The organism is Paenibacillus pini JCM 16418 (assembly GCF_000576305.1).
Classification (GTDB): Bacteria; Bacillota; Bacilli; order Paenibacillales; family Paenibacillaceae; genus Paenibacillus_AQ; species Paenibacillus_AQ pini.
Map to the genome: position 1 here is coordinate 1 of NZ_BAVZ01000003.1, position 230,686 is coordinate 230,686.

The 230,686-nt window shown below is 44.9% G+C and carries 132 protein-coding genes and 19 pseudogenes (1 of these 151 cut by a window edge); 112 read left to right on the forward strand and 39 right to left on the reverse strand.

Annotated features, from left to right (window positions below):
• The 17 genes and pseudogenes from JCM16418_RS05750 to JCM16418_RS05825 all read left to right on the forward strand — a co-directional run.
• A partial coding sequence (locus JCM16418_RS05750) for a fibronectin type III domain-containing protein (RefSeq protein ID WP_052020072.1) occupies window positions 1-3,438 on the forward strand: 3,438 nt, incomplete at its 5' end.
• A gap of 420 nt (window positions 3,439-3,858) precedes the next feature.
• Complete coding sequence (locus tag JCM16418_RS05755; RefSeq protein ID WP_036646944.1) at window positions 3,859-4,920, forward strand: glycosyltransferase family 2 protein; 1,062 nt, start codon at window positions 3,859-3,861, stop codon at window positions 4,918-4,920.
• A gap of 682 nt (window positions 4,921-5,602) precedes the next feature.
• Window positions 5,603-5,986: an aspartate 1-decarboxylase gene (panD, locus tag JCM16418_RS05760; RefSeq protein WP_036646945.1), complete on the forward strand. Its 384-nt coding sequence runs from the start codon at window positions 5,603-5,605 to the stop codon at window positions 5,984-5,986.
• Between the two features lie 28 nt (window positions 5,987-6,014).
• On the forward strand, window positions 6,015-14,264 hold the full coding sequence (locus JCM16418_RS05765; RefSeq protein WP_242403724.1) for a non-ribosomal peptide synthetase: 8,250 nt from the start codon (window positions 6,015-6,017) through the stop codon (window positions 14,262-14,264).
• 29 nt (window positions 14,265-14,293) lie between these two features.
• On the forward strand, window positions 14,294-18,169 hold the full coding sequence (locus JCM16418_RS25630) for a non-ribosomal peptide synthetase (RefSeq protein WP_242403725.1): 3,876 nt from the start codon (window positions 14,294-14,296) through the stop codon (window positions 18,167-18,169).
• Between the two features lie 66 nt (window positions 18,170-18,235).
• Window positions 18,236-19,111 carry a CPBP family intramembrane glutamic endopeptidase gene (locus JCM16418_RS05770; protein ID WP_036646946.1) on the forward strand — a complete coding sequence of 292 codons (876 nt, stop codon included), beginning with the start codon at window positions 18,236-18,238 and terminating at the stop codon, window positions 19,109-19,111.
• Window positions 19,108-19,833, forward strand: a complete 726-nt coding sequence (locus tag JCM16418_RS05775) for a CPBP family intramembrane glutamic endopeptidase (RefSeq protein ID WP_242403726.1) — start codon at window positions 19,108-19,110, stop codon at window positions 19,831-19,833. The genes JCM16418_RS05770 and JCM16418_RS05775 overlap by 4 nt, the downstream gene beginning before the upstream one ends.
• 79 nt (window positions 19,834-19,912) lie before the next feature.
• A complete protein-coding gene (locus tag JCM16418_RS05780) occupies window positions 19,913-20,713 on the forward strand; it encodes a CPBP family intramembrane glutamic endopeptidase (RefSeq protein ID WP_036646947.1) in 801 nt (266 codons plus the stop codon).
• A 13-nt stretch (window positions 20,714-20,726) separates the two neighbouring features.
• Window positions 20,727-30,976: pseudogene (locus JCM16418_RS05785) on the forward strand (amino acid adenylation domain-containing protein).
• A 33-nt stretch (window positions 30,977-31,009) separates the two neighbouring features.
• Window positions 31,010-31,981 carry a cysteine peptidase family C39 domain-containing protein gene (locus tag JCM16418_RS05790; protein WP_036646948.1) on the forward strand — a complete coding sequence of 324 codons (972 nt, stop codon included), beginning with the start codon at window positions 31,010-31,012 and terminating at the stop codon, window positions 31,979-31,981.
• An 87-nt stretch (window positions 31,982-32,068) separates the two neighbouring features.
• Window positions 32,069-32,737 (forward strand): thioesterase II family protein, encoded by a 669-nt coding sequence (locus JCM16418_RS05795; RefSeq protein WP_036646949.1) that lies wholly within the window; start codon window positions 32,069-32,071, stop codon window positions 32,735-32,737.
• Window positions 32,738-32,758: 21 nt separating this feature from the next.
• A complete protein-coding gene (fabD, locus tag JCM16418_RS05800; RefSeq protein ID WP_036646950.1) occupies window positions 32,759-34,039 on the forward strand; it encodes an ACP S-malonyltransferase in 1,281 nt (426 codons plus the stop codon).
• Between the two features lie 14 nt (window positions 34,040-34,053).
• Window positions 34,054-35,442, forward strand: coding sequence for a M20/M25/M40 family metallo-hydrolase (locus JCM16418_RS05805; protein WP_036646951.1), 1,389 nt, complete (start codon window positions 34,054-34,056; stop codon window positions 35,440-35,442).
• Between the two features lie 431 nt (window positions 35,443-35,873).
• Entirely contained in the window at window positions 35,874-36,221 is a 348-nt protein-coding gene (locus JCM16418_RS05810) for a PadR family transcriptional regulator (RefSeq protein WP_036646952.1), read from the forward strand.
• Entirely contained in the window at window positions 36,218-36,556 is a 339-nt protein-coding gene (locus JCM16418_RS05815) for a DUF1048 domain-containing protein (protein ID WP_036646953.1), read from the forward strand. The genes JCM16418_RS05810 and JCM16418_RS05815 overlap by 4 nt, the downstream gene beginning before the upstream one ends.
• A gap of 213 nt (window positions 36,557-36,769) precedes the next feature.
• Window positions 36,770-37,531 carry an ABC transporter ATP-binding protein gene (locus JCM16418_RS05820; RefSeq protein ID WP_036646954.1) on the forward strand — a complete coding sequence of 254 codons (762 nt, stop codon included), beginning with the start codon at window positions 36,770-36,772 and terminating at the stop codon, window positions 37,529-37,531.
• A pseudogene (locus tag JCM16418_RS05825) lies at window positions 37,532-38,280 on the forward strand (ABC transporter permease).
• Window positions 38,281-38,370: 90 nt separating this feature from the next.
• Here JCM16418_RS05825 and JCM16418_RS05830 read toward each other — a convergent pair.
• Window positions 38,371-39,126, reverse strand: a complete 756-nt coding sequence (locus JCM16418_RS05830; protein ID WP_036646955.1) for a YheC/YheD family protein — start codon at window positions 39,124-39,126, stop codon at window positions 38,371-38,373.
• Between the two features lie 762 nt (window positions 39,127-39,888).
• Between JCM16418_RS05830 and JCM16418_RS05835 the strand changes: the two genes are divergently transcribed.
• From JCM16418_RS05835 to JCM16418_RS05865, 9 genes and pseudogenes are all read left to right on the forward strand, one after another.
• The gene (locus JCM16418_RS05835) at window positions 39,889-40,971 is read left to right on the forward strand and encodes a GNAT family N-acetyltransferase (RefSeq protein ID WP_306304756.1); all 1,083 of its coding nucleotides are present in this window, start codon (window positions 39,889-39,891) and stop codon (window positions 40,969-40,971) included.
• 109 nt (window positions 40,972-41,080) lie between these two features.
• Window positions 41,081-41,827: a type I methionyl aminopeptidase gene (gene map / locus JCM16418_RS05840; RefSeq protein ID WP_036646956.1), complete on the forward strand. Its 747-nt coding sequence runs from the start codon at window positions 41,081-41,083 to the stop codon at window positions 41,825-41,827.
• A gap of 249 nt (window positions 41,828-42,076) precedes the next feature.
• Window positions 42,077-42,499, forward strand: coding sequence for an aminoglycoside phosphotransferase/kinase family protein (locus JCM16418_RS25635; RefSeq protein ID WP_242403727.1), 423 nt, complete (start codon window positions 42,077-42,079; stop codon window positions 42,497-42,499).
• A 20-nt stretch (window positions 42,500-42,519) separates the two neighbouring features.
• Window positions 42,520-42,930, forward strand: a complete 411-nt coding sequence (locus JCM16418_RS25640) for a hypothetical protein (protein WP_242403728.1) — start codon at window positions 42,520-42,522, stop codon at window positions 42,928-42,930.
• 394 nt (window positions 42,931-43,324) lie between these two features.
• Window positions 43,325-45,616 (forward strand): annotated as a pseudogene (locus tag JCM16418_RS05850) (preprotein translocase subunit SecA).
• A 183-nt stretch (window positions 45,617-45,799) separates the two neighbouring features.
• The gene (locus JCM16418_RS05855) at window positions 45,800-46,009 is read left to right on the forward strand and encodes a hypothetical protein (RefSeq protein ID WP_036646957.1); all 210 of its coding nucleotides are present in this window, start codon (window positions 45,800-45,802) and stop codon (window positions 46,007-46,009) included.
• A gap of 453 nt (window positions 46,010-46,462) precedes the next feature.
• Window positions 46,463-46,627, forward strand: coding sequence for a hypothetical protein (locus tag JCM16418_RS24880; protein WP_156327209.1), 165 nt, complete (start codon window positions 46,463-46,465; stop codon window positions 46,625-46,627).
• A 176-nt stretch (window positions 46,628-46,803) separates the two neighbouring features.
• Window positions 46,804-47,181 carry an ArsR/SmtB family transcription factor gene (locus JCM16418_RS05860; protein ID WP_036646958.1) on the forward strand — a complete coding sequence of 126 codons (378 nt, stop codon included), beginning with the start codon at window positions 46,804-46,806 and terminating at the stop codon, window positions 47,179-47,181.
• A 59-nt stretch (window positions 47,182-47,240) separates the two neighbouring features.
• The gene (locus tag JCM16418_RS05865) at window positions 47,241-48,239 is read left to right on the forward strand and encodes an NADP-dependent oxidoreductase (RefSeq protein WP_036646959.1); all 999 of its coding nucleotides are present in this window, start codon (window positions 47,241-47,243) and stop codon (window positions 48,237-48,239) included.
• A 227-nt stretch (window positions 48,240-48,466) separates the two neighbouring features.
• Here the strand turns inward: JCM16418_RS05865 and JCM16418_RS05870 are convergent, their stop codons facing one another.
• Window positions 48,467-49,141: an MBL fold metallo-hydrolase gene (locus JCM16418_RS05870; protein WP_036646960.1), complete on the reverse strand. Its 675-nt coding sequence runs from the start codon at window positions 49,139-49,141 to the stop codon at window positions 48,467-48,469.
• 16 nt (window positions 49,142-49,157) lie between these two features.
• Entirely contained in the window at window positions 49,158-49,919 is a 762-nt protein-coding gene (locus JCM16418_RS05875; RefSeq protein WP_052020073.1) for a 4'-phosphopantetheinyl transferase family protein, read from the reverse strand.
• Between the two features lie 292 nt (window positions 49,920-50,211).
• Here JCM16418_RS05875 and fabD (JCM16418_RS05880) point away from each other — a divergent pair, with 292 nt between their 5' ends.
• The 28 genes and pseudogenes from fabD (JCM16418_RS05880) to JCM16418_RS24885 all read left to right on the forward strand — a co-directional run bounded on the left by fabD (JCM16418_RS05880) (window position 50,212) and on the right by JCM16418_RS24885 (window position 133,911).
• On the forward strand, window positions 50,212-51,078 hold the full coding sequence (gene fabD / locus JCM16418_RS05880) for an ACP S-malonyltransferase (RefSeq protein ID WP_036646961.1): 867 nt from the start codon (window positions 50,212-50,214) through the stop codon (window positions 51,076-51,078).
• A gap of 320 nt (window positions 51,079-51,398) precedes the next feature.
• Window positions 51,399-52,300, forward strand: a pseudogene (locus tag JCM16418_RS26800) (acyltransferase domain-containing protein).
• Between the two features lie 28 nt (window positions 52,301-52,328).
• Complete coding sequence (gene fabD, locus JCM16418_RS05890) at window positions 52,329-54,635, forward strand: ACP S-malonyltransferase (protein ID WP_036646962.1); 2,307 nt, start codon at window positions 52,329-52,331, stop codon at window positions 54,633-54,635.
• A gap of 91 nt (window positions 54,636-54,726) precedes the next feature.
• Window positions 54,727-54,975 carry an acyl carrier protein gene (locus JCM16418_RS05895; protein WP_036646963.1) on the forward strand — a complete coding sequence of 83 codons (249 nt, stop codon included), beginning with the start codon at window positions 54,727-54,729 and terminating at the stop codon, window positions 54,973-54,975.
• Entirely contained in the window at window positions 54,953-56,179 is a 1,227-nt protein-coding gene (locus JCM16418_RS05900; RefSeq protein ID WP_036646964.1) for a beta-ketoacyl synthase N-terminal-like domain-containing protein, read from the forward strand. Before JCM16418_RS05895 ends, JCM16418_RS05900 begins: the two co-directional genes overlap by 23 nt.
• A gap of 25 nt (window positions 56,180-56,204) precedes the next feature.
• Window positions 56,205-57,458, forward strand: coding sequence for a hydroxymethylglutaryl-CoA synthase family protein (locus tag JCM16418_RS05905; RefSeq protein ID WP_036646965.1), 1,254 nt, complete (start codon window positions 56,205-56,207; stop codon window positions 57,456-57,458).
• Window positions 57,458-58,225, forward strand: a complete 768-nt coding sequence (locus JCM16418_RS05910) for an enoyl-CoA hydratase/isomerase (protein WP_036647161.1) — start codon at window positions 57,458-57,460, stop codon at window positions 58,223-58,225. The genes JCM16418_RS05905 and JCM16418_RS05910 overlap by 1 nt, the downstream gene beginning before the upstream one ends.
• 39 nt (window positions 58,226-58,264) lie before the next feature.
• Complete coding sequence (locus tag JCM16418_RS05915) at window positions 58,265-59,014, forward strand: polyketide synthase (RefSeq protein ID WP_036646966.1); 750 nt, start codon at window positions 58,265-58,267, stop codon at window positions 59,012-59,014.
• 34 nt (window positions 59,015-59,048) lie between these two features.
• Window positions 59,049-74,056: pseudogene (locus JCM16418_RS05920) on the forward strand (amino acid adenylation domain-containing protein).
• 1 nt (window position 74,057) lies between these two features.
• Window positions 74,058-74,309: pseudogene (locus JCM16418_RS27015) on the forward strand (hypothetical protein); the annotation flags it as partial.
• Window positions 74,310-74,384: 75 nt separating this feature from the next.
• Window positions 74,385-82,663, forward strand: a pseudogene (locus tag JCM16418_RS26810) (SDR family NAD(P)-dependent oxidoreductase); the annotation flags it as partial.
• A 62-nt stretch (window positions 82,664-82,725) separates the two neighbouring features.
• A pseudogene (locus JCM16418_RS26815) lies at window positions 82,726-84,369 on the forward strand (type I polyketide synthase); the annotation flags it as partial.
• 1,071 nt (window positions 84,370-85,440) lie between these two features.
• Window positions 85,441-87,995: pseudogene (locus JCM16418_RS27020) on the forward strand (beta-ketoacyl synthase N-terminal-like domain-containing protein); the annotation flags it as partial.
• A 19-nt stretch (window positions 87,996-88,014) separates the two neighbouring features.
• Window positions 88,015-88,260: pseudogene (locus JCM16418_RS27025) on the forward strand (hypothetical protein); the annotation flags it as partial.
• 75 nt (window positions 88,261-88,335) lie between these two features.
• Window positions 88,336-93,318 (forward strand): annotated as a pseudogene (locus JCM16418_RS27030) (beta-ketoacyl synthase N-terminal-like domain-containing protein); the annotation flags it as partial.
• 834 nt (window positions 93,319-94,152) lie between these two features.
• Window positions 94,153-94,956, forward strand: a pseudogene (locus JCM16418_RS27035) (methyltransferase); the annotation flags it as partial.
• 114 nt (window positions 94,957-95,070) lie between these two features.
• A complete protein-coding gene (locus tag JCM16418_RS27040) occupies window positions 95,071-95,403 on the forward strand; it encodes a beta-ketoacyl synthase N-terminal-like domain-containing protein (protein ID WP_444543852.1) in 333 nt (110 codons plus the stop codon).
• Window positions 95,388-96,668, forward strand: a complete 1,281-nt coding sequence (locus JCM16418_RS27045; protein ID WP_306304752.1) for a beta-ketoacyl synthase N-terminal-like domain-containing protein — start codon at window positions 95,388-95,390, stop codon at window positions 96,666-96,668. Before JCM16418_RS27040 ends, JCM16418_RS27045 begins: the two co-directional genes overlap by 16 nt.
• 8 nt (window positions 96,669-96,676) lie before the next feature.
• Window positions 96,677-101,215: an SDR family NAD(P)-dependent oxidoreductase gene (locus JCM16418_RS27050; protein WP_242403731.1), complete on the forward strand. Its 4,539-nt coding sequence runs from the start codon at window positions 96,677-96,679 to the stop codon at window positions 101,213-101,215.
• A pseudogene (locus JCM16418_RS05945) lies at window positions 101,212-117,882 on the forward strand (non-ribosomal peptide synthetase). The gene JCM16418_RS27050 and the pseudogene JCM16418_RS05945 overlap by 4 nt, the downstream one beginning before the upstream one ends.
• Before the next feature lie 14 nt (window positions 117,883-117,896).
• A pseudogene (locus JCM16418_RS27055) lies at window positions 117,897-119,327 on the forward strand (methyltransferase); the annotation flags it as partial.
• Between the two features lie 351 nt (window positions 119,328-119,678).
• Window positions 119,679-121,049, forward strand: a pseudogene (locus JCM16418_RS27060) (beta-ketoacyl [acyl carrier protein] synthase domain-containing protein); the annotation flags it as partial.
• On the forward strand, window positions 121,034-125,320 hold the full coding sequence (locus tag JCM16418_RS23585; RefSeq protein ID WP_052020075.1) for a beta-ketoacyl synthase N-terminal-like domain-containing protein: 4,287 nt from the start codon (window positions 121,034-121,036) through the stop codon (window positions 125,318-125,320). The pseudogene JCM16418_RS27060 and the gene JCM16418_RS23585, both read left to right, overlap by 16 nt.
• Before the next feature lie 54 nt (window positions 125,321-125,374).
• On the forward strand, window positions 125,375-126,589 hold the full coding sequence (locus JCM16418_RS05955) for a cytochrome P450 family protein (RefSeq protein ID WP_036646969.1): 1,215 nt from the start codon (window positions 125,375-125,377) through the stop codon (window positions 126,587-126,589).
• A 419-nt stretch (window positions 126,590-127,008) separates the two neighbouring features.
• Window positions 127,009-130,578, forward strand: a complete 3,570-nt coding sequence (locus JCM16418_RS05960; protein WP_036646970.1) for an Ig-like domain-containing protein — start codon at window positions 127,009-127,011, stop codon at window positions 130,576-130,578.
• A gap of 44 nt (window positions 130,579-130,622) precedes the next feature.
• On the forward strand, window positions 130,623-132,515 hold the full coding sequence (locus tag JCM16418_RS05965) for an S-layer homology domain-containing protein (RefSeq protein ID WP_052020076.1): 1,893 nt from the start codon (window positions 130,623-130,625) through the stop codon (window positions 132,513-132,515).
• A 297-nt stretch (window positions 132,516-132,812) separates the two neighbouring features.
• A complete protein-coding gene (locus tag JCM16418_RS05970; protein ID WP_036646971.1) occupies window positions 132,813-133,388 on the forward strand; it encodes a dihydrofolate reductase family protein in 576 nt (191 codons plus the stop codon).
• A gap of 382 nt (window positions 133,389-133,770) precedes the next feature.
• On the forward strand, window positions 133,771-133,911 hold the full coding sequence (locus JCM16418_RS24885) for a hypothetical protein (protein ID WP_156327210.1): 141 nt from the start codon (window positions 133,771-133,773) through the stop codon (window positions 133,909-133,911).
• 660 nt (window positions 133,912-134,571) lie between these two features.
• Here the strand turns inward: JCM16418_RS24885 and JCM16418_RS05980 are convergent.
• Window positions 134,572-135,915: an FAD-binding oxidoreductase gene (locus JCM16418_RS05980; protein ID WP_036646973.1), complete on the reverse strand. Its 1,344-nt coding sequence runs from the start codon at window positions 135,913-135,915 to the stop codon at window positions 134,572-134,574.
• A 441-nt stretch (window positions 135,916-136,356) separates the two neighbouring features.
• Here JCM16418_RS05980 and JCM16418_RS05985 point away from each other — a divergent pair, with 441 nt between their 5' ends.
• Window positions 136,357-136,953, forward strand: coding sequence for an ankyrin repeat domain-containing protein (locus JCM16418_RS05985; protein ID WP_036647163.1), 597 nt, complete (start codon window positions 136,357-136,359; stop codon window positions 136,951-136,953).
• Between the two features lie 571 nt (window positions 136,954-137,524).
• Here the strand turns inward: JCM16418_RS05985 and JCM16418_RS05990 are convergent.
• The gene (locus JCM16418_RS05990; RefSeq protein WP_036646974.1) at window positions 137,525-138,151 is read right to left on the reverse strand and encodes a nitroreductase family protein; all 627 of its coding nucleotides are present in this window, start codon (window positions 138,149-138,151) and stop codon (window positions 137,525-137,527) included.
• A gap of 123 nt (window positions 138,152-138,274) precedes the next feature.
• Here JCM16418_RS05990 and JCM16418_RS05995 point away from each other — a divergent pair, with 123 nt between their 5' ends.
• The 11 genes and pseudogenes from JCM16418_RS05995 (at window position 138,275) to JCM16418_RS06045 (ending at window position 149,575) form a co-directional block, all read left to right on the forward strand.
• A complete protein-coding gene (locus JCM16418_RS05995; RefSeq protein WP_036646975.1) occupies window positions 138,275-138,625 on the forward strand; it encodes a winged helix-turn-helix transcriptional regulator in 351 nt (116 codons plus the stop codon).
• Between the two features lie 390 nt (window positions 138,626-139,015).
• A complete protein-coding gene (locus JCM16418_RS06000) occupies window positions 139,016-140,314 on the forward strand; it encodes a polysaccharide deacetylase family protein (RefSeq protein WP_052020077.1) in 1,299 nt (432 codons plus the stop codon).
• Window positions 140,307-140,450 carry a hypothetical protein gene (locus tag JCM16418_RS24890; protein WP_156327211.1) on the forward strand — a complete coding sequence of 48 codons (144 nt, stop codon included), beginning with the start codon at window positions 140,307-140,309 and terminating at the stop codon, window positions 140,448-140,450. Before JCM16418_RS06000 ends, JCM16418_RS24890 begins: the two co-directional genes overlap by 8 nt.
• A gap of 282 nt (window positions 140,451-140,732) precedes the next feature.
• Window positions 140,733-141,606 (forward strand): annotated as a pseudogene (locus JCM16418_RS26830) (LCP family protein).
• A gap of 614 nt (window positions 141,607-142,220) precedes the next feature.
• Window positions 142,221-142,634, forward strand: coding sequence for a carbohydrate-binding protein (locus tag JCM16418_RS06015; protein ID WP_036646976.1), 414 nt, complete (start codon window positions 142,221-142,223; stop codon window positions 142,632-142,634).
• A gap of 420 nt (window positions 142,635-143,054) precedes the next feature.
• Complete coding sequence (locus JCM16418_RS06020; protein WP_036646977.1) at window positions 143,055-143,555, forward strand: hypothetical protein; 501 nt, start codon at window positions 143,055-143,057, stop codon at window positions 143,553-143,555.
• Between the two features lie 510 nt (window positions 143,556-144,065).
• On the forward strand, window positions 144,066-144,311 hold the full coding sequence (locus JCM16418_RS06025) for a hypothetical protein (protein ID WP_036646978.1): 246 nt from the start codon (window positions 144,066-144,068) through the stop codon (window positions 144,309-144,311).
• 188 nt (window positions 144,312-144,499) lie between these two features.
• Entirely contained in the window at window positions 144,500-145,366 is an 867-nt protein-coding gene (locus tag JCM16418_RS06030; protein WP_036646979.1) for a hypothetical protein, read from the forward strand.
• 56 nt (window positions 145,367-145,422) lie between these two features.
• Window positions 145,423-145,884: a GNAT family N-acetyltransferase gene (locus JCM16418_RS06035; protein ID WP_036646980.1), complete on the forward strand. Its 462-nt coding sequence runs from the start codon at window positions 145,423-145,425 to the stop codon at window positions 145,882-145,884.
• 875 nt (window positions 145,885-146,759) lie between these two features.
• A complete protein-coding gene (locus JCM16418_RS06040) occupies window positions 146,760-147,272 on the forward strand; it encodes a hypothetical protein (RefSeq protein ID WP_036646981.1) in 513 nt (170 codons plus the stop codon).
• Window positions 147,273-147,334: 62 nt separating this feature from the next.
• Entirely contained in the window at window positions 147,335-149,575 is a 2,241-nt protein-coding gene (locus JCM16418_RS06045) for a DUF7402 domain-containing protein (RefSeq protein WP_158442409.1), read from the forward strand.
• Between the two features lie 611 nt (window positions 149,576-150,186).
• On the opposite strand, the gene JCM16418_RS06050 is transcribed toward JCM16418_RS06045, so the two are convergent.
• Window positions 150,187-151,392, reverse strand: a complete 1,206-nt coding sequence (locus tag JCM16418_RS06050) for an IS110 family RNA-guided transposase (protein WP_036647165.1) — start codon at window positions 151,390-151,392, stop codon at window positions 150,187-150,189.
• A gap of 323 nt (window positions 151,393-151,715) precedes the next feature.
• On the opposite strand from JCM16418_RS06050, the gene fabZ reads away from it, so the two are divergent.
• The 3 genes from fabZ to JCM16418_RS06065 all read left to right on the forward strand — a co-directional run bounded on the left by fabZ (window position 151,716) and on the right by JCM16418_RS06065 (window position 153,396).
• Window positions 151,716-152,144: a 3-hydroxyacyl-ACP dehydratase FabZ gene (gene fabZ, locus JCM16418_RS06055; RefSeq protein ID WP_036646983.1), complete on the forward strand. Its 429-nt coding sequence runs from the start codon at window positions 151,716-151,718 to the stop codon at window positions 152,142-152,144.
• A 139-nt stretch (window positions 152,145-152,283) separates the two neighbouring features.
• Window positions 152,284-152,760 (forward strand): hypothetical protein, encoded by a 477-nt coding sequence (locus JCM16418_RS06060; RefSeq protein WP_242403732.1) that lies wholly within the window; start codon window positions 152,284-152,286, stop codon window positions 152,758-152,760.
• A gap of 210 nt (window positions 152,761-152,970) precedes the next feature.
• On the forward strand, window positions 152,971-153,396 hold the full coding sequence (locus tag JCM16418_RS06065; protein WP_036646984.1) for an NUDIX hydrolase: 426 nt from the start codon (window positions 152,971-152,973) through the stop codon (window positions 153,394-153,396).
• A gap of 157 nt (window positions 153,397-153,553) precedes the next feature.
• Here the strand turns inward: JCM16418_RS06065 and JCM16418_RS06070 are convergent, their stop codons facing one another.
• On the reverse strand, window positions 153,554-154,465 hold the full coding sequence (locus JCM16418_RS06070; protein ID WP_036646985.1) for a helix-turn-helix transcriptional regulator: 912 nt from the start codon (window positions 154,463-154,465) through the stop codon (window positions 153,554-153,556).
• A gap of 99 nt (window positions 154,466-154,564) precedes the next feature.
• Here JCM16418_RS06070 and JCM16418_RS06075 point away from each other — a divergent pair, with 99 nt between their 5' ends.
• The 3 genes from JCM16418_RS06075 to JCM16418_RS24185 all read left to right on the forward strand — a co-directional run bounded on the left by JCM16418_RS06075 (window position 154,565) and on the right by JCM16418_RS24185 (window position 156,487).
• Window positions 154,565-155,506 carry an alpha/beta fold hydrolase gene (locus JCM16418_RS06075; RefSeq protein WP_036646986.1) on the forward strand — a complete coding sequence of 314 codons (942 nt, stop codon included), beginning with the start codon at window positions 154,565-154,567 and terminating at the stop codon, window positions 155,504-155,506.
• On the forward strand, window positions 155,482-156,072 hold the full coding sequence (locus tag JCM16418_RS06080) for a YdeI/OmpD-associated family protein (protein WP_242403733.1): 591 nt from the start codon (window positions 155,482-155,484) through the stop codon (window positions 156,070-156,072). The genes JCM16418_RS06075 and JCM16418_RS06080 overlap by 25 nt, the downstream gene beginning before the upstream one ends.
• A 226-nt stretch (window positions 156,073-156,298) precedes the next feature.
• Window positions 156,299-156,487, forward strand: coding sequence for an alpha/beta fold hydrolase (locus JCM16418_RS24185; protein ID WP_053781983.1), 189 nt, complete (start codon window positions 156,299-156,301; stop codon window positions 156,485-156,487).
• Between the two features lie 142 nt (window positions 156,488-156,629).
• Here JCM16418_RS24185 and JCM16418_RS06085 read toward each other — a convergent pair whose 3' ends face one another.
• Window positions 156,630-157,493 carry an IS110 family transposase gene (locus JCM16418_RS06085; protein WP_242403734.1) on the reverse strand — a complete coding sequence of 288 codons (864 nt, stop codon included), beginning with the start codon at window positions 157,491-157,493 and terminating at the stop codon, window positions 156,630-156,632.
• Window positions 157,494-158,194: 701 nt separating this feature from the next.
• On the opposite strand from JCM16418_RS06085, the gene JCM16418_RS24545 reads away from it, so the two are divergent.
• From JCM16418_RS24545 to JCM16418_RS06160, 16 genes are all read left to right on the forward strand, one after another.
• Window positions 158,195-158,377: a hypothetical protein gene (locus tag JCM16418_RS24545; protein ID WP_148298750.1), complete on the forward strand. Its 183-nt coding sequence runs from the start codon at window positions 158,195-158,197 to the stop codon at window positions 158,375-158,377.
• A 62-nt stretch (window positions 158,378-158,439) separates the two neighbouring features.
• Window positions 158,440-158,691 carry a hypothetical protein gene (locus JCM16418_RS06090; RefSeq protein WP_036646987.1) on the forward strand — a complete coding sequence of 84 codons (252 nt, stop codon included), beginning with the start codon at window positions 158,440-158,442 and terminating at the stop codon, window positions 158,689-158,691.
• Window positions 158,692-158,937: 246 nt separating this feature from the next.
• The gene (locus JCM16418_RS06095; RefSeq protein ID WP_036646988.1) at window positions 158,938-159,993 is read left to right on the forward strand and encodes a Wadjet anti-phage system protein JetD domain-containing protein; all 1,056 of its coding nucleotides are present in this window, start codon (window positions 158,938-158,940) and stop codon (window positions 159,991-159,993) included.
• Window positions 159,980-161,491, forward strand: a complete 1,512-nt coding sequence (locus JCM16418_RS06100; protein WP_036646989.1) for a hypothetical protein — start codon at window positions 159,980-159,982, stop codon at window positions 161,489-161,491. The genes JCM16418_RS06095 and JCM16418_RS06100 overlap by 14 nt, the downstream gene beginning before the upstream one ends.
• A 2-nt stretch (window positions 161,492-161,493) precedes the next feature.
• On the forward strand, window positions 161,494-162,246 hold the full coding sequence (locus JCM16418_RS06105; RefSeq protein WP_036646990.1) for a DUF6063 family protein: 753 nt from the start codon (window positions 161,494-161,496) through the stop codon (window positions 162,244-162,246).
• Window positions 162,243-166,145, forward strand: coding sequence for a coiled-coil domain-containing protein (locus JCM16418_RS06110; protein ID WP_036646991.1), 3,903 nt, complete (start codon window positions 162,243-162,245; stop codon window positions 166,143-166,145). Before JCM16418_RS06105 ends, JCM16418_RS06110 begins: the two co-directional genes overlap by 4 nt.
• Before the next feature lie 53 nt (window positions 166,146-166,198).
• Window positions 166,199-166,708 (forward strand): hypothetical protein, encoded by a 510-nt coding sequence (locus JCM16418_RS06115; RefSeq protein ID WP_036646992.1) that lies wholly within the window; start codon window positions 166,199-166,201, stop codon window positions 166,706-166,708.
• Between the two features lie 317 nt (window positions 166,709-167,025).
• Window positions 167,026-168,222, forward strand: coding sequence for a hypothetical protein (locus tag JCM16418_RS06120; RefSeq protein WP_036646993.1), 1,197 nt, complete (start codon window positions 167,026-167,028; stop codon window positions 168,220-168,222).
• An 80-nt stretch (window positions 168,223-168,302) separates the two neighbouring features.
• Window positions 168,303-168,500 (forward strand): hypothetical protein, encoded by a 198-nt coding sequence (locus JCM16418_RS06125; RefSeq protein WP_036646994.1) that lies wholly within the window; start codon window positions 168,303-168,305, stop codon window positions 168,498-168,500.
• 156 nt (window positions 168,501-168,656) lie between these two features.
• Window positions 168,657-168,893, forward strand: coding sequence for a transposase (locus JCM16418_RS24895; protein WP_036647169.1), 237 nt, complete (start codon window positions 168,657-168,659; stop codon window positions 168,891-168,893).
• Window positions 168,894-168,904: 11 nt separating this feature from the next.
• Window positions 168,905-169,450, forward strand: coding sequence for a hypothetical protein (locus JCM16418_RS06135; protein WP_158442410.1), 546 nt, complete (start codon window positions 168,905-168,907; stop codon window positions 169,448-169,450).
• Between the two features lie 8 nt (window positions 169,451-169,458).
• Window positions 169,459-169,893, forward strand: coding sequence for a hypothetical protein (locus JCM16418_RS06140; RefSeq protein WP_036646996.1), 435 nt, complete (start codon window positions 169,459-169,461; stop codon window positions 169,891-169,893).
• A 482-nt stretch (window positions 169,894-170,375) separates the two neighbouring features.
• Window positions 170,376-171,968, forward strand: coding sequence for an ATP-dependent nuclease (locus JCM16418_RS06145; protein WP_036646997.1), 1,593 nt, complete (start codon window positions 170,376-170,378; stop codon window positions 171,966-171,968).
• Window positions 171,952-173,025, forward strand: coding sequence for a DEAD/DEAH box helicase (locus JCM16418_RS06150; protein ID WP_052020078.1), 1,074 nt, complete (start codon window positions 171,952-171,954; stop codon window positions 173,023-173,025). The genes JCM16418_RS06145 and JCM16418_RS06150 overlap by 17 nt, the downstream gene beginning before the upstream one ends.
• 64 nt (window positions 173,026-173,089) lie before the next feature.
• Window positions 173,090-174,490 carry a HEPN domain-containing protein gene (locus JCM16418_RS06155; RefSeq protein ID WP_148298752.1) on the forward strand — a complete coding sequence of 467 codons (1,401 nt, stop codon included), beginning with the start codon at window positions 173,090-173,092 and terminating at the stop codon, window positions 174,488-174,490.
• Window positions 174,491-175,010: 520 nt separating this feature from the next.
• On the forward strand, window positions 175,011-175,736 hold the full coding sequence (locus JCM16418_RS06160) for a helix-turn-helix domain-containing protein (protein WP_036646999.1): 726 nt from the start codon (window positions 175,011-175,013) through the stop codon (window positions 175,734-175,736).
• 547 nt (window positions 175,737-176,283) lie between these two features.
• Here the strand turns inward: JCM16418_RS06160 and JCM16418_RS06165 are convergent.
• Together JCM16418_RS06165 and JCM16418_RS24195 are read right to left on the reverse strand one after the other, a co-directional pair.
• Window positions 176,284-176,795 (reverse strand): annotated as a pseudogene (locus JCM16418_RS06165) (arsinothricin resistance N-acetyltransferase ArsN1 family A).
• Window positions 176,796-176,823: 28 nt separating this feature from the next.
• A pseudogene (locus JCM16418_RS24195) lies at window positions 176,824-177,204 on the reverse strand (methyltransferase domain-containing protein); the annotation flags it as partial.
• A 43-nt stretch (window positions 177,205-177,247) separates the two neighbouring features.
• Between JCM16418_RS24195 and JCM16418_RS26835 the strand changes: the two are divergent.
• The 6 genes and pseudogenes from JCM16418_RS26835 to JCM16418_RS06195 all read left to right on the forward strand — a co-directional run bounded on the left by JCM16418_RS26835 (window position 177,248) and on the right by JCM16418_RS06195 (window position 182,686).
• Window positions 177,248-177,445, forward strand: a complete 198-nt coding sequence (locus tag JCM16418_RS26835) for a Ku protein (RefSeq protein ID WP_373280690.1) — start codon at window positions 177,248-177,250, stop codon at window positions 177,443-177,445.
• A gap of 195 nt (window positions 177,446-177,640) precedes the next feature.
• Window positions 177,641-178,421, forward strand: a pseudogene (locus tag JCM16418_RS06175) (MBL fold metallo-hydrolase).
• 255 nt (window positions 178,422-178,676) lie between these two features.
• Window positions 178,677-179,228: a glutathione peroxidase gene (locus JCM16418_RS06180; RefSeq protein ID WP_036647000.1), complete on the forward strand. Its 552-nt coding sequence runs from the start codon at window positions 178,677-178,679 to the stop codon at window positions 179,226-179,228.
• Between the two features lie 172 nt (window positions 179,229-179,400).
• Window positions 179,401-180,315: a bacteriophage abortive infection AbiH family protein gene (locus tag JCM16418_RS06185; RefSeq protein WP_036647001.1), complete on the forward strand. Its 915-nt coding sequence runs from the start codon at window positions 179,401-179,403 to the stop codon at window positions 180,313-180,315.
• 391 nt (window positions 180,316-180,706) lie between these two features.
• Complete coding sequence (locus JCM16418_RS06190) at window positions 180,707-180,940, forward strand: hypothetical protein (RefSeq protein ID WP_036647002.1); 234 nt, start codon at window positions 180,707-180,709, stop codon at window positions 180,938-180,940.
• A gap of 348 nt (window positions 180,941-181,288) precedes the next feature.
• Window positions 181,289-182,686, forward strand: a complete 1,398-nt coding sequence (locus tag JCM16418_RS06195; RefSeq protein ID WP_036647003.1) for a hypothetical protein — start codon at window positions 181,289-181,291, stop codon at window positions 182,684-182,686.
• Between the two features lie 359 nt (window positions 182,687-183,045).
• Here the strand turns inward: JCM16418_RS06195 and JCM16418_RS06200 are convergent, their stop codons facing one another.
• Window positions 183,046-184,089 carry a toll/interleukin-1 receptor domain-containing protein gene (locus JCM16418_RS06200; protein WP_036647004.1) on the reverse strand — a complete coding sequence of 348 codons (1,044 nt, stop codon included), beginning with the start codon at window positions 184,087-184,089 and terminating at the stop codon, window positions 183,046-183,048.
• 138 nt (window positions 184,090-184,227) lie between these two features.
• Here JCM16418_RS06200 and JCM16418_RS06205 point away from each other — a divergent pair, with 138 nt between their 5' ends.
• The 6 genes from JCM16418_RS06205 (at window position 184,228) to JCM16418_RS06230 (ending at window position 189,408) form a co-directional block, all read left to right on the forward strand.
• The gene (locus JCM16418_RS06205; RefSeq protein ID WP_081765333.1) at window positions 184,228-184,677 is read left to right on the forward strand and encodes an ATP-dependent DNA ligase; all 450 of its coding nucleotides are present in this window, start codon (window positions 184,228-184,230) and stop codon (window positions 184,675-184,677) included.
• 359 nt (window positions 184,678-185,036) lie between these two features.
• Entirely contained in the window at window positions 185,037-185,243 is a 207-nt protein-coding gene (locus JCM16418_RS24555) for a hypothetical protein (RefSeq protein ID WP_148298754.1), read from the forward strand.
• A 498-nt stretch (window positions 185,244-185,741) separates the two neighbouring features.
• Window positions 185,742-185,948 (forward strand): hypothetical protein, encoded by a 207-nt coding sequence (locus JCM16418_RS06215; protein ID WP_036647006.1) that lies wholly within the window; start codon window positions 185,742-185,744, stop codon window positions 185,946-185,948.
• Window positions 185,945-186,901, forward strand: a complete 957-nt coding sequence (locus JCM16418_RS06220) for a hypothetical protein (protein WP_036647007.1) — start codon at window positions 185,945-185,947, stop codon at window positions 186,899-186,901. The genes JCM16418_RS06215 and JCM16418_RS06220 overlap by 4 nt, the downstream gene beginning before the upstream one ends.
• A gap of 4 nt (window positions 186,902-186,905) precedes the next feature.
• Window positions 186,906-187,394 carry a hypothetical protein gene (locus JCM16418_RS06225; protein ID WP_052020081.1) on the forward strand — a complete coding sequence of 163 codons (489 nt, stop codon included), beginning with the start codon at window positions 186,906-186,908 and terminating at the stop codon, window positions 187,392-187,394.
• Entirely contained in the window at window positions 187,381-189,408 is a 2,028-nt protein-coding gene (locus tag JCM16418_RS06230; RefSeq protein ID WP_036647008.1) for a DEAD/DEAH box helicase, read from the forward strand. Before JCM16418_RS06225 ends, JCM16418_RS06230 begins: the two co-directional genes overlap by 14 nt.
• 574 nt (window positions 189,409-189,982) lie before the next feature.
• On the opposite strand, the gene JCM16418_RS06235 is transcribed toward JCM16418_RS06230, so the two are convergent.
• Window positions 189,983-190,324, reverse strand: coding sequence for a helix-turn-helix domain-containing protein (locus JCM16418_RS06235; protein ID WP_036647009.1), 342 nt, complete (start codon window positions 190,322-190,324; stop codon window positions 189,983-189,985).
• Window positions 190,325-190,458: 134 nt separating this feature from the next.
• On the opposite strand from JCM16418_RS06235, the gene JCM16418_RS06240 reads away from it, so the two are divergent.
• Together JCM16418_RS06240 and JCM16418_RS06245 are read left to right on the forward strand one after the other, a co-directional pair.
• The gene (locus JCM16418_RS06240; protein WP_036647010.1) at window positions 190,459-190,779 is read left to right on the forward strand and encodes a Mu transposase C-terminal domain-containing protein; all 321 of its coding nucleotides are present in this window, start codon (window positions 190,459-190,461) and stop codon (window positions 190,777-190,779) included.
• Between the two features lie 69 nt (window positions 190,780-190,848).
• Window positions 190,849-191,082, forward strand: a complete 234-nt coding sequence (locus JCM16418_RS06245) for a hypothetical protein (RefSeq protein ID WP_036647011.1) — start codon at window positions 190,849-190,851, stop codon at window positions 191,080-191,082.
• A gap of 4 nt (window positions 191,083-191,086) precedes the next feature.
• Here JCM16418_RS06245 and JCM16418_RS06250 read toward each other — a convergent pair whose 3' ends face one another.
• Window positions 191,087-191,314, reverse strand: a complete 228-nt coding sequence (locus JCM16418_RS06250) for a helix-turn-helix domain-containing protein (RefSeq protein WP_052020082.1) — start codon at window positions 191,312-191,314, stop codon at window positions 191,087-191,089.
• Window positions 191,315-191,466: 152 nt separating this feature from the next.
• Between JCM16418_RS06250 and JCM16418_RS06255 the strand changes: the two genes are divergently transcribed.
• From JCM16418_RS06255 to JCM16418_RS06275, 5 genes are read left to right on the forward strand one after another with little or no spacing between them, the layout of a single operon-like run.
• Entirely contained in the window at window positions 191,467-192,132 is a 666-nt protein-coding gene (locus JCM16418_RS06255; RefSeq protein WP_036647012.1) for a TnsA endonuclease N-terminal domain-containing protein, read from the forward strand.
• Window positions 192,129-194,072, forward strand: a complete 1,944-nt coding sequence (locus tag JCM16418_RS06260; RefSeq protein WP_052020083.1) for a TnsB C-terminal domain-containing protein — start codon at window positions 192,129-192,131, stop codon at window positions 194,070-194,072. The genes JCM16418_RS06255 and JCM16418_RS06260 overlap by 4 nt, the downstream gene beginning before the upstream one ends.
• 14 nt (window positions 194,073-194,086) lie before the next feature.
• Window positions 194,087-195,127: an ATP-binding protein gene (locus JCM16418_RS06265; RefSeq protein WP_052020084.1), complete on the forward strand. Its 1,041-nt coding sequence runs from the start codon at window positions 194,087-194,089 to the stop codon at window positions 195,125-195,127.
• Window positions 195,128-196,669, forward strand: coding sequence for a tyrosine-type recombinase/integrase (locus JCM16418_RS06270; protein WP_036647013.1), 1,542 nt, complete (start codon window positions 195,128-195,130; stop codon window positions 196,667-196,669). It begins immediately after the preceding gene.
• Entirely contained in the window at window positions 196,666-198,105 is a 1,440-nt protein-coding gene (locus JCM16418_RS06275; RefSeq protein ID WP_036647014.1) for a TniQ family protein, read from the forward strand. The genes JCM16418_RS06270 and JCM16418_RS06275 overlap by 4 nt, the downstream gene beginning before the upstream one ends.
• 688 nt (window positions 198,106-198,793) lie before the next feature.
• On the opposite strand, the gene JCM16418_RS06280 is transcribed toward JCM16418_RS06275, so the two are convergent.
• The 5 genes from JCM16418_RS06280 to JCM16418_RS06300 all read right to left on the reverse strand — a co-directional run bounded on the left by JCM16418_RS06280 (window position 198,794) and on the right by JCM16418_RS06300 (window position 205,204).
• Complete coding sequence (locus JCM16418_RS06280; RefSeq protein ID WP_036647015.1) at window positions 198,794-200,509, reverse strand: GMC family oxidoreductase; 1,716 nt, start codon at window positions 200,507-200,509, stop codon at window positions 198,794-198,796.
• A gap of 256 nt (window positions 200,510-200,765) precedes the next feature.
• Window positions 200,766-201,911: a DHHW family protein gene (locus JCM16418_RS06285; RefSeq protein WP_036647016.1), complete on the reverse strand. Its 1,146-nt coding sequence runs from the start codon at window positions 201,909-201,911 to the stop codon at window positions 200,766-200,768.
• Between the two features lie 20 nt (window positions 201,912-201,931).
• Window positions 201,932-203,320 (reverse strand): MBOAT family O-acyltransferase, encoded by a 1,389-nt coding sequence (locus tag JCM16418_RS06290; protein ID WP_036647017.1) that lies wholly within the window; start codon window positions 203,318-203,320, stop codon window positions 201,932-201,934.
• A 6-nt stretch (window positions 203,321-203,326) separates the two neighbouring features.
• Window positions 203,327-203,812 carry a DUF4358 domain-containing protein gene (locus tag JCM16418_RS06295; protein WP_036647018.1) on the reverse strand — a complete coding sequence of 162 codons (486 nt, stop codon included), beginning with the start codon at window positions 203,810-203,812 and terminating at the stop codon, window positions 203,327-203,329.
• A gap of 201 nt (window positions 203,813-204,013) precedes the next feature.
• Complete coding sequence (locus tag JCM16418_RS06300) at window positions 204,014-205,204, reverse strand: benzoate/H(+) symporter BenE family transporter (RefSeq protein WP_081765335.1); 1,191 nt, start codon at window positions 205,202-205,204, stop codon at window positions 204,014-204,016.
• Window positions 205,205-205,387: 183 nt separating this feature from the next.
• Here JCM16418_RS06300 and pdxR point away from each other — a divergent pair, with 183 nt between their 5' ends.
• On the forward strand, window positions 205,388-206,833 hold the full coding sequence (gene pdxR / locus JCM16418_RS06305; protein ID WP_036647019.1) for a MocR-like pyridoxine biosynthesis transcription factor PdxR: 1,446 nt from the start codon (window positions 205,388-205,390) through the stop codon (window positions 206,831-206,833).
• 71 nt (window positions 206,834-206,904) lie between these two features.
• Here pdxR and JCM16418_RS06310 read toward each other — a convergent pair whose 3' ends face one another.
• From JCM16418_RS06310 to JCM16418_RS06405, 20 genes are all read right to left on the reverse strand, one after another.
• Window positions 206,905-207,105, reverse strand: a complete 201-nt coding sequence (locus tag JCM16418_RS06310) for a hypothetical protein (protein ID WP_036647020.1) — start codon at window positions 207,103-207,105, stop codon at window positions 206,905-206,907.
• 200 nt (window positions 207,106-207,305) lie between these two features.
• Entirely contained in the window at window positions 207,306-208,274 is a 969-nt protein-coding gene (locus JCM16418_RS06315) for a siderophore ABC transporter substrate-binding protein (protein ID WP_036647176.1), read from the reverse strand.
• 153 nt (window positions 208,275-208,427) lie between these two features.
• Entirely contained in the window at window positions 208,428-209,186 is a 759-nt protein-coding gene (locus JCM16418_RS06320; protein ID WP_036647021.1) for an iron ABC transporter ATP-binding protein, read from the reverse strand.
• On the reverse strand, window positions 209,183-210,124 hold the full coding sequence (locus JCM16418_RS06325; protein ID WP_036647022.1) for an iron chelate uptake ABC transporter family permease subunit: 942 nt from the start codon (window positions 210,122-210,124) through the stop codon (window positions 209,183-209,185). Before JCM16418_RS06325 ends, JCM16418_RS06320 begins: the two co-directional genes overlap by 4 nt.
• Complete coding sequence (locus JCM16418_RS06330) at window positions 210,121-211,074, reverse strand: ABC transporter permease (RefSeq protein WP_036647023.1); 954 nt, start codon at window positions 211,072-211,074, stop codon at window positions 210,121-210,123. The genes JCM16418_RS06325 and JCM16418_RS06330 overlap by 4 nt, the downstream gene beginning before the upstream one ends.
• Window positions 211,075-211,361: 287 nt before the next feature.
• Window positions 211,362-212,897: a DHA2 family efflux MFS transporter permease subunit gene (locus JCM16418_RS06335; RefSeq protein WP_036647024.1), complete on the reverse strand. Its 1,536-nt coding sequence runs from the start codon at window positions 212,895-212,897 to the stop codon at window positions 211,362-211,364.
• A gap of 1 nt (window position 212,898) precedes the next feature.
• Complete coding sequence (locus tag JCM16418_RS06340) at window positions 212,899-213,435, reverse strand: PadR family transcriptional regulator (protein ID WP_052020085.1); 537 nt, start codon at window positions 213,433-213,435, stop codon at window positions 212,899-212,901.
• A 210-nt stretch (window positions 213,436-213,645) separates the two neighbouring features.
• A complete protein-coding gene (locus JCM16418_RS06345; protein WP_036647025.1) occupies window positions 213,646-213,987 on the reverse strand; it encodes a DUF1801 domain-containing protein in 342 nt (113 codons plus the stop codon).
• A 366-nt stretch (window positions 213,988-214,353) separates the two neighbouring features.
• Window positions 214,354-214,878: a cysteine hydrolase family protein gene (locus JCM16418_RS06350; RefSeq protein ID WP_036647026.1), complete on the reverse strand. Its 525-nt coding sequence runs from the start codon at window positions 214,876-214,878 to the stop codon at window positions 214,354-214,356.
• Between the two features lie 156 nt (window positions 214,879-215,034).
• On the reverse strand, window positions 215,035-215,712 hold the full coding sequence (locus JCM16418_RS06355) for a hypothetical protein (RefSeq protein ID WP_036647027.1): 678 nt from the start codon (window positions 215,710-215,712) through the stop codon (window positions 215,035-215,037).
• A gap of 141 nt (window positions 215,713-215,853) precedes the next feature.
• Window positions 215,854-216,654 (reverse strand): SDR family NAD(P)-dependent oxidoreductase, encoded by an 801-nt coding sequence (locus JCM16418_RS06360; RefSeq protein ID WP_036647028.1) that lies wholly within the window; start codon window positions 216,652-216,654, stop codon window positions 215,854-215,856.
• A 147-nt stretch (window positions 216,655-216,801) separates the two neighbouring features.
• The gene (locus JCM16418_RS06365; RefSeq protein ID WP_036647029.1) at window positions 216,802-217,380 is read right to left on the reverse strand and encodes a pyridoxamine 5'-phosphate oxidase family protein; all 579 of its coding nucleotides are present in this window, start codon (window positions 217,378-217,380) and stop codon (window positions 216,802-216,804) included.
• 149 nt (window positions 217,381-217,529) lie between these two features.
• Entirely contained in the window at window positions 217,530-218,396 is an 867-nt protein-coding gene (gene budA, locus JCM16418_RS06370; RefSeq protein WP_052020086.1) for an acetolactate decarboxylase, read from the reverse strand.
• Between the two features lie 54 nt (window positions 218,397-218,450).
• Window positions 218,451-220,466 carry a methyl-accepting chemotaxis protein gene (locus JCM16418_RS06375; protein WP_036647030.1) on the reverse strand — a complete coding sequence of 672 codons (2,016 nt, stop codon included), beginning with the start codon at window positions 220,464-220,466 and terminating at the stop codon, window positions 218,451-218,453.
• A 418-nt stretch (window positions 220,467-220,884) separates the two neighbouring features.
• The gene (rbsB, locus tag JCM16418_RS06380) at window positions 220,885-221,802 is read right to left on the reverse strand and encodes a ribose ABC transporter substrate-binding protein RbsB (RefSeq protein ID WP_036647031.1); all 918 of its coding nucleotides are present in this window, start codon (window positions 221,800-221,802) and stop codon (window positions 220,885-220,887) included.
• Window positions 221,803-221,818: 16 nt separating this feature from the next.
• Complete coding sequence (gene rbsC / locus JCM16418_RS06385) at window positions 221,819-222,787, reverse strand: ribose ABC transporter permease RbsC (protein ID WP_036647032.1); 969 nt, start codon at window positions 222,785-222,787, stop codon at window positions 221,819-221,821.
• 1 nt (window position 222,788) lies between these two features.
• A complete protein-coding gene (locus JCM16418_RS06390) occupies window positions 222,789-224,270 on the reverse strand; it encodes a sugar ABC transporter ATP-binding protein (RefSeq protein ID WP_036647033.1) in 1,482 nt (493 codons plus the stop codon).
• Window positions 224,271-224,285: 15 nt separating this feature from the next.
• Window positions 224,286-224,684: a D-ribose pyranase gene (gene rbsD / locus JCM16418_RS06395; protein ID WP_036647034.1), complete on the reverse strand. Its 399-nt coding sequence runs from the start codon at window positions 224,682-224,684 to the stop codon at window positions 224,286-224,288.
• Between the two features lies 1 nt (window position 224,685).
• The gene (gene rbsK / locus JCM16418_RS06400; protein WP_036647035.1) at window positions 224,686-225,564 is read right to left on the reverse strand and encodes a ribokinase; all 879 of its coding nucleotides are present in this window, start codon (window positions 225,562-225,564) and stop codon (window positions 224,686-224,688) included.
• Window positions 225,557-226,546: a LacI family DNA-binding transcriptional regulator gene (locus tag JCM16418_RS06405; protein WP_036647036.1), complete on the reverse strand. Its 990-nt coding sequence runs from the start codon at window positions 226,544-226,546 to the stop codon at window positions 225,557-225,559. The genes rbsK and JCM16418_RS06405 overlap by 8 nt, the downstream gene beginning before the upstream one ends.
• A gap of 175 nt (window positions 226,547-226,721) precedes the next feature.
• Between JCM16418_RS06405 and JCM16418_RS06410 the strand changes: the two genes are divergently transcribed.
• Together JCM16418_RS06410 and JCM16418_RS06415 are read left to right on the forward strand one after the other, a co-directional pair.
• The gene (locus JCM16418_RS06410) at window positions 226,722-227,129 is read left to right on the forward strand and encodes a MerR family transcriptional regulator (protein ID WP_036647037.1); all 408 of its coding nucleotides are present in this window, start codon (window positions 226,722-226,724) and stop codon (window positions 227,127-227,129) included.
• 7 nt (window positions 227,130-227,136) lie between these two features.
• A complete protein-coding gene (locus JCM16418_RS06415) occupies window positions 227,137-228,138 on the forward strand; it encodes an alpha/beta hydrolase (protein WP_256203043.1) in 1,002 nt (333 codons plus the stop codon).
• Here JCM16418_RS06415 and JCM16418_RS06420 read toward each other — a convergent pair.
• Window positions 228,135-228,386 (reverse strand): YolD-like family protein, encoded by a 252-nt coding sequence (locus JCM16418_RS06420; RefSeq protein WP_036647039.1) that lies wholly within the window; start codon window positions 228,384-228,386, stop codon window positions 228,135-228,137. The two genes, JCM16418_RS06415 and JCM16418_RS06420, sit on opposite strands and share 4 nt — an antisense overlap.
• 112 nt (window positions 228,387-228,498) lie before the next feature.
• On the opposite strand from JCM16418_RS06420, the gene JCM16418_RS06425 reads away from it, so the two are divergent.
• The gene (locus tag JCM16418_RS06425; RefSeq protein ID WP_036647040.1) at window positions 228,499-229,470 is read left to right on the forward strand and encodes an aldo/keto reductase; all 972 of its coding nucleotides are present in this window, start codon (window positions 228,499-228,501) and stop codon (window positions 229,468-229,470) included.
• Between the two features lie 219 nt (window positions 229,471-229,689).
• Window positions 229,690-230,686 carry the 5' portion of an esterase-like activity of phytase family protein gene (locus JCM16418_RS06430; protein ID WP_036647041.1) on the forward strand. It continues 344 nt past the right edge of the window, so only the first 997 of its 1,341 coding nucleotides appear in the window; it begins with the start codon at window positions 229,690-229,692; its stop codon lies off the right edge, out of view.

Sequence of the window (230,686 nt, forward strand, 5' to 3'; positions counted from 1 at the left end):
ACAGGACTAAGCCCAGCAACGGAGTATGATTTCCGACTTAGCGTCACAGGCGGTAGCCATGCAGGAACATCCAATGTGGTAAGCGTGAAGACAACTACAGTTCCGGTTACGGACTTTGCGAACACAGGAAAAACGAGCGATACCGCGAGTTTTAGTTGGAGTTTGGTAAATGGCGCTACTGGAATAATTATTCAACAGTCTCCAAAAGGAACTGACACTTGGGTAACATCAACAACAGCTCCGATTGCTACCAACGCGACCAGCGCAATCGTCACAGGACTAAGTCCAGCAACGGAATATGACTTCCGTCTTGTGGTCACAGGCGGTAGTAATGCAGGAACGTCTAATGTGGTAAGTGTTGAGACAAACTCAGTTCCGGTTACGGACTTTGCGAGCACAGGTAAAACGAGCGATACCGCGAGTTTTAGCTGGAGTTTAGTGAATGGTGCTACTGGAATGACTATCCAACAGTCTCCAAAAGGAGCAGACACTTGGGTAACATCAACAACAGCTCCGATTGCTACCAACGCGACCAGCGCGATCGTCACAGGAATAAGTCCAGCAACAGAGTATGACTTCCGTCTTGTGGTCACAGGCGGTAGCCATGCAGGAACGTCCAATGTTGAAAGTGTGACAACTAATACACTTCCCGTTGCTGACTTTGCGAGCACAGGAAAAACAAGCGATACCGCGAGCTTTAGTTGGAGTTCAGTGAATGGGGCTACTGAAATGAGTATCCAACAGTCTCCAAAAGGAGCAGACACTTGGGTAACGTCAACAACAGCTCCGATTGCTACCAACGCAACCAGCGCGATCGTCACAGGACTAAGTCCAGCAACGGAGTATGACTTCCGTCTTGTGGTCACAGGCGGTAGCCATGCAGGAACGTCCAATGTTGAAAGTGTAACAACTAGTGCAGCTCCGCCAATAATTATTCCGATCGGTGACTTTAACAGCACTGGAAAGACGAGCACGACTGCAAATTTCAGTTGGAGCCCAGCCATAAGTGCTACTACAATTAGAATCGAACAATCACCTAAAGGAATAAACAACTGGACGCTAGCATCCACTGGAACGATTCTACCTACAGCAGATAACACGACCGTAATCGGACTAAGACCAGATACTGAATATGATTTCCGTCTTGTTGTGTTAGGTGGAATGAATGAAGGTACCTCAAATATCATTTCATTAATGACGGATACAGAGCCTTCATCTGATCTAACTTATACAATTGCTCCAATAGAGAATCAGACACTGAACCCTTTACAAGAGGGTTATACATCGCCAGAAGTGAAAAGTATTACAGTTATACGAACCGGTTCAGGCGTACTTAATCAATTATCAGTCGAGCTCATTGGTGCGAATGCGAAAAACTTCGTTATCACGCAGTCAGCAAACAATACTTTGGATGAACATAATCCAATGACTGACTTTACGATTAAAGCAAACGACGGGCTGCAACCAGGAACCTACGTAGTGACGGTAAAAGTGACAGCGGCAAATATGACAGATGTAACGTTTACGACAACACAAATCATAAATCCAATTGAGACACCCGTTATCCCGAGTGCACCTGAGAATCTTACCGCATTCGGAGGTAATCACTTTGTCGAGTTATTTTGGAATGCTGTTACTGGAGCCGATTTTTACAAAATTTACATGAAGGATGCTTCAGGCTCGTATAATAACGAACCGATTGCTACAGTAAACTCAGCGGTATATCGCGTACAGGAGCTTATAAACGGCACGGAATATTTCTTTAAAGTAATAGCCGGGAATTCCTACGGCGAAAGTATATTTTCTAGTGAAGCAAGTGCTACGCCAAAAGCAGTGCCAAGCGCTCCAACCCGTGTTTCGGCTCAAGCAGGAGATGGTTCAGCTACCGTTGTTTTTGACGCTTCCCAAGATGATGGAGGAAGCCCGATAACCGGATATATAGTGATGGATTCTACGGGTTCAATCCACGTGACTGGAAAAGAAAGCCCAATTATCATAACAGGTCTGACCAATGGAACAAGCTACACGTTTACGGTCAGCGCTATCAATGAAGCAGGAAATAGTTTACCATCAGAGGTATCGAATGCAGTAGTGCCTAACACACCGACATCAACACCGTCACCATTACCTATACCTACCCCAGCGCCTACCCCAGTAGCGCCTATTCCACAACAACCGGTAGTGAATACAGGAGTAGACGTTCTCGTGAATGGCAAGGTAGAAAAAGCTGGAACAGCATCGTCTGAAATAGTTAATAACCAAAAAGTTTGGACAATTAAAGTAAATCAGAAGAAAATTGAAGAGAAGCTGCAATCGGAAGGACTAGGATCCATAGTAACCATTCCGTTTCAATTAGAGACGGATGTATTGGTTGCCGAGCTAAATGGTGAAATGGTCAAGAATATGGAGAGCAATCAAGCTGTTCTAGAGATTAAGACAGCATGGGCAACCTATACTATTCCAGCGAAGCAAATTAATATTGACTCTGTATCTGAAAAAGTCGGCCAAACTATCGCTCTTCGAGATATTAAAGTGAAGGTTGAAATAGCTAAGCCGCTGCCGGAAATGTTAAAAATCATTAACAATGCAACAATTAAAGGAAATTTCACCATTGTTGCTCCTCCAGTTAACTTCATAGTAACAGGAACGTATGGAGGAACAAATATTCAGGTCGATAAGTTTAATGCCTATGTCAAACGTACGATTTCAATTCCTGACAACATAGATCCCCATAAAATTACAACCGGAATTGTTGTCGAATCAGATGGTAGGATACGACATGTGCCTACGAAAGTTACAAACATCGAAGGCAAATACTATGCGGTGATCAACAGCTTAACAAACAGCACGTACACGGTTGTTTGGCATCCATTAGAGTTTACTGATGTGGCAAACCACTGGTCCAAGGATGCTGTAAATGACATGGGATCACGTATGGTTATTGAAGGTACTGGTGAAGGTCAATTTAGTCCAAACCGTAACATCACACGAGCAGAATTCGCAACAATTATTGTGCGCGGCTTAGGCTTGAAACTGGAGAGCGGATCAGTTCCATTCTCCGATGTGAAGGAGTACGATTGGTTTAGTAATGCAATTAAAACGGCCTATTCCTATAATCTTATCAAGGGATATGCCGATGGCACTTTTGGTCCTCATGACCAAATTACGCGTGAGGAAGCTATGGTAATAATCGCAAAAGCGATGAAAATCACGAACCTAAAAGCTATGCTTCCAAACCAGTATACGGATACCAACTTGCATCCTTACTCAGATATATCTACTGGATCAGAATGGGCTAGGGACAGTATAGCTGAAAGTGTTTTATCCGGTATTTTCACTGGACGAAGCAATACAGAGCTTGCACCGAAAGCATATATTACTAGAGCTGAAGTGGCAATGATCATACAGCGATTGCTTAAAAAGTCTGACCTCATTTAATGTCATAGCATAGACAGACGCTTCCCAGATCATTTAACAATGGAGTGGGAAGCGTCTTTATGTCGTTCTATTTTCAATAGAAACTGACAAATAAGTATTCCAACATTATGAATGTTCTATATCTTTTGAAAGAAACAACTAGGAGCACGGAATGCAATTTCAATCTATATAGACTGTAGGGAATTATTTCTACCGAGAATGGAATTCATGTGAACTGTTGTGCTCGCCGTAAAGCGGAGGGTTTTTCTTATACGGAAGGTTGCGAGCAAGCTGGCAAACCTATATTGGTATCAGGTTTTTTAGTCGTAAGCAGGACTTGCCTAAAACGCGTACACTTTTTAAGCTTGACGGCTAGCCGCTTTCACATTTACACTGACGATGATTTGAAGCATAAATTTTATAATGATTGGAGTGATGCGTATGGAGCAATTGATAAGTATTGTAATGCCAACGTATAATCGGGCGCAGATCATTTCCGGCGCGATCGAATCCATCTTGCACCAGTCTTACGTGAACTGGGAACTAATCGTCGTTGATGACCGAAGTACGGATCATACGGAAAACGTGATTCGCGAGTGGACGCGCACAGATGCGCGAATCCGATATGTTTACAATGATCGGGAAAAAGGACCGGGTGGCGCGAGAAACACAGGGATGCTAGCAGCAAAAGGTGAATATTTGGCGTTTCTAGATTCCGATGACGAATGGTATCCTTGCCATTTAGCTGACAGCATGAAGACGCTCATGCAAACAAAATCGGATATCAGCTTTGCGCTATGGGCGGAAAGGCACGGGGATATTACTTCCTACAACTTTGATAATAAGGTTGAGCAGAATTTGTTACAATCGATGCGAACAACATTTGAAACATGGAATAACGGAAAAACAATTATATTTGAAAAAGGATTGCTCGAAACATTTTTGTCGCATACACGCAATTTTTTTCAACTGAATACGATGGTATTCCGCCGGAAGCTACTGGATGAAGTAGGCTTAATCAATGAGCATTTTTATCTGGGGGAAGATACGACCTATTTGCTCCGCTTTTTTGACAAATACAGAATTGCGCTACAGACGAAACCCCATTCCGTCTACAAGGAGTCTCCCGATAGTCTCTACTTCTTCTGCGACCGCTGGCAGCTTGATCCCGATACGATTCATCTCAACGAGGAAATATATACAAAAATCGAGGGACTTAGCTTCAAATCTATCAAAGTACGAGAGCACATCCGGGATTTAGTCGCACAGTCCGATTCTATTAGAAAAAAAGCGAAACAGCTATATTACATCGACATCGGTATCGCAAGCAAATATTATACGCTCAGCTATTTGAACCGTTACGATCGCAAAAAAGCGCTCCACTATTGTCGCAAATCCCTTCGTCACAAAGCAACAATCTTTAATTTATTTCTGTTTGTCAAGCTGTTGTTTTCAAGCAAGAGTGGGAATATTTTTTTGCGTAAGGCGCTTAATTTATGGTGAGACTGCTTAAAAAAGTGTAAGAATTTATCCCTATAGTGTAAGATTGTCTCCCTATCGCAAGTACAGGTTTAGCACTACTATAAGGGTAGGTTATACGAAAAGCACTTTATTTTGCTGTATTACTTTAATTCATTAACGCTACACCTGATTACACTATTTTGTTTTATCCCTTCGTAGCACTGAACTGTCTCTATGATGAGCCGCTGTGATGTACAAGCCACGTATTATTTTCATTTTACTGTCCAATTTTTTTAACAACTGGAGCCCGCACATTAGCATAAACCAGCCTAACTGCATGACCTTTTCAATATCATGAGCTTGTCCATTCAACAAAATTCAACACAAAAATCATGATTTTGCCCATCAACCTGCCCCCTCATAATCGCAAGAATTTACCTTTACCCATTCAGCTTGTTTTCTACACACGAACATTGATTACCACACCGAAGCATGAACTTACTTCCAAACGCACAGCCAGATTGATCCGTTTTTACGCATAATTTGTTATTTTAAAAGGATTATTGCTACATTTTGTTATTTTATCGTTAAGACAGAGAAACATTGTAGGTTTGTCGACACTCTGAATGTTCCTTAAAATAGGATATTTGGAAAATAAGTTAGGTAGTACATGTTAGCTGAGTTTTTGTTTTTCCAAAAACTACTCCACAAGGAGAGTGTATTCATGTTTAGAGAGATGCATAAGTCGAAAATTCACCGGGCTGTCGTAACAGAGGCTAATTTGAATTACGTAGGAAGCATAACCATTGATCAGGATATTTTGGATGCATCGAACATCCTAGAGAATGAAAAAGTACAAGTTGTCAATATCAATAACGGAGCTAGACTGGAGACCTATGTCATAAGTGGTCCCAGAGCCTCTGGTATGGTTTGCTTGAACGGCGCCGCTGCCAGACTGGTGCAGCCAGGTGACCGCGTCATTATTATTTCTTACGCGATGATGGAGGACTCGGTAGCCCGAACGTATCGTCCGCATGTCGTTATTATGGACGAGCATAATCGCATCGTAACTGAGGATTATCAAGAACTACATTCCACAACGGTGTGATAAAAGACAGAGCGGAGGGCTGCCGATTATGAGAACCATCCGTAATTTGGCCGGCGTATTGCTGGCACGCAAGGAAAAAGATGCGGGAATTTTATTTTGTGAAAGCGCGCAGGAGCGCTACTTATCATACGGCCAATTATTTACATTGGCCGGAAAGACTCTCCATTTATTGCGTGAACAGGGGCTTGGTCCTGGCGACTTTGCCGTCATGCAGACGGAAAATAACGAACGGTTTATCCTTCTGTTCTGGGCTTGCGTTCTCGGTGGCATTATCCCCGTACCTGTGACGGCGGCGCGCACGGACGAAGGACGAAAAAAGCTGATCCAGGTATGCAAGCAGTTGACAGCGCCAAGATTGCTCTGCGATGAAGAGCTTTGGCCTGGAATTCAAGACTACGCTTTGAAGCACGGAGAGGCGGAGGCGCTGGCCCATCTCGAGTCCGGCAGTGTGCCGATTGCGAAGATGCTTTCGGCGGCAGAGGATGCTGGATGTCTCGAGGTTCAGCCGTATGACGCAGCCGAGACGGACACCGCATTCATCCAGTTTACATCGGGTTCAACAGGAGACCCGAAGGGTGTCGTTTTGACGCATGGCAATCTGCTGTCGAACATGCGCGCCATTATTCATGGGGCGCAGTCGACGGAGCAGGATTCTTCACTAAGTTGGCTGCCGCTGACGCATGATATGGGACTCATCGGCTTTCATCTTTCGCCGCTACTTTGCGGCATGAATCAGTTACACTTGCCCACCTCGACGTTTGTGCTTCATCCGATGAAATGGCTGGAACTTACACATAAGCACCGGGTGACATGTCTCTCTTCGCCGAATTTCGGTTATGTGCATTTTCTGCAGCACTGGAAGCCGGAAGGAGCGATGGCATGGGATTTGTCTTGCGTCAGGCTGATTTTTAACGGGGCCGAACCAATATCGGCCGCCCATTGCCGCCATTTTCTGGAGGCGATGAAACCTTACGGGTTGAAAGGGAACTGCATTTTTCCGGTATATGGCCTTGCGGAAGCGAGTCTGGCAGTAACGTTTCCAGGAACAGAAGATCATTTGAATACCGTTAAGCTTGAGCGCCAATCGCTCGCTATCGGACAGCCTGTCCAAATAGCCGCGCACGGGGATCATACCGCAATCGAGATTGTCGAGCTGGGCTTACCTGTACAAGATTGCGAAGTGCGCATTTGCGACGAAGCAGAAAACCCTTCGGCAGCAGGTAGCGTAGGCTTGATTCATATTAGAGGCCGCAACGTTACAAGCGGATACTATAAGCGGCCAGATGTAAACAAGGAGATAATTTCCTCGGACGGTTGGCTGAATACGGGAGATTTGGGTTTCTTGCTGGAAGGGCGTTTATATGTGACGGGCCGCATGAAGGACGTCATTTTCGTCAACGGCCAAAATGTGTATCCGCATGACCTAGAGGCGTTGATCAGCGGCCTAAAAGGGGCCGAGATCGGGAAAACGGCGATTGCCGCCGTTCAGGATGCGACGACCAAACGGGATGCGATCGCTGTTTTTATTCAGTATCGCGGCAAGACTAGCGGATTTATACCGCTGATGAGCGAGGTAAAAAAGCTGCTGAACGGATCGGCCGGTCTGGACGTTGCTTTTGTAGTCCCCTTACGGCGAATTCCGAAAACGACTTCCGGCAAAATTCAACGCTATATATTGGCGGAAGCGCTGCGCGAAGGCGAGTTTGTCGAAACGCTTGCCGAGCTGTCGGAACTAGAAACGGCCGCCACGCTTAAGCGTTGTAATGCGGAAGGTAACAATGCCTTGAGCGGTGATATCGACTTGGAGCCGGCAACAGAGACGGAGCAACGGATTATTTCTATTTGGCGCGAGGTGTTGAAAAAGGATTATATAGGCCGCAAGGAAGGATTTCTTGAGCAAGGAGGCAATTCGCTCAAGGCTGCTTATGCTGCTGCAAGGCTGCAAGAGACGTTTGGCGTCGAGCTTACGCTTACCGAGTTATTTTTGCACGATACGGTCAGTTCGCTGACCGCTTTACTGGAGCAAAAGGCGCAGGAGGGAGAGGGAGCTGCCGCCGCTCCTCCGCGGGTGACCAAAGCAGAGGAGCAAACGGTTTATCCGGCTACCTCGGCGCAAAAGCGGCTGTTCTTTTTGGAAGAGCTGAATCCAGGGCTGCTCAATTACCATCTTCCGTTTGCGGTTCAGGTGAATGGCCCGATTGATATCGAACGATTCCGCGCGGCGTGGCAGGCGCTGATAGAGCGGCATCCGGCGCTGCGGACGTCCTTTTTTATGGAAGAAAACAATGTGATGCAGCGCATCGAAAAGGGGATCGAGCCGCCGCTGGTCGTCGTTGACGGAAGCGGCTGGTCGATGACTACATTGGCGCTTCGGCAACGTAGCTTTCTCCAGCCGTTTCGTCTGGGGCAAGCGCCATTGCTACGCATGGAACTTGTGCGCATGAACGAGTCAAGCATGCTACTGCTGGATATGCATCATATCATTACGGACGGAACGTCGATGGGTATTTTGATGTCCGATCTTACGAGTTTTTACGAGGGGAACGCTCCCGAGCCGTTGTCCATTCATGGCGGGGATGTGGCTATTTGGGAGAAAGCTGACCGAAATAGCGGCTGGCTGGAGCGTCAGAAGCTTTATTGGCGGGAAATCTTTCGGGATGGCGTGCCGTCTACGGCGCTTCCGTCACCCCGTCCAAGACCGCAGACGCCAAGCTATCGCGGGGCAATTGAACGCTTCGAGCTAGATCAAGAGCTTGCCGAATCGTTGCGAGCGCTGGCTAGACGCGAGGGCGTAACGTTATACACCGTTCTGCTTTCGATTTATTATGTGCTGATTGCGAAATATACGGGCGAATCCGAAATCATTGTTGGCACGGCAACCGCGAGACGTGTGCGGCCGGAGCTGCAAAACCTAGTCGGGATGTTCGTCAACATGGTTCCGATACGTCTGCACGGGCAAAACAGTCTGAGCTTCGATCAATGGGTGAAGCAGGTCAATGGGGAGACGCTGGCGGCTATTGGTAACGGAGATGTGCCTTATGAAGAAATAGCAGAACTTGCGAATGTGAAACTGGAATACGGACGTAATCCACTGTTCGATACAGTGTTTACGCTTCAAAATATGGAACTGCCCGAATGGCAGAGCAAGGATATAGTTTATACGCCCCAAGCGATGGACAGCGGCTCAGCCAAGTTCGACCTGACTTGGGAGTGCGCAGATAACGGTGTTAGTATCGCATTTACGCTGGAGTATGCGCTGGATTTGTACGATGAGCGGGCCGCCGCGCAATTGACCAGGCATTATCTAGCGCTGGCCAGAGCAGTCGCGGCAAAGCCACATGTCATTCTTGGCGAGCTTGATCCCGTCGATGCAGAAGAACGGGAACGGTTGCTTCAGTTTGGCCGTTCATTCGCTACGCCGACACAGGAACTGTCGCTGCACAGGTTGTTTGAACGGCAAGCGGTAGAGACACCGCAGCAGATTGCCGTAGAAATGGGCGAGTTGGCTTATACCTATAGCGACCTGAACGAACGTGCTAACCGGTTCGCGCGCGTGCTTGCGCGTCGCGGCGTCGGGCCCGGGGCGAAGGTGGCGCTTCTGTTGCGACGCTCGCTCGATATGATAACGGCGATATTGGCTGTGCTGAAAACGGGAGCCGTCTATGTGACAATCGACCCGCAATATCCCGAAGAGCGGATTTTGTTTATGCTGCAGGATACGGAAGCTCGGACGATCGTGGCTGCGGAAGCTACGATGGAGATGGGCGCCCGGATTGCCCTAGACAGCATAGATGTCGTCGACATTGATGGTCTCGATACGAGATGGGATGACGAGTCTGGCCATGATTTGGACATTGACGGCTCAGCGAACGATCTCGCTTATATCATGTATACATCTGGCTCAACGGGCAAGCCGAAAGGAATTATGACCTCGCATCGCAATGTGTCCCGGATTGCCGTTGATACCGATTATGTAAGCATTTCTAAAAACGATGCGCTGTTGCAACTTTCCAACTACGCCTTTGACGGTTCAACGTTCGATTTGTACGGAGCGCTTTTGAACGGCGCGAGGCTGACGCTGGTCGGCGAGGAAGAGGTTGCGGACGTTATGCGCCTGACCGAGCTGATTGAGGAGAGAGGCATTACCCTATTCTTTGTGACGACGGCACTGTTTAATACGCTGGTCGATCATGGGATGGAGTCGCTGCGATGCCTGCGCCATATTTTATTTGGCGGAGAGCGCGCTTCCGTTCCGCATATCCGCAAAGCGCTCCGCGCGCTTGGACCTGGCGTACTAATGCATGTATACGGTCCTACAGAAACGACGGTGTTCGCTACCTGCTATAGGGTCACGGATACATGGGATGAACAAGGAACGACCACGGTGCCGATCGGAGTACCGATCGCGGGCTCGGAAGCGCTGGTGCTGAATGAGCAGAGCCAATTACAGCCGGACTGGGTGCCGGGAGAGCTGTGGATTGCAGGCGATGGTGTTGCATCCGGCTATGTGAATTTGCCAGAGCAGACCCATTCGAAGTTCCGGCAGCATCCGTTCCGGGAAGGCGAAACCGTGTACCGAACCGGCGACCTAGTGCGCCGTTTGCCTGACGGAAATTTGGAGTTTTTAGACCGAATCGACAGCCAAGTCAAGCTGCGAGGTTACCGGATAGAATTGGGTGAAATCGAAAGCAGGCTGCTGGATTGCGCGGGCGTCAAGGAAGCGTTTGTGGCGCTCATTGAGAATGACGGCGCGCCCTATTTATGCGCTTATATCGTTATTGAGCAAACCGACGGGCAGGCAAACGTTCGGAGTCAACTGACAGGCAAGCTGCCGGCCTTTATGATTCCCTCCGCGTTTGTACATTTGGAGAAGCTGCCGCTGAACGGGAGTGGCAAGGTGGACAAAAAACGTCTGCCTGCCCCGGAGCGCACGGTCTCATATGAAGTGCCTGTCACAGATACAGAGATTATTGTTGCAGGTTTGTGGCAAGAAGTGCTTCATGTAGGGCAGGTTGGTGCGCTTGACCACTTCTTTGAGCATGGCGGCCATTCCCTGAAGGCGGCCGCATTGACCTCGGCAATCTACAAGCATTGCCGGGTGCGCATGCCGCTTCAGGAGATTTTTAAGCTGCCGACGGTCAGAGAGCAGGCGGCCTGGATCGACATGGCTACCAAGGAAGCGTACGAACCTGTTGTGGAAGCGCAAAAAGCTGCATCCTATCCGCTCAGCCCGCCGCAGCGGCGCATGTTTTTAGCGGAAAGCATGGCTGATATCGGACTAACCTACCATATTCCCCTTGCGCTTAAATTGTCAGGTGCTGTCAATGAGACAAGAATCGGGCCAGCGCTTCGGAAATTAATTGAACGACATGAGCCGCTGCGAACCTCATATCATTGGTCCGAGGGCATTCCGACCCAGATTGTGCATGAATCGGCCGCCTTTGTTCTGCAAACGGCGGATCTCGCGGAGACGACGCTTTCGGAATGCTTGAGCGCGTTTTTCAAGCCGCTCAAGCTTGCCGCAGCGCCACTGCTCGCCGCATGTTATTGCCGGCCCATATCGGAAGGAGCGGATGCCTATCTGCTGCTCAACATCCACCACATCGCGGCGGACGGCATATCCGTCAGGCTGCTCTTGGAGGAGTTGACCGCTTTAATCGACGGCGTGGAACTTGCGCCTCTGGCTCTACATTACAAGGATTATGCAGTTTGGCAGGAGCGACAGTCCGGCTCGGATCGGGCTAGAGCAAGCCGGACGTATTGGACAGAGCAGCTTGCAAAACCATTTGCGCCGCTTGATATGCCACTTGATCGGCCGCGCGGCGACCATCAGACATTTGTGGGCGATACGTATACCTTCTACGTTCCGGCTTCGCTCGCCACAGGGCTGAAAAAGACCGCTGCAAGCGCCGGAGCGAGCATGAATAGCTTGCTTTTTGCGGCTTATGCGCTGTTGCTCAAGGGATCGACTCATCAGTCAGAATTTACAATTGGTTCTTTGGCGGCAGGCCGGACGCATCCAGACACGGCCCGGATGATCGGCATGTTCAACCAGTTTCTGCCGATTCGGATGCAGGTGGCGGATGAGCTACCGATCTTAACCTTTATCGGTGAGACCCACATGCATTTGCTTGGCGCATATGAGCATGGTGATGTCAGCTTCGAGCACATGATGGAAGCGACCCGGAGTCCGCAAGACCCGTCCCGCAACCCGCTGTTCGATACGATGTTGATCGTTCACAACCAGTTTGAAGACGAGAAGCTGGCGGCTCACGGGGACGGCTGGAGCATCGAGCCTTTGCATGTCAGTAACGGAACATCCAAACTGGACTTCAAACTCGATCTGTACAGCGATGGAGAAGGCGGTTTAAGGGCGGAGCTGGAGTATAATACAGGATTGTTCTACAAAGCCACGATGGAGCGGATGGCGAATCGTTTGCTTTACATTTTGGAGCAAACGGCCGCTAGCCAAGATCTGATCTGTGGCGATGTCATCATGATAACTCCTGCTGAAGATGCCGCCGTTACGGCCTGGAATGATACGGGACATTCGTACCCTGCGGAAAAGACGATTCATGGATGGTTCACCGAGTCCGCTCAGCGATGGCCGGAAAGGACGGCGGTGCGGTCGGCCGAAGGCACACTAACATACGGGGAGCTGAATGACCGCGCCGAACGCATGGCTGCTGTGTTAAGAGACAAGGGAGTTGCTGTCGAAACGATTGTTCCGATTGCCGCACAGCGCTCGTTGTCCATGATGATTGCGATCATGGCGGTGCTCAAGGCGGGAGGGGCTTATTTACCAATCGATCCAGAGCATCCACCCGAGCGGATCCGCGGCATTTTGGAGGATAGTGAGGCCAAACTGCTACTCGCGGGGGCAAAGTGGATTCATACGCTCCCGGCCTTCCAGGGAGAAACGCTTGATTTGGATGCGCTTGCGGCGACCGCATCGGAGCTGACGAAAGGCGAAGAAGTAAAGGAACTATTGTCTCAAGCGGGCCCCGAGCATTTGGCATATGTCATTTATACGTCAGGATCCACCGGGAAACCCAAGGGCGTTATGGTGGAGCACCGCGCGGCGATCAACCGACTTAACTGGATGCAGACGGCTTATCCGCTGAATGAGCGAGACGTTATTTTGCAAAAAACACCGATTACGTTTGACGTTTCCGTATGGGAGCTGTTCTGGTGGGGCTTTGCGGGCGCTTCGCTTTATTTGCTGGAGCCCGGCGGGGAGAAAGAGCCATCGGTCATGTTGCGCGCGATTGAGGAGCAATCGATTACGGTTATGCATTTTGTGCCGTCCATGCTTGGTGTCTTTTTGCCATATGTGGCGGAAAGCGGCAGAGGCGGCGAGCTTTGTTCGCTGCGATACTTATTTGCTAGCGGCGAAGCGCTCAAGCCCACACATGTCGCAGGTTTTTACAACCTGATTGAGCGCGCCGGCAGCCACTGCCGGATCATTAATCTGTATGGTCCGACAGAAGCGACGGTCGATGTCAGCTATTACGATTGCCCGAAAATTAATGCAGGTACGATTCCGATCGGAAAGCCAATCCATAACATCCGGCTCTACATTGTAGACGAGCGGATGAGACCGCAGCCGATTGGCGTCTCCGGAGAGCTGTGCATCGCGGGTACTGGTCTTGCTCGTGGATATCACAACAGGCCGGATTTGACGGAGCAAAGCTTTGTCCCGAATCCATTTGCCGCAGGAGAGAGGATGTACCGTACCGGCGATCGCGCACGCTGGCTACCGGACGGCAATATTGAATATTTGGGACGCTTTGACCATCAGGTCAAGCTGCGCGGTCTTCGCATTGAATGCGGTGAGATCGAGCACGCGCTGCTCTTGCAACCAAAGGTTCGCGATGCTGTGGTGACGGTTGTGACGGACCATGCGGGAGAGATGGCGCTTTGTACACATCTTGTGACAGATGATGGAGAGGTGCCGGAGGAAGTGAGCCTTCGGGTCGCACTTAAGGAACTGCTACCTGAGTACATGATTCCTTCGTATTTTGTTGCTATGCAAGCGTTTCCTCTAAGTTCAAGTGGCAAAGTCGACCGTAACAACCTGCCGCAGCCCCATTTAGCTGAAACGGCAACTTTCGGCGAGGCGTTGGTTACGTCGACGGAGCACCGGCTGGCCGAGCTTTGGATGGAGGTGCTCGGTCTGTCTGCAAGCGGGTCAGACGACCCAGGGGCGATCGGGAGAGAAGCCCATTTCTTTCAATTGGGTGGCCATTCCTTACGCGCCGCGCATCTTGCAGGTTGATCGAGCATCGTTATGGAGCGGCGTTTACGATGAAGGATGTGTTCGAAGCTCCCCTTCTATGGGAAATGGCGGGTCGCATCGACAACGCGGCCCCCAAGGGGGCCGTGGTTATTACCCGGGCGGAAACCCGGCCGTTCTACCCATTGTCGCTCGCGCAGAACAGAATCTTTGTGCTGCAGCAGCTTTATCAGGATAGCACGGCCTATAATCTTCCACTCGCTCTGAAATTAACGGGCAAGCTTGATCAGGACAGGCTTCTCGAAGCGATTCAAGGATTGATTGACCGTCATGAACCGCTGCGTACCAGCTTTGACTGGGCAGAGGGCAAGCCTGTACAACATGTCCATGAGATGGTTTCGTTTAAACTCGCCGTGCATGCCTGGAACGATGCGGCGGATTTGAATACATTTGCTCGCACGGTTGTCCGCCCTTTCGATTTGAGAAAGGCTCCATTAATTCGGGCATTTCTCGCGACAGACGGCGAAAATCAGCATACGCTGCTGCTTGACATTCACCATATCGTCGCTGATGGCGTGTCCATGAATGTGCTGGCGGGCGATTTCGAACAATTGTATCGTGGCAGCTCTCTGCAGCCGTTGCCGATTCACTATAAGGATGCCGCCGTTTGGCAGCAGGAGTGGCTGGCATCTGAGGCGAGAGAGCAGCAAGAACAATATTGGGCGTTACGGCTAGCGGATACGCTTCCTGTACTGCAACTGCCGACCGATTATCAGCGTCCGCCTGAACAAAGCTTCGAAGGCGCCAAGCTTGCAATGCCGATTCCGGCGGAGCTTGCCGAGGGAATCTCGGCGGCAGCGGAGCAATGGGGCGTTACGCCATTTCATATCTGGCTTGCCGCCTACCATACGTTACTGCATCTAATGACGGGGCAAAACGATCTCATTGTCGGCACGCCGGTTGCCGGCCGCTTCCATCCCGCAACCGAGTCTCTGGTCGGCATGTTTGTCAATACGCTGCCGATCCGCAGCAGGCCATTCGGCGAACTGCCGTTCAGAGCGTTCGTTGAGCAGATCAAAGAAACTGTGCTTACGGCGCTAAACAACGGGTTGCTCCCGTTTGAGCATATGGTGACGATGCTGGATGTGCCGCGCGATCTTAGCCGCAATCCACTGTTTGACACGATGTTTGTCATGCAGCATATGAAAGCCGTACAAGCAATGGACGACTTACAATTCGAGGCGCAAGTGCCGGACAATCGCGTATCAAAGCTAGACTTAACGTTTGAGATTGCAGATCAGGGCATAAAAGGCGCTGCCTTGACGATCGAATATGCGACAGCGCTGTTTAAAGAAGACAGTATACGCAGAATGGCGGAATGGTATTTCCGTATTGTCTGCATTGTACTGGACGAACCTGAGCGGGCGCTTGGAGAAATTGGGCTACTCGATGCCTTGGCAACGGTGAAGCAGTGCGAAGCGTTTAATCGCACGGCCGCACCATATGCAAGCGGGGATACGGTAGAGATTTACCTCGAAAGACGAGCGGAGGAAACGCCGCAGGCTGTTGCGGTTGTGGCTGAGGACGGAGAATTGACGTATGCGGAATTGAACCGAAGGTCGAACCGACTGGCGCAGGCGCTCAGAAAGCAAGGAGTCAATCTCGAGGAATGCGTGGCTGTCGTGATGAATCGCAGCCTGGAGATGATCATTGCAATCTTTGGTGTGCTGAAGGCGGGCGGAGCTTACGTGCCTGTTGCACCGGACTTACCGCTGGAGAGAATCCGCTACATGTTGGACAATGCCGAAGCTAAGCTTGTCTTGACGAAAGGCAAACCCCCGGAAGGACTGGAAACGTTTCTACAATTTATGGACGTTGATGAGGCGCTGAAGCAGGAGTGGGACGACTTCCCTATAGAGAAGCTGCATAACTCACGTTCGCTTGCTTATGTGCTGTATACTTCTGGATCAACAGGACAGCCGAAAGGGGTCATGATCGAGCATCATTCCGTCGTCAACCGAATCGGCTGGATGCAGAAACAGTACGGACTGGACGCAAACGGAGTCATTATGCAGAAAACGCCGATTACCTTCGACGTATCGGTCTGGGAACTCTTCTGGTCGAGCTTTGCTGGAGCCAAACTGGTCCTGCTGCCTCCAGGCGGCGAAAAGGATCCAGCACTTATGATGGACACGATAGCGCGGCATAGCGTAACAACAATGCATTTTGTGCCGTCCATGTTACACCTGTTCTTAGAGCATCCGGGCTTGCTACGCGGTGAGGCTAGGCTGGAGAGCCTAAAATATGTGTTCGCCAGCGGTGAAGCGCTGACTGCGGATCAGGTTAGGCGGTTCCGCGAGCGGATTGGAGTTCCATTTGATGTCAAGCTTGTGAACTTATACGGCCCGACCGAAGCGACGGTTGACGTTTCCTATTACAACTGCTCTGACGGCGATTTTTCGATCAACAATATTTCGAATCATGTTCCAATTGGTCAGCCGATCGATAACATCTCGCTTTATATCGTGAGCGAAGCGAAACAGCTCCAACCTATCGGCATTGCCGGGGAACTATGCATATCCGGTGCGGGCCTAGCCCGGGGGTATATAAGTCGGCCCGATTTGACGGAAGAAAAGTTCGTTGATAATCCATTTGCGGCGGGCAGTTTGATGTATCGGACAGGAGACCTTGCCAGATGGCTAGCTGACGGAACAATTGAATATTTGGGTCGCATCGACCATCAAGTAAAAATAAGGGGCCAGCGCATCGAATGCGGGGAAATCGAGCATGTGCTGCTCGGTCACCCAGCGGTTTCGGAAGCAGTGGTCATGAAACGGGACGCCGCAAGTGGAAGCGAATATTTATGCGCGTACATCGTTTGCTCCGAACCTGCGGACCATCAGGAACTGCAGGATTTTGCAGCGCTGTGCCTGCCGGATTATATGGTTCCGCAGGTCGTGGTGGAACTGCCAGCCATGCCCCTGTCTCCAAATGGTAAAATCGACCGAAAGGCACTACCGGAGCCGGAGTTTGCGTTGGATAGAGACACTCCGTTTATCGAAGCAGCAAGTGATATTGAACTGGCAATTACCGCCGTATGGCGCGAAATCCTGCAAAGGGATGACTTCGGCATCCATCATCGTTTCTTCGATGTTGGGGGAGAATCGCTACTGCTGGTGCGGGCGCATCAACAGTTGGAAGAGTTGTATCCCGGTGCTCTCGGCGTAACGGATTTGTTCACTTATCCGACGATCGCATCGCTTGCGGCTTATCTAGAGTCGCGAAATCGCGAGCTCGCGAGCTGGAGCTGGAGCGGTCTACCTCTGGCAGACGACTGCGTCAGTAACGGCTATGCCGCGGAGCGTTTCGGCAGCGTTCAGTTCCAGCTGGACAGGGTGGTTGCGGAAGGGCTTGTGGAACTTGCGTCATCCTACTCGGTGACCGTTGAGGCCGCGGCTTATGCTGTATATTTTTACTTCTGGCACGGCGAGTCCAGCATCAACCGGCTTACGCTTCCGGCAATTACAGACAATGGACTAATTGCCCCTAAGGAAATCGACTTTGCGGAGGTGCGCGATTTCGATACACTGCTGATGCATGCTACCAAGCGAACGAGCGCGGGAGAATGTTATTCCGCGCGGCAAATCAGAAAGCAGCCGCAAGGCGAACGCGGATTTGCCTTGTTCCCGTTGTTTGCAGGGGCAGCACAGCACGGGTTCAAAGAGCGGGAAGAGCTATTAGAACGATTCGATATATTGCTGTATCTGAATGGCTCTGCCGTACCAAGCGGGGCGGAAGCGCCAGAGCTTGGCGGGGTATGGATTTACGACGCCCGGCACCTCGGCAAGGAATCGATTTTGAATTGGGCATCTGCTTATCTGGAGTTGCTGTCGAGCGTGGTCGAGCAATATCGCGCCGCAGCCGATAGCGCCATCTCGGGTGCATAACATGTCCAAGCTGGGGTGCCCTGACCCTGAGAATACATCTGACAGAAGGAAGAAAGGGGCTTTTCTGTGAAAAAAGTGTTTTCCGTGATAGGGAATATCGCGCTTTATCTCGGGGTCTTTTATGCGCTGCTCTATCTGCTTCGCTCTACTTACAATTATGAAGTGACGCTGTCCTTCGCCAAGTTTCTGGATCGCAATCCTGCCATGTTTATGGCCGTTCTATTTACGCTGATTACACTTGTATACATGCTCATCTTTCTTATCAAAGGGCGGATATGGCCTCAAGAGGACAAAAATCTGTTCCGCGCGTCAGGCTTCAAACGGCTAAGCGTCTCGCGCGCCTTCTTGATGATTGGCCTAGGTCTTGCCGGAAGCTTGTTCAGTATTGGCCTTATCGTCATTGACCACATTGCGCGGCAATTTCCGTCCATTCCCGCGCTTGTCGACGATACGATTAGGGGGGATTCGATAGGGTACGTCATTTTGGGCGCCGGTCTGATCGGCCCGGCATTTGAAGAAATATTGTTCAGAGGCCTTATTTTCAGAGAGCTTCGCAGGGTTATGCCAGTATATATTGCCTTATTGCTGCAAGCTGCAGCTTACGCCTACTTCCAGCCGAGCGCGGCGCTTTCGGTCATCAGCATTGGTTCGGGTATGATTTACGGATCGCTGTATTTACGCACCGGGTCGCTGTGGGCGCCTATTCTGGTACAGAACACGGCCATGGGCACCATCTTTCTATTTAAATACATCGGGTTCTACGAATGGTTTAACAAGTTCGGCGATGTTTCACTTTATATCATTACATCGCTCTGTCTGGTTGCGTTGATTGGGGGTTCCGTCTATGTCTGGCGGACTTCCAGCGGCATCGCCGCACGCGAAGGTCAAGCGCTGACAGCTGACGCGCCGCTTGATACAACAAAAGGGGGGCTGAACGTATGAAGGTGTGGGGAATGATGCTGGCACGCGTGGCTGTTGTTATAGTACTGTATTTTGCATGGTTTCTTACTGCGCAGAAGTTATTTTTCAATTATGTATATCCGAGAAGCACATGGTTTGAACAGAACACGGTAACCGTCATTATTTTGAACGATATGGTGGGTTTGCCGCTCATGCTGCTGGCCTGGAGGTTATTATTCAAAGAAAATCTGTTTAAGGCTGCTAAGTTCCGCGTGATGGGCGGCAAATCGGTGGCGATTACTTTATGGATCGGGCTTGGAGCCGGCCTGTTTACGGTCGCTTTCTCCCGGCTTCCAGCCATTGCATCGGACAAGTACAAATTCCGTGAATTGTTTGATTACCTGAACCGCGCGGAATGGTATGTATTTCTAGTTTTCTTAATACTTGGAAATATTTACAAGGAAACGTTGTTCAGAGGCATTTTGATGAATGAATTTAGACGCGTCTTCCCAGTTTGGATCGCAATTGTGATTCAGGGCGTATTGTACGGGGCTTTGTTCTTCCTCGGAGATATTCCGCTGTCTTTGTACGGTTTTCTCGGCGCTGTTATTTTTGCACTCTTGTATGTCTGGTTTAAATCCATCTGGCGCCGATTGCCGCCCAAGTCGCCTGTCAGGGCAGCCAGTACCTGCTATGGCATTACGGGCCGGGGACGACGGACATTACCGTTATGTCTGCATGGATGGCTGTGGCTGCCGTCATGATTGCAGTTGGTATATTCCTTGCGGTCAAGCATCGTTCTTCGATTTCCGCGCCGCTGTCTTCTGAGGCGGTGACGTCTGCGTGAAGGGATTGCGAGTAGCGGGAAATGCCGTCTTATATTTGGTCATTTATGCGGCGATCGTGATGCTTGTCAATCAAGCACTCTACAACTGGGTCGGTAATCCCGGGCTAAAAAACTGGATCGAGGGCAATTCCGGCATTGTGCTGATTGTATCCAATATCATCGTACTTGCCGTCTATATTCCGCTGATGCGCTGGCAAAAAATTACGCTGAAAGATTTGGGATTTGTTTATACTCGCCGTAGATCGTTGCTGCTGTCCGCAGGGACAGGCGTCTGGCTCGGCTTGTTTATCGCCACGTTTACTCGTCTTCCGTGGATAAAAGCAACCTTTCCGGCCATTTCGGATCTGGTCGCTTTTGTCGCCGGCGGCAGCCTAATCATTTTTGTACTCGGCAACTTGCTACTAGGGTCTTTGCTGGAGGAATGGCTGTTTAGAGGAATGCTGTTTCATACGCTAAGTCTACGTCTTTCAGTTTTGTGGACGGTTCTGATTCAGGCCGTATTGTTCGGCATGGTATTTATGAATGTGACGGTTGGCACATTTGCGGCGATGGGCGCGATCGTATACGGCGCAGTTCGCGCCGGCTCCCGTTCGCTTTGGGGATCGCTTGCGGCCCATGTGTGCAGCACAGGCACCTTGTATGTCGTTCTGCAATGGACGGGCGATTGGCATTCCGGCATGCTTGGATTATTAGCTCTGATCAGCGGACTCGGCATCGCGGTGCATGTATTGCTGCTGCGCGGGAGCGGCGGAAGGGTGGAAAAAGAACAAACCGTCAGCTATTCCATTACTAGCTAGGAGGGAAGGCACAATGTTTCAACTAAATTTGTTGGATACCAAAAAAGATACATCCGGACGGAAGGGACGAAGCGGGGGCTCCGTCTCCAATGTTTCCCTCAAGGATATTGCGATTGTCGGGATATCCGCCAAGCTGCCGCGCGCGGAATCGCACGAAGCCTTCTGGGAGCTTCTGCGGAGTGGCAATGACCTAGTAGGTGGGTTTCCGGATTCCCGTAAGGAGGAATTGAAGCCGTATTTGCGCCGCATGGAGGCGCAATACGGCTCCGTTTCCTTTTTTGATGGGGCGTATATTGAAGATATTTCAGGTTTTGACTATTCTTTTTTCCGGTTTTCTCCAAAAGAAGCTTCGCTGATGAGTCCTGCGCAGCGACTATTCCTGCAGACGGCCTGGGGCGCACTTGAAAATGGGGGATACGGTGGAGATGCGTTGCATGGTTCGCGGACCGGCGTTTTTATCGGCTATAACGGGGACGCTCTGCATGATTATAAGCGTGTCATCGAAGCGCTGGATCCAGACGCCTTGTCCATGGCTGCACCCGGCAATCTGAGCTCTATGATACCGAGCCGGATTTCGTATTTGCTTAATTTACGCGGACCAGCGATCAGCGTAGATACCGCTTGCTCCTCCTCTCTGGTAGCGGTCCATCTGGCATGCCAATCGATTCGCAGCGGCGAATGCGAAGCGGCGATTGCCGGTAGCGTCAAAATTAACGTGCTGCCGCTGGATACTGGCATACGCCTTGGCATCGAGTCAAGCGACAATCGCGCGAGAACATTCGATGATTCGGCGGACGGAACGGGCATCGGCGATGGCGTGATTGCGCTGCTGCTGAAGCCGCTGTCTCGCGCACAAGAGGACGGCGACCATATTTATGCCGTCATCAAAGGTAGCGCAATGAATCAGGACGGCAGCTCAGTCGGCATTACCGCCCCGAACGCCCTCGCGCAGGAGGACGTCATTGCACGCGCTTGGCAGGATGCGGACATTGATCCTGAGACGGTCACTTATATGGAGGCGCACGGTACGGGAACCTCACTGGGTGACCCGATCGAAATCGACGGGCTGACTCGCGCCTTCCGGAGATATACCGATAAACGGCAATTTTGCGCCATCGGCTCGCTAAAAACAAATATCGGCCATCTCGATCATGCCGCCGGCATTGCAGGGCTGCTCAAGTCGATCCTGTCGCTTGTTCACAAGCAGCTTCCGCCAACGCTCCATTACCGCTCGCCAAACCGCAACATTTCGTTTGTGGATTCACCCGTTTATGTTAATGACGAATTGACGCCATGGGAGACGGACGGCGAAGTAAGAAGATGCGGAGTAAGCGCATTCGGCATGAGTGGCACCAATTGCCATGTTGTGCTGGAGGAGGCTCCTAACGGTACAACATCGGGTCATTCGGATAAAACAGAGCTATTCTGCTTGTCTGCACACAGCATGACTGCGCTGGAACGGCTCGTGCTGCTGACACGGGACTGGGTTCTGCAGCATCGCGACGATGAGAGGCCTAGCCTTGCCGACCTTTGCTACACATTGGCCATCGGCCGGGGAGCCCATCGGTATCGCCTGGCGATTGCTGTAAGTAGCTGGGAAGAGCTTGACCAGACCCTGCATGTAGTAGCCGAAAGCGGCCTTACCGGACTTGCTCTGCCGAATGTCCGCTTCGGGACGAGCGATTCGGCTTCGCACGGGAGTATGCGGCCGCAAGATGTTCCCAATGAACGGGAAATGGAAGCGCTGGAGCTGGGCCAACGTTACGTAGACGGATACGAGATCGATTGGAAGGCGATCTACCTAGGACAACGCCGCCTTCGGCTGCCGCTTCCTACGTATCCGTTCGATTCTCATCATTGTTGGGTGGAGGAGGCGCACTCCGGAGCGGCGCTTCATACGCCATTTACGACCTGGACTGGTTATTCGTTCGGCGGAGATATTCCCGAAGAGCTTGAGCAAGAAATGAATGAAACTTTTTCCAGATGGCAAGCCGTGCTGGATCGGAGCGGCCCGATGAAGAGTCAGCGCCGCGGCGTTGTGTTAACCGGGGAGCGCTCCGGACTGGAATGGGAGCAGCATGTCGCAGATGTCTGGGGAGAGCTACTCGGTTATGACGAACTGCCTGCGGTTGCAGGGTTTTATGAGCTGGGCGGAGATTCCATTATTGCGCTCAAAATTGTAAACCGTCTCAGCGAGCTTGCAGGAGTCCGCATTCAGGCAACAGATTTGCTGGGGAATGCGGATCTGCCTTCGTTCACAGCGCTGATCGAGCGGCGACTCAGGGAGAGTGGCGTAGCGACAGCACAAAGAACGAAAGATGAGAACGAAGGGCAAGGGGCGGACGTTGGGAACGATGTACACAAGGTGAACGGTAGTCATGAAGTGCAAGTAGTGGCCGCAAGTAGTAATGGAACTGAAGAGTCTTGCGTGCATATTGGGCAGTCGACCAGTCAGGAAGCATCTGACTCTTTGTACAGCTATACGCTGGAACCGATTCCACAGGCGCCCCCGCAAGAGCATTATCCGATTTCATCGCCGCAGAAACGTATGTATTTGCAACAGCAGGCGACGCCGGATGATCGCAGTTACAATTTACCCGAATTGTTGCATTTAGACGGCGCTATTGATGCAGACCGGCTGGAGGCCGTCCTTCAAGACATCGTTGAGCGTCACGAGACGCTTCGCACCACCTTCCATGTCATTGATGGAGAGATCAGGCAGCGTATTCATGATGCCATTCCTTTCCGCCTGATACGCATAAAGGTCGATGAAACGGAAGCTGATGGCGTGCTGCAAAGTTTGTTCCAGCCGTTCAAGCTCGATTCAGCTCCCCTGCTACGCGCAGCCTTGCTGACGCTGGAGCCGGAGCGCCATGTGCTTTTTCTTGATATGCATCATATTGCATCCGACGGCATGTCCGCGGGCATTCTTTTGACCGACCTAATGACTTTATATCAGGGAGGTTCGTTGCCTCCGCTACCACTGCAATACAAGGATTATGCGGTTTGGCAAGAGAGCAGGCCGCTCTCCGCAAACGCTGAACAGTATTGGCGCGAGCAATGCCAGAGAGACTGGCCGACGCTTTCGCTTCCGACCGATGCCCCGCGTCCGCCCGTCAAAGGAGGTCGCGGCGAAACGTTCGACGTGTACGTCGAGGCAGGTTTGACGGCGGCTGTGCGCAGCCTCGCTGCCGAATCTGGCGCGACTCCTTTTATGGTGCTGCTATCGGCGTATTACACTTTTCTCGCCCATTATACGGGGGCAGAGGACATTGTCGTCGGAACGCCAATAGCGGGACGGAACAGACGCGAGCTGGAAGCAATCGCGGGCATGTTCACCGGCACGCTGGCGCTGCGTGCTTTTCCGAGCGCGGATAAGCCGTTCAGAGTCTTTTTGACCGAAGTGAAGGAGATGGCGACGGGAGCTTATGCTCACGCCGATTATCCATTCGAGGAAATTGCGCAATGGATGGACAGAAGGGACGCCAGCCGGAGCCCGCTGTTTGACACGATGTTCATTATGCAAAACCTAGGTATTCCAAACGCTTCGGCTGCGGGATTATCGTATCGTCACAAGCGCTTTGAGCATGGTACGGCCAAATACGATTTGATGATTCAGGCTGTGGAGAATGATGCGGAATTACGGCTTGTCGTGGAATATAATGCCGATTTATTCCGCCGCTCGACAGCCGAGCAGTTCATGCGGCATTATGTTCAGCTGCTTCGCAGCGTGACGCTCCGTCCGGGAGCCACGCTTGGCGAAGCGGAGATGCTGACGGAGGAGGAACGCCTGCACATGCTGGCGCTGGGGAGACGCGAAGCGGACTTTGCGCTGCCGCGCTGTCTGCATGAATGCTTCAAGGAACAGGCGGCGGCCGTACCGGGCCTCCCGGCGGTATCTTGTGACGGTAATTTCTTGACCTATGGGGAGCTGGATAGACGCACCGATGCGCTGGCGCGAACCTTGCGCGCCAAAGGTGCGGGACGCGGCAGCGTAGTGGGCATCATGGCGGAGCGCTCTATCCCCATGCTGACCGCAATGCTCGCCGTTATGAAAGCCGGAGGCGCTTATATGCCTGTAGATCCGCATTATCCCGATGAGCGTATCCTCTATATGCTGGAGGATAGCGGTGCGGAGCTGGTATTTGTGGACGGGGCGCATACTGAAGCTACGGCCGTCTTGTCGGGCTCCTTGCAAGTGTTAGACATAGCTGATGAAACGCTGTTCTCCGGCGGAGAAGATGCAACCATCGCATGGCCGCAGGACGCTGCCGATCCCATGTATGTCATCTATACCTCCGGTTCTACGGGTCAGCCGAAGGGCGTCATTGTGCCGCACCGCAGCTTTTACAATTTCGGGCATTCGCTTAGGGCGTTTTTCGAAGGGCAATACGGGGAGGGAGACAGATGCCTCAGCCTGACTAATATTTCGTTTGACGTTAGCGTAGCAGAGCTGTTTATGCCGCTTATGTTCGGGGCCTGCACAGTGCTTTACCCGGAGCCGAAATTGCTTGATCCGCGCCGAATTGCGGAAGTGATTATGGAAGAGCAAATTACATTCGCTTATTTGCCACCGTCTCTGCTGAATGAGGTTGCGCGGCTGTTGGAACAATCGGATTCCGTAATTCCGCTGGACAAAATGCTCGTAGGGGTAGAGCCGATTAATGACGAAACGCTGGAGCTGTATACGAAGCTTAATCCCGAGATTCGGATTATTAACGGCTACGGTCCGACGGAGGCGACGGTTTGCTCCAATATGTACGAATACAAGCCCGGCGCTTATCGCGGCGGCTATGTGCCGATTGGGGGGCCAATGCACAATGTAGAAATTTATATATTCGGCTATGGCGGCCAGCTTGCCCCTATTGGTGCCTCCGGGGAGCTGTATATTGCTGGCAGCGGTCTTGCAAATGGTTATGTGAACAAGCCGGATATGACAGCTGAGCGCTTTTTACCACATCCGTACCGTGAGGGCCGCTTCATGTATCGCACCGGCGATATCGCAAAGTGGCTGCCGGATGGCAACGCGATGTATGTGGAACGGGCTGACCAACAGGTGAAAATCAGAGGCGTTCGGATTGAAATGAATGAGGTTCGCTCGCAATTGATCTCCCTTACCGAAGTGGAGGATGCGATTGTGGTCGTTCGCGAGCAGGCAAACGGCGACAAGGAGTTGTGTGCATATGTGGTCGCTTCGGACAAGCTATCTTCCCGGGAATGGCGAAGAAAGCTGAAAGACAAGCTGCCAGAAGCGATGATTCCCGCCTATATCGCGGCGATTGACGCGATACCGCTGACGCCGAACGGAAAAGTGGACCGGCGATCATTGCCGGAGCCGGAGTTCGGGCTTCGGGAACGGGGAGAGCTGGAGTTACCTCGAGATGGGATGGAAGAGCGTGTCGCCGCTATTTGGAAGGAAGTGCTGGGTGATACGACTGGGCCATTCGGCATTCACGACGACTTTTTTGAGCTTGGCGGCCACTCATTGAAGGCTGCCGTGCTGGCGGGCAAGCTGCAGCAGGAGACGGGTGCTTTGGTTCCGCTCAGCCTGATATTTGAGCTTACCTCCATTGCGGAAATGTCCGCCTGGCTGAAGGAGCAGGACGGAACCACTGCTGCGTCCGTGCCCATCCCGAAGGCGGAGCACCGCGAGTGGTATCCGATGTCGCGTGCCCAGCGCCGCCAATATATGATGCAGATGCTGGCCGAAGACGCCACCATGTATCATGTGCCGTTCGCGCTCCGCTTACAGGGTAGACTGGATGCTGCGCGGCTGGAAGATTCGTTTACTGCACTAATCGACCGCCACGAAAGCTTGCGGACGACATTCCATATGACAAATGACGATTTCAGGCAAATAGTTCATCCGCCATATGCGTTCAAGTTAGAAGAGCTGGACCCTGCAGTATGGAGCAGAGACGCAGCGCTGCGGGGAACGAAGCCGAACAGCGCCGAGATTACGAGGCTGATGGAATTATTCCAGCGCCCGTTCCATCTGGACAAGCTACCTCTTCTGCGGGCGGGGCTGCTGCGGCTGAATGAGGAAGATCATATACTGCTGCTGGATGTTCATCATATTATTACGGACGGGGTATCCTCCAGCTTGCTGGTGAATGAACTATCACAGCTGTATGGAGGACAAGCACTGCCGAATTTGCGTGTGCAATACAGTGATTATGCGGTGTGGCAGGAAGCCGGATTTGCAAATGCCGCTTATGCGGGGCATGAGCGATACTGGAAGGAAATCTTCGAGGGCAAGCTTGCTGTGCTGGAGCTGCCGACGGATTGTCCGCGGCCTTCTCTGCCGAGCTATAAAGGCCGCCGTCATTTGTTCCGTTTAGACGCGCGAACAACGGCGGAGGCACGAAAGCTGGCGCGGGAAGCGAAGACGACGCTGTATACGGTGCTGCTTGGCGCTTTTGCCGCGATGCTGGCCAAATACAGCGGGCAGGCCGAAGTGATTGTGGGCACTCCCGCCGCCGGCAGGGAACATGCCGATACACATAGTATGATCGGCATGTTCGTCAACACACTAGCGCTGCGGACAAAGCCGGAAAGAGACAAGACGGTACGTGTCTATATGGCGGAGCTGCATAACCATGTCGTAGAGGCGCTTTCGCGCCAGACGTACCCTTTCGAGGAGCTGGTTGAAGGGCTGAAGGCAGATAGCGACAGAAGCCGCAATCCTTTGTTTGACGCAATGTTTGTCTTACAAAATATGGACCGGGCGGTAATGGAAGCTGGCGGCATTGTCTTTCAGGAAATGCCGTTCGAGGCGGGAACAAGTAAGTTCGACCTGACTCTGGAAGCAGTGGAGCGGGAAGAGGAAATCGAGCTTCAGCTCGAATACGCAACAGATTTGTTTCATGAGGAAACCGCGTGCCGCATGGCGGAAAGCTATACCGTACTTGTGCGGGAAATGTGCAGATCGCAGGATCGCACGGTTGGCGAGCTTGAGCTGATGAGTGAAAGCGAGCGGGGGGAATTGCTGGCTCGATTGACCGGAAGAGGAATGCCGGTACAGGCCGCGAGTAGAGAGGGGAGTAAGGGTAGGATGGATATTCGAGCTGAGAAAGGCATGACGAACCAGCAAGGAGACCTGGCGGTGACTTACGCGCAAGCAACGGTGGAATGGACGGGGTTTGTGCAGGAAGTGGAGCGTCAGGCGGCGCGCACGCCGGATGCGGCGGCGATTCAATTCGGCGCGGAGACGGTGACTTACGCCGAGCTGAACGAACGCGCGAATCGGCTTGCTCATTCCTTGCGTGCGAAAGGCGTTGGGCCCGAGCGCATAGTCGCGCTGATGGCCTCCCGTAACCCGCTACTGCTTGTCGCCATTTTGGGAGTTCTGAAAGCCGGAGGCGCCTATGTCGCTATCGATCCCGCTTATCCGAAAGAGAGAATCAACTGGATGCTTGAAGATTGCGGCGACGCATTTTTGCTGACGGAAAAAGCATATGCAGGAGTCGTAAAGAGAGCCGTTGCCGAGTGGTATCTAGACGATCCGGAGCTGTATGCGGCAGACAGAGGCAATCCAGAGTGTGTCCATAAGCCGGACCATTTGGCGTATGTACTGTATACGTCGGGCTCGACCGGTCGTCCCAAAGGCGTGATGATCGAGCACAGGGGGCTGGCGCATTTCGTCACCGGCTTCCGAGATCGGATTCCGTTTGAAAAGGGCCAGAGCATCCTGGCGATGGCATCGGTCTCCTTTGATATTTTTGTCGTTGAAAATCTGCTTCCGCTCACGCTGGGTATGCGGATTGTACTCGCGAGCGAAGAAGAACGGGGCGATGCAGCCTTGCTGCAAGGCCTGATCGATGCGCACAGCGTCGATGTGTTGCAGATTACACCGTCGAGGTTCAAATGGTGGATGAATCAGCGCGGGGAAACAGATGGCTTGCAAAAACTGCGCATATTGATGATCGGGGCGGAGCCGCTGACGGTCGATGTGCTACACAGGCTGCGCGCCTCTACCGGAGCCAGATTATTTAATTTGTACGGTCCGACGGAGACGACGGTATGGACCTCAACCCGAGAAGTAACCGAAGGAGAGGACATTTCGATCGGCACGCCAATTGAAGGTTCCATCATGATGGTGCTTGATGAAGGACTGAAGCTGCAACCGACAGGCGTGACAGGCGAAATTTGCATCGGCGGGCCTGGCGTCGGGCGTGGGTATCTCAGTCATCCCGAATGGGATGTCGCTTTTGTGCCGAATCCTTATGCGCCGGGCGAACGCATGTATCGCACGGGCGACCTTGGACGCAGGCTTGAAAATGGGGAGTTTGTCTATGCGGGACGCCGCGATTTCCAGGTGAAAATCAGGGGGCATCGGATTGAAATCGGTGAAATTGAACAGTTACTACTTCGCCATGAACAGGTGAAGGAAACGGTCGTCACCGCGTTTCAGGAAGAGGACGAGGAATATGCGCTTTGTGCATATGTCGTCATGCAGAACGCCGCGTCCGCGGATGACGATTCGGAAGGTCGCTCGATCACGCAGTTGCGAGGATATCTCGGGGACAAGCTGCCATCTTATATGGTTCCTGCCTTCATGGTCGTTCTGAATGAGGTTCCACTTACGCCAACGGGCAAAATCGACAGAAGGGCGTTGCCGAAGCCGGGACCTTCCGAGGCAGGCAAACGAGAGCTTGTAGCACTGTCGACGGATACCGAGCGCAAACTGGCGGAGATTTGGAAGGAACTGCTCGGTACAGATGCGATCAGCGCCAAGGACAGCTTTTTCGAGCTGGGCGGACATTCCCTAAAGGCCGCGGGCATGGTCAGCCGCATTGCAGAACGTTTTGGCATCCAAATGCCGCTGCGCGATATTTTTATGAATCCTACACTTGAAGGTTTAGCGGCTCATCTTGACACTAGCGGAACCGTGGCAGCCGCGCGCATTCCAAAGCAGCCGGAGCGTGAGCATTACCCGATGTCGAGGGCGCAGCGACGCCAATTTATGATGGGGCTGATCTCGGACGAAGCAACGATGTACCATGTACCGTTCGCCGTTCATATGCTTGGCAAGCTCGATGTGGAACGGCTGGAGGAAGCATTCCTTGTAATGATACGCCGCCATGAATCGCTCAGAACAACATTCCATCACGAGGAAGACGAGTTCCGCCAGCGTGTACATGCTGAGCCGGTATTTACGTTGGAGCGAAACGCTAGACTTAGAATGGCGGCAAGCAAGCTGCTCGCGGAAGGCGGAGACGAAGGATTATTCGGCGGCATCAGCGCGCTGATGGAGCGCTTTATCCGTCCGTTTGATCTCGGCAATCTCCCGCTGTTCCGGGCCGGATTGATTTCGCTTGGCGAAGAGCGCAACCTGCTGTTGCTGGACTTTCATCATATTATTACCGACGGCGTCTCTGTCAGCGTCCTGCTGCAGGAACTGACCACTCTGTACGGAGGAGGAGAGCTACCGGAGCTGGATATACAGTACCGGGATTACACGGTATGGCAAGAAGAACGAATCGGGAGCGAGGCCTATATGGGGCATGAGCGCTACTGGCTGGAGGCGTTCGAAGGGGAGCTGCCGAAGCTTGAACTCAAGACGGCCATGCCTAGGCAGGAACTTCAAAACTTCGAGGGCGGTCTGATCAACTTCAGACTGGATGAGGAGCTGACGCTCAAGATCAAGGCGTTTGCGCGAGAACGCGGCACGACGTTGTATACGGTTCTGCTCGGGGCTTATTCAATGCTGCTGAGCAAATGGAGCGGAAATGAGGATATCATTATCGGTACGCCTGTAGCTGGCCGCAATCATGCAGAGCTGGAAGGCTGATCGGGATGTTCGTCAATACGGTCGTCATTCGCAGCTTCCCAGAATCGTACCGCACCGTTGGCGATTATTTGTCCGAGCTGCATGAGGATGTATTACGGGCACTGGAGCATCAGGATTATCCGTTCGAGGATTTGGTGCAAAAACTCGGGATCGAACAGGATCGCAGCCGTAATCCGCTGTTCGATACGATGTTTATTTTGCAAAATATCGATCGCGTCGCTTACCGTTCGGGTGGCACTGAATTTGACCCCAAAGAGTTCGATCCAGGCGTCAGCAAATTCGATTTGACGCTAGAAGCGGCGGAGCGGGACGGCAGAATCGGCTTTTCACTGGAATATGCGACAAGTCTTTTCCGTGAAGAAACGGCTCGGGAACTGGCTGATGATTATACGGCGATCATGTGCGCGTTAGTCGAAGACGGAGCAAGCAAAAAAATCAGTGCTGTACTTGCGGGAACCAAGCTTACTTGAACCGACATTCTAAACCTAAGGAGGCGGCGAACAATGAAGCTGTCAATTGAAAGGAAACCTTTTAACGAGTTTTGGATGAACTGTATGCTGAATCAGGCGTTTTCCATTGCGGTGTCGGAGGAGCCCAGCTATAAGGATGCGGCGTATTTGAACATTTACCGTTACTACCCTTGGGAGGCCGCAACGGACAAGGACTTCCGCTATCCGACAATAGACACACTGTATTATATGGACGATCCGGCCAGATTCCCACTGTCGCAGGTGATCCGCTATATCGAGCCTGGTCATTTCCGCAGTAGGGAGACGATGCTGGAGGAAATCAGAGCGATGCTTAAGGGTGGACGCAACTTGAGCGTAAACGTCGATTTGTATGACTGGCTACCGGGCAGCATGGCCTGGAAAAAGTTCCACTGGTATCATTATTCGCTGTTAAACGGATACGACAAGGAACGGGGCGTCTTCTACGTTATTGACGATACGCTTGCGGGTTACGAGGAGCATGAGGTTTCAGAGGAAAGGCTGCTCAAGGCTTACAGTAACTCGGAATACAATGTGAATCCGGACTATTTGGGCCCAGCCTTCTACGTATACAATCTGCACGAAAAGGTTCAACCTTATGAGTTGAAGCTTGCTGAAGTGGTGGAAAATGCTGAGCGGCTGGCAAGGGAGCTTGGTGAGTTCTCAATAGAGGGCATGTGGAATGTAGATTCCGACCCTGAGAGAAGGCAAGCTCACTTAACCTATGGCCTTGTCGGCGTCAACATCATTTGCAACCGGCATATCGCCAACATGTCGCTGCTCCGCTCCATGCGGGAGAAGAAGTTAATCGGAGAAGCGCTGCATGAGACGTTGTCCGCTCAGCTTGGCGCAGTGAAGGACGGTTGGGATCTGATAAAGGATCGCTTTGTGACGGGAGACTTCGAACGCGGCAGAGAACTGGCGCTCGCAGAGGGTTTGTTTGCGAAGGAAAAAGCGTTTTGGACCACGCTTGTCGCTGGCGCGTAGAAGCCACATCCGTCAACATGTTACCCGGGAGGCGGGCGTTATGACGATATCTTTAATTTGTTTGCCATATGCAGGAGCTCCGCACAAGTGTACAAGCGCTGGACGAACCGGCTGCATCCTAGCGTACGTCTGGTGCCGGCCGAATTGGCTGGCAGAGGAAGCCGTATGGGCGAGCCGTTTTATGAGGACGTGGCGGACGCCGTAAGGGATTTGCTGCCACTGGTGCTGGAGACGGCGCTTGTCTCCGATTCATATGCTTTATTCGGCCACAGCATGGGTAGCTTACTTGGGTATGAGTTGCTGCATGCGCTGCGGGAAGAAGGATGCCCACTGCCTACGGCAGTCTTCCTCTCGGGCAGGGGGGCGCCACATTGCGAGCTGAAGGAGGCTCTCCGGACTCATATGCTTCCGGATCACGAGTTTCTAGAGGAGATTAAACGGTTCGGTGGCATGCCGGACGAGCTGTTTCAGCATCGGGAGCTGCTGAATATGTTTATGCCGATCCTAAGAGCCGACTTCAAGCTTGTCGGCGAATACGAGCATCGGATGCGGACACCTCTGCCGCTCCGGCTCTTCATCATGAGCGGCAAGGATGACGTCTGCGTCAAAGGTCCTCTCAGTGAATGGGAGCGTTATGCGACAGAAGGCAGTGAGCTGATGCTGTTTGAAGGAGGACATTTTTTCCTTCATGAGCAGGAACGCGATGTTGTAGCGGTGATAAACAAAATGCTGACCGAGGCACCTGCCCCGATCTAACCCTGAGGAGCGTGATGAAAGATGCTGAACAAACATGCGATATGGTTGCCCGGTCAGGGCTCTCAGCGCGTCGGAATGGGAAAAGCACTAAGTGTGCGGCATGCTGTTGTCAAAAGGACAGTGGAGGAAGCGAACGACGTACTTGGCATGCGCCTTGACAGCCTGATGTTTGAGGGACCAATGACGGAGCTGACGCGGACGGACAATGCCCAACCCGCCATTCTTACGCTTGGCGTGGCAATGTACCGCGTCTATAGCCAGGAATGGGGATACCTACCTGCTATGGCTGCTGGCCACAGCCTAGGCGAGATTACCGCTTTAACCTGCGCGGGGGCCTTAACGTTCACGGATGCACTCAAGCTAGTACGACGCCGCGGTGAATTGATGCAAGCTGCCGCCGCTACGGGTATTGGCGCAATGACCGCCGTGAACGGGCCGAGTTATGATGTTGTCGCCAAAGTATGCTTGGAAACCAGCGCAGGCTGCGCGGACGGAAGCCGTATGGTTGTAGTATCAAATATCAATTCTGAGCGACAAACGGTGATTTCGGGCCACAAAGAGGCTGTCGATGAAGCGTCGGAAAAACTGTCCGCACATGGTGCAGAGGTCATTTCGCTGCAGGTAAGCGCGCCGTTCCACAGCCCGTTGATGGCGCCAGCGGCGGCGCAATTTTCTGAAGTGCTGAGCCGCGTCTCGTTTGGAGAAATGGAATTTCCCGTAGTTTCCTCCTTGACGGGTCTGCCTTACGGAAATACGTCTGAGATCATGGGTATGCTGGCAAGGGGATTGACGGACCCCGTCAATTGGCAGGCTGTTCTTGCATTTCAGAAGAGCATGGGAGTTGCCTCTGCCGTGGAACTGGGTCCGGGCAATGTATTGAAGAGGCTAGGTCAACCCTACGGAATACGCGTATTCGCTTTTGACGACAAAGAGGATGAGGCGTATCTGGGTGCAGCAAGCCGACAAACGGACGCTTATTCGATTGAACTGCTTAATCGTTGTCTGGCTATCGCCACTTGCGTCCGCAACCGTAACTGGAACGCGGCCGAATATGAACAAGGCGTCGTTTCGCCTTATCGCAGCGTGCAGCAGCTAGTCGACCGACTGCGGGAGACGGAAGAGGAAGTGGCGGAGGTGCATGTTCGGCAAGCGCTGGCGATGCTGGAATCAGTGTTTCTTACCAAAGGCACGTCCCCCGAAGAGCAGGAGCGGCGGCTTACAAGACTGCAAGATGAGTTCGGCATGCGCAGCTTGCCAGGTGTTTCTCACGCCGACCGACCATACGCGGGCAGTCTATTATAGGAAGGAGTGGGCTCATGGGTATCCAGCTTGCCAATGACGAGTTGGAACAGGAAAGAGTGAAGCGTTATGCTGAGCTACCATCTCCCGTGGAGATTTTGCAGGCATTGATCCGGTTTGATACAACAAATCCACCGGGAGAGGAAGCCGCATGCATCATGTATATTCGACAACTGCTTGAGGATGCGGGCATTGAAACGCGGATCTGTGCGCTTGACCCGGCCCGGCCTAATCTGCTGGCCCGAATAAAGGGCAGCGGGGAGGTACCACCGCTACTGCTATATGGGCATGTCGACGTCGTTGGCGTCGACATGCAGGACTGGAGCCGCGACCCATTTGGAGGCGACATTGAGGAAGGATTCGTCTGGGGGCGGGGAGCGCTTGATATGAAAGGCGGCGTGGCGATGCTCGTATCGGCTTTCATCCGCGCGCATGTCAGCAAGCTACCGCTGCACGGCGATCTCATTCTGGCGATTGTCAGCGACGAGGAAGCAGGGGGCGAGTACGGGGCTTCCTTCCTGGTAGAGCGGCATGCCGATTATTTTGCGGGCGTAAAGTATGCGCTCGGCGAATTCGGCGGCTTCACGTTTCATGCGCTAGGGAAAACCTTTTATCCAATTATGGTGGCGGAAAAGCAGCTATGTTGGCTCAAAGCGACGATTCGAGGAGACGGAGGCCACGGTTCCATGGACAAGCCGGGAGCCGACTGTATGGCGCAATTGGGTAACATACTTCAATCGCTTAGCAGGAATAAGCTGCCGTTACGTTCAACACCTGCGGCCCGGTTGATGATTGAAGGCATGTCCGCTGCGCTGCCGCTGCTGCCTGCACTGCTGCTGAGGGGGCTCTTGCATCCACGTCTGGGCGGCCTCATTCTGAAGCTGTTGGGAAATAAGGGCGGGATGTTCGCCCCGCTTCTGCGTAATACGGTCAGCGCGACCGTCGTTCGCGGCGGAGAGAAAATCAACGTTCATCCAAGCGAAATTACGGTCGAGCTGGACGGGCGCACACTGCCGGGTGTCACTCCGAAGGAATTTATGGACGAGCTGCGCCGATTCGCAATTAATGATTCGATCAGGTTGGAAGTGCTGCGCCATGACCCATGCACCGCATCTCCCGACATGGGGCTATTCGGGTTACTGTCCGATGTACTGAAAGAAGCGGATAGGGAGGCCGTTCCGGTGCCGATGCTGCTGCCCGGAGGAACAGACGGAAGATTGTTTGCAAGACTCGGCATCCAAACCTACGGCTTCCTGCCAATGCCGCTTCCCAAGGACATGCAGTTTACAAAACTGATTCATGCGGCAGATGAACGCATTCCTGTAGAAGCGATCGGGTTCGGTACGGATGCGATTTACCGGGTGCTGGAGCGATACGGAGCGCAGCCGCTGTCATCGAATGGTTAGAGTTTGCCGTACAACCGTAATGGATACAATACATTAAATTAAATCAGATCGCCCGACATTGGTTCCAGAAGGCATTATAATTATTTTAAAAAGAAAAGCTTGATATATCAGGCTTTTCTTTTTTTATGTAAGAACATCTATCTCATACAACATGCAAATTTAAGTCGGTGTAAAACTTTTGAGGAATAAGGATGAAGAGGATCGGTAATTGATTAACTTGGCCGATTAGAGAAGTTTAGTGAGGTTGAAATAAATTTTTAGAAATAGTTGACACCCACCACTACTCAGTGTTACGATGTACCTGTAATAAGTATTACTTAATAGAGCTTGATATCCCAAAGCGATTGAGTAAAAATTCCCCTTGGTATTATGTTGTACTGAATATAAGTCAGACTAATTAGAGGAGGGACGAAATAAAGGAGGCGCTAAACATGGAAAATTTAACTGAAATGCTGAAGGGATCGCTGGAAGGCTGTGTACTGGAAATCATCAGCCGTCATGAAACCTATGGATACGAGATTACCCGACGATTGAACGATCTAGGCTTTACCGAAGTCGTGGAAGGGACTGTCTACACTATTCTCGTGCGATTAGAAAAGAAAAAACTGGTGAACATCGAAAAGAAACCGTCAGATATGGGGCCGCCCCGCAAATTTTACTCACTAAATGAGGATGGTCGTCAGGAACTTAAATGCTTTTGGGAAAAATGGGATTTTGTATCATCGAAAATCAACGTCTTGAAATCAAGCTTTATAAAAGAAGGAGGAACAATAACATGATGGAAATGTTCAAAAAAATGATTGGTGATAAAAAAGAGTACAAAATGATGATGGCACGGGTTGAAGCCCTGCCAGAGGACTACGAGTTCGTATTTAAAAAAATTCAAAACTACATGTGGAATTTTGCGAGCGGCAATGGGATGGATATGCTGCACCTTCAATATGAATTAATAGAATTGTTCGAAGCCGGTGCGGCGGAAGGCAGACAAGTGCTGGAAATCACCGGGGACGACGTGGCGTACTTCGCCGACGAATTAGTCGCAAACGCAAAAACCTATGTCGTCAAGTATCGTGAAGATTTGAATCAGAGTATTTTGAACCGATTTAAAAAATAAATTCAATAGATCATATCGACTGATTAGCTGGTTACTAGTGTGAATTGCCGCGTTCGCTATTCAGTTTTATTTTTAATCCAGTACTAAGTAATACTTAATATCAGTAAGACTTAGTACAGGATTAATATGTAATCTAGCTCCGCAAGGTAATCGACCGTAATTAATTTCTGGAGCTTTTGGCCATACTTCCCATTTTATAAGGAGGAAAAAAGGATGAGAAATGCAGCGATTTCTGTAAAAGGATTAAAAAAATCCTTTAAGGACAAGGGGGTATTAAAGGGAGTGGATTTTGAGGTGCGTCGTGGCGAAATATTCGCCCTGCTCGGCTCAAATGGTGCGGGTAAGACGACGACGGTCAACATTCTATCGACGCTGATGAAGCCCGATGGCGGCGAAGTTAGTATTTGCGGCTTTGACGTGAAGCGTCAACCGGATCATGTTCGCCAGAGCATCAGCCTGACAGGTCAATTCGCTGCTTTAGATGGTATGCTCACCGGGCGGGAAAATCTGATAATGATCGCTAAGCTACGGGGAGTTTCCAATCCCTCTCAAGTCGCCGACAATCTGCTTGCAAAATTTAGTCTGACAGATGCGGCCAACCGCCGAGCAGACAAATATTCCGGTGGTATGAAGCGTCGGATTGACATCGCCATGAGCCTGATCGGGACGCCAGCAGTTATTTTTCTCGACGAACCGACGACAGGGCTTGACCCCGAAGCCCGGATTGAAGTCTGGGATACCGTCAAGGAGCTTGCCGGCAGCGGAACGACCATTTTTCTGACAACCCAGTATCTGGAGGAAGCCGAACAACTGGCGGACCGTATCGCCATCCTGCATGGCGGAAAAATCATCACGACCGGTACCCTCACCGAACTCAAAGAAATGTTCCCGCCAGCGAAAGTGGAATACATTGAGAAGCAGCCCACTTTAGAGGAAATTTTCCTCGCGATCATCGGCAAAAAGGAGGCGATGTAAATGAAAAGCAAAACAGGGATATTACTAGGGCGTTTAATGCGCAACATCATGCGCAGCCAGATACGATTATTACGGTGGCGATTACGCCGATTATGATGTTGCTGCTGTTTGTCTACGTATTTGGCGGTGCCATAGAGACAGGAACGGACAGCTATGTCAATTATTTATTGCCGGGAATCTTGCTGATGGCTATCGCATCCGGCGTCGCTTACACTTCCGTGCGGCTGTTTACAGATGTAAAGAGCGGTCTGATGTCGCGTTTCATTACCATGCCCATCAAGCGCTCGTCGATATTGTGGGCTCACGTGTTGACCTCCCTTGTTTCCAATGCGCTTACTCTCTTGGTGGTTATTCTCGTTGCTCTCTTGATGGGCTTCCGTTCCAGCGCAGACATCCTAGATTGGCTCGCGGTAGCGGGGATACTTGGGCTGTTTACGCTGGCGCTGACATGGCTGGCTGTCATTCCCGGATTAACAGCTAGCTCGATGGAAGGGGCGACAGCGTACTCTTACCCACTGATTTTCCTGCCGTTTATTAGTTCGGCCTTTGTCCCCACTGAAACTATGCCTAAAATTGTCCGTGCTTTCGCTGAGAACCAGCCCGTAACGTCAATCGTGAATGCGATTCGTGCCCTCTTGTATGAAGGATCTGTTGGCAACGATATCTGGATCGCGCTTGCCTGGTGTGTCGGCATCATGGTCCTCGCTTACTTCTTCGCCAGTAAAGCTTTTAAACGTCAGTTAGGGTAAATAAACCATCACAGGAGCATTAGATAGAATACCTGAATAAAAGAAGAGCGCCCGCAGGCGTTGTGGGAGTTCTTTTTCTTAGATTTTTGGTTATTTAAATCGTCCATAATGCTTCCCATAAGACAGAATTTTATTATATAAGCTCTTATCTATGGATGCTTTGAGGGGGTATATTTGCGGACGCGTGTTCACTTCAAGAATCCAAGGTTTACCCTTTGAATCGACAGCCACATCCAAGCCGAGTTCATGAAATCCTTTGTAATGACGGTCAAAGTTTTTACCAACGGCAACGCCAAGTCTTTTGAGTTCCAGTTCCAGCTGTGAGGTGAAGGTAGAACTAAAATTGGCACCGTGCATCGTCTTGCTGAATGTTCCTATGGTGCCGCCTTGATTATAATTGGTAGCTACTTTGTTAGGGTTGCCGACTTTGGTGAACAGGGCTGTGCTGACCCAATCTCCCTGTCTGGTTTTCTGGACCATAACCCGGATATCGAATGGCTTAGCATTGCTTTTGGCTAATTGAATTCCTTTTTGCAACAGATAAGATCTGCTCCCAGCAAAGCGATTCAGATCACGGTACAATTGAGCAGTGGTAGAGTATGACGTTTTAGTTGTATTCAGCTGGCTTTGATAGCCGCTGTCTATTTTGCGTATACGGATAATGTTTTTTCCGCCTGATCCATCGGTTGGCTTAAAGAAGACACTGGTATAGTCATTCAGCATAGCGGACAGATTTTTTTGATTAAACGGTAATGTGTGCGGTACGTATTTTTGAAAATAGGTATCTTTAAGCAACCATTGGGTTTTCTTCCATTTATTCTTGATGGTGCTACTTTTATATTTCATTCTTCAGTGAACCCCCTCTTTTTTTGTTTAGCATATGCCGAAAAGTAGAACGAGTCTCCATGATGGCCTTGAACCAAGATACGAGCCTGTGACCATTTTTTGCCAAAAAAAATAAGAAGATAAGGTATGCTGCCGTGAATACCTATATAAGAGAAGTGATAGATGTCTAATGACACAAAATAAAACTAAACCTAAACGAACCGTTAATTTTCGAGAACGGAACCACTGTCAAGCTAACGGGCAGGAAAGTGCGGTAACTGTCTTGTATAATTGGAGTGAGAAATTTAATAGAAGGGAACACGATATGGAGATAAACAATAAGGTAGAAAGTAAGACTAGGCACATTAAGAGTTAAATTACCATTAAGCTAAAGCGACACGATAGTCGAATAATACATATTGTTGAGCAGGCTATCGCAGCCTGCTTATTTTATTAAGGTGACGTCAAAAAAGTTTATTCTCTTTCTGAACCCTTTTCCCCGCGAGAGCGAATTAAGGATTGTAACATATTAGGGTGGGGCCCCATGAATAATAAAGAGTTACATCATGGCTACCTCGTTATTTTCACTGCTAGAATTATTCTCAATCTGTTCGCAAATAATATTATTTAAAAATAAGGGAGCATAATCACATGCATCGTAAGAAAAATTTAAAAATGCAGAAAGTAGATTTATCACATTTAGAACAATATAGTCAGCTTTTACGTTATGTATTTCAAGTCACTAATAATGATCTTCACAAATATGGTTAGAAAGAAAACGAAATTCTTAATGAAAAGTCACCTGTCTTACAACAAGCAGATGTAATTGGATGGTTCGATGGAGAAAAACTGATTTCTCAAGTATCAACATATCCATTTGAGGTACGGATATTTAACCAAACGTATGCTATGGGCGGGGTTACAGGTGTGGGTACTTTCCCTGAATATTCTGGTCAAGGCTTAATGAATAAACTGCTGCTGCAAGCACTCACCAATATGCGTGAAAAAAAACAATCCATTTCTTACTTGTATCCATATTCCATACCGTATTATCGCCGTAAAGGGTGGGAGATTATTTCGGATAAAATCGTGTTCGAAGTTCAAGATTATCAATTACCCAAAAGCAAACCCGTTCCTGGTGATGTGGCACGTGTAGATCCTGAAAGCAATGATGTGAAGATGGCTTATGAACGCTTCTCCATGCAAACACATGGAGCCATGTTACGGAAAGAACTCGCATGGAGCGAGTATTGGCGGTGGGATTCAGATGATTTAACGGCAGCCGTTTATTATGGTGAAGATGGTCAGCCCGATGGTTACATTTTATATTGGATCGAAGAAGAAGTATTTCACGTCAAAGACATGATCTTTGTTCATGAAGAGGCAAGAAGTGGACTTTGGAATTTTATTAGTGCGCATTTTTCAATGATATCCAAAGTGGTTGGCAATATTCATACAGATGAACAGCTTGCATTTTTGCTGGAAGATGCTGATATTAAGGAAACCATTTCCCCTTACTTTATGGCACGGATCGTGGACATTGAGCAATTTATTTCAAAATATCCGTTTAAACCTTCAACCATACAAAGAGAATGGACATTTACCTTGCAAGACCCACTGCTGTCTTGGAATCAAGGAATATTCACATTACAAATTGAACCGAACGGATGCGGTAGAGTGATTCGAAGTGATCATCATCGTTGTGAAGATAGCATAAGTATTCAGACCATGACGACAATGTTGCTAGGCTATAAGCGTCCTGATTATTTGCACAAGATTGGTCGCATCAAGTGTAACCCAGAAACACTAGATTTATTAGAAGATGCTATTGAACAGCAGGCCCCTTATTTTTCTGATTATTTTTAATTTTAAATCGTGAAAACCAGATGAAGAGACTGCACAGCAATTGAATATTCTATTTGTGTTAAACTAAATTTAAATTTGTGTGTTACATATAGAAAATGGAGGGGTTATCATGACAACCGGATCACAAAACGATATTGATGGTCTGAAGGAAATTGGAAGAATTGTTGCATTGACGATTAGTGAAATGAAACGTCACACACGTGTAGGAATTACGACAAAGGAACTGGATGATATTGGTGGGCAGTTGTTAAAAAGCCATGGGGCTGTGCCGGCACCTAAGAAAGTTTACAATTTCCCTGGCAACACATGTATTAGTGTTAACCACGAAGTTGCTCACGGAATACCGGGAAATCGAGTCATTCAACCGGGCGATTTAATAAACATCGATGTATCTGCAGAACTAGGGGGCTATTATGCGGATGCGGGACATTCTTTTCCGATACCTCCATACGAGTCATCAATAATGCATCTGTGTCAATACACACATAATACAATGATGAAAGTAATCTCTTCACTTAAGCATGGAGTAAAATTGAACGAAATCGGAAGGATTATTGAAATAGAGGCTAAAAAAGGCGGCTATAATATAATAAAGAATCTGTGTAGCCACGGTATTGGAAAATCTCTACACGAGGCTCCAACTGAGATTCTACCTGTATATAACAAGCACGATAAACGAGTATTGAAAGAGGGCATGGTAATTACAATCGAGCCCTTTTTATCTACAGGTGCAGGTTATGCCGTTGAACAAAGGGATGGATGGACTTTATGTGTACCCGACAATAGCTTTGTGGCACAACATGAACATACTATAATTATTACAAAGAATGAGCCCATCATCACCACGGTAGCATAAAACCATTTGAACAAAAAGAAAGAATGTGCGTCATTATTACACTAACTATGAACGATAATTCAATAATGATATTTGAAGGTAGCCGACTTGTCATCGGTTACCTTTTTTCAATTTATCACCTCTTTCGGGGGGTAGACCAACCTTGAATGTTATTATATTAAAAGTTTCCCTAGAATCGAATGGCATTTTTAGGTAAAATTTGCTTACAGCAGTGAGATATCAATGTTAAACAAGGTGGTTATCAATTAAGTGCAAGATGATTTTTCATTTTTCGGTTTCTTCTATAGTAATTTCAGTATGAAAGTCGTTTCAAAAATTTTGACTGGAGGAGATATTATAAATCATAACGAGGTTGTTCAAATCAGTAATGCATATTTACTTCCATTAGTATCCGAATTGTATGGATTAGAAGGCTATAAAATTAAGCAGATTCCGGCACATGACGGAGGGCGTAATGTCGTTTACAGCTGTGAGAAAGAGGGTGCCGATGCAAAAATACTCAGAATCGCCTTCTTAAATGACAGAAGCCGGGAAGATTTTCTAGGTGAGCTTGAGTATGTCAGGTATTTATTCGAGCATGGCGGTAGTGTCTCGAATGTAGTCAGTTCCCAAAAGGGGAATCTGCTCGAAGAGATAAATCACAATAATTTACTTTTTTGTCTGCCTGTTTGATAAGGCTAGAGGAAAACTGCTTGTGGAAAATCATTATCGGTATCGGGCTGGAGTTCCTATTTCTGAATACTATTATAATTGCGGGAAAGTTCTGGGGAAACGGAATGGACTGGATACAGTCTGAACCAGACGTCGGTAAACGCAAACAGTTTATGGAGGATTATTTTGAAACAGTCCTCGCGGGATACAGATCTGAAACCAGGCTCGATCATACGATGTTGAACACATTGCCCTTGTTTATTCAAGCAAACTTATTGGAGAATATTATAGATGCGTTTGAGGTAATGCGAAACAACGGCGAAGAGCCGGAGTGTGATGAGGAGCTGTCGTATCGTATAAAATGCATCGAAGAAGATATCCTCTATTTTGGATTTTTCCATGAAATATATTCGTGTGAAGAACCTTTTGAGTATGAGAAACGAAATCTTTAATTTTTTCGTAGCATCCTTTGACTAAACTAACGGCGAACGATAGTTAAACTAAGCGAGATCAAACAAAAGGGCCATCTTTTCGGGATGGCCCTAAACTTGTTATTATTTAATAGAAACTGACAAAAAAGTATCCTTATATTATAATTGTTATAAATATCCTTATAGAGGAAAATTATTATACCGTTAATTTAAACATAGTAAGAGAGATTATTACATGGACGAAAAAAGCTATAGATTGTAATTACATACAGGAAAAGATGCCGTGGTTCTGTTATTCCGTATTATTTTGTTATGACGGGTGTATTAACGATTGTGTCTGTTATTTTGCATCAACGGCGTTAAAAGGACGAGTAAGATAGTACAGCTTATTTATACCGAGGAGGGATTAGATCCAATGAATATAGCCGTCAAGTTGATGCAAAAATTAAAAGACCGCGATACTCAGAATAAGCTGAAAGTCTATCAGGAAAAAGCGGAACTTATCAGGAAACGGAATTTGGAAGCATGGGACGATGGGCAGCTTCAAGCGGAATCCCTCCGGTTGCAAAAAGAAGCAAAATCGGGCACGCCTTTGGATGAGTTGCTTGTCGATGCTTATGCGTTAGTCTGTGAGGCAGCGAAGAGAAAGCTCGGATTACAGCCTTACGATGTCCAGATCATGGCTGCCATCGCTCTGCATGAGAGATTTTTGATCGAGCAGCATACTGGTGAAGGAAAAACGCTCTCTGCTGTTATGCCTGCTTATCTAAATGCGCTGACCGGCAAAGGCGTTCATGTGTTGACTTTTAACGATTATTTGGCAAATCGAGATGCGGAGTGGATGGGCCCAATCTATCGTTTCCTCGGGTTAACGGTAAACTCGGTTCAAACGGGCATGAGCCTGTTCGAGAAACAGGAAGCGTACGCCAAGGATATAACCTATGTTACGGTTAAAGAAGCGGGATTCGATTATTTGCGCGACACGATCGCTCTAGATGAAGCCGATACTGTACATCGTCCTTTCCACTTCGTCATCGTTGACGAAGCGGATTCACTTCTTCTCGACGAAGCGCGGGTGCCGCTAGTCATCGCTAGTGAATCAGCCTCTTTCGGCAACGACGGCAATAACGGAAATGACGGCATTTGTTTCGCAGACGTAGCTCGGCAGCTACAGCAAGTAGAGCATTACGACTTCGACGAGTTCCAGCGGAACGTTTACTTGAATGAAGCGGGCTCTGCTAAAGCCGAATCGCTGCTGGGATGCGGCAATTTGTACGAAAACCATAATAGTCATTTACTCATGTCGTTAAATTGCGCGCTGCATGCTGAATTGTTATTGAAAAAAGACGTCGATTATATCGTTCGGGACGGTAATATCGAGCTGATCGATGAATATACAGGCCGTGTAGCGGAGAACAGGAATTTGCCGGACGGGCTGCAAGCTGCGCTTGCAGCCAAAGAAGGGCTTCAGCTCTTAGCTGGCGGGAGAATTCTTGGTACGATCACCCTTCAACATTTCATTAGCCTATATCCAAAGATTTGCGGAATGACGGCTACCGCTCAAACTTCTGCAATGGATTTCGAAGAAATTTATGTGCTGCAGGTCGTGCAAATTCCACCGCACCGCCCAAACATACGGATTGACCATCCGCACAGGATTTATACCCATAAAGAAGCCAAGCTCAAGGCACTTGTAGAAGAAATCTCATCCGTCCATACGAGCGGACGTCCGATTCTCATTGGTACGTCAAGCGTCAAAGAGTCTAACATGCTGGCGGAGGCGCTAGCGGTTGTCAATGTACCTTGCCATGTTCTAAATGCGAAAAACGACGCAAAAGAAGCCGAGATCATCGCGAAAGCGGGAGAAATCAGCGCCGTGACAGTGTCTACGAATATGGCGGGACGAGGCGTCGACATTCGGCTCGGTGGCGGCAATCCTAAGCAAGCAGAAGTCGTCGCCAAGCTGGGCGGTTTATACGTAATTGGTACGCATGTGAATGAAAGCATGCGGATCGACGACCAGCTGCGCGGGCGTTCTGGTCGCCAAGGCGACCCGGGATCTTCTGTATTTTTCGTAAGCTTGGAGGACGAGTTGATGCTTCGGTTCGGCATCAATAAAGCGATCCACAATCTTAGACAGGATGAGGCTCTCGAAGATTCAGTACTCCGCAGCAAAATCGCGCAAATTCAGCGAGTTATTATGGGCCAAAACTTCGATATCCGCCAGGAATTGAACTGTTATTCGGATATGGTGGAGGATCAAAGGCGAATTCTATATGAGGAGCGGCTCAGAATTTTGAAAGGCGAGAAGCCGATGAGCTTCGGAGCAGCGGGTGCGGCTTTTTTATATCGACGAGTTCTGGGCTGACCATCTTGCATATGTTTCTTATCTTCGTGAAGGCATTCATTTGGAGAGTCTTGCTAGTCGCAATCCGATCGACGAATTTCATACGCAAATTACTCATGCATACGAGCAAATATCGGCAAAAATAAATCGTGAGTCGGCAAATATGCTTGTAAGGCTTGAAGGTTCAAATGATCCGGCAATGTGGGAAAAGTTTGGTTTAAAGAGCCCTACTTCGACTCGAACCTATATTATCAATGATCAATACATTCAGAATAAGCGCAACTCATGGACACTACGACTGTATTGGCATATTACCTTCGCAAGTCTTTGAAGCCAATATTCGGGTGGGGAAAATTTTGATAGAGACAAATACGAGCGAACGCTCAATTTTCATACTGCCCTCACAATTTTGAAGCGAAGCATTAACTCCCTGTTGAGTTCGGACAATTAAGAATACATCACAAGGGAGTACAGGCCCGATGGCGATGTATTCTCGGCATAAACATAGCGATAGAAGCCATAATTCTTTGTTTGAGGCTATGTTTGTCTTGCAAAATATGGACAGAGCGGATGGAAGCAGATCAACTCGCATTTGGCGAAATCCAGTTTGAGACTTGGACAAGCAAGTTCGATCTGACTTTGGAAGCAGTGGAGCTGGAAGCTGAAATCGAGAGCTTCAATTGGAATATGCAACGGATGTGTTTCAAGGGGAAACCGTGCAACGCATGGCGGAAAGCTATACCGTACTTGTGAGGGAAATTAAAGGCATGATTGAGAAAGTAAACAAAGAACGGGCCGATTTCAAGCAGCAGAAATGCTGCTTTTTATATTATTGTTTATATAGGGTACGGGGGTAATGTAAAATTAACTTAATATGCAGTAGGGGATATTCGAATTGGAGAATTGAAGATCAGGTCCGGGAATACAGCGAAAGACTCTGCTGAACGAAGCAGCTGTCGAGGACGGAATGTAAGAAACTATCACCAAATTAAATCCATTAAGAAGCGAATGACCATAACTTAACAAAACCATTACAAATTGAAGGTATGAGCTGTCCGCAGTCGGTAAAGTGAATCTTTCAGTCTACACGGTGGATATATCGTACGAGGAGAATGTTGTCACCATCAAGACTATTAAAGAGGCGATTGAAAACCCATGGATACGACGTCGTTTAATCCTCTTATGATGAGATAAGGTGGGTACACAATGTCGACAGTAATGACAACAAAACAGAAGAACAAACATAAGATCTTGCAGCAAAGAGATTTAATGCTGAGTAGTTTAGTTATTTTTGCGCTGAGATTCGGTAATGCTTTCTATATCCATTATGAAACCATGCTACACAAGCCACAATTCCTTTTTCGCTCGTAAAACAACAAAATATAGTACTGCAAAAGTGTCTTGGGAACGGGATTGTATATTCATAACAGAGCTGAACCCTCTTTTATTCGTCTCGATTTACTTTCTCAATGCACTTTTGAAAAATATAAATGTGTTATGATTTGTCCACTTAAAGGATTAAACGTTTAAACCAAGGAGATAAGTCTATGCAAACCACTGTAAATCTTGAACGATTAGCCGAGCAATTCGAAGAATGTCAAGAAGTATTAATGGCCATTGGAGATACTACACGACAATCCATCATTATTACGTTAATCAGCGCTGGTTGTCGAGGAATGCGTGTCGGAGAAATTACGGAGAAAACACATCTTTCCCGACCCGCGGTGTCTCATCATATTAAGATCCTCAAAAATGCGAAAGTCGTAAATGTTAATCGTCAAGGGACAATGAATTATTACTTTTTAGATCCAACAAAAAGCACAATTCGGTTGTTGAAAAGTTTGACTGAACATATTGAAGAATATATGACAGAAGCTTGGGAAGAAGGAAAGGTGAGGAAACAAGAGACTAACGCCTTACAATGACAATAAGATGAATGTGGTTCGGGGCATTTTGAAATAAATTAACGATGAGGAGTATGTACATGAAAGCTATGATCATTCGAAAATATGGACGTGGTCCACTTGAACTGGCGGAGATGCCAATGCCTTCGGTTTTAGAGAAGGATATTTTAGTCGAAATTGTGGCTGCAAGCATTAATCCTGTTGATTTTAAAATTAGAGATGGCAAATTGCGTATGCTCCTTAAATACGATATGCCACTCATCATGGGCAATGATTTCTCTGGGATCGTGACACAAGTCGGCAAAGGGGTCAAGAAATTTAAGGTCGGGGATGAAGTATATGGTCGGGCGAGTAAGCACAGGATTGGCACGTTTGCGGAATATTTGGCTATCGATGAAGATGACGTCGCATTTAAACCAACTAATATATCCTTCGAGGAAGCTGCCTCGATTCCTTTAGTAGGATTGACCTCCTACCAAGCTTTACATGATATTTTACAATTAACTCGCGGTCAGAAAGTGTTAATTCAGGCGGGGGCCGGTGGCATAGGAACGTTTGCAATACAACTGGCCAAAGCTATGGGAGTATACGTTGCCACGACAACAAGCCAAGCGGGGAATGACCTTGTCAAATCACTTGGAGCTGATCAGATCATTGATTATAAGCACGAACAGTTTGATGAGATACTGCAGGGCTATGATGGGGTATACGATACAATTGGAGGGAAGACGCTTGAAAAAGCATTTAAAATCGTTAAACCTGGGGGACAAGTGGTTACGATCTCAGGTTTGCCAAACGCTCGATTTGGACAAGCCTATGGATCTGGATTTATTAAAACCAATTTATTTCGATTGGCAACGCGTAACATAACGAAATTAGAGAAACAATACCATGCGAAGTACCATTTTCTGTTTATGAAAGCCAGCGGTGAACAGCTAGCAATCATCACGGAACTCATTGAATCAGGAAAAATTAAGCCAATTATTGATCGAATCTATTCTTTTGAGGAGGCTCAAGAGGCCTTGAATTATTCAGAGACAGGTAGGGCCAAGGGAAAAGTTATATTGAAAGTTAAATAAGTACGCTAGTTCTACAATTATTGAAGCTGAATGAAGTTCAGGAGCACCAACCTAAGCTTCTCGAGGGATGGGGAGAAGACTTGGAATGGCAGCGGCACTACTTGGTGATCCAAAAATATAGATTTAGATGAACCCGTAACTGACTTGATCCAGTAGGAATTTGCTTTATTCGAACATTTTTACGTGAACGAGCTGAGTCTGGAAACACCGTGTTGCTAATTAGAATTTTAAAAAATTGTAGGGCTGAAGGCTTGGTTTTTTCTCATTCTGAAATTGACAAAATGGTCTCTACTATCGATCAAAAAATAGATATTTGTGTTTAAGAGGTACTCCATGGTTTGGCCGGGGGCTTTCCCAAAGGAATGACCTGGGTAAACTCGTACATGAGGCGGTATCACAGATTTCATTCTCTGGAAGCTGATGAACATGTCGTCAGCTGAGCCGCCTTCCTGATTGCATATTCCGCAGCCTTCCATAAAAACGGTATCTCCGCTAAACAGGCTCTCTTCCAACAGATAACACATTCCTCCTGCCGTATGTCCGGGGGTTAGCAGGCAGGTTATTTTCGTGTTACCAATCTGAATCGTATCATTATCGTTTAATCCAATGAGACGAGGGCAGCTAAAGTGATAATAATCCCGCTCTTTAGCAGCCATGTACACCGTGGCGTTAAATCTTTCGACTAATGGATAAACGAGATTAACATGATCGTAGTGAGAATGCGTTAACAAAATAGCTGTCAAAGTTACCTGCAATTCCGCGAGTTTATTGCAAATTTGATCCAGCTCCCAAGCAGGATCAACTATAAAAGCGCTTTTGCTGAATAGATCCTCAACAATATAGCAATAGTTGCCCCACTGAGATATGGTTCTAACGACGTGCACCTTATAACCACTAGTCATGAAACCCCATCCAATCCTATATAATAAGCATGATCTTGCCAATCCCTTGTTTGATTAGGTTGATGTTCATTTCAATCTCCACATATTTCGGGTATGTTAGGGAATATGCGTAACCCTCCACTACAAACGAAATGGCGGAATATTGGGAGAAATTCGTAAACGAGCTGACCCAACACCCGTCCTTATCCTCTATATCTTTAACCTCCAAAAGTTGTAAAGGAACTGCTAAACCCGTTTTGATTGCTTTAGAAAGGGATTCTTTTAAAGTCCAAATGATGGTGCTGAAGCTTTCGTAGGAACAAGAGAGACGAGTGGCGATTATCTTTTCGGAAGATGTTAACTCGGCTTCAACCGTTCTGGTCAAACTGCTATTGATTTTCTCAATATCGATGCCCAAGATCATTATTTCAGGAAAAGCGATGGCGGCGGCTATATCATTGCAGTGCGTTAGGCTGACCTGAATGCGTTTCGGTGAATCGTGAAGAATTACCGGTTGGTTGAACACTCCATTTTTTACATGAATTTTGGTTAAATCGTTATCGTCCAATAGGGAAGCGATAGCTTTTTTGGCGGCATATCTCCCCAGAAGATAGCTTTTTATCCTTGGCTCGTATTTCAAAGTTTTCAAATAATCGATTTCATCCAGGTGCAGATAAGCATCCAATTTGTCGGCTAGTTCGCTATAAGCAATCTTACAAACATGCATTGAGATGGGATGGAATTCCTTGTGATACTTTATTGTTAAATTAGTGGAAAAATGGTTAGTGCTCTCAAGCATGGCGGTGTTCTCCGAATTTTTAAAGAAGTGTTATTAACTAATACTTCGCCCATTTTACCATAAATGGAACTATAAGGGAACCGATCTTCACTACTAAACTGAGTGCCGCTTTTACAAAATGCTAGGCATGGAGTGTCCTGATTCTCTTTAATTGAATCTCTGATATGTAAAAAAGGGTAATATTGACAGTCATTAGAGCACTAAGCTATGATTGTCATATAGTGGTTAAAAATGTAAATAATCTCTCAATAAACCATATTAGTAAATAATATAGGTGGTGATTTGATAACAGATGAGCACTTATTTATTTCCAGGACAAGGTTCTCAGCTCAAAGGTATGGGACGTTCTCTTTTCGATGAATTTCCGGATCTGACTGATCAAGCGGATGATGTACTGGGATACTCGATTAAGAGGCTATGTCTGGATGATCCTTATGCCTATTTAAGCAAGACACAGTATACTCAGCCAGCCTTGTATGTTGTGAATGCTTTATCCTATTTGAGTAAAATAACAGAAACGGGAAGGAAGCCGGATTTTGTTGCAGGGCATAGTCTAGGTGAATATAACGCTCTTTTTGCCGCCGGAGCCTTCGATTTCAAGATGGGGCTAGAGCTGGTGCAAAAAAGAGGGGAACTCATGAGTGCTGTAAGCGGGGGGGCAATGGCAGCCGTTATCGGATTAAAAGCAGAGCAAGTGGAGGAGGTATTGGAGAGAAACCAACTGTCCTCCGTAGATGTTGCCAATTATAACACGGACACTCAGATCGTGATCACCGGCCGTAAAGAAGATATCGAGAAGGCCCAGCCGATATTCGAAACCAACGACTCGGTTCAAAAATTCGTCCTCCTAAATGTTAGCGGAGCTTTTCATTCCCGCTATATGCGGGAAGTCGGGGAAGCATTTAAATTGTTCCTCCAGTCGTATACATTTCAGCCATTATCCATTCCAGTAATCTCAAACGTCAATGCCAAACCATACCAACATGAACGGATCGCTCAGAGTTTATCTGATCAAATCAGCTTAGCCGTCAAATGGTCGGATAGTATTAACTATTTATTTGAACAAGGGGAAACGGTTTTTGAGGAAATCGGACCAGGGCGCGTCTTGACTGGCATGTTTGTAAAAATAAGAATAGATCGGGAAATGGCAGGCTTATAGTGGTTTTTCAAAAAGCCCGCTTGTGATCATGTTGTGAATCAGGAGGCCGTTTCGTCATCGAATCTTGAATTCAGCCGGGCCCAAGCGATGCTTACGAAGTATGTTTTATACGGAACCATTTCAGGTGCTCACGTAACCAACTAGAAGCTTTCGAAGCCGTTTTCTACGAAACGTGTATCTCCGCTTCTCTGTCCCTAGCTTCATCCAAGCTTCTCGCTGCAGAAAAACGATCATTTTGAACATGCACTTATAGAATGAGGTGAAGTATGGGCAAACCGATTGTTTTCCTGTTTTCTGGACAAGGTTCTCAATACTACCACATGGGGAAGGAGCTTTGGAAGCATCATCCCACATTCCACAAATGGATGCTGAGGTTGGATGCTTTAATGGCTCCCTACACGGGGATATCCGTCGCGAACGAAATCTATCATCCGCAGAAGGGGGTACAAGATCCATTCGATCGATTGTTATACACCCACTCCGCAATTTTTATGGTTGAATATGCGCTGTATCAGGTTTTGCTGGAACAAGGGATCAAACCAGATTACGTTCTCGGGACGAGTTTGGGTGAGTTCTCTAGTGCGGCGGCAGCGGCGTTCTATCCGTGGAAGATATAGCCGAGTGTGTCGCCAGTCAAGCCTTGGTGATAGAACAACGATGTGCCAAAGGCGGTATGATCGCTATCTTGAACCGTCCCGATTTCTATTACGAAACTCCTCAGTTATATGAAAATTGTGAGTTGGCTTCCATAAATTACAGTTCGCATTTTGTAATTTCAGGCGGAGACGAGCAGTTGGACCGGATTATCCATTTTCTTAAAGAAAAGCAGATCCTTCATCAACGGCTGGCGGTTTCTTACGCTTTTCACTCTTCACAAATCGAAGCTGCGAAAGAGGATTTTCTCAGCTTCGCGCAAGATAAGTCATACCGTAAACCTGTAATCCCAATTATCTCCAGTCTGCAGGGAGGCTTGGCACAGGAAGTCAATGATCGGTTTTTCTGGGAAGTTGTCAGCAGACCCATTCGCTTTCAAGAGGCTATTCGCTATTTGGAGAATCTGTACGAATGCAATTATATAGATGTGGGACCCTCAGGGACGCTCGCTAATTTTATCAAGCAACAGGATAAGGAGAAGTTCGGACAGCGCTGTTTTTCAATCTGCACCCCGTTTAATCAGGAACTTAAAAACTTACATACAATTCAAAACTTATTCCATACATAAAACATAAGAGTCGGAGGTGATCCGCTTTATGCTAACGTATATATTTCCTGGTCAAGGTTCTCAGTTTAAAGGAATGGGAAGTAATCTCTTTGATACCTTTAGGGATTTCACCGCAATGGCAGACGATGTGCTGGGCTATTCGATCAAACAGTTATGTACCGAAGATCCCCATTCCCAATTAAACCAAACGCAATTTACACAACCTGCCTTATTTGTTGTAAATGCTTTTACCTATTTGAATCAAATTCGGGAAACCGGCAAAAAGCCAGACTTCGTTGCCGGACACAGCCTTGGTGAATACAATGCACTGTTTGCCGCTGGAGTTTTTGATTTTGAGACAGGGTTGCGCTTGGTGAAAAAGAGAGGCGAGCTGATGGCGCTTGTGACAGGAGGAGGTATGGCTGCTGTCGTAGGTCTTCGGAAAGAGCAGGTGGCAAAGATGTTGGAGGCAAACGGACTTGACGGCATCGACGTTGCCAATCACAACACCCCATCCCAAATTGTCATCTCTGGCAGAAGCGCAGAAATCGAAAAAGCCATATCTATCTTCGAAGCCGCTGCTGGCGTTAAGATGGCCGCTCTCCTTAAGGTCAGCGGCGCTTTTCATTCGCGTTATATGAGCGAAGTCCAAAAGGAATTTGAGCGGTATTTGGCATCTTTTCATTTCCATCCTTTATCTATTCCAGTCATTTCTAACGTTGAGGCAAGACCCTATGAAAACGAAAAGCTGAGGGCAACTTTGGCAAAACAGATCAGCAGCCCCGTACGATGGATGGATAGTGTACGGTATCTCTTCAAGCAAGGCGAAATGCAGTTTGAAGAGATAGGACCGGGCCGAGTACTAACCGGAATGGTTCATAAGATTATGCAAGAGGCCGACTCTCATGAGGAAGTGGAGACTACTCTTGAATCAGTATCCACTGCATCTTCTCAGACGGCCGGGGACGCAAAGTTCGTATACCCGACGGTAACCGCCCCATCTTTAGGGAGTTCCGAATTTAAGAAAGATTATAACCTGAAGTATGCATATCTGGCGGGGGGCATGTACCGAGGAATCGCCTCACAAGAAATGGTCGTGAAACTGGCGAAGTCTGGCTTGATGGGCTTCCTGGGAACTGGCGGGATGAGTATGCAGCAGGTGGAAGAGAACATCTTGTACATTCAAAGCCAAGTTTCCCCTGGACAGGCTTACGGGGTTAATCTGGTACATAACTGGAAAAATCCAGAACGTGATAATAGTCTGATCGAGCTTTTACTCCAAATGAATGTTCAGCATTTGGAGGCTGCAGCGTTTTTGAATGTGCCCTCTTCATTGGTGCGTTTTCGTGCAAAAAGCTTGTTTCGGGATGCAAGTGGAGAAGTGATAGCCAGGAACAAAATCATTGCCAAAGTTTCACGACCGGAGGTGGCGGAAGCTTTCTTAAGCCCTGCCCCGGATCTTATTCTCCAAGCACTTGTTGAGGAACATTTGATCACTCGGCAAGAAGCCGAGTTGGCCAGGGAGCTGCCGATGGCAGATGACATCTGCGTAGAGGCAGATTCGGCTGGCCACACGGACAGCGGTGTTGCTTATACGTTGATGCCGGCCATGCTACGGCTGCGTGACGATATGATGGCGAAGTACCGCTATGAGAAAAAAGTGCGGATCGGGGCGGCCGGCGGAATCGGAACACCAGAGGCGGCATTGGCTGCGTTTATGCTGGGGGCCGACTTTATTCTCACAGGTTCTATCAATCAATGCACAGTAGAGGCGGGAACCAGCGATAAGGTGAAAGATTTGCTGCAACAGATGAATGTACAGGATACAGATTACGCACCTGCCGGAGACATGTTTGAGATGGGCAGCAAAGTGCAGGTGTTGAGAAAAGGAGTATTTTTCCCAGCCCGTGCCAATAAACTGTACGAAATTTATCGGCGGTATAATTCGCTGGGTGATATCGATTCGTCTACTTCAGAGCAGATTCAGAGTAAATATTTTAAACGCAGCTTTGAACAGATCTATGACGAATTGAAAGTTCATTATCCGAATGAGATCGATAAGGCCGAGCAAAATCCCAAACACAAAATGGCTATGATCTTTAAGTGGTATTTTGGATATAGTTCGCGTCTGGCCTTAAGCGGCAGTGCAGAATCTACGGTAGATTATCAGATCCATTGCGGCCCGGCTTTGGGCGCTTTCAACCAATGGGTGAAAGGAACCGAGTTGGAGAACTGGAGAAACCGGCATGTGGACGAGATTGGAGAGAGGCTGATGACCTCTACGGCAGAGCTCATCAATCGTAAATTCGCCTCGCTACTTCTCCCTGCTGAAGGTAAAATCCTTACTCCTGTTTAAAAAACTTAAGCATAAGCTTCGGTGCTGAAACCGGCCTTTTTGAATACGCACTCTAAGGAAAAAAACAATGTAATTAAAGGAGGAAGCATGTATGAACAAGGAAAAAATTGTTGAAGTGCTGATCCATAATATCCGTGAAGTTCTTCCTGAAATGGATGAGTATTCTTTTCAATCTGAGGACACACTCTCGGACTTGGGGGCGGATTCGGTAGATCGTGCTGAAATCATAAACTTGATGCTCGAAGAACTGTCACTTCGTATTCCTCGCGTGGAATTGGCCGGGGTCAGCAATTTGGGCGAACTTGTCGAGGTGCTGCATGGGAAACTTCAATCGGCCTGATATCCTGGTGTCAGGAGTAGGCGTGACAGCGTCCATCGGCCAAGGAAAAAACGCGTATTGGTCGGCGCTGATGTCGGGCCACTCGGCCTTTCATTTCTTGCAGCGTCCAGGAAGGCAAAAGGAAAGCCGGTTTATTGGCTCTGAAATTTCTGCGATATCGGCATCTGATGCGATTTCAAGCAAGCTATTCCGTAAGGCATCTTTATCTGGTCAGGTATCTCTGGTTACTTTGCACGAGGCTTGGGTGGACGCCAAATTGGATTTAGCCGATCCTAGCCGCATTGGACTCATTATTGGAGGGTCCAATGTTCAGCAGAGGGAGATGGCGCAAATCTTCGAAACGTACCACGAACGTGCTGAATTTGTTCCCCCTTCTTATGGCTTGTCATTTATGGACAGCGATCTTTGCGGGCTGTGTACGGAGCAATTCGGAATTCAAGGTTTGGCTTACACGGTGGGGGGAGCTTCGGCAAGTGGTCAGTTAGCCGTCATTCAAGCGACACAAGCGGTGCTGTCTGGTCAGGTGGATATTTGTATTGCTTTGGGGGCTATGATGGATCTTTCTTACCTTGAGTTACAGGCGTTAAGAGCGCTCGGGGCAATGGGAACCGATCGTTATGCAGATCATCCCGAGCTTGCCTGCCGGCCGTTTGACCAAAATCGAGACGGTTTCATCTATGGTGAATCGTGCGCAGCTTTGGTCATTGAGCGAGCAGCGACGGTTAAATGCCGCCAAGTCAAGCCCTATGCTGCCGTTACGGGTTGTGCTCTGAAGATGGATGCCAATAGAAATCCAAATCCTTCTCTGGCTGGAGAAGTTCATATCATTCAGAACGTACTCCAGCAAGCCGGACTTTCAGCAACAGAGGTTGATTATCTGAATCCCCATGGTTCGGGTTCCCCGATTGGAGATGAGACGGAACTCAGGGCGATTCGCGATTGCGGGCTTTCACATGTCAAGTTGAATACGACTAAATCCATTACTGGCCACGGCCTCACTGCGGCAGGTGCGGTTGAGATCGTCACAACCTTGTTGCAAATGCGGGAGTCCCGCCTGCATCCTTCTAAAAATTTGGAGAATCCCTTGGATCCTGGTCTGAACTGGGTTGGGGATCAATCCATCCCTTTCGGAATAACCAATGCTTTAAGTTTGAGTTTTGGTTTTGGCGGCATGAATACAGCCATTTGTTTGCAAAACATTTGAATGTGTATAGGAAGGAAGGTTCGAGATGGTTTCTGCCGGAATAGAAGCGATTAATATTTTTGGCGGTACGGCTTACTTGGATGTCATGCAATTGGTGAAACACCGCAGTCTGGATACGACCCGATTCGAGAATTTGTTGATGAAGGAGAAGGCCGTGGCGTTGCCATATGAAGATCCGGTTACATTCGGCGTTAATGCGGCAAAACCAATTGTCGATTCCTTAACCGAAGTAGAAAAGAACCGGATCGAGCTGCTAATCACCTGCACCGAATCGGGCATCGACTTCGGAAAATCTCTAAGTACCTATATTCATCATTATCTGGGTCTTTCTCGGAACTGTCGTTTGTTTGAGATCAAACAAGCCTGCTATTCGGGAACAGCTGGGTATCAGATGGCCCTTAATTTTATTCTGTCACAAGCCTCCCCTGGTGCGAAGGCGCTGGTTATTGCCAGCGATATCTCGCGGTTCTTGGCAGCAGAAGGGGGTGACGCTCTAAGCGAGGATTGGTCCTATTCCGAACCTAGCGCCGGGGCTGGCGCTGTAGCCGTATTGGTTGGCGAGAATCCGCTTGTACTTCAAGCGGACGTAGGGGCTAACGGCTATTACGGCTATGAAGTTATGGATACCTGCCGGCCGGTTCCGGACAGTGAAGCTGGGGATGCGGATCTGAGCTTGATGTCCTATCTGGACTGCTGTGAGCAAACTTATCTGGAATACAAACGTCGGGTTCCCGAAGCTGATTATAGAAGCACGTTCCACTATCTAGCCTTTCATACTCCTTTTGGGGGAATGGTAAAGGGAGCTCATCGCACAATGATGCGCAAGATAGCAAAAGCTAAGAACGATGACATTGAAGCCGATTTTAACGAGCGCGTAAAGCCAGGCATGATCTACTGTCAACGAGTAGGAAATATCATGGGGGCGACGTTACTGCTGTCACTGGCTAGTACGATCGATAACGTTCGGGTTGATTCTCCGAAGCGCATTGGGTGTTTCTCTTACGGATCAGGCTGTTGCTCCGAGTTTTTCAGCGGCGTGGTTATGCCACAAGGTTTGGAACATCAGAGGAGGTTTGGGCTGCAGCGAGGATTGGACGAACGCTATCGCTTGTCCCTGGACGAGTACGAAGCTATATTCAAGGGAAACCGGACAGTTCGGTTTGGGACCCGCAACTTGAAGCTGGATCATGAGTGGATTCCGGGGATCACAAATGCTTTCGGCGGGAGATTGTATCTGAACGAAATTTCTGAGTTTCATCGTAAATACGTATGGATTTGATGGATTATCAAACTCTGCAAGTTCGTTATCAGGGGCCGATTTGTTTCATTAGGTTTCATCGACCTGAGGCCAATAATACGATTAATGACCGGTTCGTTCAAGAATGTTTGCATATTTTGACGATCTGTGAAGAAACGGCTAACGTCGTCGTATTAGAGGGGTTGCCTGAAGTGTTCTGTTTCGGAGCAGATTTTCAAGAGTTGCAAGAGAAATGGAGCAGTCATCCGAACGATGTTCACGACCCGGAACCGCTATATACAATTTGGCTGAAGCTGGCATTGGGGCCTTATGTGTCTGTCGCTCATGTTCGTGGGAAAGTGAATGCCGGAGGGGTTGGATTTGTCGCAGCCAGCGATATCGTTATTGCGGATGAAACGGCGCAGTTCAGCTTGTCTGAGATGCTGTTCGGGCTTTATCCGGCTTGTGTGCTCCCTTTTCTCATACGCCGAGTCGGATTCCAGAGAGCCCATTATTTGACGTTAACCACTCAGCAGATAACTGCCTCGCAGGCCGCAGCATGGGGGCTGGTGGATGCATACGAAGCACAGAGCGATGGGTTGCTGCGTAAACATCTACTGCGTCTTAGGCGGTTATCCAAGGCGGGAATTACCTCGTATAAAAGTTATGTCGCAAGTCTGGACGATGGCCTGCAAACTGCAAAGGTACAGGCCCTGAATGCGAACAAGATGATGTTCTCATTATCCCGCAATCAAGAGGGAATTATTCGTTACGTCAACACGGGAAAATTTCCGTGGGAGGATGATTAGGCAGTAGACGATGAAAGAAAGACGTCTAGAGGAGGCCCGATGATGGTTTCTGTAGTTGAGATGCTTGAAATAGAGCCTGATATCGTTCAAGTGAAGATGCAGGATAGAACGCATAGAAATGCATTTTCCAAGGAGTTGATTCATGGGTTAAATCAATCTTTTGAGTTGATTCGCGCCCATCCCCGTTACAAAACTGTGATTCTAACTGGGTATGACAGTTATTTTTCAACCGGTGGAACGCAGGAAGGGCTGCTCGGAATTCAACAAGGTTCGATAAAATTCACGGACGATAATTTGTACTCTCTGGCTTTGGACTGTCCCATTCCCGTGATCGCCGCTATGCAGGGGCACGGAATTGGAGGAGGCTTCGTGATGGGACTATTTGCGGATTTTGTTATATTAAGCCGGGAGAGCCTCTACACCACGAACTTCATGAAATATGGATTTACACCCGGCATGGGAGCGACTTATATTGTTCCGCAGAAATTAGGCTTTGCACTCGCTCAGGAATTACTTATGAATGCGGGGAATTACCGCGGGGCCGAACTAGAAAAACGTGGAATACCCTATCCGGTTGTTCCTCGTAATCAGGTTTTGCCGCATGCTTTGGAATTAGCCCGGCAGCTAACCGAGAAGCCAAGACACTCATTAATGACGTTAAAGGAACATCTTGTCGCCCCGCTTCGCGAGCAGCTTTCCAAGACCATACAACAAGAGTTAGAGATGCACGAAAAGACATTCCATCACGAAGATGTCAAAAAAAGAATATCTGAATTATACGGTTCCTAACCCGATTACATAGCGGAGTAAATGGAGGTAGCTTATGAGAAATGATCAGTTATCCATTGAACCCACAGACGTTCATGCCCGCATCTCAATATCTCATGGAGAGAAGCTAATAACCGACGGAAATCAGCCCGCCACGCTTGCTGAGACCTTGGAAAGTACTGCCCGAAAGTATGGAGAGAGTCGGGGAATTGTTTATCTGCTTGAGGATGGCTCCGAACTGCATCAGTCGTACGGGGATCTCTGGAACGACGCCAGAAGTGTCGCAGAGGGGCTCCGGCATTCAGGTCTGCAGCCGCAGGATGTGCTGCTGATGCAGCTTCCGCACAACGAGCAATTCATCCCCGCGTTCTGGGGATGCGCATTGGCCGGTTGTGTACCTTCTCCATTGGCTGTTGCTCCAACTTATGCAGAGGTGGATAGCGCGGCCCAAAAACTGAAAGATGCTTGGACTACTCTTAATCACCCGCCGATCCTGACTAACCGAGAGAGGCTGCCTGAATTACAGAACTGGGCCGACATGATGGGACTATCGCAGATTCGGTTGCTAGTTATCGAAGAGCTTTTGGAATTTGAAAAGACGGACCACTGGCATCAAGCTTTGCCAGAGGACCTGGCAATATTGGTCTTAACCTCTGGTAGTACTGGCGCCCCCAAAGCGGTCATGCTTAGTCACAGCAATATACTAAGCATGGTTAAGGGTATGATCCAGATGTATGGATTCACAGATCAGGATGTAACCTTCAACTGGATGCCGTTCGATCACGTCGGCGGAATTTTTATGATGCATTTACGCGATGTATATTTGGGGTGTCAAGAGATCAACGTAACAGGTCAAAGTATTTTGGTTGATCCACTGAGCTGGTTGGACGGGATCGACCGTTACCGGGCTTCAGTCACATGGGCGCCAAATTTTGCTTTTGGATTGGTCAACGATTATTCGCAAGAAATTAGCAGCCAAAAATGGGACCTTTCCTCCATGCGCTTTATGTTTAATGGTGGAGAAGCCGCAGTGGCTAAGGTAGTGCGTGCCTTTTTGACATTGCTGGAGCCCCACGGACTGCCTTCAAATGCCATCCGTCCAGCTTGGGGGATGTCCGAAACATCCTCTGGCGTTATTTTTTCAAATCGGTTTATGAGGAGCACCACTCGGGACGAAGACGATTTCGTGGAGACCGGCTTGCCGATTCCAGGTTTATCCATTCGGATTGTGGATGATCAACATCAATTGATGCCCGAAGGTTCCATCGGTCGTCTGCAAGTTAAGGGCATGTCGATTACAAGCGGCTATTATCGGCAGCCTGAGTTAAGTCAAAGTGCATTTACGGCGGATGGCTGGTTCGAGACGGGAGATCTTGGCTTTATGCGCGAAGGACGTCTAACCCTAACAGGCCGGACTAAAGATGCCATTATTATTAATGGTGTGAACTATTACAGTTACGCGATTGAGTCGGCTGTTGAAGAGCTTGCGGATATTGAGACTTCCTACACGGCCGCTTGCGCGATACGCACACTGGAAGATACCACGGATCAACTAGCAATTTTCTTCGTTCCGTCCCGTTCGTTGGATGAAATCCAAATGACGCAGCTTCTTCAAGCGATTCGTTCTCATGTTGCCAAAACGGTTGGCATTGTGCCAGAGTATGTGCTGCCATTGGAGCGCGATAGCATTCCCAAAACGCCGATTGGTAAAATTCAACGTCCTCAGCTAAGAAAAGCCTTTGAAAACGGGGAGTTTTCCGGGTTGCAGGAGAGTCTGGAAAGGATGTCGCGGACGGCAGAACAGACAGGCAGCCGTTTAGTAGTAGGGGAAGAGTGGACTCGGGAGCTCATCTGGAAAGAGCTGGTACTCTGTTTTGAGAAGGAGCTGGGGGTAAATAGGGATAGGGCGGAGTCGGGTACAAATATCCTGAGCCTTGGCGTGAATTCCATTAAGATGATGAAACTTATCCGTCTTATTGAAAAGAGTTTCCAGATTAAAATGACGGCTAGGGAACTATATAAACATCCGACGTTTGAATCTTTGGCGGAGCTTGTATTCATAAAGACGGCAGAACAGTACGCTGGGTCCCCGGATGCCGGCGGGATTGGCATATCCAGCAGGGAGAGCGGAGATAAAAGGACGGCAAGGGGACAGCTTTCCGAGGTTCAAAAAGGATTATGGACCTTGCAAAAAATGGATCCTGAATCTTGCGTTTACCACATACCTCTAGGCCTTCGGTTTGCTTTCAAGGTGGATATTGAGAAATTAAAACTGGCTTTGAAGTATGTATTGGAGCAGCATCCGATCTTGACAAGTGTCATTGTAGAAGTAGATGGAGTTCCTTGCAGAACGATCCAGCCTTCTGGGCCATTGTCTATAACAATGGAGGATATCTCGATGCTGAAGGAGAGCAAAATCGTTGCTCATCTCAGAGAAAAGGCCAAAAAACCTTTTACAGCTGAAGGCCATCCTTTGCTGAACATTTTTTTGTTCTCGCGATCTGAAGAAGAGCATTATTTGCTCGTTGTGATCCATCATCTTGTATTTGACGGCGTTTCTTCCATGACTTTAATGCATAGCTTGTTGGACGGATACAAGCAGCTTGAGCAGGGTCAGATACCGACAGCTCAACATGCAACAGAAAACTACGATGATTACGTGGCGTGGGAGCAAAGTATGCTGTCCGGCGAGGAAGGCGAGAAACACCGTAACTACTGGTTACAGCAGTTATCCGGGACCCTGCCTAACCTGCAATTGCCGGCAGATCGCCCAAAGACTTCTAGACTGAGCAGAAACGGGCATACCTGCAGCAAGCTGATTCCAGCGGAACTCAAAAACTCGATCAAGACCTTTGCTTCGCACCATTCAATAAGCATGACGACCGTTCTCCTCGCCGGCTATATGATTCTATTGAATCGGTATGCAGGCCAAGAGGAAATGATTGTCGGTATGCCGGTCATGACGCGGCCCGAAGAACGTTTTGAGTCCATGATCGGGAACTTTCTGAATATGCTTCCGATCAGAGAAAAGATTCGGGATCAGGCAACTTTCGAAGAATTCATCCAGAACCTGCAATACACTCTGCTAGATGGGCTGGACCATGCCGTGTATCCGCTGCCGCGAATGGTACAGAACAGAAACAAGTCGTTCCCGGGAGGATCACAGCTATTCCAAACGGCCTTTTACTCGCAAAATTTCCAACAATCGACCAGCTATAAGCAGTTGATCCATGAATATGCACCGGACTCTTCCATTGAGTTCGTAGATGGCCTTCATCAGGAAGGCGAATATGAACTGATCTTCGAGCTGTGGGATGAGGATGATCGGATGACACTAAATATCAAGTACGATGCAGATGCATTCGAAGCTTCGACTGTTGAGAAGTTAGGCGACTCATACATGAGCCTTATGGAATCGCTGATTCGCAACTCTGCTCTTGCTTTAGAACAAATCTCAATGCTCTCGGAAAAAGATGAAAATACCGTTCTACACGAATGGAATGCTACCCAAACCGATTATCCGGATGCAAGCCTACCTGTATTGTTCGAGCAGCAAGCAGGAAGGACACCAGACGCGATTGCGGCAATTTGCGATAACGTATCACTCACGTATCAGGAGCTGAACGAGAGAAGCACGCTATTGGCCATTTATTTGCAAGCGCAAGGCATTGTCCCTGACAGTACAGTGGCCATTTGCGTAGACCGTTCGTTGGACATGATTATAGGTTTGCTTGGAATTCTGAAGGCTGGCGCTGCTTATGTTCCCCTGGATCCTGATTATCCTGAGGAAAGGCTTGCCTATATGCTCGAAGACAGCAAAGCGTCCGTTCTGCTGACACAATCTGAACTTCGAAACAAACGGAGACAGTTATTCGAAAAGGTAGAGAAAGTGATTTCATTAGACCAAGACTGGAAGGAATCTATACAAGTGGCGGAAGGTCGGACCCTCAAACAAAATTTGAGGCCAGAACATTTAGCCTACGTGCTCTATACTTCTGGAAGTACTGGAAAGCCGAAAGGTGTCATGATTTCGCACAGAGCGCTCGTCAATTTTCTGTCTTCAATGTCTAAAAAGCCTGGGCTGCGGGCCGAGGACCGGTTGCTTGCTGTGACCACTTATTGCTTTGATATCGCCGGTTTGGAATTGTTTTTGCCCCTGCTGATGGGCGCTCAATGTTATCTCTGCAAATCGGACGTAAGCAAAGATGCGGAAAAGCTTAAGAAAGAAATTCAAGCGGTTCGGCCGACCATCATGCAAGCTACGCCGGCTACATGGTCGATGCTGTTTCAATCCGGTTGGAAGAACGAAGAGCGGGTCAAAGTTCTATGTGGAGGCGAAGCGCTGCCATCCAAGCTGAAACAGTATTTTATAAGCTCGGGTACGGAAGCATGGAACATGTTTGGACCGACTGAAACGACAATTTGGTCTACGGTTCATCACATCCAATCGGAAGAGCCTGTATCAATCGGGAGACCGATCGCGAATACGCAAGTATATATCGTCGACAAGCAACTGCGGCTGGTGCCGATCGGCATCCCCGGCGAGCTGTGCATTGCAGGCGACGGGCTGGCCAGAGGCTACTACAATCAGCCGGCGCTGACCGCGGAGAAGTTCGTCGATAACCCGTTTCAGCCGGGTACGAGGCTGTACCGGACCGGCGATCTATCGCGGTGGCTGCCGGACGGACAGATCGAATACCTGGGACGGATCGACAATCAAGTCAAGCTGCGCGGCTTCCGTATCGAACTCGGAGCTATCGAAACCCGGCTTAGCGAGCATAAGGGTATCGAGGACGCGGTCGCGGTCGTCAAACAGGCCGGCGAGCACAAGACGCTTGTCGCGTACTATACCGCCCGCGAGGATAAGACCACTCCGCAAGCACGCGAGCTGCAGAGCCACCTGAAGATAGGCTTACCCGACTATATGGTGCCTGCACATGTCATCCGTGTAGACCGGATGCCGCTCACACCGAGCGGGAAGATCGATCGCAAGGAGCTGGCGGACCGACCAGTGACCGTGCAGCGGGCGCATACCCAAAGCATGCCGGAATCCCGACTGGAACAGGCGGTTCTGGCGATCTGGGAAGACGTGCTGCAGGTTGGTGGCATGGGCAATCGTGACGGCTTTTTCGATGTCGGCGGAGACTCGCTTCTTGCGGTTACGGTGGCTGAGCGCATTCGAAAAGAGCTGGCGTGCGAGTTCACCGCGATGGATCTGTTCGAATACCCGACCATCCAAGCGATCGCAAGCTATATCGCCGCCCAGCAGCATGATGGCATAGCGGCGCTGGATATGGCGAGGGATGAAGGGCTGGAAATTGGGGGCAAAGAAGACCAAACCCGCGGGACGCGAGGTGAGCTTGACGCGGAATTTGTGGCAGAGCTGCCGGAAGCCTGCCGGGATAGCCTGGCGATTATCGGCATTTCCTGCGAATTTCCGGGGGCAGGGAATCACTTGGAGTTCTGGAACAATTTGCTCTCCGGTCAGGAGAGCCTGAAATTTTTTACCAAAGAAGAGATTCGCGCTCTGGGTGTACCGGAGGAGCTGGCGGAGAACGCGGCCTACGTGCCGGTTCAGTCCACCATTGCAGGCAAAGACCGTTTTGATCCGGGTTTCTTTAACCTTTCGCCGAAGGACGCCGGGTTTATGGACCCGCAGTTAAGGCTACTGCTGCTGCATGCCTGGAAGGCGGTCGAGGATGCCGGATACGTGGCTAGCGAGATTCCGCACACGAGCGTATTTATGACGGGCAGCAACAATGGATACCGCTCCCTGCTTCCCGAAGAGTGGACGGAGAGTCTGGAAAGTCCGGACGGCTATGTGTCTTGGGTGCTGGCGCAGAGCGGCACGATCCCCACGATGATTTCTCACAAGCTGGGTCTGAAAGGCCCGAGTTACTTTGTGCATGCGAACTGCTCGTCCTCACTAGTTGGTCTGTATTCGGCGTATCAGAGCTTGCAGTCCGGCGAGTCGAAGTATGCCCTCGTCGGTGGCGCGACGCTGCACACCGGAACGGGTGTCGGTTATGTGCATCAAGCCGGCCTCAACTTCTCCAGCGACGGACACGTCAAGGCGTTTGATGCCTCGGCGGACGGCATGATTGGAGGAGAAGGCGCTGCGGTGCTGCTGCTCAAAAAAGCCGCCGATGCGGTCGCGGACGGCGACCACATTTACGCCCTGATACGCGGCATCGGGCTGAATAACGACGGAGGGGATAAGGTCGGCTTCTATGCGCCGAGCGTTAAAGGTCAGGCGGACGTGATCCGCAAAGTGTTGGAGACGACGGGGATTGACCCGGAGAGCATCTCGTACGTCGAGGCGCATGGAACCGGGACGAAGCTGGGCGATCCGATCGAGCTGTCGGCCCTAAGCGCGGTGTACCGGGAGCATACGCAGCGGAAGCAGTACTGCGGAATCGGCTCGGTGAAGACCAACATCGGGCATTTGGACACAGCGGCCGGAATGGCCGGGTGCATCAAAGTGGCCATGAGCCTGTATCATGGCGAACTGGCGCCGACGATCAACTACAAGGAACCGAACCCGAATATGGATTTGGAAAGCTCGCCGTTCTATGTGGTGGAGAGCCGGAAACGGCTGGAAGCGAAGGAAGAACCGTACCGGGCAGCACTAAGCTCCTTTGGACTCGGAGGAACCAATACGCATGCGATCTTCGAACAGTACCGGAGAGCGGCTCAGGAGGAGCCGGGCAGCGGCCCGTATCTATTTCCCGTGTCGGCCAAAAATCAGGAGCGGCTAAGGGCCTATGCCGAGTCGCTGCTGGAGTTCATGAATGAAGGTAATCTGGAGAACGACAGTCTGGCGGACCTGGCCTACACGTTCCAAGTGGGCCGAGAAGCGATGGACAGCCGGGTGGCGTTTGTCGCAGCGGATGCAGCGGAGCTGAAGAGCCAGTTGGAGAATTATTTGCAGGGGCATGGCAGCAAGCGGAGCCTGGGCCTGTATACCGGAGAACGAAAGCAAGAAACAGAGGCGCTGCTGGAGAACGATGAAGACAGCAAGAAGCTTGTCCGCGCCTGGATTACCGGCGGCAGACTCAGCAAACTGGCTGAGGCGTGGTGCCAGGGAATGAGCGTGGACTGGACGCTGCTGTACCGGGGGACGAGCCCCCACCGGATGAGTGCGCCGACGTATCCTTTTGCCCAAGAACGCCTTCAGATTCCTCGATCTAACGGGAAACGTGTTACGGCTGAGGTGGTGGCATCAGCGGAGGAAAAAGGACAAGTCAGTTATCTCCATCCTTTGCTGCATCTAAACACATCAGACATGTTGGAACAGCGGTTCAGCTCTACCTTTACGGGGAAGGAGTTCTTCTTGGCCGATCACGTAGTGCGTGGAAATCCGGTTCTGCCTGGGGTAGCATATCTGGAAATGGCTCGCACGGCCATCCAACTCTCGCAAGGAAGGAGCCAGCATAAGCAGACGGGAATCCGATTGAAGCATGTCGTTTGGATTCAACCGATTGTCTCGGACGGTACGCCTGCCGAGGTGCATATAGGCTTGTTCCCAGAAGCGGATGGGAGAATTGGCTACGAAATCTATAGTCTTTCGGCTGATGACGATTCCGAATTAGTGCATGGTCAGGGCACAGCGGAATGGATGGATTTATCGGAGCCAATAACCTGGGATTTACAAGAATTATTAAGACGCTGCAAAGTCGGAGAACTGTCTTCCACCGATTTTTACGAGGATGCACGACGTCTGGGGATCTCTTTTGGTGCGGGTTTTCAGGGGATTCAGAGCTTGTATGCAGGGGAGAGGGAGGTACTGTCGAAGCTCGTTATTCCTGCTGCGGTCGTCAAAACGCGGGATTCCTATGTGCTACACCCCAGCATGCTGGATGCGGCCCTTCAGACCGCTACGATCTGCATCATGCGTGGGGGAGCCGGGCATAAGCTGCTGCTGCCCTTTGCGTTGGAGGAGTTGGAAGTGTATGGTCCATGCACTTCCGAAATGTGGGCGTATGCCCGATTCAGCCCAGGGAATAAGGCGGGCGACCCAGTTCAACGTGTTGATGTTGATCTGTGCGATGAATTGGGAGCGCTGCGCGTTAAGATCAAAGGCTTTACGGCTAGGGTGCTGGAAGGCGGGGTTCAGGCGGTGGCGGATTCTTCGTCTAAGATCGAACGTTTGCTGCTTGAACCGATCTGGGTGGAACGTCCGGCAGCTTCCGATCAACCCATTTACGAATATGAGAAGCATCTTATTTTCCTTTGCGACACAGCAGCTGTGGCGAGGGAACGCATCATATCCCATCTACCAGGTGCCGAGGTTTTTTGTCTAGATTCACAGATTGGGACGCCATCCATGCGGTTTGAAGCGTATGCTGGAGAGATGTTTGAGCATATCAAGTCCATACTGCTGTCCAAGCTTGAGGGGAATCTGTTGATTCAAACGGTGGTTTGCCATCAGGGAGAGGAACAGATTTACTCAGGCCTAACCGGACTACTGAAGACGGCTGGACTGGAATACTCGAAACTGAGCGGACAGTTCATAGAAATCTCTGGAGACCCTCACAATGCGGATATGCCGGGAATATTGAAGGAAAACGCTAGGCATCCAAGCGTCAAGCATATTCGATATACGGACGGTAAACGGTACGGAACCGAATGGCAGGAAATGGATCAAAAGCTGGTGAAAGATACGAGCGTGCCGTGGAAAGACCGGGGGGTCTATCTCATTACTGGAGGAGCAGGCAGACTAGGCCTGCTGTTCGCGAAAGAAATCGGCGAGAAAGTTTCACAGGCAACCGTAATCCTCACAGGACGCGGCGCCTTGCGGGAAGAACAGGAGCAGCAGGTGGATAGGCTTCGAGGTATGCAATTGCATGTAGCGTATAAGCAGCTGGATGCAACCGATTCTGAAGCCGTTCAGCGGTTGATCGGGGAGATCGTGGCAGAGTACGGCCATCTGGACGGCATTATCCACGGCGCAGGAATCCTACAGGACAATATCATCATTAAGAAAACCAGGGGAGAACTGGTAGATGTGATGGCCCCCAAGGTATCCGGTTTGGTGTACCTGGACGAAGCGAGCAGAGAGCTGCCGCTTGATTTCTTCTTTACTTTCTCATCCATCTCAGGAAGCTTGGGCAACCCTGGCCAGGCGGACTACGCCACAGCCAATGCGTTCATGGACGCTTACATGGGCTACAGGAACGAGCTGACCCAGAAGTCACTGCGGACAGGGGCATCGCTCTCTGTGAATTGGCCTCTTTGGAAAGATGGGGGAATGCAGGTTGATATGGAGACGGAGAAGCTTATGATGCAGAATCTGGGTTTAGTTCCGATGCAAACCCATTCCGGCATCCAGGCATTATATGATGCTTATATGTCAGGGAAAACCCAGGTCTTCGTTGTGGAAGGTAATCGGTATAAAATCAAGCAAAAATTATTGACAGCGCCAATGTCTAAACCAATAAAAGGGAACCACAGCAAAGCGGACGTGATCCATTCGGACGTGAAGAACAAGGATCAGCAGAGCGAACTTCAGATTTCCCTTAAGCAGATGGTGTCAGATCTGCTTAAGGTTTCTTTGCAGGATCTCGATGTAGACACTGAGCTTGGCGAATACGGGTTTGATTCGATTTCGTATACCGTCTTTGCCAACCAAATCAATACAGCGTACACATTCGAGCTAGCACCTACTGTCTTTTTTGAGTATGGAACATTGAGAAACTTGACGGAGTTTCTAGTTCGCGAGTACGGGGACGTATTGAACAGCCGTGAGGCATCGGCAAAGCCGGAACATGTCCCTAATGTGGAGGTAGACAACAGTCCGACCAGCACTGATGTTTCGGATGCGGACGTAAATAGGATATCGAAGCGGCAAAGAAACCGTTTTGCCTTGCAAGAAGAGCCAAGTAAGGCGACACCATTCGAACCTATCGCTATTGTCGGTATCAGCGGAAAATTCCCCGGCGCGGCCGACATCGACGAATTCTGGAACAATCTCATTGACGAAAAGGACTGTATCACGGAAATCCCCCAAGACCGTTGGGATTGGCGTATATGACGGAGATCCAGCTAACGAGATCAACAAGACGAACGTTAAATGGGGCGGGTTTATCGAAGGCGTAGATGAATTCGATCCGTTGTTCTTCGGTATTTCACCGAGGGAAGCCCAATTCATTGATCCACAGCAAAGACTTCTCATGACCTATGCCTGGAAAGCGATCGAAGATGCAGGGATTTGCCCACAGAGCCTTTCGGGAACGTCTACAGGTGTGTTTGTTGGGACGGGGAATACAGGATATAAGGATTTGTTTTACAAGGCCGATTTGCCGATTGAAGGCCATTCCACGATGGGGAACATGATTCCTTCTGTAGGACCGAACCGATTGAGTTATTTTTTAGATGTTCACGGTCCTAGCGAGCCGGTAGAAACGGCATGTTCGAGTTCTCTTGTAGCCATACACCGCGCTGCATCAGCCATCCAGATGGGTGATTGCGAGATGGCGATCGCAGGCGGCGTGAATACCATTGTGACGCCAGAAGCCCATATCAGCTACAGCAAAGCGGGCATGTTGAGCGTCGACGGACGCTGTAGAACCTTCTCTAGCCGTGCGGACGGTACGTGAGAGGGGAAGGTGTGGGGATGATCGTTCTCAAAAAATTGAAAGATGCAGAGCGGGATCGCAATCCTATTTATGGGGTCATTCGAGGTACCGCGGAAAATCATGGAGGACGAGCGAATACGCTCACATCTCCGAACCCGAAAGCCCAGGCTGAACTATTGATTAAGGCCTACAAAAAAGCTGGCGTGAATCCAAGGACGGTTACGTACATCGAAGCCCACGGTACGGGAACGGAGTTGGGCGATCCGATCGAGATCAACGGCTTGAAGGCGGCGTTCAAAGAGTTGTACGACACTGAAGGTGATTCCGGAATAGAGGATCATCGCTGCGGATTAGGCTCGGTGAAGAGTAACATTGGCCATCTGGAGCTAGCTGCGGGCATTTCGGGCATTATCAAAATATTGATGCAAATGAAGCATAAAACACTAGTGAAAAGTTTGCACACCGAGACGCTGAATCCCTATCTTCAATTGAAAGACAGTCCGTTCTATATCGTGCAGAATACCGAGGATTGGAAGGCGGTACAAGATAAACAAGGGCGCGAATTGCCTCGTCGTGCGGGCGTAAGTTCGTTCGGAATTGGGGGTGTCAATGCTCATATTGTGATTGAGGAGTATATTCCCAAAGAGGATGAACCTTCAGAATGCAATCCGACACCGCGAGAACCGTCAATTGTCGTTCTGTCCGCCAAAAATGAAAAAAGCCTTCGGGAACAGGTAGAACAGCTGCTAATGTTCATACGCATGCGGAAGATTGACGAAAAAGATTTAAGCCGCATCGCTTACACGCTGCAGGTTGGACGGAACAGTATGGAAGAGCGACTGGCGCTGATCGTAGGCTCGATATCGAAGCTCGTAGAGAAGTTGGACGACTTTTTGCAAGGCAGATCTGTTGCAGAGCATTCCTACCGGGGCAAAGCGAACCGGAACAACGAGACGCTGACGTTAATTTCGGCGGATGAAGATATGGCGCTCGCTATCGATTCATGGATCGTCAAAAGAAAATATGCCAGACTTGCCGAGATTTGGGTCAAAGGACTTCACATCGACTGGAACAAGCTCTATGGCGATGCAGCGCCACGCCGCATTTCTTTACCGACGTACCCTTTTGCTAAGGAACGTTATTGGATCCCAGAGTATTTGCACGCTGATGGCGGTAACAACAACGTCTTACCCGCCAGGGATAAAGAGGCGTCAGATTCTTCGACGGAACAGCGGACGAGGACAACCTGCCTTTTGGCCAAGAGCTGGGTACCCTGCCCATCCGTATCGAAAACGAAAAGTCATCGTATCGTCGCGATCCTGACACATCCGGAGACGGAAGCATTGGCCGAGCGGGTTGCCGAACACTTCCCACAGCATCAGATTATACATGCACAGCAGGTAGAGCATTTCTCAGACTGGGATTGGAAAAGTTTTGACGGTGTGGTGGATCTTGCCGGATGCGGCACGTCTGGATACGAAATGCGATCTTGTATTGAGTGGCTTCAATCGCTGATCGAGCATGGACATAAAGAAGGCCTCATGCTGCTCGGTGTTACTCGGGGCTTGGAATCGTATTTAAACCCGGGTGCCATTAACTTGACCGGCGCTGCGCGGGCTGGACTTTACCGTATGCTGCAAAGCGAGTATGGCCATCTCAGATCTAGGCACATGGATGCGGATCATTCCATCGTTGATGACGGGGTTTTGGCACAGCAGATTGCTGACGAATACTTCGCTGACAGCGAGGAGGCGGAGGTATGCTACCGGAACGGGATGCGGTTCAGATGCTGTTAGAGGAACAGGATGAGAGTGAAGAGGGGGCCATAACGCCGGAACCTTTCCCACAAGATCACGTTCTTTTAATTACTGGAGGGACCCGTGGACTTGGGGCCTTATGTGCCCGGCATTTCGTACGGCATTATGGGGTGAAAAGGCTCGTCCTGACTGGGCGTGAAGAGCTTCCACCACGCGAGACGTGGGATAACTTTCTTGCGGATGATACGCCTCTAGGCCAAAAAATTCAAGCTTTGCGAGAGCTGGAAGCACAAGGTGTGCAGGTGCAAGTATTGGCTCTCCGCTTATCTGAACGGTCCGACGTTCGAAGGGAACTGAATAACATTAAGCGTACACTGGGCCCGATCGGCGGAGTTCTTCACTGTGCCGGATTGACTGATGTGACCACACTGGCCTTCATCCGCAAAACCGATGCGGAGATTCAAGAAGTGCTGGAGCCTAAGATTGCGGGGCTTAACACCCTGTACGACGAGCTTTGCGGTGAGTCGTTGAAATTTTTAGTGTTATTTTCCTCGGTATCGGCGATCATTCCGTCACTCTCAGCGGGTCAAGGGGATTATGCGATGGCGAATGCGTATATGGATTATTTTGCCGAATCGGTCCGGCATGCTGTACCCATTGTCAGTATACAATGGCCGAACTGGAAAGAAGCTGGAATGGGCGAAGTGACGAATCCCGTGTACAAGGAGAGCGGTCTGTTAAGCATTTCGAATGCAGAAGGCTTACAATTGTTGGACTCTATTATTAAGCGTAAACAGAGCCCGGTGATCCTGCCGGCGAGAGTTGATCGGTCCAAATGGTACCCCGAACGTCTCATGTGGCGAAGTCTCCGCCAAGCGGACGAGGGAAATAAATCCATTCGCCAATCGGAAGTTTCGGCGGACTCAGACAAGGCCGTCACGCCGGGACAGATAGGTGCGTGTCTTGGTTTGGCACAAACGGAGACTTGGCTGCTCGGCATGTTTGCCGAAGAATTAAGGATCGACCCTTCCCATTTGGCGATGGATGAACCGTTCCAAGAATACGGAGTGGATTCGATTATTTTAGCGCAGCTGTTGCAGCGCATTAACCGGAAGATCGCAGCGAATCTCGACCCGTCTATCCTTTATGAATATCCGACGATTCAGCAGTTTGCCTCATGGCTGACGGAATCCTATCCAGCTGCTTTGAATCTCATTGCCGAAGAATCGGCCGCAAAGCGGCCTCAAATGAAAGAAAGGGAGCTTGCAGAGCGGGTTATCCCGGAGCAATCCAGTAATCCAACGAACAAGGATGCGCAGGATTTGCTTCCTTCCCCGGCTCGTTCGGAGGATATTGCAATTGTAGGGCTCTCCTGCCGCTTTGCGGGAGCTGAAACGCTCGAAGCGTATTGGAAGCTGTTGTCAGAAGGCCAATCGGCTATTCGAAGCGTACCGCCGGAACGTTGGGGACATCCTGCCTCTTTCTATGCGGGTGTGCTGGACGGCGTATCCCAGTTCGATCCCGCATTCTTCCTGATTCCCGAGGAAGATGCGAAAGCGATGGATCCTCAAGCGCTGATAGCTTTGGAAGAGTGTTTGAAGCTCTGGCATCAGGCGGGCTACACCCTTGAAGAGATGAAAGGCAAAGCCGTCGGCGTCTATCTCGGTGGCAGAAGCCATCATAAGCCAGGCGAAGAAAGCCTTCTTGAGGCACGCAATCCAATTGTTGCCGTAGGGCAGAACTACCTGGCGGCCAACCTTTCGCAATTTTTCGACCTGCGCGGACCCAGTGTGGTACTGGATACAGCCTGTTCATCGGCTATAGTCGGGCTGAATATGGCCATGCAGGCATTGCGTAGCGGCGATATCGAGAGCGCCGTCGTTGGTGGAATTAGCCTTCTTGAAACGGATGCGGTCCACCGGTTATTCCAGCAGCGAGGCATCTTAAGCGAAGCTCCTTCCTTCCATGTTTTTGACGAACGCGCTGATGGCGTTGTTTTGGGAGAAGGGGTCGGTATGGTGCTCTTGAAAACGGTGGATCATGCGCTGAAAGACGGGGATACGATTTATGCCGTAGTCAAGGCGGTCGCCCTTAACAATGATGGCCGAACGGCAGGACCGGCTACCCCGAATCTGCAGGCTCAAAAAGATGTTATGCAAGCCGCGCTTGCGAAAGGCGGCAAAAGACCAGAAGAAATCTCCTATATCGAGGCGAACGGTTCGGGCTCTACCGTGACCGATCTTCTGGAACTGAAGGCGATCCAATCCGTGTACCGTACCGACAATACGGCTCCGCTTGGCCTAGGCTCCGTCAAACCCAACATCGGGCATCCGTTATGTGCGGAAGGGATTGCGAGCTTGATCAAAGTAGTGCTGATGCTGAAACACCGTCAGCTCGTTCCCTTCTTATCAGGCGAACGGGAGATGACGCACTTTGACAGCAAGGCAGCGGGCTTCTCGTTTTACCATGAGCTGATCGAATGGCCGTCGCCAGCGCCGATTGCTGCAATTAACTGTTTTGCTGACGGCGGAACCAATGCTCATGTAATTGTAGAATCATGGCAGAGTTATGAAGATCAAGTCGTCAAACGCCGGCCGCTGCCAGCTCCTGAACTCAACAAGCGGCTGTTCCCGCGCAGAGATACGGAGTCAATGATTGCGAAACCGAAGGTCCAGTCACTGCCGGAAGGCGTGGTAAACATTTGGAACGCATACGAAGTGGAGGTATAAGGTGAAGACCATAAACAAACAAATCGCCTTGTCACTAAAAAATCCGATTATTCAAAACCATGTGGTTTACGGGCAGGAAGTACTGCCTGGATTGGCCTATATCGATATGCTGTATCAAATATTTAGAGAACACGGTTATGATTACTCCCGCCTTCAACTGCGCAACCTGTCCATCTACCGTCCGCTTGCGGTTGGGAATAACGCAGTCGTAGTACTCCGAATCCAATGCAAGGAAGTTTCGAATGGCCATTGGCAGATCACAGTGGAAGGCCAAGAGAAGCAGAACGGCCAATTGCTTGCAAATTCGAAGCAATACGTAAAAGCTGAGATGCTGGAAGGTCCCCAAACGAACTTCGAAGAATCCCTCGCTCTTGATGAGATGGCGGGAAACGCAGGGCGCAGTATCATGCTGGACGAGTTGTACCAGCAGTGTCTTAGTCAGGAATTGGTGCATACCGGCATGATGAAAGCCGAAGGACAAATTCATGAATTGGATGCGAATGTTCTGATGGATATCGCTGTCGGATCGGAATATCAATCCCAAGCTGGGCACTTCATGTTTCATCCAGCCCTGATCGACGGCAGCGGTGTAGGATCGAATCATCTGCTTGCCGCTTTGCTGGATGGAGAACAAAGGCTGTATTTGCCTTTGTTCTACGAATCCTTTAGGGCTTCGGAACTGTTGCAGGACGGATGTTTCACACGTATTCAACGTTCTTCCTTCCGCCGGGAGAAGGAACTGGTTTATCTCACTTTGGAGTACTTCAACAGAGCAGGCAAGAAAGTCGCCGAATTGAATAATTTCACAAGCAAACTCGTACGAGGGGCGGAATTGATCAATCCAGAACGCAAGGAAATTGCCCAGTCGGAACAAGAGCAAAACATCGGTAAGAAGCGATCGATTGTGCACGCGCCGATGGAGAGGGTGTCACAAGAAGGCACGGAGTATGAGGAAATCGAGCTATTTTTGCGTCAGCTGTTTGCAGAGCGATTGGGCAAGGCGGAGGACGAGATCGAGACCGATATCGGCTATTACCAAATGGGTCTAGACTCGCCGGGACTCTTGCAGGTCGTAGAAACGATCGGGAACCAAATCTGCGCCGGGCTGTCTCCGACGTTACTTTTTGAATATACGACCGTTAGTGAACTAGCAACTTATCTCGCCAAGCATTATTGCGGAGCGTTCCAGGCTTCGCTTCCTGAAACCGAAGAGGCCGTCGCACCAAGTTGCGCAGAGCCAATCACGCCTACAGCGGCAGGAGAAATCACCACGCATAGAATTCGGGAAACGGAAGACTCATTCTCCAGAACAACCACACCGGGGGTAGACACTGAAATCGCCATCATCGGTATGGCGGGCCGTTATCCGCAGGCGGGCAATATACACGAGTATTGGAACAATCTCAAAGAGGGAAAAGACTGCATCACGGAAATCCCTAAATCCCGCTGGGATTGGCGGCGGTTTGAGGACATGGCTTCGCCTTCTGGAAAGAAGCTGACCAGATGGGGAGGATTCATCGATCAAGCTGACTGCTTCGATCCGCATTTTTTCCGGATTACGCCGCGCGAAGCGGAAACGATGGACCCTCAAGAGCGGTTATTTCTTGAAACGTGCTGGGAAACGATTGAGGACGCAGGCTATACACCGAAGACGCTGGTTCGACCAAGCGGGCGCTATAACAGACAGCACGTCGGTGTGTTCGTTGGGGTAATGCATAAGGATTACACGTTGGTTGGCGCCGAGGGCATGACCGACGAGAACCGATTCCCTTTGTCGCTGAATTATGCGCAGATTGCCAACAGGGTGTCGTACTTCTGCAATTTTCATGGCCCGAGTATGGCGGTGGATACAGTCTGTTCCTCTTCACTTACGGCCGTTCATTTGGCGCTTGAAAGCATCCGGCACGGGGAGTGTGAGGTGGCCTTGGCCGGTGGCGTCAATCTTTCTCTGCATCCGGGCAAATATTTGACCTACGGTATTTGGGACATGTTCTCCAGCGATGGATACTGTCATACCTTCGGTAAAGGAGGAGACGGATACGTTCCGGGCGAGGGTATAGGGGCCGTCTTGCTCAAGCCTCTTAGTAAAGCCGTACAGGACGGAGATCGGATCTACGCGGTCATCAAAGGAAGTTCGATCAATCATGTCGGTACAGTGAGCGGAATCTCGGTTCCAAGTCCTGTCGCTCAGGCCGATGCGATTGAGTCCTGTTTGGCGAAAGCCGGAATTGACCCGAGAACAATCTCGTATGTGGAAGCCCACGGTACGGGCACTTCCTTAGGAGATCCGATTGAAATCCAAGGTCTGGCCAAGGCTTTCGAGGTTTACACGCAAGATAAACAGTTCTGCTCGATCGGTTCGGTCAAATCAAATATCGGACATGCCGAATCCGCGGCTGGTATCAGCGGTCTGTGCAAGGTCGCGCTTCAGCTTCATAATCAGACACTCGTGCCATCCTTGCATTCGGAAGAACTCAATCCATATCTACAATTAAACCAAACGCCGTTTTACGTGCAGCAGTCGATAGAAGCTTGGAAGCAACCGCTGATGAAAGTAAACGGTATAGATACGCCCTATCCGCGCCGGGCAGGACTCAGTTCTTTTGGCGCAACAGGTTCTAACGCTCATCTCATCCTGGAAGAGTATGTTCCTGAGGTTGAGCAGAACAGTACATTAGAGCCTCATGCTCCCGAGCGGACTCCGGTGATTGTTCCCCTATCTGCCAAAACGCAAGAAAGACTTCAGACCTATGCGAGGAATTTGTCTGCCTTTCTGCATGAAGGAATTCGGCTCCAGGACTTGGCGTACACGCTGCAAGTAGGCCGGGAGGCCATGGAGGCACGGGTTGCCTTTCTGGTGGAAGACCTTCCAGATCTGACCGCTAAATTGGAAGCGTTTGGTGCAGACCGGGAAAAGATCCGGAATTGCTGGAGCGGACTTGTTCGCAAAGGCAAGGAAAAGATCCGCAAAGATGCTTCGGCCTTATTCCCTCAGCCGTTGGCAGAAGCGAATATGTCTGAAATCGCCGAAAGCTGGGTGAAAGGCATCGAACCCGATTGGCAGGCATTGTACGGAGAGGGTCGGCCGAATCGTATCAGTCTGCCGACTTATCCTTTCGAGAAGGTGCGCTATTGGCTGCCCGAACCTATGGTGACAGAGACTCGCGAAGCCCAGCAGCCTACACATCCGGTGGCCGATAACCAACTTCATCCGCTGCTGCACCAAAATGTTTCCGACATTTCAGGTGTCCGCTTTCGTTCCGTCTTTACGGGTAACGAATTCTTTCTTGCAGACCATACCGTAAAAGGGGAACGACTTTTGCCCGGAGCCGCCTATCTGGAAATAGCGAGAGCGGCGGTTGAGCAAGCCATCCCGGCTCACGAGCAAGCACACATTCAACTTCGCAGCGTGGTCTGGCTTCAGCCCTTTGTTGCCGGGGAGCGGGAAACGCAGCTGCAAGTCCGTCTGTATCCAGGGGAGCAGGATGAATTGATTTATGAAGTTTACGGTCCCTCTGAAGACAGCGAATCCACACTTACCATCTATAGCCAAGGAAGAGCGGTCCATTCCCTTACTCCAGATTCCAAACCTCCAGTATGGAATCTTCAAGAATTGTTAGCAGGCTGCAGCGCAGCTACTATTTCATCCGATTCCTGTTATGAGGCTTACAGCAACATGGGCATCGTTCACGGAGCCGGACACCGGGGAGTTGCCAAACTGCATGTAGGAAAAAATCAGGTATTGGCCAAATTGTCGTTGCCTGCTGCCGCTGCTGGCGCTACAAATCCATATGTTTTGCATCCGAGCTTAGTGGATTCAGCCTTGCAGGCGACCATCGGTTTGAAGTGGAAGGGGGAAGCCATCGAATTTGACGTTAATCGGCCTATGCTACCTTTTGCGTTAGAGGAAGCCGATATTTTCGGTCCGTGCCCCGCTTCATTATGGGCGTATATTCGTTATAGCGAGAACAGCGGTGAAGGGGACAATGTGCTCAAATTAGATATCGACTTAATTGACGATGCGGGCAGCGCAATTGCCGCTTTGAGAGGATACTCGGCCCGAGTGCTGGGCGATCGTGCGGGAACGGACAAGGCTTCGAACGGGCTGCTGTATCTGGAACAGGTCTGGGAAGAGAATGCGAGAGAAGCCGCTTCCGGGGATTCGGAGTTTGGCATTCGCCGAGTTATCCTGTGCGACTGGGATCCGGCTGTGGAGCGAGGTGTACAGGCGTTCACAAACAGCGTGCTCTTGCAAGAAAGAGATACGGAAATCCATCAGCGCTTCGAATATTACGCCTTCCAGGCGTTTGAAGACATTCAGAAACTCCTGAACTCCCGGCCGAAAGAGAAGATTCTGGTGCAGCTTATCGTACCTGTACAAGAAGGAACACAGCTGCTCAGCGGACTGTCCGGTTTGCTGAAAACCGCACAATTGGAAAATCCGGCGTTCACCGGTCAGCTGATTGAACTGCAACCTGAAAGCTCTGCGGAGGACATTCTGCAACGATTAAAGGAAAATGAAAAATTCCCACACGACAAGCATATTCGGTATGTGAAGAATCAGCGATGGGTAGCCGAGTGGAAGGAATGGACTGCAGCCGAAGGGAACGAGCTTATTCCGTGGAAGGATCACGGTGTCTATCTCATCACAGGAGGCGCAGGAGGACTGGGGTTGATTTTTGCCGGGGAGATTGCGGGGAAAGTCAAAGAGCCTGTTCTCATCCTCACGGGACGTTCGCCGCTTGCCTCCGAGAAGCGGTCTCAACTGCAAAAGCTGGAACGATTGGGAGCAAAAGTTGTATACCAGCAAATGGATCTTACGCAAGAGGCCGATACTCACGGTCTCATCGAATCGATCCTGGCGGAGCATGGCTTCCTGAACGGCATTATTCACAGCGCAGGCGTTATTCAAGACAACTTCATTATTAAGAAAAGCACGGCAGAAGTACAAGCTGTCTTGGCCCCTAAAGTAAAGGGACTTGTCCATCTGGACGAGGCAAGCAAGGAACTGCCTTTGGATTTCTTCATCCTATTCTCATCCGGTGCAGGAGCGGTAGGCAGTTCGGGACAGGCGGATTACTCCATGGCGAATGCTTTTATGAATATGTATGCGGAGTATCGCACCGAGTTGGTGACTGCCAAGCTGCGTCAAGGCAGAACACTGTCCGTGAACTGGCCGCTCTGGAAAGATGGGGGCATGGGGGTCGATGACGAAACCGCCAAGGCGCTTATCCGGGAAACGGGGATGGCGGCTATGGAGACAAAGTCGGGTATTCGGGCACTGTACCAAGCATGGGCATCGGGAAAAAGCCAAGTGATGGTTGTCGAAGGAGTCGTTGCACGGATGCGTTCCTTCATGAAACAAACCAATCTCACAACCGATGCTGCCGTTACGGAAAACCGCGTTAAACCGCAAATGGCGGAAGGACTCTTTCGAGAAAAAGCGGAGAATTATTTCAAGAACGTGCTTGCTTCTGTCACTAAACTGCCGGTGAACCGGATCGAAGCGGATGCCCCGATGGAAAACTACGGGATTGATTCCATACTCATTATGCACCTTAACGGGGCATTGGAGACCACTTTCGGATCGCTGCCCAAAACTTTGTTTTTTGAGTATACGGATATCCGCTCTTTAACGGATTATTTTGTGGAAACGCAGTTTCCCAAGTTGTCGGAATTGTTGGGGATTCCCCAAGAAACCGAACCGGCAGCCAATTTCATGACAGATAGATCAGAGGAGCCGGAGCCCACTCCGATCAGCTCGAGCCATCGCACCCCATACTTACACGAGCATCGGCGAGTTGAAGCTCCGAGTGAGATCAATGAGTCTGTACAAGAGGACTACGGAATCGCGGTCATCGGGCTGGCGGGACGCTATCCTCAGGCAGATAATGTCCAGGAACTCTGGATGAATCTGACCAACGGAAAAGATTGCATCGTAGAAATTCCGGACGAACGCTGGGACCACAGCTTATACTACGACGCAGAGAAGGGGAAGCCGGGTAAAACCTACAGCAAGTGGGGGGATTTATTAACGACGTTGACAAGTTCGATCCACAGTTCTTTCATATATCGCCAAGAGAAGCGGAACTTATGGATCCTCAAGAGCGGCTGTTTTTGCAGTGTGTTTATGAAACGATCGAAGATGCGGGTTATACAAAGGACAATCTGACCGGGAACAAAGGGGCCGATTTGGGAAGCCGTGTCGGCGTTTATGTTGGAGTTATGTACGAGGAATACCAGCTGTATGGCGCACAGGAGCAGATTTCGGGAAGGCCAAAGGCGCTGAGCGGCAATCCTTCGTCGATCGCGAACAGAGTATCTTACTTTTTCAACTTTCTGGGTCCTAGCATCGCCCTGGATACGATGTGTTCTTCCTCATTGACTGCGATACATTTGGCTTGTCAAAGTTTGCGGCAAGGAGAGTGCGAGGTGGCCATCGCCGGTGGCGTGAACGTCTCCATTCATCCGAACAAATACTTGCTACTGGGACAGGGGAATTTTGTATCGAGCAAGGGACGGTGCGAAAGCTTCGGCCAAGGCGGAGACGGCTATGTGCCTGGCGAGGGCGTCGGTGCCGTGCTGCTTAAACCTGTGGCCAAAGCGATAGCCGACGGGGATCACATTTATGGGATTATTAAAGGAACAGCCGTCAACCATGGGGGCAAGACGAACGGATACTCTGTACCAAATCCGGCTGCTCAAGCCGATGTCATCAGACGCTCTTGGCAGGCGGCGAAAGTTGATCCGAGATCGGTGAGCTATATCGAAGCGCACGGTACTGGGACGACACTGGGAGATCCGATTGAGATCGCAGGTTTGGCCCGGGTATTTGAGGAATCTACGCAAGAAAAACAGTTTTGTTCAATAGGTTCGGCCAAATCCAATATCGGTCATTGCGAAAGTGCAGCAGGAATCGCAGGGTTGACTAAGGTTCTGCTTCAACTTGAGTATGGTCAACTTGTGCCTTCGCTTCATTCCGGTAAGTTGAACGAGAATATTGATTTCGCGAATACGCCATTTAAAGTTCAGCAGGAATTGGCCGAATGGAAGCGGCCTACCGTTGGGGTCAACGGGCAAAAGCGGGAATTCCCTAGAATTGCCGGCATATCTTCGTTTGGCGCTGGAGGCGTGAACGCTCATATCGTCGTTGAAGAATTCAGCCCGGACAGCAAGAAGAAAGCAGAGAAACATACAATTTCTCCATCCTGGGACGGTCCGGTTGTGATTGTGCTGTCAGCGTGGAACGAAGAGAGACTGAAGAAGCAGGCGGAAAGGCTGCTTGCCGCCCTGGAAGCAGGTAAATACAGCGATGCCGATCTGGTCCGTATCGCGTATACGCTGCAGGTCGGACGCGAAGCGATGAACGAGCGCTTAGCTCTGCTGGCGGGAAGTTGTGAGGAGTTGGAGGCGAAGCTGCAGCTGTTCGTCGACGGCTACGAAGGGATCGCAGAGTTATGCAGGGGTCAGGTGAAGGCGAATAAAGATGCTTTGGCCGCCATAATGTCAGATGAGGATATGACCGTTACGATCGAAGCATGGATCAGAAAAGGGAAATACGGCAAGCTGATGGACCTATGGACCAAAGGGTTGAAGGTTGATTGGAGTACATTCTATGGCAATATCCGTCCTTCTAGGATCTCATTGCCGACATACCCATTCGCCAAAGAGCGCTTCTGGATCGGAGAACACGGCAGGAAGGCCGACCGTACGGGATATGAGACCCGCCCTGATGAGTCTCGAACCACGGAACAAAAGATTACTGCTGTTCCGCCGCAGGTGAGGCCGCTCCTGCCAGAGACACCGGCCGCCGCTACGGTGACCGCTAATCCCGTTCACGTAGCTTTGCGGCCCTTAAATGAGGATACGTTCCATCTCGGGAAGATAACGGACGAGATTGTTAGCAGCGCATCGACTGCTTCCGCACCAAAGCTGGAAACTATCGTTGTTCCAGCTGTCTCTATAGAAGCCTTGCAGGCTGAGATGAAAGCGAGTCTGGCGGAAGTTCTTTACATGCATGAAGATGAGGTTGATATAGATGAAACATTTGTCGATCTTGGGATGGACTCGATCACAGGTTTAGAGTGGATAAAAGCCCTTAATAAGCGGTACGGGACCTCAATCACCGTGACAAAAGTTTACGATTACCCGACCATACAAGACTTTGCTGGCTACCTCCAGTCCATGATGCGAAGCAGCCCGATGAGAAAGAAGCCATGAAGTCCTCTGGGTCATTTATTCCGGTCCCGGCGCCCGTAATGCCAGCTCCTGTCGTTTTGCGCCCTTTACAAGATGAACTTGTGACCATTAGCTCTGCTGAAGCAAGTGAGGACGTACTTGTTTCTGATGTAAAAACACCAGCCTCCGTATCTCAAGGCGCGAAGCCATCCATCGTCGCGTCAGCGGAAATTTTACAGACGGAGTTGATTGCGAGCTTGGCGGAGGTCTTGTATATGAGCGAGAACGAGGTTGACGCAGACGAGAAATTTATCGACCTCGGGATGGACTCGATTACAGGCCTGGAATGGATTAAAGCCATCAATAAGCGGTACGGAGCTTCGATCCCGGTTACCAAGATATATGACTATCCGACAATAGTTGATTTTGTCGGCTATTTGAGAAAGGAGCTTAGCTTTTCTGGCGATGCAGGCAGAAGTGTTGTCCCGGACGTGCAGTCCGAAGGGTTGAAGCTGACGAAGCCTGAGGAAGCGGAGATACCTGCTGAATTTGCGGCTCACCCAAGCGCCTCGGCTCCTCCGTTAGCGTCAATTCCTCACCCTGCGGCGACAACATTTGCCAAGCAAACGTTAGAGAGCGAATCTTCAACCGCCAGAGAACCTATTGCTATTGTGGGCATGTCGGGAAGGTATCCAGGCGCAAGTAATCTTAGGCAGTACTGGGAGAATCTCGTGCAAGGGACTAATTCCGTCCGCGAAATCCCCGCATCACGCTGGGACGTGAATAAATACTATGATCCAATGCCAAGTAAGAAGGGGAAAATTTATTGTAAATCGCTTGGGATGTTGGAGGATATTGAGTGTTTCGATCCTTTATTCTTTCACATTTCCCCTTCAGAAGCTGAGCTGATGGATCCTCAACAGCGGATTTTCCTGGAGGAGGCCTACAAAGCATTTGAAGATGCGGGATACAGTGTTTCCTCGTTAAACAATACGAAGTGCGGTGTTTATCTAGGCATTATGAGCAATGAATACGGCAGTATGATGAGCGACATCCAGTCAAGCGCTAGTGCAACCGGCAGCAGCTTTGCAATTGCAGCGGCCCGTGTATCGTATTATCTCAACCTGAAAGGGCCGGCAATCCCTATCGATACAGCCTGTTCCTCTTCTTTAGTGGGTACGCATTTGGCCTGTCAAGCTTTGGCCAGCCGGGAAATTGATATGGCGCTCGTGGGTGGCGTTACGCTGTACCTGACTCCGGGATCATACATTAGCATGTGCTCTGCGGGTATGTTGTCGCCTGATGGACAATGTATGACATTTGATAACCGTGCTAACGGTTTTGTTCCGGGAGAAGGGGCCGGCACTTTGGTTCTCAAGAGGCTGTCGGATGCGGAAGCTGCCGGAGATCAGATCTATGGGGTGATCGTGGGTTCCGGGATCAATCAGGACGGCAGAACCAACGGGATTACGGCACCTAGCGCAAGCAGTCAAATGGAATTAGAACGCGAAATTTATGAAAAATACAACATTAATCCGGAAAGCATCAGTTATGCCGAAATGCACGGAACCGGAACGAAACAGGGCGACCCCATAGAATTGGAGGCGCTGTCCACCGTGTTTAAAGAAAAGACGGCGAAGAATAACTTTTGCGCGATAGGCTCAGTCAAAAGCAACATTGGCCATACCTCGGCTGCATCGGGCATAGCAAGTGTTCAAAAAGTCCTGTTATGCATGCAGAAAGAAACACTTGTGCCTACTCTGAATTTTCACCAGCCAAACGATCATTTTGACTTCGCCAACTCACCGTTCTATGTCAACACGCAAGTGAAGCCATGGACATCTACCGGAAGTCTGCCTCTACGTGCGTGTGTCAGCTCTTTCGGCTTTAGTGGAACAAATGCGCATGTGGTGGTGGAAGCTTACGTTCCCAACACTGCACGGTCCTCGGCCTCATTGGCTTCACGGGAGGCTGGACAGCCGCTGCTTATGGTCTTGTCTGCCAAGAAAAAAGAGCAGCTGAACACCCAAGTCGGGGAGATACGGGACTTTCTGCTTGCGGAGCCGGATCTTGAGCTTGCAGATGCTGCCTATACGCTTCAAATCGGTCGTGAACCGATGGATTACCGTGTGGCTGTTGTTGCGGACTCACGGGAAAAGTTGCTGTGTCTGCTCGATGCCTATCGGTCCGGCCGTCCAGCGGAAGGAGTCTTCACCGCTTACGTGAAAGAGCGCCGGCAGGAAATTCGAATCTTTGAAACTGATGAGGATGCTAAGGCGCTATCGGAAGCGTGGATCGAGAAGAAGAAGCTGCACAAGATCGCGGAGCTATGGGTAAAGGGATGGAACTTGGACTGGAACAGGCTGCATGGGGAGATCAAACCCCGTCGGATCAGTATGCCTGCATACTCCTTCGCAAAGGAGCCGTATTGGTTGCCCAAACTCACACTTCAAACCGATCACGTTTCGCCATTTGCTTCTTCATCCGTTGAAGCTGATCGACCCGAGATCGCACCAACAAAACGGGTTCCGCGCTTGCTGAGAAAGCATTGGAGGCCAAGTTCTTCCACTCAGGCGAGGAAAAACGTTCAATCCATTGTGATCTTGGCAAATTCGGAGACCGCAAATCTGGCGGACAAGCTATCCCGTTATTTTCCGCGATATGAGATTGTAAATGCGGATCGGAACGATATTTCATCCGGATACGAATGGCGTAACTACGACGGATTGGTTGACCTGATTGGCTGTGGCATCGAAGCGGACGAATCGGTTGGCTGGGTCGAATGGGTACAAAAGCTGGTTGAACACGGGAACAAAGAGGGACTAACCTTACTCGGTGTTACTAAAGGCTTGGAATCGCTGCAAAATGACCGTGTGAATCTTGCAGGCGCTTCCCGTGCCGGGTTGTACCGCATGCTTCAAAGTGAATACAGCTATCTTCATTCGAGGCATATGGATACAGATGCTTCTGCCGAAGATGATGAATTAGCGCGGTTGATTGCAGAGGAGCTGATCTTAGACAGCGAGGAGCCTGAAGTGTGCTACAGAAAAGGACAACGATATACTTCTCTTCTAGAAGAGGAGCCCTTTTCGGACGAGAACGGGGAGTTTGCCTTAGAAGTTGAGGCTTTTCCAGAAGATCACGTCCTGCTCATAACAGGGGGAACACGCGGACTCGGACTCTTGTGTGCTAAACATTTTGTTCGGAAGTATAACGTGAAGAAACTCGTGCTTACCGGACGTGAGCCGCTGCCTCCACGTGATGAGTGGGACAGGCTCAATCAGATGAACGACTCCACCCGCAGGAGGATTCGAGCCATACAGGAGCTGGAAGACTTGGGTATCCAAGTGCATGTTCTGTCGCTTCGGTTGTCGGATGAGGACGCCGTGTGGCACAGTCTGCAGAATATTGTTCGCAAATTGGGGCCGATCGGCGGGGTGATTCACTGCGCGGGTATGGCAGACTGGCGAAACCCTGCCTTTATTCGGAAAAACACCGAGGATATCAAAAAGGTTCTTGAGCCTAAAGTGGAGGGGCTTTATACATTGTACCGACTGCTCCCGAAGGAGCCTCTGCAATTTTTCGTGCTCTTCTCATCTGTATCATCAATTGTTCCTTCCCTTGCCTCGGGACAAAGTGATTATGCGATGAGCAATGCGTATATGGATTACTTTGCCGAAGCGTACCAAGAAGAACTGCCTATCGTCAGCATCCAATGGCCGAACTGGAAAGAAAGCGGTATGGGCGAAGCTAAAAGCAAGACGTACGCGGAAACCGGTCTATTGGGTATGACCGATACAGAAGGCTTACAGTGGTTGGATCTGATATTGGCGCAGAAGCTACGTTCCGTAGTCCTACCTGCCTTTGTAGATACAGAGCACTGGAAACCGGACTTGCTGCTACGCCGTGACGTTCCAAAGATGCGCCCGTCCGAAGCAGGTAATGTTCGGGCGAAATCGCCGGAGGACGCAAGTAAAAAGGCGACGGGAGATATTTATGAAAAAACACAAGCCTGGTTGATCGAATTATTTGCGAAGGAGCTAAAAATCCTTCCCGATCACCTGGCGGCGGATGAACCTTTTCAGGAGTACGGGGTCGATTCCATCATCCTGACCCAACTGCTGCAGCAAATCAACGGGGAGATAGGGGCCAATCTCGATCCTTCTATTATCTATGAATATCCGTCCATTCAAAGTTTTGCGGCCTGGTTGTCTAAAGATTTTGCGAGCGCGTTGACTAAAGTGACGGGGAACTTGCCGGCAGGCATTGTTGACACAGGTACTTCCGAACAGCGCCCCGCTGTACCGTTGATAGACCGCGCCCAATCGGAGTTGTCCGAAGAGCTGAACAGTCGGTCAAGCGTGCGAGGTACCCAAGCAAAAGATATTGCCGTAGTCGGGCTATCCTGCCGTTTCCCTGGCGCGGATAATCTGGACGCCTTTTGGGAACTCCTGTCTGCAGGGAGATCGGCAATCCGTCAGGTACCCGAGAAAAGATGGCATCATGAAGGCACTTGTTATGCGGGACTGTTGAACGATATCCATCATTTTGACCCATCGTTCTTCCAGCTTTCTGAGGAAGACGCCAGGGCGATGGATCCGCAATCACTTGTCGTGCTGGAGGAATGCCTCAATCTTTGGTATCACGCTGGGTACGCCCATGAGGAGATCAAGGGCAAAGCCATTGGCGTGTATCTGGGGGGGCGAAGCAGCACAGGCCGACAGAGGAGAGTTTGCAGCACATACGCAATCCGATCGCTGCCATGGGCCAAAATTATATGGCGGCCAATGTTTCACATTTCTTCGATTTGCGTGGCCCGAGTGTCGTTATTGATACCGCTTGCTCTTCCGCGCTGGTCGGCATGAATATGGCGATTCAAGCGCTTCACACCGGCGATATAGAAGCCGCGGTCGTAGGCGGGGTAAGCTTGCTGGATACAGAGGACGCTTACAGAATGTTCGGACAGCGGGGGATATTGTCTGAGGGGTCTTCCTTCCACATCTTCGATGAGCGGGGCAGCGGAATTGTGCTCGGCGAAGGCGTTGGCATCGTGCTTTTGAAAACATTGGATCAGGCACTCCGCGACGGGGATTCGATTTATGCCGTCGTTAAAGCGGCAGCCGTTAATAACGATGGCCGGACTGTAGGTCCGGCAGCGCCGAATCTGCAAGCCCAGAAGGATGTCATGCGGGCGGCTTTAGACCGAAGCGGAAAACGTCCGGAGGATATCTCGTATATCGAGGCCAACGGCTCGGGTTCGGCCGTGACCGATTTGCTGGAGCTCAAGGCTATCCAGTCTGTCTATCGTGCCAAAGGACCAGATCCAATCGGCGTCGGCTCGGTAAAGCCGAACATCGGACATCCGCTTTGTGCCGAAGGTATTGCTGGCTTTATTAAAGTCGTGCTCATGCTCCAGCATCGGCGTCAGGTTCCGTTCTTGTCCGGAGAACAGGCAATGCCTCATTTCGATCATGAATCTGCGGGCATTCAATTCAACCGCGAAGCGGCGGAGTGGGGAGAATCCCAACCGGTGGCAGCGATCAATTGTTTTGCCGACGGAGGCACAAACGCGCATGTCATCTTGGAACACTGGGTGGAACAGGCCGGGTATCTGACTCGCCGTCGTCCCTTACTTACACCGGAATTGAAGAAGCGGTCCTTGACTGCGGAAGTTGCTGGGATGACAGCGGCCGGAAAGATAGCGAGAGAGCCTCAAGTCGCACTGGGTGCTAGAGGGGTATTCTGGAAAACCTTTGCATAAGAGAGGAGTTGCCACAAACGTGATCATCGAGCAGTTTAACTTAACGCTGAACAATCCTGTGCTCAGCCACCACAAGGCACATGGACAAGAATTGCTGCCAGGCTTGGCTTACATTGATCTCATTTATCAAACTTTTGATACGCATGGCTACGCTTATTCAGAACTTGAGCTTCGTCAGGTTACCCTTTATCACCCCTTGGTTGTGGCACCAGATAGTGAAATCCAGCTCACCATATCATGTACGGAAGCTCAGGCTGGCCAATGGCATATTCGCATCGAGGGTCAAGTACTGCAAGGCGATAGCAGATCGGACGGGAAAGTCCGCTATGCGAGCGCGGAAATGAGTAAGAAGACGCCAATAACTTATGATGAAACGCTGGTTTTTACACATGTCAAAGCTACGTCAAAGCATGTAGCCAATTTAGAGGAAATATACGGGCAATGCCGGAGGCAGGATTTGGTGCATACCGGGTTCATGAAGGCTGAAGGATTGGTCTGCCTAACGGACACGGACAGCGTAATGGAGATTGCGGTGGGTCCGGAGGCCAGTCTTCATGCGGAGCAATTCCTATTTCATCCTGTTCTTCTGGATGGGAGCGGGATCGGAACTTCTCTTCTAATTTCCGCCGTAATAAAAGATGAACCGCGACTGTATCTGCCTATGTACTTCGAGTCCTTTTACGCAACCGAACCATTGCGCAGCAATTGTATTACCCGAATTCAGAACTCGTCAGTACGTATCGAAAAAGAATTGATCTACATGACGCTGGAATTTTTCAATGCCGCGGGCAGAAAAGTCGCCGAACTGAAAAATATCGCAAGCAAGCTCGTTCGGGCATCTGAACTTATCCAGTCAGATCGTAAGAGCATGGTAGGGGGGACTGAGGAGGTCTCCTTCCCTTCCGGCATGACCGTGTTACAGCCTCAATCCGGCAGTGGAGGCGTATACGGATCTATCGAGCTGTTTCTCCGGGAACTGCTGGCAGAACAGTTAGGCAAATCATCTGAAGAGATTCATACAGGGATGGGTTTTTATCAATTGGGGCTGGATTCATCGAACTTGTTGCATGTTGTCGAATCATTGGGAAGTCAAATTGACGTTAGCTTACCGCCGACCTTGCTGTTCGAATATACCAACATAGCTGATTTGGCAGCCTACCTTGCCGAGCATTACGGCGAAAACTTCCGTAGGCTGACTTCTCAGATAAGAGAAGAACACGCAAAAGCCACGGCGGGTGTGCCTGAAGCAGGTAATGCGTCCGTCTCGCGTAAGGAATTGAAGGCTGCTGTTGATCAGCCCAGGGCTGCAATGTCAACTTCTGCACAGGAAGAGCACGAAGATATCGCCATCATCGGTATGGCTGGCCGTTACCCGCAGGCAGACAACCTTCAGGAGTTTTGGAACAACCTCATAGAGGGAAGAGATTGCATTACTGAAATTCCCGCATCTCGTTGGGATATGCGGAAGTTCGCAGACCTCTCTTCGCCAACAGGGAAACATGTGTCGAAATGGGGCGGATTTATTGAGGATTCAGACTGCTTTGATCCCCAGTTTTTTCGGATATCGCCTAGGGAAGCCGAAACGATGGACCCTCAGGAGCGGTTGTTCCTGCAAACATGCTGGGAAACGATTGAAGATGCCGGCTATACGCCGAAGACGCTGACCCATCCAAAGGGACGGCACAATAGGCATCGTGTAGGCGTTTTTGTCGGAGTGATGCATAAGGATTATGCCTTGATCGGCGCAGAGAACATATCCAGCGACAATCTTTTTCCACTTTCCCTGAACTATGCGCAAATTGCTAACCGGGTGTCGTACTACTGTAATTTTCATGGCCCGAGCATGGCAGTGGATACGGTCTGCTCTTCCTCATTGACGGCTGTGCATTTGGCGTACGAAAGCATTCGGCATGGGGAGTGTGAGGTGGCCTTGGCAGGCGGAGTAAACCTGTCTTTGCATCCGAATAAATACCTCAGCTACAGTGATATGCACGCCAGTGACGGGTATTGCCGGACGTTCGGCCAAGGCGGGGACGGTTATGTCTCAGGAGAGGGAGTAGGGGCCGTGCTCCTGAAGTCCCTCCGTGCAGCCGTTCGGGACGGGGACCGGATCTATGCGGTTATCAAGGGGAGTGCGATCAATCATGTCGGCACAGTGAGCGGAATAACCGTTCCTCATCCCGTGGCACAGGCTGATGTGATTGATGCTTCTTTAGCCAAAGCCGGAATCGACCCGAGAACGATCTCCTATGTGGAAGCCCACGGCACGGGCACATCCTTAGGCGATCCGATCGAAATTCAGGGCCTGGCCAAAGCTTTCGGGGCTTACACCCAAGATAAGCAGTTCTGCTCGATCGGTTCAGTCAAATCGAACATCGGACATGCCGAGTCGGCCGCAGGCATCAGCGGTCTGTGTAAGATCGCCCTTCAGCTTCATTATCAGAAGCTTGTGCCGTCCTTGCATTCTGAAGAGCTTAATCCATATCTGGAGCTGGATCAGACCCCGTTTTACGTCCAGCAGAAAACCGAGGAATGGAAGAACCCTATATTTACGGACAACGGCAATGAGATCGTCTGCCCACGTCGGGCGGGACTGAGCTCCTTCGGGGCGTCGGGTTCCAATGCACATCTTATTTTGGAAGAATACGTGCCTGGAGCTGTGCAGGAGAATCCGGAAATTCATCCTCGCGTTTTAGCTCAGGCGATTGTCCCCTTATCCGCGAGAAATGAAGAACGTCTTCAGGCATATGCCAAGAAGTTGTCTGCCTATCTGCACGAAGGGATCCGGCTCCAAGACTTGGCCTATTCGCTGCAAGTGGGACGGGAAGCGATGGAGGAACGAGCCGTATTTATCGTAAGTAGCATCCCAGAGTTGATTGCCAAGCTGGATGCGTTCGGGGACTTACAGGAGGTGCCGCGCGGTTGCTGGCGTGGGCACGTCAGTAATGGCAGCCTGGCGGGGACCGACTTATTCGGCGGAGATATATTATCTTCGGACACGCTGCAGATGTGGGCCCAACAAGATGAACTGTATAAAATTGCCGAGCGGTGGGTTCAAGGAATAGAAGTTGATTGGAACGGCTTGTACACAGATAATCGCAAGCCGCGCCGGATTAGCGCGCCGACGTATCCGTTTGCACGCGAACGCTATTGGGTTCCGGAAAAATCCCGGACCCGCAAACCTGACGTCTTTGCGGCGATTCACCCGCTGCTTCATCTGAATACATCCGATTTTACGGTACAGCGATTCAGTTCCACCTTCACAGGACAAGAGTTTTTCTTTGCAGATCATGTCGTGAAGGGTGGGCGTATTTTACCGGGTGTAGCTTATTTGGAAATGATTCGTGCGGCTGCCCAGCAGGCAATGGGCGTCCAGGAAAAGGACAAACCTGTTATTCGGATCAAGGATGTCATCTGGCTTCGTCCCCTTCATCACGAGCAGGGAACTCTTCAAGTACAAATCGCTCTTTCTCCAGAGGAAAACGGAGAGATCGTCTGCGAGATCTATAGTGAACCGACCGGCGACGCGGCATCTCCGCTTATCTATTGCCAAAGCCGCGTTGAATTCGTCTCCGATGGGGCGATTCCGCCTTTTGACCTAAACCGGTTGAAGAACGAATGCGGCATCCAATTGGCAACACCAGATGAGTGCTATTCGGCATTAACACAAATGGGGATTGACTACGGTCCTGGATTCAGAGGGATTACCGAAATATATGCTAGTCAACATGATGTATTGGCCAAAATTTGTTTACCGCCTTCCGTCCGTCATACGGAAGATGAGTTCGTGTTGCATCCGAGTCTACTGGATGCCGGATTTCATGCGTCTATCGGATTTTTGGGCGATACGGTCCGGCAATTGGCACACGGTAGCGAATCGTCCAGCAGTCTGGGGCTGCCCTTCGCTCTTCAGGAGCTTGACATTATCCGTCCCTGTCAGCCAGTGATGTGGTCGTATATTCGATACGCCAAGGATAACGGTACAGATGCCAAAATAACGTCATATGATATCGATCTGTGCGACGAACATGGGCACATTTGCGTGCGCATGAAGGGGGCATCAATCCGTGCACTTGAAGCGGCAGCTGCACCAAGTTCCAAGGAGGAAAGAGACCTCGAAGAACTCGAGAAGCAGCCTCCCGTCGGACACCAGCTTCTGCTGCCTGTTTGGGAACCGATCCCGGTATCCGAAGTGTCAACTACAACTGTGGGTTCCTTAAAGGAACGAATGATTATCGTCGGTGGAACAGACGAGCAGCGAGCGGTTTTGCAGCAATATTATCCGCAAGCCGTGATTGTTCCGCTACCTCTGTCTGACGAAATCGAAAAAGTGGCTAAAAAACTGGGAGCCTACGGTGACATTAATCATGTCGTATGGGTGGGAGATGATGATCTGCCGGATTCCTTGTCCGATGACACTTTGCTTATCAAGCAAAATCACGGTGTGATGGAAATTTTTCGGATCATGAAAGCCCTTCTCCGTCTTGGCTACGGAAGGAGAGACCTCTGTTGGAGTCTGGTTACAATACAATCGCAAGCCGTATATGAGCATGAAACCATCTCGCCCGCCCATGCCGGTATTCACGGTTTGGCCGGTACGATGGCCAAAGAGTATCCCGGGTGGCAAGTTCGCATTATGGATATGGAAAAAGAGGGGACTTGGCCGGTCAGTTTGATGTTTGCTATGCCGACGAGTCGTCATGGTCAATTATTCGCTTACCGGAACGGGCAATGGCTTGAAAGACAGCTGATCCCATTTCGTCATGAACCTGCTGGGCGAACATTGTACAAGACCAGAGGCGTATACATCGTGATCGGCGGTGCCGGGTATATCGGCGAAGTATGGAGTGAATATATGATTCGCACCTACAATGCACAGATCGTCTGGATCGGGCGCAGCACGCTGAATGCTTCGATTCAAGCCAAACTCGACCGGATGAAGCGCTTCGGGCCAGCTCCGGAATATCTCTCGGCAGATGCGTCCGATCTGGATGCGCTGCGGCAAGCCTATCAAACGATCAAGAAGCGTCACCCGCGGATTCAGGGTATCGTTCATGCTGCTATGGTGCTGTCTGAGCAAAGTCTGGAAAATATGGAACCTGCGGAATTCCGCAGCGGATTGTCAGCTAAAGTGGATACTGCTGTGCGAATGGCTCAAGTCTTCCAGGACGAGCCATTAGACTTTGTCCTGTTTTTCTCTTCACTCGTAGCTTATATCAAGAATGTGAAGCAAAGTCATTATACTTCCGGCTGCGCTTTTGCGGATTCTTTTGCCCATTGGATTTCCGAGCGGCAGACGTACCCGGTAAAAGTCATGAACTGGGGGTACTGGGGCAACGGCGAAGTGGCGAAGGACGAACAATTCGAAGGTTTGTTCGATCAGATCGGCTTGGGCTTGATTCAAGCGGAAGAGGGAATGGCGGCACTCGAAGCGTTGCTGACAAGTCCCGTCGATCAGGTCGCTATGATTCGTACGACGAAGCCGATTGTCGTAGAGGGCATGAATCCTTCTGAGCGAATAGAAGTCTATTCACCGAAGGAAGGAAAGTCTGTACAGGTAGGTCAGCTTCCAATACCAAGGAAAAAGAGACTACCTGAAGCTTCCGGCAGGGATCAGAGCCGCGAGATGGAAAGACTGCTCCATAAGTTGCTATTCAATCAATTGCAGTCACTAGACTTGTTTGCGGCTTCGCCCGTAACATCTTCCGGCCTGATTTCCTCCGGTAAGGTGGTGGGGCGGTATGAGAAGTGGCTGGGAGAAAGCTTGGCGATCTTGACCCGCGATTGCGATCTGATTCAAGAGGGGGACGCATATTCTACTGTTCAGCCGATTCACTTCGACCAGGCTGCGATTTGGCAGGAGTGGGAAGCGAAAACTGCAGTATGGCGGAGCGATCCCCACATGAGCGCCATGTCGGTTTTGGTGGACACAACCGTTCGTGCTCTACCGGATATTCTGTCCGGTCAAGTTCCGGCTACCGATATTATGTTTCCGGCTTCTTCCATGGAGCTTGTTGAAGGCATCTATAAGCACAATCCCGTTGCGGATTACTTTAATGAAGTATTGGGAGACACCTTAACGACCTATTTGCAGCAAAGATTGAAGCAGGATTCCCAGACGCGTATTCGTATATTGGAGATTGGTGCGGGTACTGGCGGGACTAGCGCCGGTCTTTTTCAGAGGCTGCAGCCTTTCCAGGAACATGTGCAGGAATACTGCTATACGGATATTTCCCGCGCCTTCTTGCTTCACGCTGAGAAGGAGTACGGTCCTGACAATGCTTATTTAACCTACCGCATTTTCAGCGTAGAAGAGCCCCTTGCAGGGCAAGACGTGGATGAGGGCGGTTACGATGTGGTGATCGCAGCCAATGTGCTCCACGCCACCAGAAATATTCGCCAAACGCTTCGCAACGCTAAAGCATTGCTGAAAAATGGCGGTCTGCTTTTGTTAAATGAAATGGCAGACAACAGCCTTGCGACTCATCTGACGTTCGGGCTGCTTGAAGGATGGTGGCTGTCGGAAGACCCTGAGCTGCGCATTGCGGGCTGTCCCGGTCTGTATCCTGAAGCCTGGCAGCAGGTATTGGTCAGCGAGGGCTTTCCTTCGGTGATTTTCCCGGCTGAACACGCACACGGGCTGGGTCATCAAATCATAGCGGCCGCAAGCAACGGGGTCATCCGCCAAAAGCAAGGCTCTGCATCCCCTTCCATTCTAAGGAATAAGAGAGCAGGGGGCCGAAAAACAACCAATCAGCCGGAACAGCGGAACTTTGACAAGCGGCCGGGACAGGCAGAGGATGGGGCTCTTAGGGAGAATGGCACGGCCTATCTGGCCAAGTTGATTGGGGAAACTTTGAAGATCCCTGCCTACAAGATTGATTCCTCCGCTCCACTCGAGATATACGGGATTGACTCGATTGTCGTGGTCCAGTTGACGAATACGCTGCGGAAGGTACTCGATCACGTAACCAGCACGTTGTTTTTTGAGTGTCAGACCATCGATGCGCTTGTGGAGCATTTCATCGGAACGCAAAGGGATGCTTTTATGAAGCTATTGGGCCTAGAGGCCAGTATGGAACCCGTTGATATACAAGCAGCCATCGATGAAACGCCTCGGGAAACCAGATTCGTTCAAGCAACGAATAGATTCCGTACGCACGCAAAACCGGAAAACGCAAGCGATAAGGAACGGGGATCGCTTGCAACAGGGTCTCGCGACGTGGCAATTATCGGTGTTTCGGGGAGGTACTCCGATGCGGGAAGCATAGGCGAATTGTGGAGTAATTTAAAAGAAGCAAAGAATTGCATCAAAGAAATTCCCGCGGAGCGTTGGGACTGGAAGGAATGGTACCACAACCAGAAAGGCAAAAAAGGAACGATCTACACGAAATGGGGGGATTCATAGACGATTATGACCGGTTTGATCCTTCTTTCTTTCAAATCTCTCCGTTAGAGGCGGAAAGAATGGATCCTCAGGAACGCGTATTTTTGGAAACGGCCTATGCAAGCATCGAAGACGCAGGATATACGCCGGGGAACCTATGTACTAGCAGAAAGATCGGCGTCTTTGTCGGAGTGATGAACAAATATTATCCGACTGGCTATGGCTACTGGTCAATGGCCAACCGGATTTCGTACCTGTTGAATTTCCAAGGCCCGAGCTTGGCTGTCGATACCGCATGTTCATCTTCTCTAACTGCCATCCATCTAGCTCTGGAGAGCCTCTACAGCGGTTCGAGTGAATGCGCAGTCGCAGGCGGCGTGAATCTGATCGTAGACCCTGTTCATTATTTGAATCTATCGACCATGACAATGCTCTCATCCGGCGACAAATGCAGGGCATTCGGGAATCAGGCAGATGGCTTTGTAGATGGCGAGGGCGTGGGGGCCGTTGTTCTCAAACCTCTAGAAAAAGCAATTGCGGACGGCGATCACATTTATGGCGTTATCAAGGGCAGCATGATCAATTCCGGCGGGAAAACGAACGGTTACACCGTGCCCAATCCTGTGGCTCAAGGCCAATTGATTAAAGAGACTTTGGAACGGGCGAATGTGGAAGCCCGATCAATCAGTTATTTGGAAGCTCACGGCACCGGCACTGCACTGGGAGATCCGATCGAAATCGCCGGACTGACGCGGGCATTCGAGCCGGAAACATCGGATCGACAGTTTTGCGCGATCGGTTCGATTAAATCCAATATTGGGCATTGCGAAAGCGCGGCGGGAATCGCGGCGTTGACCAAAGTGCTGCTCCAATTCAAGCATGGGCAGCTCACGCCTTCCTTGCATACGGAGGTACTGAATCCTGAAATTGACTTTGCCCGGACCCCATTTGTTGTCCAGAGAGAGCTTGAGGAATGGAAGCGCCCGGTCATTGACGGAAAAGAGATGCCGCGCTGCGCCGGAATCAGCAGCTTTGGAGCTGGCGGAGCGAATGCCCATCTTATCCTGGAGGAGTATAGGCCGCAAATAGTAGCGAAGCCATCTCTTCAGACGAAGCGTCCTGCCTTAATCGTACTCTCTGCGAAAACTAAGGAGCAGCTCAACGATCGGGCCAAGCGGCTGCTCACGGCAATTCGTGAGGAGAGATATGCCGAAGATGCGCTGATACGGATTGCATATAGCTGCAAATCGGACGCGAAGCCATGGATGAGCGGCTCGGCTTTCTAGCGGACTCTATGGAGCAGCTAGAGGACAAGCTGAACGCTTTTGTGGAAGGAGAAGGCAAAGGTGAAGGTGAAGTTGAGGGCATCTACCAAGATCAAAGCCAATCGAATAAAGATGCTTTGTCAATCTTAGCTGCGGATGAGGATATGGATAAGATCTTGGAGGCTTGGATTTCAAAAGGCAAGTATGCCAAATTACTTGAACTTTGGGTCAAAGGCGTATCTCTGGACTGGAACAAGTTGTATGAGGGCGGAAAGCCGACCCGTATCCCGCTTCCTTCCTATCCCTTCGCACGGGAACGTTATTGGCATCAGACGCTTGAAAGAACGTCCGGTTCGAGATCCCCATTTCGTTTGAAGCGGGCATTAAAGCCCACAGGCGAAAAGCAGCCGCCGACTGCGACTGAGGCAGCATCTGCTGAAGCGTTCGAACTGATGACTTTTGAGGAGGTATGGAAAGAGGAGCCGCTGCAGCAAAACTCCGGCTCTCGCGTAAACACGCTGGTGTGTTTTCTGTCAGATGTGGAATTGCAAAAAACGGCTGTCCAATTCTTTAGAACCATTGAAGAGAACATGAAGGTGCTGTTTGTTTCCCAAGAGGAGAGCAACGGAGAATCATCTTCAACCATCTATCGAGTGGACCGCCATGATGTGGATACCTACGATAGGGCTTTCAAGGACATCCAGGAACAACATGGCGATATTGATGCCGTGTTGTACATGTGGTCATTAGAGGATCCTGGCTCCGTTCAGGATTACTCCCATATCGTTTTCTTGCTGCAGGCGGTTCTGGCTGCGCAGTCAAAACCCCGCCGGCTTCTTCTGGCAGGCCAGTTTGGACAAGAGGCGGACCTGAGCCGCTGTTATCTCGAATCGTGGATCGGTTTTGAGAGATCCCTCGGGATGATCATGCCGCAGACGAAGGTGTCCGGAGTCTATAAGGAGGTTGCCGATCAGAATCAAATCGGCGACATCGCGGATTGGTTGCGAAAGCTTTGGAGCGAAGTGCATGCGGAAACAGCGCGAACTGCTTTTTATCAGGGAGAGAAGCGTCATGTAAGCCACATCAAGCCTACGCTGCTGCAAGCGGATCATTCTAGGCTAAGGATGAATGGCACTTATCTCATCACAGGAGGCTGCGGGGGGCTTGGTTTCCTGCTGGCCAAGCATTTAGCCAAGCGGTACAAAGCGAATTTAATCCTTACCGGAAGATCGCCTATGGATCCGAAGAAGGAAGCTATCCTTGGCCAGTTGGTGGCCTTGGGCAGCCGGGCTCATTATATCCAAGCCGATGTGTGCGATGTACAGGCGATGAATACCGGGCTAAGCGAATCAAGGGAACACTTTGGCTCCATTCACGGCGCCTTTCATGCGGCCGGTCTTCAGAGTTCACAGAGCTTTGAGGAGAAAGAGCTATCGAAATTCCATGAAATCCTGTCTCCCAAAATCCAAGGGACGCTTGTCCTAGATGAACTCATGCAAGAGGATTATTTGGACTTTATCTGTTATTTCTCCTCATCCGCTGCCATTTTAGGCGATTTTGGCTTTTGCGATTACGCGGTCGGGAACCGATTTCAGATGGCCTATGCCAAGTACCGAAATGATCGACAGAGCAGCGGCAGAGCCATTACGATCAACTGGCCGGTATGGAGGGACGGCGGCATGTCGATTGGGGATGCCGAAACGACCGAAAACTATCTTCGCTCCAGCGGTCAACGATATCTTGAAACGGAAGAAGGTCTGGATATTCTGGAACGCGCATTGTTCCAGCCTCAGCTGCAGCAGCAGCTTGTGTTGGCCGGACAGGCCAGCCGGGTACACCGTTTCCTTGGATTATCGGAGGAGACCCGGCAGAAAGATCAGCCAGCCGCACGTCCACAAGGCAAAGGAAGGCAGGCGCACATGCTTGGGTGGAGTACCGAACAATGCCTAGAAGCGGATCTCAAGAATTGGATTAGCGAGCTGCTTAAGCATCCGCTTCATAAGCTGAAGCCCGATATTCAATGGATGGACTACGGATTTGACTCCGTGCTGTTGGCGGAATTTGCAAGTTATTTATCTGATCGTTATCAAGTGGAAATTGCGCCTTCCTTGTTTTTCAGCTATACGAATCTAGAGCAGTTGATCCGTTACCTTCTCAAGAAACATCCAATCTCATTAGAGGCGTATTACCAGGAAAGCTACGCGGAACCTGAAGCGCTTCAGCAGGACGGTTCCCTGGTAGAGAAAGCTGCAACCGGGTACAGGAAGGTGACCTACAAACCATCGGTGAAGCGAGAAATGAGCGAATTATCTGAGCCGATTGCGGTGATTGGCATGAGCGGACGCTTCCCTCAGGCGGATAACGTCGAAGAGTTCTGGCAGCATCTGAAGGACGGGAAACGCTGCATCACGGAAATTCCCGCAGACCGCTGGGATTGGCGGTCATATGAAGGGAATCCTCACATGGAAGAAGGGAAGAGTGCTTCCAAGTGGGGGGCTTTTCTGAACAACGTCGATCGCTTCGATCCGCTGTTCTTCAAAATTTCGCCGAAGGAGTCGGCTGAAATGGATCCAAGGCACCGCCTGTTTCTGGAGGAGGCTTGGCGGACATTTGAAGATGCGGGGTATATGAACGAGCGGATAAAAGGCAAGTCGTGCGGCGTTTACGTGGGTGTGGAAGAAGGTGAATACGCCTTTTTGGTCAAAGATTCGCAATACATCAACGGCAATCAAAATGCGACGCTACCTGCACGAATCGCTTATATGCTGGATCTGAAAGGGCCAAATATGGCTATAACGGCAGCTTGTTCCTCAGGACTTGTTGCCATCCATCAAGCATGCCAAGCTCTTCGTCAGGGAGATTGCGAAATGGCGCTCGTCGGCGGCATCAACTTGAATATTTCCCCGATGTCATATGCCGCTCTGAGCAAAGCGGAGATGCTTTCGCCGGACGGAGAGTGCCGTGTTTTTGCCCAGGATGCCAACGGAATGGTTCCCGGCGAAGCCGTGGCGGCAGTGTTGTTGAAGCCGCTGTCGAAAGCCATTGCGGATCAAGACGTGATCTACGGATGCATCAAGGCGAGCGGCGTCAATTATGACGGCAGAACGAACGGGATTACCTCACCTAGTCCATTTAGCCAGGCGGAGCTTCTGGAGGCAACTTATCGCAAGCATCAGATTGATCCGCTGGATATTCAATACGTGATGTCGCACAGCACAGGGTCAAAGCTCGGGGACCCCCTGGAGATTCAGGCATTGACGAGTGTTTTTAGCAAATTTACGGATCAGAAACAGTTTTGCACGATCGGCTCGATCAAGCCGTTGATCGGACATACCTTTGCCGCTTCGGGCATTGTAGGATTAATCGGCATGCTAATGGCGATGAGAGACCGAATCATCCCGGGAACGCATAACAACGGCGCATATAATACCTCCATTGTGCCTGGGGATAGCCCTTTTGTCCTGAGCAGTTCTAATCAAGTATGGACATCGAAAGACAGCCGCCCTCGGTTAGGCACTGTGAGTGCAACGGGAATCAGCGGAACCAATGCGCACATCGTTGTCGAGGAATACGTTTCAAACAGAAAAGAAACGGATCATCCAGCGACGGAGCCGGTTGAGCCTATCTCTCAAATTGTGGTTCTTTCCGCGAAAAATGAGGATCGCCTCAGGGCAGCAAGCTCGCAGCTGCTGGAATATGCCGAATCCCGTTCCGATTTCTCCTTGCGAAATCTTGCCTATACGTTGCAGATCGGACGAGAAGCGATGGATTTCCGCTTGGCGTTGGTCGTGAACGACCGGCAGCAGCTCTCGGAAATGCTGAGAGCCTACCTCCATCCGGACAAGAACAGTGGGAGGTTAGCGGCATCCGGCCGTATCTATGCGGGGGATGCAGAAAGCTCAGGTCCTTCCGATGAGCATCTCCTTCCAATCTGGATTTCGGAAAGGGATTATGACCGCGTGGCGCGTTATTGGGTAGAAGGCGGCTATGTATCATGGGAACATCTGCATGAATCCGGGAGCGTACGCAGGATAACACTGCCGGGCTATCCTTTTGCCGGAGAACGCTACTGGTTTGAAGATAGCCCCTCCATCAACGACAGATCACCGGCGATTTCAGAAGGCGAGCTGAATCTGTCTTCATCTGGAGAGGAGAGCACCCAAGCGGCGCACATGACGGTCCGGGAATCCATTCGGGAAGCGATCCTTCGCTTTTTATCCCAGGAGCTGAACTTTGCGAAGAACCAATTAAAGACGAATATAACGCTATTGGATTACGGGATGGATTCCATCGCAGGAAGAAAGCTGATGCGGCATCTCGAACAAGCTTTTTCGATAGAGGTAACCGGACGGGAACTGCTGGAGTATCCGACAATTGAGGCTTTGGCCACTCATTTGGCCGGGAAGACCCGAGACGGTAACGAAACGGAAGAAGCGGAACCTGCCCTATCGGGGGTAACCGCTGATTATAGCGACGGGCAAATCATCGAGAAAATGGAACAATTTATGCAGGGAATAGGGGATTTTGAGGAAATTCATCACATATTGGAAGGGAGCCTAAAGAGATGAATCCTGCAGTGCTTTTGGATGCTTATAAATCTGGCAAGCTGTCTATCACAGAAGTTGAAGAACAACTGCGTCAATTGAAACAGGCGTCACTCCGGAGTCCTCTCTCCGAGGGCCAGAAGGGGTTATGGGCACTTCACAAAATGTCTCCCGGGATGAGCGCGTATAATCTTCCGGTTTGCTTTCGGGTGCTCAATTCACTGGATGTGGCGAAATTTCGTGAAGCGCTGCAAGTGGTTCAAGCCCAGTTCCCTATCTTGTCCAGCGTAGTGGAAGAAGATGACAAAGGGGTACCGTATGCGGTCGTGCAACCATCGCAGCCGCTCTCTTGTTCACAGTCGGATCTACCGGGAATGGAACCTTCCGAAATCATATCGCACGTCAGGGCTAAAGCCTATGAGCCCTTTCAGTTAGAGCAAGGCCCATTGATGCGCACGCATTTGTTTACCTTGCCTAATCAGGAAACAATCGTCCTGATTACGTTCCATCATCTTATTTTTGACGGTATTTCGATGCTGTCGTTCCTGAAGGCACTCCTAAGTGCCTATCAGGAACTTGTTGATGGCAGGCAGCCGAGATTGTCTTCCCATGCGGCAAGCTACCGCGATTTTGTCGAATGGGAGCAGGATATGCTCGATGGGAAGAAAGGTGCGGAGCATCTAGCTTACTGGAAACGGCAGCTGTCGGGTACACTGCCTGTTCTTGAGATCCCGTCCGACCATCCGCGAGCTTCCGCCCAATCGTTCAAAGGACGCACTTATACCCGGATGCTGCCAGACCAACTGGCTGAACAAATCAAAGCGTTTTCCCATTCTTATAGTACAAACCTCTCTATCGTTTATTTGAGTATTTTCAAATTGCTGCTGCACCGCTACACACAGCAAGAGGACATCATTGTCGGTATGCCGACGATCGGAAGACCGGAAGATCGTTTTGAGTCGATCATCGGGTACTTCATCAACATGATTGCAGTTAGAAGTCAATTAACCGGGACGAACGCATTCAGCGACCTTGTGCATGACTTGCAAATGACGGTAGCCGACGGTTTGGATCATGCCGCCTATCCATTTCCACGTCTGGTTAAGGAATTAAAGGTCGAGCGGTCCCGCGCGAACTCGCCCCTGTTTCAGACCGTCTTTATGTATCAGAATTTTGTCCAGAATGGCGGATTGGAGGACATTCTAGCCGTTTGCCCGGCCCTTCATTTAGCATTGATGGAAGAAGTCCGTCAAGAGGGAGAATTTGAACTGGCTCTAGAGGTATATGAACAGGGTGATGGAATCGCTTTGAGCTTCAAGTACGATCCGGATTGTTTCGAGCTCTCTACAATTGAGAGAATGATGACGCATTACATCCAACTGGCACAAGAAAGTATGCAAGACCCCACCCTGCCTCTAGCTGATTATTCGCTGCTTTCCTCAAACGAGCAGATCAAGGTAGTCGCGGACTGGAACGCCACACAGGCGGATTATCCGAAAGATCTCTGCATTCATGAGTGCTTTGCGGAAAAAGTCCGGCAGCAGCTGGATGCTGTTGCCATCATTTTGGAGGAAAAAGCGCTCACCTACCGGCAGTTGGACGAAAAGATCACGCTTTTGGCTTTATATCTTCAGGAACGCGGAGTATGCCCGGAAAGTCTGGTAGGCCTGTGCGTCGAACGTTCCATGGAGATGCTCATCGGAGTCTTAGGTATTCTAAAAGCGGGCGGGGCCTACGTGGCTCTGGATCCAAACTATCCGGATGAACGGCTAAAGTACATGCTGGAGGACAGCGGAGTTGCCATCGTGCTGACGCAGTCCAAGTTCAAGAAACATTTGAACGCTCTAATTAAGGATGACGCTTTTACACTGTCTTTGGATCAAGAGTGGGAAGAAATCGCAGAAGCAGCCAAGCAAAACGTGCAGTTGAAGCGCGAAGTCAGGCCCGATCACTTAGCATATGTGCTCTATACGTCCGGCAGTACAGGAAGACCAAAAGGTGTGATGATCGAGCATAGAAGCATCATGAATACGCTGCATTTCCTCGAAGCCCGATATCCCGTAACAAGACAAGATACTTACTTGTTAAAAACGAATTATATCTTCGATGTATCCATATCCGAATTATTCGGCTGGTTTATCGGGGATGGGCATCTTGTGATTCTGCCTCCGGGCGGAGAGAAGTCACCGGAACTCATGGCCAGGGCAATCGAAAAGCATCGGGTTACCCATCTTAATTTCGTTCCGGCTATGCTGAATGCGTTTTTGACTCACGTGGCCGATCATAAAACCTTTAGCGAACAAAACGCTGTTAAATATTTGATGGTTGCGGGAGAGGCGTTTCCCAAGGAGCTTGTGAAGAAGGCCGTCGATGTCTTTAAACGGAGTCGTGTAGAAAATATTTATGGACCTACAGAAACGTCTATTTATGCGACTTGGTTCAGCTGTACCCAAGAAATCATAACAAGCCGTCATACGCCGATCGGAAGACCGATCACGAATACACAAGCGTACATCGTGGACAAACAGCTGCGTCCGGTACCGATTGGCATCCCGGGCGAGCTGTGCATTGCTGGTTACGGGCTGGCTAGAGGCTACTTTAATCAGCCGGCGCTGACCGCGGAGAAGTTCGTCGATAACCCGTTTCAGCCGGGTACGAAGCTGTACCGGACAGGCGATCTGACTCGGTGGCTGCCGGACGGACAGATCGAATACCTGGGACGGATCGACAACCAGGTCAAGCTGCGCGGCTTTCGCATTGAACTCGGTGCCATCGAAACCCGGATTAGCGGGTATCCTGGCATCGAGGACGCGGTTGCGGTCGTCAAGCAGGCCGGCGAACACAAGACGCTTGTCGCGTACTATACCGCCCGCGAAGGCAAGACCGCTCCGGTTGCACGCGAACTGCGGAGCCACCTGAAGACGGGCTTGCCCGACTATATGGTGCCTGCCCATATTATCCGCGTAGACCGTATGCCGCTCACCCCGAGCGGGAAGATCGACCGCAAGGAACTGGCGGACTGGCCGGTGACCGTGCAGCAGTCGGAGACTCAAAGCATGCCGGAATCCCGGGTGGAACAGGCGGTTCTGGCGATCTGGGAGGACGTGCTGCAGGTCGGCGGCATGGGCAATCGCGACGGCTTTTTCGATGTCGGCGGGGACTCGCTTCTTGCGGTTGCGGTGGCTGAACGCATTCGAAAAGAGCTGGCGTGCGAGTTCACGGCGATGGATCTGTTCGAATACCCGACCATCCAAGCGATCGCAAGCTATATCGCTGCCCAGCAGCATGATGACCCAGCGGCGCTGGATATGGTGAGGGATGAAGGGATGGAAGATGGCGGCAAGAAAGACCAAACCCGCGGGACGCGAGAGAAGCTTGACGCAGACCGGGTGGTGGTGGAGCTGCCGGAAGCCTACAGGGACAGCTTGGCAATTATCGGCATTTCCTGCGAGTTTCCGGGCGCGGGGAATCACTTCGAATTCTGGAACAATTTGCTCACAGGCAAAGAGAGCTTAAAGTTTTTCACACCAGATGAGCTTCGCGATCTGGGCGTACCGCCAGAGCTGGCGGAGAATGCGGGATACGTGCCGGTTCAGTCCACCATCGCAGGCAAAGACCGTTTTGATCCGGGTTTCTTCAACCTCTCGCCGAAGGACGCCGGGTTTATGGACCCGCAGTTAAGGCTACTGCTGCTGCATGCCTGGAAGGCGGTCGAGGATGCCGGATACGTGGCCCGGGAGATTCCGCACACGAGCGTATTTATGACGGGCAGCAACAATGGCTACCGCGCCCTGCTTCCCGAAGAGTGGACGGAGAGTCTGGAAACGCCGGACGGCTATGTGTCCTGGGTGCTGGCGCAGAGCGGCACGATCCCAACGATGATTTCCCACAAGCTAGGTCTGAAAGGCCCGAGTTACTTTGTGCATGCCAACTGCTCTTCCTCACTAGTCGGACTGTATTCGGCGTACCAGAGCTTGAAGTCCGGCGAGTCGAAGTATGCCCTCGTCGGTGGCGCGACGCTGCACACCGGAACGGGTGTCGGTTATGTGCATCAAGCCGGTCTAAACTTCTCCACTGACGGGCACGTCAAGGCGTTCGATGCCTCGGCGGACGGCATGACGGGAGGGGAAGGCGCTGCGGTGCTGCTGCTGAAAAAAGCTGCCGATGCGGTCGCGGACGGCGACCACATTTACGCCCTGCTCCGCGGCATTGGGCTGAATAACGACGGTGCGGATAAGGTCGGCTTCTACGCGCCGAGCGTCAAAGGTCAGGCGGACGTGATCCGCAAAGTGTTGGATACGACGGGGATTGACCCGGAGAGCATCTCGTATGTCGAGGCGCATGGAACCGGGACGAAGCTGGGCGATCCGATCGAGCTGTCGGCGCTGAGTGCGGTGTACCGGGAGCATACGAAGCGGAAGCAGTACTGCGGAATCGGCTCGGTGAAGACCAACATCGGGCATCTGGACACAGCGGCCGGGATGGCCGGCTGCATCAAGGTGGCTATGAGCCTGTATCATGGAGAACTTGCTCCGACGATCAACTACAAGGAACCGAACCCGAATATGAATTTGGAAAACTCGCCGTTTTATGTGGTGGAGAGCCGCAAACGGCTGGAAGCGAAGGAAGAACCGTACCGAGCAGCACTAAGCGCCTTTGGACTCGGAGGTACGAATACGCATGCGATCTTCGAGGCGTACCGGAGACCGAACCAGGAAGAGCCAGTCAGCGGCCCGTATCTCATCCCCGTGTCGGCTAAAAACCAGGAGCGGCTCAGGTCCTATGCCGAGGCGCTGCTGGACTACCTGAACGAAGGCAGACTGGCGGAAGGCAGACTGGCGGACCTAGCCTACACATTCCAAGTGGGCCGGGAAGCGATGGACATCCGGGTGGCGTTTGTCGCGGCGGATGCAGCGGAACTGAAGGGTCAATTGGAGAACTACTTGCAGGGACAGGGCGGTAAGCGGAGTCTGGGCCTGTATACCGGAGAACGAAAACAAGAAGGGGGGACGCTGCTGGAGGACGATGAAGACAGCAAGACGCTAGTCCGCGCCTGGATCACCGGCGGCAGACTCAGCAAGCTGGCTGAGGCATGGTGCCGGGGAATGAGCGTGGACTGGACGCTGCTGTACAGCGAAGCAAAACCTCACCGGATGAGTGCGCCGACGTATCCTTTTGCCCAGGAACGCTACTGGCCACGTCCCGTCCAGTCCGAAACACCACCATTAACAGGACCATCGCTCTTACATCCGATGCTTCATCAGAATACATCTGTTTTATCTGAGCAGCGTTTTACGTCGAATTTTACAGGCAAAGAATCTTTTATTGCGGATCATATCATTCAAGGAATGGCTATCGTCCCGGCTGTAGTAACTCTCGAGATGGCACGAGCTGCGGCTGAACAGGGGCTCGATAATGCAGCTGATTCCGACACGTCCATTCGTCTACGCAACGTTGTATGGGTCCGTCCCATTGAGGCTTCAGAGGAACGGCAAGTTCAAGTTAACGTTGGTCTTTATGAAGAGAACGGACAGATCGTGTACAGCATGTACGGGGAGCCACAGCCGTCAGAGGCAGATCCTCTTCTGTATAATCAGGGCGTAGTGGAGCTTGTTACCATTGCGGAAGTTCCACATCTTGATCTTGCGGTGATCCGCCAGCAGTGCGGACAGGAACAGCTGACATCGGGACGGTTTTACGAAAGTATGCTGGGAGCTGACTACGGTTCCTCCTACAAAGGTGTACAAGCCGTCTATATGGGCGAGGATCAATTGCTGGCCAAGCTCTCGCTCCCGAGTTCGGCTGCGCATACGCTGAATTCGTATGTTTTGCACCCGAGTATGATGGACGGCGCTTTGCAGGCAGCGGAATATTTACAGAATGTGACGAGGGCCCGCCACCTGGCTGAAGGAGAGGCGTTCCTAGCGGCCTTGCCATTCGCTCTTCAAGAGCTTGAAGTGATCGGAACCTGCCAGCCGGACATGTGGGTGCATGTTCGATTTAGCGAAGGAAACAAAGCAGGGGAGACCATCCAAAAGGTAGACATCGATTTATGCGATGACCTGGGGTCTGTTCTCGTTCGCATGAAAGGTTTTTCGACTCGGATTCTGGATGGATCGTCCCGTTCGGATGAAGCAGCTGATCAATCAAGTATTTTGATGCTTGAACCGGTCTGGATCGAACAAGTTGTACCGCCCGATACGGAAGTGGTTTCCTACGCGGAACAAACGGTGGTACTTGTGGAAAGCGCTGCAGAGCTGCGGGACAGTATTGAAGCCCATATGAAGGGCGTTCGCATTGTCGTTCTGGATCACGGACCGGGTGCGACCTCCGAGCGATTCAGTATCTATGCGGAGCAAGTATTCGGACTCATTCGGGCTGCTTTTGAGCAAAAACCTCAGGAGCGGATGCTTATCCAGATTGTAGTCACGGCACAGGACGATCAACAGTTATTTACTGGACTTACGGGTATGCTTCGTACTGCCCGTTCAGAGAACTCTAAGCTGATCGGACAATTGATTGAGCTTCAGAGCACGGTAGATTTCAATGCGATTCCTGAAAATCTGGAAATGGATAAGCTGCGCCCGAGCGACATCCATATTCGCTACGATAAGAACCGTCGGTATACTGCCGATTGGCGCGAAGCGATGAATGTGCCGAAGGATGAAATTCTCTCCTTACCTTGGAAAGATGGGGGCGTTTATCTCATTACGGGTGGGGCAGGCGGTTTAGGCGGATTGTTTGCGAAGGAAATCGCACACCGCACGACAGGGGCAGTTCTGATTATTGCCGGGCGATCGACGCAGGACGCTAAGATCGATAGCCGCCTGGAAGCTTTACACGGATTCGGTGCCCGGACTCTTTACAAACAGGTAGATGTCACCGACAGGGATGAAGTGTTCCGGTTAATTCGAGAGATTCGTAATGAATTTGGCAGTCTCGATGGTATTCTCCACGCTGCGGGGCTCATCAAGGATAGTTACATCATCAAGAAAACAAATCAAGAACTCAAGGAAGTCATGGCGCCGAAGGTAACCGGCGTGATCCATCTGGATGAAGCTATTCAAGATGATGAACTCGATTTCTTCCTCCTATTCTCTTCTGCATCGGGAAGCCTGGGAAGTGCGGGTCAAGCGGATTACGCGGTGGCAAACACATTTCTCGACGCATTTGCCGGGTACCGCAACGAACTCGTCTCCCGCAAAGCACGTCAAGGCCGAACTCTATCCGTCATTTGGCCTCTTTGGAAGGATGGCGGCATGCAGGTCGATGCGGCAATTGAGGAGATGTTAAGGCAGCGCACTGGAGCTGTTCCGCTCGAAACGAGTTCGGGAATGGAGGCTGTGTATAAGGCATGGACTTTGAATTCCGATCGGATACTCGTTCTGGCGGGGAATCAGCGGATGATGAGACACAAATTGCTTCCAGCCAAGGAAGAGGTGCGGACGCGGGCGGTGAAAAAGGGGATGGACACCGAAAGCTTGGAGAATCGCGTGCGCGCAGCTTTGCGCGAGCAAGTGTCGCAAATTCTTCAAGTAAAGAAGGAGGAACTAGACGATGACACGGATCTGACCAGCTACGGGTTGGATTCTATCTCGATGACCGACTTGACTAATAAGCTAAACCGCTCCTATAAGCTTGAACTCACACCGCCCCTCTTTTTTGAATATGCAACCCTACGGGAGCTCTCGGTCTATTTGGCTGCCGAACATCAGAACGTTTTGGCGGTTCAGTTTGCTTCAACCAACAGGCCCTCCGCTTCGGGTACAACAAGTTCTGTACCTTCAGATGAATGGCGCGCTATCGAGGAGGAACGGCCGAATCAGATCCTTCCACAACGGCGCACCAGATCCGTGTTCCCATCGGCGCCGCAGGAGCGAAAGCAGCATCATGGAGCTTCTGAACCGATTGCGATCATCGGGCTCAGCGGTATTTTTCCAAAGGCCAAGGATGAGATTGAATACTGGGATAATTTAGTATCCGGGAAAGATTGCATCACCGAAATTCCAAAGGTTCGCTGGGATTGGCGCGATTATTATGGAGACCCGACCAAAGAAGCGAATAAAACGAACGTGATATGGGGCGGATTCATAGACGGGATTGCCGAGTTCGATCCCCTGTTCTTTGGTATCTCGCCGCGGGAAGCGGAACAGATGGAACCACAGCAGCGGTTGCTGATGACCTACGCCTGGAAGGCGGTTGAGGATGCGGGTTATTCGGCCCAAAGCCTCTCGGGCACACAGACGGGCGTCTTCGTCGGAACGGGTAACACGGGCTATGGAGCATTACTTGCCCAAACACAGGCAGCCATCGAAGGGGCTGCGGCAGCCAATATGAGCCCGTCCGCAGGTCCGAACCGAGTCAGCTATTTTATGAATCTGCACGGGCCCAGCGAGCCGATCGATACAGCGTGTTCCAGTTCGTTGGTCGCAATTCACCATGCTGTCAGCGCAATCGGAGACGGCATCTGCGATATGGCCATAGCCGGGGGCGTTAATACTATTATTCTCCCCGAAGCTTATATCAGTTTTGATAAAGCGGGAGCCTTAAGCAAGGAAGGAAAATGCAAGGCATTCTCCGACCGCGCCGACGGCTTCGCGCATGGCGAAGGCGCGGGAATGGTTTTGTTGAAGAAGCTTAGCGCAGCAGAACGGGACGGCGATCATATTTACGGTGTGATCCGCGGCACAGCAGTGAACCATGGGGGACGCTCCAATTCTTTGACGACGCCGAACCCGAAGGCGCAGTCCGAGCTGCTTCAGACGGCGTATACCAAGGCGGGGATCGATCCGCGCACGGTCACCTATATCGAAGCGCACGGGACGGGAACGTCGCTGGGCGATCCGATCGAAGTGAACGGTCTGAAGTCGGCCTTCCAGGAGCTGTACCGGAAAACCGGGGACAGCGAGGTGCTTGGCAAGCACTGCGGACTCGGCTCCGTGAAGACGAACATTGGTCATTTGTCTCTGGCGGCAGGAGTGGCGGGAGTGATTAAAATCCTGCTTCAACTAAAGCATAAAACCCTAGCGAAGAGCCTGCACTGCGATACGATCAATCCCTACATCCAACTGGAAGGCAGTCCGTTCTACATTGTCCGGGAAACCCAGGAGTGGAAAGCGCTGAAAGACGCGCAGGGCCGGGAACTGCCCCGGCTGGCAGGAGTCAGTTCCTTTGGCATCGGAGGCGTCAATGCTCACGTCGTCATCGAGGAGTATGTGCCGAAGGAAGAGGTTCCTGCGATTTCTTATCAACCGGTCGCCCTGGTCTGGTCGGCGAGAAACGAAGAACGTCTTCAGGATCAGGCCCGGCAGGCGTTGCAGTCTATCGTGGAAGGACGCTATACAGACCGCGATCTGACGCGGATAGCGTACACACTGCAAGTGGGCCGGGAAGCCATGGAAGAACGGCTTGGTATCCTTGCGGCTTCGATGTCGGAGCTGAAAGAGAAGCTGGAGAGCTACTTGGCGGGCAAGGACAGTCTGGAAGATGTGTACCGCGGGCGTGTCGATAAAGGAGCGATGCACACGCTGACCGCTGATGAGGACATTCAAGAAGCGGTCGGAAAGTGGATGCAGCGCGGAAAATACAGCAAGCTAATGGAATTTTGGGTGAAAGGGCTGAGTGTGGACTGGGTCAAACTGTACGGTTCAAATCACCCGCGCAGAATTCCGCTGCCAACGTACCCATTCGCCAGGGAGCACTACTGGGTAGAAGATGCGAGCAAGGCAAGTGGTAGCGCCGCAAGCCAGAGCGTCACTGACGCCTGGGGCTCCACAGCAGTTCTGCATCCTCTGCTGCATCGGAATACCTCCAACCTGATGGAACAGCGTTTCAGCTCGACGTTTACCGGCCAAGAGTTTTTCCTCGCTGATCATGTTGTGAAAGGGCAACCTATTTTGCCTGGCGTTGCCCATCTGGAGATGGCTCGCGAGGCGGTACAGATGGCCCTCGGCGAAATGGCTGGGACTCAAACGGCAATTCGACTCAAAAATATCGTTTGGATTCGTCCGATCATCGTGGAAGAGCAACCGGTGAAAGTTCATATCGGATTGCATCTCATAGATGACGGGGAGCTCTCCTACGAGGTGTACGGTCAGTCGGAAACCGCCGATGACGGTCTTATCCTGTACAGCCAAGGCAGTGCTGAGCTAAGTTCTGTCTGCCAGACACCGGTCATCGAGCTCTCTCACCTGCAGGCGGCATGCCGGCCAAGCACTTTTACCATACGCGACGTTTATGAGACCTATAAGAGAATCGGCTTTGACTACGGCCCGGCGTTCTGCGGAGTGGAGCAGATTTATATGGGGGAAGATTTCCTATTGGCCACGTTGTCTCTGCTTCTGAAGTGCTCGATTTGGCCGATCCGTATGTGCTCCATCCGGGCTTGATGGATTCAGCTCTGCAAGCGTCCAGCCTGCTAGCAGAGTCGGAAGAAATGCCTTTGATGCTGCCATTTGCAGTAGAAGAACTTGAGGTGTTCGGCAAATGTACATCTGGTATGTGGGTATATGCCCGAAACAGTACAGGCAGCAGGTCAGGAGACAAAATAGTAAAGCGGGATATTGATCTGTGCGATGAGCACGGCCGTGTCTGCGTACGGCTAAAAGGCTTATCCTTTAGAGAAGCCGAAGCGGACCGGAATCCGAACCCGGGCGCAACTTTCCCGGAAACCCTTGAATCGTTCATGCTGGAGCCAGTCTGGAAACCGCAAGCTGTCCATACGGAGGGAGAGAGCCTTGGCTATGCAAGGCATCTGGTGATCCTTTGCGGAATGACAGGCTTCAGTAGCAGGGATACTGCGAAAAGGCCGGGCGGAATGCAGTTCGTTCAACTGGAGCTGTCACAGCCGGATATAGCAGAGCGCTTCCATGCTTGTGCAGATCAGGTCTTTGAGATGATTCGGGATCTTCTCACCGAGAAGCCGCAAGAACGTGTGCTTCTTCAGGTGGTAGTCCCTTCGCAGGGCGACCAGCAATTGTTTGCAGGGCTGACAGGACTGTTGCAGTCGGCCGAACTGGAACATGCCAGACTTATAGGACAAACAATTATATTGGATACAGACATAAAATTCGAGGAACTTGTTGCCATATTGGAAGAAAACAAGATCAGCAGAGAGAAGAGGATCCGATATCAAAAAGGACAAAGATTTGGTTTGAGCTGGAATGAGCTAGATGCAAAAGAGGGTGATGTACCAGTCCCGTGGAAAGACGAAGGGGTATATCTTATTTCTGGAGGGACGGGAGGCCTCGGCTTCATCTTTGCTCATGACATCTTGCGACAAACCAAGCGCAGCACCCTAGTTCTAGTGGGACGTTCGGCATTAAGTCCGGATAAGAGAACCCGGATTCAGGAGCTTTCGGATGCAGGTGCGAAGGTTGTTTACAAGCAGGTGGATGTGGCGATGGAAGATGCCACCCATGCATTGATCGGCGAAATCCTACGAGATTATGGCAAGCTCGATGGTATTCTTCACAGCGCAGGCGTTATCAAAGACAACTATCTTGTCAACAAAACGACTGAAGAAATGCAGGAGGTTCTCGCGCCTAAGGTTCGTGGACTTGTGAATTTGGATGAAGCGACCAAGGAACTACCGCTCGACTTCTTTATTCTGTTCTCCTCCCTAGCGAGCACGGCAGGGAGCGCTGGGCAGGCGGATTATGCGATGGCCAACGCTTTTATGGACGCTTACGCAACGTACCGCAACTCTCTGATTAAAACACTATACCGTCACGGGCACACCCTTTCGATCCATTGGCCTTACTGGAAAGAAGGCGGCATGAAGGTCGATGCCGAAACGGAAAAAATGACGCTTCAGAAATACGGCATCACTGCCATGCAGGCATCAACTGGCATTTCGGCGTTGTACCGGGGGTTAGCTTCCGGCAAAAGTGAGGTTCTGGTTATGGAGGGCGAACTGACCCGTATAAGACAGCATTTACTCTCGGAAGCGATGGAACAGGTAATTCCTCCGACCGCTGTGTCAGAAATAAAAGAGTCATCATCTACGCTAGTGGAGACGGAACTTGACACAGGAAATTTGACCGATAAGGTTTTGATTGCTCTGAAGTTAGAAGTGTCCAAATTACTCAAGATTCAATCAGGTGCGATCGATGTTGATTTGGAATTCAACCAATACGGCTTCGACTCCATTACCTGACTGAGTTCGCGGGCAAGCTGAACAAGCTTTATAAGCTGGAGATGGCGCCAACCGTATTTTTCGAATATACCAGCCTTAAGGCGGTCGCGGAATACTTGTCCAATCAGCATCAGAGCGCAATGATGGCACGGTTTGCCGTCCAGCAGCCACAGGCCCGGAATACTTTCCAACCAGTAGAAACGAAAAGCGCTAACTCGGAATCCCTGCAGAAACAGCGTTCCCGTTTCGCCAGCTCCGCAGCTTTTACTTCGCTGAAGCCGCAGACTCGTGATCTCGAAGCGGTTGCTGTTGTAGGAATGAGTGGTATTTTCCCAAAAGCTGCGGATGTGAACGAATACTGGAGCAATCTGGCATCAGGGGAGGACTGCATCACCGAAATTCCCAAGGACCGCTGGGACTGGCGTGATTATTACGGTGATCCGACCAGAGAAGCGAACAAAACGAACGTCAAATGGGGCGGCTTCATTGATGGCATTGCTGAATTCGATCCATTGTTCTTCGGCATCTCGCCGAGGGAAGCGGAGCAGATGGAACCGCAGCAGCGGTTGCTGATGGCTTACGCCTGGAAGGCGGTGGAAGATGCTGGTTATTCGGCACAGAGTCTCTCGGGCTCGCAGACGGGCGTGTTCATCGGAACGGGGAACACCGGTTATAGCTCTCTTCTCGCGAATGCCGATATCGAAGGGACTTCCGCTGCAAACATGAGCCCGTCCGCCGGTCCGAACCGGGTTAGCTATTTCATGAATCTTCATGGCCCTAGCGAACCGATCGACACCGCTTGTTCATCCTCACTCGTCGCTATTCATAATGCGGTCCGGGCTATTGAGGATGGCACCTGTGAAATGGCCATAGCCGGCGGCGTCAATACGTTGGTGACGCCGCAAGGGCATATTGCCTATGATAAGGCCGGCGCACTGAGCAAAGAAGGAAGATGTAAGACTTTCTCGAACCATGCCGATGGCTTTGCAGCCAGCGAAGGAGCCGGAATTCTATTTCTGAAGAAGCTTAGCGCAGCGGAACGGGACGGCGATCATATTTACGGCGTGATCCGCGGCACGGCGGTGAACCACGGGGGGCGCGCCAATTCCCTGACGACGCCGAACCCCAAGGCGCAGTCTGAGCTGCTTCAGACGGCGTACACCAAGGCGGGGATCGATCCGCGCACGGTCACCTATATCGAAGCGCACGGAACCGGGACGTCGCTGGGCGACCCGATCGAAGTGAACGGTCTGAAGTCGGCCTTTCAGGAGCTGTACCGGAAAACCGGGGACAGCGAGGTGCTTGGCAAGCACTGCGGACTCGGCTCCGTGAAGACGAACATCGGGCATTTGTCTCTGGCGGCAGGAGTAGCGGGAGTGATTAAAATTCTACTTCAACTAAAGCATAAAACCCTAGCGAAGAGCCTGCACTGCGATACGATCAATCCCTACATCCAACTGGAAGGCAGCCCGTTCTACATTGTCCGGGAAACCCAGGAGTGGAAAGCGCTGAAAGACGCGCAGGGCCGGGAACTGCCCCGGCGGGCAGGGGTCAGCTCCTTTGGCATCGGAGGCGTCAATGCTCACGTCGTCATCGAGGAGTATGTGCCGAAGGAAGAGGGTCCTGCGATTTCGGATCAATCGGTCGCCCTGGTGTGGTCGGCGAGAAATGAAGAACGTCTTCAGGATCAGGCGCGGCAGGCGCTTGAGTCTATCGTGGAAGGACGCTACACAAACCGCGATCTGACGCGGATAGCATACACGCTGCAAGTGGGACGGGAAGCCATGGAAGAACGGCTTGGTATCCTTGCTTCTTCGATACCGGAGCTGAAAGAGAAGCTGGATGGCTACTTGGCGGGCCGAGATAGCCTAGAGGATGTATACCGCGGGCGTGTAGATAAAGGAGCGATGAACACGCTGACAGCCGATGAAGACATTCAAGAAGCGGTCGGAAAGTGGATGCAGCGCGGAAAATATAGTAAGATACTGGAATTTTGGGTGAAAGGGCTGAATGTGGACTGGGTCAAACTGTACGGTTCGAATCGCCCGCGCAGAATTCCGCTGCCAACGTATCCGTTTGCCAAGGAACGCTACTGGGCAGGAGACGGCGCAGGCAACGCAAGCGAAAGCACCGCAACCTTGAGCGTTACGAACGGCTGGGGCACCAATGCTGTTCTGCACCCTCTGCTGCACCGAAACACCTCCGACTTGACGGAACAACGATTTAGCTCGACGTTCACTGGTCAGGAATTTTTCCTCACTGATCATAAAGTGATGGGCAAGCCGGTATTGCCCGGCGTGGCGTATCTTGAGATGGCGCGGGAGGCTCTAACGCACGCCGTTAGAGAGGCAAAGCACTACAGAGGCGGAATGAGAATCCGCAATATGGTTTGGATTCAGCCGCTGACGCTTATTGACGGACCACTGCTCACGGAGATTTGTCTTGCGCCTCAAGACAACGGAGAAATTGCTTTCGAGGTCTACCGTGAATCGGCCAGCAAAGAAGGAGAACGGATCATTCACGGACAAGGTAGTATGGCGATTGGCTTAATGGAAGAGCAGCCGCTGCTGGATTTGAAATCTTTGTTTTCCCAGTGCAGTTCAAACACGCTTACTTCCCAGCAATGCTATGAAATTTTCAAGACGTTGGGAATTGATTACGGTCCCGGACATCAGGGAATCGAGAGTGTGTACATCGGACAGGATCAAGCACTGGCTAAGTTGTCTCTGCCTGCCTCAATAGCGGATACTGCCGACACATTCGTGCTTCACCCCAGTATGCTCGACTCAGCACTTCAGGCAGTTATCGGGGTCAGAATGGATACTGCAGACGAGCCGTTGTCACTGCCATTTGCTCTACAGGAAGTAGAGATTTTCGGAGCATGCACGCCAAACATGTGGGCCTTTGTCAGACGATCGGAGGGTTTGGCTAAACAGGATACGATGCAAAGGCTGAATATCGACTTGGCGGACGAACAAGGACTCGTGCGCGTACGGATCAAAGGGATTACCTCGCGGGCACTGGAAGGGGGAGGCCCCCCTCGAATCGAGCCAAGGCAGATTCCCTCAGAGCTTACTGTCGAACCGGCCGATTCCGTACACTTATTGACGCCTGTATGGGATACGCTGAAGGTCGAGAGGCACCGCCCATTCCCGGCATTAAGTGATCGGGTTCTGGTCGTTGGAGGAGATGACAACGATATTGCACGTATTCGGGACATGTTTCCTGAAGCACAGAAACTTCATCTTCATCCTCTAGCATCCATCGACACGATTGCCGAACAGTTGGAAGGTTGGGATTTGTAAGCCATATCGTGTGGATGGAGCCTTCTCTGCCTGCCGGTGATCAATTGGGTGAGGAAAGATGGGTACGGTCTGAGGACTGCGTTAGGCCGATTTTCAGATTCTTGAAAGCTTTGCTTCGCTTGGGATATGCCAGCAGGGAACTAAGCTGGACCGTGGTTACGGAACGTTCGCAGCTTGTGCTGAAGCACGATGTGGTAAATCCGGCCCATGCAGGTATTCATGGCTTCATGGGATCGGCCGCCAAGGAATTTGGGGGCTGGGACATCCGGCTGATCGATGTGGACGACAGGCTCCTGGTTCAGATGGAAGATCTCTTTACCGTTTCTTTGGATTCCCAAGGAGAAACTTGGGCTTACCGAAACCGGGAGTGGTATAGACAGCGTCTGATCCCCGTTCAATCCTGTGAACCGTCAGCATGCTTGTACAGGCAAAATGGGGTGTACGTCGTGATCGGCGGTGCCGGAGGCATTGGAGAAGCTTGGACCGAGCACATGATCCGCACGTATCAGGCACAGGTAATCTGGGTCGGCAGACGAAGCAAAGATGAATGGATTCAAGACAAGCTGGACCGTTTAGCGGCATTAGGCCCCGAACCTCTCTATATCGAAGCCGATGCTTCTAAACACACAGATTTGCAGAGAGCATACGAGCAAATTAAGCAGAGACATACTCACATTCACGGCGTGATTCATTCTGCTATCGTCCTGGCAGATCAAAGCCTTATCAACATGGAGGAAGACCGTTTCAACCAGGTCTATTCGGCTAAAGCGGATGTTTGCGTGCAGATGGCTAGTGTATTCGAGCAAGAAACGCTTGATTTCGTATTGTTCTTCTCCTCCATTCAATCCTTTGCCAGAGCCCCTGGACAGAGCAATTATTCGGCTGGCTGTACCTTTAAGGATGCTTTTGCACAGAGTCTTTCGCAAGAATGGTCCTGTCCGGTGAAGATCGTGAATTGGAGCTATTGGGGAAGCTTCGGGATTGTCGTCTCGAAGGAGTATCAAGAGAGGATGGCTCAGGCGGGCGTAGGCTCCATCGAGCCATCGGAGGCGATGAGAACTTTGGATATTCTCTTGGGAAGTCCTTTGAACCAGCTTGTTCTGATGAAAACGACGTCACAGGCCACGAGGGAAACCAACGATGCAAAAGAGCAGGTGACGGTATATCCGGAAAGCTCCGGCGTAAATCTGCAAAATCTCCGCAACAACTATAAGCTGGGTGACCAGAAAAAGTTGCAGTTGATCCATTAAGGAGGGAACCAAGCATGCAAAACGTGGAACAGCTTCTTTGCAAGATGGTATGGAGTCAACTACAGTCCATGGGCCTATTCACGCCAACCCATCCCGTTGTCGACCTTAGCTCGAATATCGGACTTTCTGCCTTATATCGCAGATGGTTGCAGGAGACCTTAACGGTCATGGCTCGAAATCATTATGTACAGCAAGAAGATAACGTCTATCGGGCTGTGGATCCCACACTGCTTGATAGCACATCGCTCTGGAGAGAATGGAAAACAGAAACCGCCGAGTGGCTGGCTGACCGCAATAGGTCAGCGATGGTAGATCTGCTTGACGCGGCCCTGAGATCCTTGCCGGATATTTTATCCGGCAGGGTTCCTGCTACCGATATTTTGTTCCCTGGTTCCTCCATGGCACTTGTTGAAGGCGTCTACAAGCATAACCCCGTAGCGGATTACTTTAATGAAGTGCTGGCGGATACCTTAATCGCTTATCTGCAGGAACGGTTGAAGCAGAAGCCCGATGCATCGTTACGCATTTTTGAGATCGGGGCAGGCACGGGTGGTACCAGCGCGATGGTGTTCGAGAAGCTCAAACCCTACCAGAAGCACATCCGGGAATACTGCTATTCGGATTTGTCCAAAGCATTTCTACTTCATGCGGAGCGGGAGTACGGACAGGAGAATCCTTTTTTGACCTATCGCATTTTCAATGTGCAGGATACTGTATTGGCCCAGAGCATCGATGCAGGCAGCTACGATGTGGTGATTGCTGCGAACGTGTTGCACGCAACGCCCAATATTCGGCAAACGCTGCGAAATGCCAAGGCTATTCTGAAAAACAGGGGGCTGCTCTTACTCAACGAGATCAGCAGCAACAATTTGTTCTCCCACCTAACCTTTGGTCTGCTTGAAGGCTGGTGGTTATACGATGATCCCGAGCTGCGGATAGACGGCTGTCCCGCTTTGCTTCCACAAACGTGGCAAAGAGTGCTCGAATCCGAGAACTTTCAGAATGTCATATTTATGGCCGAGGACCAACATGGACTAGGTCAACAAATCATTGCTGCGGAAAGCGACGGCGTGATTCGGCAGATGCAAGCGCCGGCTGTATTGCCCATCGAGTCCACGGAACGGGAATTTATGTTCACGAATAAAGAGGCCGTGATAAGTTCGGTAAAAATTGAAGCGAACTCAGCCGCTGCTTCAGGGGATCTGACATCACAGACGTTACAAGCTGTGAAGGAGATATTAGGGAAAGCGATCAAGCTCTCCCCAGACCGGATCGAGTCCGAGACTTCGTTCGAGAAATACGGGATCGATTCAATTTTGCAAGTGAGCTTTATTCGTGAATTGGAACAGTTGACCGGCGAGCTTCCCAAAACAGTTTTATTTGAGCACCCGAATGCACAGGAACTCGTTAGTTATTTATTAGATCATCATAAAGAAGCCTTACAGCGGCGGTTCGCGTTGTCAATTAGCAATGTCGCTGAACACAAGCATAAGACTCCCGCCAAACCATTAGCTGCCTTCAAACAAGAAGAACCTGAACGGCGTGTTCCTCCGGTGTTTCATGAAAGTCCATCTCCTGCTTCTTTAGTTAGGCCTAACCGTTTTCTAAAGACGCATGAAGTTGCCAGCTTTGATATAAAGAGCGGAAGCAGCGGCAAGACAGCAGCACACGAACAGCATGAAAGACGAAACGAACCACGGTATGATGAACGAAATGACCCTACGAATGATGGAGCGAACGATATTGCGATCATCGGCATCAGCGGCCGGTATCCGCAGTCGGAGTCGCTAGAGGAATTGTGGCAGCATCTTCAAGCAGGACGCAACTGTATTACGGAGGCTCCGAAGGAACGTTGGCGTAATTCGCTCGTGAGGCGATTATCGGCCGAAGAACGGCCAATCCAGGAGATGCGGCAAATATACGGGGGATTTCTGAAAGAAATCGACCGGTTCGATTATCAATTGTTTGGAACAGGCCGCCAGCAGGTTATGGAAATGACGCCGGAGCTTCGCTTGTTGCTGGAAGTCGTCTGGGAAACGTTCGAACATGCGGGCTATGGCAGACTTCGTCTGAACGATGTGCAGAATAAGTCATCCAAAGGGGTCGCCGTGTTTGTCGGCAATATGTACAATCAATATTTTTGGAGCATTCCTTCGTTGAAGCAAGCTGTGCTTAGTTCCAACGGAACGGACTGGCATCTGGCGAACCGCGTCTCTCACTTCTTCAATCTCACGGGTCCCAGCATGGCCGTGAGCTCAGCCTGTTCCAGCTCGATGACGGCAATTCATCTGGCCTGCGAAAGTCTGAAGCAGGGGAGCTGCTCGATGGCGATAGCCGGGGGGATCAATCTGACTTTGGACGAGTCCAAATTCGAGGTGCTGGCGCGCGCTAATCTATTGGGCAGCGGGCAGGAGAGCAGAAGCTTTGGCGATGGTAACGGGCTGATCCCTGGTGAAGGCGTCGGTGCGGTCTTGTTGAAACCGCTCGCTATGGCGCTCCGGGACGGCGATCCGATTCATGCTGTGATCAAGAGCAGCGCAGCTAATCACAGCGGGGGCCGGCAGATGTACACCGCCCCAGATCCGAAGCAGCAAGCCCGCCTGATGGAGGATTCTCTGCGGCTAGCTCATATAGATCCCGCTACGATCGGATATGTTGAATCTGCCGCCAACGGCTCGCCTTTGGGCGACTCGATCGAAGTGATTGCTCTGCAGCAGGCATTTGCCCAGTTTACGGACAAAAAACAGTTCTGCTCATTAGGCTCGATTAAATCAAATTTCGGCCACCTAGAAGCGGCATCGGGCATTTCGCAGCTCACAAAAGTAGTTTTGCAGCTAAAGCACGGCGCCCTTGTACCTACACTTCATGCAACTCCGATCAATCCCAATATAAAACTTGGGAATACAGCATTTTATCTTCAAGAAACAGGCGAACCCTGGAAACAGATTCAAGATCCGGGCAGCGGGAAGGATTTGCCCAGAAGAAGCATGATCAATTCCTTTGGTGCAGGCGGTGCTTATACGAATTTGATCGTGGAAGAATACACCTTGGAATCTCCTTCGAACGCAAGAGGCTTAGTGACGTCACCGCAGGAATTTTTGATTATCTTCTCGGCCAAGACGAAGTGGAGCTTCTGCAGTATCTCCAGAAAATGCGAAGCTTGCTGAGGGAGAAAGCTTCACTGGATATGAATGTTCTAGCGCAATCTCTGCAAAAATTGAACCATGGATTGGATGTACGGGCGGCCTTTGTGACCTCTTCGGCTCACGAACTGGCGGAACAGTTGAATGGTTTCCTTGATTCTCCTTCCTCCTCGCCAGCTCGCAGGGTGTATACCACCCTAGATCAACAGAGCCCATCTAGGTTCGTGGAAGCGGCAGAGATCCGGGCAGCTCTAGCAGACAAAGAGCTTCGTTATCTCGCGCAGCGCTGGGTGGAAGGAGTTACGATTGATTTCGAACCGCTGTATAGAGATCGGCCATCTTCATGGATGGAGCTGCCGCATTATGCATTCGACCACGGGGTCGTCTTCCGATTTGAAGAAGATACACCTGTAAGGGGGGACCGTGAGGTCGCGGCGGCGATTAGCTGCGATTATGATGATCCCTACTTAAAAGACCACAAGGTAAATGGCGACAGGGTTTTAGTAGGGGCCGTTTTGGCAAGCTTAGCCGTTGAAGCGTTTTTCCACAAGTTTGAGGGCCATAACGAAGCATGTATCCGCAAGCTGCATTATCTCGAACCTGTGATCGCGAAGGAAAATCAAATTACGGAGCTGGAAGCCGTTACGTTTCCTCATGATTCTTCGAACGATTTTCAGATTGCATACCGGCGAAGTCTCGCAGAGGAATGGAAGATAACGGCGGCGGGCCAGTTCCAGACACCAATAGCGGAACTAACTGGAACAAGCAAAGATATCGCTGGCATCCGGGGCTTGCTTGATCCTGTTCCTTCATTTAATGCAATCTACGAGAGAGGGGAAGACATCGTTCAGTGGGGGCAGCTCTTTAGAACACTGACACAGCTCTATGCAAGTCCTAAGGAACTGCTTGCCAGAGTTGTTTTGAATCCTGATCTGCAAGTGGAAACCAAAGATTATATCTTGAATCCGCTTATTACTAACAGCGCTTATTTAGCTATGCTTTATCTAGTCGAAGAAACGGGTATAGAGGGAAGCTTCGTTCCATTTGGCATTCACGAGATTCAAGTGGTTAGGAACAAATCTTTTGACAACGGCTGGCTGCATATTAAATTGACGAAAAACTCTGGCGAGATGCTGGTATTCGATGTGGAGGCTGTTAATGAAGACGGTGAGACGGTGGTTCGTTGTTTGGGATATTCATTGAAACGCTCTGCCTTAAGACGCGTCATACAGCCTGTACAGGATGCTTTCTTGCCTTCGGCCAATTTCAACCATCAGGATCATGTCTACCGGGGCATTATTAATTATCTAGTAGATAAGCTCGCTAAATCAGCAAATTTGCCTACGATATCCGATATGGAAGCAAATCTTATGGAGCTTGGTCTCGATTCCTCCAGCTTGCTGGCTATGACCGGGGAAATCGAAAGTGCTACGGGCATTGAACTGAACCCGACATTGTTTTTTGAGTATCCGAGTCTAAGAGAGCTTGCTGATTTCTTTTCAACTCATCACCGCGAATCGTTTATTCCGTTAGTTGAACTTGCTCGGGTGCCTATGAAACTTGTCCCCCCTGAGAGCAAGATGACAATGATGCCGCAATCTATTGAATGTTATTCAGAGACGGGCAAGCAACATGAGCACGAAGGGATAGCGATCGTCGGCATGTCGGGCCAATTTGCGGAATGCGAAAATGTAGCGATGTTTTGGGAGAAACAGATTGAGGACAGGGCGGGGACAAGGGGGATTGACGAGAAGGCTACACAACGAGTAAAGAGTAGCCGGTTAAAGAGATCCGAAGAATTGGATTATACGTTATTTGGGATTTCCGAGGAGGAAGCTGCTTTATTAGATCAGCAACAGTATTTACTGCTGACCCAAGCTTGGAAAGCCATAGAGGATGCCGGAATCATACCGCAAACCTTATCTGCGAAATCCACGGGTGTATTCATTGCTCACGGTAAAATAGAGTCTCATTCAGCTGCCGAACAGGAGAGCCGTCCTCCACAAATTGATAGTCCTGCTTCCCGGATGTCTAACTCGGTTTCTTATATATTCAACCTGCGGGGACCTTGCGAGTCTTATGAGGCTGATTCTTCTTTCTTTGTCGCCTTGAACCGTGCGGTTCAAGCTATACGCGGCAAGGAATGCGAGCAAGCGCTGGTTGGGGATGTCTCTCTTAGAAGCGATAATACCGGGGTTATTCTGCTTAAGCCGCTGGAACATGCCATTGAAGAAGGCGATCCAGTCTATGCGGTGATTCAAGGTACAGCCGTATTGCATGGAGGCAGGGGGCTATCATTCAATGCCTCCAGTCCAACCGGAATGACAGACGCCGTGATGTCAGCCTATCAGATTTCGGGTCTGAATCCTCGGACTACAGGTTATATCGAAGCCCACGGCTGGAACCCGTTGTCCGAAGATGCTGCTCAGCTGAAGGCGCTGGCAGACGGATACAGGCAGCTCATTAGCATGAATGCGAGCGATTTACAAGAGGACGTGCCGCGCTATGTCGGTACAATGGCTCCGATATCCGGGATGGCCAGCTTTGTCAAAGTCGTAATGGCATTGCAGCATGGCGTCGTTCCAGGAACTTCGGGAGTTGGTCCTGACAGCGCAAGCACGGTCGTGGAAGATTTTTCGTTTTTGTTCAGGGAAGAAAGTCTGCCGTGGCAGGTTCAAAAGAACGTCGATGGCGGCTCCATCTTAAGACGTGCAGATCTTAACCACTCCTCGCCAGGCGGAATGAATGCTTGTGTTGTGCTGGAAGATTATGTTCCTGCGTTGATGAAGCCGGAGGCGGCTGCGGACGAGAGAGGGCGTTCCGCCCAGATCATTATTTTGTCGGCGAAAACGAAAGAACAGCTGCACGATTCTGCCCGGCAGATGATTGCTTACGCGCAGCGGCCAACTAGGGCAGCACTATCCGATGCAGCTTATACACTGCAAGTCGGGCGAACGCCAATGGAATACCGGTTGTCCTTGGTAGTTACCACATGGGGAGATTTAATCCAAAGTTTGCTTAAATACTTGGAATCCGTGAGCACGAGCGACGAACTGCGATCTTCTCTGCCCATATACGAAGGCCGTCCGATGGACGACCCGACGGGCTTCCGGAGCTTGCTCCAAGGAAATCTGGGGGAGACAGTGTATCGTACACTTTATGAAGAACGTGATTATGCCAAGCTTGCGCTTTGCTGGGCGCAAGGGGGAGAGGTATCGTGGCAGAAGCTGCGGAAGGGTGAAAAACTGAATAAAATTCACATGCCGACTTATCCATTTGTTCGGATTACAAGTCTTGAGCAAGCACCCGAGAAGAAGCGCCGCGTCAAAACGGCAACCAGACCGCCAGTTGGGGAAAGCGCCCTGGATCGTCCGAATGGGTATCCCGAACTGTTGTCATTAAACCGGAAAATCGAAGGTCAGCCTGTATTTTGGCTTCATGGAGGGCTCGGCAGTGTCGAAATGTATCAAGCCGTTGCGGGGAAAAGCGACCGTCCATTCTATGGAATTCAGGCACGCGGTTATTCCAACAGTCGTTCTCCGATCAAGGGGATCGAGAAGATGGCCTCCTATTATATTGAAATTATCCGCTCTGTTCAGGCAAAGGGCCCCTATGATTTGGGCGGTTTTTCATTGGGAGGAATGTTGGCCTACGAAATTACAAGGCAACTGCAGCTGGCGAAAGAGCAGGTTCGCACGATTGTTATGATTGACTCACCGTTCAGCACTTTGTTTAAAGAGAACAAGCCTTCCACCAAATCGTTGATATTGCAAACGATCAACACGATGCTGGTCTCTGTGGCCAAAGATCCGAAAAAAATGACCGAAACGCTCATCAACCGGAACGAAGTGAATATGAAGGTCAAAGATGAAGAGTTTTTGGACGAGATAATTCGGTTTGCCAGGTCTCGGGGACTGAGCAAAACGGAAGCGCAAATCCGCAGTCATATCAAGAAAAACATTCGTATGCAGAGAGCTTACGAGTTTGAGGACTACAGTCCCTCTCCACTCCCACGTCCCCAAGAAGTGAGCTGCTATTATCTTAGAAACAAAAGTGGTATTTTCCTGGGTTCCTTGGAGCCTTTTCTTACAATAGAAGAGGACAAAGTGGAGCTTGATCAAACCAATTATTGGGGGGAATGGCAGCGGCGCATTCCTGAGTTTCAGTTAATCGATGTAGAAGCTTCCAACCATATGTTGATGCTGATGGAACCTAAAGCGATGTCTGTAATTACGAAATTTTGCGAGAAAATTTACTCAAAAGCTGAGGCACAAGTAAGCTTGACAACCCGCTAACACTCCAATAATTACTGCCCATGCTTTGAAATCTACAATAAGAGGGGAATTGTTATGACCAAATTGGCTTTCAGTGTGCACACGGCTGAGTTCCATCAGGATCCTCATTCAGTCTTGAATGAATTCAGAGAGAAGGATCCGATCCATTTTTTTGAATTAAAAAGGTTTGGGGCGACGTACCGGGCTTGGTTGATTACACGTTACGACGATTGTTTAGCCTTCCTCAAAGACAATCGGATCACGAGAGATGTCAAGAACGTGATGAGCGAGGAGCAGGTCGCCCGTATTAATTCAAGTGAAGATGTTGATTTCGTATCAAATCATATGCTAGCCAAAGACGCTCCCGATCACACCCGTCTCCGTTCGTTGGTTCAGAAAGCCTTTACTCCCGCCATGGTCGTTCAAATGAATCCGCGAATAGAAGAGATTGCCGAAGGTCTGCTAAACGAAATGGAGAAGCAGGATGAGGTAGATATCATGAGCAGCTATGCCTCACCATTACCTTATATCGTTCTTGCTGAAATTATTGGGATACCTGCGAAAGACCGGGAGCAATTTCATCAATGGACAAGCGCCATCGTGGATACGTCGGAAAGTAACCACGAGGTAACGAATCGTAATCTTAGAGAGTTTAAAAGTTATCTTGCTGGACTCATTCAAGAAAAAAGAACTCATCCGCAAAACGATATGATTAGCAGGCTAATTTCAGTAGAAGAGAACGGAGACAAATTTACGGAAGAAGAGCTTTATTCTATGCTGTTTATATTGCTTGTGGCAGGGCTTGAAACGACGGTAAACCTAATCGGATCAGGCGTTCTCGCTTTGCTGCAGAATAGGGAGCAGATGGAGTTGTTAAAGAATCAACCAGAGCTTATTGATACTGCAGTGGAAGAACTGCTGAGATACACTACTCCGGTTATCCTGATGGCTAATCGCTGGGTCACTACAGACTTCACTTATCGAGATCATCAGATTCTGCGTGGAGATATGATCTTTATAGGAATTGGGGCGGCTAACCGTGACCCCGCCCAGTTTGAGAATCCTGAAACAATGGATGTAACCCGTACGAGGAACCAACATCTTTCATTCGGTTTGGGGAGTCATTTTTGTTTAGGAGCGCCACTTGCACGTTTGGAAGCTCAAATTGCATTTCGAGCGCTTTTGAACCGGTTTCCAAATATCAAATTACACCAGGAATACGGCGAGATCCAGTGGAGAAAGAATGCATTTTTACGAGGTCTTGAGAAGCTCCCGGTTTCCCTGTTGTAACCAAACGCTGCGAGCAGTAAGAGGCAAGATTTTTGCACAATTTCGATGAGAGAGATACTTGTCGGATGATAAATTAAAACTGTTTAAAACCCGCAAAACTGCGGGTTTATTTTTTTGAAAAAAAATCAAGTTCTCGATACCTTCGAACTTTTCGAGGCAAATGTCTCCGAGCCATGTAAGCCACTCTCATTTTTACTTTATCCCCCTTACCAGTAACAATTAGCTTTTATACAATATAGTAGATTTTTTTGCAGGGTCAGGGGCGGCTACTGACGTTTATGAGGAAGTTTTGAAGTGTGTTTTGTCACTTGAATTATAAAAATATAAAAATTGATATTAATTTAAGACTCTCAAATACCGATAAATATTAAGCACTTTTGGGCTGAGAGCTCTATCACAATAAGAAAGAGGATTATACGATGAAAATAAAGAAGCCGAAGCCTCATTCGACACTCAAAATTATAACAGGAGCTATACCGGTGTCCGCTGTCCTATCCGCATTTTTGCTGTCAGGAACTCTTCATGCGGAAGGTAGCACTTTGCTGGAACCGATCAAGAATATAGACGTGGGATGGATAAGTCCTTCTTCTAAGGTTAATGAGCCCCAGAAGGCTGCTATTGAGGTCGATAGTGGAAGGATAATACTTGACCTTGCCTTTCACACAACTTGGAGATCCGAGGGAGCGGCGGGTACAGTAACGGTAAAATCATCTGATGAGTCTATTGCTACTGCAAGCATTGAACAGGGCAAACTAGCTATATCAATCGGCAGCTATGGGACTGTACAACTCACTCTTAATTCCAAAGATTCAGAAGACCAATCATTTTTAGATACATTTCAATTGGTAATTAACAAGATAGGTGATACCACGGGTGATGGAGTTGTAACATCCGCTGATGCTCTTTTGATTATGAAAGTAGTTAATGGCCTAATTACGCCTACACCTGAACAAATGAACACCCTGGATATCAATCGCGATGGAAAAATAACCAGTGCTGATTCGGCTTTATTGCTGAGTCAATATGTTGGAAAGAACAATGGTCCGGTTGCATCCAGCTATATTGTATCGATTCAATCTGTTAATGATGCTCCAGTTGCCTATAATGTGAAGCCTGCGGTCATGTCCATGATCAATGGGAAGTTGACTGCCCAAGCAGATTATAAGTATCTTGATGCTGAGGGTGATATAGAGGAGTCAACATTAATTAAGTGGTATAAAGGCAGTCTTCAGGATGGATCAGACAAGCAATTAATCCCGGATGCCTCCGGCAAACAGTACATAGTAGAGCCTTCTGATGAAGGGGCCTATCTGTTCTACACCGTAACTCCAGTAGCTGCTACAGGAACACGGAAAGGAATTATAGTAGGCAGCTCAGCAAGTGATCAGCTCCCTGATCAGACATCTCCAACAATTAAAGATATTGCCGCTCCTGCAGGCCGTTATTATGGATCTGGTCAGGTCTTGGAGTTTACGGTCAATATGAGTGAACCAGTGATTGTTTCAGGTGGTTCTCCAGTTCTGCAGCTTAATGTAGGCGGCCAAATCAAAGATGCAGTCTTTAATGACTCGGAGAGCAGCGGAAGCAAACTGGTGTTTACCTATAAAGTAGTGGCCGGGGATACGGATGATGACGGCATTCTTATTAGCCGTATTGAGCTTCCTCAGAGCGTAACTATTAAGGATCAAGCTGGCAACCCTGCTGATCTTACAATAGCTGCAGTTGATACATCCGGCATAAAGGTGGATACGGGAGCACCAACGGCTGTTACTATTGACATTCCGGATAATGGATTGTATCTGAAGGGACAGCAAATTACGGTAGCGGTGAACTGGAGTGAACCGGTTCAAGTAACCGGAGGAGCTCCTGTACTGGATATGATGATTGGAACTGTAAGCCGGAATATGCAATATATGCCGGAAGAGAGCAGTGAGACGAAACTTGTGTTTGCTTATACTGTTGTAGATGGGGATGAGGATGCTGACGGTGTAGAACTTGGGGGTCTGCGGCTTGAAGGAAGTTCCATCAAAGACCACGCTGGCAACTCCGCTGTACTTACTCTGGGGGCTGTCAATACGTCTGGCGTTAAAGTAGATGCGCGTGGACCGGTCGTAAACAGTGTAATCCTACCTCAGAATGGGGCTTATAAGGCCGGTAGTAAGCTGAACTTCATTTTGAATATGAATGAGCCCTATACGATACTAGGAGTAGGATCACCTTCACTAGAGTTAACAGTAGGAGGAGTATCCCGGACGGCGGCGTATGATTCGGCAGCCAGTACGCAGACAGCTTTGGCGTTTACATACACGGTGTCAGCAAACGAGATGGACTTGGATGGCATAGGGATGGGTGCTGTTCAGCTGAATGGTGCAATCATCCAAGATATTGCTGGCAATACGGGCAATTTGGATCTACTGGCGCAAGACACAAGCGGTATTGTGATCGATACGGCTCAACCTCTGGTGACAAGTCAGACTCCAGAGAATGACAAGTTGGCTGCCAGTACGTCAGGAGATCTTGTAATGACTTTTGATGAACTGATAAATGTAGTGAACGGAAAGGAAATAACCGTTACCAATACAAAGGATAACAGTACATTTATCCTGAATACTGAAGACACTAATAAAGTCATCGTTGACGGCAATAAAGTCACACTTAAGAACCCTGGCTTGCAGGATAACATCAGGTATAAGGTAGATATCGAGTCAGGAGCATTTATGGATAAGGCAGGAAACCTTTATGCAGGTCTAAGTGGCAGTGCGAACTGGAGCTTTACAACCCCGGATCAGACCGCACCAAGTGTAATCAGTACAACACCGAACAACAAAGCGGTTGGAGTTAGTCGAACAGATAATTTTGTCATTCAGTTCAGCGAACCTGTTGTCGTGGGTGACGGTTCTAAGCAGATCGTTATCCGGAAAGCCTCAGATTTAAGTGAAGTGGCTGCCTTTACAGCGGGAGACTCCGTAAATGCTTCCTTAAGCGACACAACTTTGACGATTACTAATCCAGGGTTGGACGAGAGCACAAGTTATTATGTAGAGATTGAATCGGGCGCATATGAAGATACTGCTGGCAATTCCTTTGCGGGTTTGTCCGGTCTGAGTGGCTGGAGTTTCAGTACACCTGACTCACGTTCTCTAAATGCAGTCAACACGGACGAAGAGTTCTCTGAGAAGCAGATGCGAAGTAATCCATATGCTATGGGCGCCATGCTAACCCTTAATATTACAGGGGATATATTCAAAAAAACCTTGTCAGCTGCTGATTTTGAATTGAATCATGCTCCTGCGGGTCTAACCATTATGAGTGCAGATTATTTGAGCGAAGATATGGTGATGCTGACATTAGATTATGATGGTACAGACTTTGATCAGGATGTAACCGATTTTAGCATTACAGCTAAGCCTTCTGCGCTGGTTAGTGGCGGGAGGGTTACTTCGAATGAAATGACGATTACGGCAGATGTGGAGCAGGAATCGCCTGTGTTCATCTCCGAATATTTGTACGGAGGTGCCGAGAAGGTCGTGCTGGAGTTATATAACGCCGGAAGTGTACCAGAAACAGGATTATCTCTAGAGATCTATACTACCGATCATGCTGCTCCATATGTCACACCTGTAAGAACGGATTCTATCACAGAACCCAATTTTGATATCCCAGTTGATCCAAACAGCTTCCTTGTTGCTATTAATCCTGTATATTACTATTACATGGATGACAATGGAGGTATAGCCTATAATGTTGAGCTGAAAATTCCCAATACACCAACAATTAAAGCGATAGTGTTAAAAAAAGGAACTACGATTCTTGATTATATTGGCAGCCCGACCTCGAACAGAGCAATTTTGCTGGAACCAATGACCATGCGGAGAAAGTTGTCTATTCAATCAGGAAGTCCAGCCTATATCCCATCCCAATGGGACTTTTTAACACCAGCTGATTTTGCTCAGAATAAAGATTTTTATACAGGAATCAGAATCCGTTAATAAGGATCAGTATTTATAAAGATAGATACTATATGGAGGAAGTTATGACTAAAGAAAAGATGAAACACATTGTTAGAACAGTTCTTCTGCTTGTTGCTGTGTTCGGTTATACAACGGGGTTCGTGCCTGGTCTTACCCATGCAGAGCCAACAACTGCTGTAAAGCTGCAGCTGGTCATTGGAGAGATAACCGCCAAGACTGGTGACGCCGTCCAACTGCCAGTTACTTTACAAAATCCTTCACATAATATAGCTTCCTACAATTTGCAGCTGGATTATAATCCGGCTTCGATAGAAGTGCTTGCTATAACTCCTACCTATGGAGATTCAACTCCGGCTTGCGAGTCAAGCCAGAATGGATGTTTTCAGTCAAACATCAATAATACACAAGGCTGGGTCCGTGCCATATGGGTTGATTCTACTGGTGGGAACCGCATGCTTTCTAGTACGCAGCAATTGTTCACGATTCAGGTGAAGATCAAAGGAATTGCTATGGATGGTAAGGCGTTCACCGTGGACAGTGATAATCCAGAGCATCTAAACTTAACTGGCGTAGATGAGAAAGTATCCTATCCAGCTGAGATAAAGGGTGGACGGATCACATTATCGCAGTCTGGATCCACCTCAAGCGGAGACGGATCAGCCAATATTCCTGTCCAAGTACCTGCACAGCCGGTGCCAACGAATGTTCGGGTTGTTCTTGACGGTAAGGAACAGCAAAATATGGCCACAGCAAACATTAGTAAGGTAAATGGACGCGAAATTATAACGATAAGTGTTGATAATGATAAGGTTATCCATCAAATAGCAAATGGAACTATGAACACGCTCCTGCTCCCGGTTTCTACAACTTCTGAAGAAGTCGTTGGCGTGCTGAACGGTCAATTGTTGAAGGAAATGCAGAACAAAGCGGCAAAGGTGGAGATCCAGACGGATCGTGCGACTTATACACTTCCTGCCGTTCAAATCGGTATTGACGATCTATCCCGGAAGTTAGGACAAGATGTGTCATTGAAAGATATCCTAATTAACGTGAAGATTTCCGAGGCTTCTGATGAAAGTACTAAAGCGGCTCAGACTAAAGCAGCTGCAGGTCATATGAGCCTTATTGTAAGACCGGTAAATTTTGAAGTTGAAGCCAAATATAAAGATAAGAAAGTTTCAGTTACCCAGTTTACGGATTATGTAGAGCGTTCCATCACGCTACCAGACGAAGTAGATCCGGATAAGATCACGACAGGGGTTGTCGTTGGCAAAGATGGAGAACTCTCGCATGTCCCTACGCAAATAGTAAAGAAAGATGGACGCTATTATGCTGTGATTAACAGTCTAACCAACAGCACATACGCAGTGGTTTGGAATCCGAAGACCTTTACAGATACAATCAAGCATTGGAGCCGTTCAGACGTTGAGAACCTGGCATCTCGGTTGGTGATTCAAGGCGTGGGCCCAGATCAGTTCGATCCGGATCGCAATATTACACGTGCGGAGTTTGTATCCATTGTATTGCGTTCGCTAGGTATTCATCAATCAAGCACATCAATTGTTTCATTTAAGGATGTAAAAGCTAGTGATTGGTTCGCCGATGAGGTTAACACTGGGGTCTCTTATCAATTAATTAAAGGATATGATAACGGAACCTTTAAGCCAAATGGCCTGCTTACCCGTGCTGAAGCGATGACCATTCTGGACAGAGCTTTTGCTATTGTAAAAATAGATAAAGTTACACAAGACATTGAGGCCAACCAACTGCTAGCGGATTATAAAGATAGCGCAGCTTTAGAGCCATGGGCTAAGTATGCAGCTGCCTCAGCCATTAAGCTGGGCATCGTTAAGGGAACTAACGGTCAGCTTAACCCAAGGGGAGAGATTACTCGTGCCCAAACAGCGGCCATAATGAATCGTTTTCTCATTAAATCAGAACTGATCAACGAATAAAGATATTTGAACCGTCGACTTTAGGGTCGGCGGTTTATTATTAGTAAAAGCCTGATGAATCAGGCTTTTTGTTATATCAGTAGGAAACATTTTGTCATACAAAAATGCATAAATGTTCCTTTCAACATAATCGTTAGTTGACACAAAGTTATCTACATTGTCGAGGTTAGGGGGTTATCATGTTTAGGGAGAGTTGTTTTAGTTATCGAGCTAACGGGCAGTACGGAACAACCAAATTATGCTAAAATGTAGTTATTGTATAATGTACATATCCCTCATGACAAAGGAGAACTAAAAATGAGAAAACTCGTTCTATTTCTGCACGCATCGCTTGACGGTTTTGTAGAAGGGCCGAAAGGTGAAATGGACATTGGCTGGGTTTCCTACGATGCTGATCTGGAGAAACACGCAAAAGAAATTCTGAGTACTGCCGACACTGTCATTTGGGGACGCGGGACTTATCAGATGATGCACAGTTATTGGCCATCGGTGCCTTCGAACCCTTCTGCTTCGCAGCATGAACTAAATCATGCCGAGTGGATCGAAAAGACAACCAAAATCGTGTTTTCCACGACACTGGAGAAAGTCGAATGGAACAATTCCAGATTGGTGAAAGAAGATATCGAGGAAGAGATCAATAACCTCAAGCAGCAGGCAGGCGACGATATGGTCATTCTCGGCAGTCCTAGGTTTGCACACTACTTAATGCAGCTTGATTTAATAGATGAGTATAAAATTACAGTTTCTCCCGTCCTGATCGGAAGCGGGTTGCCGTTATTCCAAGGTCTCAAGGATAAGATCAATCTTAAACTTATCGAAAACAAGACCTTTGATTCGGGAGCCATAGGTCTCGTTTACCAGACGGTTAGATGATCTGTCGGGGATACTCGGAACGAGTGTCCCCGCACGCGAAAGTTATGAATAATAAATTGCCTATATCTATCATGCCGTTTTTAGATGCATGAACTGTGATAATTGTGAGGAGAGACTCATCATTGGAGGGACATTAATTTGTGAATTAGAGGTGAATGTCGATGAAAAGAATGTGTAGTGTTTCATACCTGCGAAAATCGCAGGTTTTTCTTTTATCTGTATACATTCTTGACATTATTGAATAACAAGAATATATATCCAATTGAAGCCAAGAATGTACCCAATGCCGACATTTGATTAAACTAACGGGCAGAATAATGCAACAAATTTATCCGACTTGCGTTTATAATATCAAATGCTAAATATTAGGAGTATTAAGAGCGTGAAAAAAAATTATATATTAGTTCTTTTAGTGTTGTTGATGACCCTCGCAATTGGCTGCAATAACGGAAAATCAAAATCAGAAGATTTATTTGTAGATGGCAATACAAAAAAGATTGTCGGAACGATAACTAAAAAATAGTCCCTTTCCGTGGGCGTGATTGTCTTATTGCTTAAAATAATGTTTTTATTACGCTAACAGTACACTATAGTTCAACTAAAGGGCAGATTAGTATCAAATTTAGATTAGAAAAGGGAGGGAAAATGTGATGTGGATACCTGTTCTCTTACTTCTGATGGTAACGATAGTATGTTTTATTATAATGTACAAGCTTATTGGTATAAACCCAAAAGTTAATAAGACTGCCGCAAGTATTTTCGCCTTATTACTTACAGGTGTTTTCACTTATGAATGGGTAAATAACATAATAAACAATATGTTTATGCCTATGCCATAATTTAGCTTTTCCACTAACGGGTAACGATAGTTTAATGATTTTCTTAAGTGGGTTGCCTTGGCAACTTGCTTTTTTATTGAAGGCAGGAGTTTCGGTAATCGGTACAGATTCTTGTCATATATCAAAAGTAGTGCAGTATAGTTTAACGGAGAATAATGATTCCTCCGACAACAAATCTGCCTACATAACTTATTGTAGGAAGTTATGTCATAGAAAAATGCACAAATGTCCCTACATGAAGCCAGAATCAGAGATCCTGGCTTCTATTTTACAACTTAACTAGGCTTTTCTACATCATTAAAGCTCATTGAAGTCCTTATAATGTCCCCTTTATTAGATCTCTTTTACGCCGGTGGAATACTCTGAGGATTATTAAACACATTATTAGGATCATACTTAGCTTTTACTCTACGCAGCCTAGGGTAGTTCTTACCATAATAAACAGGCCCAGAACATTTAATACCTTGGTCTGGTACGTTGATATAGGAGCCTACGATAAATGGATTCAACTTCTTACGGGTATTTCGAGTTAAAGCAATATTCTTAGCTGCATGAGAGGGCTTAACCCATGAGCTGTTCCATTCGATATAAAATTGAGCTTTGCGCCAGTAAAATGCGGTGGCTTTAGGTGCGATACGTTTTATGGCACCACCCCAGTTAAGGAAATAGAATCCGGCGGGAGTCCCTTCCTCAGCTTTTTCTAGAAACTCGCGCATAATTTTAAACGCTTTATTCGGGAATGGACGTCTGCCAAAGCCGCTTGAAAACTGATTGCTGAACTTTTGGGTAAGCACTGGATCTGGGGCTAACAGAAACTTAGTGGCTTCAATGTATGGCAGCAACCGGATGTCTTTTTTAGTAGGAGTTCCAACACTAAGAATAGGTTCTAATTGACGTAAGGCTTCCGTCTTAGATCCTAGATACAGTCCCAACATGCTGACATTTCCGCCTTTTTTGGGACCTACACTTAATTCGCTGCCTAACTTGGTGCTGGCGTTAGGAGCCCATTTTTGCCATTTCTTTACGACTTTTTCGAACTGCTCCCATGGCCAAGTAATGCTGAATACGGTAGCTTTGGCTGGAGCGCGTAGTACTTTAAATTTATATTTGGTGTATACGCCAAAGTTGCCGCCACCGCCGCCGCGGGAAGCCCAAAGGAGATCGGAGTTGCGGTTTTTATTTGCCCGGATTACTCTTCCCTTAGCGTCAACCATTTCCAGTTCAATTAGATTATCGCTAATGAGCCCAGTCGTCCTCTGGAGCGGACCAATTCCCCCACCAAGTGTAATTCCTCCGATACCAACCGTAGGGCTGTCACCAAACGGAGCGATAAATCCTTGACGTGCCAGCGTATCTACAATTCTTCCTACCCGATTACCTGTCCCAACCTCAACAGTCCTGCTTTTTTTATTCAATTTGATTTGTTTCATTTCACTAACGTCGATGACAATGCCTCCATTGACCTGTGAAAGGTTAGGCTCTAATGAGTGTCTTCCGCTTCTTGGACGAATAGGTACGTTATTTATGCGGGCCCATCGTATAGCGTTTGCTACATCTTTCGTTCTTTGAGCAAAAACAAACACTTTAGGAAATCTGTCAGTATGCGGATCCCAATTTTTCCGAGCTACTTCATACCCCGGATCTCCCTTAAATATCACTCGCCCAGTAAGCTTTGTTATTGAATTCACGTGGCCAACTCCCTATGCTTAAATGGTACATATCTACAAATTAGGCAGATACCATATATCGTATGAATGGCATAACTGATAGGTATGGGCTACTGCTGATAAGTTCTCAAAAAATCCGATATAGATTTATCGTAAGTAGAAGATTCGTTTTAGGAGAAATCTAGAGATTAATGGGTCTCTTTTTTATAGGTAATTAAAACATTATTAGTCAAAAAAAAGATTCTGATAATTCCTTATATCGAAAAAGTAAGTGAAACTTATTTAATGAATATTTTTCATATTCTTGTCATCATGTTAGCATGTATGCATGGAGGATCTAAACAAATGTATCGTCTTTTCATCATTATTGGTGTCGTTTTGCTTACAGCTTGTCATGCTATTTCGGATTCCTCGCAGCGTATGATTAAAGAAACGCAATCTCAGGAGAAAAAGGTGGAAACGATGAACGAAAAACTGATAAAGTCGGCGCAACAAGGCGACACTGAAAAAGTTTTGATATTTCTCCAAGGTGGAGCTGATATTAACGCGATCGATGAACGCGGAAGAACGGCAGTTATGGCCGCGACCTATAACCATCATACCAATACCGTTAAGGCATTGATCGAACAAGGTGCCGATGTTGATAAACGCGACCATAATTTAAATAATGTTCTTTTGTATGCCGGAGCTGAAGGAATGATAGATATTCTAAGGCTGGCTATTGATGCAGGAGCGAATACGAAACTGACAAATCGGTATGGCGGTACGGCATTAATACCTGCCTCGGAGCGCGGGCATGTTGATGTTGTCCAAGAACTGCTTAGTGAATCAGATACTGACGTTAACCATATTAATAATTTGCATTGGACAGCCTTGCTGGAAGCCATCATTTTAGGAGACGGCGGCGAAAAGCATAGACAAATCATAGAGCTGTTGCTCCAACATGGAGCCGATGTGCAAATCGCCGATGGGGATGGTGTTACACCATTACAGCACGCACATATACGAGGATATATTGAAATAGAAAGCATGTTAAAAGCAGCAGGGGCGACCGATTAAGCTACTTCGTCTTTCGGAACATGACCTGAAATGAAAAAGCGAACGGAAAAGTCCGTTCGCTTTTTCCATTCGAGGATTTTGCTACATTTCAATCTCAGACGTGTGTATAAGGTGTCTACAATTGGAAGAGACTGCTCAAGCATTCTCGTGTATTCAAGGTGGAAGGGCCAAAGAAAAGATGGTTATTAAAATAAAGAAATCCCTATTTTATTAGTTAACGTGTGCGAAAATGTAGGTATTCGTGAGAGAGCGTTCTAAAAAGAACGTTTTTTTTGCATCTTAATAATCATTTTTGTTTAAGGATAAAAATGTAGTTAACGTATAATGTAAATATCCCACAGAAATAACGGAGAACTATATTTTATAAAAATTTATGTATTAAGAATACGCAGGTTGCAGGGGGAAATTTAAATTATGCAGGAACCCGATAAAATTTATAACACTGCGGTAGAAGCCACACTTGAAGTAATTGGAGGCAAGTGGAAGCATAAATCGCAATAACCATAGCGAGGTTCATAGTTACTTGTAAGTAACATTTGGGTAATCAGGGTTTTATTTTTAGGACATTGAGTTACAGTATCTGGTTTTTATAAATCACCTTGTTCACATTATGTCTTACTGTTTTATGACCTGCTGTAGTACCTTTACCGATAGCTATAAGCAAAACGTCTAAATACCTTTCAGAAATATTTAAAGCTTCTTTTAATTGTTTAGAATCATAACCTGACATCGTAATAGTTTCAAATCCTGCTTCATTTGCTAATAAGATTAAAGACATTGAGGCAAGACTTACATCTCTAATTAATTCTAGTTTTAAATCTTCGTGTGATTTGTTTGCATAGTAATTTATTGCAGCATTCGCTAGGTAGTCTCTTAATGTTGTATTAAAATAACCTGCTTGAAATCCTTCCTCATGTATCTTAATGATATTATCTTTATCAAAAGCTTGATAGTCACCTAGCATAACAATTAAAGTTGAAGCTTCTTTCACTTGATTTTGATTAAAAGCTATAGGTAATAATAATTGCCGTACATTTGGATCATCAATAATTAAGTATCGAGTTGCTTGAATATTGTTCCCATTAGGTGACTTACTCGCACTTTCAATTAAGGATACTATAATTTCTGGACTGATTGTATAACTTGGATCATAATGTCTTACTGAACGTCTTTTTTCTAAAAGATTTTTTATACTCATGATATACACTCCAAAGGTTTTATTTGTTGCTCCTCTCATTATAGTAAGCAATAATTAATAAAGAAATAACGCACAATAATGTGGCATAGCCACTTTTAAGTACCTATTGGGGAGGAGAAGAGCATGGTTAGTCATAATACTGGCATTAATATTTTCATGAATATTGCAGGCGGGAAATGGAAGTGTTTAATCCTCTTTTTCTTGAGCCAAGATTCAGTTAGGACAAAAGATTTTTACGTATTCATACCGGGTATTACACAAAAAGTCTTAACAGATCAACTGAAGCAGTTAGAAAAAGATGGGCTTGTTCGAAGAGAGGTATTTAAAGAAGTACCACCAAAAGTAGAATATAGTTTAACGGAATTGGGGGAGTCATTTATACCAGTATTACACTCAATGTGTGAGTGGGGTTATCAGTATGCGACTGTGAGAAAAATAGATAGAGATGAACAAATTTATTGTAATCATGAATAGATATGTAGTTAAAAAATGAGAAAACTCGTTCTATTTCTGCACGCTTCGCTTGACAGTTTTGTAGAAGGGCCGGACGGTTAGATGACCATTAATGATAACTTTCTCTTCTTAATATAATAAATGCATCACAAACAAAAGGAAAAGAGCGAAATATGATTCCGCTCTTTTCCTTTTGTTTGTTTAGTACGCCTTGAAATACATAAGAAAGTTTAAATGTACTGGTTATCATGTTAATGAATCTTTCTACAAATTTCAAAAATTTGGTAAGAACTTTTTGAGCACTCTCTATCGTCTTGCCTAGGCACAACTATTCAAGGAGGTTAGAGATTAATCATAAGGCAACAACATGTATGGAGCTTATGTCTAGAAAAAAATAAAGGATGATTTCAAATGAATCGAAGAAAGAAAACATGGTGGCCCTTCTGGTTGGTAGGTTTTATCATACTGACTGGTGTAATTGTAGTCATTAACCTTATGATGCAAAATGTTGCATCTGGAAATCAGAGTACTTCTGAGAACGTTGACGTATCACCCAGTGCATACCCTGGATTTAACATTGAAACAAGAACTAACGATACGAAGAACTATATATTGTCCATTAGTAGTGTCATCGCCAACAGCAAAGAGATTAATGCGCCTATTCAAAAGTGGATTAATGATCAGGAAAGGGACTTCTTAGTCCAAGTCAAAGATAGTGCAAACACGATTAAAAACGATCGTCGTGCTGAATTAAATATTACATTAGAAACGAATAAAAACAATGACCATTTATATAGCTTAGTGTTTACTTCCTATCAAATTACAGGAGGGGCTAATGGACAATCGGTTATTAAAACTTTTAATATCGACACAGCTAAAAATAAAATACTGAATTTGTCAGATTTCATGACGGTTGATAAAGAAGCTGTAGCCCATATTATCCCAATTGTTCAAGAAGAATTAAAAAAACAGAAAACGGTCCATCCATATATTTTTGAAGAAGACCTGCAAAAATCTCTTCAAAATCCAGCAGCGTGGAACTGGTCTATTGGAAAGGGAGTATTCACTTTATATTTTAATAAATATGAGATTGCTGCTGGTGCTGCAGGAACAGTCCAAGTAAACATTCCACTAGACTCCTTACAGTCCTATATGAAAAAGGATCTCCACCTTACATGGAATAATGCTACTACGAATAACAATGAATCGAAAGTTAAGAAACCCAAAATACATCCGCTTGATCCTAAAGGTAAATATGTTGCCCTTACCTTTGATGATGGACCTCACCCAAAGGTGACACCTAGAGTTCTACGGACTTTAAAGGAATTTAATATCAAGGCCACCTTCTTTATGCTAGGCGTACAAGTCGAGTATTATCCTGATGTGGCCAAAAAGGTTGCTGAGGCAGGCCATGAGATCGGAAATCACTCCAAGAGTCATCCGAATTTGGCGAAAATGAGCATGAGCGAAATTCGCAAACAAATTATAAAATCTTCGGATCAAATCGAAGCTGCAACCGGGGAAAAACCTACCCTTTTCCGCCCGCCATATGGCGCTATAAACGATGCAATTAAAAAGATTACAAAAGAACAGAAAACGCCTATTATTTTATGGTCTGTAGATTCGTTGGATTGGAAAAGTCGTAATGCTCAAGCAGTAAATGCTGAGGACGAAACACATCAGACCAGGCTCGATTGTACTTATGCATGATATTCACAAGTCAACAGCAGATGCTTTGCCTCAATTGCTTAAAACATTGAAGAAACAAGGCTACCAATTTGTAACGGTTTCCCAATTGCTCTCTTTGAATGAATCCACAGGAGATGGTCCTTATTTTAATAGATAATTTGATTTACATTCTTAAAAAGGCACAAACCTTCAATTTTAAAGGTTGTGCCTTTTTAAGAATGACATCTCTTTATTCCGCATCCGTATTGAAGGTGGAGTAAAGATCATTTTAACGCTGATTACAGTGGAAACAACTAAGTACGCTTTATTTTAAAGACAAAAAGGAATGAAACACATGAAGAGAAAGAAATTATTTATTGTTACTGCTGTACTTATACTGGTTGGTACTCTAGGCTATCTATTTCGTGAACAAATAGCATTAGAAGCATTTGATGTATTTATGTCAGATTCAGTTGAACGTTCCCTAGAAAAGACTTATAAACCGCTAAAGGGTGATTCAAATTCCGAACCTTTTCTTCGAAGTGACCCCTTCAATATCGTTCTGCTTGGGAGTGACCAACGAAAGAATGAACATGCTCGCTCAGACTCCATGATATTGGCTGTAGTAAGGCCCAAAGAATCGAAGGTTTTACTCATTTCGGTACCCCGTGACACTTATGTGAATATTATCGGCAAAGGAAAAAAGGATAAGATTACGCATGCCTTTGCTTTTGGAGGGCACGAAATGGCTAAGAAAACGATGGAAGCATTTCTTGATGAAAAAATTAAATACTATGCTTCTATTAATTTTAATGGCTTAAAAAATCTCGTAGATGCTATGGTGGGGTAGAGCTGCCAATTAGTAAAGATATTATAAATAAAGGTAAAGAACATGAGAAATTCACTGTAAAAGCAAACAAACCAATCTATTCCGGTCAAGAAGCACTTAACTTTGTACGTTACCGAGAGGATAGTGACTTCGATCGGACAAAACGCCAACAGGTTTTCCTAAATGCATCAGCGAAAAGATTGTTGCAAATAGGTCAATCGGGAAGGTGTATGAGTTGATCGATATTATGGGCGATAATTTCCAAACCAATATGCAGCCTAAAATGATGATTGATCTGGCGAAACAATTGTTACTTCGCGGAAACCCGGATATGACAAGCTTTACGATTATGGGTGAAGGTATGCGGTTGAAAGGAATATATTACTATCAGGCTAACGAAGAGGATGTTAAGCTAGCACAGAAAATGATTGATAACTGGATGAATCCAAATACTCCCAAAAATCAGCTTTTGAAGCCAGAAAAGTCTAACAAATGGGTACAATAAAACGCGGAGGCACTATTATTTTATAAGGTTGTCATCCGTGACGGAAAAAGGGCCAGCGGAGATATATTGAAGAAGATAGTAGAGCTCGAGTTGGTTGAAAAAATGTGGGAGCAATTTACTAATTTAGGGCAGTATGAATCCAATATTATTGACACAACCAATCAATCCATCAAACAAAGTGTTTTAAAAATAAAAGCCGAGATAGAGAAAAAAACTTTTTTACTCACTATTAGTTTATAAGATGGAACAGTTCAATTGTTACTGCATTTTTCAAAGAAAAATCAAATTATAAAACAGATTTAAAGGGATTCACAAGTTTTTTAACGAAAACCATTGTAAATATGGATGACGGACAGCAGATTACACACTACAGCTATGAAGGATGCGAGGGAACAAATTATACGTACATGTATTAACGTGAGTGGCTCACTCATTGTCTTTCAATGTGAGGGGCGGTACTGGACCTAATGTTGGTTTAGCGGAAATGAATTTGATATTGCACCTCCGCTTCCTCCACCAAAACCGAGTCCAAACAACACAATAGTAGCTCCAACCGCAAGCCCAGTTGCTGCTAATGCTGTAGATATGAAGCTGAGAACACATCTGGTTCTGGTTTGGGAGCTATAGTAAGAAATGATAGCGCTTCGAATGGATTTAATGTTATTTTAAATAATGGACAATTCAATAATATTAATTTAACGACCGCGGTAGCTTCAGGTTCTGATATCACGATCAGTTATGCAAACGGATCAGGTCAGTCCAAGCAAGCAACTTTATATGTAAATGGATTATCGACAAAATTATACTTTAATTCGACAGGTGCATGGTGGAATTATATTTCATATACCATAAATCTTAAACAATGGTATGGTGTCAATAAATTAACAAATATTAATAGTGTGAAAATCCAGGTAGATAATGACGACCTGCAACTGAATGGCACTTATAATTACTCTGGGGAAGTGAACCTGGATTACATTGATATCCAAACAAATAACGTCTTGCTTAATCTGTATAGGATTAATTAGTATCGTTAATAACAAAAGAACCGTTGCCCCATCTATTATGGTGCAACGGTTCTTTTATAACAATTTACTTTAGGCTCAGCCATCCGGGTCAATATATAAAGCAACTAGCTAGCTTTTAATGTAGAGATAACAAAGCTCAATAGTTAAGGGAGACTGGTGTCCATTGATATATAAGTGCATACATAATCGTTATTTTACACAAAATTACCTACATTAATCGCAGATAGTAATTTACGAAGAAATACATTCATGTTTAAGCTAAGTTTAAATGCAGCTGGCTTAATCAAATAACGATATCAAGACTGTAATGAATCACTGAATTTTAATGAATGCAGGGTATCGGGCATGTGAAAGGATTTGTAACCTATCTGATCGCCCAGATAGGTTTACTTTAAATCTCATTTAAAGGAGTGGTGGACTATGTTAATTAGAGTCATTGTTCTTCTGACTTTATGTAGTGTGCTTCTTATATCTTGTTCGAATTCTAAGGAGACAACAGAGAGCCGATCGTTACAATACCCAACATTAGTAAATGTATCTCTCTTTCGGAGTGACTCGATAAAGCCGCAGCCGGAGCTTGTAGATGTTATATCGGATAATGCTAAATTGCTGGAAACGGAGACTAAAGAGATACAAAATATTGACCCTAATGCAAATATTCCTACGGCAGAACAGATAGATTCTATTTATTATCTCCAGTTTTCATACGAAAGAGAGGGGGTCACCGAGAGATCGGAAGATTATGTGTATGTTAGTGATATGGATGGTAACTATTTCATTAAAAAATTTAAAATGGTGCCCCAATATTCTCTCGACAAATATAATGCAAGTGAAAAAAAGTTGCTGTTACAAAATATCGGATATAACGATTGGAAGCCTCTTACTTCACCTTTATTAAATATTCTAAGCCCAGCGAGGTAAATCAAAGGCTGGTCACAGGGGCATTCCCCGCTAAAGGGCAGGATTGTTCAATCAATTCGCGAATAATTGACTAGTGGAAAAAATATACATGTGCTGTTTGTACAAAAAGCTTAATAAAATTTTCTCAAATCAGATTCAATAAGGAGGAAGTAGATGAACGCAACCATCATCGAAAAGCCGTCCATGACATTAATTAGTTTAGCGGCTAACACGTAACTATCTATGATGTGCAACAGAATCGGACAACGCTTAATCTGTCGGCGAATTTCGTGGAAAGAAGAGCGGAAGTCAAAAGTTGCATTAACGAAAGACGTTACGGATATTTGCTTTCCTGTTCGCAAGAAATAATGGCATTTCGCAAAGTTGGATTAAGCTAGCTGAGAACATTGGCTTAATATTATGACGCAGCTGCCGGCATAATTGGCAGCCGTGTTAAATGGATCGTTTTATGGATCGTTTTATAGTGAACTAATCTTCATTTATCTTAATAGGAAAAGAGGTTTTAAATCAATGAATAGCAATATTATTTGGGGGATCGTATTATTAGCGCTGAGTTTGTTTCTTAAGCCGTTATTGGCGATTGCGGGGCTGAATGAAAGTTTGTTCGCACTGCACTGGCAAGGTGAAACTGTGTTTTCATTGAGTCCATTTTTAGTTCGGATTATTCTAGCATTAATTGGGATTATCATGCTTATCATCGGCGGTATGCGAGTTGCAAGAATAAGTAGTAGAAATGATGGGGAGCACAACAATTGATCTTACTGGCTAGGTCATTACGTTAACGGGATACGATAGTTGAATAACACATATTGTTGAGCAGGCTACCGCGGCCTGCTTATTTAATTGAACTAACGGTTAGTAATGTTAAATAAATCAAATCTATACCTATCAACCAGAGAGTATGTGTTATAAAATTAATGGGGTGATTTCGGGAGGTAGTAAACATGAAATTAGGAATAGATGTTAACGAGATTATTAAAGAACTTTGTGAAAAAGGTGTAGTTGATTGCACCTCTAAGGTTCTTAATAAGATGAATGGAACTACAGAAGGACTAGTATATACTCTTACAGTTGACGATGATCCAAAATACGTGTTGAAGCTCGATAGCTCAGAAAATATATTTTTAGTCGAACAATTGCATCAAGCTTATAAAAATAGCACACTATTACCTAAGCTTCTCTATACCGATCCTGCTAAAAAGTTCATTGTATATTTTTATACCACTGGTACAACGCATTTTAATCGTGGTACAAAAATAAACTGGTTGACTCTTTTAATCAAAGAACTTCTGAATCATTACGAAATCTATCAGCAAACTGATAAGTGGGGCTTCTGGTTAAATGATCCGTGTCAAACTTGGCGTGACTTCATTGATCGGGGTGTGGAATACGCCCGAATTAATGTGGGTAACCTTTTACCAGTTGAGGATTATCATCAAGTGAAATCATTTGTTAGGAACATATCGACGGGTGAAGGACATGAAAGATTTTTGCTTCACGGTGATTGCGGTGTTCATAATTTCGTGTATGATCAAAACGCATTAAAAGGAGTTATCGATCCTTCACCTATTGTTGGACCTGTACTATATGATTTTATTTATGCTTTTTGCTCCTCTCCTGACGATTTGAACCTAGAAACTTTGATTTCAACATTCACTTTGCTTAATCATGAGTCTATTGAGAAATCAAGACTTATCGAAGAAGTAATCATTCAGCTTTATTGTCGCATAGGTATCTGTTTAAAACACCATCCACATGATTTAGCCGATTATTTAAAGGCTTGGAACTACTGGAAAGTTCTTATCCCATAATTAACAGAGTTTGAATAGAGGTATATAGAAAAACCAAATATAAGGGTGGAATATATTTGAATATCCAGTTAAAAGACATTACTGCGGAAAATTTTAATGAGTGTGTTTCGTTAAAGTCATACGATACAAAAGAAAGGCTGTTATTCGAAGAACATGTTGCATCAAACGCATTTTCTTTGGCTCAAGCTAAGGTAGAAGTGGAATGGTTGCCAAAAGCTATTTATTATAATGAGACAATGGTTGGCTTCGCAATGTATGGTTTAGATAAAAAACAGGGATTTTATTTTATTACTAGGCTTATGATTGACTACAAGCATCAAGGTAAAGGAATTGGAAAACAAGCAATGTTGAAAATTATAGAAGTCATGAAGGGATTTCCTTGTAAAGAGATATATACGAGTTTCGTTTCTTCAAATGAAGGGGCAAAAAAATTGTATACCAGTCTTGGTTTTGAGTATACGGGCGGCGTTACTAATGAAGGTGAACCGCTTTATTGTTTGAGATTCGAGAAAGGTTAACATGCGACCAATAAAAGTAGGGACTTTAATTTTACTAGCACTAACCAATGGCGATGCAAGGAAGTAATTGTAAGATGACAAGAATATAGTCCGATTAATATCCGCGTAGATCGCGGTTTTTTTGTTTTATCGGAACAGATTCTTGTCATTGCGTATTGACAAGAATCTGTTCCGATTGCTGATAGAATTATTATGGATCACTTCATAAACAATTATATAGGTATGTCGGATGATAAAAAATTAGACGTAGATGGGTATGGAAACTGATTCAAAATGCATCAGACTGTACACCTAATGATAAGAAAATAGATAAAAAAATAAGCTCTAATCATTAAGTACCTCAGTAGGCAAATCATGTGTCTTATCCATCTTTTGAGTTTTAAATAGTAATATGATGATCAAAAATACTTGTGGTATTGCATTTGAAATATGTCCGATTTAACTATAAGGAGTTACATAAAAAAAATATATATAACACATTTAATCTATGATAATATAATTATAAAAATTGTAATTATTACCTTTTTTATGCTTTTAAACATACAGTATGAAGGCCAATAAATCACTAGATTACGCTTAGTTTGAATAGTTAATTTTACATCGCTTTTTCCGTCTAAAAATAATCTATCGACTAAGTGTTTTTACCAATCATTTAAGTTATAGACATTTAACTGAAGGAGAGGGGGGTGTTTTTATCATAGTAGAACAGAACTATAAAAACTAAGTAAATTCCAAAGTTGCCCTTAAGTTAAGGTTCAGACTCTGGGGAAAAGGAATCTAAAAGAAGGGGAGATAATTTATTGAAAATATTACTTGTTTCATCATGAAAGAAGAGAAAATTTGACCAATTGACTAATTCAAAGGAGGAGTTGCTTTTGAAAAAAATAATACGTAACTTATTAGCTTGTGTTCTTTCATTATCCATTTTATTTGGTGGTAGTCCAAATAGTGCTAAAGCAAACGTAGAAATGGCTGGAACGGCCTTAGATATTGGCTTAACCGGACTAGGATTATTAGCTAATGTATTGGATACATTTTTTCCTTTAATAAAGGATGCCATTAATGAGTTATCCATAAATAGTGGTGATTATAGAGAAAATTATTCATATGTAGCACCAGATTTTAGATTAAATTATTTTTATATAAGTGCATATGATGGAATCAGCCCTAAAAATTCAGGATTAACTTGGCGGATAAAGACATATGCTGCAGATAATCCAAGTAATCCAACTGAAACGATATTAAAAAGTGGCCAACAATATTCAGTCAGAACGGACTCACCAAGAACGAATATGATTTTTGAATTTTATAACGGAAATGAATCATCACCATTTGAAAGATTTTATTTACCTTATACGAAGAGGAATCAGTCTATGGAATTGCTTTAGGCAGTAACAAAAAAACGTATTATCTACAAAAAGAAACAAATAGGGTGATGAACAATTTTGTAATGGAAGAAATATCCGACCGTACATTTTCAGAAAATCAAGAAGCCTATTACAACAACATGTCTGCTGCAGACAAAACAAAATATGATCCTATTATCTGGCAAAAATCAAAGCAATCCTCTAAAGAATATATGAGCGATCCTAATTATGTGAACAATGAAAGTATATTAGCTCTACTGAATGATTGGAAAAATAACATATATATTGAAGGTGAAGATTACATTAATTACTTCGACCCTATTGATAATTATGCTAGGATTGTAGAAGAAAAATTGTCAACCGAGTTATGGATTCCAAATGGAGGATATGCTACCTACAGAGTTAATATTCCGAATGATGGTTACTATGCTGTTAATTACAGATACGTACGAGTTGCGAACAATGCTACCGTTGAACTCTCTGATCTTTATACTGGTGAAGTCCATGATACTGCAGTTTTTGAAAAATTGTGGAATGGAGATGCAGCAACAGGTGGTTTAGCTACGAGTGGAAATAATAGGATTTGGTTAACCAAAGGAACGCATAATCTAAAATTGAAACTTACACAGTACGGTGCTTATTTAGATTATATACGCTTGGAACCTATTAATGAAGCTAGTGTACTTAGTATTAGTGCGTCATCAGAATATAGTGCGCAGTTTGGAAAAGATAAGATAGTCGATGGAATAACGAATGGGACTGGTGAATGGGCATCAAAAGGTGAAAAGAATCCATGGATACAATTAAATTGGACACTCCCAAAAACATTTAATCAGGTTACGTTGTATGATCGTCCGAATCTGGAGGATTGGGCTAAAGGCGGTACGCTTTATTTCAGTGATGGAACAAATTTAACTATACCAGAAGGAACTATCCCCAATAACGGAAGTGCCTACACACTTGTATTTCCTAATAAAACAATAAATTGGGCTAAATTTCAAGTAGCGGGCGGTGTTGGGCCTAACGTAGGTTTGGCGGAAATTAAGTTTGATTTGAAAATTGATAATCCGCCTCCTACGCCAATACCAGGTTTGGAACCAATTAAGGTGTCATCAGAATACGATTCTACGCAATATGGAAGAAACAATGTAGTCGATGGAATAATGGGTCAATCGAATGGAGAGTGGGCATCGAAAGGTGAGAAAAACCCATCGATACAATTTAATTGGTCTGCCCCAAAAACTTTTAATAGTATTACGTTGTATGATCGCTCGAATCTAGATGATTGGGCTAAGGGTGGTACACTTTACTTTAGTGATGGAACGAATGTGAAAATTTCAGCTGGCAATATCCCCAATAACGGAAGCGCGTATACTCACGATTTTCCAAAGAAAACGGTAGTATGGGCTGAATTCCAGGTGGAGGGTGGTGTAGGAACTAACGTAGGTTTGGCAGAAGTGAAGTTTGAATTGAAACCAGAAAATCCGTCACCTCCTACGCCAATTAGCCAACACTTGGTGCCATCAACTGTTAGTGTGTCATCAGAAAAGGATACTACTCAATATGGAAAACAAAATCTAATCGATGGAAGATGGTATACTTTTAATACTGGAGAATGGGCAGGGAATGGTGAAAAAAATCCATGGGTACTATATAACTGGGACTATCTACAACAGATGAATACGGTTATGTTGTATGATCGCTCGGATCTAGATAATTGGGCTAAAGGTGGGACACTTTATTTTAGTGATGGAACGAATATTAAGATTCCTGAAGGCACAATTCCCAATGATGGCAGAGCATATACGCTCCAATTTCCAACTAAAACAGTATACTATGTGAATTTCGTTGTGGAAGGCGGAACTGGACCTAACGTTGGATTGGCAGAAATGAGGTTTTATAATGCCTCAAATATTGCGCGTGATGGGTCAGTGACCGTGTTAAAGTCATCGCAACTTTACGATGGTAATCCCTTATACGCTGCTGAAAATGTAATAGATGGAAAAAAACAAGATGGCGTAAAAGGCGTGTGGGTATCCAATAAGGAGCTGAATCCGTGGATACAACTGAATTGGTCTGGAACATCAAGGATGATCAATCAAGTTGTCTTGTACGATTTACCAGACACAACTATGAACGTTAATGGAGGCCGACTTCTCTTTAGTGATGGCAGTTCCTTAGAAGTAGTTGGTATTCCCAAAAATGGGGAACCGAAAAGGATTCTGTTTACTTCTAAAACCGTGAAGTGGGTAAGATTTGAAGTAAGTGGCGGTGAAAGTGATGTAGTTGGCTTAGCGGAATTTGAAGTGTACTTGATACAATAGGATAAATGATGAACTATAGTCACTAGGTGTTAAATATAGAGCCAGAGTCAGAATTTAGTGCGTCATCTGCTAGGTATTAGGTTTAGCCGCTGGTTCCAATCAGCGGCTTTTTTTAATTACAGAGTATCATCCTAATCTGCTATACTCACTGGATTAGGATGGGGCGATGACTCGCCCCTAATCTAAAGGTCATATTGATGTGATGTAGCTTAAGTCATTCAATCAGGGGGAACCTTTATATTGTATGAAGGAATGAATGGGGCGATAAAGAGAAGAACACGCATCATAACGGCAATGTCTAATGACACAAATGTGACCCCATTACGATAAGCACTAAAGCCTGATTCTTTAGGCCTTTTCTATTTTATGTGGTTTGATTTTTGTCATTGAAAAATGCACAAATGTGACCCCATTGTAGGATTTTGACACAAAATTGGGTACATTGTGGAGGAAAGAACATAATCAACCCGAGCTTGATTAAGCTATACCAGCTAATAGCTTGTCAAGATTACCAGTAAAGTGGATCTAAAACATATGCTATAGTTAAAATAAGCATACCAAATAACCCTCCAATCAATCTGAGTTCTGGAAGGTTAAACCAATTAGATTTGTTAAGCTGGACGGAATGCCCTTTTACTTTTCAAGATGGCGTGGAGCCAGTGAACTAGCTTATTTGCACATGCGACTAAAGCTACTTTATGCGGCTTTCCTTCGGCTCTTTTGCGTTCGTAAAACTCTTTTAAACGAGTGTTACGAGAGCGGATAAGTCCACACTGAACAGCCATCACGAGAGCATAACGTAGCTGCCTCGAACCACGTTTCGTAATTCGGTTTCGAGTTGCTGTAAACTTACCGGAAGCAAAGACACTCGGGTCAATGCCTGCAAAGGCGACTAGCTTTTTAGGATGATCAAATCGGTCGACTTCTCCAATTTCAGATAAAATTGTTGCCGCAATTTTATGTCCAATACCGGGAATCGACTGAATTAATTCATACTCTTTAATTTCTTCAGCAAGAGCATCTATATTCTGTTCCAATTCAGTAAGATGCTCTTGGTACTGGAGAATGAGGGTAATAAGGACTTTCAAATTAATTAAGTGGCTCGTGTACATGGTTTGCTGAAATGGGTTTTGTTTTGCCGCATCTACAGCCGTTGAACCCGTTGGTTTCCAGTCTTCTGAACGCCCTCGTTTCGAAGAAAGCAGTTCTTTCATCTTAGCTTTGAGTGTATGTTCATCCGTCTGCAAAACTGAATATGAGGTTGGGAATTCACTTAAAAACCGTAGTGAAATACCGGAATACATAGCTCCAAAAACACCTCTGTAAGCCGGGAAAACCTGATCTAAAACAGCTTGGAATTGTAGTTTAGTCTGTACACACATCTTTGAAAGAGACTCATATTGCCTTGTTAGATAGCGTAGATTGAGCAGTTGCACCCCCCTTTTCTTAAAAGGTTCAAACTCTTCCTTGTAGTACAACTCTCCCAATAGATAAGCGTCAGCAGCATCCGTCTTTACTTTGCGAAGTTGAGACTTCCTAAGCCGATTTGAGATGAGCGGATTAATGACAATGTAAATATAGTGATGTTCCTCTAGGAACTGAACAACGGGGCTTTGGTAATGTCCAGTTGCTTCTAGAATAATCAAAGGATGTTGTTTGGATACAGATTCAACGTCCTTTAAAACTTGATGGAGATTGGCTAAACCATCACGAGTGTGCTGGAAATGGAACGTCCCACTGAATGGTTTTCCGCGCTCTAAAAAGGCTTGCCCATGGCTTTCTTCTTTAGAAATATCTAGACCAATAACTGGATTCATTTCATCTCTCCCTGTAAATGTAGATTTACAGGCAGCCCCTACGGTTTCTTCTTGTCGCTCCATAGCATCGCTTGTTATACGGGATCTTACATCCCAACCAGCCTCAAACATGGTCATGACAAGTAGGGTATAGCGCTCGGGATCAAGTCCCACGGGCAGGTACGTTCGACCAGGCTACCTTAATCCTCTATGCAAATGAAAAAAGGATCAACCAGTAAGAACTGGTTGATCTCATAATACGAATAGGCAGGTTAGTATAATTGTGGTTGATTTTGTCAAATGGAGGTAAAATGGTAATAAGCAAATATAAAAGGAGGCAATCCATGCTCGATATTAATAGAATAAAAGAAGTTATTCCACATAGATATCCCTTTCTTCTGGTCGATAAAGTCTTAGAAATTATTGAAGGAAAGAAAGCTGTTGGAATTAAAAATGTGACATGTAATGAACCTTTTTTCCTTGGTCACTTTCCCGATTATCCCGTCATGCCTGGTGTTTTAATTGTAGAAGCACTGGCACAGGTCGGTGGTATCGTGATGTCCAATGGAGAGAGCACAAATCATAAATTGGGTTTATTGACAGGGATTGATAATTGTCGGTTCAAACGGCAAGTAAAACCAGGAGACCAACTCGATCTTGTATTCGATGTGACACGAATCAAGGGACAGATCGTCAAAGGAAAAGGTGTCGCCACAGTAAACAATGAGCTAGTTTGTGAAGCTGAAATAATGTTTGCATTCAGTTCGATTTAGTTTCTAAACTAACGGGACACGATAGCTTGATAAATAACTAAAACGCGGCTGCCTGTTTATATCGGCAGCCGCGTTTCGCTAACGGGCAGTTTAGCGGAGTATGAGCTAAAAAGTCATGGTAAGATATAAAGAATGAACATTGATTTGTGAAAGGAGGATTCGTGTTGGAGTACAAAGATTTAATGGAACACTGAAAGATGTATTTTTCTTTGGTCTATCAGAGCCTGAAGTAAATGAATTAAAGCTTTATTTTAGCAGAAGCAAGATTAGTGATACACCTGAACGGCTCAATGTCGGTGAGAAAGACTTCGGAGACATGTATTCGATAAATGCTGATAAAAACTCCACTATAATACAAATTGAATTTCAATCATACATTGCGTATTCCGTTCGAAATGAATCCTTTACAACATGGGATGATTATGAGGAATTTGAAGGGAAGATATTTAGGATTTACAAGAAATCAAGGTATCTGGATTTTGTTTCTGTTGGAACTTTTGCAACAGAGGATTTTCCAGGATCATTTAGGCATTATGGGATTTCTTGTCTTGACCACATAGTTGACATAGTCACAATATCAGAACCTGTTGTAACGGAAGTAGAAAAGCTAAGCTAACAGGACACGAGAGTCGAGGGGCTTGCTGGGAGGCAGCTCCTTATTCTTTGATGACCTAACGGGCAGTTTAGCGCAACAACGCCTTATATTTATAATACGGATCACCGTAAATTAGCCTATATCATGTGCTACGGACAAACATACATAATAGAGGATTTTTGAGATAAATGTGGAATCAAGCAAGAAATTAATAAAAAAGGGGGTTTGTAAGTGCAAGGATATAATGTGCTTATGATTTACAACAAAGATATGGACCGATTGTTAATGTGTAGGAGATTAAGAAATCCTTATAAAGGATTAAGTAATTTGGTCGGGGGAAAAATCGAAAATGGAGAATTAGGCATTGATGCTGCCTACAGAGAATTATTTGAGGAAACTAACATCACGCATGAGGATATTGTCTTAAATCACCTAATGGATTTTAAGTATTATTTACAAAATTGCTATGTAGAGGTTTATGTCGGTAGATTAAAACGTGAAGTACATATTTCAGGGGATGAGAATGAACTATACTGGTCGGATTTGGATAAGGATTTCTTTGACATGTCAGTATACGCAGGTGAAGGAAATATTGGACATATGATTGAACAAGTGAAAATGAGTAGAGTCCTAGAAAATGATAATATAATTGCTTAGGAACGATAATTCGTATAAAAGCTAAGTTTTACTAACGAAACCACTCCAATTGTCATATGGTCAAACCGTACTTTGTGTTTAGATACACAACGGTGAACCTTACCATAAGTGACGGCGAAAAGTTGAGTTGAAGGTTGAAGTTTTAATGCTAAATCTATCAGGAATAGTTCTCCATCATTTGATATAAATAATTTCGAAAGTCTTCAACATAGGTTTTGGGCTCTACAACTTTTAGATGAGTGCCGAAGCTTGCTAAAAGTTGAAATCCCATACGATTTTGTGGGACATAAATGGTTGCTAATAAAAATCCAGAACTATGGTCTTCAATACTTCTTCGACCATACCTTTCGATGATTTGATCTTTTATGCTAGGCGATATCCAGGCCTTAATCGTGACGAATTCAGGTAGATAATTTGCTTCGTGTACTTGCTCTGACCAATCATCTCTAGGATGAAACGCGCGTTCATCCATAGTAATATGATCGATCCGAGATAACTTGAAAGTTCGATATCCCTGTCGATGTAAACAGAATCCTTTCAAGTACCAACTCGATTCGCTAAAATGCAGCTCATAGGGCTCGACCATTCTATTCGTTACAGCCCCGTCCTTATCTGTATAATCAAACGAAACCAGCCTCTTTTTTGAAATGGATTCTTGACATGTCTTTAAGGTTTCAAGAATCTCGGACCGACCTTCCCAATCATAAAACGACAGTTGAATGGAACGATTTAGAGACAATGGACTAACCATTGCCTCTATTTTTTTTATCGTTCTTTCAACTTCTTCAGTACGGAGGATTTGTTCCAATCCGCCGAGCGCAGTTAATATATTCTGTAAATCGGAGCTGCTTATAAGGCGTTTATCAACCTTGTATTCATCCATTATGCCGTAGCCCCCTTTGACCCCATTGACAGAGTAGATCGGGATGTTCGATAAGCTCAATGTTTCCATATCGCGAAGGATCGTTCTTTTGGAGACATTGAATAGTTGTGAGAATTCCGTTGTAGAAACAACCTCTTTTTTCAGCAATATCATGATAATCGAAATGAGTCTCTCCACTTTGTCCATAATTGCCCTCTTTTTTTACATGATTTCAGAACGGTGACACCTAGATGTCACCTTTTATCCATTATACTACAAGTATCACAAGAAGGAGGTTTTAATTCAATGTTTAATCCAACCGATTTTCCCAAGCCCACCCTTATTTCAGCCAACGGTGTGGAACTCGAAGTGTTTGAAGCAGGCCGAGAAAACGCAGGAAAACCTATTGTACTCTGCCACGGCTGGCCAGAGCATGCCTTTTCTTGGCGCCATCAGATGGACGCACTTGCCGCAGCGGGCTACCATGTCATCGTCCCCAACCAGCGGGGTTACGGCAACTCATCCCGTCCGACCGAAGTAACAGACTATGACATTGAACACTTGTCGGGTGATCTCATCGCGCTTCTCGATCACTATGGATACGAGGACGCTACCTTTGTCGGTCATGACTGGGGTGCATTCGTCGTTTGGGGACTGACCTTGTTGCATCCAAACCGCGTCAATAAAGTGATAAATCTGAGCTTGCCTTACCAAGAGCGCGGAGAAAAACCCTGGATCGAGTTCATGGAAGAAATAATTGGCGGCGATTTCTATTTCGTCCACTTCAATCGACAGCCAGGCGTCGCGGACGCCGTATTCGAAGACAATACATACAGGTTCCTTCGCAACCTGTACCGGAAGAACGAGCCTCTCAGAGCACCTGAGCCAGGTATGGCGTTGATCAATCTCGCCAGAGCAGAAACACCGCTCGGTGAGCCCGTATTGAGCGAAAGCGAGCTGGCCGTTTACGTCTCCGCTTTTGAAACATCAGGGTTCACGGGCAGCATAAATTGGTACAGGAACCTTGACCGCAACTGGCGCTTATTGGCGAAAGTGAACCCAATCATCCAGCAGCCGACCCTCATGATCTACGGCGACCGGGATGTGGTTGCGAAGTCTGAAAACCTGACAAAGTTCGTGCCCAATGTGGAAGTGGTCAATCTGGATTGCGGTCATTGGATCCAGGAAGAAAAGCCGGAAGAAACAAACCAAGCGATTTTAAAATGGCTGAAACAATGGGAGATGTAGTTTTTTTCAACAACCAAGAAGAGTTTAACGATTGGTTAGAAGAACATCATGCTGAAGCTAGTGAAATTTGGGTGGGCTATTTTGGGATAAGTACAGGGCGTGCAAGCCTTACTTGGTCTGCATCAGTAGATGCCGCTCTTTGTTTTGGATGGATTGACGGTATACGAAAAACCATTGATAAACAAAGCTATAAGATTCGCTTTACTCCACGCAAAGTAAATAGTGTATGGAGTGCTGTGAACGTAAAGAAGGTAAAAGCACTAATACAGCTTGGAAAGATGAGACCAGAAGGAATGCACGTCTTTAACAACAGAACCGATGCACAAGGCTATTCCTCTGAACAAAGAAACGTGGAACTTGCCAAAGAATATGAAGAACAAATCAAGGCAAATCAAACAGCCTGGCTATTCTTCACTAATTTATCACCATCCTATAAAAGAGATTCTATCTGGTGGGTAATGAGCGCCAAGAAAGAAGAAACACGATTAAGAAGGCTTGGAATATTGATCGCTTCATCTGAAGAAGGGCTAAAATTTCAACATTGCAAAAAATATATTACAGAATAAGGAAATATAAATAACAAAAGAATCGTTAAAAGGATTTTTGGTACTGCATAAATCTGGGTCTATTGTTTCCCTGATCTTTAGGAGAGAGGAGCTACTGTATTTCTCAATCAATTAGGGTTTAATTCTCATCAAAAGTCAGAACGTTTTAAATGCGAGGCATAAATCAAATCGCTAAATGAAGAAGGGATGAAACAGCTCATCCAAAATCGCAACCCCCTTCATTTTTATGGTACAGCCGACCCTCATGATCTATGGTGACCGGGATACGGTCCAGAGGTCTGAAAACCTGACAAAGTTCGTGCCTAATGCGGAAGTGGTCAATCTGGATTGCGGTCATTGGATCCAGCAAGAAAAGCCGGAAGAAACAAACCAAGCGATTTTGAGATGGCTGGAAGAGCAGAATGATGCTGAATAGAGTCGCTTAGCAAGCAAAACTTAGAAAAACAATAAGGACACCCAAACAGGCAATGTCATTAAGTTAAGCTCAAAGGTAAGAACGGGAATAAAAATGGAATTCAAAACGGCATGGGAAAGCCCCGTGCCGTTTGTTTTTTACTTCACGCAAGGAAAAGGCGTATAACTAACAAAGCAGAAATACTGCAATAATTGAACAGGCGGAGAGAAAAGCATCGCTCTATGTTCTGTTCCAATCCAGTAAGATGCTCTTGGTACTGAAGAATGAGGGTAATAAGGACTTTCAAATTCATTAAGTGGCTTGCATACATGGTTTGCTGAAATGGGTTTTGTTTTGCCGCAACTAGCAGCCGTTGCACCCGTTGGTTAATCCAGTCCTCTGAACGCCCCCGTTTTGAAGAAAGCAGTTCTTTCATCTTAGATTTGAGTGTGTTTTCATCCGTCTGTAATACTGAATATGAGGTTGGGAATTCACTTAAAAACTGTAATGAAATACCGGAATACATAGCTCCAAAGACACCTTTGTAAGCAGGGAAAACCTGATCTAAAACAGCTTGGAATTGTAGTTTAGTTTGTGAAAGAGACTCATATTGTCTTGTAAGATAGCGCAGATTGAGAAGTTGCACACCTCTTTTCTTAAACGGTTCAAATTCTTCTTTGTAGTACAGCTCTCCCAATAGGTAAGCGTCAGCAGCATCCGTCTTTACTTTACGAAGTTGAGACTTCCTAAGCCGATTTGAGATGAGCGGATTAATAACAATATAAATATAATGATGTTCCTCTAGGAACTGAACAACGGGACTTTGATAATGACCGGTTGCTTCTAGAATAAGCAAAGGACGTTGTTGAGATGCAAATTCAACTTCTGTTAAAACTTGAAGGAAATTTGCTAAACCATCTCGAGTGTGCTCGAAGTGGAATATCCCTTGGAATGGCTTTCCGCGCTCTAGAAAGGCTTGTCCATGGCTTTCTTCTTTAGAAATATCTAGACCGATAACTGGATTCATTTCATCTCCCCTTGTAAGTGTAGATTCACCGGCATCCCCTAAGGTTGATCTTCTTGTCGCTCCATAGCATCGCTTGTTATACGGGATCTTACGTCCCAACCAGCCTCAATCATGGTCATGACAAGTAGGGGTGAACATTATAGCTCTCGGGATCAAGTCCCACGGGCAGGTACGTTCGACCAGGCTACTTTAATCCTCTATGCAAATGAAAAAAGGATCAACCAGAAAGAACTGGTTGATCTCATAATACGAACGGGCAGGAGAGTTGAAGATCAAACGCGGGGAACCGTACCATAAATGACAGGTCATCATTAAGCTAACGGAACACGTTAGTTGAATAATATCTGAACGAGGCTGTCGATATGAACCGGCAGCCTCGTTGCGGAAGAATACTTTTTCAACTGCGGAGAACCTTATCACAAATGAATTCTAAGCTATATTATCGTTTATAACTGTAGGGATCCTATCATTTGCTTTTTAGTAAGCAATCGCATGTAGTTGATTGCCGTTCGGGTCAGTGAAATCAAACCATCTCATGAAATCATCGTGTTTTCCAGTAATCTCTGTTACTTCAATACAGTTGGATTTAAAAATTGCATGGGTTTGTTCAAGCTGAGTTTTTCCTGCAAGTTGAAAAAATGGACGAATAGCAGTTATTGAAGTTTCTTTAGAACTGCGAAGGTCTATGGATTCTTTGCCTTTTGAAAAAAAGATTGGTAACTCAACCTTTTCATCTTCGGGAGTTGTTTCTGATCGCGATGAATATTGATCAAGCTGTCATTCAATCCTTGGATGTAGAAAACACGAATATGGTGGATGGAGAATTTCTTTTCCAGTACGTGAAGGTATTGATTTGGTTCGCAAGCTGCCAAAGGGTAAATTGACTTTCACTCAAAAAGATTCGCTAGTTTATATCTCATATGGAAGTAGGGGGCAGGCGAATCTTATGATACTGAGTGCAGAGGAATACCCGGAGCTTCCAGCCATAAATCCTACAGAAGTCTATCAAGTTCCTTCAGATATACTTCGGAAAGGAGCACTGGCTTCACGTTTTGCAGCGGTTGATGAAAAGACTCCTAATCTCGCCGGGGTTCATATTTGTAATCAAGGTGGAAAGATCGCCTTTAGTGGGACAGAACGCCATCGAATCTATAATTATGTATCGAGTATGAACCCGGACTCAACTTTAAGCATATAGTTGAATCGATCCGTGGTTGTCGAGGGACAAGAACATGTTCCCTTTGAAAGTCGCTATTAGCGGCTTTTTTTGTTTTAACGGTACAAGTTCTTGTCCCGAGGATGGAAGCCTTTCCTCTAGTAATAATTTAAAGGAACGGAGTAATTACCGATCCTTTTGTCTTATCTTTATTTTGTTAATATATGGTATGATTATCAAATGAAAATGTATGATTAATTGTAGATTATGATAACTGGGGGTTCGTAATTGATACGTGATACAATCATCAATATACTAGTTGAAACTAAGAATAAATTCACAATAAATGAGCTTGAAGATAAAGTTATGCAAAAGTTTAGCAGCTTAGATAAGTATGATAGGGCTGGTGGATACCTAGGTTTTTATCAGATAGTTCAAAGTCTTCATGAGGAAGGCGAGATTATACCTCTCAAGGCAAACGAAGAAAGCAGCAAGGTACCTAGTTTGCCTCTAAAGTGGAAGAAACGAACTAACGAGGTCAGCCAATCGTGGAGCGATTTACAATTTGTCAGAGCTGAAGCGGGAAACTTGAACGTCGCATTCTATAAACGACACCCTGAGATGCAGACAGAGTTGGAATGGGGTCGAATTGAAACTGTACTTCAGTTTTTACCAACTCGAGATTCGAGAATATACATATCTAAAGAAGAACGGTCTTATGAACTATTCGGCCAGGAAAAGTGGTTAGATAAAAAGGAAGACGGGGATAGGTTTCTAAAGCGTATCGGCATTACACTAGAAGACTTTCGTGCTAAGTCCTACGGGGAACCATTTGTCTTTTGGCAAAACCCCCTATCTAATTCAAGCAAACAAGCGCTGATTGTCGAGAATTTATCCGCTTTTCATACGATAAAGAGAGCGTTAATCACCTTTAATCATATCTATAACCTGCAGGTAGATGTTTTAATCTACGGTGAGGGATACCATATAATGCGAAGTTTTCCCTTTATCGATGAAGTTGGAGCTCCGGAGAAGATCTATTATGCTGGAGACTTGGATCCACACGGGCTCTCCATATTAATAGATCTGTGTAAGAATTATCCGGAATACCCGCTTCTGCCTGCTGAAAACTTATATCGTGCAATGATACGTAATCATTCCCAAACAACACCGGCCAATGGTGAGTTTTTAACTACTGTACTTCAGGACTTCCTTTCGAGGCTTAAGACAGATGAAGAAACCACTAGAGCAATAAAGGATTTATGGGATTGTAAAAGACGAATACCGCAAGAAGCAGTGAATTTTGAAACGATTAGCAAGGAGTGCAACGATGGCTATATATGAGGAAATTTTTGAACGATACCACGAACGAAAGAAGACATTAAATCCATGTTTCCAATTTGGGACCGGGATTCAAATACCGACCGAATATTCCAAGGTGTATAAAGATATTCTTTTCTTAATGCTCCTTGAAATCTTTTATCGCGAACTACGAGATAACCCAGAGCGTACCGATCGTGCTTTGAAGGAGATTGCTGAAGAGATCATGATTAAGGTTGGTGTTCAAGCCAATACGGATTTTATTGAGCGCTTAGCTATAGCTCTTCTTTCCACGGGGACAGGTCAGTATCGTGAGGCATTTATATCATCGTACTACAACGAATCTACTTCATCATTTGAGGAAGAGCGCTTCTTATATTTGACGGAAGACACTGAGGCCATGCTACGCTCCAAGTCTGATGCTCAGATCTGGAAGCTATCTGAATCTGGTCAAAAACTAGTTTTTTTGAGTCTTGAAATGGCTGATGAGTTCGGCATTGAAATTCAGCAGTTATATACGTTGTCCTTCATCCGAAAGGGTAATTTTCAGAAGGCTCTTGGTAACCTGGATCACGTGAAAGCTGCGGTCCGGGCTAAAGCAACGCAGGAAAGAGATTATGCCAAGCGGATGAGAAGAGATCCGAGATCGATCTTTTCAAAAGAGAGAGAGCACATTGAACGTCGCAAAAGCCTGCAGGAGCAATTTCAGGAACAGAAAAAGCTCTTCTATGAAATGGACAACATTTTACATGAGAAGCTTAAAGAAATGACGGATCCTAAAGTTATCCGGGATATTGAATATTTAAAAGAGAAGGTCGATGAGTGTGTAGGCGAACATTCAAAGTTAACTGAACTTGTAGTTCAGAACTATTCGCAAGAAATTGCTCTGCAAAGAGAAATTGAACGGCTACTCAATTACAATCGATCTTTTGTAAAAGACATATGGGAGAAACATATATACTCTGAAGGTTTTATTTTTGAAGACGGCTTTGAATGTATACTAGAACCGTTTTTCTCTCCGAAGCAAGAATTCATCTATCCCCTTAGCTGGGTGTGGGATGAACATCATGTTGGCGAAATAGATAGCGAAGTTGCTGCTTCGGCGGAGGAACCCAATGATATTCCGGAAATAAAAAACGCAAAAAGAGTTCCAATAGATTGGGATTCTATTGCAAACTTATGGACACCGGTTTTTAAGGCGGCGTTAGAGGATCCACAAAAAACCTGTGCACTTCGTGAATGTCATATAGGGGAGTGGACACTCGATGCTTTAGAGATGTGGATGAAATTCCGGGATGGCGATTTTGAATTAAAATCATCCCTGTCACCATCTCGCAAGTATGATGACGATCGGGCCGTCCTACTACAAGAAGTCGTAAAGCGTGATCCCGGAATGATAGAAATGACGAATCAATATAAGATCAGAGTTAGTACCGATGGTGGAGAACAGATCCAAAATGAATTGGTAAGTATTACACCTTTTACTCTAACACTGATTCCTAAAGAATATAACGGAGGCTAGGCATGTACGATATTAGTCAGATCCATGAAGCACATAGTATATTTTTGCATTTGCTGCAACACAAAGTGGTTAAGAAGGGCGATACAGCAATAGAGAATTATTTTCACGATATGAACATTCAGCAACTCGTAAAACGTTTTGCAGATACCTCCAGCACGCAGGTGCTTGTCGGCAACATGAATGTCCACTTAGTAACAAAACCGAAAGGCTCTTTTTTCGCTACAAACTTTACTCAGATGAAAGACCAGATGAAAGAGCGGAAAAGCGATGGTAGAGTTGAAACAAGGCTTGAGCTCTACATGATTCATTTAGTCATCATGGTGTATTTAAGCGAAGTGGATGGCGAGAGTACTAAAGGGTCGCATATCGATTTGTATGGCGGCATTCGATACCTCGAATTAACGACCCGCGTGACAGAAGTTCTTGAATTTTGGAATAAGCTTCTAGAGAATGATCCTGAGTTTGGAAAAAGACAAAAAATTGCGATGACCCAATTGTTTAATTTATGGGATACAACAAAACTGCAGCCAGATGAAGATGAGCAACTGCGACCAAACGTCAAGACGAAATTTGGTATCGTACATATGGCCATGCGACTTCTTGAGCAGGAAAAGCTGGTGAAAATTACGGATCAGCGAGTAACTTCATTAGAGGCATTACATGAAAGAGTGGAGCTTCTATATCATAGTGAGCAGCGTTATCAGGAATGGAAACGATTAATCGATGCTGCAACAGAACGAGGTGACAGGGAATGAGTGCAATTAACGCATTTCGTGCAACAAATGTTAAATACAATAAACAGCAATTCGTCATGGATAACCTTTATCTATCTTTTGCAAATGATACTGACCTTGTGCATGCTTTGGCTACTATGCCGAATGGCTATGGGAAAGGCGTTATTTTGCAGTCGATCTTTCAAATTTTTAAGCCGTTGAAAGATTGGCAAAAAGGTAAGGGACGGGTATCGCAATTTTTTCACTCAACTAGCGGTTTTAACCCATATACATTATATTCTGCTCTAGAATGGAAACTTGATGTTGCAGAAGGACGTTTTCTTATTACGGGTATCGCAATTTCGGCTCGAAGAGTTAAGGAAGATGATAGTGGTCCCAAAACAGATGTCTACTATAAGCTGTTCACAATTAAATGTGACTCATCGAGCGATCACCGTCTGGCCAATCTTCCTTACTGGGATGAGGAAACTGGCGAATCTTGGCCCCTAAGCAAATGGGAAGACTACGCTAAAGAGTTCCCGCAGCAGATTCGTTTATACAATAAAGATGAACTTCGCAAATATAGAAGTTATTTGCAGGAAAATGGCATTTTCGCTGATGAGTGGGATGAAATGTACGAAATTAATCAAAATGAAGCAGGAACTACGATTTATTTTGAAAAATTAGGAGCAGATCATAATGACGGTTTATTTCGGAAAGTAATTATTCCATCCATTGAGTCCAATCTACGCCGGCAAGTGAGTAAAGAGGGGCGAGACTTAAAAGAACTGTTTATTGAGGTTGCTAAAATAGCACATAACTTAAATACACTTCTTTCAAGAAAATCTGCGATGACAGGTATACTAGGCATGCTTGAGGATGTCGATGCCGTTTATTTAAAGTTGCAGGAAGCGGAGAAGGAGCTGAACAATCACGCACAACGAGGCAGCTACCTAAAATCCGGATTATTAGAGCGTATCGAGGAAGCGGAACGAGATCTGGATACGCTTGAGAAAGAAAGGCAAGAAGCAGATGATGCTGAAATTGATGCTAGGTTCAATCTAAAGAATCTAACATATATCGAAGATCAATATAAGATTTCAGAACAAGGAAAGATGATTCGGGAGATGAAAGCAATTCTTGAAACCGAAACATCGAATGCAAGTGAAATAAAACGTCTGATGGATGAAGCAGACCCTGCAATTATTCGTAAGGAGTATGAGGAAGCTTCTAGAAATTTAGATATTACGTTATCCCAAATCAAATCACTGATGATGAGGGAACAGCTTACAGATGTAAAGGCGCAACAAGAGGAATTGGAGAAAAACATTGAAAACGAATGGCCGAGTCTTCTCCAAGATCTCAGTCAAACGGTTAATCATGCAGTTGGGTATCAAAGTGTACTAAATACAAATATACAGATGGCTGAATCTGAACTTACAGAGCTACATAAAGAAATCAGTGATTTAAGTAAGGAAATTGGAACAACCGAGGAACGGATAAGGGTTTTCCAAACCAAGTTAAATGAAACGTATACAAGGCACAATCTAACCGATCACTTTACTTTTTCTCAGCTTATTAAAATGACTGGCGAAGATTATCAAAAATTTATCGAAAGTATTGAACAGGAAGAGGAAGTCCATCAGTTGTTAAGTCAGCAGTGCGCTGATCTTGAACGTGAGAAGGTAAAACTAGAAACGAAAGTGGAACATGAAGAAGCGTATATTCACTTGCTAAATGATAGATATAATAAGCAGTTAAACCTCGAAGTTGATGCAGCTATTAAGCTTCAACCGTTCTCAGGATCGTCCCTACCATGGCAGCAGGAGAAATACGTGGTTTGGCTTCAAGAACAACTCCCTGAGCTAACAGCAGAGGCATCTCGAAGAGAACAGATTCTAAGACGCGAGGAAGAGGACATCCGTCGATTAGAAAGTGAGCACATGATTACGGAAGGTGGCTTTTGGGTTCCCAATTCAACCATCTTACAATTAAGGGACGTAATAAAGAGTCACGGATACACCTGTCTTTTGGGAACAGAATTTATACAAGAAAGGTCAGAAGTAGAGCAGGAGAGCTTAAGACAAAATGCGAAACTTCTACCTTATGGACTCATAATTTTAGAGAATGAGCGAGAGCAGGTACTACATCTTACAGATTTTAAAAACCGTATCCTTTTCTATCCTGTTCCACTTTTTTCTGTTGAGATAATCGACAACATGTCTGCCCCAACATTTATTACTGTACCCAATCGATCCGAGGAAATTGCTTTTAACCCTGCGGTATTAGAATCGTATTTGGCAGAATCAGAAGAAGAGGTAGTAAGGAGAAGAGAAAAATTAGGACTTGCTATCACTGAAATAAAAAACTTAAAAAGCGCACTTAAACTTACAGAAAAAGCACTGGATTCTGATAAATCTGCCGAACAACTAGGGGAAGAGTGCCAGGCGCTTGAAGATGCATGTGAACGCAAGAAAAAGCAGATTAATGATTATAAAAGTGATATTGAAGATCTCCAGAGCAAGATTGCTATCGTACGTAACACACTGCAGAAATCTCAAAAAGAATTGAAAGAAATTGAAACCAAAATGAACGCTCTTGAGGATTTAAACATCTCTTGGGTTGAACATCAATTGAACGAGAAAAAAATGAATGAACTTAATGGATCCGAGGAATTAGCAAAAGCGAAGATTCAAAAGATCTCAAGTAACAAACAGGCTACACAGCAAGAGCTGGAAGAGCAGAAGAAGTTATATTCCGATTGGAAAAACAGTATTCAACAGGAACTTAATCGCTATCGCGAAGCAATTCCTTCTTTATCGGTATTTGATTTTCAATTAAATGAGCCGAGCTTCTTCCCGCCTTCATCTTGGCCAACAATTCCATTGAGTTTAGAAGACAATTTCAACAACTGGAGTATTTGCCAAAAGACATTAGAGCAGGCCAGCAGTGAAATGACGAGACTCGAAACTTTTAAAGCGATTTATGCAAAGCAACAAGAGGAAAAGAGACGCGAGCTTATTGAGCTTGATGAAAAGTGGGCAAACAAAGTCCCGCCTACAGAATCACTTGACGTATTAAAGCAACGACGAAAACAGTTTGCGGAGGAGTTTGAGACAGCTGACTTGAAAAGGCAGCAGTATGTTGTAAAATTAACTGATTTACAAAGTACAGAACGAGCGATGATCACTTACGCGGAGAAATTAAAGGTTGATATTGAGAAAGAATTCAAACAGCGGGAAGTGGACTTTAGAAGTGGTATTGATGTGGATTATCAGCGGAAGGAATTCAATTATAAGTTATCCCAAGCAAACGAAAAGTTAAAGAATGCTAGAAACAGTATTTCTGATACTTACAAGAAAAAATTGATTTGGGAGCAATCGAGCGAGGCTTTGCAGCACCTTAGTGAAAGCAAACATCGTGTACCTAGAGAAGTTTATTTTGAGGTAGGTACAGATGCAAAGAGCACTGTTAGGGACTGGGTTACGAGGGCTTCTATACTAGACAAGGAGCTTCGTTACGTTAACACAAGATGTTCAGATGCAGTGAAGGATGTACAGAAAAGGATTAAGGAAGCCAAGTGGGATGATGAGATGAAACAGCATGGGGAAGACTTTTTCGATAGTCTTCTTGACATAGGAGAGGCAATTCATGTTCGACTTAAAATTTCAGAAGCCAAATATATATATGAAGGCATTATTGAACGTGAGGAAGAAAATCTTAACCAAGCACAGGAAGCGGAGCTCAGATGGGTACAAACCGCTACGGAACATAGCCGGCAAATCATTAATCACATTCATGAGATGGTAAAAGGTATGTCGATCAGGAATCGCTATAATATTTCATTCCCGCTAATGAAACTCAAAGAAGAAAGTATGCCGCGGATTGAAGATGTTGAAGGGCGAATGAAGGATCTATTCCGTCAAACGCTGCGGTTTTAGAGGATAAGAAGGTTGAGTTTAGCAGGCTCCAGAAAAATGAGCTAGGTGATCGTTTGGATCCCGGTGATGTGGTGTATGCAGCTTATAACTACACCTTCCCAACGATGCAAGTTTACAACATGAACGTTGAGAATTCTTTTTGGGTAGACAAGCCTTACGAAAAGTATTTCAAAGATTGGGAAGTATTCTTGCAAGGATCGGATGAGGAGTCGACAGGCAGTGGAGGACAGCGACTTGCAGCATTCACACTGTTGTCGATCATGATTACGACACAAAAAAGGCGTCGTGATAAACACTCGAAACGATCTGTACTTATCAACGACAATCCGTTTGCTAATGCAGTATCTGAGCATGTCCTAGACCCAATCTTCCGTGTAGCAGATGCCCTTGGTATTCAATGGATAGTTGTTGCTCCTCCAGAATTAGTTAAAATGGAAGTGAGCGAGAGGTTTCCGTCTTATTATGCTTTGGATCTTGAATCGGATGGAACTGGAAAGAGAAAAGCTGTTGTATCAAGTAGGTATATTCGAAACAAATTTGACTTTCAACAAATAACATTTTAAAGTTTTTATGAATTTCGAAATACTAAGTGTTCCCCTTTGAATAGTTTTGGTAAACACAGGAAGGATTTTAAGGGGACATTTCAACGAAAAGTAAACTTGTCCGTGTTCATTTTTAACATGGGAGAGGTAATCTTGGGTGAATCATCATAATATATACAATGTAGCGGGGTCATTATGAGATCCCGCTCTTTTTTAATTATTTGAATCACTGGGGAACAGGACATTTTAAGTATAGTTTCTCTATTAGTGTAAGTGAAAATTAAAAGGTAGTGTATAATGATTAATTAAAAGTTGTATGACTGCGGAGGTATTTCAAGATGACAATAGCTTTAGTATATCGAGATGGTCCTGAAGCTTTCTTTATTCAAGATTTTCGAATAACGCATGATCCTGGTGACAAACAAATAGATGCCATGATGAAGTATAAAGAATTTGGAGAAAGATTAGGGATTTTTTTTGCAGGTGATGTTACAACTTTCAAACGTCTAATTCCCTATATTCAAAGTATAGAACATGATATTACAATGGAGAACATAATTGATCCTGAAGGCCCGTTGGCTAGAGAGATCGAAAGGTATATGATGAACAATCCCGATAATTTAACGTTAGATCGTTCTCGTAATGTCGAGTTAATTGGATTCATAATAGATGAGATGACTGAAGCAAACGAATGTTTTTATGTTGAAGGAACACTCGGTTTAGGGAGCCGCACTACGCAAGTTCCCCAGAGAAGTGCTTTTGTTATTGGTTCTGGAAAACACATACCTGATATTTCTCGAAGGCTAACCAACATTGCTACACAAGTAATTTTAAAGGGGTATCCTATAACTGATGCACTTGATATAGCAAAAAATTCCTTAAAAGACATTATTGCAAGATGCGGATCTTCCGTTTACCGAAAGTTAGGGATATCACCAGTTTTTGCTGGTTCAGTCATGAATAAGAGCCATTTCTTAATGATCGGGGAACAAATAACTGGGAATCATTACACTTCAGATTTTGATCCATATGGTTCTACACCTCCAATGACTTTCGATTATTCTTTTTCGAGAGTGAATGGACAAATCATGCTTACGGATCATATAAGCGGGAAAGAAATATCTTTAGATGAAGTAGAGTCATACATCGAGAGACCTGATTCTGAATTATTTGACCCTGAACAACTAACCCAGTTATTCGATCCTTCAGAGCATTCTAACTCAAATGGAGTTGTTTATATTATTAATCAATGGGTTATTGGTGACTATTCTATTTCTCGAACTATAGATAAGACATATGTAATAAAAGGTAAAGAAAAGAAAGACTTATGCAATCCAGACTACCAGCGGTTGGCAGATGGAAGTAAAACAAACAAAACTCTCGTGGAAACAACACGGTACATCCGTAGTGGGAAACATTTTTTAATTGTTCCTACACATTTACAAGTTAACTTTGAACGAAACATATGCAAAGATCTTTTCAATCATCGTTGGTTTAATAAGCACGTTGCAAATTATAATGATCTCTATCGTTAAAGATATCGTACTAAATGGAATAATAAAATAAGACGTTTATTTATTGATTAGTTTAGATACGATATGAGGAGATGTATTCATTGTTTGATAATAATATTGAACTCTTAAATAGCTATTCCGATGATATTATTTTTATCAAAGATAGTAGGAAGGCATATCTCACACATCCTCTTGTCAGAGGCAAATCTGTTAAGATGTGGTTTGATTCATTCTGTACAAGAACAGAAATTGAATCAAAAACAATTTTGATAATAGAAGAATTTGAGCTAGGGACATAATGAATGTTCGTCGTGAACATTGGGGATTTGATGTCGAGGGACAAGAACATGGTCTCATTGAAAGTGGTAATATCCCCTTTAAGTAGACACTCAGAAAAAACCTTGTGGTACCATAAGGAACGAGTGCGACTTGGCGACTTGGAGGGGGTTTTTTTTATGGCTAAAAAGGGACAAAAATTTAATCAGTATACAGTGGAATTTAAGTTAGCTGCAGTTCAGGAATACATGAAGGGAACGTCCAGTTATAAAATGGTAGCAGAAAAACTAGACATCAGAAACTGTACACAATTGAAGGTATGGGTAAAGAAGTGGCAAGCTGGGGAAAGCTTTGACGTACGCTCAGATAAGCAATCCTCACTTCGTGCAGGGCGTCTTAAATTCCATTTTCGTTGAGTGACCGTAGAATGGATGAACCTTTTACTTGCACATGTGGTTATAAGTTGGCTGAGTTCTCACATTGGTCAGAATGGAAACAAACTTTTGATATTAAAGATCCTTCTATGGAGTATTGGTTGAAGGGAGCGGGCAGGAGTAACACTGAACGCTTTATATTTGATCCAATAACAGTAAAATTAAATTTGTTTAACTCAAAGCCAACAATAACTTACGTAACATTACATAGGAGGGCGACTAACAAAAAAAGTTTTTTGGATCAATTATTCACTGAAAATATAAATTGTTTCAAAGCCATCGACCGGTATATTCAAAAGAAATTTTTAAAAAGACACAAAATGTGTATCGCTTCATTTCAAAATCTTCTAAAGCATGAAAAAGGTGACTTTCCACCGATTTGCCCCTATGCATATGCTTATGTGTTATGGAAACATACGTCACTTCAAACACCCAAGTTTTATAGCAATTCTAAGTTTGGTGACCTTAACACATATGATGGAAAATCATATGTCACAAAGTTATTCGAAAAGAAGATTGATTACATAAAAAAATACTGATTTCTCAAATGAATCTTTCTAATGTTGAAAGTAGGCCGGTATTTCATCAAATTCTGAATCGTTACACTTCAGAATTAATATTAAATTATTTCCACCAATGGTTAGCCATTGCTGAAGAAGGGGCAAGACTTACTGTCGCACCAAAATGGAAACAGATCAATGAAATGATTGAAATGAGCTTACCGTCGATAATCTTTAAATTAAATATTGATTCAGAAAATAGGATAGATACAGTTAAAGTCTATTATGAAAACAATAGAAGCGATCTACCAATTAATCTAATATGTACGAATAGTTCCATCAATACGAAGAATGAAATTCAAAAAATGAAATCTTATATTCCGTCAGTGGTTGCGATGAAAATATTTGACAACCCAACACAAGAAAATAAATTACTTCGTGAATATGTTGATAACTATGTAAACAGATTTTCATTTAAATAAGTCAAAAACAAAAACAACAAACCATCATTCAAGGACTGAGTGATGGTTTGTTGTTTTTGTTTTTTTACTATTCATTTAATAAAGAATGATGATCGAGAATGGTGTGGGGAATGTTATCAAGTTCTTGTCATTTATGTTATCAAGTTCTTGTCGTCCGACATTATTAAAAAGAAAAAAGGAAAAGGAAGGAAAGTGTAAGATGACAAGAATATGTTCCGATTGCCGTTTGATCGGAAACATATGCTTATACACTAAAGAAACGATGTGGCAGTATCAACTTTACTTAAGCTAAAAACCCTAGGAAATCAGGCCTTCATTCATGTAAGGAAAAAATCATGTCATGATAATGCACAATATTACCTAAATTGTATTCGCATTACTGTTTTCGAGATTATTTGCAGGAATAAAGTCCCTATTGTCGAATTTGTAACATATTCCGCGTTGAAATATTACAAAGTATTTAAGAATTGGGTGGTGTCGAATTGTTAGAACGAGTCATTATTGATAACTATAAATCCTTTATGCACTTCGAAATATCACTACGTAATGATGTTAACATTATTGTAGGGGACAACGAAGCTGGTAAATCATCTCTTTTAGAGGCAATTAATATTGCATTGACCGGGCAATTAGGCGGAAAGAATATTATGTTTGAATTATCACCGCACTTGTTTAATATTCATGCTGTAAAGACATATATAGAAGAACTTCAACGTGGACAAAATCCAACATTGCCGGAGATCCGGATTGAGCTATATTTAAAAAGTGATAAGGAAACAGAGACACTTGCGGGTACTAATAATTCTAAAAAGGAAAACGTCCCCGGTATTACATTCTCAATTGAATTTAATGATGAATTTACTGAAGAATATCAAAATTATGTTAAGTCACCTCTTGAAATACGTACGATTCCTATTGAATACTACACTATAAAATGGTATGCGTTTTCTAACTCGGCAATAACTACTAGAAGTATTCCAATTAATGTTTCACTTATAGATACAACACTACATAAATCGCCAAACGGCGCTGATCAATACATATCTAAAATTATAACAGATTCCTTGGATGTAAAAGAGCGTGTTAATATGGCATTGGATTATCGCAGGCTTAGAGAGCTTTTTGCTGAAAGACCAGCTATAAAAAGTATTAATGGTAGATTGGCGGCTCAAAAAGGTGAACTCTCTGACAAAGATCTGACAGTATCCTTTGATATTTCTCAAAAAACTAGCTGGGAATCGGGATTAACATCATATCTTGATGAAGTACCCTTCCAAAATAGTGGGAAAGGCGAGCAGAATGCCGTGAAAATGAAATTGGCTATTGAGATGAAGGCTCACAAATCCCAATTGATTCTAATAGAAGAGCCTGAGAATCATTTGTCCTTTTCTAGTATGAACAAATTAATTAACCAAATTAGTCGCAAATGTGGAGATAAACAGCTAATTATTACAACACATAGCACATATGTACTTAACAAGATGGGTTTAGAAAAACTTATTTTATTGAAAAATGGAAAGTGCCTCACTTTACGAGAACTCACTGAGGATACACAAAACTATTTCATGAAATTACCTGGATTTGACACTCTCAGGATGTTGTTAGCCAAAAGATCAATCTTAGTGGAAGGACCTTCGGATGAGTTAATGATTCAAAAAGCATATTATAAAGTTCATGGTAAACTACCAATTGAAGATGGGGTCGATGTAATCTCAGTCAATGCCTTGGCCTTTAAACGTTTTTTGGAAATCGCTAAAGTTCTTCAATTGGATGTTCGTGTGGTAACAGATAATGATGGTGACCTGATAAAGTTAAGTGAAAAGTATGAAGAATACTTAAATCTAGATAATATTATGATATGTTTTGATGAAGATATTTCATATCCAACGCTTGAACCTCAATTGGTTAAGTCTAATGATCTTGATTTATTAAATCGTATTTTCAATCGAAAATATACAACACAACAAGAAATGATGCACTTTATGAAATCCAATAAGGCTGATTGTGCGTTACTCTTATTCGAAACAAAAGAAGATGTTAACATACCGGGGTATATCAATGCAGCAATCAATTAATTCAGTTTTTATTGCCGCTGCAGGCTCAGGAAAAACAACCTTTATAGTAGATGATGCTATTTCTAACCCGGACAAGAAGATTCTAATACTAACTTATACGATAGAAAACTTAATTGAAATTAAAAAGTGTTTTGTTAAAAAACTTGGGTTTATCCCAAAAAACATCAAAATACAAAGTTGGTTTTCTTTCTTGCTTCAAGAATGCGCCCGTCCCTACCAAAATTTCATTTATGATAAGAAGCGAATCGAGTCAATTGCTTTTGTTGAAGGTCGCTCAGCACGATATGTTAAGCAGTCTGATGTTGAAAGATATTATTTTCAAAGAGGAAATCTGATTTATACAGATAAAATATCCCAATTTTCTTGTATATGCAATGAAAGGTCTAATGGTTTTGTTATTAGTCGGCTTGAGAAAATATTCGATTGCATTTATATAGATGAGGTTCAAGACCTAGGGGGATGGGATTTAGAGCTCTTAGTATTGCTGTTTCGTTCAACTGTGCAAATGGTCCTTGTAGGTGATAATAGACAAACGACTTTTAAAACAAATTACTCAGCAAAAAACAATATGTACCTAGGTGAAAAAATAATAAACTTCTTCTTCATGTGCGAAAAACGGGGAATTTGCACAGTTAGATTTCTTAAAGAATGTCACAGAAGCAATCAACTTATATGCAATTTTTCTGATTCTCTGTTTCCATTAATGCCAAAAACTATCTCCAATAATTTCAAAACAACAGGACATGATGGAATATTTACTATTAAAATGAATGATGCTACAACTTATGTGGAAAAGTTTAAGCCGATGGTGTTGAGACACGACAAAAGAAGCAAATTTACATCAGAAAACATACAGAATTTCGGATTATCCAAAGGGCAAACTTTTGATCGCGTTTTGATAATACCAACAAAACCGATCAAAGATTTTTTATTAAAAGGAAAAGCACTTGAAGGAGAATCAAGGGCTAAATTTTATGTTGCCGTAACAAGGGCGAGATTTAGCGTGGCCTTTCTTATGAATGAAAAGCCATTATCCGAAGAAATCCAATCCTTTTGAGTTAATTTAATAGTTATAGATACTCTCATGAGTTTGCTCGTATAAGGGGGAAGGATGTTTGGTTATGATTCAGAGTAAATGGTCAAATGGAAACGAAATTAAAGATACTGGTGATATCGGACAACTTGTTATTGATGAAAACAGTATCACTTTTCATATTGAAGGATATGGAGAACCTTTCGCTCGTAATTTTGTTGGAAGTGATGGGGGGCATTACTATAAGGTTTATACATATGGAGAAGTCTCAAAAGATTTAACAGGTGTTTTTTACCATGTGACAAAGGCATTTTTATATAATGGAGAAAACTATAAAGATTTTATCGGCGAAAATATTGTTGGAATCACATCATTCTCATTTGAGATTCCAGAACTTGCTGATTGGTTGAAGTTGCATAGTGTTGAGTTGCTAAGAGATAAGGATGGAAGTATGATAATCTATGAGAAAAAGTTATCTCCAATCATCATCAAAGAAGCGAACCCCAAGGTCTATATAAAATACGAAAAAAAACTTCCGTTCTTAAACGGTAACGATAAAATTGAAATGACTTTAAGGAATGCTCCAAGAATATTTATTGAATATGAAGATGAAGTAGACGATTCAGTTGTAAGAGGGGATCTTTATAAAATTATGCGTTTCTTCGCATTGCTTATTGGGAGAATATCTTATGCAGATGATATTCGACTTACACTAGCGAATTCAAGTTTAAAAATGTGGTTTTTTATCAACACTGATTTCTCATATAATACTACTTCCACTGCTTATCATTTACGCAATCGCACAGATGCTGAGAAAATATTCGGAAATTTGCAGTACTATTTTGAAAAATGGTATTTCTTCTCACAAAATGATAATTTCTCATTTTTGCAAGATGTTTTTTTTCGTTTAAATGGGAAGAAGTCCACAAATATTGAAGAATTATTTTTGAACTATTGTAAATTTCTTGAAGGTTACGACTTGCGTGTATCAGAGGATGAAGAAAAGGCAAACGTCCTAAAAGATAAATTGAATGAGGTTCTGAAAACAACAGAAATCAAGACATTGATGTCACCCATTTTCAAAGAAGTAGGATCATCCTATAAGCCAAAGGATATAGGCAAATGGATTTCTACAGGTTTTCTAGGACGGGTGGGTTTGCAGGATAGAATTAGACGTTTAGATGAAAAATATTTACAGATAATAAAAAATAACAGTAGTGATATTATCAATACTGATGACTCTAATGAGTTTTACTCGAAAATAACCAACACACGAAACTACTATTCCCATTTCAAGCCTGATAATTCGGGGATTCTTAGTTACGGAGAGATGTATAGAACCTTAGAATTACTTGAAGCTTTGATTATTTCCATCTTATTCAGCGAAATGGGTATGTCAATTGAAGTTATAAAGGGCATCATGATTGCTGACGATAAATATTGGCCATTATTATATCACCATAGGAAATACGATGAGATGAAGATATAAGGAGTACATGTCTAATGACACAAATTTAACTACATATTTACTGTGATGAAAGCCTGATGCATCATTTTATGTAGGCAAACTTGTTGTATAAAGAAAATAAAGTACTAGACTGTAGTTGTTGATTTGACACGGTTTATTGATTACAAAATCGTCAGGTAATGAGTAATAAGTTTTAGACTGAATATCTGTAAGCACCAAGAGCTTGAGCTCTAACTGTTCAAGCCGGCTGTTGTCACATACCGTCAGTCTAATACTTTATTTTCTTTTGACAGTACATTATTGACCGTGAAACTCCACTACCCCCTAAAAGCCTAAGCGACCGGCTATGCCGCCATTGGGTTTTTTTTCTGCGCTTCGCGCTCCGTAACTAGATGACGGTATTGACGGACATGGCGCATCGGTCTAATAAAGGAACGAGCTGGAAATCTCTGATTAGTTATTATTTTTATAAACAAGCAAAAATCGCCTTTACAAATAGATACTTAATTGCTATATTACTGAATAGGGAGGTTGATCATTAATGATGACTGAGAATTTTAACAAGCTATTGGAAAAATTACGGCAACGAAAGGGATGGACACAGGAAGAACTGGCTTATATGACGGGATACAGTACTTCACACATTAGCAAAATCCTGAGAGGTGATCATTCTGTCACGACTCGCTTTGTTAATCAGGTATGTGATCTACTCAAAATATCGCGGTATAGTGCCTTAGTGTCTTTTCATCGTAGTGATCGCTTTGTCAAACTTGGAAGTGAAGTTAGGGGAGATGTCATTCCGGAAGCTGAAGCTCTTAGAGCGATAGAGTGGGGTGATTATAAGTTCACAACATTTTGGTATTCATTTCTTAATTTCAGGTATCAAGATGAAAATCAAAATTGGCACTTCAAGGATTTTTCTGACCTTACTACGGAGACGGGGATAAGTGAGGGGCGCTTAAAGGAGATTTTCGATTGTTACTATAAACCATGTGATCCGGTTACTATTGAAGAAACGACACGCGTATGTAAAGCTTTAAACAAAAGCTGGCATGAACTTTTTGCTCTGACCTGCAATGATCTTTATGACCATCACATAGTTAATGTAGCTGTAACCTTTGACCGTTATGTAGAGCACCAGAGAAGTAAACGCTCGGAACGTTTTCAGCAGCTACCCGTTGATAAACTGAGTGAAGGTGAAACTACTTTTTTACTTGAAATGCTAAAAACTTACCGTAAGCTGCATTTAGCTCCGGTTCCGGAATAAAGTATTGTTGCGGTGATTATGTGCCTTACATATTTTAAGTTACGTCTTTACTGGTCCGAAATTCTACTCTTACCCAAAGCCCAGGAATTGATCACGCTTTTCCATTTGTCCAAAGAAAATAAGTTATAGACTGAAAAAGTTGATTGTACAAGGTTTTGGAGTTAAGAAACCGCCAGCTTTTTAGAAATATGTTGTATAGAGAAAAAAAGTATTAGAGTGTTTGAGCCGTCGCATCGATCGTAAAGCCGAGCTGTATCTCAACGCACCATAAGCGTGAAGTGCAGCTCTTTGTGCCAGCCCCATCATCGGCGCACCAGTCTACTACATTATTTTCTCAGTCTATAACTTTATTTTCCTAGTCTAACAAACACTTGTGTCACGAAGAAATGCACAAATGTCCCTACATTCTAGAAAATTGACACAAAAACACTTACATTACTACGGGTAATATCAATATTATTACACCGGTCAAACAGTTCGCAGAAGTGAAAACCACGGAATCAACATATTCATCTCTCACCGCTTTACTACGGATATGTAAAGCTTGCTAAATCTTATGTTTATATAGAACCTTCTCCATAATCATCACATCAATAAATTGATCACCCATAACTCCTTGCTTCTCGAAGACACCTACTTCGCGGTATCCTATCTTCTGATACAATCCTTAACCCAATTGATTAAACGGAAATGTAAATAACACAATCTTTCGAAATCCATTCTCTATTGCTTTAGTTTCCCATGCATGTAAGAGAGAGTTGCCTATGCCCTTACCACGATAGTCACGGTCAATATATATGGATTGATCAGCAACGCCATTATAAGCACAGCGGTGGGAGTAAGGATTTAATGATGACCAGCCAATAAGTTGATCATCTTGTTCCGCCACCAAAACGCTGTAGCTTCCTCGTGTTCTTTAAACCAATTCCTCATGTAGGGTAAATCTTTAATATCCGTTTCAAGCGTCGTAATCCGATCCTCGATCCCTTGATTGTATATTTGAAGAATACTTTCGATATCCGCTTCAACGGCAGAACGGACGGTGGTATTATTATCCATAGATATTTTCCTCCAAAACATTTTCGGTTTAGGGTTTGATCGCCTTAATTACTGCAGAAACAATATACTGTTCCACATTTGCGCATGGAACCCAATCTTAATGAACGATTTGGATTCGTCTTTCGGCTCAATTGTGATGTTGGTAAAGCCTTTTTGTTGGAATATATCCGGAATATAATTCGTTCAGATCAGATTTTATTTCTGATGGGAGCTCTGCCGTTGTTACAATATCTGAAATGGAGAGACGACCGCCAGATTTAAGTACGCGGAATGCTTCATTAAATACTTGCCCTTTAGCAGGAGAAAGATTGATCACACAGTTAGAGATAATCACATCAACAGTGTGATCAGCGATAGGTAGATATTCGATCACACCCAACCGGAAATCTGTATTTGTAAATCCACCTTTTATAGTTTCTTTAGTCAAAACTTGTAGTCAATGTAATAAGGACATCACATCCGAAGACCTCGTAAAGGGCTATAAATTTCAAAAAAACCAATATGTCCATTTCGAAAAAGAAGAGTTAGACCAACTACTTCCTGAATCAAATAAGGAAATAAAAACCCTGGATTTTGTAAGTATTGATGAAGTTGATCCCATTTATTTTCAAAAAAACATATTATCTATCCCCAGATGGCAGAGCGGATAGGGGATACACGCTTTTAATGGAAGCTGCAAATAACTATAGAGAATATTGTTCAATGAAACTAAAGTCTTAGACTGACGGTGCGTGATTAAGCTAAAGGGCAGAATAGTGCAATAAGTACATTGCAATTTGCAAAGGAAATACCAGTCGTCGTATTGAATAAGTATGATAACTAATTAATATATCGGGGAGATTGTTATGATAAAAGACTCGTGGTTTACGATTCAGGAAATCGATATAGAAACATACGCAATTAGTGAATATGGACATTGGGAGAAAGTACATTCATTTTTATTAGTAGGCAAAGAAAAAGCCGTACTAATTGATACTGGTCTTGGAATTGATAATATTAAACGCATAACGGATGAATTGACTCACCTACCGATTGTTGTTTTCACTACTCATGTTCATACTGATCACATTGGATGTCACGGAGAATTTGAAGAAATCTATGTCCATGAAGGTGACTCGGATTGGTTGATCAATGGTATTAAGGGATTGTCCATTGAACAAATAAGAAAAGATATTAGTAGAGATATTACGATACCTACTCCAGAAACATTTAATCCAGATACGTACAAGCCCTTTCAGGGAGTTCCAACTGGTTTCTTACAAGACGGTGATGTGATTGATCTAGGAAACAGAAAGTTAGTTATATATCATACTCCTGGGCATTCTCCAGGTCATATCTCTTTGTTTGACAATAAAAGCGGATATTTGTTTACTGGAGATTTACTTTATGATGAAACTCCTATATATGGTTTTTAACCGTCTACTAACCCGGTTGATTTAATTAATTCACTGGAAAGAATAAGAGATTTCTAATATTACAAAAGTTTATGGATCACATAATACTTTAGGGCTTGAACCAACTATCTTACTAGAAGTGAAAACCGCAGTTAAAGAACTTAGAGAAAAAGACCTTGTAAAATTTGGGACGGGAGTTCATAAATTTAAAGGGTTTAGTGTACAGTTTTAATTGTATTTTGTTGAGCTAACGGGACACTATAGTTCAACACTGAGAGGGGCTGTCGCTAGGCAGCCTTTCGTTACGCTAACGGGCAGGATAATGGAGCAATATGGGGTGGACTTCCTTTTGTAATTGGTAGTTGAGTGTTGTTGATATATTGGTTTTACCTATAAAATTTATAACTATTATATATTAGACCAATAGTATTCAGTAACTATAAGATGTATTTATTAACAATAGCATAGTTGGAGGAGGAATGATCTGATGTCTATTTATGATCTTCAGGTGAACACAATTAACGGTAAGCTCGTTGAATTATCAATATACCGTGGGAAAGTTCTCCTTATTGTCAACACTGCCAGTAGGTGCGGTTATTCTCGCCAATTCACAGGACTTCAAAAACTTTACGAAAGTCACCATGAGCAGGGCTTTGAAATACTCGGCTTTCCATGTAATCAATTCAACGAGAAAGAGCCAGGGAGCAACTTGAATGTACAGGAATATTGTGAGAGCAACTTTAGAGTGACGTTTCCGTTATTTGAGAAAATGGAGGTTAGGGGATCATCTGCTCACCCTCTATTTCAATATCTAACTCAGCAAGCACCATTTCAAGGTTTTGATACTCAGACCTCAGGAGGTCTATGGATGCAGAATTTTCTGCAGGAAAAGTATCCAGACATATACTCTGGTAACGGAATCAAGTGGAATTTCTCAAAGTTTTTGATCGATCGGGACGGCGAAGTATACGGTAGATACGAAACTACGACGGAACCAATTGACATAGAGTCATGTATTAAATCGCTTCTTCTAAGTTAAACGAAATTAGGTAATTAAGCTAACGGGTAACGATAACTCAACGAGATTCACGCATTGATTAACGTGATGAAGAATGCATTAGGCTTATACTCCCGTCTGGAACGAAAAACCTTTGATGGAATAAGAGAAATTTCTGATGAAGAATTCAATGAATTACTGAGGGTGAATAAACGTGAAGCTGTTTGTAATAGGAAATGGGTTCGACAGAGGGCATGGTTTAGCGACTTCATATTGGAATTTTAGAACATACTTAGAAAATATGTATCCTGATTTTCTACGTGCTTTTGAGCAGCATTACTATATCTATCCAGCATCAGATGATGAAGCAAAGCAGAGGTTATTATGGAATGAGCTAGAAACAAACCTCGCTAACATTGATGAAGATATCATCATTGAAGACGCTGTTCACATGGATTTGGGTTTGGAAAGTGGTGATGTCGGCATATTAGATACGTTGGATGCGTATTTCGAGGAAGAATATGAATACATAAAGGAGTTAGCAAATTATTTAAAAAAGTGGGTACGAACCATTAGAATTAGAGATGTGCAACCTAGAACAACCATTATCAATAAAGCTAATGACGCATTTTATATTACATTCAACTACACAGCTGTACTGGAAACGGTCTATGGAGTAGGTGGAGAAAGCATTTTGCATATACATGGATCTTTACGGCAGAATGATGATGACCCTATATTGGGACATGGAAATAAAATGAGAATTAATGATATTAAAGAAAAACGTTACGAAGCAGAGCGGATATTTGCTGAAAAAGAAATGAGCATTTGCAGGGCTATGGAAGATTATTATAGTCGCACTTTTAAAGATATAAGAAATTACATGCCTAAATTGCATGGCTTGAGAGAAAAAGAGATTGATGAAATTATAATCATTGGACACTCTCTCGCAGGTGTTGATATTCCTTATTTTGAGGATATTGATAGGTACACAATGCAAAAGGCCAAGTGGAAAGTGTACTATTACAGCGATGCCGAAAAGCAACGTATGTTAGATGGATTGATTGATTGTGGAATAGTCTCTGAACGCATAGAAATGACACAGTCAAATGAATTTTATAATTTGTAATCGATACAACTTCATTTTTTAGAATGAATGAATTGTCAGAGGACAAGAACATATACCTAATGGCATCCGCGCTGGGCGCGGCTTTTTTATTTTATCGGTACAAGTTCTGTCCTTTGCTCAGGACAAGAACTTGTACCGATTGCCGAAAATGCACAAGAACATGATCCTATTGCCACGAGCCTTGATTTGGTAAAGTTAATCGATAAGATCATATTACATAACATTAACGTGGTGCTGTGTAAAATTATTAGGACATAAGTAAAGCTGTCGAGACTTTCTCGACAGCCTTAGCCTGATATTTCAGGCTTTTTTTATGAAATTCTATTTTTAGATTTAGAATTTTAATTTGACATGTACTTGAGGTTGAGGTTAAGTGAAGTAGATTGTTTTAATGATCAATCAAGATGTTAATGTGGTAAATTTTAATTTGTATTTGTGGTTAAAGATCATAATTAAAATTATAGTTATCAATGGAATAATTCCGAATAGGGTGATAGCAAAGGAAAAAGGTAACTTTACAAGTAGAAATCCAGCGATTGCTGACCCTATTGCATTTCCTCCAATAATTATAATATCAATAGCTGAAAAAACACGCCCTGCAATGGAATCGTCAACGGACTCCTGAATCAGGAATATCGCTCATGGGGCAGCAGCCTTCGGTCGTGAAGGCAATTCAATCTGCTGCCAAAGACTTTTTAGTTACTCCTTTTCAACCGGAAAGGGTACTATACTTGTGAGTGTAGTGAAAGCTTTAGGATAAAACCCAAAACCAGGAACTCAAAACATCTGAGCTCCAGGTTTTGTTATTAATAAACGATTGCGTATCTCGGTCACTCTTCATCAGCCAGTTCTTTTAACCGAGGGAGAGATGTAGGGTTGAATCTTGGTGATAAACATTAACAAAGGATTTAAGTGATTTCTGCCGAATTCTATGGAATAAGGCTCTATTCTTCATACAAACAGGGGGAACAAAATGCAAGAGATCTATGCAACAGCCATTTCTATACGAGATCAGCTTCGCTCTAAGGGCCGGATTACACCAGATATCCAAGAATTAGCATATAAACTATATCTTGAGTTGCGAAAAGTAGACTCATCGCTGCATATCGGACGCGGGTACACTATTCAAAACCCATATACTTACCCACGACCAGTAAAATGTGGGGAGGGTGAAAATCAAACAATTAGACCCGAACCTTTGTCTAATTATTTTAGTGACCTCGTTCATGTAAATTATTTGGTGGATTGGATTCTCTTGGTGTTACCGATTATTAGAGCGGTTAAGACTGGAGGATTTTTGCCAAGTGATCGTGACGATAGGGGTTATCAAGCATTTTTCGATTGTTTAATTGATACTTATGCAAAGGAACTGCAGCATTTACCGGTTGATGATGTGATCGCTTCTGCCGATTTGCAAATTCTTCAATCGCTTTGTGCCTCTTTAAAAAGTGCAGTTGCCCATTACTTGAAAGGGCAACCCAGCATCGCTTATAACGTATTGGCAGCAGCTATTAACAAATTTGATGCCTATCTGCCGCCTGACTCCATAGCTTTCGATATTTCTAGTCGCGCAAAGGACTTGTATAAGGTTCGAGTTAGTGATGATCTTGCACTTAATAAAATGGACATGCTTCATCTTCCATTCGAACAACGAGGTAAAGCGAGCACGAATCGTTACAGTATCCCTGGGCTGCCATGCCTTTATCTCGGAAGCTCTCCACTAATCTGTTGGGAGGAGCTTAATCGTCCGAACAAAGATAATATGCATACCTCTTTGTTTGTTGCGAAGGATGAATTGAAATTTCTGGATTTTTCTGTACCTCCGATAATATTTATCGAAATGGCTCAGGAGATTTTTGAAAAGGTATATGGACCCAGCGAAGAAAACGTCAACCAAGTAAGTGAGTTGTACAGAGAGATGAAATTATACGCTTTGCTATGGCCATTAATTGCGGCATGTTCGATTCGTGTAAAAAACCGAAATGACCCCTTCAAACCTGAATATATTGTTCCACAGCTCTTGCTTCAGTGGGTGCAACAGTCTGCGAAGTATGACGGCATATGCTACTTTTCAACCAAAATTAATCATTATAACTTCCAAAATATCGCACATTTTCGTAATTACGCTTTGCCAGTTAAGAGTTCCGAGGATGAGGGCTATTGTAAAGAAATTCAAAATCTGTTCCATGACTGGACGGCAGGAGTGCCTTGGCCGATTTTTGAACTTCACAAGAGTACTGTCCCAGGTGGAGGCAACGGGAAAGAAAGTGCGCTGATTGAGGTTGTAGATAATATAAAAATATATTATCATCAAACAGATTTTTGCAAATTGGAATCTTTACTTCATTCAGTTTTATATCCCGACACATAAGATCCGTTATGGGTACATGAACCCGACTTAATTACGTATAATTCTTGTTAGACGAAATCATAGTAAAGAGAACTTATGTTTGGTATAATAATGATAAGGTTATTCATATTCTCTTAACCTCATTAATAATTACATAGTCATTTGATTATAAGTAATTTAAATAGCTATATTGCCGGAGGTTTATTATGCACATTTAATAGTAGTTGCATTAAACCCCTTATCGTCGCTTCATTCCCGAACGATTGCTAGGTAAGGGAACAGAAGTACACCGGCCTTTCCCTTCAGAGCTTTATTGAAGCGGGATAAAAACGATGCTTATCATGAAAAAACCTTGGAATAATCCAAGGTTTAATGCACTATTATTCTGATTTAGTTATACTGACGTCAAAAAGCGATTCCCAGCACGTCGAGTACTGAAGACCATACCGAACACCATCATTTTCTTCTTCGAATCGCTCTTGAAGTACGTTTATGTAATTACTCATAATTCTTTCCAGTTGATCCAGAGCAGCATTTGCTTTATTTATATGAGGATGATTGTAATCAGGCTCCCATCCTTCATCAAATTTAACTCGACCTTCTGTTTCTGCAGCTTTTAACTTCGAAGTGTCGATTGGATCTCCGGTAAAACCTTGCCCTATATAACCATAATACAGAACGCTAATTTCTAAGCGAGACAGCTTTTTAAACGCTTCCTTTACATCCTCAGCAGCATTTACAAACTCATCCCATTCTGTCATTTGCTCGTAATCCATTTCCTTTATTTCTTCCTGGTCTTTCATCTGTCGTAGTGTTTCGTTTTCCTTTCTCAGCTTAGTTACTTCTTCTTCAGATAAGTCGAACGCCTCCTGAAGCTCCTCCTTTTCCGTTTTCAGTTGATTCACTAGCGCCGGTGTGATGATCTCCCGTTTTGTCATCTGGTCGATAAACGGGGTTAGTATGTCCGTTTGAAATGCCTTCGCTCGATTAAGGAACCTTGTTACATTAGGAGGGGATCCAATATTTCTTTTATTAACGGCATCAAGTAAGCGAGACAGTCCTTCTTCGCTATCCAACGATATCGTTTGAAGCCAGGTCCGATACGGAGTACCATCGAGTGCCTTATACGTCAGCGGAGGAACTACCAAAGGAATTAAGTTTGTTACGTTAACCCATGCTGCCCCGAGCTCGCAAAGGCAAAAAGCACTTTGTAAGTAATTCGGTGTAATGATCGGCATGACTAGCTTAGATTGCTGCATAGCATGTCGAATTTCCTCGATCCAATTTTCACCAACCTGAAGTTGATCGTCTGATGTATTGAAGAAGTCCTCGCGACTTAATCCGAATTGATTTTGAATTAAATCCATCAAAGGATTAACCAATTCTCTGTCCGCTGTCGCGTGACTAATAAAAATTGTCCCCATGCTCTTTCAGCCCCTAGTTATGAATATGTATTTTTTTATATCACATAGTATATCTAATAATATACCATTTGTCCCTTGCCATTCGGAAAGAAATAACAGTGTGTTTGATCGGTAGAAAATTTTTAATATTAATGGGTGATGAATATGTTTATATCTCCAATGCTGCTACAATATGCAGAGAATAATTTACCATTTGATAGCGAAAGCACGCGCTGCGAGTTAAAATTTGATGGAATCAGGTTATTAGTATCAAAAATGGATCGAATAAGACTTTACACACGTCACAATAACGAAGTTACCTCTTTGTTTCCTGAGTTATTGGATATAGATCTATCGGCTGGTACCGTCCTGGATGGGGAAGTTATTCTAACGGTTGATCAGGGAAAACCCGATTTTGAAGAAATGATGATAAGATATAAATCTAAGCGAGATAAAATAAAAGTAACTTTTGTTGCTTTTGATATTATTAAGTATAAAGGGATCGATGTTACAGGTTTACCGTTGCATAAGCGCAAGGATTTGCTTGAAGATGCGTTTGTTGAGTCCTTAAGGTATGTTAGTAAATGGAAGCTCCATAGAATACTTTGAGCTTTTTAAAAGAAATGCATTAGAATGTATCGTGATCAAGGACATAAATTCTAAGTATGTAAGTAAAAGGTCATGGTCAATAGAAAGCATTCAAAATGAATTATTTAGAAATTTTGCAATGAAATAGTATAGATCGGGTTACTATGAATTACTACCATTTTTAAAAAAATGGACTATGCTGAAATGAGCGAATGGGATACCTTCATGGAAAAAGTAGAGTCCGTTAAAAATAAACTTAATCCTTTACCGTCAATGGTAGTTAGCATCATATATAATGCTCGTCGTTCAGGCTATGATGGTTTTACCAGCTACGAAGATTGGCCGGAGTTGAGTGCCTGTGAGAGCGACGGCTACATTAAATGGGAAACAGGATGGGAACCTTTTATGAACATCCTAGCATTTCCCAGGCAGACGACGTCTTAGACCATTTAGCAGCTTTTATTGACAATATAGGGCCGGCTATCGTAGAGAGATTTGAAGAAGAGTACGAATCTGTACGGATGAGTTTGATCTACCGACCGTTTTGGGAGAAGGTATTGGAACAAAGAATACAAATTTCGACATAAATTGATTTAGAGTCTGTGCTTACCCAGACTCTTTTTACTTTCCGTTATTGGAACATCCAACGAGGGGAAACATACTACAAGTAGGGCGAAATTTTGAGAAAAGCTTAATACTGTGTAGTAGATTATAGCTATTTGTTTTTACTGAATATTAGGAGTGATAAATTCAAATGGTCGACCTAATAATATCAAATAACAATGCCTCTATTGAAACAGGACAAGAACTTTGTGTCATATCTGATTAGGTAGATATCTAAATAGCTTCATGATGGAACTCTTGTGTCGAGAAAGCACATTAATATAAGACTTCGCTTAAATAACGGTTTTTTTGTATCAGGAACCAGGTTTTTTTGTATCAGGAACCAGGTTTTTTCCGACCGCAAGAATTCAGTTCCATTGCTGAATATGTACTTACTAATCATTATTAACTGATTGTTCTTTTGACCTTTGAATGGTAATATGAGGATTTAAAGGGAAAGTTTTAAGTGAGGAGCTGAGACAATGACTGCTACAGTGCCTCGTGAAAATGACCAACTTTTTTTTATCGATAATGAGGTGATTATTGTTAAGGTATATCCAACTTTCCAATTGGCAAAAGTTCGTTACCTTAGTTCTATGGACACGTTCATGGTGGATTTCCATGTATTACAACCATACGCTGAAGAAAGAAGTTCATTATCAATATCATTATTAGGTGGGGTCTTATGATTTTAAAGTTTATAGACACTCCTTTAGACGGGAAGTCTTGGGAAAAATTAATGAACTCGTGTTATAGAATAAAGTTTCAAGATGAGCATTTTACAGAGATACCGGCTGTTCATGGGGGCGATGCTGGTATTGAGGGATTTACACGAAAAGGAAGGGTTTATCAATGTTACTGTCCAGAGCGTGGTTACAATGATGATGAGTTACATGACCACTTAAGAGATAAAATGACCAAAGATATCGGTAAGCTGACATCACCTAAATATGCCGATAGATTGAAGGGTTTAGGAGTGCCTATGATTAAAGAATGGCATTTTGTTATTCCTGAATATAAAGATTCAAGGATTATATCACATGCAGAAACCAAGCGCAAAGAAGTTATAGCATTAAAAAATGCAGACCCGAGCAATTATGATTACATAGATGAGGACTTTATTATTGTGATAAAACAAGCAGAAGATTTTAAGGTGGAAATATCCAGAATGATAAGAACAACTTTGACGGATATGCAGCTTAATATTGCAATTCACCATACAACTGCAGCTCCGGATTGGTCACAATGTGATTCAGAGAAAGTTGAGAATATTAAAAGAAAAGTGAAGGCCGTTAGGGGTGATGGTGATGAATTAGATGAGGATTATAAAGAACTTGTCAATATGTATATCAATTCGTACATCAATGGGATGGAAATTTTAAAAGTATTAAGAGTCTCATATGCTGAAGTTTATGAGGATATATATATGTTAGAGCAATCATACAAAAAGGAAGTAGCGTTTAAAACTAGAATGAATACTAATAGCTCAATAAATGCACAACTTTTTAATGAAATTTTAGATGATTTCCAGAAAAAGTTGGAACAGTTTAAATATCTGAATATGGCATCGATTATGGAATTAAAGCTTGACCTTATCAGTGGATGGCTTGCTGATTGTTCCATGCAATTCAGAAGCAGGTGAGTAGATGATGAATGATAAAAACTATATTATAGCAGACGAAATCGTATTTGAAGCGAAACCAGACGCTGTACCTTATAACTATCGGATAAGCTATAAGATTGCTCAACTATGCTTAATTATGGAGATGTGTAGTCGTGGTGGTTGTTCTTTATTAAAGCTGCATATGATTTCAATTGGGCTTAGTACAAAAAAAGATATGGAAAAGTTGAAGGATTTGGCATACGATCGACTTGCAAGTTACACTGTAGTTCGTTTTGACCCAGCAGTTAATCATGCTATACGATTTGCAGTTGCTGAGGGGCTAATCGTTCAACAGCTAAACGGCTTATACAAACTTACTAAAATAGGAAAATTTTATGTGAAGAATATCACTAAAGATAAGCAATTAATGAAGGATGAAAAAAGATATTTATCTTCTTTATCGACGATGTTAACAGAAGAAAAAATCAAGGATCTTACATCTTTGTGGAGGTATTCCAGTGCTGAGAATTAATCGGTTGAAAATTCAAATCAATACAACTAATGGTCTATACGGATATGATGAATTATTTACGGATGGATTAAATATATTAGCAAGTGAAGACAACACGAGTGGCAAAAGCTCTGTTATTGCTGCTATTTATTATTGTTTGGGTTTTGAAGAAATCATTGGTGGAAAAGGTGAGAAAGTTCTTACAGCTGTCTATAAGACAGCTATTGAAGAGGGAGAAGAGGTCTGGCCAGTCCTAGAGTCAGGAGCTTATCTTGAAATTAATAATGGAAAAGAAACAATTACAATTTACCGTTCTGCTACGATGGAAGGAAGAAGTAACAAGCTTGTTACCGTCTATCACAGTGAGATGAATAATATCAAAATACCAGGTGTATTAATTGAAGACATGTACGTTCATATGCCTAATTCAGCAATAAATGTGAAGGGGTTTCACACTTTTTTAGAAGGCTTTTTACATATTGAGCTTCCCTTAGTGCCAGCTGCCGATGATGGGACAAGAAAACTATACTTACAATTGATTTTTTCTGCAATGTTTATCGAGCAAAAAAATGGTTGGTCAAATATTATGTCAGGGATGCCGTTTTTAGGAATAAGAGAGTCCAAAAAACGTGTATTAGAGTTTTTATTGCGTCTAGATACTTTGGAAAACGAAAAGAAGAAAGACTCTTTGAGAACAAGAGATAGCAGTATAAAGTTTCAATGGGACTCTTTAATAAAAGAGTTAAATATTCTTGTATATAGAGAAGGTTGTATTCCCTATGGGCTGCCGTTGTCTCCTCAGATACTGTCAGAAGAAGATTTATCAAACCTCATCATTGAAAAAGAAGATGTAGAGATAAAAGAATATATTGAAGAGCTTCAAGTAGAGTATAATCATCTGACACTTTTAAAGCCTAGAGTTGTAGATAATTTTGATGATATTCAAGTAGAACTTAATGCAACCGAAAACTCTATTGAAGATTTTGAGCGCGAGCTTTATAAAAATAGAGGATTATTTCACTCTGAAAGCATTAGCATTGATAAAATAACGAACAACCTTGAAATTATTGAGACCGATATTCGAAATAATAAAGACGCAGCTAGATTGCGAACCTTAGGTTCGGAACTAGATTTAGCAACCTCAAAAGATACGTGTCCGGTATGTAGTCAACCCATCCAGGATACGTTAATACCCCATTCTGGTCATATGCAAGTCATGAGTATCGATGAAAACATTAGACATTTGAATGCTCAAAAAGAGATGCTTGAATTTGCGCAGAGTAGTCATAGAAGAAATATGGAGAAAATACAAGTGAGAATTAAACAATTAGAGAATAGCTTACTTACACTTCGTAGTATGGCTAAATCTTTACGGAATGACTTATATTCTATCAATGAAAATATATCGGAATCCATTATTCATAAGAAATTACAGTTAGATGCTGAAATGAATAGTCTATATCAATTAGTCGAGTATATTAATACAAAGAAGCACAAGCTGCGTGAGCTATCTGATGATTGGAAAGAGTATCTAAAAGACAAAGCTGACCTTCCAAAAAAGAAATTTTCTGATTCAGACGAAGAAAAAATTAAGACTTTAAGAAATCATTTCATCAGGAATCTTACACAGTTTGGCTATAAAAGTATACCTAATTTAAATCAAATTGACATTTCAATGGATTCATATCTCCCTGTTATCGAGGGATTTGATATGAAGTTTGATTCTTCAGCGAGTGATAATATAAGAGCGATATGGTCTTTTGTACTATCGCTATTAGAAACATCTAATGAAAAATCAGGAAATCATCCGGGGACTCTTATCTTTGATGAACCTGCACAACATAGTATCGTTAGTAGTGATGTAGAGAAGTTTTTTAATCACATCATTAAGCTTAAGAATAGTCAGGTTATTATTGGAATGACAATAAGGGATAGTGATACACGGCAGACTATCAATGAGCTGCCTTCAGACAGCTTTAATTTGATTAAAGTGCCCTATAAAGCTTTTAAGAAATTCTCTGCTGATAATGAATAGAAATGATGAATGGTAGGAATCCCACCTATTTATTTAATAGCTACAAGTACTATGGCTAACCTTGATGCAATTGACGGATTGTAATATGAAGTGCGACACCTACTGGAAATAAAAAAACAAAGGGCTCATGGCCGGATTCGTGTAAAATGAAGGTTCATACATCACGTTCACACAAGGAAAATCCACCATGAGCTACCTCTTGGCTTCAATTGAACATGAATCATGCAAACTTGCAACCAAAATGGATCGTTCATGAGGAACATTGCAACCTAAAGCTGCTAATTAAGGTTGTTGAACCTGAGGAAGTTAAACATTTTGATTCAATCCCATAGAGAAAACAACTCTTTGCCGAATTGTTGATCGATATATTGATTCTTATAGAATGATGCTTTAACTCACTCCATTTCCGTTGGTAGTCATAATTGTTGTTAGATGGGGGATAGAATCCGAATAGATCATAGTAGATACCTCTCTCAGTGTCGCAGGTCCCCCATATGGAGCATAATGAATTAGGTAACGGAATTATGTAAGCAATAAAAAAAGTAAGTGCCATGAATTACTGGCCCTTACTTTTTTATTTCTCAAATATCTCCACTAATAACACATTTAATTTTTTCAAATCTGATTTATTCATAGAAGTAAGCTTTTCAATAAGAAGATTTAAAAGCATATCTTTCTCATTATTGGTCATTTTCTTATGCTTTGTAAATGCGAACAGCTCGATGATTGGAACATCCAAGGCATCGGCAATTTTTTGCAGATTCACGAGTGTAATATTTTTTTCCGCTCGTTCAACCCCGCCTATATAGGAAAAATGGAACCCGGCTTTTTCGCCAAGCTCTTCCTGTGACAATCCCGATCGCTTTCTTAAATCCCGAACACGTTGTCCTACTTTAACAAGAACTGTGGTTTCCATTGCTACACCTCTGTAGTAAGTGTAAACAATAGGAAAGTTACGATACATTAGTGTATATATATCAAATACCTATTATGATATGTTTATGTATCAATTCTACCTGATTTGGAAATAGTATTAGTGAGGTGATAGAAATGGATAATAAGCCATCAATAATGTTAGGTTTAGCAACAGTATCTAATCTAGGTTTACAATTCAACGGGATAATCTACTCTAATTCAAGTATGTTGAAGCACAATTGGTTTGAATTAGCCGGTAAGCAAGGTTCTTGGCAAATTCCTATCTTCTACAATCCCAGTGACCCATCAACCGTAATGTTTTTCGACTTAGACTCTGTTGAACTTGCTACAAGTATCGAAAATACATCAAATATTACCGATGAGATGAAGTTGCTATATTTTGATGCTATAAATTTCTTAAAAGAAAGGCTATATGATTCAAGAAACAACCTATGAGTTGATAGATTGAGATTAAGGATTTGAGAAATCCAAACCGAGTAGATTATTCGTGGGGGAATGAACCATATGATTGAACAATTAGAAATAGGTATTGCGACTGTAACAGGAAATGGAATTAATTTCGCAGATATATGGTATAGCAGCTGTTTAGTCATAAAGCATCGATGGTTTGAAGAAGCAAAAATCTACGGCGGTTGGAAAACAATTGTTTTATATTCAAGAAGCGATCCGGCTACAATAATAATTTTTAATAATAATTTTATTGATATCGGATTTAAAATCACCAATGACCCTGGATAGTGTTTTAGTATTCATCAGAAAACTCTTTTTCAATAAGTAAATTTTGTATTGATGTTTCTAAGACGATAGCAATGCTGTATAACAAGTGAATTTGTACATGGTGTATTCCTTTTTCAATATTACTCACGGAGGAACGCGATAAATTAAGACTTAATGCTAACTGCGATTGGGTCATCATTTTTGATTTTCTTTTATCTCTTATATTGGATCCTATTATTTTGTATATATCCACAGATATTCTCCTCTCAGTTACTTTACTTTTTTCTATTATTCTTCCCAAATTGATAGTTTCATATAAGCACTTTTTCAACAACATTTATGAAAAGGTTTATAAATCTGGAAATTGGAAATATTTTTTAGTAAAAGTTTTTAAGGAATGGTTAAATGTATTCTCCAGTGAACATAAGAAAGCGGAATGGAAAATATGGGAACAACAATTGGTTTAGTTATAGTTCAAAAATCAATCGAAACGTCTATTTGTATAGCGACCTTGAATATGATCATTGGATTCTAATTGAATTTGATCGCCAAATCGTTGATTTTTGTGAACAACCTCTTCATGTAGAGGAGTACGTGGAGGGGGAATGGATTAACACTGTATTTGATATGTGGGTGAAGACGACAACAGGCGAAGAAAAGTTTATTGAGGTAAAGTACGCATGTGAGCTTGACCAAAAACATGAAAAATTCTCTTCTCGTTCATTCAGGCAGATCAATAGTCAGGAGAAATGGTGTGCAGCTCAAGGATATACCCATGAAGTTCATACTGACAACTATATATATAAAAACAGAACGCTTATTTCAAACTATAGAAAAATGCTTCCTTATATTGATAATCGGAAGGTACAGAATGATCTAATAACAAAAAGATTGCTAAATTTTCTTCATCAAAGCGGAAAGCAAAAATTACATTCCATTGAAGTTCAAGTTGGCAATTGTTCAAAACATGAAATTCGCGAGATCGTATACAATTTAATTTTTAAAGGGATTCTCAATTCTGATTTAGATAAAGTAATGGTCGGTGAAAATATGGAGGTTTGGTTAATATGAGCAGAATCAGATTCATAGAAAATGCTTGTTATACCAATGATGATCTTGATTATAATAAATGGCCTGATGTCCATATTGATCAGAGAAATCAGATTTTCGAAAGTAGGAAAAAGGCTGTACAGCTTTATATGGATGGAAATCTTTCCTTAGAAAATATAACAACGATTACCGGTATTACTCGTAAGCAACTATATAAATTGGCACGTAAATGTCTAGAAAGAGATGAACACGGACATTTATGGGGTTTCAGAGCATTATTGCCGTATAGGCGGACGGGTGAGAAATATATCCGCCTTGCGCAAACTAATGGATTTAAAAAGGACACGCGACTTACTGGTGCTTTTAAGCAGCTATTAGAGCGTTATCCTGAACTTAGAGAATTGATACACGACTACATATTAAATCGAAAGAGGCGTTCTATTGTAGATCGGATTATTCGCATTAAGGATCTACGCACCAAGTTTCTAAAGCTTGCTAGAAGTCTTGAGATAGAGCTTAATGAGTATCCCTTTAATACGAACGATAAAGGTTTAAGGTCTCTTTACAGATATGTTGAGAACTTGATTACAAATAATGCGGCAGAGAGTTCCTTTCGATTTGGTGAAGAAGGGGATAGGAGATTGAACCGATTTGACGGTAAAGAATCAACGAAAGATTATAATGTGGTGCCTTACCATTCTGTTCAAATTGATGGACACAAAATAGATGTAGTGCTAACAGTAAAATTCACTAACGCATATGGAGATGAAGTAAGTGAGGTGATGTCACGAATCTGGCTTCTATTAATTATTGATGAGGCTACCAGAGCCGTACTCGGATATCATCTATGTTTAAACAGAGAGTATTCCTCCTATGATGTCTTACACACCATTAAAAACGCAGTTGTACCATGGAAGCCAATGGATTTCACTATTCCTGGACTATGTTATCCTGATATGCCTTGTTATCCCTCTGCACTACTACCTGAGACAGAATGGGCTGTTTGGAATGAACTTAAATGTGATAATGCAATGGCAAACATTTCAAATGTGGTAGAAGATCGTTTAACAAAAATAATCAAATGTTCAGTTAATCCAGGACAAGCTCAGTATCCCGAAGGTCGCGCGATTATTGAACGATTTTTTGGACTTTTAGAGAGTAACTACATTCACAGGATTGGGATGACGACCGGTAGCCACCCTAAAGATCCAAGAAGAAATAGTCCGGAGAAGATTGCTAAAAAGTATGTATTTAGAGCAGAGGAGCTTGAACAACTAATTGAGATTGCCATTGCCACCTATAATACATCATTACATTCCAGTTTAGGTATTAGTCCTTTAGAAGCCATGGAACAGAGAATGAAGTATCAAGACATGATTCCACGACAGCTTTCTGAGCAAGAAAGAGTGGAGGCAAACTTTTTCTCCCTCCAAACAACGCGTGTGGTTCAGGGGAATAAGAAAACCGGAAAGCGGCCACATATTAACTACGAGGGGGTCCCTTATTCCAGCACATTGCTTGCCAGAAATTTTAGCTTAATTGGTGAAAAGTTGATTGTGGAAGTAAATATTGATGATATCTCAATATTGAAAGTGTACTTACCCGATGGTCAAGAGTTGGATTATTTAAAAGCAAAAGGTCCATGGGGTCGTAGGCCGCATACTTTACGAACCAGAAAAACCATTAATAAGCTGGTTCGTGAAGACAAACTTAAATTTGACGATGTGACATCTCCAATTGATGCACTTGAAAGTTGGCTAGAGGAAAATTCCACTTCATATAAAAAACCACGCAATGAATTAGCTACTTTACAAAGATATAAACAAAAATCATTACCTCCTGTAGAAACTGTTGATGAATTAACAACCGTCTTAGATGACGAAATCACAATTGATACGACCAGCAATGACAAGGCTATAGAGTTAGAAGAACTACGGAAAAGATTCAAAACAAATTGTTAAAATAGGTGATCCAAGTGGCTAAAGTGATTGAAAATCAACAAGATTCAGATGCACTTTCATTATCTACAAGGCCGGACATTCCTCTAGGGAGTCATCCAGTCGAAACAGAGGATTATCAAATTCCTACCAATGAAATATTGAAGGTCTTTGCAGCTGTCACCAGATGGATTAAGTTAAGAGTTACTGGTGCAACAATATATGGAAGACCAAGATTAGGAAAGACCTGGATGGTTAAGTTCTTAGAAAAAAATCTCTCTAAAGAGTTAGAAGTGAACTTACCGATCCACCATATCGTCAGTCTTCACTCAAAGATCGCAAAAGAAGAAGAATTCCTTGAGACATTGTTATCTGACATGGGGCATGATTTTGCATTTACCGGGAAAACCAGTGTCAAAAGAAACAGACTAATTGCTTTCTTATATCAGCAAGGAAATGCTAACCGATACAGAATTGTACTGTTGTTCATAGATGAAGCACAATGTTTAGAAGAACTGCACTATGAATGGTTGATTGATTACTACAATAAACTTGATAAACTAAATATTACTCTTATTTTGATTTTAGTTGGCCAAGAACAATTAAATGGCCAGCAGTTGGTATTCAGTCATGGACATGCTGATCAAATTATTCAAAGATTTATGATTGAAGAACATAAATTCGTTGGCATAAGAACATTGGAGGACATTAAAGTATGTTTAAAATGTTACGACGAGTTAAGTGAATATCCTGCCGGGAGCGGATGGTCGTTTACACGATACTACTTTCCAGAGGCTTTCGCTGCAGGGGAGAGACTTCAAAATTTTTCAAAAGAGATCTTTGAAATTTTCACTACCCTACGCCAGAAATATAATTTAAAAGGCGTATTTGAAATTCCAATGAAACACATGACTATGGCCATTAAGATAGTCTTATTAGACTACGGAAAAAATAGTTCAAAACCTCAGCACTGGATAAGCAAAAAAAATTGGGTCGACTCCATATTGAAAACAAATTATATCATTTCGGAACAGCGGAAAAACCCTAATTCTGTAAAACAAAAGAGGGAGTGTCCATAAATGAAAAAGAATAAAATTCTCTCAATTGAGAATCAATATGGAAAGAATAGATTAAACCTTCAGGTTGATTTCTTGAAAGAACTGGAAAAGGACAAGTGGGATGTAAGATCTTTGGGGATACCATATAATCAGCACAGGGCAGATTACTCCATTTCATTTGAACATATACCTTCAAATTATAGAAATATGGTAAAGAGTTACGTACAACAGCGTGTCATTGAAAGGGATAGCATTACCTGGCAAACAGCTAAACAGGATGTATTAGGGATAACTAACTTTTTTTCGTTCTTGAATATAGCACATCCGGAATGGACCGATCTTACCGAACTAACAAGAGGAGACATTGATTCATATTATAGCTATTTAAAAAGTAATCCAATGGGTGGATCAAGTCCTTCGCAATATCGAGGGCAAGATCCAACAAATAGCTATATCTGTACTAAAATCGCTAGCCTTGAAACCTTTCTTTATTACATGCAACGTTATGACTGGAAAGAGGCTCCAACAAAGCCGGTAAGATCTTTAATATATCAGGAAGACAGACCTAAACTCCCGGTAAAAAAAGAAAACCAATTTAGCTTCATGAGTGACTTTGTATGGGATCAAATAAATGAAAACATCTCTAAAATAGATTCTCAATATGTTCCGATTGTCATGCTAATGGAAAGAACCGGACTTCATTTAGTTGAGATTCTTTCTTTACTTGTAGACTGTTTAAAGAGTGGGCCAGATGGAAATTGGCTTATCTCTGAGCGAACCAGAATGAAACAAATACCTATTTCACAAGAGATAGCAGATCTTATAAAAAATCAACAACAGTTCATAAATGAGATGTTTCCTAACGAAATGAATCCAAATAAACTTTTGTTCCTCAGATATAAGGGAAAGACTAAATTTAGAGGACAACCATATAACCAACAATCGATGATTAGGCAGCTTAAAACTTTTGCAATTCAGAATAATATTAAGGATGAAAACGGGAATGTTTTTAATTTTTGTTCATTGAGTTTTAGACATAGATTCGGTGTTAAACAAATAATGAACGGAATGACCATTGTTGATTTGCAGAAAGTGACTGGGCATGTTACACCGGTTATGCCTGTAATGTATGCTAAGATTAATGATTTCACCATACAAAACCACTTTGAGAAAATAACTTCTTTTAATGGGGTATACCTACATCCTATATCAGGCCATCCTGAGAATACGACAATGTCAGAGCAAGCATATAAAAACCAAGTTCCATTAGATTGGCTCAAAAGGAACATGAACGAAATAAGGTTGGAGCAAGGATATTGCGTAAAGTCACCGAGAACACATTGTCAATATTTAAACCAAGCTTCTGAACCACCATGTATCATATTTAAATGTTTAAGTTTCTATGTAGATCAAACTTTTTCAGATTATTATGACACTGAAATCGAAAAAATGGAGAATGTCGTCAATGAGGCTCTAAAGCAAGGAAAACATCGGTATTCAGAATTGGTAAAAGCTAAAATGGACAAATTTGTTGAAATAAGAACAGCTGGTGGATGGACATGACGTTAACCTGGGATAGAAGCACAATAAGATTCTTTGAATCACCTTGGTCTATTTTCGAAAGAATTAAGACCAATAATTTTACTAACAGTAAAGATTTAATTAGTGTATATGGAAGAGAGCAGAAATGTCTTTATGGGAAACTTAGTAAAAGGAACAGAGATTTATGGAATCTAGAACAATTTGATCACTTCAAGTTAGAAAACTCACTAGGTTTATCTTTAAACAATCATATTAAATGGTCTGTACACGAATTGACCAATATGCTTCCTCCTGAAATAGATAAACTAAATATGTTTAGAGAAAAATTGTATTATTGTCCAGAATGTATAAAAAATAATTATCATAGTTTGTTACATCAATTTAAATGGATTTACAGATGCCCATTTCATTTATGCGAATTATACAACTCCTGTACAAATTGTGGGGAATCAATCCCGTATCAGCTTCCACAGCACAATTATGAAACGGGTTTTGTATGTGAGTGTGGTGAGCTGATTTGCGGGACCGGAGGGAAACACTCAAAAACAGAATTTAGAAGTGACATTAAAGATCTTACAGTGAGAGAATGGCTTAATTTGAATGGTTCACAAATGGATATAATAAAAAGTAGCATCATATTTAAACCATTCATTGAAGTGAATAAGGAGATAATGGCACATCTTTTATCCATTTGTAAATTAGAGGAGCGGGTTTTTATTTCAATCAAAATAAACAGAAGAAAGGATCTTCATTCAGATCAAGTTTACTCAGATCTTTACAAATCACTGTATAATGTTTTAAAAACATTTGAGGGATCACTGCTAAATACCATTTTGAAAGATCATAGGCATTGCATCACTAGATTTACTGGTCTATATAAAATCAAAGGGGAGAGTTTTCCCGAGATTTGTCCGTATGCTTATGCGTATACGTTTTGGAAGGAGAGCTTTTATAATTTGAATCCTTTCCTTAACGAGGTTATTAAGTCTAAACAGAGAGCAGCACCATATGAACTTCCGTTTAGTTATCAGGAAGAATCATTCAGAGGATTACTCATGAACCTTTTTTCACAAGATAATATCACTTATCCTGAATTAAAATGGTGTTTAAATCATGTGGTTTGGAATTTAGCATATAATCATTTTCAAGATTGGTTAGAAATTGGTGAGGAATATGCCCATTTAAAAACAAGACCAAAAACGAAGTACGACCATGTTTTTAATAAAGTTTCCATTTATTTATTTGCTGTAAAAGAACATGGTCTTGAACTATATGAAACAAAAAGAAAAAGTAGGGACTTTAATTTAAAATGTCCACTACAAAATATGAAAAAATTTAGGTCAGATGAAACATCTCATTTACCTATGAGACTAGCACTAACCAATGGCGATGCAAATGAAAAGTTAGCTGCTGAAAAATATCTTAGAGAATTAAAGATACTGTCAACAATCAAATAATTATTAAAAATAAAAACAACTCGGCATTCTAATGCGAATTGTTTTTATTTTTCTTTAATTGACGTACAATGAAAGGAAGTAATGAAGTAATGGGGTCGGATTTGTGTCATTTATGTGGTAACATTTGTGTCATTAGTCAGGCAATCGGAATAGTATTAACAAGGGCTTTTCATGATTTATATACATATGTACAAAATACGAGTTTTGTGAATAAGTTGTAATGAAAAAGCTTGAAGAGTTGATTAATCAGCGTTTTAGTATATTGAACTTTCTTTCTTTATCCCTTATTTCTCATCTACCTTTATTTCTAATAACTATCTCTGATTCTATGCGTAAAACATTCTCTTGAAAAGTTAGAGCTTTTCCTCTAATCGCTTCATATTTATGTTTGAAAAATAAAATTCCCTTTAACAGCTGACTATAAATCGTATAATGTTTGCCAACATGATTTTTCACCTGCAGTTACAGTCATCTATTAATTTATCTGCAATAACACTGATTATTATTTTTTCAAATATTTCACTTTGATTTTATTTATAAACTTATCTCGCTTTTTTTAATCACAACCTTCGGACTCATTATATTCTTACATTAACTGTTACTTTTATTGTATCAGTTTAACATCCCATAACCATAAAAGGAACTTTGCAACAAAGTCCCTTTTATCTTTTGACCAAGTCATCAATGTTTAAACAAGACTCCCTCCGCTTTTACTATACTTCACGATTCCTTCCGCAGCGCGGTAAGCCAGCGCCCCAAGGGTTCCTGTAGGGTTATAGCCACTATTATGTGAAAATGCAGATGCGCCTACTACGAACAAGTTTTCCATATCCCACATTTGCAAATATGAGTTAACTGCAGATGTCTCAGGACTTGATCCCATAATAACTCCACCTGTGTTATGTGTAGATTGATAATGAGTGATTTCATATGGACCTTGCTCTGTGTAGGCCACGACTTGATCTGCACCCATCTCCTTAAGAACCTCGCCACATTTGGCTCCCAGGAATTTAACCATTTCACGATCTCTTTCCTCAAAATCAAATGTAATCCGCATCAATGGATCGCCGTAAGCATCTTTATAGGTTGGATCTAAGTCTAGAAAGTGATGCCGATATGGCATGCATGATCCTTCTGCCCATACGGATATGTTGCGGTTGAAATATTTGACAGAGGCAGCTTTAAAATCTTTACCCCAGCTCGGTGTATTTGGAGGTACGGTATTATTCTGTATCGGCCGATTTCCGGATTGACCAAAGGTAATACTTCCACCGTGAATAAACTTTAAATCCTTATGGTCAAAATTATCACCATTGAAATCATCCATAGTCATGGCTAATGCGCCGGCTCCAGCATAGAGATTAAACTCCTTATTTTCAAAAAAACCGACTCCAGCTGCGGCCTCAACTTGATAGGCGTAGTTCTTACCAATTACTCCATGACCTGTTGAAGGGTCATATGGACGTCCAATCTTGGACATTAACAGTAGTCTAGAATTATTAAATACATAACTGGTCAAGACAACGATATCCGCGGGCTGTTCATATTCTTCGCCTGTAGTAATATCCGTGTATAACACACCAGTGGCCTTATTCCCCTTATAGAGTACACGCCTTACATTGGAGTGTGTTCTAATCTCAAACTTGCCTGTCTTCATTGCTACTGGAATAACAGTTACGACTGGATCCGCCTTAGCTCCATATTCACAACCGAACCGTTCACAATAACCACAGTATTGACATGCTGCCCGGTCGATTCCATCTGGGTTTGTATATGGCTCTGATAAATTTGCCGAAGGCATGATGTATGGATGATACTTAAGATTCTTACATGCGTCTGAGAACATTTTCATAACCGGCGTAACCTTCATGGGCGGTGTTGGATATTTTTCAGAACGTTTTCCGCCTAGGGGATTAACTTCACCCGAAATTCCAGCCATCTTCTCAAATTTCAAAAAGTAGGGTTCTAGCTCATCGTATGTAATTCCCCAGTCCTGAATGGTCATACCTTCCGGAATTTTCTTTTTACCATAACGTTCAATGGTCTTCGTTTTAATTTCAAAATCATAAGGTAGGAATCGAAATGTTTGTCCATTCCAATGAACACCCGCGCCACCAAGACCATCCCCTATTAAAAATGAGCCATATGATCGCATAGGAAGCGCGCGAATCTTCTCATTCCCCCGGAATGTAATGGTTTCTTTAGATAAATCCTGAAACATCTCATAACGGAGCGCATAACGCAATTCATCATGGACCATATAATAATCCTCTGTTTTACGCTCTTTGCCGCGTTCCAATCCAACAACGGATAGCCCTGCTTTGGTTAGTTCCGACGCAATGATGCCGCCTCCCCAGCCTACACCAACAACAACTACATCCACTTTAGGAAGTTTGGTCGCCATAGAATCACCTCATTATAGATTAGATATTATCTTCTCATTTATTTGATATATTCCCTCAAAATCCCATTAATCATACATTGACCTTCAGATAAAAAGTGTAGCCTTTATAAGAAGACGCACGTAACTACATAAAATAAAAACAAACCCTTCCCTAGTCGTGTCAGAAACACAAGTAGAAAAGAGTTTGTCTTATTCATATAATTTATTTTCTCGAGTAATTGTTTAAGATTCAATAGTAGTTAATCAATATTAGTTATTAATTACTAATTTTCAATATTTCATCATTCTCGACAAATGTACCTGTATTGAATAGCATCAGCACATCTTTAATACCATTAGCAGCCATATACTCCTTAATACTACCGTTATAATATCGAATATCGATAATATGAATTTCGGATACATGCTGCGTCAAGAATGGAATAAAGCTATGTGCGTAGGAATCCTTGATAACCAAGAGCTTGTCTTTATCAATATTCTTAGGTTCAAGTTTGCTCTTAATCGTCATTAGTGCATGTACGCCACCAAGGAAATAAGAATATTGATCCTTCTTCCCAAGGTAGCTTTGATCATATAGGCTTGTGAGCGTTTGCTCTGTATCCGCGATGTACATCTCTGAATGCGAAGGCTTATTCGGGATATAGGATTGAATGGTATCTGGTGTTAAACCACTAAACTGACTACGTGTATGGTAACTTCCCAAGAACGAATGACTCACGTTTTGAATATGAAATTCCTTCTCGCTTAATGGCTTCCAGCCTACTTTGTTGCAGTAAGCCACATAGGCATAATAAGCTCCGCGCGTCGTCCAATGATGATCGGTCCGATAATAAATATCCTCGGAAGCGTGCGGTTGTAAGAAGTCGAAGCCATTTATGAATGTTAAATTATTATTCCTTACGCTTTCGCCAACCGTTCCGTTTACCTTCGCTTCGGAATAATACGGCGCCTTCCAAGGCAATCGTTCTGGATACAGTCCAATCGACGTTGGTGCTAGCATGAAGGTCATATTTGCTTCTGGATGGCTACCAGCAAATTTATTGATAGCATCCGTATACTGCAGTAGCTTCGAGGCATTAGGTTCCGCGAACTTCTCGAATAAATAACCATCTTTGCCTTTATAAATCCCATTATTCTCCTGCTGCAGCCTAAGCTGCTCCACACCGGATTTCACCCACACCCAATCGGCACGCAGTGGAAAATGATCTTTTACGAAGCCCTCTGCCTCTTCAGCATACCTCTTGGAAATCACATTATCCCAAGTCAGATGTGGAACGCCCTGCAAATAGCGATTCTCAAGTTCCGAGAATCGCTTGACGGGTAGTAGAAAAAAAGTCAGCGACATCAGAAACAGTACTGCGACAAATCCTCCAACTAATATACGGTCTGTCTTCTGCTTCATCTTAGAGAGCTCCTTACTTGTTAGAAACGGAAATATAAAAATGGGTTGAAACTTGCGTCCACCAAGTAGGCAACAGATAAGACAAATAGAATTGCGCACCAGGCTAAATTCCAAATTGTACTTCTACTTACGAGTGTGTCAACTTTCTTGATAGGCATGGAAGCAATAACAAGTACAATAATCAAAATTACATTTGTATACGCAAAATAAAGTGTATTGTCGTTCCATAATGGAACTCCGTTAAGTCCAAACATAGCTTTTAAATACCCCTGAACCTGAGGAAGCTTATCAAAGGCGAAGATTACCCACCCAATTAAGATGAGCACAATTGCATACGTATGTCTAATCCATCGAGGAGATCGCTGAAGCAGCTTTAAAGCCCACCATTTTTCGATCATGAGGATGATCCCAAAGTACAGCCCCCACAGAATGAAGTTCCAGTTTGCTCCATGCCATAATCCCGTTAACAGCCAGACAACAAGGATATTGCGCAGCTGGATGCCTAATCCACGTCTATTGCCGCCAAGCGGTATGTAGACATAGTCGCGAAACCAACTGCTAAGCGAAATATGCCACCTCCGCCAAAAATCGGTTATGCTCTGCGCAATATAGGGTTTATTAAAGTTCTCGTTGAACCGAAATCCAAACATAAGGCCAAGACCAATCGCCATATCCGAATATCCGCTAAAGTCAAAATAGATTTGGAAGGCAAAAGCAATAATGCCAAGCCAAGCCGTCATTACAGGCATCGTGCCTAAATCTGAGCTCGATACGGTGTGCCAGAGCATTCCTATATTGTTAGCGAGTAGTACTTTCTTAGCCAGTCCGATAATGAACCGCCGGATGCCCTCTGCAAACAGCTCTATATTAACAGAACGTTTGCGCAGTTGTTCCGCAAGTGTATTATATTGAACGATTGGCCCTGCAACTAATTGGGGGAACAGTGCCACAAAAGTCCCGAAGTCAATCCAGTTACGTTGTGCTTTGGCCGTTCCTCTATATACGTCAATAATGTAAGACATCGATTGGAACGTATAGAACGAGATACCGATCGGGAGCGCGAGCTCTGTTAATGGGATATGAGTGCCCAGTAGCCCATTCACATTGTTAATGAGAAAGTCAGCGTACTTGAAATATGAAAGAAGACTGAGATTAACAATAACGGAGCAAACAACGATCCATTTACGTTGCGCCGGATTTAGACGTGAATGACTAAGCAATAACCCGAAGCTATAATCCGTCACTGTGGACAGTAACATGATTACAATATAAACAGGCTCGCCCCAAGCATAGAAGACAAGACTTGTTAGGAATAAGACTAAATTCTTAATACGCTTAGGTGCGCAATAATAGAGAAATAGAACGGCCGGCAGAAAAATAAATATGAAAAGTAAACTGCTAAATACCATAGCTAGTTATTTTTGCTCAAAGAAACTGTTGAAGATGGTAACAAGCTTATCAGCACGATCAGAAATAACGAAAAATACATAATTCCCTTTCGTTATTAATTTATAATTTTTTGCATTCTCATACTGATCCGGCAAATATGTTTCGAATTGCTTCTGTACGTCAGTCGCACGTTGCTTAACAGCCGCTTCAACTTTAGAAATGTCATCCTTATTCTTAACCTTTAGAATTGCGATTTCGTTCGTTTTCACATTCATAAGTGGTGTTCTAATTGTATAATCCTCAAGCAACGCTGGATCCAAATGATATAATTTCTGAACCAAGCTAGGTTCCATCTCGGATAAGGAAGGTTGCTCCACTTGTTTAAGCATTTGATCTGCCATTTCTTTTGGCGGTACCTTCGATTCGATATTGGCTTCTTTGTTGCTAGAGCAGGCGCTGAGTACCAGGGTTAATACCATTGTTAGTATAAGAACAAAAGTTCCTTTTTTCATGTTGTGCACTCTCCTAAAGTTTGTTGTGCCATTTCGACAATCTACTGACGCAGGCAAGGTAAATAAGGTTGCAAAATATACGCTTTCCACTTTTTTACTGTTACATGACTTGTTTTAAGTATCCCCGCCTTCTCCATGCAACATCCGTTTCGAATTTAATTCTGTTGATGTTAATTTTCAAAACATTCGTCCTATCCCCCATCAAACTGATTTACCTATTTTCTCATTAGAAACAGTAGCATCCGCACTCTTCGAACCTTCACCAAGTACCTTAGCTGTAATAACCCCAACGAGTAAAGACCATACGGCAGAGGATATTCCTAGAAAAGATACATTTGCTATGGCGATGACAAAGGCAAATAATATCGAATATCGATAGGAAGACTCCGAGAAAGATGATTGCAGGCTATTCAGTAACACACTCACAAGTGAAAACCCAGTGATTAAAGTAATAAAAAATGCGGGAAGCACTTGTATAATGATTGAAACTTTCCATGCAAAGAATCCAAACAGAGCAACTAGAATACCTGAAATAATGGCTGCACGATAACGGGTTTCCTTTGAACCCGCTTCCTCACTGCTACATAAGGCTGTCATCATTCCCCCTATATTAACGGCATGTCCTCCGAATAGACTTACAATCGATGTGCCTATACCCGATAAAGCAATCGTCTTATTTACAGGCGGCTCATATCCATTCTTCTTCAAAGCGGCTAATGCGACAGCAAGATCGTTACTTAACACTAATACAGCGATAGGAATCGATATCGACAAGAAACCATTCATCGTAAATGAAGGTATAACAAGATGAGGCCAGCTAAATGGTACGGATGAAATCGATGTAAAATCATATCCGAAGTAAAGCCCCACGCCGCCTAATATCAGTACACCCATTAAAGGGGGAATCGACTTCGATAGTTTAGGAACCAGAAAGAATCCAATGATTGCGAGTCCACCAATAAATGGAGCTTCTTTAAAGGCAGGCACGATTTGAACCACATAATGTAGAATGAGGCCCGCTAGCATCGCATCGATTAACGGTTTAGGAATCAGTTCAAGTAATGTATTAAAGATACCCGATAATCCAAGGATCGCAATCAAACCACCCGCCATCATAAAACTACCTGCCAGTTCCTGTAATGAGAAATGAACTGCCGCTGAACTAAGGAATGCTGCCGCTGTAATTGAATGAGCTCCAGCGAAAGGGATTTTATAACGTATGGATAGCCAGATATTTAAACTACCTCCAACGAAATAGACGATAAACAACCACGAAATAAGCTGAGGTTGAGTTAATCCCATTCGCTCAGCCGTATTTATAATTAATATTGCGCCACCGGTGCATGCCATTAACGCAGACAACATGCCTGCTGCTATGTTTTTTGTACTCATATGTAGTTATTACTCTCCCAACTATGTATGTATCATCATTTATAGTAACTTAACAAAGCCTTTTAATATATAGGATATGGTTATCTTCCCAGTTTAGTGTTCAGCAGCCAATCATCATGTTATAGTAAAAATACTGTGTTAAATCTAACCTTTTATTTTACGACGAAAATGTAGGTGAATGTATTGTGGCAACCAGATCGCTTAAGTAAACAGCCCCTCTATCAGCAAATTGCTGATCATTTAGAGCGAAGAATTTCATTCGGTGAATTCCCTCCGAGTAGTCTGCTTCCCTCAGAACGCAAACTCGCTGAGAAGCTCGGCGTCAACCGCAGTACCATTGTACTTGCCTATGCAGAGCTACGCTCTCTAGGTGTAATCGAAAGCCACTCGGGAAGCGGGACTCGGGTAAGCAAGCATAAATGGGGCCTGACTCCGAGGCATACACCCAATTGGCACCGATACGTGGAAGGCGGGCATTTCTTACCGAATCTTCCTTTTCTAAGACGAATACGTGAAGCACTTGAACAGAACCGCTCCCTAATTGATTTTGCAAGCGGCGAATTAGGTGCTGATATTTCACCTGTAGCTGAGATCAATCAGCTGATGAGCCAAGATTATTACACTGAATATTTGGGTTACGATAATCCACAAGGATTTCTCCCTTTACGTAAGTCGCTTGTTACATACTTAGATACCTATAGAAATATACCAACAACGGAATCCTCTATCTTAATCACATCCGGGTCACAGCAGTCACTGTATTTAATTACACAGTGCCTTCTTGCTCCCGGTGACGCCGTAGCTATTGAAGATCCATCGTACTATTACTCTCTTCCGATGTTTCAATCTGCGGGTATCCGTCTATTCCGACTCCCAGTAGATCGACAAGGTATTAATCCTGAGGATGTTCGAACTTTATATAAGAAGCACCGGATAAAGATGGTGTTCATTAATCCCAATCATCAGAATCCATCAGGAGTTGTTCTATCTCCGGAGCGACAAGTTGAACTTCTAAACGTGTCCAGTGAACTGGGCTTGCCTATTGTAGAAGATGATCCATTCAGTCTTACGACGTATAATGGGATTCCTACACCCCCACTTAAATCCATAGATACGTTTGGCTCCGTCCTATATATTGGTTCGATGTCTAAAATTGCAGCTTCTGGACTCCGAGTAGGTTGGATGGTTGCACCACGTTCCGTAATTGAGAGACTCGCGGATGCAAGGCAACAGATGGATTATGGACTCAGTGTCGTGCCACAGCGTGTTGCTGCTCAGTTTCTGAATTCTCCTTTATTCGAACCTCACTTGGAACGATTACGTATGCGTATTCAATCTAAAAGGGATCTACTTGTTACGAGTCTTCGTAAAGAACTAGGCGATATGGTAAGCTTTGATATTCCGGAAGGTGGTTTACACCTATGGTGTCGAATTAAACCTGAGGTGAATGAAAGTCGTCTTTTAGAGGAATGCATACGCAGAGGAGTTATCTATGTGCCAGGCAGCGTGTATGGATCGGATTCAGACTATGTAAGATTCACGTTTGCTAGAGCTAGAGAAGAAGATATAGTTCCAGGTATAGCTAAATTTGCAGACGCTCTAAATACAGTACTTAACGATAAAATATAGAAAAGGCAAGCTAATAGTCTGGAGAATATGTTCATCCTTTCCCAGATTTTTTGGCTTACCTTGTTACCGCTTCAGACATATAAAATGATGATCCATATCAGTACGAAGACTAGAATCGCAGCGACATAAAAAATGAATAGCTTCGAGATATTCCCCTTGGTTTTCTTATAATAGTCTGGATTGGATTTCTTATTCTCTTGTGACATCCCGACCAGCAAGGTACCAATACCGCCGATGACAGCCACCAGAATAACAAACATGTATATAAGCATTCATATCCCCCTTACTATATCTGATACGATCATATAAGGTAATGATTATTCTGTAACCTTCCAATTTGGTATGAATTATACCATCCACTTTGTAGAAACTGCTCCAAAGTCATTGTGATTCCTTTTAAATAGAAAAAAACTGCCCTATAAGCAATACTATCTGCTATATGGGACAGTTTTATTTCACTACTGTATCTAACTTATTTAATACTTGCTCCGATTTCTTTGACCATTTCCGTAACTGATAACAGTCCACCACCTGAGAGGTACCAGTAATTTGGATCAAGATATACGATATGACCTTCTTTAAAAGCTTTCGTGTTCTTCACAAGCTCATTCTCAACGGTTTGTTTAGCCGAGGTTGATTCTTTACCATCTGTTGCGGAGATAACTCCACGATCCACTACGAATAGATAGTCTGGGTTTTTCTCAGCTACATACTCAGAGGATACACTTTGACCATGCGTTGACACTTCAATTTTTGTATCCGCCTGTTCGAATCCAAGAACATCATGGATGATACCAAAGCGGGAACCTGCACCATAAGCACTTAGTTTACCCTCGTTTGCTAGTACGATTAGTCCATTCTTACCTGTAGCAGTGACTTTATCATGTATTTCTTTAACGGATTGATCAATATTTGATAGTTCTGTCTTGACTTGATCTTCTTTACCGAAAATTTGTCCAACTGTATTCATGTTCTCCTTGAAAGAGTCCATAAATTTAGTTGTATCTACCCCCAAAAATACCGTAGGAGCGATCTTGCTAAGTTCTTCATAAGCTTCCGACTGTCTTCCTGAAATAATAATTAAATCAGGCTTAAGGGCATTAATTTTCTCGAAATCTGGTTCTTTCAAGCTACCTACATTCTTGTAAGCTTCTTTATCTTCATATTTAGAAAGGTACGGAGGAATATTGGACTGCGGTACACCCGTAACGGTAACCCCTAATTTATCTAAAGTATCTAGAATACCAAAGTCAAACACAACAACCTTCTGTGGATTTTTCTTCACTTTCGTCTCGCCTAGCTTATGTTTAATCGTTAACTCTTCAGATTCTGCTGCATTCACTGTGTCTGTTGAAGCTTCCTGCGTCGTTTCTGTCTTCGTATTGTTACCGCAAGCTGCTAGTACAACGACCAGTAGAGCGGACATGATCAGCATAAGCATATTTCTTCTTTTTAACAACGTTATCACCTCAACATTTATTTTGTAATGCCATTAAGTAATGAAATCTGCAAATATCTATTAAAATTATGTGATGATCACATCTCACCGGCGCCTGGTGGAAGTAGTCAGCAATATAATTTCCCAAATGAGTGGTTAAGCAAAATATACACAAATCTTGTTATCGTTAATGGTCTCGATTTGTATATCCATGTCGTAGACTTCCTTCAGTACAGAGTTATCAATAATGTTCTCCGTAACCCCTTCTCTGACCACTTTCCCATCTTTGAGAGCAACAATATAGTCCGAATATACGGATGCGAAATTAATATCATGAATAACAATAATAACGGTCTTACCAAGCTCATCTACCATCCGGCGAAGCACCTTCATAATCTGTACGGAGTGTTTCATATCCAAATTGTTCAGCGGTTCGTCAAGCAGTACATAATCGGTATTCTGGGCAATGACCATCGCGATAAATGCACGTTGCTGCTGTCCTCCACTTAGCTGATCCAAATACTTATCTTGCATCTCCTCGAGTTCCATATAACGGATGGCTTCATTTACATACTCCCAGTCTTCAGGCTTCAATTTCCCCTGGGAGTATGGGAATCGTCCAAAGCTGACTAGTTCTTTGATTGTTAGACGAACATTAATATGATTGGATTGTTTAAGAATAGATATTTTCTTCGCTAACTCGCTACTTTTACATGTATCGATGGGCTCTCCCTCAATTAGAATGTTTCCACCGTCTTTGCTAATGAGGCGGCTGATCATGGACAAGAGTGTACTTTTCCCCGCACCATTCGCACCGATAAAAGAAGTAATCTTTCCCTTGGCGATGCGGACGGATACATTATCCACGACCTTCTTGCCGCTATACTGTTTGGAAACACCTCTGACCTCAATCACGCTTTACTCTCCTTTAATAGAAGGTATATGAAGTAAATACCACCTACCAGATTAATGATTACACTTAGTGTTGTTGAGAACGTAAACACTCGTTCGACCAGAAGCTGACCACCTACCAAGGCAATGATACTTATAATCATCGAGCCAACAATCAGGAAAGCGTGACGATATGTTTTGAGAAACTGATAAGCGACATTTGCGACCAGCAGACCTAAGAACGTGATCGGCCCGACAAGTGCGGTAGAAATCGATATTAGGATGGCAACCACGATCAACATTCGTTTGACTACAACATCGTAGTTCACTCCAAGGTTTACGGCATGATCCTTTCCAAGAGCAATTACATCCAAGTACTTGGTATATCTTCTAAAATACACCGTGACTGCCCCGATCAGAATGATGGATAGAATCAGCAGATCCGTATTTACATTATTAAAGCTAGCAAACATTTTATCTTGCACGATCAGGAACTCGTTTGGATCGATCAAAACCTCCATAAAGGAGGATAGGCTCTGGAACAAGGTACCAAAGATCAATCCAAGCAGCAGTAGAAAGTAAATATTTTTTCCTTCCCGTTTGAACATAATTTTGTAGAATACTAGCGAGAACAATGCCATCATGACAACGGATAATATAAAATTCATATTCTTGCCCATCATGGTCAGTCCGACTGATCCAAATATGTAAACCATAAATGTCTGAAACAGCATATACAGTGAATCGAGTCCCATAATGCTAGGAGTCAGTATACGATTGTTCGTTATCGTTTGAAACACGACTGTCGAGAAAGCAATTGCCCCGCCAGTGATGATCATAGCCAGCACTTTCTTGCCCCTTTTGGGAAGGACATAGTCCCAATTGCCCCCTGCCTGAATCAGCAGAAATACTGCGATTAGAACGAGTGCGATAAGCGAGAGAAAAATCAGCTTTTTTTTCATGATGCGTATGCCTTTCTTCTCATGAGTAAGTAAATAAAGATCGCACTGCCAAGAACGCCAACCATAAGACCAATCGATATTTCATATGGGAAAATAATGAGTCGTCCTAGGATGTCACAGAACAGTACAAATACGGCTCCGAGCAACGCAGTATGCGTTAAGCTTTTTTTCAAATGATCCCCTTGATACAGAGTCACAAAGTTCGGAACAACTAAGCCAAGGAATGGAATCATGCCAACGGTCAATAGAACCACTGCCGATATTGCTGCAACAAGTACCAATCCGATATTTACAACTGCCTTATAGTTCAGACCCAAGTTAACGGCGAAGTCTTCTCCCATGCCTGCAATCGTGAATCGATTCGCAAACAGATACGCGATGATGAGGAGCGGAATACTGATGTATAACATCTCATATCGCCCCTTCAGAACGGTTGAGAAATCACCCTGTAGCCATGAAGACATATTCTGGATTAAGTCATTCTTATAGGCAAAAAACGTCGTAATCGAACTGACAATGTTCCCGAACATTAATCCTACTAACGGAATGAAGATGGTATCTTTGTATTTCACCTTACTGAGAATTCTCATAAAGATGAAGGTTCCGAGCAGTGCAAAAATGAAAGCTACAAGAATCTTTTGCAGTGGCGAAGCGTCCGTAAAGATCATTAGCGACACAAGAATACCGAATCTCGCTGAATCCATCGTACCTGCTGTTGTCGGCGAAACAAATTTATTCCGTGTTAACTGCTGCATAATAAGACCGATGATACTCATACTCGTTCCCGCAATGATAATGCTCACAAGGCGTGGTATCCGGCTGACCCATAGAAACTGCTGCTGTTCCTTGGTTAAGTGAAAGATATCCAGTGGCGAAATATCCTTAACCCCAATAAATAAAGAAGTGATCGAAAATACGATGAGTGCTAACCACAAATATCTGAGTTTCATATCCGTTCCTAACTCTTTCTATACAGTCTCGTATACCTTGGTGAAATGAATTATGAAAAATACATATGCATAATGTTACACTAGTTAAGAATGATATTCATTATCAATTAGAAGGCCTAGTACTCATTTTAGACAGAGCACATTTTTTTTGTCAACCGTCATTGCCAGATAAAATATAGATGTTTTTCATTATATAACAATAGAGACATATCAAAAGAGAGCTACATCCTTTAAGGACATAGCTCTTTTCATTGCCTCGTATATGCAGATTAATGCATATTAAATGATCAACTATTCGCTGACATATTCACTTCCGACGTATCTTGTTTCTTGCTTGATGTTAACCTACTCGATCCGACAAACAGGGCAGTAATCAGTCCTATACTTCCAACACAAATACTAAGTATAAAACCATGATTAATAGCTGTCCCTAACGCCTGTTGAAGGAATTTACGAATCTGTGGATCAATTTTATCTCCTGCTCTCATGAGTAGCTCGGGATTCGCTAAAGTGCTGATTTTGTCCAATGGTATACCCATCTTGGCTGCCCCATCTGTGATTAATCGATTTAGGTTATTATTCACAATCGTTGCCATGATGGAAGCGCCCAGTATACCGCCAATGTTGCGCCAAAATCCTACAATGGATGAACTAACCCCCATATATTTAGGATCTACGTTTGCTGCTACAGCACTCTGAGCAACACTCATTAGCGGACCAACAGCGCCGACGCCAAGCAATATCATCATTATGATCATATAACCACTCGAGGCATCCGTGCTCACCACCGAGAGCATATATCCCACAATAATCGTCATTACCATCGTCGTAATCATTAATGTTCTAAATCTAAATTTCGTTTGTAGAAATCCGAACAGGATAGCTCCAACAATTAATGAAGCCATCATCGGCGTCAGTACGCTATTCGAGTTAGCATGACCTAATACCCCAACGGTGAAGCTAGGTAAGTACGTAATCGCTGAGAACATAATAACGCCCTGACAGAAGCAGAGTATGCTAGTTCCAAGTACCATTTTGTTTTTAAATATCGTTAGTGGAAGTACAGGTTCTGAGGCCCGGCGTTCTACAAGAATAAATAGAGTACCGACAATTGCAGAGGTGATGAAGAGACCAATGACCTGCCATGAGCTCCAAGCGTAATTCTTACCGCCCCACTCAAGTGCAAGCATTAAGGATACCGTTGTTATGATGAGAAATAACGTGCCTAGATAATCGATTTTGGGCTTATGCTCTGAGCGAGTCTCTTTCAAAGCAATGATTAAAACGATCATGGAGGCGAGTCCGATGGGAACGTTAATATAGAAATTCCATCTCCAGCCCAAATGTTCTGCAATAAAGCTACCTAATTGAGGTCCAGCTACAGATGAGAGACCAAAGATGGCACCAAACACGCCTGACATTTTCGCAGCATCCTTCGGATCTTTGAAAATAGTGTAGATGATTGTGAAGCTGATCGGAAATAAAGCCCCCGAGCCTATTCCTTGAATGACGCGAAACATAATAAGCTGATCCGCGTTCTGAGCTATTCCACATAATGCAGAGCCGATAAGAAACATTCCAATCCCGATGAGATAGAACATTTTTCGTCCGAACAAATCAGACATTTTACCAAATACGAGCATTGTGCTTGTTGCAGCCAACACGTAAGCCGTGAAAACCCAGCTTACTTTATCAAAAATATTGAAATCCTCGCTTATTTTATTGATACAAGATGCCACAATCGTGTTGTCCAATGATGACATCAATAACCCTAATGCCATAGCAAGAATGATGAGCCCATTCTTTGAACTTGATGCGGTCACACTAATCCCTCTTTTCCATTTCTATTTGTTCAAAACTTGCCAATCCTTCTGCAATGGCCTCCAGCTTAGCTGTATATTCTTTAATTCCAATTTGTATGCATATGTTATGTGCCGGTTGCATTTCATCTTTATGCCGCATATACTTCGCACTTAATCCTTCTAGTTGTTGCTCTACTTCCTGCTGCACCTGCTTCAGCCATGCAATGACCTTATCGTTACCGGCAAACTGACCAAAATAAAGCCTCATTAAAAAATCTGACTTGAACGTATCCATCTCTAGTGGACTATATAAGTAGGAGTTAAATTGTTCTTTTCCTTTCTCTGTAATGGAATACACATTCTTGTTAGGTCTTCCATCCTGAATGACAATTTCTTTAGTTAACAGGCCCTCCTTCTCCATACGATGAAGCATTGGATAAATTGTTCCATAACTAGAGCTGTAGAAATACGAAAAAATATCCTCGAATTTTTGTTTGATTTCATATCCTGATAACGAGCTATTCATAAGCATACCTAAAATGACATCATGACTGTTCAACTATGCTGCCTCCCTCACTTCCTAAGATTTTACTTCTTCAGGAAGATGCTGTTAATTTATTCCTGTTTCGAGGATTAATGTATCATTGCGATATATATCATGTCAATATATATTAAACCAGTATATACCAAATGGAAATAAGTTAAACGGTAGTTATACGAAAAAGACCAAACCATACTGGACGGCTTAGTCTTTTTTATACAAAAGTGATTAAAGTGAACTTGATGCCTGGCTAACCCATGACACTAGCTGAGCAGAATCAAATGTATCGCCTTTGCGTAGCTTTCTTGTTTTTCGTTCTGGAGGACCCTCGAACATTCCCTCTGCAAAATCCATAGCAGTTGTATTGAAGATCGTAAAGCTAACAGCATCTTTCGAATTCGAGATTGCGGCAGCGTATTTCCCATTTTTCAGAAAATGCGGCTTCTTATACTGAATCCGTTCCTGTACATCAGGTATAGCCTGAAGGACAATCTCTCGCAATTTCGTGGACAGTTCGACTTGCCATGGTTCTTTTAACGCTTCAATAAAATCTGTTACTTCTAGATTCATTCTGGATTCTCTCCTTTATCATCTTTTATTCGAATTACAATATTATATTCTTCTATTCGTCTTCTCATGGATGTATATATCAAGTGCTTTAATTCCTCTATGAGCTAATTTGATAAATAAGATTAAACAATAAATACCTAATGCAGTTGCTCCCAAATAAAAAATAATCATGATCATCGGAAGTATTGAGAATATCCCCATAGCCGAAGTAGAATCCATCAAAAAATTTCATCCTTTCGTAGTTAACGTTATAACGAAGTCAGGTAAAGTTATCAGAGCATTTCTTAAGGTCATCCGGAAAAGTATATCGAGCACTTCATTTCCCTATATGTAAGGTTGGTAAATTATTAACAGGCCTATAGTAGATCAAAATACTTGATCCTCACTTGTTTTATGATTCGAAAACCACTGTAATACATTATTATGGTGATTGATGATTTGAGTAGCTGTAAGCTCCGAAGAATTCCATGTACTATGAGCATCTTTAACCAGAATTACATCATAACCAAGACTAAACGCCCTCCTACAAGTTGTATCTACACAAATATCCGTTTGAATACCAGTTATAATCAATTTATTAACACCTATAGAATCGAGCTGTTCTTGAAGAGTAGTTTTATGAAATGAATCCGGTGTTTTCTTCTCAATGATGATATCCTCTTTATTTGGTGCAATTGAAGGATGAATAAACCAACTCGGTTTACCATACTCAAGTGGTGTTCCTGGGCCTTCTTCATGTTGTATATAAACGATAGGAACTCCTTTTGTTCTAGCATCCGTAATTAATTTTTGGAGCTTAGAAAGTAAGATTTCACCTTGAAACACCGGATCAGATTCATCGAACATAGCGACTTGTACGTCAATAATTAATAGTGCACTATTCGTAGTCATTTACATTAGCCTCCTAGATTTGGATTTTTTGAAAGTTGATTGTAACCGGATAACAAGTCCAATTTAGTTTCGAGTCTTTATCTAAGCTCCACAGAAAGAAATCAATTATGTATTTAGATATATTAGTAGCACTTAAAAAAGAGACTGTAATTGTTGTTATCTTACGGCAGTCATATATTGATTGTAAATCATTGCTTTTAATTCATATAGCTCGTATAAAAGTTTCCTAACTTCTTCATCTTGAGAAAAAACAAATTTGTTTTTCAACTCTACAAACTTCTGGTTTGCGTGATCTGAAACTTTGTTTAATGCCCAGGGGAATGAACATTCTTGCTCCATAACCCTTATTTCCGTTATTGCTCTCCGTAATTGTTCTCTTACAAATGAAATAGGCTCAGTTAATTTAGTTGTTTCACAATAATTTTCATGAATTTGAACCAACTGTTGTTGAATAAATTCATCTGAAGCATCTTTTTCTATTTGCTCACCATTCATTAAGAAATGAGAATCGTTTGATTGTCGGATACTTAGATGTTGAAAGAATACAAAAAGTTCATCATATTTCATCTCTGTTACATCTTCAAAGTTACGCCAGAATAGAGATGTAGACGTAGGTAAAGGTGAATTTCTAAGAAGATAGTTAATACATTCTCCCACGTAGTTATCGTAATTGCTGATCCTTCCAAGTGATAACCATTCGGTAAAATTGTTATCTTTCTTAGCAATGATGACTACTCTTTTATCATATGAGATATACATATCGATACGAAAATGATCTGGGTTAATACTATAACTAGCCGTTTTTTGTTCCATTTCGTTAACCAAATTATTCATTCGAATTATAGTACCTCCATTTCAAAGCTATGTTTACCTATTATCAAGGACGAAATTATCTAACTGAAAATGTAAATAATACCAAGTACAAAACAATGAGGAACTGTTCTGTACTTGGTATTATGTAGGGAAACAATCGATTTAGTTTTGACGATCGCGTACATATTTCATGATTGCACCAGCACCTGCACGAACAAGTACTCCACCATCACAGTTAATTTCTTGTCCTGTAATATATCTACCTTCATTGGATACAAGGAACGACACTAATCCAGCGATATCCTCTGGTTCACCAATAGACGGTAATAGATTGCCTTCTTCCATTAATTCCATTAATTCTTTAGAAAACTTTCTTTTAGTTGCAGGAGTTAGAATAAGCCCTGGTAAAATAGAGTTACAGCGAATGTTGTCTTTTCCGTGCTGAGTAGCAATCGAACGTGTTAGAGACATCAATCCAGCTTTGGACGCTGAATATGCAGTACGCTCATAATCTCCTACTTTACCATTTGCTGAAGCAGTGTTAATAATTGTGCCACCGCCAATTTTAATCATTTCTGGAATTGCATATTTACAACCTAACATAGGTCCACGCAAGTTAATACCCATTACGCGATCCCACATTTCAACGTCCATATCTGGAACTTCTTTGTCATCAATGGGTCCCCAAGCTGCATTGTTATGAAGAATATCTAATTTTCCAAAGGTTTGTACCGTGGTATCAATCATTGCTTTAACTTCAGCTTCTACGGAAACATCCACTTTTACAGCGATTGCTTGTCCGCCGTCATTGGTAATGTCTTTAACCACTTGTTGCGCAGCCTCATAGTTTACATCGGCTACAACGACTGCAGCGCCATCCTCGACCAAACGCAGTACAGTTCCTAAACCAATACCAGATGCTCCTCCAGTAACAATTGCTACTTTTCCTTCTAACTTCTTCATATGCAATCTCCTCTGTTTCCCTTAAGTAAAAAGGTTATTCTTGTTGTAAATTAACAGCAAAGTGTTAATGATATATATTAACCAATTCTAGCCGTCTAAATCCGTGTTCAGGATATGACTAACTGAATGTAAATATTCTTATAATAATTAGACATGCCCATTGTCTATAATCCTCCTATTAAATTCCTCGCCAATCGGTGTTACTTTTCCGTCCATGCTGACTGCATTTTTTTCTTTTCGATATTGCACTAATCTGTCTTCACCCTTATTCTTGGCCCAATCAAGTAGTATGCTTCTGTCACCTTCATAACTATATAAAGGAACGCTAAATCCGCAGGATGCCTTCACGATTTCAATGTCTGAGACAATGATTTGCCTAGTTCCTTCATATATAGTGAATTGCTCCGCTAGCTCATTCCATTCATTGGATGTTGGTAATATTACTCTTCCATTTCCATAGAGTCTTAAAATCAACGGTTTACCTTGAAAAGACATAAACATATATGTCATTCGATTATTTTCCGCTAAGTGGGCACTCGTCTCATTTCCACTCCCAGTTAAATCAAGATAAGCCACTTTATTGGGTGATAAAATTCTAAATGAATCATGTCCTTTTGGAGAAAGGTTCACATGCCCATCCGTAGCTGCTGTTCCAACAAAAAACATATGTTGTTCTTTGATAAAAGCCTCATGTTCTGGTTTCAGACTATCGTAGGATGTTCCCATTAACATTACCTCCTAAGTACTTTTTGTTATATTAACATTACTTATAACAACTAATATAGTTGTATTTAGCTAGATAAACAAAAAAAAGAACCCTTATATGTAAGGATTCTTTCTCGTAATATCGCACTTAAAAGCTATTGTTTGTTTTACTATTCTTTCTTATGGTCGCCTTCAACATCAATGATATCTTGAAGTTGAATCTTCGTTAGATCAGCTTCTGCAAACTCTTTCGTTTGTGGAAGCTGTACTTCGAATTGCGTGATTGGATCGATCTGTACATTAGCTTCATCAAAAGCTAGGTTAAGAATGTGACCACCAATGGTTTTATCATCACTAACAAAGTGGAAGTGAAATCCTGGCACGTTAATTGTTGCAGCATAGTTCGGAGTGTAGAAACCTACGAATGTACCGGATACATTTTTATATTCAAATTCGACTTGTTGTTCTGCTAATACATCTTTAAGAAGACGGTACGGACGTTCTTGCTTCGGTTCGGAACGAGTTTTTAAATATGTCAATTTCACAGGCATTTTGAAAGCATAGAAGTTGTTCTTATTGTCCATTTGCTCTAATAGCTTAGCCGTAAGTTCTGTCGTGTTTGCAACATTTGTAATTTTAGCAGTCTTTTCAGCTTGAAAGTTTGTTGTAACGACGAAAGGAGTTTTCAAATCACCCTTCACTTGCGTCATTTTACCTTTGCTATCGAAACGGTAGAACTTGGAATCAATCTCAGTCAATTCTCCATCTGCACCGTTAAGCGTTCCTAGACCGAAATCACCGTGTTTTTTAACTTCATCAAGCGTAATGTCCCCATCGTATTGACCGCTCATCAAAGCATTGATCGTTGAGTATTGGAACAACTTGTTTTCTTTCTTACTCTTCTCTTGAACAATACCAACAGAATATGTTACTTGTTCGTTTTTCTGTCCATCGTTAGAAGCAGCAAATACGGTTGCTCCTAATGAACCTAATAAAACTACAGATGCAAGTGATGCTACTAATGTCTTTTTCTTCATGTGTTATAACCCTCCGGGTGATAGATTTATAGTAAAGGCATGAAGCCATACTAACTAGATTTTGAATTTTTCTACATCTTGCTTCACTTGCTCAGCCGTTTGAAGAACGATATTAACTTGTTCATTGATGCGTGCAAGAGAACTTTGCTGCGTTTGTGTATCCGTAAGTGCATGTTGTGAATTCGCCGAATTAGAGTTTGAAATATCCGACAATGCTTCAGCTGAAGAACTAATTTCTTCTGAGCTTGCTGCGATCTCTTCTGAAGTTGCACTTAGGCTCTGGATCTCGGCATTCAGTTTAGACATATTATCCATAATGCCAGAGAAAAACGTGTTCACATTGTTACTGAGTGTAATACCATTACTTACTTCTGTTTTAACATCTACTAGGGCATCTACTGATTTCTTTGTTTTATCATTAATTTCAGCGATTAGACGGCTAATTTGTTTGGCTGCCTCAGATGACTGAGTCGAAAGTTTCTTCACTTCATTTGCAACGACAGAGAATCCTTTTCCAGATTCACCTGCTCTAGCTGCTTCAATACTTGCGTTTAAAGAAAGTAAATTCGTCTCCGTGGCAATGCTATTAATAATAGCGGCTATCGTACCAATTTCTTTAGCTTTATCCATTAACGATTGTACCGCTTCAGAAGAGTTGGTTAGCGCTAAATCAATGGAGTTCATTTGGTGCATCGTTTGGATTACACTTGAACTTCCTTCATCTGCTGTTCTAAACGTTTGATCGGAAATATCGCTAATCTCAGATGCGCTACTAGCAATCGTATTAATGCCAATTGCACTTTCTTGAACGGCACGCGAAATCTCTCTTGTGCTTTGAGCTTGAGTAATCGAACCATCAGTAACTTGTTTGCTCACATCATAAATACGAGTTGCAGCTCCCGTAGTTGATGATACTTCTACATTCAGCACATCTGCTGCTTGATAGAGTCCGTGTGTACTGTTTGTTAAATTACTAACTAAATGACGGAACTGTATGGTCATCATTTGAAAAGCTCGGGACAAGTCCCCAATCTCATCATTCGTTTTGAGCGGGACAATATCTTCTGAAAGATCGCCAGTAGCCATTTTTTCAGCTATCAATGTAATTTGTTTGATTGGTTTAACAAATATTTTATTTACGAAATAAAGAATGATACCGAGTAACAATAATGAAGCACCAATCATCAACAACGTATTTACAATAATCGGTCCTTTGAGCTCGTCCAGATCCTTATCGTAAAGGACACCAACTATTTTCCATCCCGTTAGAGCATCTGTTGTGTATATTAATCGAGCATCTTCACCATTAACTTGTGTTTTGTATGTACCTGATGTAGACGAGTGTATCGCCAAAATAGATTTATCTTTGGATACATCCGTTCCTGCCTTGATCGTTGGATGTGACAGAATTTTATCCGTGCCATCAATGACATATGCAAAGCCCTTTTTTCCGATTTTTTGTGCTTTTATTGTATCTGTAAGATATTGCTTGAGTGATAAATTCACGGCGGCAACACTGAGATTATCTTTCGTCGTTTTTGCTAGTGTAATAACTACGTTCCCTGATCCCGCTGAAACGTAAGGATCGGAAATAATGACTTTTCCTTTATTCTCCATCGCTTTCGTATACCAGACACGAGTACGTGCATCGAATCCATCTTTCATTTTAGATTGTGGCTCGATAGCGAATAATCCACTCGTTGTTGCAAATCCGATAAGTTCTGTATCATCCGTATGTACTGCTTTAAACTCTGTTAATGCTGATTGCACTTCTGTATTTGTATGAATATTATAACCATCAATTGGAGTCATCACGCCTGATGTTGGGGTTGATAAGGTTCTAGCGAGCACATCTGTGTCTTTCATAACGGGTAGTACGACGCGGTCTACAATGGTCGTTAAGTTTGTAATTTGACTGTTGGATGAACTTAACAATTGTTTTTCTAAAGAAACTACAGAATTTTTGTAAGAAAAATACCCTCCAACAACGCTAGACATTAAAACTAGTAATAAAAATACAGTGAACTGCTTTTGACTAATCTTGAACTTGAACATGTCTTTCATCTTCATCTAGTAAATTCTCCTCTAAGTTATAAAAATAGAGATGCCTTTTGAGCACCTCTTTAAAAACAGCGTAGGAATAATAGGCTAGTCTGCTGATTCTAAGGTGTGTTTCATCATCATGAGGGATGTTGCTATATAATCATCGGTTTCAAGCTACTAAAGTCTTAATTTGTGAGTAATATAAAACGTTTTCTATTCAAAATAGGAAAATAGTTCTAATGCACGATTAGAATAATATCAAAGAAATTAAGAAATTGCTACTAATTTCATCACACATTTTATAATCGATTAGACCTGCTTTTTTTAAGTAATCGCTTACATATAGAGGTGGATATTAGAAGACATACAAAAAGAGGCAGGACTTTTCAGTTCTACCTCTCAACTAAATATATATTCGGTTAAATTAATATTTATTCTATTTTATTTATTCTTTAGTTACTAATTTAAGTGGTGCTGGAATCGTTTTCTCAACCGTCTTACCTTGAAGAACATCCTTCGCAGCTCGTATAGCAAGCTGTCCAATTAAGTCAGGCTGTTGCGCAACAGTAGCGGTAAGTTTACCCTCTTTAATTGATTTTAGTGCATCTTCATTACCGTCAAAACCAACGACTGGTATGTTTTTACCTGAGCTTCGGATTGCTTCTATAGCCCCAAGAGCCATTTCATCGTTATGAGCGAACACAGCTTGTACATCTGGGTTACCTTGCAACAGATTCTCCATTACGTTAAGTCCTTTCGTGCGGTCGAAATCAGCGGATTGCTTCTCGATCACTTTAAGCTGTGAATCTGCTACCTGATGGAAGCCCTTTCCACGTTCACGAGTAGCGGAAGCACCGGGTACGCCTTCTAGCTCGATAACCTTGGCTCTTTTACCGAGCTGCTCTACGATATAATCGGCGGCCATTTTACCACCTTTTACATTGTCAGAAGCAACTAACGCTTTAATATCGCCTTTATCAGCAGAACGATCCAATGTAATAACAGGTATGCCTAACGTATTCGCAGTTTGAACAACCGTCGAAATCGCAGATGAATCGGTTGGATTGATCAACAGTGCATTGACACCTTGCTGAATTAAATCGTCCACATCATTACTTTGCTTAGCTGAGTCATTCTGGGCATCAACCACGATAACCTTAAGCCCTTGTTTCTTCGCTTCAGCTACAACCCCGTCCTTAAGAGAGACAAAGAATGGATTGTTTAGTGTTGAGATCGAAAGTCCTATTTTCATCTCGTTCAGATTGCTCGTGGCTTTGGGCTTCGCCCAGCCCGGCGGTTCAAGGGAACATCCTGTAATGATGATCAACATTAGGGACATCAGAATAAGCGATAATTTTTTCATGTGAGTACATCCCTTCTTATGCAGATTTCTTCCGATCGATTAAGACCGCGATGACAATAACAATCCCTTTGACAACCATTTGGTAAAAGGATGATACCCCAAGCAGATTAAGTCCGTTATTTAATGTGCCGATAATAAGCGCACCAATCAATGTTCCGACAATTCGTCCACGTCCACCGGATAAGCTCGTTCCGCCCAATACAACCGCTGCGATCGCATCAAGTTCATATGAAGCACCAGCAGTAGGCTGAGCTGAATTCAATCTCGAAGTAAGAATGGCTCCAGCCAAGGCAGATAGTATACCTGCTAAAGAGTAGATCATGATTTTAACACGGTCGACTTTAATACCCGATACGATCGAAGCCTTCTCATTCCCCCCGATAGCGTACGTTTTACGGCCAAATGGCGTTTTATGCAGAATGACCCATAATACGATAAAGGTAATAACCATCGTTATTGCAGGAACCGGAATGCCTAATTCATAACCGCGACCAAACAGTTGAAACACCATACTGTCTCCAAGTCCAGTAATCGGATTACCATTCGTATATACCAGCGTGAGTCCACGGAAGATCGTCATAGTGGCAAGCGTAGCGATAAAAGGAGCCATTTTTCCTTTGGTGATCATTAGTCCATTTACCATCCCCATGACACCACCGAGAACACAGCCAATAATAATGGCGATAATCGGGTCAAAGCCTGAGAGCATCATGTTTGCTACAAATGCACTAGATAACGCTAGAATTGAACCTACCGATAGATCTATACCACCTGTCAAAATAACAAACGTCATCCCAAAGGCAATCAATGCGTTAATTGAAACTTGACGCAATAAATTCAAAATATTAAGTGGGTCTAAAAAACTAGGATTTAATACCGATACAATAATAATAAGAATAATCAGACCAAGAAGCGGGCCCAGCTTCTGCGTGATTTGAGATAACTGAAAGCCTTTTTTCGCATTTGTTCCATTCATCGTTGTCATATTACTGTCCTCCTGTAGCTAAAGTCATAATTTTCTCTTGGGTAGCTTCTGCTCTAGTTAATCCACCACTGATTGTACCTTCATGAACAACTAGAATTCGGTCGCTCATGCCCAGCACTTCCGGAAGCTCCGAGGAAACCATGATAATCGCTACTCCGCGGTCCGTAAGCTCATTCATTAATTCGTAGATTTCTCGTTTAGCACCAACATCGACACCACGTGTTGGCTCGTCTAATATTAACAAGCTCGGACCAATGCCTACCCACTTGGCAATCACGACTTTCTGTTGATTCCCACCAGACAGATTGCCTACGGCTGTTTCTCCAGATTGCGTTTTAATTTGCAACCTCTTAATTAGAAGGTCAACAAAATCGCTCTCTCTTTTGCTTGAGATTAGACCTTTGCTTGTAAAACTGGACAAACTAGTAAGAACCATATTCTCTCGGATTGAGAAATCTAATACTAGACCCTCATCCTTACGATCTTCAGTTATGAACCCAATGCCAAGCTTTACTGCATCATCTGGGGTACGAATATGTGCTTTCTTACCTCTAATCCAAACTTCACCGCTATCGAGATGATCTAGTCCAAATAATGCTCTCATGATTTCGGTTCGACCCGAGCCCATAAGACCAGAGAATCCGACGATTTCGCCAGAACGAACATTAAAATTCACTTTTTCGAAAAGACCTTTACGCGACGCATTCTTCACCTCAAGCACGACTTCCCCATCCACCTGATTTCTAAAGGGATATCGTTCTGTAAGTTCGCGTCCAACCATCTTCTTAACGACATCGTCAAAATTCGTATGGGGAATTTGTTGTGTATCAACGGTTCTCCCGTCGCGCATGACCGTAATTCGGTCACAGATCTCGAAGATCTCTTCCATCCGGTGAGAAATATAGACGATGGATACACCTTCTTTTTTAAGAGAGGTAATGACTTCAAAGAGCTTATGAATCTCTCTTTCTGTTAGCGCTGCTGTTGGCTCGTCCATCACGATCACTTTGGCATCAGTTAATAGAGCCTTCGCGATCTCAATCATCTGCTTCTCACCGACGGAGCATTCACCAGCTTCACGACTTAAGGGAATCGTTACCGCAAGTTTCGCGAATTGCTTCTTTGCTAGCGTTTTCATTTCTTTCGTATCTAAAGTTCCCCACTTAGTTGTTAGTTCTTTGCCGATAAATAGGTTCTCAAGCACGGTCATATCTGGCCAAACATTTAACTCCTGATGGATAAAAGCGATACCCTTCTGCTCAGCTTCCTTAGGGTTTGCAAAATAGGTCTCTTGATCATCGATTATAATCGTTCCTTGATCTCTTGGATGAAGTCCGATTAGGATATTCATAAGTGTAGATTTACCTGCACCGTTCTCTCCCATCAAGGCATGAACCTCACCTTCACGGAGATTGAAATTAACGCCGCTAAGCACTTGATTCGTACCGAAGGATTTATGAATGTCTGTCATCTCAATATGCATGTGGGTTCCTCCTCTTTATCCAAAATAAACACCTGACTGTAAAATGCAGTTTGCATATGGCTTGGCCTCACCTGTTCTAATGATCGCCTTCGCGTACTGAGTCATTTTTTTAAATTGTTCATGTGTCAACATATCTATCGTACTTTCCTGAAAGGTTTCGTTAATATAATCTAATGTTTCCATGTTCTCTTGTTCTATTTCTTCCGCAACAATAACCTTCTCAATCACCATATCCTCAGCAATGATGTCCACGACATCTTTGAAGCTAGGAACGCCAATTTTCAGTGCCAAATCAATTTTGGGAACGCCTTCAGGAATCGGGAGGCCTACATCGGCCACAACGATGTAATCAGTGTGACCTAGATCGGCAAGTATTTTAGCAATATGACTGTTGAGTATCCCGTGTTTCTTCATCTTATAAGGTCGCCTTCACTTCCATTCGCATAGGCATACCACCTTGTGCTCCAAACTTCATTACTGAAAGAGAAGCGGCACGATTAGCAAACCTCAAACTTTCTTGCAGTAATTTACCTTCTGCCAGCGCTACGGCAAAAGCCGCATTGAATGTATCTCCTGCGCCTGTCGTATCTAGCGCCTCAACCTTGTACGTTGGAACAACAACTTCTTTCTCGCCGTCAAAATAACGAACACCGTTACTGCCTTCCGTTATAAACAGCTTGTTCGGATACTTACGAAGGGATGCTGAGACCTCCGCGCCGTCAAACAAAATTGCCGCTTCGTGCTCATTTGGAGTAATGTAAGCTGAATTCTCAATAATCTGGTTATCAATCTTCCGCGCAGGAGCGGGATTCAGTAATAAAGGAATTCCATACTCCGCACATTTGTTACTCACATAAGCCACACTTTCTTCGGGTATTTCTTGCTGAATAAGGACCATATCCGAACCTTTAATGACGTCCAAAGCCCGTTCAATATAAGCAGGCGTAACTTCATCATTTGCAGCTTTCACTACAATGATGCTGTTATCATTCTCAGCTAAGATAATATGAGCAGTGCCACTCTCCATATGTGTAACCGGTTCCACATAGTCCGTATTAACGTTATTTAAGTTTAGATTCTTCAAAATCTCTTCGCCAAAAACATCATCACCAACTCGACCAATCATGGTTACCTCAGCCCCTAAACGGGCCGCAGCAACAGCTTGGTTAGCTCCTTTGCCTCCAGGTAATGTCTTAAAGCTCTCACCAAGAACGGTTTCTCCCGCGCCTGGTCGTTTCGATGATGTTACAATAAAGTCCATTGAACAGCTTCCTACTACACAAATCTTAGCCATGATGTTCCACCTTTCTCGTCGTATCCCGCTCGATGAAATGGACGGGGAATTGTATATTTCGATGTTCTACAAAGCCTTCTTGAATCAGTTTAATTAATAGACCTGCTGCTTGCCTTCCCATCTCATAGGCTGGTTGATGAATCGTTGATAGCGAAGGAGATAATAATGCACTTAAGGGAATGTCATCAAACCCTATAATCTGTACATCATCCGGTACTCTCCTACCTAAGCGATGCGCTTCATGAAGTACTGCTGTAGCGACAATATCGTTGCTTGCAATGATTCCATCTGTATCTAGATGTTTGTCAAACAGCTCTTTCGCCCATAATTCTGCTTCAGCAAAAGAGAACGAAGTCGTTTGGATAACGTTATAGGATATCTTATTCTCTTCCAGAACTTCTAACGCTCCTTGAAATCGATCTTGAGCAGGCCTGATATGTACAGGTCCTTGCATAACGGTAATACGTTTACTACCACGGCTGATCATTTCTCGCGCGGCAATTCTTCCGCCTTCTCTTCCGTCAGAGTATACCGATGGACTATCTGTAGAAGTGCGGTCTAGAAATACAACTGGTATTTTTAATTTCGAATACGTGTCCGAATTTGGATCGTTGGTGGATGATATTACACCTACAACATTGTTTTGGATAAAGGTCTGAATGTATTCCTGTTCCTTACGATGATTCTCGTCACTGTTGCCAAATATGATTCGGAAATCATTCTTCTGCATCTCATCCTCTACTCCGCGCGCTAACTGCGGGAAATATGGATTCGTAATGTCAGGTAACAGTAACCCGATTAATCGGGACTTGCGTTTATATAAAGACCGCGCAACTTCATTAGGCGTATAATTCAATTGTTTGACTGCTGCTTCAACCTTGTGCCGAGTATCCGCATGAACATAACCTGTCTTATTAATCACCCTCGAAACCGTTGCTACGGATACACATGCTAGTTTTGCTACATCTCTAATCGTTGCCATATCTATTCACCTCATGAATGTAACCAGCAAGTGATGTGTAATTTGTGTAACCGGTTACAGTTACTAAATTATCACATATCTTTTCTTTTGACAAATGATTTATACTGTTAATACTTTACAGCTGCATTTGCACTAATTGCCGTTTTCTATAAGACTCGAAGAAAGGATGCTGAGCATGGAAGGATATTTACGTGGGCAAATCGCAGACATGACCAATTTAAATATTGAAACCTTACGATATTATGAGAATTATGGACTGATTCCTTCCCCACTGCGTACAGAATCTGGCTATCGTTTGTATTCAGAAGACGTTTTGATACGGTTAGCCTTCATTAAGAATGCTAAGTCATGTGGGTTCACACTTAAAGAAATTAAGAAAGCTATAACGAAATCCGTAGATAGCTCCATTCACATCGCTGATTTCCTTCATGTAATTGAGAGGAAGATCGAAAGTATTAACATTGAAATTGCTAATAGAGAGAAGACTAAGTCCCAATTATTGAATCTGAAATCCAATCTTCAGTCGGAGAATAAAGATCCGGGTATACAAGAGGTTCTTCAAGCTCTTAACATGAATTCATGACTTGACCTTGTACCCTACTACAGGTTCTACACTAATTGTATTAAACCATGTAGGGGGAATCACAATGCAACACAGTTCTAGTATTGAACAGCTCAGCACGATTAAAGCTTTTTTAAAACAAACAAATAATAACATAGGCAAATCGGTAGAAGAACTCCGAAACGAAATGGTTCAAGCTTCAGCCAAACTGCCTAAACTGCCTAATGTTGTATTTCAGAAGATCGAAATCGGGCCTATAAACGGAGAATGGGTAACAGCTGGTGATCTTGTAACGGAGAAAGAAGATGAACAGCAAGTCATTTTATATTTTCACGGGGGAGGATTCTTTACAGGTAGCTGCGAAATATATCGTGATCTAGCAGCAAGAATAGCTCAGTCCAGTGGTGTGAGGGTACTAACGTTAGAATATCGCCTTGCACCTGAATTTTTGTATCCAACTGCGAACGAGGATTGCCTATTCGCCTATCACTGGTTATTAGAAAACGGATATTCAGCTCATAACATTGTGTTTGGCGGTGACTCGGTTGGGGCTAGTCTTGCTCTAATGACCCTTCTCTCTTTACGAGATGCTGACGAAGTATTACCTGCAGGTGCTTTTCTGATATCACCACACACTGATCTTGTGCATTTAGACGGAGAATCGTATATCACAAGAGCTGAACTTGATCCTACGGGGAGTTTAGCGTATAACCAAAGAATACGAAATACTTATTTAGGATTAGGAAATAAACAGCTAGACGAATATCCGGCTATTCTATCCCCGCTTAGGATGGATTTAAGAGGCTTACCTAGTATACTCATCCAAGTAGGTGATCAAGAGGTTTTATTAAGCGATGCTGTCCGATTCACTGAGCGTGCGAGAGCGGCAGGTGCCCCAGTCTTACTCGAAGTTTGGGAACAAATGTGGAGTGTTTTTCACTTGCTTGCCTATATGTTACCTGAAGCTGAACAAGCGATTAATAACATAGGCCAGTACGTACGAACCCTTTTAACCAGGTCACAGTCTTAGTCTCTAGGGTAGTCTACGCGCATAATATCCATGAAAGGAACTTTAGTCATATCTTCAGACCCTTGTACATGTATTTTACCGGTACGGGAATCCATCAATATAATTTGGCCACGAACGGGTTCTTCTTTACCCCATACTGTGAGCAAAATCTCTGCATTTTCCTGTTTCGCTTCATTTAACTGGTTACCGATTTCCTCAAGAACAAACTCATCACGTGTCGGGCGTTTCGCCACTTTTGCTTTAGCCATGTTAAAACCTCCAATTTTTTAAACGACAATCTTGATCATAACCTATTTCAGTCTATTTTTCGAGCTAAATACCAAATTAGTACACATCCAATTTCAGTTAGGAGCATGAATTATGAACAAAAGAATGCTGGGATCATTAGAAGTTTCTGCCTTAGGTCTAGGTTGTATGGGCATGTCACCACAATATTATGGAGCGCGAGACGAGAATGAATCGCTACAAACGCTACATTATGCACTAGATCATGGTGTCACTTTCTGGGATACCGCCAACGTATATGGTCGTGGTCATAATGAAGAATTGCTTGCTCAAGTTCTGAAAGAGAGACGTGAAGAAGTCGTACTTGCGACCAAATTCGGACTTGTTCAAAAGGATGGTGGTGTCGGGGTTAACGGAACACCTAACTATGTTAAATCTTCTTGTGAAGCCAGTCTGAAACGACTCGGCGTAGATCATATTGATCTGTACTACCTCCACCGTGTAGATCAGGACACACCTATTGAAGAGACCGTTGGCGCTATGGCTGACCTAGTTAAAGAAGGTAAAATAAGACATATCGGACTTTCGGAAGTTTCCGGAGAGACGCTAAGTAAGGCTTTTAACGTTCATTCCATTACAGCTGTACAATCGGAATATTCACTTTGGAGCCGTGATATTGAAGAAAGCACTTTTCCTGCATGTCGTGAGCTAGGCGTAGGAATTGTACCCTATAGCCCACTTGGTCGTGGATTCCTAACAGGTGAGATTCGCAAATTTGAAGATTTTGCAGCAGATGATTACCGAAGAGGACTTCCACGCTTTCAAGGTGAGAATTTTCAAGTGAACCTAGACATCGTAAGCGAACTAGAACGCATGGCGCAGGATAAAGGTGTCAAGGCAGCTCAACTCGCTCTAGCATGGGTGCTGGCACAAGGTGAAGATATCGTTCCTATTCCTGGTACTAGTCGCAGAGCAAATTTAAAGACGAATATTGAAGCTGCTAACATCATCCTCTCGCCACATGAGCTTAACGAACTAAATACGCTGGCAAGTAAAATAAAAGGCACACGCTATAGTGAACAGTCTATGAGAATGACCAATCTATAACTCAACGGTAAATGTAATACCCTTAAATTGTAAAGGAAACCCACATTCTCATCGAGAGTGCGGGTTCCTTTTTACATTACATAGACATGAACTCTTTGAATGTATATTTTTTACAATCCATATTTTACAAAACTAGTGATCTATTATGAGCTTACGTTAACATTGCATTGATACTATACTAGTTAGTCACATAAGAGATCGAAGGGAGAATATATAACATTGAATAAGAAATGGCTTATCAGCGCGACAGCAACACTTACACTTTCGCTTGGGGCAGGAAGTGTATCCGCTGCCTCGGTTAATGGAACTCCTACATATGAAAATTGGGATGAATTCCGCTCCAGCGTGGTATTAACTGAAAAACCGGTTCAAACAGGTACATATAAGCTAAATGCTGCTGATCTAGCAAAAGGAATCAAAATGGGTGTCGGCTCTTCGCTTACACATATTCCAGGAGATCCAGACAATGTATTCTACTCAACAGCCGACCGTGGACCTAATGGTCAAATTGATGTAAAGGGTAAAACGCTCCGTACGTTTCCTGTTGCAGATTACACACCTACAATTTATAAAATTCAAATAACGAATGGAGAAATTAAAATTCTCGATAAGTTCCCTTTGAAAGTGAACGGTGTCAATCCAACTACGGGTACATCCAACATTACGGGACTTCCGAACATCAAAGGCCGCGATGAGGCACCTTATGATGCAGCGGGTTCCAAAGAACTAGCATATGACCCATATGGTTTAGATATTGAAGGAATCGCATATAACGTGAAAGACGATTCGTTCTGGATTTCAGATGAATATGGCCCGTCTATTGTTCATGTGAAACGTGATGGAACGATTATTGAACGTATTGTACCTAAAGGCTGGGCTACTCAAGTATCCACACCACTTGTACCTGCTCGTGAAGTCCTTCCAGCGGTGTATAATAAGCTACGCCAAAACCGCGGAGCAGAGGCCATAGGCATAACGCCTGACGGAAAGTATATGTTCATGGCTATGCAGAATGCTCTACGTAATCCCGACAAAGCGATGGATAACTCTCGCCAAGTACGTATTATCAAGTTTGACCTAGAGACACTTACACCAGTTGCTGAATATGCGTATCTCTTAGAAGATGCTAAACAATTCAAGAAATTGGTTCAAGGCGACATCGTCATCTCCGATATGGTTGCAATCAATGAGCACACGCTTCTTATTGATGAACGAG

Coding starts and splice junctions, on each gene's coding strand:
- JCM16418_RS06200 (WP_036647004.1), bottom strand. CDS start 184,089: ATGGGGACAATTTTTATTAGTCACGCGACAGCGGACAGAGAATTGGTT.
- JCM16418_RS06155 (WP_148298752.1), top strand. CDS start 173,090: ATGATTCAGAGTAAATGGTCAAATGGAAACGAAATTAAAGATACTGGT.
- JCM16418_RS06365 (WP_036647029.1), bottom strand. CDS start 217,380: ATGGGAACATCCTACGATAGTCTGAAACCAGAACATGAGGCTTTTATC.
- JCM16418_RS06270 (WP_036647013.1), top strand. CDS start 195,128: ATGAAAAAGAATAAAATTCTCTCAATTGAGAATCAATATGGAAAGAAT.
- JCM16418_RS06310 (WP_036647020.1), bottom strand. CDS start 207,105: ATGCTTATATACATGTTTGTTATTCTGGTGGCTGTCATCGGCGGTATT.
- JCM16418_RS24895 (WP_036647169.1), top strand. CDS start 168,657: ATGGCTAAAAAGGGACAAAAATTTAATCAGTATACAGTGGAATTTAAG.
- JCM16418_RS06090 (WP_036646987.1), top strand. CDS start 158,440: ATGATACTGAGTGCAGAGGAATACCCGGAGCTTCCAGCCATAAATCCT.
- JCM16418_RS05765 (WP_242403724.1), top strand. CDS start 6,015: ATGAGAACCATCCGTAATTTGGCCGGCGTATTGCTGGCACGCAAGGAA.
- panD (WP_036646945.1), top strand. CDS start 5,603: ATGTTTAGAGAGATGCATAAGTCGAAAATTCACCGGGCTGTCGTAACA.
- JCM16418_RS06240 (WP_036647010.1), top strand. CDS start 190,459: ATGGATAATAAGCCATCAATAATGTTAGGTTTAGCAACAGTATCTAAT.
- rbsD (WP_036647034.1), bottom strand. CDS start 224,684: ATGAAGAAACACGGGATACTCAACAGTCATATTGCTAAAATACTTGCC.
- JCM16418_RS05985 (WP_036647163.1), top strand. CDS start 136,357: ATGAACGAAAAACTGATAAAGTCGGCGCAACAAGGCGACACTGAAAAA.
- rbsC (WP_036647032.1), bottom strand. CDS start 222,787: ATGACAACGATGAATGGAACAAATGCGAAAAAAGGCTTTCAGTTATCT.
- JCM16418_RS05810 (WP_036646952.1), top strand. CDS start 35,874: ATGGAAAATTTAACTGAAATGCTGAAGGGATCGCTGGAAGGCTGTGTA.
- JCM16418_RS23585 (WP_052020075.1), top strand. CDS start 121,034: ATGCGAAGCTTGCTGAGGGAGAAAGCTTCACTGGATATGAATGTTCTA.
- rbsB (WP_036647031.1), bottom strand. CDS start 221,802: ATGAAAAAATTATCGCTTATTCTGATGTCCCTAATGTTGATCATCATT.
- budA (WP_052020086.1), bottom strand. CDS start 218,396: ATGAAGAAAAAGACATTAGTAGCATCACTTGCATCTGTAGTTTTATTA.
- JCM16418_RS06300 (WP_081765335.1), bottom strand. CDS start 205,204: ATGAGTACAAAAAACATAGCAGCAGGCATGTTGTCTGCGTTAATGGCA.
- JCM16418_RS06135 (WP_158442410.1), top strand. CDS start 168,905: ATGGATGAACCTTTTACTTGCACATGTGGTTATAAGTTGGCTGAGTTC.
- JCM16418_RS05820 (WP_036646954.1), top strand. CDS start 36,770: ATGAGAAATGCAGCGATTTCTGTAAAAGGATTAAAAAAATCCTTTAAG.
- JCM16418_RS06410 (WP_036647037.1), top strand. CDS start 226,722: ATGGAAGGATATTTACGTGGGCAAATCGCAGACATGACCAATTTAAAT.
- JCM16418_RS05900 (WP_036646964.1), top strand. CDS start 54,953: ATGGGAAACTTCAATCGGCCTGATATCCTGGTGTCAGGAGTAGGCGTG.
- JCM16418_RS05905 (WP_036646965.1), top strand. CDS start 56,205: ATGGTTTCTGCCGGAATAGAAGCGATTAATATTTTTGGCGGTACGGCT.
- JCM16418_RS06140 (WP_036646996.1), top strand. CDS start 169,459: ATGAATCTTTCTAATGTTGAAAGTAGGCCGGTATTTCATCAAATTCTG.
- JCM16418_RS05955 (WP_036646969.1), top strand. CDS start 125,375: ATGACCAAATTGGCTTTCAGTGTGCACACGGCTGAGTTCCATCAGGAT.
- JCM16418_RS06215 (WP_036647006.1), top strand. CDS start 185,742: ATGACTGCTACAGTGCCTCGTGAAAATGACCAACTTTTTTTTATCGAT.
- JCM16418_RS06070 (WP_036646985.1), bottom strand. CDS start 154,465: ATGGACAAAGTGGAGAGACTCATTTCGATTATCATGATATTGCTGAAA.
- JCM16418_RS06030 (WP_036646979.1), top strand. CDS start 144,500: ATGAAATTAGGAATAGATGTTAACGAGATTATTAAAGAACTTTGTGAA.
- JCM16418_RS05860 (WP_036646958.1), top strand. CDS start 46,804: ATGCAAACCACTGTAAATCTTGAACGATTAGCCGAGCAATTCGAAGAA.
- JCM16418_RS06315 (WP_036647176.1), bottom strand. CDS start 208,274: ATGCTTATGCTGATCATGTCCGCTCTACTGGTCGTTGTACTAGCAGCT.
- JCM16418_RS06080 (WP_242403733.1), top strand. CDS start 155,482: ATGGCTGAAACAATGGGAGATGTAGTTTTTTTCAACAACCAAGAAGAG.
- JCM16418_RS06120 (WP_036646993.1), top strand. CDS start 167,026: ATGACAATAGCTTTAGTATATCGAGATGGTCCTGAAGCTTTCTTTATT.
- JCM16418_RS05910 (WP_036647161.1), top strand. CDS start 57,458: ATGGATTATCAAACTCTGCAAGTTCGTTATCAGGGGCCGATTTGTTTC.
- JCM16418_RS06425 (WP_036647040.1), top strand. CDS start 228,499: ATGAACAAAAGAATGCTGGGATCATTAGAAGTTTCTGCCTTAGGTCTA.
- JCM16418_RS05870 (WP_036646960.1), bottom strand. CDS start 49,141: ATGACTAGTGGTTATAAGGTGCACGTCGTTAGAACCATATCTCAGTGG.
- JCM16418_RS27045 (WP_306304752.1), top strand. CDS start 95,388: ATGGGGGGATTCATAGACGATTATGACCGGTTTGATCCTTCTTTCTTT.
- JCM16418_RS25630 (WP_242403725.1), top strand. CDS start 14,294: ATGAAGGATGTGTTCGAAGCTCCCCTTCTATGGGAAATGGCGGGTCGC.
- JCM16418_RS06085 (WP_242403734.1), bottom strand. CDS start 157,493: ATGAATCCAGTTATCGGTCTAGATATTTCTAAAGAAGAAAGCCATGGA.
- JCM16418_RS06000 (WP_052020077.1), top strand. CDS start 139,016: ATGAATCGAAGAAAGAAAACATGGTGGCCCTTCTGGTTGGTAGGTTTT.
- JCM16418_RS06325 (WP_036647022.1), bottom strand. CDS start 210,124: ATGAAAAAAAAGCTGATTTTTCTCTCGCTTATCGCACTCGTTCTAATC.
- JCM16418_RS05775 (WP_242403726.1), top strand. CDS start 19,108: ATGAAGGTGTGGGGAATGATGCTGGCACGCGTGGCTGTTGTTATAGTA.
- JCM16418_RS06045 (WP_158442409.1), top strand. CDS start 147,335: ATGGAAGAAATATCCGACCGTACATTTTCAGAAAATCAAGAAGCCTAT.
- JCM16418_RS06275 (WP_036647014.1), top strand. CDS start 196,666: ATGACGTTAACCTGGGATAGAAGCACAATAAGATTCTTTGAATCACCT.
- JCM16418_RS06220 (WP_036647007.1), top strand. CDS start 185,945: ATGATTTTAAAGTTTATAGACACTCCTTTAGACGGGAAGTCTTGGGAA.
- JCM16418_RS05875 (WP_052020073.1), bottom strand. CDS start 49,919: ATGCTTGAGAGCACTAACCATTTTTCCACTAATTTAACAATAAAGTAT.
- JCM16418_RS06375 (WP_036647030.1), bottom strand. CDS start 220,466: ATGAAGATGAAAGACATGTTCAAGTTCAAGATTAGTCAAAAGCAGTTC.
- JCM16418_RS06355 (WP_036647027.1), bottom strand. CDS start 215,712: ATGAATAATTTGGTTAACGAAATGGAACAAAAAACGGCTAGTTATAGT.
- JCM16418_RS06195 (WP_036647003.1), top strand. CDS start 181,289: ATGCAAGAGATCTATGCAACAGCCATTTCTATACGAGATCAGCTTCGC.
- JCM16418_RS24880 (WP_156327209.1), top strand. CDS start 46,463: ATGTCGACAGTAATGACAACAAAACAGAAGAACAAACATAAGATCTTG.
- JCM16418_RS06285 (WP_036647016.1), bottom strand. CDS start 201,911: ATGAAGCAGAAGACAGACCGTATATTAGTTGGAGGATTTGTCGCAGTA.
- JCM16418_RS06330 (WP_036647023.1), bottom strand. CDS start 211,074: ATGAAACTCAGATATTTGTGGTTAGCACTCATCGTATTTTCGATCACT.
- JCM16418_RS05865 (WP_036646959.1), top strand. CDS start 47,241: ATGAAAGCTATGATCATTCGAAAATATGGACGTGGTCCACTTGAACTG.
- JCM16418_RS06110 (WP_036646991.1), top strand. CDS start 162,243: ATGAGTGCAATTAACGCATTTCGTGCAACAAATGTTAAATACAATAAA.
- JCM16418_RS06350 (WP_036647026.1), bottom strand. CDS start 214,878: ATGACTACGAATAGTGCACTATTAATTATTGACGTACAAGTCGCTATG.
- JCM16418_RS06190 (WP_036647002.1), top strand. CDS start 180,707: ATGATCAATCAAGATGTTAATGTGGTAAATTTTAATTTGTATTTGTGG.
- JCM16418_RS05815 (WP_036646953.1), top strand. CDS start 36,218: ATGATGGAAATGTTCAAAAAAATGATTGGTGATAAAAAAGAGTACAAA.
- fabD (WP_036646950.1), top strand. CDS start 32,759: ATGCTGAACAAACATGCGATATGGTTGCCCGGTCAGGGCTCTCAGCGC.
- JCM16418_RS05965 (WP_052020076.1), top strand. CDS start 130,623: ATGACTAAAGAAAAGATGAAACACATTGTTAGAACAGTTCTTCTGCTT.
- JCM16418_RS24890 (WP_156327211.1), top strand. CDS start 140,307: ATGCATGATATTCACAAGTCAACAGCAGATGCTTTGCCTCAATTGCTT.
- JCM16418_RS06290 (WP_036647017.1), bottom strand. CDS start 203,320: ATGGTATTTAGCAGTTTACTTTTCATATTTATTTTTCTGCCGGCCGTT.
- JCM16418_RS24185 (WP_053781983.1), top strand. CDS start 156,299: ATGGTACAGCCGACCCTCATGATCTATGGTGACCGGGATACGGTCCAG.
- JCM16418_RS06245 (WP_036647011.1), top strand. CDS start 190,849: ATGATTGAACAATTAGAAATAGGTATTGCGACTGTAACAGGAAATGGA.
- JCM16418_RS06160 (WP_036646999.1), top strand. CDS start 175,011: ATGATGACTGAGAATTTTAACAAGCTATTGGAAAAATTACGGCAACGA.
- JCM16418_RS06405 (WP_036647036.1), bottom strand. CDS start 226,546: ATGGCAACGATTAGAGATGTAGCAAAACTAGCATGTGTATCCGTAGCA.
- JCM16418_RS05995 (WP_036646975.1), top strand. CDS start 138,275: ATGGTTAGTCATAATACTGGCATTAATATTTTCATGAATATTGCAGGC.
- JCM16418_RS06235 (WP_036647009.1), bottom strand. CDS start 190,324: ATGGAAACCACAGTTCTTGTTAAAGTAGGACAACGTGTTCGGGATTTA.
- JCM16418_RS05970 (WP_036646971.1), top strand. CDS start 132,813: ATGAGAAAACTCGTTCTATTTCTGCACGCATCGCTTGACGGTTTTGTA.
- JCM16418_RS05805 (WP_036646951.1), top strand. CDS start 34,054: ATGGGTATCCAGCTTGCCAATGACGAGTTGGAACAGGAAAGAGTGAAG.
- JCM16418_RS06345 (WP_036647025.1), bottom strand. CDS start 213,987: ATGAATCTAGAAGTAACAGATTTTATTGAAGCGTTAAAAGAACCATGG.
- JCM16418_RS06150 (WP_052020078.1), top strand. CDS start 171,952: ATGCAGCAATCAATTAATTCAGTTTTTATTGCCGCTGCAGGCTCAGGA.
- JCM16418_RS06255 (WP_036647012.1), top strand. CDS start 191,467: ATGTATTCTCCAGTGAACATAAGAAAGCGGAATGGAAAATATGGGAAC.
- JCM16418_RS06105 (WP_036646990.1), top strand. CDS start 161,494: ATGTACGATATTAGTCAGATCCATGAAGCACATAGTATATTTTTGCAT.
- JCM16418_RS06075 (WP_036646986.1), top strand. CDS start 154,565: ATGTTTAATCCAACCGATTTTCCCAAGCCCACCCTTATTTCAGCCAAC.
- JCM16418_RS05790 (WP_036646948.1), top strand. CDS start 31,010: ATGAAGCTGTCAATTGAAAGGAAACCTTTTAACGAGTTTTGGATGAAC.
- JCM16418_RS24555 (WP_148298754.1), top strand. CDS start 185,037: ATGGGAAACAGGATGGGAACCTTTTATGAACATCCTAGCATTTCCCAG.
- JCM16418_RS05990 (WP_036646974.1), bottom strand. CDS start 138,151: ATGAGTATAAAAAATCTTTTAGAAAAAAGACGTTCAGTAAGACATTAT.
- JCM16418_RS06050 (WP_036647165.1), bottom strand. CDS start 151,392: ATGAATCCAGTTATTGGTCTAGATATTTCTAAAGAAGAAAGCCATGGG.
- JCM16418_RS05915 (WP_036646966.1), top strand. CDS start 58,265: ATGATGGTTTCTGTAGTTGAGATGCTTGAAATAGAGCCTGATATCGTT.
- fabD (WP_036646962.1), top strand. CDS start 52,329: ATGCTAACGTATATATTTCCTGGTCAAGGTTCTCAGTTTAAAGGAATG.
- JCM16418_RS06390 (WP_036647033.1), bottom strand. CDS start 224,270: ATGCATATTGAGATGACAGACATTCATAAATCCTTCGGTACGAATCAA.
- fabZ (WP_036646983.1), top strand. CDS start 151,716: ATGCTCGATATTAATAGAATAAAAGAAGTTATTCCACATAGATATCCC.
- JCM16418_RS06420 (WP_036647039.1), bottom strand. CDS start 228,386: ATGGCTAAAGCAAAAGTGGCGAAACGCCCGACACGTGATGAGTTTGTT.
- fabD (WP_036646961.1), top strand. CDS start 50,212: ATGAGCACTTATTTATTTCCAGGACAAGGTTCTCAGCTCAAAGGTATG.
- JCM16418_RS06025 (WP_036646978.1), top strand. CDS start 144,066: ATGAATAGCAATATTATTTGGGGGATCGTATTATTAGCGCTGAGTTTG.
- rbsK (WP_036647035.1), bottom strand. CDS start 225,564: ATGGCTAAGATTTGTGTAGTAGGAAGCTGTTCAATGGACTTTATTGTA.
- JCM16418_RS06180 (WP_036647000.1), top strand. CDS start 178,677: ATGTCTATTTATGATCTTCAGGTGAACACAATTAACGGTAAGCTCGTT.
- JCM16418_RS27050 (WP_242403731.1), top strand. CDS start 96,677: ATGGAGCAGCTAGAGGACAAGCTGAACGCTTTTGTGGAAGGAGAAGGC.
- JCM16418_RS06225 (WP_052020081.1), top strand. CDS start 186,906: ATGATGAATGATAAAAACTATATTATAGCAGACGAAATCGTATTTGAA.
- JCM16418_RS05755 (WP_036646944.1), top strand. CDS start 3,859: ATGGAGCAATTGATAAGTATTGTAATGCCAACGTATAATCGGGCGCAG.
- map (WP_036646956.1), top strand. CDS start 41,081: ATGACAACCGGATCACAAAACGATATTGATGGTCTGAAGGAAATTGGA.
- JCM16418_RS06280 (WP_036647015.1), bottom strand. CDS start 200,509: ATGGCGACCAAACTTCCTAAAGTGGATGTAGTTGTTGTTGGTGTAGGC.
- JCM16418_RS05895 (WP_036646963.1), top strand. CDS start 54,727: ATGAACAAGGAAAAAATTGTTGAAGTGCTGATCCATAATATCCGTGAA.
- JCM16418_RS05960 (WP_036646970.1), top strand. CDS start 127,009: ATGAAAATAAAGAAGCCGAAGCCTCATTCGACACTCAAAATTATAACA.
- JCM16418_RS06260 (WP_052020083.1), top strand. CDS start 192,129: ATGAGCAGAATCAGATTCATAGAAAATGCTTGTTATACCAATGATGAT.
- JCM16418_RS06100 (WP_036646989.1), top strand. CDS start 159,980: ATGGCTATATATGAGGAAATTTTTGAACGATACCACGAACGAAAGAAG.
- JCM16418_RS06295 (WP_036647018.1), bottom strand. CDS start 203,812: ATGAAAAAAGGAACTTTTGTTCTTATACTAACAATGGTATTAACCCTG.
- JCM16418_RS06360 (WP_036647028.1), bottom strand. CDS start 216,654: ATGAAGAAGTTAGAAGGAAAAGTAGCAATTGTTACTGGAGGAGCATCT.
- JCM16418_RS06205 (WP_081765333.1), top strand. CDS start 184,228: ATGAATATGTTTATATCTCCAATGCTGCTACAATATGCAGAGAATAAT.
- JCM16418_RS27040 (WP_444543852.1), top strand. CDS start 95,071: ATGGAACCCGTTGATATACAAGCAGCCATCGATGAAACGCCTCGGGAA.
- JCM16418_RS05830 (WP_036646955.1), bottom strand. CDS start 39,126: ATGAAATATAAAAGTAGCACCATCAAGAATAAATGGAAGAAAACCCAA.
- JCM16418_RS06020 (WP_036646977.1), top strand. CDS start 143,055: ATGTTAATTAGAGTCATTGTTCTTCTGACTTTATGTAGTGTGCTTCTT.